This is a genomic window from Pseudomonas sp. GW821-FHT02A11, from assembly GCF_059421985.1.
Genome location: NZ_JBWKWB010000005.1, coordinates 114832 through 344898, shown reverse-complemented (window position 1 = coordinate 344898; position 230067 = coordinate 114832). Strand labels below are relative to the sequence as shown.

The 230067-nt window shown below is 60.5% G+C and carries 205 protein-coding genes, 1 tRNA gene and 5 pseudogenes (1 of these 211 only partly in view); 66 read left to right on the top strand and 145 right to left on the bottom strand.

The annotated features are described in order from the left end of the window. A protein-coding gene (locus tag AC07V9_RS10900) for a hypothetical protein (protein ID WP_495015721.1) crosses the window boundary here: on the bottom strand, positions 1 to 386 show its beginning. The gene continues 787 nt to the left of window position 1, outside the view; only the first 386 of its 1173 coding nucleotides appear in the window; its start codon is at positions 384 to 386; the stop codon falls past the left edge of the window. Between the two features lie 409 nt (positions 387 to 795). Here AC07V9_RS10900 and AC07V9_RS10895 point away from each other — a divergent pair, with 409 nt between their 5' ends. Beyond that, a complete protein-coding gene (locus AC07V9_RS10895; protein ID WP_495015720.1) occupies positions 796 to 1872 on the top strand; it encodes a diguanylate cyclase in 1077 nt (358 codons plus the stop codon). 4 nt (positions 1873 to 1876) lie between these two features. On the opposite strand, the gene AC07V9_RS10890 is transcribed toward AC07V9_RS10895, so the two are convergent. The 13 genes and pseudogenes from AC07V9_RS10890 to AC07V9_RS10830 all read right to left on the bottom strand — a co-directional run bounded on the left by AC07V9_RS10890 (position 1877) and on the right by AC07V9_RS10830 (position 15409). Next, entirely contained in the window at positions 1877 to 2737 is an 861-nt protein-coding gene (locus tag AC07V9_RS10890) for a hypothetical protein (RefSeq protein WP_495015719.1), read from the bottom strand. Positions 2738 to 2790: 53 nt separating this feature from the next. Beyond that, positions 2791 to 3225 carry a hypothetical protein gene (locus AC07V9_RS10885; RefSeq protein WP_495015718.1) on the bottom strand — a complete coding sequence of 145 codons (435 nt, stop codon included), beginning with the start codon at positions 3223 to 3225 and terminating at the stop codon, positions 2791 to 2793. A 114-nt stretch (positions 3226 to 3339) separates the two neighbouring features. Next, a complete protein-coding gene (locus AC07V9_RS10880) occupies positions 3340 to 4593 on the bottom strand; it encodes an efflux RND transporter periplasmic adaptor subunit (protein WP_495015717.1) in 1254 nt (417 codons plus the stop codon). Further along, positions 4586 to 6121, bottom strand: a complete 1536-nt coding sequence (locus tag AC07V9_RS10875; protein WP_495015716.1) for a TolC family protein — start codon at positions 6119 to 6121, stop codon at positions 4586 to 4588. The genes AC07V9_RS10880 and AC07V9_RS10875 overlap by 8 nt, the downstream gene beginning before the upstream one ends. Positions 6122 to 6138: 17 nt before the next feature. After that, positions 6139 to 6858 carry a hypothetical protein gene (locus AC07V9_RS10870; protein ID WP_495015715.1) on the bottom strand — a complete coding sequence of 240 codons (720 nt, stop codon included), beginning with the start codon at positions 6856 to 6858 and terminating at the stop codon, positions 6139 to 6141. Between the two features lie 52 nt (positions 6859 to 6910). Beyond that, complete coding sequence (locus tag AC07V9_RS10865) at positions 6911 to 8119, bottom strand: ABC transporter permease (RefSeq protein ID WP_495015714.1); 1209 nt, start codon at positions 8117 to 8119, stop codon at positions 6911 to 6913. Next, entirely contained in the window at positions 8106 to 8825 is a 720-nt protein-coding gene (locus tag AC07V9_RS10860) for an ABC transporter ATP-binding protein (protein ID WP_495015713.1), read from the bottom strand. Before AC07V9_RS10860 ends, AC07V9_RS10865 begins: the two co-directional genes overlap by 14 nt. Before the next feature lie 151 nt (positions 8826 to 8976). After that, positions 8977 to 9244, bottom strand: a pseudogene (locus AC07V9_RS10855) (helix-turn-helix domain-containing protein). Between the two features lie 418 nt (positions 9245 to 9662). Further along, positions 9663 to 10133, bottom strand: coding sequence for a VOC family protein (locus AC07V9_RS10850; protein WP_495015712.1), 471 nt, complete (start codon positions 10131 to 10133; stop codon positions 9663 to 9665). Positions 10134 to 10229: 96 nt separating this feature from the next. Beyond that, positions 10230 to 11549 (bottom strand): MFS transporter, encoded by a 1320-nt coding sequence (locus AC07V9_RS10845; RefSeq protein ID WP_495015711.1) that lies wholly within the window; start codon positions 11547 to 11549, stop codon positions 10230 to 10232. 110 nt (positions 11550 to 11659) lie between these two features. Next, a complete protein-coding gene (locus tag AC07V9_RS10840; protein ID WP_495015710.1) occupies positions 11660 to 12427 on the bottom strand; it encodes a helix-turn-helix transcriptional regulator in 768 nt (255 codons plus the stop codon). Between the two features lie 87 nt (positions 12428 to 12514). Next, entirely contained in the window at positions 12515 to 13000 is a 486-nt protein-coding gene (locus AC07V9_RS10835) for a GNAT family N-acetyltransferase (protein ID WP_495015709.1), read from the bottom strand. A 234-nt stretch (positions 13001 to 13234) separates the two neighbouring features. Continuing rightward, positions 13235 to 15409, bottom strand: coding sequence for a TonB-dependent siderophore receptor (locus AC07V9_RS10830; protein WP_495015708.1), 2175 nt, complete (start codon positions 15407 to 15409; stop codon positions 13235 to 13237). Between the two features lie 173 nt (positions 15410 to 15582). Between AC07V9_RS10830 and AC07V9_RS10825 the strand changes: the two genes are divergently transcribed. The 6 genes from AC07V9_RS10825 (at position 15583) to AC07V9_RS10800 (ending at position 20118) form a co-directional block, all read left to right on the top strand. Next, positions 15583 to 16221 carry a LysE family translocator gene (locus AC07V9_RS10825; protein ID WP_495015707.1) on the top strand — a complete coding sequence of 213 codons (639 nt, stop codon included), beginning with the start codon at positions 15583 to 15585 and terminating at the stop codon, positions 16219 to 16221. Positions 16222 to 16308: 87 nt separating this feature from the next. Next, the gene (locus AC07V9_RS10820; protein ID WP_495015706.1) at positions 16309 to 17019 is read left to right on the top strand and encodes an rRNA pseudouridine synthase; all 711 of its coding nucleotides are present in this window, start codon (positions 16309 to 16311) and stop codon (positions 17017 to 17019) included. A gap of 68 nt (positions 17020 to 17087) precedes the next feature. Continuing rightward, complete coding sequence (locus AC07V9_RS10815; RefSeq protein WP_495015705.1) at positions 17088 to 17549, top strand: YehS family protein; 462 nt, start codon at positions 17088 to 17090, stop codon at positions 17547 to 17549. 16 nt (positions 17550 to 17565) lie between these two features. Next, entirely contained in the window at positions 17566 to 18270 is a 705-nt protein-coding gene (tsaA, locus tag AC07V9_RS10810) for a tRNA (N6-threonylcarbamoyladenosine(37)-N6)-methyltransferase TrmO (RefSeq protein WP_495015704.1), read from the top strand. Positions 18271 to 18423: 153 nt separating this feature from the next. Next, a complete protein-coding gene (locus AC07V9_RS10805; protein WP_495015703.1) occupies positions 18424 to 19650 on the top strand; it encodes a PAAR domain-containing protein in 1227 nt (408 codons plus the stop codon). Between the two features lie 6 nt (positions 19651 to 19656). Then, on the top strand, positions 19657 to 20118 hold the full coding sequence (locus tag AC07V9_RS10800; protein ID WP_495015702.1) for a hypothetical protein: 462 nt from the start codon (positions 19657 to 19659) through the stop codon (positions 20116 to 20118). 225 nt (positions 20119 to 20343) lie between these two features. Here AC07V9_RS10800 and fpr read toward each other — a convergent pair whose 3' ends face one another. Then, entirely contained in the window at positions 20344 to 21123 is a 780-nt protein-coding gene (gene fpr / locus AC07V9_RS10795) for a ferredoxin-NADP reductase (protein WP_002554680.1), read from the bottom strand. 122 nt (positions 21124 to 21245) lie between these two features. Between fpr and AC07V9_RS10790 the strand changes: the two genes are divergently transcribed. Continuing rightward, entirely contained in the window at positions 21246 to 22172 is a 927-nt protein-coding gene (locus AC07V9_RS10790) for a LysR family transcriptional regulator (RefSeq protein ID WP_495015701.1), read from the top strand. A gap of 6 nt (positions 22173 to 22178) precedes the next feature. Here AC07V9_RS10790 and AC07V9_RS10785 read toward each other — a convergent pair whose 3' ends face one another. Together AC07V9_RS10785 and erdR are read right to left on the bottom strand one after the other, a co-directional pair. After that, on the bottom strand, positions 22179 to 22547 hold the full coding sequence (locus AC07V9_RS10785; protein ID WP_166593506.1) for a diacylglycerol kinase: 369 nt from the start codon (positions 22545 to 22547) through the stop codon (positions 22179 to 22181). A gap of 104 nt (positions 22548 to 22651) precedes the next feature. Beyond that, a complete protein-coding gene (erdR, locus tag AC07V9_RS10780; RefSeq protein ID WP_495015700.1) occupies positions 22652 to 23302 on the bottom strand; it encodes a response regulator transcription factor ErdR in 651 nt (216 codons plus the stop codon). Between the two features lie 213 nt (positions 23303 to 23515). On the opposite strand from erdR, the gene AC07V9_RS10775 reads away from it, so the two are divergent. Continuing rightward, on the top strand, positions 23516 to 24409 hold the full coding sequence (locus tag AC07V9_RS10775; RefSeq protein WP_495015699.1) for a DMT family transporter: 894 nt from the start codon (positions 23516 to 23518) through the stop codon (positions 24407 to 24409). On the opposite strand, the gene AC07V9_RS10770 is transcribed toward AC07V9_RS10775, so the two are convergent. Beyond that, entirely contained in the window at positions 24402 to 25112 is a 711-nt protein-coding gene (locus tag AC07V9_RS10770) for a tRNA-uridine aminocarboxypropyltransferase (RefSeq protein ID WP_495015698.1), read from the bottom strand. The two genes, AC07V9_RS10775 and AC07V9_RS10770, sit on opposite strands and share 8 nt — an antisense overlap. Before the next feature lie 220 nt (positions 25113 to 25332). Here AC07V9_RS10770 and AC07V9_RS10765 point away from each other — a divergent pair, with 220 nt between their 5' ends. Beyond that, positions 25333 to 25764, top strand: a complete 432-nt coding sequence (locus AC07V9_RS10765; protein ID WP_495015697.1) for a PA3611 family quorum-sensing-regulated virulence factor — start codon at positions 25333 to 25335, stop codon at positions 25762 to 25764. 9 nt (positions 25765 to 25773) lie between these two features. On the opposite strand, the gene AC07V9_RS10760 is transcribed toward AC07V9_RS10765, so the two are convergent. Then, a complete protein-coding gene (locus AC07V9_RS10760) occupies positions 25774 to 25965 on the bottom strand; it encodes a hypothetical protein (protein ID WP_495015696.1) in 192 nt (63 codons plus the stop codon). A 488-nt stretch (positions 25966 to 26453) separates the two neighbouring features. On the opposite strand from AC07V9_RS10760, the gene AC07V9_RS10755 reads away from it, so the two are divergent. Then, positions 26454 to 27566 carry an LOG family protein gene (locus tag AC07V9_RS10755; protein WP_495015695.1) on the top strand — a complete coding sequence of 371 codons (1113 nt, stop codon included), beginning with the start codon at positions 26454 to 26456 and terminating at the stop codon, positions 27564 to 27566. An 89-nt stretch (positions 27567 to 27655) separates the two neighbouring features. On the opposite strand, the gene recX is transcribed toward AC07V9_RS10755, so the two are convergent. The 3 genes from recX to AC07V9_RS10740 form a co-directional block, all read right to left on the bottom strand. Next, complete coding sequence (recX, locus tag AC07V9_RS10750; protein WP_495015694.1) at positions 27656 to 28123, bottom strand: recombination regulator RecX; 468 nt, start codon at positions 28121 to 28123, stop codon at positions 27656 to 27658. Positions 28124 to 28131: 8 nt separating this feature from the next. Next, on the bottom strand, positions 28132 to 29193 hold the full coding sequence (recA, locus tag AC07V9_RS10745) for a recombinase RecA (RefSeq protein ID WP_495015693.1): 1062 nt from the start codon (positions 29191 to 29193) through the stop codon (positions 28132 to 28134). Between the two features lie 103 nt (positions 29194 to 29296). After that, positions 29297 to 29779, bottom strand: coding sequence for a CinA family protein (locus tag AC07V9_RS10740; protein WP_495015692.1), 483 nt, complete (start codon positions 29777 to 29779; stop codon positions 29297 to 29299). Positions 29780 to 30317: 538 nt separating this feature from the next. Here AC07V9_RS10740 and mutS point away from each other — a divergent pair. Together mutS and fdxA are read left to right on the top strand one after the other, a co-directional pair. Further along, positions 30318 to 32885, top strand: a complete 2568-nt coding sequence (gene mutS, locus AC07V9_RS10735) for a DNA mismatch repair protein MutS (RefSeq protein ID WP_495015793.1) — start codon at positions 30318 to 30320, stop codon at positions 32883 to 32885. 230 nt (positions 32886 to 33115) lie between these two features. After that, entirely contained in the window at positions 33116 to 33439 is a 324-nt protein-coding gene (gene fdxA, locus AC07V9_RS10730) for a ferredoxin FdxA (RefSeq protein ID WP_495015691.1), read from the top strand. A gap of 573 nt (positions 33440 to 34012) precedes the next feature. Here the strand turns inward: fdxA and rpoS are convergent. From rpoS to AC07V9_RS10690, 8 genes are all read right to left on the bottom strand, one after another. Beyond that, positions 34013 to 35017, bottom strand: a complete 1005-nt coding sequence (gene rpoS / locus AC07V9_RS10725) for an RNA polymerase sigma factor RpoS (protein ID WP_495015690.1) — start codon at positions 35015 to 35017, stop codon at positions 34013 to 34015. Between the two features lie 103 nt (positions 35018 to 35120). After that, positions 35121 to 36017: a peptidoglycan DD-metalloendopeptidase family protein gene (locus AC07V9_RS10720; RefSeq protein ID WP_495015689.1), complete on the bottom strand. Its 897-nt coding sequence runs from the start codon at positions 36015 to 36017 to the stop codon at positions 35121 to 35123. A gap of 191 nt (positions 36018 to 36208) precedes the next feature. After that, entirely contained in the window at positions 36209 to 36886 is a 678-nt protein-coding gene (locus tag AC07V9_RS10715) for a protein-L-isoaspartate(D-aspartate) O-methyltransferase (protein WP_495015688.1), read from the bottom strand. Next, a complete protein-coding gene (gene surE / locus AC07V9_RS10710) occupies positions 36886 to 37635 on the bottom strand; it encodes a 5'/3'-nucleotidase SurE (RefSeq protein WP_495015687.1) in 750 nt (249 codons plus the stop codon). The genes AC07V9_RS10715 and surE overlap by 1 nt, the downstream gene beginning before the upstream one ends. Continuing rightward, positions 37623 to 38681, bottom strand: a complete 1059-nt coding sequence (gene truD / locus AC07V9_RS10705) for a tRNA pseudouridine(13) synthase TruD (RefSeq protein WP_495015686.1) — start codon at positions 38679 to 38681, stop codon at positions 37623 to 37625. Before truD ends, surE begins: the two co-directional genes overlap by 13 nt. Then, positions 38678 to 39151, bottom strand: a complete 474-nt coding sequence (ispF, locus tag AC07V9_RS10700) for a 2-C-methyl-D-erythritol 2,4-cyclodiphosphate synthase (RefSeq protein ID WP_495015685.1) — start codon at positions 39149 to 39151, stop codon at positions 38678 to 38680. The genes truD and ispF overlap by 4 nt, the downstream gene beginning before the upstream one ends. 259 nt (positions 39152 to 39410) lie before the next feature. Further along, entirely contained in the window at positions 39411 to 40256 is an 846-nt protein-coding gene (fghA, locus tag AC07V9_RS10695; RefSeq protein WP_495015684.1) for an S-formylglutathione hydrolase, read from the bottom strand. 101 nt (positions 40257 to 40357) lie between these two features. Next, complete coding sequence (locus tag AC07V9_RS10690) at positions 40358 to 41470, bottom strand: S-(hydroxymethyl)glutathione dehydrogenase/class III alcohol dehydrogenase (protein ID WP_495015683.1); 1113 nt, start codon at positions 41468 to 41470, stop codon at positions 40358 to 40360. A gap of 113 nt (positions 41471 to 41583) precedes the next feature. Between AC07V9_RS10690 and AC07V9_RS10685 the strand changes: the two genes are divergently transcribed. Beyond that, positions 41584 to 42480 carry a LysR family transcriptional regulator gene (locus AC07V9_RS10685; protein WP_495015682.1) on the top strand — a complete coding sequence of 299 codons (897 nt, stop codon included), beginning with the start codon at positions 41584 to 41586 and terminating at the stop codon, positions 42478 to 42480. A 135-nt stretch (positions 42481 to 42615) separates the two neighbouring features. Here AC07V9_RS10685 and ispD read toward each other — a convergent pair whose 3' ends face one another. The 23 genes from ispD to rpsB form a co-directional block, all read right to left on the bottom strand. Continuing rightward, complete coding sequence (gene ispD, locus AC07V9_RS10680; protein WP_495015681.1) at positions 42616 to 43326, bottom strand: 2-C-methyl-D-erythritol 4-phosphate cytidylyltransferase; 711 nt, start codon at positions 43324 to 43326, stop codon at positions 42616 to 42618. A gap of 11 nt (positions 43327 to 43337) precedes the next feature. After that, positions 43338 to 43616 carry a cell division protein FtsB gene (gene ftsB / locus AC07V9_RS10675; protein WP_074752716.1) on the bottom strand — a complete coding sequence of 93 codons (279 nt, stop codon included), beginning with the start codon at positions 43614 to 43616 and terminating at the stop codon, positions 43338 to 43340. A gap of 157 nt (positions 43617 to 43773) precedes the next feature. Continuing rightward, entirely contained in the window at positions 43774 to 45060 is a 1287-nt protein-coding gene (gene eno, locus AC07V9_RS10670) for a phosphopyruvate hydratase (RefSeq protein ID WP_495015680.1), read from the bottom strand. Between the two features lie 168 nt (positions 45061 to 45228). Beyond that, on the bottom strand, positions 45229 to 46086 hold the full coding sequence (kdsA, locus tag AC07V9_RS10665; RefSeq protein ID WP_495015679.1) for a 3-deoxy-8-phosphooctulonate synthase: 858 nt from the start codon (positions 46084 to 46086) through the stop codon (positions 45229 to 45231). 15 nt (positions 46087 to 46101) lie between these two features. Beyond that, complete coding sequence (gene pyrG / locus AC07V9_RS10660) at positions 46102 to 47733, bottom strand: CTP synthase (protein ID WP_495015678.1); 1632 nt, start codon at positions 47731 to 47733, stop codon at positions 46102 to 46104. Positions 47734 to 48002: 269 nt separating this feature from the next. Next, the gene (tilS, locus tag AC07V9_RS10655) at positions 48003 to 49340 is read right to left on the bottom strand and encodes a tRNA lysidine(34) synthetase TilS (protein WP_495015677.1); all 1338 of its coding nucleotides are present in this window, start codon (positions 49338 to 49340) and stop codon (positions 48003 to 48005) included. A 45-nt stretch (positions 49341 to 49385) separates the two neighbouring features. Further along, entirely contained in the window at positions 49386 to 50333 is a 948-nt protein-coding gene (locus AC07V9_RS10650) for an acetyl-CoA carboxylase carboxyltransferase subunit alpha (RefSeq protein ID WP_495015676.1), read from the bottom strand. 113 nt (positions 50334 to 50446) lie between these two features. After that, positions 50447 to 53968, bottom strand: coding sequence for a DNA polymerase III subunit alpha (dnaE, locus tag AC07V9_RS10645; RefSeq protein WP_495015675.1), 3522 nt, complete (start codon positions 53966 to 53968; stop codon positions 50447 to 50449). 71 nt (positions 53969 to 54039) lie between these two features. Continuing rightward, complete coding sequence (gene rnhB / locus AC07V9_RS10640; RefSeq protein WP_495015674.1) at positions 54040 to 54681, bottom strand: ribonuclease HII; 642 nt, start codon at positions 54679 to 54681, stop codon at positions 54040 to 54042. A gap of 11 nt (positions 54682 to 54692) precedes the next feature. Continuing rightward, complete coding sequence (gene lpxB / locus AC07V9_RS10635; protein WP_495015673.1) at positions 54693 to 55829, bottom strand: lipid-A-disaccharide synthase; 1137 nt, start codon at positions 55827 to 55829, stop codon at positions 54693 to 54695. A gap of 2 nt (positions 55830 to 55831) precedes the next feature. Beyond that, a complete protein-coding gene (lpxA, locus tag AC07V9_RS10630; protein WP_495015672.1) occupies positions 55832 to 56608 on the bottom strand; it encodes an acyl-ACP--UDP-N-acetylglucosamine O-acyltransferase in 777 nt (258 codons plus the stop codon). After that, a complete protein-coding gene (fabZ, locus tag AC07V9_RS10625; protein ID WP_120125533.1) occupies positions 56605 to 57045 on the bottom strand; it encodes a 3-hydroxyacyl-ACP dehydratase FabZ in 441 nt (146 codons plus the stop codon). The genes lpxA and fabZ overlap by 4 nt, the downstream gene beginning before the upstream one ends. Positions 57046 to 57157: 112 nt before the next feature. Beyond that, a complete protein-coding gene (gene lpxD, locus AC07V9_RS10620; RefSeq protein ID WP_495015671.1) occupies positions 57158 to 58213 on the bottom strand; it encodes a UDP-3-O-(3-hydroxymyristoyl)glucosamine N-acyltransferase in 1056 nt (351 codons plus the stop codon). Positions 58214 to 58217: 4 nt separating this feature from the next. Next, entirely contained in the window at positions 58218 to 58721 is a 504-nt protein-coding gene (locus AC07V9_RS10615; RefSeq protein ID WP_495015670.1) for an OmpH/Skp family outer membrane protein, read from the bottom strand. A 46-nt stretch (positions 58722 to 58767) separates the two neighbouring features. Then, a complete protein-coding gene (bamA, locus tag AC07V9_RS10610) occupies positions 58768 to 61155 on the bottom strand; it encodes an outer membrane protein assembly factor BamA (protein WP_495015669.1) in 2388 nt (795 codons plus the stop codon). Between the two features lie 76 nt (positions 61156 to 61231). Beyond that, a complete protein-coding gene (gene rseP / locus AC07V9_RS10605; protein ID WP_495015668.1) occupies positions 61232 to 62584 on the bottom strand; it encodes a sigma E protease regulator RseP in 1353 nt (450 codons plus the stop codon). Between the two features lie 93 nt (positions 62585 to 62677). Then, positions 62678 to 63868: a 1-deoxy-D-xylulose-5-phosphate reductoisomerase gene (gene ispC, locus AC07V9_RS10600; RefSeq protein ID WP_495015667.1), complete on the bottom strand. Its 1191-nt coding sequence runs from the start codon at positions 63866 to 63868 to the stop codon at positions 62678 to 62680. Next, positions 63865 to 64683, bottom strand: coding sequence for a phosphatidate cytidylyltransferase (locus AC07V9_RS10595; RefSeq protein WP_495015666.1), 819 nt, complete (start codon positions 64681 to 64683; stop codon positions 63865 to 63867). Before AC07V9_RS10595 ends, ispC begins: the two co-directional genes overlap by 4 nt. After that, positions 64683 to 65438: a polyprenyl diphosphate synthase gene (gene uppS, locus AC07V9_RS10590; RefSeq protein WP_495015665.1), complete on the bottom strand. Its 756-nt coding sequence runs from the start codon at positions 65436 to 65438 to the stop codon at positions 64683 to 64685. Before uppS ends, AC07V9_RS10595 begins: the two co-directional genes overlap by 1 nt. 16 nt (positions 65439 to 65454) lie before the next feature. Beyond that, positions 65455 to 66012 (bottom strand): ribosome recycling factor, encoded by a 558-nt coding sequence (frr, locus tag AC07V9_RS10585; RefSeq protein WP_495015664.1) that lies wholly within the window; start codon positions 66010 to 66012, stop codon positions 65455 to 65457. After that, entirely contained in the window at positions 66009 to 66752 is a 744-nt protein-coding gene (pyrH, locus tag AC07V9_RS10580; RefSeq protein ID WP_019692086.1) for a UMP kinase, read from the bottom strand. The genes frr and pyrH overlap by 4 nt, the downstream gene beginning before the upstream one ends. Positions 66753 to 66947: 195 nt before the next feature. Next, positions 66948 to 67811 (bottom strand): translation elongation factor Ts, encoded by an 864-nt coding sequence (tsf, locus tag AC07V9_RS10575; protein WP_495015663.1) that lies wholly within the window; start codon positions 67809 to 67811, stop codon positions 66948 to 66950. A gap of 184 nt (positions 67812 to 67995) precedes the next feature. After that, complete coding sequence (rpsB, locus tag AC07V9_RS10570) at positions 67996 to 68730, bottom strand: 30S ribosomal protein S2 (protein ID WP_495015662.1); 735 nt, start codon at positions 68728 to 68730, stop codon at positions 67996 to 67998. 339 nt (positions 68731 to 69069) lie between these two features. Here rpsB and map point away from each other — a divergent pair, with 339 nt between their 5' ends. The 4 genes from map (at position 69070) to AC07V9_RS10550 (ending at position 74772) form a co-directional block, all read left to right on the top strand. After that, positions 69070 to 69852, top strand: coding sequence for a type I methionyl aminopeptidase (gene map, locus AC07V9_RS10565; RefSeq protein ID WP_495015661.1), 783 nt, complete (start codon positions 69070 to 69072; stop codon positions 69850 to 69852). A 44-nt stretch (positions 69853 to 69896) separates the two neighbouring features. Beyond that, positions 69897 to 72593 carry a [protein-PII] uridylyltransferase gene (locus AC07V9_RS10560; protein WP_495015660.1) on the top strand — a complete coding sequence of 899 codons (2697 nt, stop codon included), beginning with the start codon at positions 69897 to 69899 and terminating at the stop codon, positions 72591 to 72593. Positions 72594 to 72667: 74 nt separating this feature from the next. Then, on the top strand, positions 72668 to 73873 hold the full coding sequence (gene dapC / locus AC07V9_RS10555) for a succinyldiaminopimelate transaminase (protein ID WP_495015659.1): 1206 nt from the start codon (positions 72668 to 72670) through the stop codon (positions 73871 to 73873). A gap of 89 nt (positions 73874 to 73962) precedes the next feature. Further along, the gene (locus AC07V9_RS10550) at positions 73963 to 74772 is read left to right on the top strand and encodes a M12 family metallopeptidase (protein WP_495015658.1); all 810 of its coding nucleotides are present in this window, start codon (positions 73963 to 73965) and stop codon (positions 74770 to 74772) included. A 24-nt stretch (positions 74773 to 74796) separates the two neighbouring features. Here AC07V9_RS10550 and AC07V9_RS10545 read toward each other — a convergent pair whose 3' ends face one another. Continuing rightward, entirely contained in the window at positions 74797 to 76443 is a 1647-nt protein-coding gene (locus AC07V9_RS10545; RefSeq protein WP_495015657.1) for a Na+/H+ antiporter, read from the bottom strand. A gap of 229 nt (positions 76444 to 76672) precedes the next feature. Between AC07V9_RS10545 and AC07V9_RS10540 the strand changes: the two genes are divergently transcribed. The 4 genes from AC07V9_RS10540 (at position 76673) to AC07V9_RS10525 (ending at position 79811) form a co-directional block, all read left to right on the top strand. Further along, positions 76673 to 77029 carry an ArsC family reductase gene (locus tag AC07V9_RS10540; protein WP_495015656.1) on the top strand — a complete coding sequence of 119 codons (357 nt, stop codon included), beginning with the start codon at positions 76673 to 76675 and terminating at the stop codon, positions 77027 to 77029. 29 nt (positions 77030 to 77058) lie between these two features. Beyond that, the gene (dapD, locus tag AC07V9_RS10535) at positions 77059 to 78093 is read left to right on the top strand and encodes a 2,3,4,5-tetrahydropyridine-2,6-dicarboxylate N-succinyltransferase (protein ID WP_495015655.1); all 1035 of its coding nucleotides are present in this window, start codon (positions 77059 to 77061) and stop codon (positions 78091 to 78093) included. Positions 78094 to 78204: 111 nt separating this feature from the next. Next, the gene (locus tag AC07V9_RS10530; protein WP_495015654.1) at positions 78205 to 79410 is read left to right on the top strand and encodes an aminotransferase class V-fold PLP-dependent enzyme; all 1206 of its coding nucleotides are present in this window, start codon (positions 78205 to 78207) and stop codon (positions 79408 to 79410) included. Beyond that, complete coding sequence (locus AC07V9_RS10525; RefSeq protein ID WP_495015653.1) at positions 79407 to 79811, top strand: SufE family protein; 405 nt, start codon at positions 79407 to 79409, stop codon at positions 79809 to 79811. The genes AC07V9_RS10530 and AC07V9_RS10525 overlap by 4 nt, the downstream gene beginning before the upstream one ends. A 155-nt stretch (positions 79812 to 79966) precedes the next feature. Here the strand turns inward: AC07V9_RS10525 and tcdA are convergent, their stop codons facing one another. After that, positions 79967 to 80791, bottom strand: a complete 825-nt coding sequence (gene tcdA / locus AC07V9_RS10520; protein ID WP_495015652.1) for a tRNA cyclic N6-threonylcarbamoyladenosine(37) synthase TcdA — start codon at positions 80789 to 80791, stop codon at positions 79967 to 79969. 391 nt (positions 80792 to 81182) lie between these two features. On the opposite strand from tcdA, the gene AC07V9_RS10515 reads away from it, so the two are divergent. The 7 genes from AC07V9_RS10515 (at position 81183) to AC07V9_RS10485 (ending at position 90182) form a co-directional block, all read left to right on the top strand. Further along, a complete protein-coding gene (locus AC07V9_RS10515; protein WP_495015651.1) occupies positions 81183 to 83771 on the top strand; it encodes a glycosyltransferase family 2 protein in 2589 nt (862 codons plus the stop codon). A gap of 99 nt (positions 83772 to 83870) precedes the next feature. Next, positions 83871 to 85022, top strand: a complete 1152-nt coding sequence (gene dapE, locus AC07V9_RS10510) for a succinyl-diaminopimelate desuccinylase (RefSeq protein WP_495015650.1) — start codon at positions 83871 to 83873, stop codon at positions 85020 to 85022. Continuing rightward, on the top strand, positions 85022 to 85831 hold the full coding sequence (locus tag AC07V9_RS10505) for a putative RNA methyltransferase (protein WP_495015649.1): 810 nt from the start codon (positions 85022 to 85024) through the stop codon (positions 85829 to 85831). Before dapE ends, AC07V9_RS10505 begins: the two co-directional genes overlap by 1 nt. Positions 85832 to 85897: 66 nt before the next feature. Continuing rightward, a complete protein-coding gene (locus AC07V9_RS10500; protein WP_495015648.1) occupies positions 85898 to 86275 on the top strand; it encodes a hypothetical protein in 378 nt (125 codons plus the stop codon). Between the two features lie 247 nt (positions 86276 to 86522). Next, on the top strand, positions 86523 to 89015 hold the full coding sequence (gene plsB / locus AC07V9_RS10495; protein WP_495015647.1) for a glycerol-3-phosphate 1-O-acyltransferase PlsB: 2493 nt from the start codon (positions 86523 to 86525) through the stop codon (positions 89013 to 89015). A 32-nt stretch (positions 89016 to 89047) separates the two neighbouring features. After that, positions 89048 to 89449, top strand: coding sequence for a YbaY family lipoprotein (locus tag AC07V9_RS10490; protein WP_495015646.1), 402 nt, complete (start codon positions 89048 to 89050; stop codon positions 89447 to 89449). 43 nt (positions 89450 to 89492) lie between these two features. Beyond that, positions 89493 to 90182 carry a DUF4197 domain-containing protein gene (locus AC07V9_RS10485; protein WP_495015645.1) on the top strand — a complete coding sequence of 230 codons (690 nt, stop codon included), beginning with the start codon at positions 89493 to 89495 and terminating at the stop codon, positions 90180 to 90182. Positions 90183 to 90263: 81 nt separating this feature from the next. On the opposite strand, the gene AC07V9_RS10480 is transcribed toward AC07V9_RS10485, so the two are convergent. The 4 genes from AC07V9_RS10480 to AC07V9_RS10465 form a co-directional block, all read right to left on the bottom strand. Further along, positions 90264 to 90830: a DUF4337 domain-containing protein gene (locus tag AC07V9_RS10480; protein WP_495015644.1), complete on the bottom strand. Its 567-nt coding sequence runs from the start codon at positions 90828 to 90830 to the stop codon at positions 90264 to 90266. A 165-nt stretch (positions 90831 to 90995) separates the two neighbouring features. Then, positions 90996 to 92363: a Fic family protein gene (locus tag AC07V9_RS10475; RefSeq protein WP_495015643.1), complete on the bottom strand. Its 1368-nt coding sequence runs from the start codon at positions 92361 to 92363 to the stop codon at positions 90996 to 90998. A 239-nt stretch (positions 92364 to 92602) separates the two neighbouring features. Then, positions 92603 to 95680 (bottom strand): efflux RND transporter permease subunit, encoded by a 3078-nt coding sequence (locus AC07V9_RS10470; protein WP_495015642.1) that lies wholly within the window; start codon positions 95678 to 95680, stop codon positions 92603 to 92605. A 6-nt stretch (positions 95681 to 95686) separates the two neighbouring features. Further along, positions 95687 to 96799 carry an efflux RND transporter periplasmic adaptor subunit gene (locus tag AC07V9_RS10465; protein ID WP_495015641.1) on the bottom strand — a complete coding sequence of 371 codons (1113 nt, stop codon included), beginning with the start codon at positions 96797 to 96799 and terminating at the stop codon, positions 95687 to 95689. A gap of 108 nt (positions 96800 to 96907) precedes the next feature. On the opposite strand from AC07V9_RS10465, the gene AC07V9_RS10460 reads away from it, so the two are divergent. Then, a complete protein-coding gene (locus tag AC07V9_RS10460; RefSeq protein ID WP_495015640.1) occupies positions 96908 to 97540 on the top strand; it encodes a TetR/AcrR family transcriptional regulator in 633 nt (210 codons plus the stop codon). 172 nt (positions 97541 to 97712) lie between these two features. Here AC07V9_RS10460 and AC07V9_RS10455 read toward each other — a convergent pair whose 3' ends face one another. Then, a complete protein-coding gene (locus AC07V9_RS10455) occupies positions 97713 to 98495 on the bottom strand; it encodes a class I SAM-dependent methyltransferase (RefSeq protein WP_495015639.1) in 783 nt (260 codons plus the stop codon). Positions 98496 to 98593: 98 nt separating this feature from the next. On the opposite strand from AC07V9_RS10455, the gene AC07V9_RS10450 reads away from it, so the two are divergent. Next, positions 98594 to 99220 (top strand): energy transducer TonB, encoded by a 627-nt coding sequence (locus tag AC07V9_RS10450; RefSeq protein ID WP_495015638.1) that lies wholly within the window; start codon positions 98594 to 98596, stop codon positions 99218 to 99220. A gap of 10 nt (positions 99221 to 99230) precedes the next feature. Here the strand turns inward: AC07V9_RS10450 and AC07V9_RS10445 are convergent, their stop codons facing one another. From AC07V9_RS10445 to ppc, 6 genes are all read right to left on the bottom strand, one after another. Next, positions 99231 to 99929, bottom strand: a complete 699-nt coding sequence (locus tag AC07V9_RS10445) for an extensin-like domain-containing protein (RefSeq protein WP_495015637.1) — start codon at positions 99927 to 99929, stop codon at positions 99231 to 99233. A gap of 45 nt (positions 99930 to 99974) precedes the next feature. Then, complete coding sequence (locus tag AC07V9_RS10440; RefSeq protein WP_495015792.1) at positions 99975 to 100841, bottom strand: DUF72 domain-containing protein; 867 nt, start codon at positions 100839 to 100841, stop codon at positions 99975 to 99977. Between the two features lie 2 nt (positions 100842 to 100843). After that, positions 100844 to 101137, bottom strand: a complete 294-nt coding sequence (locus tag AC07V9_RS10435; protein WP_495015636.1) for a hypothetical protein — start codon at positions 101135 to 101137, stop codon at positions 100844 to 100846. A gap of 336 nt (positions 101138 to 101473) precedes the next feature. Beyond that, positions 101474 to 102148, bottom strand: a complete 675-nt coding sequence (gene tsaB / locus AC07V9_RS10430) for a tRNA (adenosine(37)-N6)-threonylcarbamoyltransferase complex dimerization subunit type 1 TsaB (protein ID WP_495015635.1) — start codon at positions 102146 to 102148, stop codon at positions 101474 to 101476. Positions 102149 to 102264: 116 nt separating this feature from the next. After that, positions 102265 to 102912, bottom strand: coding sequence for an adenylate kinase (gene adk / locus AC07V9_RS10425; RefSeq protein ID WP_495015634.1), 648 nt, complete (start codon positions 102910 to 102912; stop codon positions 102265 to 102267). A 284-nt stretch (positions 102913 to 103196) separates the two neighbouring features. Beyond that, positions 103197 to 105833, bottom strand: coding sequence for a phosphoenolpyruvate carboxylase (gene ppc, locus AC07V9_RS10420; protein ID WP_495015633.1), 2637 nt, complete (start codon positions 105831 to 105833; stop codon positions 103197 to 103199). 234 nt (positions 105834 to 106067) lie between these two features. Here ppc and AC07V9_RS10415 point away from each other — a divergent pair, with 234 nt between their 5' ends. The 3 genes from AC07V9_RS10415 to lptF all read left to right on the top strand — a co-directional run bounded on the left by AC07V9_RS10415 (position 106068) and on the right by lptF (position 107948). Next, positions 106068 to 106412, top strand: coding sequence for a pilin assembly protein (locus AC07V9_RS10415; protein ID WP_495015632.1), 345 nt, complete (start codon positions 106068 to 106070; stop codon positions 106410 to 106412). A gap of 279 nt (positions 106413 to 106691) precedes the next feature. Continuing rightward, a complete protein-coding gene (locus AC07V9_RS10410; RefSeq protein ID WP_495015631.1) occupies positions 106692 to 107117 on the top strand; it encodes a DUF4398 domain-containing protein in 426 nt (141 codons plus the stop codon). Positions 107118 to 107165: 48 nt separating this feature from the next. Next, positions 107166 to 107948: a lipotoxin F family OmpA-related lipoprotein LptF gene (gene lptF, locus AC07V9_RS10405; RefSeq protein WP_495015630.1), complete on the top strand. Its 783-nt coding sequence runs from the start codon at positions 107166 to 107168 to the stop codon at positions 107946 to 107948. Between the two features lie 64 nt (positions 107949 to 108012). Here lptF and AC07V9_RS10400 read toward each other — a convergent pair whose 3' ends face one another. From AC07V9_RS10400 to AC07V9_RS10325, 16 genes and pseudogenes are all read right to left on the bottom strand, one after another. Beyond that, a complete protein-coding gene (locus AC07V9_RS10400) occupies positions 108013 to 108339 on the bottom strand; it encodes a PA3694 family proteiin (RefSeq protein ID WP_495015629.1) in 327 nt (108 codons plus the stop codon). Continuing rightward, a complete protein-coding gene (locus AC07V9_RS10395) occupies positions 108336 to 109304 on the bottom strand; it encodes an alpha/beta hydrolase (protein ID WP_495015628.1) in 969 nt (322 codons plus the stop codon). The genes AC07V9_RS10400 and AC07V9_RS10395 overlap by 4 nt, the downstream gene beginning before the upstream one ends. A gap of 154 nt (positions 109305 to 109458) precedes the next feature. Further along, a complete protein-coding gene (locus tag AC07V9_RS10390; protein WP_495015627.1) occupies positions 109459 to 110736 on the bottom strand; it encodes a flavohemoglobin expression-modulating QEGLA motif protein in 1278 nt (425 codons plus the stop codon). 27 nt (positions 110737 to 110763) lie between these two features. Further along, on the bottom strand, positions 110764 to 111321 hold the full coding sequence (locus AC07V9_RS10385) for a hypothetical protein (protein ID WP_495015626.1): 558 nt from the start codon (positions 111319 to 111321) through the stop codon (positions 110764 to 110766). 37 nt (positions 111322 to 111358) lie between these two features. Continuing rightward, positions 111359 to 112090, bottom strand: a complete 732-nt coding sequence (locus AC07V9_RS10380) for a TetR/AcrR family transcriptional regulator (protein WP_495015625.1) — start codon at positions 112088 to 112090, stop codon at positions 111359 to 111361. Between the two features lie 229 nt (positions 112091 to 112319). Beyond that, positions 112320 to 113822, bottom strand: coding sequence for a lysine--tRNA ligase (gene lysS / locus AC07V9_RS10375; RefSeq protein ID WP_495015624.1), 1503 nt, complete (start codon positions 113820 to 113822; stop codon positions 112320 to 112322). A gap of 104 nt (positions 113823 to 113926) precedes the next feature. After that, positions 113927 to 115022 (bottom strand): peptide chain release factor 2 gene (prfB, locus tag AC07V9_RS10370; RefSeq protein ID WP_495015623.1). Its coding sequence is split into 2 segments (ribosomal slippage): positions 113927 to 114949 and positions 114951 to 115022, totalling 1095 coding nucleotides; the frame shifts between segments, so codons are not numbered across the junction. 198 nt (positions 115023 to 115220) lie between these two features. Next, on the bottom strand, positions 115221 to 116225 hold the full coding sequence (locus tag AC07V9_RS10365; RefSeq protein ID WP_495015622.1) for a diguanylate cyclase domain-containing protein: 1005 nt from the start codon (positions 116223 to 116225) through the stop codon (positions 115221 to 115223). Between the two features lie 48 nt (positions 116226 to 116273). Continuing rightward, entirely contained in the window at positions 116274 to 117281 is a 1008-nt protein-coding gene (locus tag AC07V9_RS10360; protein WP_495015621.1) for a chemotaxis response regulator protein-glutamate methylesterase, read from the bottom strand. Further along, positions 117278 to 119047: pseudogene (locus AC07V9_RS10355) on the bottom strand (hybrid sensor histidine kinase/response regulator); the annotation flags it as partial. The pseudogene AC07V9_RS10355 and the gene AC07V9_RS10360, both read right to left, overlap by 4 nt. Before the next feature lie 236 nt (positions 119048 to 119283). Beyond that, positions 119284 to 119659: pseudogene (locus AC07V9_RS10350) on the bottom strand (Hpt domain-containing protein); the annotation flags it as partial. After that, a complete protein-coding gene (locus AC07V9_RS10345; RefSeq protein WP_495015620.1) occupies positions 119656 to 120336 on the bottom strand; it encodes a chemotaxis protein CheW in 681 nt (226 codons plus the stop codon). The pseudogene AC07V9_RS10350 and the gene AC07V9_RS10345, both read right to left, overlap by 4 nt. Continuing rightward, positions 120333 to 121622, bottom strand: a complete 1290-nt coding sequence (locus AC07V9_RS10340; RefSeq protein ID WP_495015619.1) for a CheR family methyltransferase — start codon at positions 121620 to 121622, stop codon at positions 120333 to 120335. Before AC07V9_RS10340 ends, AC07V9_RS10345 begins: the two co-directional genes overlap by 4 nt. Next, positions 121619 to 122155: a chemotaxis protein CheW gene (locus AC07V9_RS10335; RefSeq protein WP_495015618.1), complete on the bottom strand. Its 537-nt coding sequence runs from the start codon at positions 122153 to 122155 to the stop codon at positions 121619 to 121621. Before AC07V9_RS10335 ends, AC07V9_RS10340 begins: the two co-directional genes overlap by 4 nt. A gap of 9 nt (positions 122156 to 122164) precedes the next feature. Continuing rightward, a complete protein-coding gene (locus AC07V9_RS10330; protein ID WP_495015617.1) occupies positions 122165 to 123787 on the bottom strand; it encodes a methyl-accepting chemotaxis protein in 1623 nt (540 codons plus the stop codon). Between the two features lie 345 nt (positions 123788 to 124132). Beyond that, a complete protein-coding gene (locus AC07V9_RS10325) occupies positions 124133 to 124867 on the bottom strand; it encodes a tellurite resistance TerB family protein (protein ID WP_495015616.1) in 735 nt (244 codons plus the stop codon). Positions 124868 to 125043: 176 nt separating this feature from the next. Between AC07V9_RS10325 and AC07V9_RS10320 the strand changes: the two genes are divergently transcribed. The 10 genes and pseudogenes from AC07V9_RS10320 (at position 125044) to AC07V9_RS10275 (ending at position 136287) form a co-directional block, all read left to right on the top strand. Beyond that, on the top strand, positions 125044 to 125958 hold the full coding sequence (locus tag AC07V9_RS10320; RefSeq protein ID WP_495015615.1) for a LysR family transcriptional regulator: 915 nt from the start codon (positions 125044 to 125046) through the stop codon (positions 125956 to 125958). A gap of 261 nt (positions 125959 to 126219) precedes the next feature. Continuing rightward, positions 126220 to 127680, top strand: a complete 1461-nt coding sequence (locus tag AC07V9_RS10315; RefSeq protein WP_495015614.1) for a gamma-aminobutyraldehyde dehydrogenase — start codon at positions 126220 to 126222, stop codon at positions 127678 to 127680. A 199-nt stretch (positions 127681 to 127879) separates the two neighbouring features. After that, complete coding sequence (gene ydcS, locus AC07V9_RS10310) at positions 127880 to 129031, top strand: putative ABC transporter substrate-binding protein YdcS (protein WP_495015613.1); 1152 nt, start codon at positions 127880 to 127882, stop codon at positions 129029 to 129031. A 264-nt stretch (positions 129032 to 129295) separates the two neighbouring features. Then, positions 129296 to 130345, top strand: a complete 1050-nt coding sequence (locus AC07V9_RS10305) for an ABC transporter ATP-binding protein (protein ID WP_495015612.1) — start codon at positions 129296 to 129298, stop codon at positions 130343 to 130345. Position 130346: 1 nt separating this feature from the next. Further along, positions 130347 to 131297: an ABC transporter permease gene (locus AC07V9_RS10300; protein ID WP_495015611.1), complete on the top strand. Its 951-nt coding sequence runs from the start codon at positions 130347 to 130349 to the stop codon at positions 131295 to 131297. Beyond that, a complete protein-coding gene (locus tag AC07V9_RS10295; protein ID WP_495015610.1) occupies positions 131287 to 132117 on the top strand; it encodes an ABC transporter permease in 831 nt (276 codons plus the stop codon). The genes AC07V9_RS10300 and AC07V9_RS10295 overlap by 11 nt, the downstream gene beginning before the upstream one ends. A gap of 206 nt (positions 132118 to 132323) precedes the next feature. Further along, positions 132324 to 133748 (top strand): gamma-aminobutyraldehyde dehydrogenase, encoded by a 1425-nt coding sequence (locus tag AC07V9_RS10290; protein ID WP_495015609.1) that lies wholly within the window; start codon positions 132324 to 132326, stop codon positions 133746 to 133748. Between the two features lie 86 nt (positions 133749 to 133834). After that, positions 133835 to 134017: pseudogene (locus AC07V9_RS10285) on the top strand (toxin-antitoxin system HicB family antitoxin); the annotation flags it as partial. Positions 134018 to 134220: 203 nt separating this feature from the next. Continuing rightward, the gene (locus AC07V9_RS10280) at positions 134221 to 134424 is read left to right on the top strand and encodes a hypothetical protein (protein ID WP_495015608.1); all 204 of its coding nucleotides are present in this window, start codon (positions 134221 to 134223) and stop codon (positions 134422 to 134424) included. Between the two features lie 6 nt (positions 134425 to 134430). Beyond that, positions 134431 to 136287, top strand: a complete 1857-nt coding sequence (locus tag AC07V9_RS10275; protein WP_495015607.1) for a hybrid sensor histidine kinase/response regulator — start codon at positions 134431 to 134433, stop codon at positions 136285 to 136287. A 120-nt stretch (positions 136288 to 136407) separates the two neighbouring features. Here the strand turns inward: AC07V9_RS10275 and AC07V9_RS10270 are convergent, their stop codons facing one another. The 3 genes from AC07V9_RS10270 to AC07V9_RS10260 all read right to left on the bottom strand — a co-directional run bounded on the left by AC07V9_RS10270 (position 136408) and on the right by AC07V9_RS10260 (position 139922). Continuing rightward, the gene (locus tag AC07V9_RS10270) at positions 136408 to 137514 is read right to left on the bottom strand and encodes an NADH:flavin oxidoreductase/NADH oxidase (protein WP_495015606.1); all 1107 of its coding nucleotides are present in this window, start codon (positions 137512 to 137514) and stop codon (positions 136408 to 136410) included. A gap of 92 nt (positions 137515 to 137606) precedes the next feature. Further along, positions 137607 to 139322, bottom strand: a complete 1716-nt coding sequence (gene recJ, locus AC07V9_RS10265; RefSeq protein ID WP_495015605.1) for a single-stranded-DNA-specific exonuclease RecJ — start codon at positions 139320 to 139322, stop codon at positions 137607 to 137609. Between the two features lie 57 nt (positions 139323 to 139379). Continuing rightward, the gene (locus tag AC07V9_RS10260; protein WP_495015604.1) at positions 139380 to 139922 is read right to left on the bottom strand and encodes a YaeQ family protein; all 543 of its coding nucleotides are present in this window, start codon (positions 139920 to 139922) and stop codon (positions 139380 to 139382) included. 295 nt (positions 139923 to 140217) lie between these two features. Between AC07V9_RS10260 and AC07V9_RS10255 the strand changes: the two genes are divergently transcribed. Next, entirely contained in the window at positions 140218 to 141111 is an 894-nt protein-coding gene (locus tag AC07V9_RS10255; protein ID WP_495015603.1) for a TIGR02285 family protein, read from the top strand. Between the two features lie 160 nt (positions 141112 to 141271). Here the strand turns inward: AC07V9_RS10255 and AC07V9_RS10250 are convergent, their stop codons facing one another. The 12 genes and pseudogenes from AC07V9_RS10250 to ffh form a co-directional block, all read right to left on the bottom strand. Beyond that, positions 141272 to 141568, bottom strand: a complete 297-nt coding sequence (locus AC07V9_RS10250) for a DUF3509 domain-containing protein (protein ID WP_495015602.1) — start codon at positions 141566 to 141568, stop codon at positions 141272 to 141274. A gap of 5 nt (positions 141569 to 141573) precedes the next feature. Then, entirely contained in the window at positions 141574 to 141717 is a 144-nt protein-coding gene (locus AC07V9_RS10245; RefSeq protein WP_495015601.1) for a hypothetical protein, read from the bottom strand. A gap of 5 nt (positions 141718 to 141722) precedes the next feature. Next, a pseudogene (locus AC07V9_RS10240) lies at positions 141723 to 143843 on the bottom strand (transporter substrate-binding domain-containing protein); the annotation flags it as partial. A gap of 135 nt (positions 143844 to 143978) precedes the next feature. Further along, complete coding sequence (gene thrC, locus AC07V9_RS10235) at positions 143979 to 145403, bottom strand: threonine synthase (protein WP_495015600.1); 1425 nt, start codon at positions 145401 to 145403, stop codon at positions 143979 to 143981. A gap of 146 nt (positions 145404 to 145549) precedes the next feature. Next, positions 145550 to 146854, bottom strand: coding sequence for a homoserine dehydrogenase (locus AC07V9_RS10230; protein WP_495015599.1), 1305 nt, complete (start codon positions 146852 to 146854; stop codon positions 145550 to 145552). A gap of 88 nt (positions 146855 to 146942) precedes the next feature. After that, positions 146943 to 147686 (bottom strand): bifunctional protein-disulfide isomerase/oxidoreductase DsbC, encoded by a 744-nt coding sequence (gene dsbC, locus AC07V9_RS10225; RefSeq protein ID WP_495015598.1) that lies wholly within the window; start codon positions 147684 to 147686, stop codon positions 146943 to 146945. Positions 147687 to 147820: 134 nt separating this feature from the next. Beyond that, a complete protein-coding gene (gene xerD, locus AC07V9_RS10220; protein ID WP_495015597.1) occupies positions 147821 to 148717 on the bottom strand; it encodes a site-specific tyrosine recombinase XerD in 897 nt (298 codons plus the stop codon). A gap of 252 nt (positions 148718 to 148969) precedes the next feature. Beyond that, positions 148970 to 149320, bottom strand: a complete 351-nt coding sequence (rplS, locus tag AC07V9_RS10215) for a 50S ribosomal protein L19 (protein ID WP_003440273.1) — start codon at positions 149318 to 149320, stop codon at positions 148970 to 148972. 45 nt (positions 149321 to 149365) lie between these two features. Continuing rightward, positions 149366 to 150118: a tRNA (guanosine(37)-N1)-methyltransferase TrmD gene (gene trmD, locus AC07V9_RS10210; protein ID WP_495015596.1), complete on the bottom strand. Its 753-nt coding sequence runs from the start codon at positions 150116 to 150118 to the stop codon at positions 149366 to 149368. Between the two features lie 3 nt (positions 150119 to 150121). Continuing rightward, positions 150122 to 150658 carry a ribosome maturation factor RimM gene (gene rimM, locus AC07V9_RS10205; RefSeq protein ID WP_495015595.1) on the bottom strand — a complete coding sequence of 179 codons (537 nt, stop codon included), beginning with the start codon at positions 150656 to 150658 and terminating at the stop codon, positions 150122 to 150124. Between the two features lie 5 nt (positions 150659 to 150663). Then, positions 150664 to 150915 carry a 30S ribosomal protein S16 gene (rpsP, locus tag AC07V9_RS10200; RefSeq protein WP_166593605.1) on the bottom strand — a complete coding sequence of 84 codons (252 nt, stop codon included), beginning with the start codon at positions 150913 to 150915 and terminating at the stop codon, positions 150664 to 150666. 245 nt (positions 150916 to 151160) lie between these two features. Next, complete coding sequence (gene ffh, locus AC07V9_RS10195; RefSeq protein WP_495015594.1) at positions 151161 to 152540, bottom strand: signal recognition particle protein; 1380 nt, start codon at positions 152538 to 152540, stop codon at positions 151161 to 151163. Between the two features lie 253 nt (positions 152541 to 152793). On the opposite strand from ffh, the gene AC07V9_RS10190 reads away from it, so the two are divergent. From AC07V9_RS10190 to AC07V9_RS10180, 3 genes are all read left to right on the top strand, one after another. Continuing rightward, positions 152794 to 153606, top strand: a complete 813-nt coding sequence (locus AC07V9_RS10190; RefSeq protein ID WP_495015593.1) for a cytochrome C assembly family protein — start codon at positions 152794 to 152796, stop codon at positions 153604 to 153606. Between the two features lie 12 nt (positions 153607 to 153618). Continuing rightward, complete coding sequence (locus AC07V9_RS10185) at positions 153619 to 154857, top strand: CNNM domain-containing protein (protein ID WP_495015592.1); 1239 nt, start codon at positions 153619 to 153621, stop codon at positions 154855 to 154857. Positions 154858 to 155295: 438 nt separating this feature from the next. Continuing rightward, the gene (locus AC07V9_RS10180) at positions 155296 to 156618 is read left to right on the top strand and encodes an MFS transporter (RefSeq protein WP_495015591.1); all 1323 of its coding nucleotides are present in this window, start codon (positions 155296 to 155298) and stop codon (positions 156616 to 156618) included. Positions 156619 to 156857: 239 nt separating this feature from the next. Here the strand turns inward: AC07V9_RS10180 and purT are convergent, their stop codons facing one another. From purT to AC07V9_RS10160, 4 genes are all read right to left on the bottom strand, one after another. Continuing rightward, complete coding sequence (gene purT / locus AC07V9_RS10175; protein ID WP_495015590.1) at positions 156858 to 158039, bottom strand: formate-dependent phosphoribosylglycinamide formyltransferase; 1182 nt, start codon at positions 158037 to 158039, stop codon at positions 156858 to 156860. A gap of 288 nt (positions 158040 to 158327) precedes the next feature. Then, entirely contained in the window at positions 158328 to 158546 is a 219-nt protein-coding gene (locus AC07V9_RS10170) for a DUF1289 domain-containing protein (protein ID WP_495015589.1), read from the bottom strand. Then, positions 158546 to 159070 (bottom strand): gamma carbonic anhydrase family protein, encoded by a 525-nt coding sequence (locus tag AC07V9_RS10165; RefSeq protein ID WP_495015588.1) that lies wholly within the window; start codon positions 159068 to 159070, stop codon positions 158546 to 158548. Before AC07V9_RS10165 ends, AC07V9_RS10170 begins: the two co-directional genes overlap by 1 nt. A gap of 70 nt (positions 159071 to 159140) precedes the next feature. Next, entirely contained in the window at positions 159141 to 159752 is a 612-nt protein-coding gene (locus tag AC07V9_RS10160; protein ID WP_495015587.1) for a CoA pyrophosphatase, read from the bottom strand. Positions 159753 to 159909: 157 nt separating this feature from the next. Here AC07V9_RS10160 and AC07V9_RS10155 point away from each other — a divergent pair, with 157 nt between their 5' ends. The 10 genes from AC07V9_RS10155 (at position 159910) to AC07V9_RS10110 (ending at position 172511) form a co-directional block, all read left to right on the top strand. Then, positions 159910 to 160461, top strand: a complete 552-nt coding sequence (locus tag AC07V9_RS10155) for an NUDIX hydrolase (RefSeq protein WP_495015586.1) — start codon at positions 159910 to 159912, stop codon at positions 160459 to 160461. A 49-nt stretch (positions 160462 to 160510) separates the two neighbouring features. Next, positions 160511 to 161074, top strand: coding sequence for a L,D-transpeptidase family protein (locus AC07V9_RS10150; RefSeq protein WP_495015585.1), 564 nt, complete (start codon positions 160511 to 160513; stop codon positions 161072 to 161074). A 380-nt stretch (positions 161075 to 161454) separates the two neighbouring features. Further along, positions 161455 to 162186 (top strand): GntR family transcriptional regulator, encoded by a 732-nt coding sequence (locus AC07V9_RS10145; protein WP_495015584.1) that lies wholly within the window; start codon positions 161455 to 161457, stop codon positions 162184 to 162186. 38 nt (positions 162187 to 162224) lie between these two features. Continuing rightward, on the top strand, positions 162225 to 163331 hold the full coding sequence (nagA, locus tag AC07V9_RS10140) for an N-acetylglucosamine-6-phosphate deacetylase (RefSeq protein WP_495015583.1): 1107 nt from the start codon (positions 162225 to 162227) through the stop codon (positions 163329 to 163331). Further along, positions 163312 to 164334, top strand: a complete 1023-nt coding sequence (locus AC07V9_RS10135; RefSeq protein WP_495015582.1) for an SIS domain-containing protein — start codon at positions 163312 to 163314, stop codon at positions 164332 to 164334. The genes nagA and AC07V9_RS10135 overlap by 20 nt, the downstream gene beginning before the upstream one ends. Before the next feature lie 39 nt (positions 164335 to 164373). Beyond that, positions 164374 to 166908 (top strand): phosphoenolpyruvate--protein phosphotransferase, encoded by a 2535-nt coding sequence (gene ptsP, locus AC07V9_RS10130; protein ID WP_495015581.1) that lies wholly within the window; start codon positions 164374 to 164376, stop codon positions 166906 to 166908. A gap of 52 nt (positions 166909 to 166960) precedes the next feature. Then, positions 166961 to 168646 carry an N-acetylglucosamine-specific PTS transporter subunit IIBC gene (gene nagE, locus AC07V9_RS10125; protein WP_495015580.1) on the top strand — a complete coding sequence of 562 codons (1686 nt, stop codon included), beginning with the start codon at positions 166961 to 166963 and terminating at the stop codon, positions 168644 to 168646. 821 nt (positions 168647 to 169467) lie between these two features. Continuing rightward, positions 169468 to 170940, top strand: a complete 1473-nt coding sequence (locus AC07V9_RS10120) for an anthranilate synthase component I family protein (protein ID WP_495015579.1) — start codon at positions 169468 to 169470, stop codon at positions 170938 to 170940. Further along, complete coding sequence (locus AC07V9_RS10115) at positions 170937 to 171518, top strand: anthranilate synthase component II (RefSeq protein WP_495015578.1); 582 nt, start codon at positions 170937 to 170939, stop codon at positions 171516 to 171518. The genes AC07V9_RS10120 and AC07V9_RS10115 overlap by 4 nt, the downstream gene beginning before the upstream one ends. 192 nt (positions 171519 to 171710) lie before the next feature. Beyond that, complete coding sequence (locus tag AC07V9_RS10110) at positions 171711 to 172511, top strand: helix-turn-helix transcriptional regulator (RefSeq protein WP_495015577.1); 801 nt, start codon at positions 171711 to 171713, stop codon at positions 172509 to 172511. Positions 172512 to 172806: 295 nt separating this feature from the next. On the opposite strand, the gene AC07V9_RS10105 is transcribed toward AC07V9_RS10110, so the two are convergent. Next, positions 172807 to 173118 carry an NGG1p interacting factor NIF3 gene (locus AC07V9_RS10105; protein WP_495015576.1) on the bottom strand — a complete coding sequence of 104 codons (312 nt, stop codon included), beginning with the start codon at positions 173116 to 173118 and terminating at the stop codon, positions 172807 to 172809. A gap of 6 nt (positions 173119 to 173124) precedes the next feature. Further along, on the bottom strand, positions 173125 to 177024 hold the full coding sequence (gene purL, locus AC07V9_RS10100) for a phosphoribosylformylglycinamidine synthase (RefSeq protein WP_495015575.1): 3900 nt from the start codon (positions 177022 to 177024) through the stop codon (positions 173125 to 173127). Positions 177025 to 177237: 213 nt separating this feature from the next. On the opposite strand from purL, the gene mltF reads away from it, so the two are divergent. After that, positions 177238 to 178698 (top strand): membrane-bound lytic murein transglycosylase MltF, encoded by a 1461-nt coding sequence (gene mltF, locus AC07V9_RS10095; protein ID WP_495015574.1) that lies wholly within the window; start codon positions 177238 to 177240, stop codon positions 178696 to 178698. Between the two features lie 192 nt (positions 178699 to 178890). Here the strand turns inward: mltF and tadA are convergent, their stop codons facing one another. Then, positions 178891 to 179373, bottom strand: a complete 483-nt coding sequence (tadA, locus tag AC07V9_RS10090; protein WP_495015573.1) for a tRNA adenosine(34) deaminase TadA — start codon at positions 179371 to 179373, stop codon at positions 178891 to 178893. Then, positions 179373 to 180743 carry a multicopper oxidase family protein gene (locus AC07V9_RS10085; protein WP_495015572.1) on the bottom strand — a complete coding sequence of 457 codons (1371 nt, stop codon included), beginning with the start codon at positions 180741 to 180743 and terminating at the stop codon, positions 179373 to 179375. The genes tadA and AC07V9_RS10085 overlap by 1 nt, the downstream gene beginning before the upstream one ends. A gap of 180 nt (positions 180744 to 180923) precedes the next feature. Between AC07V9_RS10085 and AC07V9_RS10080 the strand changes: the two genes are divergently transcribed. Next, on the top strand, positions 180924 to 183851 hold the full coding sequence (locus tag AC07V9_RS10080; RefSeq protein ID WP_495015571.1) for a membrane-targeted effector domain-containing toxin: 2928 nt from the start codon (positions 180924 to 180926) through the stop codon (positions 183849 to 183851). A 121-nt stretch (positions 183852 to 183972) separates the two neighbouring features. Here the strand turns inward: AC07V9_RS10080 and guaA are convergent, their stop codons facing one another. The 4 genes from guaA to AC07V9_RS10060 all read right to left on the bottom strand — a co-directional run bounded on the left by guaA (position 183973) and on the right by AC07V9_RS10060 (position 188712). After that, on the bottom strand, positions 183973 to 185550 hold the full coding sequence (gene guaA, locus AC07V9_RS10075) for a glutamine-hydrolyzing GMP synthase (protein WP_495015570.1): 1578 nt from the start codon (positions 185548 to 185550) through the stop codon (positions 183973 to 183975). 145 nt (positions 185551 to 185695) lie between these two features. Next, the gene (gene guaB / locus AC07V9_RS10070; RefSeq protein WP_495015569.1) at positions 185696 to 187165 is read right to left on the bottom strand and encodes an IMP dehydrogenase; all 1470 of its coding nucleotides are present in this window, start codon (positions 187163 to 187165) and stop codon (positions 185696 to 185698) included. Between the two features lie 126 nt (positions 187166 to 187291). Continuing rightward, positions 187292 to 187840: a sugar ABC transporter ATPase gene (locus AC07V9_RS10065; protein ID WP_495015568.1), complete on the bottom strand. Its 549-nt coding sequence runs from the start codon at positions 187838 to 187840 to the stop codon at positions 187292 to 187294. A gap of 86 nt (positions 187841 to 187926) precedes the next feature. Then, entirely contained in the window at positions 187927 to 188712 is a 786-nt protein-coding gene (locus tag AC07V9_RS10060; protein WP_495015567.1) for a sulfite exporter TauE/SafE family protein, read from the bottom strand. Between the two features lie 228 nt (positions 188713 to 188940). On the opposite strand from AC07V9_RS10060, the gene xseA reads away from it, so the two are divergent. From xseA to leuA, 3 genes are all read left to right on the top strand, one after another. Further along, a complete protein-coding gene (xseA, locus tag AC07V9_RS10055) occupies positions 188941 to 190320 on the top strand; it encodes an exodeoxyribonuclease VII large subunit (RefSeq protein WP_495015791.1) in 1380 nt (459 codons plus the stop codon). Between the two features lie 3 nt (positions 190321 to 190323). Next, positions 190324 to 191166 carry a peptidoglycan DD-metalloendopeptidase family protein gene (locus AC07V9_RS10050; RefSeq protein ID WP_495015566.1) on the top strand — a complete coding sequence of 281 codons (843 nt, stop codon included), beginning with the start codon at positions 190324 to 190326 and terminating at the stop codon, positions 191164 to 191166. Positions 191167 to 191623: 457 nt separating this feature from the next. Further along, complete coding sequence (gene leuA / locus AC07V9_RS10045; RefSeq protein ID WP_495015565.1) at positions 191624 to 193309, top strand: 2-isopropylmalate synthase; 1686 nt, start codon at positions 191624 to 191626, stop codon at positions 193307 to 193309. 179 nt (positions 193310 to 193488) lie between these two features. Here the strand turns inward: leuA and AC07V9_RS10040 are convergent, their stop codons facing one another. The 23 genes from AC07V9_RS10040 to trmJ form a co-directional block, all read right to left on the bottom strand. Next, positions 193489 to 193896: a hypothetical protein gene (locus tag AC07V9_RS10040; RefSeq protein WP_495015564.1), complete on the bottom strand. Its 408-nt coding sequence runs from the start codon at positions 193894 to 193896 to the stop codon at positions 193489 to 193491. A 120-nt stretch (positions 193897 to 194016) separates the two neighbouring features. Beyond that, positions 194017 to 194463 carry a hypothetical protein gene (locus tag AC07V9_RS10035; RefSeq protein WP_495015563.1) on the bottom strand — a complete coding sequence of 149 codons (447 nt, stop codon included), beginning with the start codon at positions 194461 to 194463 and terminating at the stop codon, positions 194017 to 194019. A 60-nt stretch (positions 194464 to 194523) separates the two neighbouring features. Continuing rightward, on the bottom strand, positions 194524 to 195315 hold the full coding sequence (locus AC07V9_RS10030) for an amidohydrolase (RefSeq protein ID WP_495015562.1): 792 nt from the start codon (positions 195313 to 195315) through the stop codon (positions 194524 to 194526). Next, positions 195303 to 196451 (bottom strand): pyridoxal phosphate-dependent aminotransferase, encoded by a 1149-nt coding sequence (locus AC07V9_RS10025; RefSeq protein WP_495015561.1) that lies wholly within the window; start codon positions 196449 to 196451, stop codon positions 195303 to 195305. The genes AC07V9_RS10030 and AC07V9_RS10025 overlap by 13 nt, the downstream gene beginning before the upstream one ends. Positions 196452 to 196570: 119 nt before the next feature. Next, positions 196571 to 198040 (bottom strand): ribosome biogenesis GTPase Der, encoded by a 1470-nt coding sequence (der, locus tag AC07V9_RS10020; RefSeq protein ID WP_495015560.1) that lies wholly within the window; start codon positions 198038 to 198040, stop codon positions 196571 to 196573. 152 nt (positions 198041 to 198192) lie between these two features. Then, entirely contained in the window at positions 198193 to 199344 is a 1152-nt protein-coding gene (gene bamB, locus AC07V9_RS10015) for an outer membrane protein assembly factor BamB (protein WP_495015559.1), read from the bottom strand. After that, entirely contained in the window at positions 199337 to 199978 is a 642-nt protein-coding gene (locus AC07V9_RS10010) for a YfgM family protein (RefSeq protein WP_495015558.1), read from the bottom strand. Before AC07V9_RS10010 ends, bamB begins: the two co-directional genes overlap by 8 nt. 45 nt (positions 199979 to 200023) lie before the next feature. Then, the gene (hisS, locus tag AC07V9_RS10005; RefSeq protein ID WP_495015557.1) at positions 200024 to 201313 is read right to left on the bottom strand and encodes a histidine--tRNA ligase; all 1290 of its coding nucleotides are present in this window, start codon (positions 201311 to 201313) and stop codon (positions 200024 to 200026) included. Between the two features lie 21 nt (positions 201314 to 201334). After that, the gene (gene ispG, locus AC07V9_RS10000) at positions 201335 to 202444 is read right to left on the bottom strand and encodes a flavodoxin-dependent (E)-4-hydroxy-3-methylbut-2-enyl-diphosphate synthase (protein ID WP_495015556.1); all 1110 of its coding nucleotides are present in this window, start codon (positions 202442 to 202444) and stop codon (positions 201335 to 201337) included. Between the two features lies 1 nt (position 202445). Beyond that, positions 202446 to 203441: a RodZ domain-containing protein gene (locus tag AC07V9_RS09995; RefSeq protein ID WP_495015555.1), complete on the bottom strand. Its 996-nt coding sequence runs from the start codon at positions 203439 to 203441 to the stop codon at positions 202446 to 202448. Next, positions 203441 to 204199: a type IV pilus biogenesis/stability protein PilW gene (gene pilW / locus AC07V9_RS09990; protein WP_495015554.1), complete on the bottom strand. Its 759-nt coding sequence runs from the start codon at positions 204197 to 204199 to the stop codon at positions 203441 to 203443. Before pilW ends, AC07V9_RS09995 begins: the two co-directional genes overlap by 1 nt. Before the next feature lie 48 nt (positions 204200 to 204247). Beyond that, entirely contained in the window at positions 204248 to 205396 is a 1149-nt protein-coding gene (rlmN, locus tag AC07V9_RS09985; RefSeq protein WP_495015553.1) for a dual-specificity RNA methyltransferase RlmN, read from the bottom strand. Positions 205397 to 205423: 27 nt separating this feature from the next. Then, the gene (gene ndk / locus AC07V9_RS09980) at positions 205424 to 205849 is read right to left on the bottom strand and encodes a nucleoside-diphosphate kinase (RefSeq protein ID WP_120125639.1); all 426 of its coding nucleotides are present in this window, start codon (positions 205847 to 205849) and stop codon (positions 205424 to 205426) included. A gap of 90 nt (positions 205850 to 205939) precedes the next feature. After that, positions 205940 to 206140 (bottom strand): Fe-S cluster assembly protein IscX, encoded by a 201-nt coding sequence (gene iscX / locus AC07V9_RS09975; RefSeq protein ID WP_495015552.1) that lies wholly within the window; start codon positions 206138 to 206140, stop codon positions 205940 to 205942. Between the two features lie 13 nt (positions 206141 to 206153). Next, positions 206154 to 206495 carry an ISC system 2Fe-2S type ferredoxin gene (gene fdx / locus AC07V9_RS09970; RefSeq protein WP_495015551.1) on the bottom strand — a complete coding sequence of 114 codons (342 nt, stop codon included), beginning with the start codon at positions 206493 to 206495 and terminating at the stop codon, positions 206154 to 206156. Positions 206496 to 206498: 3 nt separating this feature from the next. Continuing rightward, complete coding sequence (gene hscA, locus AC07V9_RS09965; protein ID WP_495015550.1) at positions 206499 to 208361, bottom strand: Fe-S protein assembly chaperone HscA; 1863 nt, start codon at positions 208359 to 208361, stop codon at positions 206499 to 206501. Between the two features lie 45 nt (positions 208362 to 208406). Further along, entirely contained in the window at positions 208407 to 208925 is a 519-nt protein-coding gene (gene hscB / locus AC07V9_RS09960) for a co-chaperone HscB (RefSeq protein ID WP_495015549.1), read from the bottom strand. 8 nt (positions 208926 to 208933) lie between these two features. Continuing rightward, on the bottom strand, positions 208934 to 209257 hold the full coding sequence (iscA, locus tag AC07V9_RS09955) for an iron-sulfur cluster assembly protein IscA (protein ID WP_062383505.1): 324 nt from the start codon (positions 209255 to 209257) through the stop codon (positions 208934 to 208936). 35 nt (positions 209258 to 209292) lie between these two features. After that, the gene (gene iscU, locus AC07V9_RS09950; protein WP_093463004.1) at positions 209293 to 209679 is read right to left on the bottom strand and encodes a Fe-S cluster assembly scaffold IscU; all 387 of its coding nucleotides are present in this window, start codon (positions 209677 to 209679) and stop codon (positions 209293 to 209295) included. 199 nt (positions 209680 to 209878) lie between these two features. Then, complete coding sequence (locus tag AC07V9_RS09945) at positions 209879 to 211093, bottom strand: IscS subfamily cysteine desulfurase (protein WP_495015548.1); 1215 nt, start codon at positions 211091 to 211093, stop codon at positions 209879 to 209881. 44 nt (positions 211094 to 211137) lie between these two features. Then, entirely contained in the window at positions 211138 to 211629 is a 492-nt protein-coding gene (iscR, locus tag AC07V9_RS09940) for a Fe-S cluster assembly transcriptional regulator IscR (RefSeq protein ID WP_495015547.1), read from the bottom strand. 170 nt (positions 211630 to 211799) lie between these two features. After that, positions 211800 to 212588: a serine O-acetyltransferase gene (gene cysE / locus AC07V9_RS09935; RefSeq protein WP_495015546.1), complete on the bottom strand. Its 789-nt coding sequence runs from the start codon at positions 212586 to 212588 to the stop codon at positions 211800 to 211802. Then, the gene (gene trmJ / locus AC07V9_RS09930; protein ID WP_495015545.1) at positions 212588 to 213361 is read right to left on the bottom strand and encodes a tRNA (cytosine(32)/uridine(32)-2'-O)-methyltransferase TrmJ; all 774 of its coding nucleotides are present in this window, start codon (positions 213359 to 213361) and stop codon (positions 212588 to 212590) included. The genes cysE and trmJ overlap by 1 nt, the downstream gene beginning before the upstream one ends. A 237-nt stretch (positions 213362 to 213598) precedes the next feature. On the opposite strand from trmJ, the gene suhB reads away from it, so the two are divergent. Continuing rightward, positions 213599 to 214414, top strand: a complete 816-nt coding sequence (gene suhB, locus AC07V9_RS09925; protein WP_495015544.1) for a type III secretion system regulator SuhB — start codon at positions 213599 to 213601, stop codon at positions 214412 to 214414. A gap of 189 nt (positions 214415 to 214603) precedes the next feature. Here the strand turns inward: suhB and AC07V9_RS09920 are convergent, their stop codons facing one another. Further along, positions 214604 to 215536, bottom strand: a complete 933-nt coding sequence (locus AC07V9_RS09920) for a LysR family transcriptional regulator (protein ID WP_495015543.1) — start codon at positions 215534 to 215536, stop codon at positions 214604 to 214606. Positions 215537 to 215668: 132 nt separating this feature from the next. Here AC07V9_RS09920 and AC07V9_RS09915 point away from each other — a divergent pair, with 132 nt between their 5' ends. Further along, positions 215669 to 216943 (top strand): cation:dicarboxylate symporter family transporter, encoded by a 1275-nt coding sequence (locus AC07V9_RS09915; protein ID WP_495015542.1) that lies wholly within the window; start codon positions 215669 to 215671, stop codon positions 216941 to 216943. 33 nt (positions 216944 to 216976) lie between these two features. Here AC07V9_RS09915 and AC07V9_RS09910 read toward each other — a convergent pair whose 3' ends face one another. The 8 genes from AC07V9_RS09910 to queA form a co-directional block, all read right to left on the bottom strand. Beyond that, a complete protein-coding gene (locus tag AC07V9_RS09910) occupies positions 216977 to 218575 on the bottom strand; it encodes an argininosuccinate lyase (protein ID WP_495015541.1) in 1599 nt (532 codons plus the stop codon). Between the two features lie 60 nt (positions 218576 to 218635). Beyond that, complete coding sequence (locus AC07V9_RS09905) at positions 218636 to 219880, bottom strand: OprD family porin (RefSeq protein WP_495015540.1); 1245 nt, start codon at positions 219878 to 219880, stop codon at positions 218636 to 218638. Positions 219881 to 220102: 222 nt separating this feature from the next. After that, entirely contained in the window at positions 220103 to 220648 is a 546-nt protein-coding gene (locus AC07V9_RS09900) for a glycine zipper 2TM domain-containing protein (protein ID WP_495015539.1), read from the bottom strand. Positions 220649 to 220766: 118 nt separating this feature from the next. Next, on the bottom strand, positions 220767 to 221678 hold the full coding sequence (gene secF / locus AC07V9_RS09895) for a protein translocase subunit SecF (protein ID WP_495015538.1): 912 nt from the start codon (positions 221676 to 221678) through the stop codon (positions 220767 to 220769). 9 nt (positions 221679 to 221687) lie between these two features. Beyond that, the gene (gene secD, locus AC07V9_RS09890; RefSeq protein WP_495015537.1) at positions 221688 to 223556 is read right to left on the bottom strand and encodes a protein translocase subunit SecD; all 1869 of its coding nucleotides are present in this window, start codon (positions 223554 to 223556) and stop codon (positions 221688 to 221690) included. Positions 223557 to 223618: 62 nt separating this feature from the next. Next, a complete protein-coding gene (yajC, locus tag AC07V9_RS09885; protein WP_062383548.1) occupies positions 223619 to 223957 on the bottom strand; it encodes a preprotein translocase subunit YajC in 339 nt (112 codons plus the stop codon). Positions 223958 to 224012: 55 nt separating this feature from the next. Beyond that, complete coding sequence (gene tgt, locus AC07V9_RS09880; protein WP_495015790.1) at positions 224013 to 225128, bottom strand: tRNA guanosine(34) transglycosylase Tgt; 1116 nt, start codon at positions 225126 to 225128, stop codon at positions 224013 to 224015. Positions 225129 to 225142: 14 nt separating this feature from the next. After that, positions 225143 to 226213, bottom strand: coding sequence for a tRNA preQ1(34) S-adenosylmethionine ribosyltransferase-isomerase QueA (gene queA, locus AC07V9_RS09875; protein WP_495015536.1), 1071 nt, complete (start codon positions 226211 to 226213; stop codon positions 225143 to 225145). 107 nt (positions 226214 to 226320) lie between these two features. Between queA and AC07V9_RS09870 the strand changes: the two genes are divergently transcribed. After that, positions 226321 to 226405 (top strand) — tRNA-Leu (locus AC07V9_RS09870). Positions 226406 to 226549: 144 nt separating this feature from the next. Here AC07V9_RS09870 and AC07V9_RS09865 read toward each other — a convergent pair. The 4 genes from AC07V9_RS09865 to AC07V9_RS09850 all read right to left on the bottom strand — a co-directional run bounded on the left by AC07V9_RS09865 (position 226550) and on the right by AC07V9_RS09850 (position 229451). After that, positions 226550 to 226987 (bottom strand): BRO-N domain-containing protein, encoded by a 438-nt coding sequence (locus AC07V9_RS09865; protein ID WP_495015535.1) that lies wholly within the window; start codon positions 226985 to 226987, stop codon positions 226550 to 226552. Positions 226988 to 228004: 1017 nt separating this feature from the next. After that, on the bottom strand, positions 228005 to 228388 hold the full coding sequence (locus AC07V9_RS09860; protein ID WP_495015534.1) for a hypothetical protein: 384 nt from the start codon (positions 228386 to 228388) through the stop codon (positions 228005 to 228007). Between the two features lie 6 nt (positions 228389 to 228394). Next, positions 228395 to 228769, bottom strand: a complete 375-nt coding sequence (locus AC07V9_RS09855) for a hypothetical protein (RefSeq protein WP_495015533.1) — start codon at positions 228767 to 228769, stop codon at positions 228395 to 228397. Positions 228770 to 228788: 19 nt separating this feature from the next. Continuing rightward, positions 228789 to 229451 (bottom strand): RNase A-like domain-containing protein, encoded by a 663-nt coding sequence (locus tag AC07V9_RS09850; RefSeq protein ID WP_495015532.1) that lies wholly within the window; start codon positions 229449 to 229451, stop codon positions 228789 to 228791. Between the last annotated feature and the right edge of the window lie 616 nt (positions 229452 to 230067).

The window sequence follows — 230067 nt, the reverse complement described above, 5'->3', positions numbered from 1 at the left end:
GCATCGGGCGCAGCGACGGTTTCTTCGGTCAGCTGCACCTTGAAGGATTTGCCTTTGGAGCTGCTCCACTCCCCTGTCCAGGTGGTGTCTGAGGACTTGTGCAGATGCAGCGTCGGCAGATCAGGGTTTTCGTCGTAGCTCAAACCCTCTGTGAGTGTCAGATCCTGCCCGTTGAGCTTGCCGGACAGTGCCAAATCCTTGTGGTACTTCTCATAGAAGTAACGTCCGTTGATGTTGTCGGGCGTTGCCAGATCCAGTTCAACGACGATGGGGGATTTGCCGAGGGTGCCGGTGAGCACATGCACAGGCTCCGAAGCATGGAGCGTAAAAGGCGCGAGCAATGTCGCGAGGCAGGCAAGACGTGGGATAAAGCGTTGTTGAGGCATCAACCGATCCTTTGAAATGATGCGAAATTCGGCGGGTAATCTCGCCAATGGCGCAGCGTCTGACAAGGGATCGGTGAAATATTTTGTCAGATCGCATCCAGCTGATGATGGGAGATCGATGTCGATCCCAAGCGCCATTGCATCCCAGGGCTGGTGGCGGGTAAAGGCACAGATGGCAGGAAAACAATCCCAGGCAGATGGAGCGATAAGAACCGCATCGCGGCCTGAATGGTCTACGCTTGCCGCAGCCCCGCTTGGCGCGTCTGGACGAGCCGACAGTCGGCGACGATTTTTCGACAAATAGTGGCAATTAGCCCTTCCTTGAGCTCAACGACCGGCCCACACTCAGGGTCGTTCGTTGTGGCCGATGTTTCAGTCGGGACGCTGCGTCATTACCCGGGGAAGAGCTATGAACACTTCCACCCGCAAAGGTCTGTCGTTTGCCCGACGCATGCACATGCCGCGCAGTATCGGGCTGGGTATTGGCTTTTTCAGCGTGGCCGCTGCGCTGTCCCCCATGCAGCCGCCCACTTGGGTCTGGTTGCTGATGCTCTTGAACGGCTACGCCTGGCCGCACATCGCCTATCTTCTGGCCAGGCTTTCAAAACACCCTTATAAGGCCGAGCGCCGCAATCTGATTTACGACTCGCTGGCGGGAGGATTCTGGGCGGGCGCCATGGGTTTGAACCCCCTACCCGCCGTCACCGCCCTGTCGATGATGACCATGAACAACATCGCCGCAGGCGGGCCGCGGATGTTCCTGGTGGGCACCCTGGCGCAAGTGGCAGGCGCATCGGTGGCATACGGCATCTTCCGGCCCGAACTGTTTCCGGCCATCACCCAGGTGCAGGTCTATGCCTGTCTGCCAATGCTGATGATCTACCCCATGGCCATCGGCCTGGTCTGCTATCGCGTGGCCGTACAACTGTCCAAGAGCAAGAAAGTCCTGGAAAAACTCAGCGCCACCGACAGCCTGACCGGCCTGATGAACCACGGTGCCTGGAAGGACTTGTTGCGGGTAGAGTTCAGCAGCTGCCAGAGCCAGAAGCGGCAGAACAGTGTTGCGTTGATCGACATCGACCATTTCAAGACCATCAACGACACCTACGGTCACATCATCGGCGACAACGTACTCAAGCAACTGAGCGGCGCGCTGACTTCAAGCCTGCGGGAAACAGATCTGGCGGGGCGTTATGGCGGCGATGAATTTTGCGTGATCCTTCCCGACACCACCCTGGCCCAGGCCACCGACATCCTTGAACGCCTGCGCCGCACCGTTCACGAACATCACCACAGCAGCCTCCCCGGCCTGAATTTGAGCCTGAGCATCGGCATCGCCGCCTACGGCCCGCACCTCACCGACGCCGGCATGTGGCTGCACGAAGCCGACATGGCGCTGTACGACGCCAAGAGCACCGGGCGTAACCGAGTCACCTCGGCGCCGCCCGGGCTTGAAGCGTGTGCTTCGTTGAGTACGGAGTTTTGAGGGGTTAGCGGCCCATGCGCATCAAGGTCTCAAAAAGCGTGGGCAGGCCGGATTTCTGTAGGTGCTGGCGCATGACCTGGCGGAAACTGGATGAGAGGTCGACACTTGGGACGGGGTCAGAGGCTTTGGATGCTGGTTTGTCAGCGACGTCAGGGTCGCCTTTTTTTCCTGACAGGTTCCGGAAGTCATAAACCTCCGTTGAAACATGTTCGATATAGTTTTTGTTCAGATATTGGTGCGTCTGAAAACGCCCGCTAACAACGGCGGACTCAGGGGACGCCGAAAACCGGCTGATCATAAGATCAAGGAAATCAAAGTCGCAGTGAGACATTGAACTGTAGTCATCGTCCGTTTGAAAACTTAGAAACCCGTTGTCCAGGCGGGTTGTAGCGATATCCGGATTGTCGCGCGCGCGCTGTGCCGCACGGGCATCTACGTCTGTAAAAGTGTAGGAAAGCATATGCCCTTGCATGTCAAACATGCCCCCTCGGTTATGGGGAAGCCTGTGCACGCCGTTATCACTTCCCCGATATTCGGCAAGCTCACGCCCTAAATGATCCACGTAGTTCAGGTGAATATTTTCGGACTGAGCAAACTCATACATTTCTGCCAACAGTGCTCTGTCCTCCATGTTGAGATAAAGCTCCGGCTTCAACACCATGCCCGCTTTCTTGATGTCCAGAAACGGTGGTTCGAAATCGGGATAAGAATTGAATACTCGCTCCCTCAATTGTGTCTGGCCGCTGATGGCAACCGTGACAGACGCAGTAGGTTTAACTGGGGCTTCTGTTTTGTGAGCGGCTTGCAACAGTTGCGAGGTTGCGGGGGTTGCAAGGGGGGCTGCAGGACTAGGACCAATACGCATAGTGGTATCTCCTGAGAGAATCCTGCCGAACACGTCGGCAGGTTGAGGGGGGGTCAGTACCGGACGTGGAAAGTGACGGAGTCATTTCCTGCTGGATGGCCCATCAGAGGCCCGCCGGTTCTTGAATGTTTGACGACGATGAAACTTGCATAACCCAAAACGGGATGATTGAAATAGGGCGTATTTCCAGTGGACCCCGGTGTAATCGAAATACAATCTTGCGCAGCCCCCTGTCGATTCATACAGATTTCTGCCGTTTCCGATTCACTCCCAGGATAGGAGGCAATATTCCAGGAAACACCCACCAATGCGCCTGAGCGTCGCGCCGCTGCGGGATAGTCCGTGCCGCTAATCCTATGTACGGATATCGCTTTCCCACTCGTGCGAGACAGCGTTCCCGGGGTGGCTGTTTTGGTGACCGTAAATTCACCCGCCATGCTCGACATCGATACAAACACCCATGCCAGCGGCAGTAATTTCTTCTTCATCTTTAATACCTTTAGTTCTTGTTCTTGATTTATTCAGGCCGAACGAATCCCGTGAGTTCAACTCACTCGAAAACTCGTTAATCCTGTTTATTACGCTCGGAAACGACCTCGTGCCTAATCCATACCCACCTCCCTTAGAACGAAACCGGCGTCCATGCCAAAGACTTCAACCCCGCTGACCGTGGCTTTGCCAAGGGTCACCGAGTGTCGGGTTTCGGGGCTGTTCATCGCGGTGCGATGGACGACAAAGTGCTGACCGCCTTTCTCAACGACGGCATCGACAGGCAGCACGACGGCATTGGGATTGCGGTAAGTGAGGATCGACAGATGCGCGCTCATGCCCAGACGCAGGCGTTGCTGGATGGCACGTTCGAGCGGTGCAAGCGCGACGACGAGGTGGTAGGCCGCGTTGTCACCGTGCATATCCGAGGCAATCGCCTGAGCGCCCACCGCTGTGACAGTGCCTTGCAGAACATCCTCGAAGCCGTCGCCGCGGATCTCAACCGGCATGCCTACGCGTAGCTGATTGATGTCGGACTCATCGACCCTGGCCTGCACGTTCAGACGCTCGACACTGGCCAGCCCGAACAGTGGCTGCCCCTGGCTGAGTCGCACGCCTGATTCGATAGGCTTTTCGTTGCCTGCCGAAGCCCCCTCTGGCAAGCGCATGACGATACCGGGGAACGGCGCCCGGACTTCGCCCCGAGACGCCAAAGCCAGCAGCGCTTCATGCCGTGCGCGGGCGTTGGCCCGTTGCATGTCGGCGATCTGTCGGTACTCACCTGTCGCCCGCTTGCGCACTTGCGCAAGCTCGGCATGCGCAGCGTCGAGATCGAGGGTCTGGGTCTTGAGTTGCTGAGTCAGGCTGTCGAGCTCCATGCGCGGCACGATGCCCTGCTCCAGCAGGGTGCGGGTCTCGGCAAGTTTGCGCCGGGTATCGTCCAGGCTCAGTTGACTGGTGCTCACGGCACGCCGCGCGCGGGCCATTTCATCGCCATTGGCCCAGTCATCAAGTGCCTGCACGGCGCTTTCGGCTTTCAGTCGTTCAGCCAGCGCATCGCGAACCTGCAGATGCAGCAGATCAGGGCCGATCTTGAGCAATAGCTGGCCCTGCGTGACACGTTGATCCTCGGCAAAGTTCTTCTCTTCAATATGCCCTTCGAACGGCGCGGTCAGGATGATCGAGGTCCCGGGCACGATGCGCCCGACGAGTCCGATGCGGTGCTCAATCGGGCCGGGGAGCACGGCATGCCAGAGCGGTAAAGGCTCGGGGTTGTCCCGCCCGAGCGAGAGCCCCAACGCAACGCACGCAGCCAGGGTCAGCCCCGCTTTCAGCCACTTTGCACCGATAGGCCGAAGGTCAGTCATTGAGAGCGATCTCCCAGCTGTCCAGTGTCATCCCCAGGCGCTCGTCGAGCTGGGTCTGGGCATTGAGGTAGGCAATCTGCGCGTTGAGCACGGCACTTTCGGAACGGCGCAAGTCCTCCTCGAAGCTGAGCACCTGAAAATTGCTGGTACGCCCCACCTGTAGTTTCTGACGCTCCACCACGAGCTTCCTGCGCGACAGGTCAAGGCTACGCAGGGCGATTTCATATTGGCGCCATTGGGTTTGCAGGCTGCGGATGCTATCGCTGACTTCACGCTCCAGCGTCTGCTGCGCCTCGGCCTGCTGCAGGACGTGGGTGTCCACGGCGACCTGTGCGCTGACCAGCCGCTGACGTTGAGCCGGATCGCCGATGGGGATTTCCAGTTGCAAACCCGCGTAGCCGTTCCAGCGCCGCTCCACGCTTGTGCCTGTGTCAGAAGTCCGAGCCTGACGATCGTGCTCGGCCCCTGCGATCAACGAGAGGTCCCAGCGTTGCTGGTTTTTCGCGACCAGCAGATCGATGTCCGCGAGTTCTTCGGCGATGCGTTGCTGCAGATACCGGGGTTGTCGCTGCAGGGCGAGGTTCAGCGCGTGCTGGCGATCGATGTCGACCCGCTCGGCGATCAACGCATCACTGGCACGCAGTGGTGTCGAGAGGTCCAGCGCCAACAGCTGCAACAGCGCCCGTCGACTGGCCTCCAATTGATGGGCAGTCTGCTCGGCATTGAGCTCTTGATAGGCCAGGTCCGCCTCGTTCTGCAGGCGATCCACCTGAGCCATGCGACCGGCTGCAATCAGCGCATCGTTGACCTTCATCTGCTCACGAGATCGCGCCAGCGCATCAGTAACAATGCGCAACTGCTCCTGGGCCTTGAGCAGTTCGCGATAGCTGGAAACGATCTGGGTCACGCTTTGCGCCACCGACGCCTGTAGCCCCAGCCGATGACTGTCCTCGCTCAGGCGCGCGCGGCGCCTGGGTGCGGTGACGATGCTGTGCCCTGCGTTTTTGAGCAGCGGCTGCACCACCTCGACATTCAGTCCACGCTGGCGCTGACGGCCGGCCCCGTCGGCATGATGAAAACGCTGCGCCCATGACAGGCTGAAACGGGTGCCCCATTCGGTATTCAACGTAGCCTTGGGCGAGAGGGTCAGGCTTTGGTCCTGATCATCCGAGCTTCGGCGCATCTGCTGTCGGCCACTGAGCAGCAGGCGGGGCGAGAAAAACGCCTGCGCCATCTGAAGATCGATCTTCTGCGCCACGCGCTGCAGGTAGGAACGGCGAATGTCACGGTTACGCCGCAGCCCCAGCGCAACTGCATCGGCAAGGCTAAGATCGAGGTGCGAACCGGACTGCAGCCAGTCACTCGGTTCGCGGCTATTTACCGACGCCTTGATCGTCGGCCTGCTCCCCGGTGGCTCGGGGCCGGGGTCGGCACGGACCTGCTCGGCCGTCATGACACTGACCATCAGCATCAACGGCCGCGCCACTGCGGCCAGTCGCACGCAGTGACGCTGGGCTTGCGCAGACATTGCCGCGCTCTCCCGATTCATCGCGATGGATCTGACGTGGCCGAGATGCGTTTGAGCAGTTGCAGGGGTGACATCTTTTCGAGCAACACACCCACTTCATCATCGAATTGCAGCGGGCCATTCAAGGCTTCTTCCTGAGTCAGATACGCCTGCTGTATCGACCGATAGTCATCAGGAAAAATGCACTTCTCCAGGGGCATCAGCCGATCGTAATGTTCCAGCAATCCCCTGAAGACAATCCGTCGCTCGGACACACCTCTGGTCGTCGCAATCAGCTTGATGAAGAACTCCGAATCAGCCTGACGCATCGCCTCATAGGCCACATACCGCTCCACCAGTGTGTAGCCCGACGCCTCATCAAAGGCGATGCAACACAAGGCTTCGCGCGCGAGCCCCCGGAACGGATTGGCTGCCGGAACGCGGCGATTGCTCTTGGCCAAGGCAAACGCCACAGCCCGCTCGGCACGTTCAAGATGCTCGGGACACCTCAGGGTCTGGAGATCATCGAGGCCTGGCGCCTGACGCCCCAGTTGTTCGATTTCCACGTTCAAGGTCGCGAACAGGCCCCGAGGCCCGAGCCAGATTCTGTGCAGCTCGCGCAAATAGCTCATGCCGTACGCGGCCTGTTCATGAACCAGATCATGAAACGCAAGCATCACGGGGCTTTCGCCGTGATCGATGTCAGCCTTTGGCTCCGATGACGTGGTACCGTCGTGAGGCGGGTTTTCCGTGGTCATTGTGCAGTTCCTTCTTGTTGTGAGTGGTTGCTGAAAAAAGCGCGTGGCCGAATCAATCGTCCCGAAGTGCCATGGCCGGAGAGAGTCGCGCAGCGAGGGCTGCGGGGTAGCTGCCGAAAAACAGGCCGCTCGACAGTGAACTGCCGACACCCAGCAGCAGCGCGTCAAACGACAGGCTTAGCGGCCAGCCGCTCGACGCGCAGAAAACGCAGGCAATCAGGCAACCGGCCAGTGCGCCGAGCAGTGCGCCGAGAACCGACAGGAGCACGGCCTCGAGCAGGAACATCGTGCAGATATCGCGAGATCGCGCGCCGAGGGCCATGCGCACGCCGATCTCGCGGCGCCGCTCGCGCACGCTCATCAGCATGACGTTCATCACCCCGACGCCCGCCACCAGCAACGAGATGCCGCCCAACCCCGCGAGCAGCCAGGCGAAGGTCTCGGACTGACGTTTCAGGCTGTCGAGCAGCTGCCGGGGCACCTGCACCGTTACCTCGCGCCCCGCGAGGTGCTGGCTCAATTGCACTTCGAGGGAGGACGCGGCTTGTGAGAGCGCAACCTGCGGTAGCACTGTTGCGATCACATGGGTCATACGAATCAGGGAAGACAGCCGCGCCAGACTCGACGCAGGCATGAAAACGCCAGGGTCAACCGAAACCGGCAACAGCGGATTGTGCGGCGTCGGCGCCAGCACACCGATGACCTGAAACTGATAGTGCCCAATGCGCACACTGTCGCCTTCACGAACCGGGCGTCCTGCTTCAGCAAGCCCCGTCGCGACTTCGGCTCCCAGCACCACGAACAAACCATTGCGATCCGGAGCCGAGATGAAGCGTCCGGAGGCGAGCTTGAGCCCCATGACGTTCGCCAGCGCCGTCGTCGTGCCGATCACCGACGCGTCAAACTCAAGCCCCGCCCTGCTCACGCGCGTGGCGTACTGACTGAGCGGGGCTATGTGTGCCAGATCCGGCAGTGACAATTGCAGGGGGCGAGTGTCAAGGGTTTTCGGCAGCGGTACACTGCGCCCTGCCCGCCCAGGGAAGCTGGCGACCAACGTGTCGGTGCCCAGCCCCCTGAAAGCGCTCATGGCGTCTTCAGTGGCGCTGCGGCCAATGTTGAGCAAGGCCACGATCGACGCACTGCCAACCAGAATGCCCAGCAGCGCGAGCCAGGAGCGCTGCCCCATGGCACGCAGGTTGCCCAGGGACTCGACGAGGCCCGAAGCCAACGTCCGGCCCATCGCCCAATCAAGCCGCCACATGCCCGACACGCTCACGCAGCTGGCCACCCACCACCTCAACCTGTCGCGCAAAACGCGCAGCCAGTTGGGCATCGTGGGTGACCATCACCAACGTCACTCCCTGCTCACTATTGAGCCGCAGCAACAGCTCGATAACCTCGTTGGCGCTGTGCCGATCCAGATTGCCAGTGGGTTCGTCAGCGAGAATCAACGAGGGCTGCCCCACCAACGCTCGCGCGATAGCTACTCGCTGGCGCTGACCGCCCGACAGATCTCCCGGTCGATGATGAGCCCGATCTGCAAGCCCCACTGCGCGCAGTTGCTGGAGCGCACAGGCGCGGGCTGAAAGACGAGACTGTTTACGATACGTCAGCGGCAGGGCGACGTTGTCCAGCGCATCGAGCCGAGGCAACAGGTTGAATGCCTGAAAGACAAAACCCAGCCGTCGATTACGCCAGTGCGCCAGGTTGTCGGCCGGGGCTGCCATGACGTCGTTACCCGCAAAATGCACCCGACCGCTCGCAGGCCGCTCCAGCAGGCCCAGGATATTCAACAAGGTACTTTTCCCTGAGCCGGAGGCGCCGACGATGGCGCAGGTGTCACCGCACGACAGGGTGAAATCGATGTTATCCAGTACCCGGACGGTCGAGGCGCCCTGCCCGTACCACTGGCTGACGCCGCGCAGTTCGAACAACATCGTCGGGGATTTATTTGATGCTTCGTCCATACAACTCCTTTGCTAACACACTCGTCAAACTTGTTTTTGTTATCAACGACGGTTCTCAACACAAACAAACACCGAATCCAGGCAAAACTTCGAAAAGACATCGCCTTGAAGAAACACTGATTGAAAGCTGTCATCATTATGCACTTATGAATCAGCGTTTCAATCCGTCAAATGTAGGGGGTGATCGCGTGTTTCCTTTTGCGCGGCGCCATGACATGCAACGCCAATAGTTGTGCGCGGTTCTTCACCTGGTTCTTTTTCAATAATGCCGATACATGGTCCCGGGCGGTGTAATCGCTAATACCCAGATGCTGCGCAATGTCTTTGTTGGTGTAGCCCAGCAGCACCAGCCTGAGCACCTCATGCTCCCGGGGCGTGGTGCGGACGGGGCGTTTGCGCTTGTGTTTCGGTTCCTGCATCGTCTTGCCCTGATCTCTCTGGATAACCTTCCATGGTGTTAAACAGCCCATCGGCGGCGACAGGTTTTTATTGAGTACACTTTTCAAATTTCTACACTTTCGCCGGACATTCCTGACAAATGTCAGGGCGAGAACCGCATACGGTAATTATTCCTACAAACCACAGAGAAAGTTCCTTAATTCCGTCTGACAGAACTATCAACCAGGCACACTCCGGCCGGTATACGGATAAATGAATTCGCACATATTAGAGGCATTGCCTTTAAACGGGCCGCGACAATAAACGCAGAAACTTGCAATTACAATCGCCCGTTACAAATGAGCGATCAGCGCAGGCCAGATGCACTGAAACGATGGGAATCCCGGCGACGCGACCTGCGCCAGCAAGCGGCAAATCGCGTCAGGTCCAGGCGGGCGGTCAGGACGCCGGCTGGCTGAACATCTTCATCGCCCGCTCGCGAATCTCGTCCGGGGTGAGGTCTTCCTTGTGGGTGCCAATGAACCAGAGGTGGCCGAACGGATCGCGCACGCTGCCGCTGCGGTCGCCGTAGAACATGTCCTGCACTTCAGTGACGACCGTGGCGCCGGCGTCTACCGCGCGTTTGACCTGCTCGTCCACATCGGGCACGTACAGGTGCATGGCGAATGAGGTCTTGCCGCCAGGTGTCGGACTGTCGAACCCGCCCTGGTCGCAAGGCTCGGAGAGCATCATGCGCGAATCGCCGATCTGCAGTTCGGCATGGCCGACGCGCCCGCCCGGTGCATCCAGGCGGAACAGTTCCTTGGCCCCAAAGGCTTTTTTGTAGAACTCGATGGCTTCGGCGGCGGGCGAAACGCCCATGTAGACGGTCAGGCTGTGCTGGCCATCGGGGATCGGTTTGACGCTCATGACGGTGCTCCTTGACTGTTCTGCGAGTCATTCGGATAGCGGTCAGGCAAGCGTAGTCCCGCCCGGGGCGTCACTCAATGACGCCCCGTCAGTCAGTCAATGGCTGCAAGGCGCGGTCAGCACGTCGTCGACCTGCATGCCCTTGCGCAGGCCGAAGAACATCGCGGTCAGCAGGCCCACCGCGCCCATGATCACGCAGTAGCCGACGCACACCCACGGGCTCCACGGCATCAGGGCGATCAGCGCCAGCGGCGTAGTGCTGGCCCACAGCGCGTAACTGATGTTGTAGGTCAGGGAGATGCCAGACACGCGAATGCTTGCCGGGAATAGTCCGACCATGACCGACGGCACCACGCCGACGATGCCACAGGCCAGCCCCGCCACCGCGTACGCCAGGCCGATCGGCAGCCACTGGATCACCAGACTGGCGTACAGCAGGCCCACGCCCACTGGCAGCAGCAGGCTGTACAGCACGACGCCACGCCAGGCGCCGATGCGGTCCACCAGCATGCCTGCCAGCACGCAGCCGATGTTGAGGAAGACAATGCCCACGCTGCTCAGGGCAAACGTGTCGCTGGGGCTCATGCCGAAACGCTGCTGCATCACCGTTGGCGTGATGACGACCAGGGTCACCACGGCCGAGGTCAGCACGCAGGTCAGCAGCGCCGCCGGTAACAGCGACTGGCGATGTTCACGCACGACAGCGCGCAGCGGCAGCTCGGTCATGCCTTCGCGTTGCGCATGCAGCGCCATGAACACCGGAGTTTCGCTCAGCCAGCGGCGCAGCCACACGCCAATGACACCAAATACGCCGCCCAGCAGAAACGGGATGCGCCAGGCGTAGTCGAGGATTTCCGCATGGCTGAACACCTTGGCCAGCCAGGTCGCGGTCAGGGCCCCGATCAGATAGCCGAACGTCAGCCCGGCCTGCAACACACCCAGCGCGTAGCCGCGATGGCCTTTGGGTGCGTGCTCGGCCACGAACACCCAGGCGCTTGGCACTTCGCCCCCCACGGCTGCGCCCTGCAGAACGCGCAGGCCCAGCAGCACCAGCGGTGCCCAGTAGCCGATGTCGGCGTAGGTCGGCATTACGCCGATCAGCAGGCACGGCAGGGCCATCATCATGATGCTCAGACTGAACACCCGTTTGCGGCCCAGCTTGTCGGCGAAGTGGGCCATGAGAATGCCGCCCAGCGGGCGCGCCAGATAACCGGTGACGAAGATGCCGAAGCTTTGCAGCAGGCGCAGCCACTCGGGCATCTCCGGCGGAAAGAACAGCTGGCTCAAGGTCAGCGCGAAGAACACGAAAATGATGAAATCGTAGATTTCCAGCGCCCCGCCCAGCGCCGCCAGGCCCAGGGTCTTGTAGTCGCCCCGGCTGATCGGTTGTGGACGTGGTCGGAGAATGGCTGTCATGGATGACCCCATTTGGCAGAGTGAAACGGCAGTTAGGTGCGTCAAAGGCGCGCAGGATAACAAAGCTTGGGCCCTGCGGGCGGCTCGCAGACCACCGGCGTTACGTCACATCACAGGGCATATGCGCCGGGAGTCGTGCCGAACTGCGCACTGAAGGCGCCGATGAAGGTACTGACGCTGTCGTAGCCCAGGCGCTGGGCAACACGATTGACGTTATCGCCTTGGGCCAGCAGTTCCAGCGCGCGCTTCATGCGCGCGACGATCCGCCATTGCACCAGTGACATGCCGGTCTCCGCACGAAAATGCCGGGTCAGGCCACGCCGGGACATGCCCACTCGCCGCGCCCAGTCATCCAGGCTGGTCTTGTTGGCCGGGTCGGCAACGATGGTCAGGGTCATGCCCACCAGATGCGGGCTGCTGGGCATCGGCAGAAACAGCGGGTTGGCGGGGGAAATCTTCAGCTCGTCGAACAGGACATCAAGCTGGCGGTTCTGGGGTAATGAAAGCTCGCCGGGATGATCCTCCCAGCCACCGATGCGTTCGAGCAACGCGCTGGACAGCGGGGTCATGTCGAACACCATCGGCGTGGTCGGGAACAGCGGACACAGGTCGGGGCGCAGGTAGATCATCCAGCCCCTGGCCGCGTCATGCACGCGGGTGGCGTGGGCGACGCCTGGGGGAATCCAGCCGATATGGCGCAGCGGCACCACCCAGCTGCCGGTGTCGAGCTCAGCGGTGATCACGCCCTGCTCAACTGCCCACAACTGACCTTCACGATAGCGGTGCAACGTGTCGTCGCTGCTCGCCTGCAAGGGCGGGGTGATCAGCAGCGGTCGTCCATCCTGGATACGGCGTTGCAACGGGTACTGTGCTGGCATGGCCCGATTTCCCTGTTGAGAGGCTTGCCGACGTTAGCAAGCCAGGGAACACCACGCCAGTGCGACGTGAGGGGATTGAGCAGATGATCAGTGCAGCGCCTGCGCAGGCATCACGCGCTCCATGTACAGGCTGCGCAGGGTGATGCCGCTGGGGTGCTGGTAGGCTTCATCGCGCACGGCGACAAAGCCCATCGCCCGGTAAAAGTCGGCGGCGTTGACGGACGCATAGAGGTACAGCCGGGTGAAATGCTCCTCGGCGGCAATCGCTTCAAGGCCTTCCATCAGGCGCTTGCCGACGCCCCGCCCGCTTTGCGCAGGTTCGACGAACACGGCGATGACCTCGCCGCTCTGCCGATCAAGAATGCCGTAACCCAGCAGTTGGCCGTCCTCTTCAGCGACCAGTGCGCAGCGGGTGGCCATCAGGCGCAGGTAGGACTCCGGCGGCGGCGCCTCGCTCCATATCTCGATCTGCTCGGGGGAGTAATGGCTGGCGCACAACTGCCGCACCGCCCGCGTGCGCAGCGACCACAGCAGCGCAATGTCGGGAATTGAGGCAGGCTTGAGTTCGATCATGTCGCGGTTCCGATAGAAGAAAACGCACGGACGGTCCTGTTCGTGCACAGCCATGCAACGGTAGAGCGACAGGATGCGCTTTTGTCGGCACAGGTGAAAGGTGCAGACGTTGCGCGCGCCAGCCTGTGGGAGTGAGCGTGCTCACGAAAGGGCCCGGGCATGCACCAGGCATCTGGCGGATGCACCGACGCCTTCGTGAGCAAGCTCACTCCCACAGACTTACGCGCAGCGGGCTCAAAAACTCACCGTCGCCGACAACCGCGCCGTACGCGGTGCGCCTAGGAACACGTAATCGTCGCCCAGGTATTCGCCGACATCGCGCCAGTAGCGCTTGTCGAACAGGTTGTCGACGGTCAGACGGAATACGGTGTCGTAGCCGTCGAGCCTGGTGCTGTAGCGGCTGCCCGCATTGAACACCGTGTAGTCATCGACCTTCACCGAACCCTCACGATTGGCGTATTTGCTGGCGCTGTATTGCATGCCGCCCAGCAGCGCCAGGCCCGGGATCGGCAGGCTGTAATCCGCCGACAGGCTGCCACGGAACTTGGGTACGTTGATTGCCTGATGCTCTTCGTAGGCTGCAGTGCCGCTGTCCTGCACTCGCGCCTTGATCGCGGCGACGCTGGCCGAGATCTGCAGTTGCGAAGTCAGCCAGCCGTTGGCGCTCAGTTCAAGGCCGGTGTTCTTCTGCTGGCCCTGCTGCACGAAGGTCAGGCTGCCGTCGTCGGCATTGGGTTTGGAATATTGGTACGCCTGGCGGGTCTGGAAAACCGCCGCCGTGAAGCTCATGCGGCGCCAGTCGTACTTGACCCCGGCCTCCAGCTGACGCGAGATCGTCGGCGCGAGGATGTCGCCCGCGTTGGTGTCGAACACCGATGCCGTGCCGCCCAGCGACAGGCCTTTGCTGTAGCTGGCGTACAAGGAAACATCGTCAATTGGCTTGTAGATCAACGCCCCTTGGGGCAGAAAAATTGAGCGCTGGGTGTGGCGATTGTCACTGCCGTCTTCATTCCAGGCCTTTTCATCGAGGCGCACCTGACGGCCGCCAATCACGGTCTGCCAGTGCTCGTTGAAGCTGATGCGGTCAGTGGCGAATAGCCCGTACTGGCGGCTGTCCAGGCGCCGCTCGGTATGCCCCACCGACACATCCGCAGGCGCAAATGTCTCGGGCGTCTGGTTGATGTTGCCCGAGCCCACGTACTCGCTGAAATAAGGCCGGGTGTCGACCGTGCGGCGAAACGCGCTGGTGCCGAAGGTCAGCTCGTGTTTCAGCCAACCGGTATTGAACAGCCCGGTCATCGCGGCTTCGACTTCGTCGTTGCGGCGTGTGTCGTCGGGGCTGCGGAAATCGTAAATGTCGTAACCGCCGTTGCTGTTGAAATGCCCGGTCACCGGTGTGCTCGGGCAGTCGCTCTGGAAGTAGCAGCCATAGGCAAAGGCGCTGTAGTCGTCAATCACCACGCGGCTGCGCGAGGCGCTGAGGCTGGCTTTCCAGGCGTCGCTGAAGCGGTATTCGTAACGGCCGTTCATGTTCAGCGAGTCGATGCCCACCGGATTCGACCAGCTCTGGTAACCCAGCAGTTTGCGCGGAGAGGCGTCATGGGGCAGTTCGGTACCGCCGATCAGTTGATAACCCGGCACCGAGCGTTGTTCTTTGGTCTGGTACTCGACGTCCAGCTGCAGGGTCGATTGATCGTTGATGTTCCAGTCGAACGCCAGGGAGGCGAAATCCCGTTGGCCATCGGCGTGTTCGACGTAGGAGCGGATGTCTTCGTGGGCGACGTTGGCGCGCAGGCCGAACTGTTTTTCGCTGCCGAACCAGCCGCCCACATCGGTGGCGATGTAGCGCTCGCCGTGCTCGTTGGTGGAGACCGTCACCGAGCGCATGTCCTCCGGGCGTTTGGTCCTGTAGTTGACCACGCCCGCGGGCTCCGACACACCGCTCGACAGCCCCGACAGGCCCTTGAGCAGCTCGACCTGCTCCTTGTTTTCCAGCGCTACGTTCTGCTCGCCGGTAATGCTGCGCCCGTTGATGCGGTAGCTGTTGGCGGCATTCAGCGAGAAGCCGCGCACCACGAAGTTCTCGTAATAGCCCACCGGCGCGTAGCTGTCGCCCACCGAGGCGTCGTTGCGCAGCACCTCGCTCAACAGCTTGGCCTGTTGGTTCTTGAGCCGCTCTTCGCTGAACACCGAGATCGACGCCGGGGTGTCGCGCAAGGGCGCTTCGCCGAAGCCACCGACCGACGCGCTGCGGGCCTGATAGTTCGACACCTGCTCGCCCGACACCTTGGTCGCCTCCAGGGTCAGCGGCTCGGCTTCCTGAGCGGCCAGCCACGGCGAAGCGAACGCCATACTCAGCGGCAACAGGCGACGGGTAAGGCCTGCGTCAGTTCGGTGCGGGGTGGTCATCGAGGGTGAAGCTCCAGGCGGGATTTTTGTCGGCGCATCTTTTACGTTCTGTGTCGGTTTTTTACAACCACGACACATCGTCAAAGGACGTATGAAAGCGCTCGATACTGAGTCATCCGCTCATCTACACTCGGGGCGTTCACGTTGCCCGCCTTCAATCAGGATCGCCTGCCATGACGCCATCGCTGCTGTTTGCCGTACTCGCTTCAGGGTTCATTTACGCCATCTCTCCTGGCCCCGGTGTGTTGGCGGTGTTCGGCATCGGCGCGTCCAAGGGGCGTCGCGCAGGGGCGGCGTTTCTCTGCGGGCATTTGTTGGGCGATGTGATCTGGTGCAGCACGGCGCTGGCCGCGATCATCGGCGCCAAAGTCATCGGCACTACGGCATTTGACGTGCTCGGAGTCATCAGCGGACTGTTTCTATTCTGGCTCGGCTGGCGCGCCATTCGTGCCAGACGCAGCAGCGAAAACGAGCCCAAGGCGCCGGGGCGTCACCCGTTCTGGCACGGCATCCTGTTCGGCCTGACCAACCCAAAAGCCTACCCGGTGGCCGTCGCGACCTTCACCGCCCTGCTCTCCAGCCGCGCCGACCTGCTGAACTGGTCGATGCTGCCGCTGTTGATTCTGGTCAGCACCTTGGGCGGCATCGTCGCCTACGGCATCATCGTCGGCGTGGTCGGCGCGCGCCATGTACGGGCGATGTACCAGCGCCACGAACTGACCATCACGCGCCTGTGCGGGGTGATGTTCATCGGTTTTGCCATTAACGCGTTGATGCACGCGGTGCCGGGTTTGCTGCCGCGCAAACCCTGACTCGACAAGCATTTTCAATGTTGCCGCGAATAACGGCGCCTGCACGGGTACAATAGGCGCCTTTCCCTTTCTGTTGCGGCTTTTCTCATGACTGACCCCATTCGCCTTTCCAAACGCCTTATCGAGCTGGTCGGCTGCTCGCGCCGCGAAGCCGAGCTGTTCATCGAGGGCGGTTGGGTCACTGTCGATGGCGTTGTCGTCGATGAGCCGCAGTTCAAGGTCGAGAACCAGACCGTCGCCCTGAGCCCCGACGCCAAGGCCGTGACGCCCGAATCGGTGACGATCCTGTTCAACGTGCCCGCCGGCATGAGCCCGGAACAGGCCCTGCCGCTGATCACCCCCGGCACGCTGTCGGCCGAACACAGCATCGGCAAACGCCCGCTCAAGGGCCACTTTCTGCGCCTGGAAGCGATCTCGACCCTGCAGGCCAAGGCCAGCGGCCTGATGGTGTTCAGTCAGGACTGGAAAATCCTGCGCAAACTCACCGACGACCGCAGCAAGATCGAGCAGGAATACGTGGTTGAAATCGACGGCGAGATGGTCGCCCACGGCCTCAATCGCCTGAACCACGGCCTGATGTACAAGGGCAAGGAACTGCCGAAGGTCAAGGCCAGCTGGCAGAACGAAAACCGCCTGCGCTTCGCCATGAAGAACCCGCAACCCGGCGTCATCGCCCAGTTGTGCGAGGCCGTCGGCCTGAAGGTCGTGTCCATTCGGCGGATCCGTGTAGGCGGCGTCTCCATCGGCAAGGTGCCCGAAGGCCAGTGGCGCTACATGACCGACAAAGAAAAGTTCTAAACCCCTCTTTTTCAGCGCTGCGCGCCGCTCGCGCACGCTCACACCCGATTTGATCAGGAACACGCATCATGATGAACAACGACGTACTGCGCAGCATTCGCTACATGCTCGACATCAGCGACGGCAAGGTGGCAGACATCGTCAAGCTGGGCGGTCTGGACGTCAGCAAGGCGCAAATCATCGCCTTCACCAAAAAGGATGAAGAAGAAGGCTTCGAGCCGTGCAGCGACGAAGTGCTGGCGTACTTCCTCGACGGCCTGGTGTTCTTCAAGCGCGGCAAAGACGAGAGCCGCCCGCAATTGCCGGTCGAGCTGCCGATCACCAACAACATCGTGCTCAAGAAGCTGCGCGTGGCCTTCGAACTCAAGGAAGAGGACATGCATGCGATCCTCAAGGCCTCTGACTTCCCGGTGTCCAAGCCTGAGCTGAGCGCGCTGTTCCGCAAGGTGGGTCATAACAACTATCGGCCGTGCGGCGATCAGCTGTTGCGCAACTTCCTGCGTGGCCTGACCCTGCGCGTTCGTGGTTGAGCCTGTCGTTCATTCGATGAGCCAGTCCTACAGCGTTTCCCCCGTTGGTTTCGTGCGCTCCTGCTTCAAGGAGAAATTCGCCATCCCCCGCCAGCCGCAACTGGCCCCGGCAGCCCGTGGCGTGCTGGAGCTGGTCGCGCCTTTCGATCAGGGTGATGCGGTGCAGGGGCTGGAGCAGGTCAGTCATGTCTGGCTGTTGTTTCTGTTCCATGAAGCGCTGGAAGACAAGCCACGCCTGAAGGTGCGTCCGCCTCGCCTGGGCGGCAATCAGTCGATGGGCGTGTTCGCCACCCGCGCGACCCATCGCCCCAACGGCATAGGCCAGTCGGTGGTCAAGCTGGAGAAGGTCGAAAACGGTCGGCTGTGGCTGTCCGGCATCGACCTGCTGGACGGCACACCCGTGCTGGACGTCAAACCCTACGTGCCGTACGCCGACATCATCAGCGACGCGCGCAACACCATGGCGGCTGCGGCGCCTGAGCTGATTCCCGTGTCCTGGGATGACTACGCTTTGCAACAGGCACGCGAACACAGCCTGCGCCTGGCCGAGCCCTTGGTCGAGCTGATCGAGCAATGCCTGGCCCAGGACCCGCGCCCGGCCTATCAGCAGCCTGCACCGCAACGGCGCTATGGCGCGCAGTTCTGGGATCTCGACGTACGCTGGCATTACCCGCAGGCAGGGCAGATCAGGGTGCTGGAAGTGGTCCCGGCAACGAGCTGATCGCCGTGTTCATTTACCCTGATCGGGCGCGCCAATACCCGATGCCTGCGGTTTGCCTTGCGTCCGTTCCTGCCATTCTTCGATAATCCGCCGCTTACGCCAAACCAGTGGCCCCAGACGGATGCACTGTCGCATGAGGGGCGGAGTCACAGCATGGATGCACAGGCCGCAGCGCGGCTAGGCGACGATATCGCCCACGGATTCGGGGTGGCTGCAATGCTTGCCGGCGCAGTCGCCGGTGCGCTCATCGGCGCCGCCGTTATCGCGGCCACCGCCGCGACGGGTGGCCTGGCCGCTGTGATTCTGGCCGGTTCCATCGCGGCGGGTGGGCTGTCGATGTTTCAGGTAGTCAAAGGACTATCGACCATTTTCCACTTGCCCGAGCCCACCACCGGAACGCTCATACGCGGCAGTCCCAACGTCTTCGTCAACCTGCGCAACGCCATGCGCGCGGGCGAAGACGTGTCGACGTCGTGCACGGGTTTTCCGGCCGCTCACCCGCTCTGGCCCTTCCCGGTCATCATCGCCGAAGGCAGTGCAACGGTTTACATCAACGGCAAGCCGGCGGCGCGGTTGACCAGCAAGATGACCTGCGGGGCACACATCAAATCCGGCAGCGAAGACACCTTCATCGGCGGCCCGACGCTGCAGGTGGCATTCGTGCTGGACATCGAAGGCTGGATGCACACGGGGCTGGAAGCGCTGGGGTTGGTGGCGGCGGCGGGCGCCTTGGTGCTGGCCGCCCTGGCCGGAGCGGCGGCTCTGCTGACCGGTGTGGCGATTGGCGTTGCGATGTATGGCGGCATGGAGCTGCTGGGTCAGCTTGGCGACCGGCTGGGGCCGGGGTACCGCGATCTGTTGCAGGGCGTGGCCGGTCTGGCCCTGCTCGGTGCCGGGCCGAAGATGGCCAGCCTCAGCGCCGAACGCAACGCGGCGCGGCTGGCCAGCCAGTCGCAGCTGCTGGAAGTACGCACGGCAGCCCAGGTCAACGAGATCATGGTCGCCGAAGGTAACCTGCCCGCGTGGCTGGAAGGAACGCTGGTTCATACCGAGGTGGTGCCCGCAGGGACGCGTTTCCAGATGGTCGTAGCCAAGGGCCAAGCCGAAGCCATCATGCAGGGCAAACCCGCGTTCGGCGGTTTCGCCACGCCCGATCCGATTCCCAGCCAGGCCTATGCGCGGGATAAACTCGTTATTCTCGACGAGTTCAAGACCGACGTGTCCCATGTGATCACCGTCGAAACCACAGCACCGCAAAAAATATACAGTGGCATCACCGGCCCGCTGGGCAACTACAACGGCGGGGTCCGGCAGGTGCAATTCATTGACGGCAAAAACCTGAAAGTGGTCGGCGCCCCCGGTGTGCTGCCTTTGGAGTAACAGACTGTGATAACCGATTTCGAGCTCATCCGAGAAGACGGCAAAGTCATCGACGAAAGCATGACCGTGGACCGCATGATCGCCTTGGGCTGGTCCCCTTGCCGGGTGATCGATGCGCGCTGGCAGTGGCAGGGGCAAAAGCTGAACGTTGCCAATCGATTTGGCTTGCTGGCGATCATCGTGCCAGATCGGCAACACCTTGCCCTGCTGTGGAACAAGGATGAAGCAGGCGTGGAGGCCACCCTCTACGTACTTTCCGGCGATCGTCAGCAACAGGTGCAGATTCCCGATCAACTTGTGATCAACGGCCAGCTTGAGTCGGGTATCTACAGCTGGTTCGAGCATTTCCCCCACACTTCACCCAGCGTCTTCACCTGCATGTTCAGTCGCCGGCGCGACCAGGCGATGTACCGTGTGGACATCGACGCGGCGAGCGGCGCTGTACTTGCGGTCATCCCTTCACGCTGAGCCCCGTACATCAGCCGGATGCGTGGGCTGACCGTATCTGCGCGTCGCCCGGAAACAAAAAAACCGCCTGGTCCGTGACCTCCAGGCGGTTTTTTTCAGACCCCAAATCACTGGAGCCTGTACTGACTTATTCGCGGATGAAGCCGCCCGCACAGTGACTGCGCGAGAGGTTCATCCACGACTGGGTCCGATCCGGAACCTGCTGCGCGCAGCAGGTTGAATGGCTTACTTCTCGACGAACGCGCGCTCGATCAGGTAGTCACCCGGCTCGCGCATGCGTGGCGAAACGGTCAGGCCGAAGCTGTTGAGCACTTCGCTGGTTTCGTCGAGCATGCTCGGGCTGCCGCACAGCATGGCGCGGTCGTCCTGTGGGTTGATCGGTGGCAGACCGATGTCGCTGAACAGCTTGCCGCTGCGCATCAGGTCGGTCAGGCGGCCTTCGTTTTCGAACGGCTCGCGGGTGACGGTCGGGTAGTAGATCAGCTTGTCGCGCAGCGCTTCGCCGAAGAATTCATTTTGCGGCAAGTGTTCGGTGATGAACTCGCGGTAGGCGACTTCGTTCACGTAACGCACGCCGTGGCACAGGATCACCTTCTCGAAACGCTCGTAGGTTTCAGGGTCCTGAATGACGCTCATGAACGGCGCCAGGCCCGTGCCGGTGCTCAGCAGATACAGGTGTTTGCCAGGCTTCAAATCGTCCAGCACCAGCGTGCCCGTAGGCTTCTTGCTGATGATGATTTCGTCACCTTCCTTGAGGTGTTGCAGCTGAGAGGTCAGCGGGCCGTCCGGCACCTTGATGCTGAAGAATTCCAGATGCTCTTCCCAGTTCGGGCTGGCAATGGAGTAGGCACGCATGAGCGGGCGCCCGTTTGGCTGCTGCAGACCGATCATGACGAACTGACCGTTCTCGAAGCGCAGACCTGGATCACGGGTGCACTTGAAACTGAAGAGGGTGTCGTTCCAGTGATGAACGCTGAGGACACGCTCGTGATTCATGTTGCTCATGGTACGTGGGAACTCCTGAAAATTTGCGCGCGCCATTGAAAGCGCCATTGCGCGATATTCTAGTGGCAGACACAATATCTGTTAACTGGATTATCAAGATATGGGTTATCGGTTATATAGATATGCGATTCACTCTCCGTCAGCTGCAAGTCTTTGTCGCCGTGGCCCAGCAGGAAAGCGTTTCCCGCGCTGCCGTGCAGTTGTCTTTGTCGCAATCTGCGGCCAGTACCTCCATCACCGAACTTGAGCGCCAATCGAGTTGCCAGCTGTTCGATCGGGCGGGCAAACGCCTGAGCCTCAACGCCACAGGCCGGCAATTATTGCCCCAGGCGGTTGCCCTGCTCGACCAGGCCAAGGAAATCGAAGACCTGCTCAACGGTAAATCCGGCTTCGGCTCGCTGGCGGTGGGCGCCACGCTGACCATCGGTAACTACCTGGCGACCCTGCTGATCGGCAATTTCATGCAGCGTCATCCGGAAAGCCAGGTAAAGCTGCATGTGCAAAACACCGCCAACATCGTGCAGCAGGTCGCTCATTATGAGATTGACCTGGGGCTGATCGAGGGCGACTGCAGCCACCCGGACATCGAAGTGCAAACCTGGGTCGAAGACGAACTGGTGGTGTTCTGCGCGCCGCAACATCCGCTCGCCAAGCGCGGCCAGGCGACGCTGGAGGAGTTGACCCATGAGGCGTGGATTCTTCGCGAACAGGGCTCGGGCACGCGGCTGACCTTCGATCAGGCCATGCGTCATCACCTCAACAATCTCAACGTGCGTCTGGAGCTTGAGCACACCGAGGCCATCAAGCGCGCCGTTGAATCAGGGCTGGGGATTGGCTGTATTTCCCGGCTGGCGCTGCGCGACGCCTTTCGCCGAGGGAGCCTGGTGGCCGTGGAAACCCCCGAACTGGATCTGGTGCGGCAGTTCTACTTCATCTGGCACAAGCAGAAATACCAGACCAACGCCATCCGCGAGTTTCTCGACCTGTGCCGCTCGCTGACCGCAGGCGTGCGGCGCAGCGACGAGATCGTGCTGCCCAGTATCGCTTGAGGCCGATCAGCCCAGCAGAATCAACGCCCAGACCACCGCAATCATGCTCAACGCCACGAACTGAGCAGCGCTGCCCATGTCCTTGGCGTTTTTCGACAGCGGATGGCGATCCAGGGAAATTCGGTCGATGGCCGCCTCGATGGCGGAGTTCAGCAACTCGACGATCAGCGCCAACAGGCAGACCGCAATGAGAATCGCCCGCTCGCCACGGCTGACGTGGAACACGAACGACAGCGGGATCAGGATGACGTTGAGCAAAACCAACTGACGAAAAGCCGCTTCGCCCTTGAAGGCTGCGGTCAGGCCGTCGAGGGAATAGCCGGATGCATTAAGGATACGTTTGAGACCGGTTTGGCCTTTGAAGGGCGACGTCATAAGGGAAACTACTGATAAATGAAGACGTTGGAGGCTAGTGCAGCGGCGGTCAAAAAAGTGTGAAGAAACGCCGCTGAGCGCTTGGCTGATACGCCGAAACCGAGCTATTGAGCCGGCGAAATCGATTCCATTTGTTGCAACAGCAACGCAGCCTGGGTGCGGGTGCGTACGTTCAGCTTGCGGAAGATCGCTGTCACGTGGGCCTTGATGGTCGCCTCCGAGACGCTGAGTTCGTAGGCGATCTGCTTGTTGAGCAAGCCTTCGCAGACCATGGTCAGCACGCGGAACTGCTGGGGGGTCAGGCTGGCCAGGCCTTCGCTGGCAGCCTTGGCCTCAGGCGAAACACTGACGCTTTCGTTGACCTGCGGCGGCCACCAGACATCGCCATCGAGCACCGTACGCACGGCTTGCTGGATGGTCTCCAGCGAACTGGACTTGGGAATGAAACCGCTGGCACCGAATTCCCGCGACTTGACCACGACCGCCGCCTCTTCCTGCGCCGAGACCATGACCACCGGCACCTGCGGGTACTGACCGCGCAACAGGACCAACCCGGAAAAACCGTACGCCCCCGGCATGTTCAGGTCCAGCAGAACCAGATCCCAATCGGCCTTCTCGGTCAGACGCTTTTCCAGATCGGCGATGCTTTCGGCTTCGGCCAGTTGTGCATCGGGACCAAGGCCCAGGCTCAACGCCTGGCGCAAGGCACCGCGAAACAGGGGATGGTCATCGGCGATCAGGATTTCGTAGGTCATTTCATGATCCTGTTTAGGAGTGAGCGCCGACGGATTCAGCCTCACGGTGGCATCTGCTGATGCCGGTCTGTAAACACGGCGCATCCGCGTCAAAACAGACACCGCGCGGCGTTCGATCGCGCGTGCGGCGCCAAGGATGCCCAGCGAAGCCGGGGTGGTCAAGTTTGGCGCTTTGCGGCACAGTTCGCGGCCCTGATTCTGATAAGTGCCATCATGCAAAAACACGCGCTGCGAGCGGACCTGCTCATGCTCCTCACCGCCATGATCTGGGGCAGTGGATTCGTCGCACAAACCGCTGGCATGGACCACATCGGCCCCTACCTGTATACCGGACTGCGCTTCGCGCTGGGTTCAATCTGCTTGCTGCCGCTGGTGCTGCGCCGCCCGGCCAGCGGGCCGCAACCCGAATCCTTGCTGACCCGCGGCCTGCTGCAGGGCGGCATCGTCATGGGTATCGCGCTGGCACTGGGCATCAACCTGCAGCAAGTCGGGCTGCTGTTCACCAGCGTCACCCACTCAGGGTTCATCACAGGGCTGTATGTGATTGTAGTTCCGCTTCTGGGCCTGTTCCTCGGCCACAAGACCGGCATGGGCACCTGGCTGGGCTGCCTGCTGGCGGTGCTGGGAATGTTCCTGCTGAGCGTGGGCGACAATTTTCACGTCGCGTCCGGCGACTGGCTGCAACTGATCGGCGCCTTCGTGTGGGGTGGGCATGTGATTCTGGTAGGGGTTTTCGCCAGCCGCCACGACCCGATTCGCCTGGCGTTTCTGCAATTCGTGACCTGCTCGGTGGTGAGCCTGATTCTGGCGCTGGTGTTCGAACCGATCGTCTGGGCCTCGATTGTCGCTGCAGCCCCAGCCCTCTTGTATGGCGGCGTGGTGGCCGTGGCGATCGGCTACACCTTGCAGGTCATCGCGCAGAAAAACGCCATCGCCTCCCACGCCGCGATCATTCTGTCGCTCGAAGCGGTGTTTGCCGCGATCGCTGGCGCGTGGCTACTGGGTGAGGCGTTGCAGATGCGCGGCTATGTGGGCTGCGCGTTGATGCTGGCGGGCATGCTATTGGCGCAGCTGTGGCCGCGCAAGCCAGAAGCTTCTTCTATATAAAGGCCTTCAGGTAGCTGTGCGGCGCGTCGTCCGGATCAACAGGCCGCAGGAACTTGGCGCCCAGATAATGGGCGCTGAACACATCCAGATACGCATCCAGCACGCTCGCGGCCTGCTGGTCCCCCGCCAACTCAAGGCACAACGCCGCCACCTCGGCAGTGCAGAAATGATCGTCGCGCTTGGAACGGCGCAGGCGATAACGTGACATCTGCTCCGGCTCAAGACTCAGCACCGGAAAGCGATCCAGATACGGGCTCTTGCGAAACATTTTGCGGGCTTCCGGCCACGTGGCGTCGAGCAGGATGAACAGCGGACGCTTGCCGATTTCCACCTTGACCTCGGTTACGACCCGCTCCGGCGCAACGAACTCGCCCGGAAAGACGATGTAAGGCTGCCACTGGGGGTCGCTGAGCAAGGCGAGGAGCTGTTCGTCGATCTCGGTTCGCGACCAGCTGAAGGCGGCAGTGTCCGTGATCACGTCGGCGATCAGCCAGCCGGTGTTGGTGGGCTTGAGCGGCTCGGTGTCGTACATCAGCAGACAGACTGCCGAGTTGGCCGCAACGGTCGGTTTCCATGCGCACAGGCAGTAGCTCTCGATCACCCGACATTCAGGGCAACGTGGCGCGCGGGCACCTCGGGCGACGAAGGGCGTGGTGCTGCGGGCCAAGCGTTCGGCGCGCAGACGGGAAACAGCGTGGCTCATGGAGCCAGGCACTCCGGCAACGGGCCGGGGCAGCATAAGGACAGCGACAAGACAGACATCCGGCAATGAAAAAAGGCGGCGCAGTCTACCAGAGGCAGCCGGTCTCTGGTGTCCGTCGAGGCGACTCCCCTATACTGCTCGGCCTCGAAAGTCCCCAGTCACCAGTGAACGCCCGCCCACCGCACCGGTCCAACGACGTTCACTGCCCCAGGAGAATCCAATGCTGCGCCTCATCGCCCCCGCCCTCACGCTTTTGCTCATCGCTCCGCTGTGCGCCAATGCCGCGTCCAAACAGGATTACGAACTGAACAAAGAGCTGGAACAAGTCGCGGCGAAAAGCAACGTCGGCAAGCCGAATGCAATCAGTGAAGACATCCTCGACGAAGGCTATACCGTCGATGGTCGCGTGCTGACCGACCACCTCAGCGTACAGGCTGGCCAGGCCCAGCAGATGCGCGAGAACCCGGAAGTGATGGGGCGTCAGTTGGGCACCAGCGTGTGCCGTAACCCGGGCTTTCGTCAGTTGATGGCCAAAGGCGCGATCCTGCGTTACGAATTCAAGGAATACAAAACCAATCGCCCGATCACCACGCAGCAGATCACCGCAGCCGACTGCGCGGCCAAACCGCAGGCACCGGCCAAGAAGAAGTAAACCTTTCGTTCAGGACGCTGCGCGCCGTTGCTGGTCTTCGGCGCGCAACTCGGCCACCAGCGCCTGAAGGTAGTAAGAGCGTCTTCCGTTCTGGCTCAGACGCCGCAAACACTCTTGCTCCAACGTCGAATGGCGACTGCGCGCCGCTTCCGTAAGCGAGCGAAACAGTTCCTGATCGATTTCCAGTCTGATGATTTCCATTTCATCCCTCCATGGGTCGTCCACACCCGCCTGGGTCTGGGCAAACCTCGACGACTCCGGTCGACGCATGTGCAATGCACTGGGCGACGACACTATCCAGGCTGTAACGGCACCTTGCCACATCCTTCAGTAAATCAGAGGCCGCAAAGCCTGTAGCGTTGACCGACGGGCGGAGAAAAAACATTCACCGCGTTGGGCAAACAGTCGTTGCCAGCCTGGCTGTTCGGGCACATCATCAAGTCATCTGTTTCTCCAACCGTTACGTTTCGTCACGCTCACGAGGCAAAAAGGGGGTTGCCTGTCACGCTCGTTACGCTCAATGTTTTTTCTTTTCAACCAAGGACATAGGCAGAATCAGTGTGGCGCATCCCTGTCGTCATCCCGTATCTGAACATCGCCTGGCATGGGCGATTTGCAGCGACGCACGAAGCGTCGTGATCCTGTCGCCGCGTACAGGATCGATGATTCTGCATAAGGAGAAAGTCTGAATGCCTTACGTACCCAACGATGTGTTGTCACGCCACTTCCAGAGCCATGGAATGGACACCAGCAAGGTCGATGAGCAACTCGCGCTCGTCGCTCCAAACAGCCCCAACCTCCCTCTTTATCGCGACATGATGCTGACCGTCTTGCGCATGGCTCAGGATGACCGCAACCGCTGGAACGCCAAGATCGTACTGCAAGCCCTGCGCGAATTGGACAACGCCTTTCGAGTGCTCGAACAGTTCCGTGGCCGGCGCAAGGTCACGGTGTTCGGCTCCGCGCGCACGCCGATCGAGCACCCGGTGTATGCCCTGGCCCGTGATCTGGGCATGAAACTGGCAGCGTCGGATCTGATGGTGATCACCGGTGCCGGTGGCGGCATCATGGCGGCGGCCCATGAAGGCGCAGGGCTGGATCACAGCCTGGGCTTCAACATCACCCTGCCCTTCGAGCAACACGCCAACGCCACTGTCGATGGCACCGGCAATCTGCTGCCCTTCCACTTTTTCTTCACGCGCAAGCTGTTCTTCGTCAAGGAAGCCGATGCGCTGGTGCTCTGCCCGGGCGGTTTCGGCACCCTGGATGAGGCACTGGAAGTGCTGACCCTGATCCAGACCGGCAAAAGCCCGCTGGTGCCCATCGTTCTGCTGGATGCGCCGGGCGGCACCTTCTGGGAACGCGCGCTGAACTTCATCAGGGACGAGCTGGAGGCCAATCACTACATTCTGTCCACCGACATGAATCTGCTCAAACTGGTGTACAGCGCCGATGAGGCGGTGGAGGAGATCAATCAGTTCTACAGCAACTTCCACTCAAGCCGCTGGCTGAAAAACACTTTCGTGATTCGCATGCACCATGCGTTGAGTGAGCAAGCCCTCACCCACATGCAGCAAGCGTTTGCCGATATGCGTTTGAGCGATGATTTCCACCAGTATGGCCATCAGGATGAGCACGACGACGAGCAGTTCAGCCACCTCACTCGGCTGGCGTTCAAGTTCACCGGACGAGCCCATGGGCGCCTGCGTGCGTTGGTGGACTACATCAACCAAAGCGAGAACTGGGCGAAACCGGTACAGGCTCAACCGGTGCGTGGGCGCGAGCCGTTAAAGGCGACCTGAAAACAAGACATGGAGCAGCACGACCGAAAGGCGGCAGCGTCATTTCAATCGCTCCCGCCGACAAGCCGTGCTGCTACAGGGTTTGACGCTTAATCGTCGAAGCCCTTGCCGCTCAGCAATCGGCCAATGAGTTCGGGCGGATAGCCGCGATAACTCAAAAAGCGCATCTGCTGACCGCGTTCGCGTGCGTCTTTGGGATACTGCCCGCCAAACTTGCGTTGCCAGGACTCTTCCAGCTTTTCCCGCCAATCAATGCCGCACTCACGCAGGGCTAGTTCGATATCAGCACGTTGCAGGCCTCGCTGCCCTAGCTCTTCGCGAATACGCAAAGGGCCGTAGCCAGATCGGGCACGGTAGGACACGAAGCTTTCTAGAAAGCGGGATTCGGACAGCAGCCCTTCTTCCGTCAAGCGGTCGAGAGCAGCTTCAATCATTTCAGGAGGGGCGCCGCGCTGACGCAGTTTACGCGTCAGCTCGACTCGACCATGCTCGCGTCGTGCGAGCAGGTCCATTGCAGTACGCCGTACGGCGACAGGCGTATCAAGCTCTACCGACATGGCTGTAATCAGATGTCAGCGTCTTGGACTTCAGCGATGTCATCTTCAGCAACGCGAGACGATTGAGCTTTGACATCAGGTGCAGCCGTGAGCAGTTTTTCGCGGATTTGCTTCTCCAGGGTCGCGCCGATTTCCGGGTTGTCCTGCAGGAACTTGGCCGAGTTGGCTTTACCCTGACCGATCTTGTTGCCTTGGTAGCTGTACCAGGCGCCGGATTTTTCCAGCAGACCGTGCAGCACGCCCAGGTCGATGATCTCACCGTTGCGGTAGATGCCCTTGCCGTACAGGATCTGGAATTCAGCCTGACGGAAAGGAGGCGCGACCTTGTTCTTAACGACCTTGACGCGGGTTTCGCTACCCACCACTTCATCGCCATCTTTAACAGCGCCGGTACGGCGGATGTCCAGACGAACCGATGCGTAGAACTTCAGCGCGTTACCACCGGTGGTGGTTTCCGGGCTGCCGAACATGACGCCGATCTTCATACGGATCTGGTTGATGAAGATGACGAGGCAGTTGGCGTTCTTGATGTTACCGGTGATTTTACGAAGGGCCTGAGACATCAGACGAGCTTGCAGGCCGACGTGCATGTCGCCCATTTCGCCTTCGATTTCAGCCTTGGGTACCAGCGCGGCCACGGAGTCGACGACGATGACGTCAATTGCATTGGAGCGCACCAGCATGTCGGTGATTTCCAGAGCCTGCTCGCCGGTGTCCGGCTGCGAAACCAGCAGGTCATCAACATTGACGCCCAGTTTGCCGGCGTACTCAGGGTCGAGCGCGTGCTCGGCGTCGACGAACGCACAAGTGGCGCCCATCTTCTGAGCTTCGGCGATGACCGACAGGGTCATGGTGGTTTTACCGGAAGACTCAGGACCGTAGATTTCAACGATCCGGCCTTTTGGCAGGCCGCCGATACCCAGCGCGATATCGAGACCCAGAGAGCCGGTGGAGATAGCAGGAATAGCCTGGCGGTCATGGTCGCCCATGCGCATGACGGCGCCTTTGCCGAACTGACGCTCGATCTGACCCAAGGCCGCAGCCAAGGCTTTCTTCTTGTTGTCGTCCATTGAAGTCCTCTCGTAATCGGTTAGGCCTGACGGCCGATATAACTGTATAAGTAGACAGTATTATTCCACAGGGATGAGCGCGCGCCTACCCCCGATTTGGTATTTATCCGCGAATGAGCCGGATCAGCCCCTCTAGAGCAGCCTTCACCGTTTGTCGGCGCACGGCGTCACGGTCTCCGGCGAACTGAAAGCGCTCGGCAATCAGGCGCTCTGCCGCGCCCCAACAGATCCATACGGTGCCTACCGGCTTGTCTGCCGAGCCGCCATCAGGCCCGGCGACGCCGCTGACCGCCACGGAATACAGTGCCGTGCTGTGGGACTGCGCGCCCCGGGCCATGGCCTCGACCACCTCCCGACTCACCGCGCCCACTTGGCTGAACAGCGCTTCGGGCACATCCAGCTGTTGGGTTTTCTGGCGATTGGAGTAGGTGACGTAACCGGCTTCGAACCAGGCCGAACTGCCGGGAATGCGCGTGATGGCTTCAGCGATGCCACCGCCGGTGCAGGACTCGGCGGTGCTGACCTGCGCCTGCACATCGAGCAGGCGCTGGCCCAGGGCGGCAGCCAGTTGAGTGATGTCGTCCACAGGAAATCTCCGTAAGGTTCGAGCGATGGGCACACGCTACACGAGCGCCGCTCATGCGCAAGACAGGACGCGGCCACAAACATTGCCGCGCCTGCGAGGGTTGGCTATGCGGGCTCCTGTTGCTGCACGGACTCCGGCTGTTTTTCAGGTGCTGGCTTTTCCCGTGGGCAAGGAGGCCGCACCGTTTCAACGATGGTTTCTCGAGGACGCTGGCGTGCTTCTTCCAGCGTGATGAAGCGTCCGTTGGCTGAATCCCTTCCGCGTTTACGTCGCATATGGCAGTCCTTTTTTCAAATGCCGGCACCGAATCGGCCGGCGACGTCGAACAGCCTAGCCAGCTCATCTCGCGTTATGAAGACCTGGAAACGCGCAGTGACGATTAAGCCGATCCTGCGGCCTGCGAACGCGCGTGGTAACCTTGCCGCCATCGCAAAAGCAATCGGATCTGACGTCGGCCCACGTAGGTGGTGTTCCACGCGGCACTCCCCATTTGCCCCAATCTCCCAACGATTTGCCTAAACAACTGATGAATAAAGCAATTTCCGACCTCTCTTCGCACACACCCATGATGCAACAGTACTGGAGACTGAAGAATCAGCATCCGGACCAGTTGATGTTCTATCGCATGGGCGACTTCTACGAGATCTTCTACGAAGACGCGAAAAAAGCCGCGAAACTCCTGGATATCACCCTGACCGCCCGTGGGCAGTCGGCGGGCCAGAGCATCCCCATGTGCGGCATCCCGTATCATGCCGCCGAGGGTTATCTGGCCAAGCTGGTGAAGCTGGGCGAGTCGGTGGTCATCTGCGAACAGATCGGCGATCCGGCCACCAGCAAAGGCCCGGTTGAACGTCAGGTGGTGCGCATCATCACGCCGGGCACGGTGAGTGACGAGGCGTTGATGGATGAGCGCCGCGACAACCTGATAGCTGCCGTGCTGGGCGATGAGCGCCTGTTCGGCTTGGCCGTGCTGGACATCACCAGTGGCAACTTCACGGTTCAGGAGATCAAGGGCTGGGAGAATCTTCTGGCTGAGCTTGAGCGTATCAATCCGGTTGAGCTGCTGATTCCGGACGACTGGCCACAGGGCCTGCCTGCTGAAAAACGCCGGGGCGCGCGCCGTCGTGCGCCGTGGGATTTCGAGCGCGATTCGGCGCACAAGAGTTTGTGTCAACAGTTTGCAACGCAGGACCTTAAGGGCTTCGGCTGCGAAACCCTGACACTGGCCATCGGCGCAGCCGGCTGTCTGCTGGGCTACGCCAAGGAAACCCAGCGCACCGCCCTGCCTCACCTGCGCAGCTTGCGTCACGAGCGCATGGATGACACGGTGATCCTCGACGGCGCCAGCCGCCGCAACCTGGAACTGGACACCAACCTGGCGGGCGGGCGCGACAACACCCTGCAATCGGTCATGGACCGCTGCCAGACCGCCATGGCCACGCGCCTGCTGACCCGCTGGCTGAACCGGCCATTGCGCGACCTGAACGTGCTGCAAGCCCGTCAGGAGTCGATCGGTTGCTTCCTTGAACGCTATCGTTTCGAAAACCTGCAACCGCAGCTCAAGGAAATCGGGGATCTGGAGAGGATTCTCGCGCGTATTGGCCTGCGCAACGCCCGTCCCCGGGACCTGGCGCGACTGCGTGACGCTCTCGGCGCGTTGCCGGAGCTGCAACTGGCCCTGACCGAGCTGGAAGCCCCGCATATTCAGCAATTGGCCAAGTCCACCAGCACCTACCCCGAACTGGCTGACCTGCTGCAACGGGCCATTATCGACAACCCGCCAGCGGTGATACGCGACGGCGGCGTACTGAAAACCGGCTACGACGGCGAACTGGACGAGTTGTTGTCGCTGAGCGAGAACGCTGGTCAGTTCCTGATCGATCTCGAAACCCGAGAGAAGGCCCGCACTGGCCTTGCTAACCTGAAGGTCGGCTACAACCGCGTTCACGGTTACTTCATCGAACTGCCGAGCAAACAGGCCGAGCAGGCGCCCGCCGATTACATTCGTCGCCAGACGCTCAAGGGCGCCGAGCGCTTCATCACGCCCGAACTCAAGGCGTTCGAGGACAAAGCCCTGTCGGCCAAGAGCCGCGCGCTGGCACGGGAAAAAATGCTTTACGAAGCGTTGCTGGAAGACCTCATCGGTCATCTGGCGCCGCTGCAGGACACCGCTGCCGCGCTCGCTGAACTGGACGTGCTGAGCAACCTGGCCGAGCGCGCGCTGAATCTGGACCTGAACCGTCCGCGCTTCACCGACGAGCCGTGCATGCGCATCGAGCAAGGTCGTCATCCGGTGGTCGAGCAGGTGCTGACATCGCCGTTCGTGGCCAACGATCTGGATCTGAACGACAACACCCGCATGCTGGTGATCACCGGTCCTAACATGGGCGGTAAATCCACCTACATGCGTCAGACCGCCTTGATCGTGCTATTGGCGCATATTGGCAGCTTCGTGCCGGCCGCGAGCTGCGAGCTTTCGTTGGTGGACCGCATCTTCACCCGCATCGGTTCAAGCGACGACTTGGCCGGAGGCCGCTCGACGTTCATGGTGGAAATGAGCGAAACCGCGAACATCCTGCACAACGCCACGGACAAGAGTCTGGTGCTGATGGACGAAGTCGGGCGCGGAACGAGCACCTTCGACGGTCTTTCCCTGGCCTGGGCTGCGGCAGAATGTCTCGCCCAACTGCGCGCATATACCCTATTCGCCACTCACTACTTCGAGCTGACCGTGCTGCCAGAAAGCGAGCCGCTGGTGGCAAACGTGCACCTGAATGCGACCGAGCACAACGAGCGCATCGTGTTCCTGCACCGCGTGCTGCCGGGGCCTGCCAGTCAGAGCTATGGTTTGGCCGTAGCCCAGCTGGCGGGGGTTCCAGGCAATGTGATCGCTCGCGCCAAGGAGCACTTGCAGCGACTGGAAACCACCAGCCTGCCCCACGAGCAGCCCAAGCCGAAACCTGGCAAGGCCCCCGCACCGCAGCAGGCCGACATGTTCGCAACGCTGCCGCACCCGGTGCTGGAGGAGTTGTCGAAGCTGAAAATCGACGACATGACACCGCGCCAAGCTATCGAATGGTTATATGGACTGCAAAACCGGATCTAACGGTATTGGTAACAAGCTGTTAGAATCCCGCGCGGTTTGGGAACGGTAAGGCCTAAGCCCTGCCGTACGACATCCGAGCCGCGTTCGAACACCGCCGAACCAAAGCCACGCCCACATGCCCTGTCGGCATGGGGCTGCGCTGGCAGTGTCTGAATGGCCCGGGAACGTTCCCGACCGAGCAACCCTGACGTGAGGGGCTCTGCTGCCGCCGCCTGAGGAGAGAATTAGAAATGACCTTCGTCGTCACCGACAACTGCATCAAGTGCAAGTACACCGACTGCGTAGAAGTCTGTCCGGTGGACTGCTTTTACGAAGGCCCGAACTTCCTGGTGATTCACCCGGATGAGTGCATCGACTGCGCTCTGTGCGAGCCTGAATGCCCTGCCCAGGCGATCTTTTCGGAAGACGAGATTCCAGCCGGCATGGAGAATTTCATCGAGCTGAACGCTGAGCTGGCCGACATCTGGCCCAACATCACCGAGCGCAAAGACGCGCTGCCGGATGCTGAAGAGTGGGATGGTAAGACTGGCAAGATCGCTGACCTGGAGCGCTAAGCTGCGCGGCGATACGAAAAAGGCCCCGAGGGGCCTTTTTGCATTTGCGGACACCGCAAGCCGCTCACTTTTTCGCGGGCAAAAAAAGGGGCGGTTTGACCCGCCCACATTTTTTCCGTAATCCCTTTATTCCTTTGTCATCATCCTGATGAATCGCGTCCTGCGATGTCCCTGAGCAGTCTTCCTTGACCGCCTGTGCCAATCCGTCGGCACAGTTCTGATATTAATGATTTCCCGGATCAGGGCAACACCTCGCACTTTTCAAAACACTACAAAGCCTCTAAGCCGAAGAAGAATAAACATCAATGGAATCATTGGCATAAACATTTTCACGCATTCAAACAGTCCATGACCTTCAAGAAAAAGTGCATTGACTGACAGCACGCGTAAGAATTGGCTTACAGCTAAAGTTAGACATCCTTACGACTGGGAAATACATTAAAACCGACATACTCACGTGACTTAATCGTTTATTCACGTGAACGACCTTAAACCGTCACAATAAAAAAGCCCCGGAAATCGGGGCTCTTATTAATATCAACACGCCATCAATTATGGCGAGACGATATGGTATTACTGAAACAACGACTCACTGGACAGACCATTCTTTTCAAGAATTTCCCGCAGACGCTTCAAGCCCTCGACCTGGATCTGCCGCACGCGCTCGCGGGTCAGACCGATTTCCAGGCCCACATCCTCCAGGGTGCTGCTCTCATGCCCGCGCAGGCCGAAGCGACGTACCACCACTTCGCGTTGCTTATCGGTCAGTTCGGACAGCCATTGATCGATGCTCTGGGACAGGTCGTCGTCCTGCAGCAGCTCACACGGATCGGTTGGACGATCATCGGTGAGCGTATCGAGCAGGGTTTTATCGGAGTCAGGCCCCAGCGAAACATCCACCGACGAGACCCGCTCGTTCAGGCCCAGCATGCGCTTGACCTCGCCGACGGGTTTTTCAAGCAGATTGGCGATCTCTTCAGGGGACGGTTCGTGATCGAGCTTCTGGGTCAGCTCCCGCGCGGCGCGCAGGTAGACGTTCAGCTCCTTGACCACGTGAATCGGCAGACGGATGGTCCGCGTCTGATTCATGATGGCGCGCTCGATGGTCTGACGGATCCACCAGGTCGCGTACGTGGAGAACCGGAAACCGCGTTCCGGATCGAATTTTTCGACCGCCCGAATCAGGCCCAGATTGCCCTCTTCGATGAGGTCCAGCAATGACAGGCCACGATTGACGTAGCGTCTGGCGATCTTAACCACCAGGCGCAGATTGCTTTCAATCATGCGTTTGCGGCCCGCCGGATCGCCCTTTTGCGACAAGCGCGCAAAATGGACCTCTTCTTCCGGAGACAGCAGGGGGGAGAAACCGATTTCGTTGAGATACAGCTGCGTGGCATCCAGTGCCCGCGTGTAGTCGATGTACTTGTGCTGCTTGAGTGCTGTGGAGTTTTTGGTCTTCGCACGAACAGAAGGTGTAGCTGGCTTCTCATCCGTTGCAGAATCCAAGACGATCCCGTGCTCCATAAGGAGGACTTCGTCGTCTATGTCAAACTCCGGCACTTCTCTATTGAGAGCCATTGTTATAGTCCTTTGATGAGTTCGACCTCAAGCCCCAGTGGCGCCCTTTTCCCTGGCATCACTTGAGCCTGTCCCCTCTACGACAGGACAGGCTGGTAACCGATCAACGACGTGGCAAGAATTCCAGTGGATCTACCGGTTTACCCTGACGGCGAATCTCAAAATGCAGTTTCACCCGGTCAGTACCCGTGGATCCCATCTCGGCAATTGCCTGCCCTGCCTTGACCTGTTGCCCCTCCCGTACCAACAGCCTACGGTTATGACCGTACGCACTGACGTAGGTATCGCTGTGTTTGATGATTACCAATTCGCCGTAGCCCCGTAATCCACTCCCGGCGTAAACAACCGAACCATCAGACGCGGCCAAAACAGGCTGTCCCAAATCACCGGCGATATCAATTCCTTTATTCAAACTACCGTTTGAAGAAAATTTACTGATCAAAACACCACTTGTCGGCCATGCCCAGCCGCTTGGAGAACGGGCTCCAGCAACGACGGGGGTATTAACCGGCGTGGTCACCGGTGTAGTTGCAGGGGCTACGGCACTACCTGAAGTTGAGCCAACAGGACGTGTAATAACGGTGGTCTTGATTGAACCCGAAGGCGAACTGTTATTACCCGATGTTGCCGGTGCAACCGCTACCGGCGCAGCGGCAGCGACGGTAGGAGCCGAACTCGAACGCCCGTCGAAACGGATCGCCTGACCGACGTGGATGGTGTAGGGCTCGGGAATGTTGTTGCGCGCGGCTAGCGCTTTCCAGTCCCAGCCATAGCGAAAGGCGATGGAGAACAGGGTGTCGCTGCGCTTGACGATATATTGGCCGGTCGTCACGGGCTGGCGGACAGGGGCGGCCGGTTTACCCGTATTGCGATCGACAACACGGACACCGCCCGAAGGCGCGCTGGAACAGCCGACCAGAAGGACACTCAGGGCAATGCCAATCACCAGACGTGGAAAACTTGTTAAAGACGTACGCTGCCGAATGACTGTGAGACTCACCCGCCACTCCCTTTACCGGTGACTGAATTGAAGCTGCCAATTGTGTCTTGATGATGACCGGCAGCCATAGAAAAACTGGTTACGAAAAACTTCACAGCGACGTGCAGCGGGCGGATCAAACGCTCATCGCAAATCGCCAGCCTGTAGACAGGCGGCGCTACGCGGAATTCAGTGCCGCTGCAAAACAGTGCTTACGCCAGCGGACCGTTGAGCAACGGCACGAAGCGCACCGCCCCGAGCACATGCCGGGAGAACCCGTGCTCTTCGCGAATGATCAGCATCAGTTGCTGCACCTCGCCAGCCCCCACCGGAATCACCAGACGCCCGCCAGGCGCCAGCTGATCCAGCAGCGCCTGCGGAACGTCGGTGGCGACCGCAGTGACGATGATGCCGTTATAGGGTGCCAGTGCCGGCCAGCCTTCCCAGCCGTCTCCCCAGCGAAACACCATGTTACGCAGATTCAGTTCGAGCAGACGCTCCTTGGCGCGGTCCTGCAGCACCTTGATGCGCTCGACGGAAAACACCCGCTCGACCAATTGGGCCAGCACCGCCGTTTGATAGCCGGAACCGGTGCCGATCTCCAGTACCTTGTCCAGCGGCCCCGCCGCCAGCAGCAGCTCGCTCATGCGCGCGACCATGTACGGCTGGGAAATGGTCTGGTTGTTGCCTATCGGCAAGGCGGTGTCTTCGTAGGCGCGGTGTGCTAGCGCTTCATCGACGAACAGGTGACGCGGCGTCTTGCGAATGACATCGAGCACCTGCGTGCTGGTGATGCCTTCTTCATACAAGCGCTGGATCAACCGCTCGCGCGTACGCTGGGAGGTAAATCCCACGCCACGTCGCAACAGATCATCTTGTTCACGCGACATCAGGCCATTCCCTCCAGCCATGCGTTCAGGCTGTTGAAACCGTCCTGATAGGTTCGATCCAGCTGCAACGGTGTAATCGACACGTACCCCTGCATCACGGCGTGGAAATCCGTGCCCGGGCCGCCATCTTCGGCGTCACCGGCGGCGGCGATCCAGTAGCCGGCCCGCCCGCGCGGGTCGACGACGCGCACAGGCGCCGCGGCACGAGTGCGGTGGCCGAGGCGGGTGAGCTGGATGCCACGAACATGTTCAAGGGGCAGGTTCGGAATGTTCACGTTCAATACGGTACGCGGTGGAAGGTCGAGCTGTTCATGGGCTTCGACCAGAAGCCGCGCATAATGCGCGGCAGTTGCCAGGTTATCGACCTGACGCGACAGAAATGAAAAGGCAAACGACGGACGTTGCAGAAAGCGCCCTTCAAGGGCGGCGGCCACGGTGCCGGAATACAGCACGTCATCGCCCAGATTGGCGCCCAGGTTGATGCCTGAAACAACCATGTCCGGCTCGTGTTCCAGCAGGCCATGGATGCCCAAATGCACGCAATCGGTCGGCGTGCCGTTGAGGCTGATGAAGCCGTTGTCCAGCCGTTGGGGATGCAGGGGCCGATCGAGGGTCAGCGAACTGCTGGCCCCACTCTTGTCTTGATCGGGGGCAATGACCGCGCACTCGGCATAGCCCGCCAGCGCTCCGTGGAGCGCAGCAAGTCCGGGTGCCGAGACCCCATCGTCATTTGAAATCAGAATACGCATGAGCTGTCCGTCTGTCCCGCGGGCGCCAGATCGATAAGTTCACGCACCAATGCGGTGGCGAAGCATCCGGCCGGCAGGACGAATTCCAGTTGCAGAATGTCAGGCTCGGGATAATGCCACGTCAACCGCCCGATGGGCAGTCGCAGGATGCGACGTTCGTGTTCCATTCCCGCCTTTATCAACCAGTTACAGAGCGACGCCTCACGCTGGGCGATGCTGTTTTCAAGCTCGGCGGTCGCTCCGGCGGCGGGAGAATCGCCTTCGCCCCACTGGGGGCCTGTCGGGTGCAGATCGAGGATCGCCAGACGCGGATCGCTGCATTCGGCCTCACCTGCCGGGAAGAAGCTGCGGCTGTCAGTGAAGGCCAGCAGATCGCCCACTTGTGCGCGCTGCCAGCTGCCATCGGCCACCCTTGCCGCCAGCACTTGGTTGAACAGATAGCTGCGTGCCGTGGAAAGCAGCCGCGAACGCACACTGCGCTGCTCGGGCAGAGCCTGCCGCTCGGCGTAGTGGCGTGCTTCGCCGACGTTGCCGCCCTCAAAGCCAAAGCGCTGGGCGCCGAAATAATTGGGAATGCCGTGTTGCTTGATCAACTCAAGCCGCGCATCGAGAGCGGCTTGATCCGCCTGCAATTGCGTCAAACGCAAGGTGAAGCCGTTGGCCGCATGGGCGCCGCGCTGCAGTTTACGTTTGTGCCGCTTGCTGTCGAGGATCTTCAGGGTGTCGTTTTCAGCCGCCGACAGGTCGGGGTCGGCTTTGCCGGGCAATTGAATGCTGAACCACTGACGGGTGAGCGCCTGACGGTCCTTCAGACCCGCATAGGCAACCGTGCGCAGCGGCACGCCAGCGGCCTTGGCCAGTCGCCGGGCGGCCTCTTCGGTATTCAGGCCGCGTTTCTCGACCCAGAGCCACAGGTGCTCGCCATCGCCAGACAAAGGGATGTCCAGCACTTCATCCACCTGAAAGTCTTCAGCGGTGGCTTTGAGCACGGCGGTACCCAGCGCGTCGCCATAGGCCCGTGGGCCCAATAATTCGAATTCGGTCATGCGGTGATCAACAGTGCGACGGCGTGAACCGCGATGCCCTCTTCTCGGCCGGTGAAACCCAGCTTTTCGGTAGTGGTGGCCTTGACGTTGACCTGGTCGAGTTCGACCTGCAGGTCTTCAGCCATCAGCACACGCATGGCGTCGATGTGGGGTGCCATTTTTGGTGCCTGGGCGACGATGGTGGCGTCGACGTTGCCGACCTTCCAGCCCTTGGCTTGCACTTGCTTGAGCACATGGCGCAGAAGGGCGCGGCTGTCGGCACCCTTGAATTGTGGATCGGTATCGGGGAAATGCTTGCCGATGTCGCCCAGCGCAGCGGCGCCCAGCAAGGCATCGCTCAGCGCGTGCAACAGCACATCGCCATCGGAATGTGCGAGCAAACCGGATGTGTGCGCGATCCGCACCCCGCCCAAGGTAATGAAATCGCCCTCAGCGAAACGGTGCACATCATAGCCGTGGCCAATACGCATAAAAAAACGCCCTGAAAAAGTCAGGGCGTGATTCTACCTGCTTTGTCGGACATTAGGGCGTCCGACTGCCTGACACAGTGCTGGTCAGAGACTGCATGTCTGCAGGAATGAATTTGTTCGCAACACTGTCGTACGCCCGCTGGATATCTGTCGGACGTACGACCCAATCGCGAATGAATTCGCTCCCACAGTGTGGAGCTGCGTGCGGTGCCCACGACCTGTGGGAGCGAATCGATTCGCTCCCACAGAGAACAGCGTTTCAGCCCACCAGTGCCACTGCGTGATAACGCAGGTGATCCTCAATGAAGCTGGCGATGAAGTAATAACTGTGGTCATAACCGGGCTGCATGCGTAACTCCAGTGGGTGACCGACCGCCTTGGCCGCCTGCACCAGCGCTTCGGGCTTGAGCTGATTGGCGAGAAAGTCGTCGCGATCGCCCTGATCCACCAGCAGTGGCAGACGTTCGGTGGCCTCGGCGATCAGCACGCTGGCATCCCACTCGCGCCAGCGCGAACGGTCTTCGCCCAGGTAACGGGAGAACGCCTTCTGTCCCCACGGGCAATCCATCGGGTTGGTGATGGGCGAGAACGCCGACACCGATTTGTAGCGCCCGGGATTGCGCAACGCACAGACCAACGCGCCATGGCCGCCCATCGAGTGGCCGCTGATGCTGCGCTTGTCCGACGCCGGGAAGTGCGCCTCAATCAACGCAGGCAGCTCGCTGACCACGTAGTCGTACATGCGGTAGTGGCGCGCCCAAGGCTGCTGGGTGGCGTTGAGGTAGAAGCCGGCACCCAGACCGAAGTCATAGGCGTTGTCCGGATCGCCCGGCACGTCGGCGCCGCGAGGGCTGGTGTCCGGCGCGACGATGATGATGCCAAGCTCGGCAGCGATGCGCTGGGCTCCGGCCTTCTGCATGAAGTTCTCATCGGTGCAGGTCAGGCCCGACAGCCAATACACCACCGGCAGCTTGCCGCCCTGCTCTGCCTGGGGAGGCAGATAGACCGCAAACACCATGTCGCAGCCCAGCACGTCGGAGTGATGTTTGTAACGCTTATGCCAGCCGCCGAAGCTTTTCTGGCACGAGATGTTTTCCAGACCCATCGGTCGTTCCTCCCTCCAGCTGCGAGCCACAAGCCACAAGCTGCAAGTGGGGCAATGGCGCGCCTTCTTGCAGCTTGCGGCTCGAAACTTGAAGCCGCTACTTAGAAATGGATGACGGAGCGAATGCTCTTGCCTTCGTGCATCAGGTCGAACGCTTCGTTGATCTGGTCCAGGCCCATGGTGTGGGTGATGAAGGTGTCGAGCGGAATTTCGCCCTTCTGGGATTTCTCGACGTAGCTTGGCAGCTCGGTGCGCCCCTTCACGCCGCCGAACGCCGAACCGCGCCAGACGCGACCGGTCACCAGCTGGAATGGACGGGTGGCGATTTCCTGACCTGACGGCGCGACGCCGATGATGACCGACTCGCCCCAACCCTTGTGGCAGCACTCCAGGGCCGCACGCATCAGCTGAACGTTGCCGATGCACTCGAAGCTGTAATCTACGCCGCCATCGGTGAGTTCGACGATCACATCCTGAATCGGCTTGGTGTGTTCTTTCGGGTTGATGAAGTCGGTTGCACCCAACTCGCGCGCTACGTCGAATTTCGCCGGGTTGATGTCGATGGCGATGATGCGCGAGGCCTTGGCCATTTTCGCGCCGATGATCGCCGCCAGGCCGATGCCGCCCAGACCGAATATCGCCACGGTTGCACCTTCTTCAACCTTGGCAGTGTTGAGCACCGCGCCGATGCCGGTGGTCACGCCGCAACCGAGCAGGCAGACCTTTTCCAGCGGGGCTTCTTTCGGGATTTTTGCCAGGGAAATTTCTGGCACGACGGTGTACTCGGAGAACGTCGAGCAACCCATGTAGTGGTAAACGGGCTGGCCGTTGTAACTGAAACGGGTGGTGCCGTCGGGCATCAGGCCCTTGCCCTGGGTCGCGCGGACTTTCTGGCAGAGGTTGGTCTTGCCGGATTTGCAGAATTTGCACTCGCGGCATTCGGCGGTGTACAGCGGAATCACGTGATCGCCCACGGCCAGGGAGGCGACGCCCTCGCCCACCGCTTCAACGATTCCGCCGCCTTCATGGCCGAGAATGCACGGGAACACGCCTTCGGAGTCGGCGCCGGACAGAGTGTAGGCATCGGTGTGACAGACGCCGGAGGCAACGGTACGGATCAATACTTCGCCGGCTTTCGGTGCTTCAACGTCCACTTCGACGATTTGCAGGGGCTCGTTGGGAGCGAAGGCAACGGCGGCACGTGACTTGATCATCAATATTCTCCAGCGGGTGAGGAACGGTAAATACAAGCCACGAGTGTAAAGCAGTGCCGTTTGATTAATAATCCGGCCAAAAGCAAAACATTAATGCTGCACAGGGATAATCGATGTACACCAATCGCTGGGATGGGCTGGATGAATTCGTCGCGGTGGCCGAGTGCGGGCAGTTCACGGCGGCGGCAGAGCGGATGGGCGTTTCGTCCTCGCACATCAGCCGGCAGATCGCCCGCCTAGAGGAACGGTTGCAAACCCGTCTGCTCTACCGCAGCACACGCAAGGTTGCTCTCACGGAGGCGGGCCAGACGTTTCTGCACCACTGCCAGCGCCTGCAGGATGGTCGCGAAGAAGCGCTACGCGCAGTGGGTGATCTGACCAGCGAGCCCAAAGGCCTGCTGCGAATGACCTGCGCGGTGGCTTATGGCGAGCGCTTCATCGCACCGCTGGTGACCCGCTTCATGGACGACTACCCGCAACTGCGGGTCGACATCGAGCTGACCAACAACACGCTGGACCTGGTGCATGAGGGCATGGATCTGGCGATCCGTCTGGGTCGGTTGCAGGAGTCCCGGCTGGTCGCCACTCGCCTGGCGCCGCGCCGCATGTACCTGTGCGCATCCCCTTCATATATAGAGCGCTACGGCCGCCCCCACAGTCTTTCGGAACTGAATCGGCACAATTGTCTGATTGGCAGCTCCGACAGCTGGCTGCTGCAACATAACGGTAAGGAATTTTCCCAGCGCGTTCACGGAAACTGGCGCTGCAACAGTGGGCAAGCGGTGCTGGACGCGACGCTGCAAGGGGTGGGGTTGAGTCAACTACCGGATTATTACGTGCTGGAACACCTGAAAAACGGCGCGCTCATTTCGTTGCTGGACGCTCATCAGCCGCCGAACACGGCAGTGTGGGCGCTGTACCCGCAGCAACGGCATTTGTCGCCGAAGGTCAGGAAGCTGGTGGAGTATTTGAAGACGGGATTGGCGTTGCGGGATGAATACCGCCAGTGACGCGGACTGAGTTCACCTGTGGGAGCGAATTCATTCGCGAAAATCTTTCAGACGACAATGATGTATCGCCTGAACTGCACATTCGCGAATGAATTCGCTCCCACGGGGGTGACATCGTGGCGCATCGGATTCACCTCAGCGAGAGAAGTCACCCCGCCGCTGTCGCAGCCATTCCAGGTCTTCCGGGCGGGTCACCTTGATGTTGTCAGCACGCCCCTCGATCAGGCGTGGCGATTGCCCGGCCCATTCAATGGCCGAGGCTTCATCGGTGATCGAAACGTTCGACACCAGACTGTCCGCCAACGCGCGATGCAACGCACCCAGCCTGAACATCTGTGGCGTATAGGCCTGCCAGATCAGGCTGCGATCAACGGTTTCGGTCACGCGGCCATTGGCATCGGCGCGTTTTAGCGTGTCTTTGGCCGGGACCGCCAGCAGCCCGCCGACCGGGTCATCCGCGAGTTGGGCGAGCAGATTGTCCAGATCAGAGCGCGCCAGATTCGGCCGCGCCGCGTCGTGAACCAGCACCCAGTCATTGTCGTCGGCCCCGCTGGCGTGCAGGTGCAGCAGCGCATTGAGCACTGAATCAGCCCGCTCCTTGCCACCAGCGACTTGCTGAATCCGCGAATCCAGAGCACACGGCAAGGTAGGCCAATAGGGGTCGTCCACAGCCAGGCTGATCACCAGCCCCTTGAGACGGGGGTGATCGAGAAAGCAAAGCAGGCTGTGTTCCAGAATCGTGAGGCCGCCCAGTTGCAGGTACTGCTTGGGACGGTCTGCCGCCATGCGAGCACCAACGCCCGCCGCGGGAATCACTGCCCAGAAGGCAGGAAGGGATTGAGTCATTTATGCCAACGTCACTGTGCCAGCTGATAGAGAGTCTCGCCGTCCTTGACCATGCCCAGCTCGTGACGGGCACGTTCCTCAACGGTTTCCAGGCCCTTTTTCAGCTCCAGCACTTCCGCGTCCAGGACTCGGTTGCGCTCAAGCAAGGCATCGTTTTCGGCGTGTTGATCGGCGATCTGCTGAGTCAGACTGGCCACCTGCGCGAGGCTGCCATTGCCCACCCATAGGCGGTATTGCAAGCCCGCGAGCAGCAAAAGCAGAACGAGGAACAACCAGTTAGGACTGCGCATTGTGAATATCTGTTACCCGATGGAGAACGACAGCAAAACCGACCATTTCAAATGCCCAAGAGCCCGGTGGTCGCCGGGCTCATGGATCAGAACGTCAGGAAAAACACCTTTCGGAGAATTCCCCTACAACGCCTGCTGCCTTTTTACCATCTTGTGATCAGCCGCGAAACTCGCCGCGACCACGGTAAACAGCTTTAGCGCCCAGTTGCTCTTCAATACGCAGCAGCTGGTTGTACTTGGAGATGCGATCGGAGCGGCTCAGGGAACCGGTCTTGATCTGCCCTGCCGACGTGCCCACAGCCAGATCGGCAATGGTCGAGTCCTCGGTTTCACCGGAGCGGTGCGAGATCACGGCGGTGTAACCAGCGGCCTTGGCCATCTGGATGGCTTCCAGGGTTTCGGTCAGGGTGCCGATCTGGTTGAACTTGATCAGGATCGAGTTACCGATTTTCTTCTCGATGCCTTCTTTCAAAATCTTGGTGTTGGTCACGAACAGGTCGTCGCCCACCAGCTGGATCTTGTCGCCGATCTTGTCGGTCAGGACTTTCCAGCCATCCCAGTCGGACTCGTCCAGACCGTCTTCGATGGAGATGATCGGATGCTTGCTGACCAGATCAGCCAGGTAGTCGGCGAAACCGGCGGAGTCATACTCGCCTTCTTCGCTCAGCACATACTTGCCGTTCTTGTAGAACTCGCTCGCAGCGCAGTCCAGGGCCAGGGTCACGTCGGTGCCCAGCTTGTAACCGGCGTTTGCAACGGCTTCGGCAATGGCATCCAGCGCGTCGGCGTTGGAGTTCAGGTTCGGTGCGAAACCGCCTTCGTCGCCCACGGCGGTGTTCAGGCCACGGGCCTTCAGCACGGCTTTGAGGTGGTGGAAAATCTCGGTGCCCCAGCGCAGGCCTTCGGAGAAGGTCTTGGCGCCCACTGGCTGGATCATGAATTCCTGAATGTCGATGTTGTTATCGGCATGCTCGCCACCGTTGATGATGTTCATCATCGGGACGGGCATCGAGTAAACGCCCGGAGTGCCGTTCAGGTTGGCGATGTGCGCGTACAGCGGCAGATCCTGATCCTGGGCAGCGGCCTTGGCGGCAGCCAGCGATACAGCGAGGATCGCGTTGGCGCCCAGGCTGGCTTTGTTTTCAGTGCCGTCGAGCGTGATCATCGCGTGATCCAGCGCCTTCTGGTCAACCGGGTCCTTGCCCAGCAGCAGGTCGCGGATCGGGCCATTGATGTTGGCCACAGCTTTCAGCACGCCCTTGCCCATGTAACGACTCTTGTCGCCATCACGCAGCTCAAGTGCTTCACGCGAGCCGGTGGAAGCACCGGACGGCGCGCAGGCACTGCCGATGATGCCGTTGTCGAGGAGCACATCTGCTTCCACGGTGGGATTGCCACGGGAGTCGAGAACTTCACGACCTTTGATGTCGACGATTTTTGCCATTGTTGTTAACACTCCAAGATTGACGAAAACGACGCAGCTGGGAAAAACGACTGGCATCAAGGGCACTAGACAGCGGGCAGGCCCGAGATGACAGATTTTCCCGACCCGTTGGTCGGGAAAGAAACGAGCGGCACTGTACCGGAGGCGACAGTGCCGGTGAAGCGGGTTTTAAGCCGTTTCGATCGTCGGGAAAGCCTTGACCAGATCATCGAGCGCCTTGAGCTGGGTCAGGAACGGCTCCAGCTTGTTCAGGCGCAACGCGCACGGACCGTCGCACTTGGCGTTATCCGGGTCCGGATGCGCCTCCAGGAACAGACCGGCCAGGCCCTGGCTGATGCCAGCCTTGGCCAGATCGGTGACCTGGGCACGACGACCACCGGCAGAATCCGAACGACCGCCCGGCATTTGCAGCGCATGGGTCACATCGAAGAACACCGGGTATTCGAACGCTTTCATGATGCCGAAACCGAGCATGTCCACGACGAGGTTGTTGTAGCCGAAGCTCGAACCGCGCTCGCACAGGATCAGTTGATCGTTACCGGCTTCTTCGCACTTGGTCAGGATGTGTTTCATTTCCTGTGGCGCGAGGAACTGGGCTTTCTTGATGTTGATCACGGCACCGGTCTTGGCCATTGCCACGACCAGATCGGTCTGGCGCGACAGGAAAGCCGGCAGCTGGATGATGTCGCAGACTTCAGCCACGGTGGCCGCCTGGTGCGGCTCATGCACATCGGTGATCACCGGCACGTTGAAGGTGCTTTTGATCTCTTCGAAGATGCGCATGCCGGCTTCCAGGCCCGGGCCGCGATACGAGGTCACGGAAGAGCGATTGGCCTTGTCGAAGCTGGCCTTGAACACGTAGGGGATACCCAGTTTATGGGTCACCCGTACGTACTCTTCGCAGACCTGCATGGCCATGTCCCGCGACTCCAGGACATTCATGCCACCGAACAAGACCATTGGCTTGTCGTTGGCGATGTGGATGCCCTTGTTCAGGCCACCGACACGGATGATTTTCTGTGCCATGTAATGAATTCCCTATCAGGCGTTCTTCTGGTGCTGGGCGAGCGCTGCCTTGACGAAGCCACTGAACAGCGGGTGACCGTCGCGAGGCGTGGAAGTGAACTCAGGGTGGAACTGGCAGGCCACGAACCACGGATGATCCTCGGACTCGACCACTTCAACCAGCGCGCCGTCGCCGGAACGACCGGAAACTTTCAAACCGGCTTCGATCAGTTGCGGCAGCAGCTTGTTGTTCACTTCGTAGCGATGGCGATGACGCTCGACGATCACGTCGTTGGCGTAGCAGTCGTGCACCAGGGAGCCCGGCTCCAGCTGGCATTCCTGTGCGCCCAGCCGCATGGTGCCGCCCAGATCGGACGTTTCGGTGCGGGTTTCGACTGCGCCAGTGGCGTCTTCCCACTCGGTGATCAGACCGACAACAGGGTGCGGGCTGGTGCGATCGAACTCGGTGGAGTTGGCGTCTTTCCAGCCCAGCACGTTACGGGCGAACTCGATGACCGCCACCTGCATGCCCAGGCAGATACCCAGGTAAGGCACCTTGTTTTCGCGAGCGAACTGAACGGCAGTGATCTTGCCTTCGACGCCGCGCAGACCGAAGCCGCCCGGTACCAGAATCGCGTCCACGCCTTCGAGCAGGCCAGTGCCCTGATTCTCGATGTCTTCGGAATCGATGTAGCGCAGGTTGACCTTGGTGCGGTTGGTGATGCCGGCGTGGCTCATCGCTTCGATCAGCGATTTGTATGCATCCAGCAGCTCCATGTACTTGCCGACCATGGCGATGGTGACTTCGTGCTCTGGGTTGAGCTTGGCATCGACGACCTTTTCCCACTCCGACAGGTCGGCGCCGCCACATTGCAGGCCGAAACGCTCAACGACGAAATCGTCCAGACCCTGAGCATGCAGCACGGCCGGGATCTTGTAGATGGTGTCGACGTCTTCCAGGGAGATCACCGCACGCTCTTCAACGTTGGTGAACAGCGCGATCTTGCGACGCGACGACACATCCACCGGATGGTCGGAGCGGCAGATCAGCACATCTGGCTGCAGGCCGATGGAGCGCAGCTCTTTAACAGAGTGCTGGGTCGGCTTGGTCTTGGTTTCGCCGGCGGTGGCGATGTACGGAACCAGGGTCAGGTGCATCAGCATCGCGCGCTTGGAACCGACCTCGACGCGCAACTGGCGAATGGCTTCCAGGAACGGTTGCGACTCGATGTCGCCCACGGTGCCGCCGATCTCGACCAGCGCAACGTCGGCATCGCCGGCGCCCTTGATGATGCGACGCTTGATTTCGTCGGTGATGTGCGGGATCACCTGAATGGTCGCGCCCAGATAATCACCACGGCGCTCTTTGCGCAGGACGTGTTCGTACACACGGCCGGTGGTGAAGTTGTTGTTCTGGGTCATGGTGGTCCGAATGAAACGCTCGTAGTGACCCAGGTCCAGGTCGGTCTCGGCGCCGTCGTGGGTGACGAACACTTCACCGTGCTGGAACGGGCTCATGGTGCCCGGGTCGACGTTGATGTAGGGGTCCAGCTTGAGCATGGTGACCTTAAGTCCCCTCGCCTCCAGGATGGCCGCCAAAGATGCCGAAGCAATGCCTTTCCCCAATGAAGAAACAACACCGCCCGTGACGAAGATGTAGCGCGTCATGAAAAACCCTAGAAGTCTGCGTTAAAGCGGTCAGAGCCGCCGGGGAAAGCGAAGGAAGGCCGAAGCCCCCGATGACCTGCGTGTTTCACAGTGCATTTCCGAAACTGTTGCGTTGAAAGTGACTGGCCGTATCCGGACCTGTCCATTGCTCGCCACATTTTTGAGAATCGCCCAGTAAAGACTGGCTGGTAATCGGCAACTTGTGTCGTTCCCAAAGGGCCGACATAAGCTGTATCAAGAAGGGAGCGTAGTCTACCGGAATCGGGCTCTCATCTCAAACTGTGGTCATTCGTCGGTGGCTGCCAGTGCAAACGCCAATCGCCACGGGGGTCGGCGTCCAGTCCCGGCAGATTGGCCACGGCCAGCAACTGCTCGCCGCGATACAGCAGCGGCAATCGGCCGCGCAAAAAGACCGGCACGCCCTTTTCATTGAGCAAGCGCTTGAGATCGCGTCGGCCACGGTCCGGAATATCGAGCACTTCCCCGCCCTTTCGATAATGCACATGCAGCCCGCCCCGGGGTATATCGCCCAGAATGTGCAGCATGCCATTGCCCGGTAAGGGCAGCGGCTGGGACGCCGTGGACCAGTGCTCAGACGCCGCCACGTCCTTGAGCCAGACGCCCGACAGCCACCAGATCCGCCCTTCGGCGCGATGCAACTGGCCGTTGGTCAGACGCCAGATCGGGCGCCCGTCAGGCCCTGCGTCGCGTAGGGAGTCCCAACCGACCCAGTGGTCGCTGTCCGGCAGACGCGTAAGAGGGCCCAGCCAGTAGCGTAGGGCGTTTCTCTGACGGGCTGGCGACAAGGCCTCCAGCGGCGCCAGTTCAAGGGAAGGCAGATCCAGCCACGGCCAGGGACAGGGCGTGTCAGCCAGCGACAGGTCCTGCACCGCCAGTTCGTCGAGCAACCCTTGAGCCTCTGCCAGATGCGCAGCGCTGCGGGTCATGCTGGCAACGGCCTGAGGCCAGCGTGCAGCCAGCATCGGCATCACATGATTGCGCAGGTAATTGCGCGAAAACCGGCTGTCCTTGTTGCTCGGGTCTTCGATCCAGCTCAGCCCCTCCTCCTTGGCATAACGCTCAAGCAGCGCGCGAGGCTCGTCGAGCAAAGGGCGAAACAATTGCCCATTGCCCAACGCACGTTGCGACGGCATGGCCGCCATCCCACGCACACCGGCGCCCCGCAGCAGGCGAAACATCAGGGTTTCAGCCTGATCGTCGCGATGCTGTGCCGTCAGCAGCACTTCGCCACTCTGCAGAACGTTTTCGAACGCTGCATAGCGAGCATCCCGAGCCGCCTGTTCCAGACTGGCGCCGGGCTGCACCTGAACGTCGATGACCTGCAACGGCACGCCCAGAATCTGACACATCTGACGGCAGTGTCCCGGCCACGACGCGGCCACAGCCTGCAGGCCGTGATGAATGTGGATAGCGGTCAGGGGAGGAATGCGCTGGTGCCGGGAAAGATCGGCCAGCAGGTGCAGCAGAACGGTGGAATCGAGCCCACCCGAGAAGGCGATGCGCCAGGCCGCTGCGTCACGCCATGAAGCCAGGCGTGACAACAGCCGCTCGGTGAGTTCTTTTTTGATGTGGTCCGGCCTGGTCATACGTAAGACCCCAAAAACGCGCCGGACCTCTGGAAAAGACTCCGGTTAGATGCCGTAGCTCATCAGACGCTCATAACGACGCGCAAGCAGTTCGTCATGGTTGAACTTCTTGAGCATGGCCAACTGGCTGCTCAGCGCTTCGCGAATGGACGCGGACGCCAGCGCCGGGTCACGGTGTGCGCCACCCAGTGGCTCGTTGATGACCTTGTCGACAATACCAAGGCCTTTCAGGCGCTCGGCGGTGATGCCCATGGCTTCGGCGGCATCCGGCGCCTTCTCGGCGGTTTTCCACAGGATCGATGCACAGCCTTCCGGCGAGATCACCGCATACGTGGAGTATTGCAGCATGTTCAGCTGGTCGCAGACGCCAATGGCCAATGCCCCGCCCGAACCACCTTCGCCGATCACGGTGGCGATGATCGGCGTCTTCAAACGCGCCATTACACGGAGGTTCCAGGCAATCGCTTCGCTCTGGTTGCGCTCTTCGGCATCGATGCCAGGGTAAGCGCCCGGGGTGTCGATGAAGGTCAGGATCGGCATGTTGAAACGCTCGGCCATTTCCATCAGACGGCACGCTTTGCGGTAGCCCTCAGGACGTGGCATGCCGAAGTTGCGGCGGACTTTCTCGCGCACTTCACGGCCTTTCTGATGACCGATGACCATGACGGGCTGGTCGTCCAGACGCGCAATACCGCCCACGATGGCGGCGTCGTCGGAGAAGTGGCGGTCGCCATGCAGCTCGTCGAACTCGGTAAAAATGTGCTCGATGTAGTCCAGGGTGTACGGACGACGTGGATGGCGCGCCATGCGCGCAATCTGCCAACTGGTCAGGTTGCCGAAAATGCTTTCGGTGAGCGTTTTGCTCTTCTCTTGCAGTCGAGAGATTTCGTCGCCGATGTTCAGCGAGTTGTCATTGCCTACCAGACGCAGCTCTTCAATTTTGGCTTGCAGGTCAGCGATCGGCTGTTCGAAATCCAGAAAATTCGGGTTCATAGGCATCCGTCTTGGGTCGACGGCCAAGAGGCCGGCCGGTTGATCCGTGAGCGCCATACCTTAATGGATGAGGCGCACACGGGTCGAGTTTAAAAAATTCGTAAGATCAGCTTTCAGCGATACTGCAGGAAGACGTTCTCTCGTCCGAACTGGTCACGCAGGGCCTGAATCAGGCTGTCTGCGGGGTCGATTCGCCACGCTTCGCCAAATTGCAGCAAGGCTTTGGCTTCCTGCCCTGTGTAATCGAGCGTGATCGGGCACGCTCCCCGGTGCTTCCTGCACAGGTCTCCCAGCCAGCGTAGACGATCGCCCTTGAGCGCTTCGCTACGCACGGTCAGGCGCAAACTTTCAGCCAGGCCGGTGCGCGCTTCTTCCAGGCTCATCACGCGCTTGGCACGCAAACGCAAGCCCCCGGAGAAGTCGTCGGAACTGACCTCGCCTTCCACTACCACCATCGCGTCGGTCTGCAACAGCGACTGGGCGGCCTGAAACGAATCGGCGAACAACGACGCCTCGATGCGCCCGGAGCGGTCGTCGAGGGTGATGAAGCCCATTTTGTCGCCTTTTTTGTTCTTCATGACCCGCAGCGCAATGATCAGACCGGCCACGGTCTGGGTGTCGCGTGCAGGTTTCAGATCGACGATGCGCTGGCGGGCGAAACGGCGGATTTCGCCTTCGTACTCGTCAATCGGGTGACCGGTGAGGTACAGGCCCAGTGTCTCTTTTTCGCCGCGCAGACGCTCCTTGAGAGTGACCTCGCGGGCGTTGCGATGGTTCGCATAAACATCGGCGTCAGCTTCGACGAACAGGCCGCCAAACAGGTCGGCGTGGCCACTGTCATGGCTGCGTGCGGTCTGCTCGGCGGCCTGAATGGCCTCTTCCAAAGCGGCCAGCAACACCCCGCGATTGCGGTCGATGTTGGCGTGATACTGCTTGGTTTCCTCGAAGAAGAACGGGCCAAGACGATCCAGCGCACCGCTGCTGATCAGACCGCCAAGGGTGCGCTTGTTGACCCGCTTGAGGTCGATGCGCGCGCAGAAGTCGAACAGGTCCTTGAACGGCCCCGCCTGACGCGCCTCGGTAATGGCCTCCACTGGCCCCTCGCCCACGCCTTTGATCGCGCCCAGGCCGTACACGATGCGGCCTTCGTCGTTTACCGTGAATTTGAACTCGGAGTTGTTCACATCCGGCGCATCGAGACGCAGCTTCATGGTGCGCACTTCTTCGATCAAGGTCACGACCTTGTCGGTGTTGTGCATGTCCGCCGACAGAACCGCGGCCATGAATGGCGCCGGGTAGTGCTTCTTCAGCCATGCGGTCTGGTACGAAACCAGGCCGTAGGCGGCAGAGTGGGATTTGTTGAAGCCGTAACCTGCGAACTTCTCCACGAGGTCGAAGATGTTACCGGCCAGATCCGCATCGATGCCATTGTTCGCACAGCCTTCAATGAAGCCGCCGCGCTGCTTGGCCATTTCCTCGGGTTTTTTCTTACCCATGGCGCGACGCAACATGTCCGCGCCACCGAGGGTGTAGCCGGCCATGACCTGAGCGATCTGCATCACCTGTTCCTGATACAGGATGATGCCGTACGTCGGTGCCAATACCGGTTGCAAGCCTTCGTACTGGTAGTCCGGGTGCGGATAGGCCAGCTCGGCGCGACCATGCTTGCGGTTGATGAAGTCGTCCACCATGCCCGATTGCAGCGGGCCCGGACGGAACAGCGCCACCAGTGCGATAAGGTCTTCCAGGCAGTCGGGCTTGAGCTTTTTGATCAGCTCTTTCATGCCTCGGGATTCGAGCTGGAAGACCGCCGTGGTTTCGGCCTTTTGCAACAGATCGTAAGTCGGGGCGTCATCCAGCGGGATAAACGCGATGTCCAGCGGATCCTCGCCCACTTTGGCGCGGTCGCGGTTGATGGTCTTCATCGCCCAGTCGATGATCGTCAGCGTACGCAGACCGAGGAAGTCGAACTTCACCAGACCCGCCGACTCGACGTCGTCCTTGTCGTACTGGGTGACCAGACCGCCGCCTTCCTCATCGCAATAAATCGCCGCGAAGTCGGTCAGCTTGGTCGGCGCGATCACCACACCACCAGCGTGTTTACCGACGTTACGCACTACGCCTTCGAGCTTGCGCGCCATCTCCCAGATTTCCGCGCCTTCCTCGTCGGTCTTGAGGAAGTCGCGCAGGATTTCTTCCTGCTCGTAGGCTTTTTCCAGGGTCATGCCCACTTCGAACGGAATCATCTTCGACAGACGATCCGCCAGACCGAAGGACTTGCCTTGGGCCCGCGCCACATCGCGCACCACTGCCTTGGCGGCCATGGAGCCGAAGGTGATGATCTGGCTCACCGCGTTGCGGCCGTATTTGTCGGCCACGTATTCGATCACGCGATCGCGCCCGTCCATGCAGAAGTCGACGTCGAAGTCGGGCATCGATACCCGTTCCGGGTTCAGGAAACGTTCGAACAGCAAGTCATAGGCCAGCGGGTCGAGGTCAGTGATCTTCTGCACATAGGCCACCAGGGAACCTGCACCCGATCCCCGGCCTGGGCCCACCGGTACGCCGTTGTTCTTGGCCCACTGGATGAAGTCCATAACGATCAGGAAGTAGCCGGGGAACCCCATCTGGATGATGATATCCAGCTCGAAATTCAGCCGGTCCACATAGACCTGGCGCTTGGCCTCGTAGTCGGGTGTGGTCTCCTTGGGCCAAAGCACGGCCAGGCGCTCTTCCAGCCCTTCAAACGAGACCTTGCGAAAGTATTCGTCGATGGTCAGGCCATCGGGAATCGGGAAGTTGGGCAAAAAGTGCTTGCCCAGCCGCACATCAATATTGCAGCGCTTGGCGATTTCCACGGTGTTCTGCAACGCATCGGGCAGGTCGCTGAACAGCTCGGCCATTTCCTCGGCGCTTTTGAGGTACTGCTGATCGCTGTAATTGTGCGAGCGGCGCGGATCGTCCAGCGCCCGGCCCTCGCCGATGCACACGCGGGTTTCGTGAGCTTCGAAGTCTTCCTGCTTGATGAAGCGCACATCATTGGTGGCCACAATGGCCACGCCATGACGATCCGCCAGGGCGACAGCGGCGTGCAGGTACTCTTCGTCATTGATGCGGTTGGTGCGCTGGATCTCGATGTAGAAGCGATCCTGGAAAACCGACACCCACTCCTTGAGCAACTCGTCGGCCTCGGTCGGGTTGCCGCCCAGCAGCGCCATGCCGATCTCGCCTTCCTTGGCCGCTGACAGGGCGATCAGCCCCTCATTGGCCTCGGCGACCCACTCGCGCTCGATGACCACCAAGCCGTTGCGCTGGCCATGCATGAATCCGCGAGAAATCAGTTCGGTGAGGTTCAGGTAGCCCTTGGGGTTCATCACCAACAGGCTCATGCGGCTAAGGGGTGCATCCTTGTCACGACCTGCCAGCCAGATGTCAGCCCCGCAGATCGGCTTGATGCCGGCGCCCATGGCGGCCTTGTAGAACTTGACCAGCGAGCACAGGTTGTTCTGATCGGTCACTGCCACCGCAGGCATGTTCAAGCCGGTCAGCGCCTTGACCAGCGGCTTGACCCGCACCAGTCCGTCGACCAGCGAATATTCGGTGTGCATGCGCAGATGAACGAAAGAAGCCGACATGGTTGATCCTATAGCGCACAGAAAACAAAGGCCGGATTGTACCGGCCTCTCGTGAAAACATCAGCCCGCGATCAGTTCAGCGGTAGTGACGAAAAACCGGTCGCGACCATCATCTGGCGCGCTTCACAGGCCGCACGGACCGGTGCGAACGATCGGCGATGAATCGGCGTCGGGCCCAATCGAGCCAGCGCTTCGAGATGAACCGGGGTTGGATAACCCTTGTGCCCGCCAATGCCGTAACCCGGATACAACAGCTCCATGGTCGCCATCTCGCGATCGCGACTGACTTTCGCCAGAATCGACGCCGCTGCAATGGCCGGCACCTGAGCGTCACCCTGTATCACCGGCGCGCTGGGCACCGACAGCTGCGGGCAGCGGTTACCGTCGATCAGGGCCAGTTTCGGGGTGATGAGCAGCCCTTCGACCGCACGCTTCATGGCCAGCATCGTGGCATGCAGGATGTTCAGCTCGTCGATCTCTTCGACTTCTGCCCGCGCAATGTGCCAGCACAGGGCTTTTTCGCAAATCTCGTCAAACAGTTTTTCGCGCTTGGCTTCGGTGAGCTTTTTGGAATCGTTCAGACCCAGAATGGGGCGATTCGGGTCGAGGATCACAGCAGCCGTCACCACGGCGCCGCACAGCGGGCCACGGCCCACTTCGTCGACGCCGGCAACCAGATCCTCTACCAGATTGAAATCCAGACCCATTTGCATTGATTACGCGCTCATCGTTGATGCGACGGGCCAATCAGGCTCAGAACCGCATCGGCGGCTTGATTGGACGCATCGCGACGCAAGGTACGGTGAATTTCGTCGAAGCCTGCGGTCTGCTCAGCACCGTTGTCGAGCAACGGCAGCAAGGTCTGCGCCAGGGCATCGGCGGTCGCCGCATCCTGCAAAAGCTCGGGAACCAGCAAACGCTGGGCCAGCAGGTTTGGCAGCGAGACGTACGGACTCTTCACCATCCGCTTGAGTATCCAGTAGGTCAGTGGCGCCAGACGATAGGCGACCACCATCGGTCGTTTGTACAGCAGCGCTTCCAGGGTGGCGGTGCCTGAAGCGATCAATACCGCATCACAGGCGGCCAGCGCGACATGGGAGCGTCCGTCGAGCAGGGTGAGCGGCAAGTCACGCCCTTGCAGCAGTTGCTCGATCTGCGCGCGACGTTGCGGGCTCGCGCACGGCAGCACGAAGCGCAGATCAGGTCGCTGAGCCAGCAGACGCTCGGCGGTGTCGAAGAACAACGCGCCCAGCCGGCCGACTTCGCCGCCCCGACTGCCCGGCATCAGGGCAATCACCGGCCCGTTACCCAGACTCAGCTCATCACGAGCGGCCTCGCGATCGGCTTCCAGTGGAATGGTGTCGGCCAGCGGGTGCCCAACGAAACGCACCGGCACACCCTTCTCTTCGTAAAAACGCGCTTCGAACGGCAGCAGCGTCAGCATCAGGTCGCAACCCTCGCGAATCTTCAGCACGCGCTTCTGCCTCCACGCCCAGACCGACGGGCTGACGTAATGCACGGTCTTGATCCCGGCCTGACGCAACTTGAGTTCGATATTGAGGGTGAAATCCGGCGCATCGATGCCGATGAAGACGTCGGGCCTCTCGTCGATCAAGGTCTGGATCAACAACTTGCGTCGTGCCAGCAACTCCTTGAGACGGCCCAGCACCTCGACCAACCCCATGACCGAAAGGCGTTCCATGGGGAAGTAGGAGGTCATGCCTTCGGCTTCCATGAGCGGGCCGCCGACGCCGATGAATTGTGCATCGGGATGTCGAGCCTTGATGGCACGCATCAATCCCGAACCCAGAATGTCGCCCGAGGCTTCCCCGGCAACCAGCGCGATACGCAAGGCACTCATGATTAACGGGTGATGCCGCGGGTCGAGTTCTGGATGGACTCAAGGAACAGCGCGACTTCCGGGAACTGGGCAGCGGGTTCGGCCAGCTCGACGATCGCCTGCTCAACCGTCAGCCCCTGACGGTAAACCGTCTTGTAGGCCCGGCGCAGCGCGTGAATCGCATCATCCGAGAAGCCACGGCGGCGCATGCCTTCGAAGTTCATGCTGCGCGCTTCAGCCGGGTTGCCAAACACGGTGACGTACGCCGGAACGTCCTTGCCAATCGCCGTGCCCATGCCGGAAAAGCTGTGGGCACCGATGTGGCAATACTGATGCACCAGGGTGAAACCCGACAGAATCGCCCAGTCAGCCACGTGAACATGGCCGGCCAACGCCGTGTTGTTGACCAGGATGCAGTGATTGCCGATCACGCTGTCGTGACCGATGTGAGCATAGGCCATGATCAGGTTGTGATCACCGATGGTGGTCTCGGCGCGATCCTGAATGGTGCCACGATGAATCGTGACGCCTTCGCGAATCACATTGTGATCGCCGATGACCAGACGCGTGGCTTCGCCCTTGTACTTCAAGTCAGGCGTGTCCTCACCCACCGAGGAAAACTGGTAGATGTGATTGTGTTTACCGATTTTGGTCGGCCCCCGCAGAATCACGTGCGGACCAATCACCGTACCCTCGCCAATTTCCACACCGGGCCCGACGATCGACCAGGGGCCGACCTCCACATCGTCGGCCAGAACGGCCGTCGGATCGATGATTGCGCGAGGGTCAATCAAACTCATAGCTTGCGTTCCGCACAGATGATTTCAGCGGAGCATACCGGTTTGCCATCAACCGATGCCTGGCATTCGAACTTCCAGATCTGGCGCTTGCAGCTGATGAATTTGGCTTCAAGGATCAGCTGGTCGCCCGGCAGCACGGGCTGGCGAAAGCGCAGTTTGTCGGAGCCCACGAAGTAGTAGAGGGTGCCGTCGGCAGGCTTCACGTCAAGCATTTTGAAACCGAGAATGCCAGCAGCCTGAGCCATGGCTTCAATGATCAGCACACCCGGCATGATCGGATGCGCCGGGAAATGCCCATTGAAGAACGGCTCGTTGATGCTGACATTCTTGTAGGCACGAATGCTTTTATTCTCAACATCCAGCTCCACCACACGATCCACGAGCAGGAACGGGTAACGGTGAGGCAGATATTCGCGGATTTCGTTGATGTCCATCATTTCGAGAGCAAGCCTGTAGTCAAGATTGGGAGTGCGCGGCAAACGCGCGACACTCCTCTAGCAAATCAAGGAGGCAGTTTATCGGCTGTGCACGCTTGATAAGAAAGAAATATCAGCTATCAGATGACGCTTTACCGTCCGAGGTCACCGCCTCGACACTCTTTTCAAGCTGCTGCAGCCGTCGCGCCATGCTATCGAGCTTGCGAATGCGTGCTGCGCTCTTGCGCCACTCTGCAGCAGGCTGCATGGCGGTGCCCGAGGAATAGGAGCCTGGCTCGGTGATCGAATGGGTCACCATGGTCATGCCGGTGATGAAAACACCGTCGCAAATGTCGATATGCCCGACCAGCCCGACACCACCGGCCAGCATGCAATGCTTGCCAATCTTCGTGCTGCCGGAAATACCGACACAGGCCGCCATTGCCGTGTGATCACCCACCTGTACGTTGTGCGCGATCTGAATCTGGTTATCCAGCTTCACACCGTTGCCGATGCGCGTGTCGTCCATGGCGCCGCGGTCAATGGCGGTGTTCACACCGATTTCCACGTCGTCACCAATGCTCACGCCACCGATCTGGGCAATCTTGTGCCAGACGCCTTTCTGGTTGGCAAAGCCGAAGCCTTCACCACCCAGCACAGCGCCGGACTGAATCACCGCGCGCTGACCGACGCGAACGTCGTGATACAGCGTCACGCGAGGCGCCAGCCAGCCGCCGTCGCCGATCACGCTGCGCGCGCCGATGAAGCAGTGAGCCCCCAAGGTAACGCCCGCGCCAATACGCGCAGCGCTTTCGATCACAACAAAAGGACCGACACTGGCGCTGGCATCGACAACAGCATCCTCAGCCACGATTGCTGTCGGGTGAATACCGGCAGCAGCCTTGGGTTTGGGATCGAACAGGTGGGATATTCGTGCATACGCCAGATAAGGATCGGCGATCAGCAAAGCATCCCCCGCGTAACCCTCGGCGTCTGCGGGCTTGAGCAGTACGGCAGCCGCGCGGGTGGTGGCGAGGAATTTACGATATTGGGGATTGGCCAGAAAACTGACCTGACCGGGCCCCGCCTCCTGCAAGGTGGCAAGCCCGGTGATTTCCTTGTCCGCCGAGCCACGCAGTGTGGCCCCGAGGAACTCGGCCAACTGGCCGAGGGTGGTAGTCGCAGTCATGAAGTTACTTCAACTGGTTCATGCGCTCGATGACCTGGCGAGTGACGTCGTATTGTGGCTTGACGTCAATCACGGCACCGCGCTCGAACACCAAGTCAAAGCCGCCTTTCTTGATAACTTCTTCAACCGCCTGGTCCAGTTTTGGCTTCAGCACTTTCAGCATGTCACGGTCAGCAACGGCCTTGGCTTCGTTCAGCTCCTTGGACTGGAACTGGAAGTCGCGGGCTTTCTGCTTGAAGTCCAGCTCCAGCTTCTCACGCTCTGGCTGGGCCATTTTGTCGCCACCGGCTACCAGACGATCCTGAATGCCTTTGGCGCTGCTTTCCAGGGCCTTGAGCTTGGTCAGTTGCGGGCCGAATTTCTTTTCTGCGTCAACGGCATACTTTTTCGCGGCATCCGATTCCAGCAGTGCCATCTGGTAGTTCAGGACGGCAATTTTCATGTCAGCAAATGCCGGGCCTGCAATCAGAACAGTGGCCAGCAATGCCAATTGGGTCAACTTACGCACGTTGTAACTCCTACAGAATCCGTTGTCGTGATCAGTGATCAGACCCTTAGAAGGTCTGACCGAGAGAGAATTGGAAGACCTGGGTTTCGGTGTCGTTGTCCGGCTTTTTGACCGGCATGGCCAGAGCGAAGCTCAATGGACCCAAGGCTGTCACCCACGTCACCCCCACACCGACCGAGCTTGCCAGACCGGACAGCTCAGGACCGTTACACTGGATCTTCTGTCCATCAAGCGTGGTTTTAGCATTGTCGCAATTGGTGTTGAACACATTACCCACGTCCCAGAACAAAGACGTACGCAGCGAACGCTGATCCTTGACGAACGGCAGTGGGAACAGGATTTCTGCACCACCGGTGATCAGGACGTTACCGCCGAATGGCAACGGATCCTGATCCGGGTCAGCCAGGGTACCGGGCTTGCCACCGTTGGCCTCGCCACGGCTCGGCGTGCTGCGCGGACCCAAGGTGCTGTCCTTGAAGCCACGAACCGAGTTGAAACCACCGGCGTAGTAGTTCTCGTAGAACGGCAGACCGGAGGTCGAACCGTAGCCATCGCCATAACCCAGCTCCGAGTGCAGACGCAGCGTGGTGTTGGTGGTGATCGGGTGGAACAGCTGGCCACGGTAGTCGAGTTTGTAGAACGACAGGTCGCTGCCCGGAATGGTGGTTTCCAGGGTCAGGCTCTGAGACGAGCCACGGGTCGGCAGCGTGCCTTTGTTCAGGGTCGATTCAGACCAGCCCACAGAAGCTTTAAAGTTGGTAAAGCTGTCGCCTTCCTTTTCGAGGAAGTCGAAGATCTCGTCGACGGTGTAGGTACCGGTGTTGATCTGGTCCTGCTGAACGGACAGACCGAAGTTCAGACGCGAGGTCTCACTGATCGGGTAGCCCATGTTGACACCGGCGCCAATGCTGTCCACCGAGTAGCTGGCGATGTCGACATCGAGGTCGTCGTAGTTGGTCTTGCGATAGAACGCACTGTAACCCAGGCTCACACCGTCCGGCGTGAAGTACGGATCGACGTAGCTGAAGTTGTAGCGGGTCTGGTATTCACTTTTAGTCAGGCCAATGCTGACCTTGTTACCGGTACCCAGGAAGTTGTTCTGGCTGATCGAACCACCCAGGATCAGACCGGCGCTCTGCGCAAAGCCGACGCTGGCGGTGATCGAACCGGACGCCTGCTCTTCCACGGCGTAGTTCACGTCAACCTGATCGTCGGTACCCGGTACCGGTGGGGTTTCAACGTTCACTTCCTTGAAGAAGCCCAGACGATCCAGACGGGTCTTGGACTGATCGATCAGGTAAGTGGAAGCCCAACCGCCTTCCATCTGACGCATTTCACGACGCAGCACTTCATCCGCGGTCTTCGTGTTGCCTCGGAAGTTGATGCGATTCACGTAGGCACGCTTGCCCGGATCGACAGCGAAGGTGATGTCCACGGTGTGGTCTTCATCGTTCGGGGTCGGCACGCCGTTGACGTTGGCGAAGGTGTAACCCTCGTTACCCAGACGGCGGGTGATCAGTTCGGACGTGGTGGTCATGACCTTGCGCGAGAACACCTGACCCGGCTTGACCAGCAGCAGCGACTTAACCTGATCTTCCGGGACCTTGAGGTCACCGCTCAGCTTGACCGACTTGACGCTGTACTTCTCGCCTTCGTGAATGTTGACGGTGATGTATACGCTTTTCTTGTCAGGCGTGATCGATACCTGGGTCGAGGCGATATCCATGTTGATATAGCCGCGGTCCAGGTAGTAGGAGCGCAGACGTTCCAGGTCGCCGGAGAGTTTTTCCCGGGCGTACTTGTCGTCGTTCTTGAAGAAGGACAGCCAGTTGGTGGTCTTCAGCTCGAACAGATCGGTCAGGTCTTCTTCTTTAAAGACCGAATTACCCACCACGTTGATGTGCTGGATAGCAGCGACTGCGCCTTCGTTGATGTTGATCTTCAGGCCTACGCGGTTACGCGGCTGAGGAACGACTTCAGTGGCCACTTCCGCCGAGTAGCGACCTTGAGCGACGTACTGACGCTGCAGTTCGTTACGAACGCCTTCGAGGGTGGCGCGCTGGAAGATTTCGCCTTCAGCCAGACCCGACTGCTTCAGACCTTTCATCAGGTCCTCGGTAGTGATCGCCTTGTTGCCTTCGATTTCGATGCTCGCTACCGATGGACGCTCCACAACCGTGATGACCAGGACGTTACCGTCACGGCCCAGCTGGATGTCCTGGAAGAAACCGGTTTTGAACAGCGAGCGCGTGGCTTCAACCAAGCGCGAATCATCGGCCTGTTCACCCACGTTCAACGGCAACGCGCCAAAGACGCTGCCTGCGGACACCCGCTGCAGCCCGTTGACACGGATATCGGAGATAGTGAAGGACTCGGCGTGAACTTCGGCGATCATCAGTACGGCAAGAACCGCAGTTAGCAGCAGACGTTTCATGAAGTCCTTTCTTATTCCAACTGGCAATAAACAAACTGCCGCAAAATGCGGCAGATTCACAATTCGGCGTAGCTTTTTACAGTCGTCCCAGATCGTTGACCAGTGCGAGCAACATGACTCCGACCACCAGACTTACCCCGATCTGAACCCCCCAACCCTGTACCTTTTCCGACAGTGGACGACCACGCGCCCACTCGATCAGATAAAACAGCAAGTGCCCCCCGTCCAACACTGGAATGGGCAGCAAATTGAGAACCCCCAGGCTTATGCTCAGATAAGCGAGGAAATTCAAGAAGTCACCTACACCTGACTGGGCCGAAGCGCCCGCCACTTTAGCAATGGTTATCGGTCCGCTCAAGTTTTTTACCGAGAGCTCGCCGAACAGCATTTTCTTCAGTGAATCCAGCGTCAGCACGCTCATGGTCCAGGTGCGTCGCGCGCCCTCTGCCACGGCGGCCACAGGCCCATAGCTGACCTCGCGAAGCATTTCGGCTGGCCAGTCGACACCTTTGACGCCGGCACCGAGATAGCCGGTCGCCGCCTTGCCTTCACCGCGAGCGACCAAGGTCACAGGCAGGTCGATTGTCGCACCGTCACGCTCGACACTCAGCGAGATTTTGGTATCAGGGCGGACACGTACCCAATCCACCACCTGCTGCCACTCGTTGACCGACTGACCGTCCAGCGCAAGCAGACGATCGCCGGTCTTGAGGCCAGCGGCCTGGGCTGGGCCTTTGGAGTCGAGCTCGGCCAACACCGGCGGCAAGGCCGGGCGCCATGGGCGGATACCCAGCGAGTGAATCGGATCGGGCTCATCCGCGCCCTTGAGCCAGTTGTCCAGCACCAGCGTGTGCGGGGTTTCGACATCGGAACCCTGATCACGCACCTTCACCGCGATGCTGCCGGTCTCGCCGAGACGACGCACCAGTTGCAGATTGACCGCTGACCACCCGGCAGTGGCTTCGCCATCAATGGAAACAATTTCCTGACCGGAGACCAGGCCGGCCTTCTGCGCGATGCTGCCGGACTCGACTGCGCCGATGACCGGGCGCACCTGCTGACTGCCCAACATGGCCAGTACCCAGAAAAACGCGATGGCCAGCAGAAAGTTCGCCACAGGCCCTGCGATGACGATCGCAATGCGCTGATACACCGTTTTACGGTTGAACGACTGATCAATCAGCTCGGCAGGGACCTCGCCCTCGCGCTCATCGAGCATCTTGACGTAGCCGCCCAGCGGAATGGCGGCCACCACATATTCGGTGCCTTTGCGGTCATGCCAGCGTAACAGCGGCATGCCGAAACCGACGGAAAAACGCAAAACCTTGACGCCGCAACGCCGGGCCACCCAGAAGTGGCCAAACTCGTGAAAGGTCACCAGCACGCCCAATGCCACCAGGGTACCGACAATCATATATAGCGCGCTCATCGCAATTCTCCGGGTACCGGTCGGACGTGACGGGCAAGTATCAAACGGATACCTGCCTCTGCCGACGCACCTGTGCCATGTGACATATATCGCCTATCGATCATTGCGCCCGAGCCACTGCTCAGCCAGGAAACGCGCCCTGGCATCGATCTCGAACACCGCCTCGAGCTCGCTGACCGCTACAACCGGCTGCGTATTCAAGACCTCGTCGATCATACTCGCGATTTCCGGAAAACGAATGCGTCGGTCCAGAAACGCCGCCACGGCGACTTCGTTGGCAGCATTCAAGACCGCCGGAGCGCTGCCGCCCGCGTCAGCAGCTTGCCGCGCCAGACGCAAACATGGAAAGCGCATTTCGTCCGGGGCCTGGAAGTCCAGACGCGCAATGCTGAACAGATCCAGCGGCGCGACGCCCGAATCAATGCGCTCCGGCCACGCCAGTGCGTGGGCTATCGGCGTGCGCATGTCCGGGTTGCCCAACTGGGCCAGCACCGAACCGTCCACGTAATCGACCATGGAATGGATGACGCTTTGCGGATGAACCACCACCTCGATGTGTGCAGGGGTGGTGTCGAACAACCAGCAGGCTTCGATCAACTCGAGACCCTTGTTCATCATGCTGGCCGAGTCGACGGAAATCTTGCGGCCCATGGACCAGTTCGGATGCGCGCAGGCCTGATCAGGCGACACGTGCTCAAGCTCCGCCAGCGGCGTTTCGCGAAACGGGCCGCCGGACGCGGTGAGCAGCACTCGCCGCACACCCACAGCGCCCAGACCGCTGGCGTAGTTGCCGGGCAGGCACTGGAAAATTGCGTTGTGCTCGCTGTCCAGCGGCAACAGAACCGTTCCACTGCGATGAACCGCATCCATGAACAGACCGCCAGACATGACCAGCGCTTCCTTGTTGGCCAGCAGCACCTTCTTGCCTGCCTCGACCGCCGCAAGCGTCGGTCGCAGGCCTGCGGCGCCGACAATGGCCGCCAGCACGGTATCGACCTGAGGATGGGCCGACACTTCGCACAAGCCCCCCTCCCCCACGAGCACGCGGGTATCCAAACCAGCTGCGCGCAGATCGTCCTGCAATTGACGCGCAGCAACGGTCGTCGGCACCACCGCAAATTGCGGGGTGTGACGAACGCACAACGCCAGCAGCTCGGCCAGTCGTGTGTAGCCGGTCAGGGCAAACACCTGGTAACGAGAAGGATGGCGGGCGATGACATCCAGGGTGCTGACGCCAACCGACCCTGTGGCGCCCAGCACGGTGATCTGTTGAGGCTTGCTCACATCATGCCCCAGTCTTTTGCGGCCCACAGCAGCAGGGCGAATACAGGGATCGCGGCGGTCAAGCTGTCGATACGATCCAGCACACCGCCGTGCCCCGGCAGCAGATTACTGCTGTCCTTGATCCCGGACTTGCGCTTGAACATGCTCTCGGTCAGGTCGCCCACGACGGAGATCAGCACCACGATAGCTGCGCAGACCAGGGCAAAGATAATCTCGGCCACCGACCAGCCGCGACTGATCCCGACCACCAACGTGATCAGTAGACATGCCACCAGCCCGCCATAGAGACCTTCCCAGCTTTTGCCGGGGCTGACCTTTGGCGCCAGCTTGCGCTTGCCGAATGCCTTGCCGGAAAAGTAAGCGCCGATGTCCGCGCCCCAGACCAATATCATGACTGTGAGAATCAGCCAGTTGCCCATTGGCTCGAGCTTGATCAGGACCAACCCTTGCCAGGCTGGCAGCAGGATCAGCAGACCGATGACCAGCTTGCACAGCACGCTGGACCAGTGATCGCTGGATTCAGGGTAGGTCAGCACCAGCCACGTGGCGGTCAGCCACCACAACAGGGCCGCCACCAAAAGCCAGGGCGCGATACTCGGCATCAGGTACAGCACAAACAGCAGGGCCGCCACCACCACAGCGCAGAGCACGCGCAGGGACTGGGCTTCAAGGCCGGCCAGACGCGCCCACTCCCAGGCACCCAGTGCAACCACCGCTCCGATGAACAAGGCGAAGTAACCGCCTTCCAGCAGAAAGAAACCGCACAGCGCCAGAGGCGCGAGAATCAGCGCTGTAATGATTCGTTGTTTGAGCATTAAGCACGGGCTCCAGCTTCTACCTGCTCGCTTGTCTTACCGAAGCGGCGTTGGCGCGAAGCGTAATCGGCCAGCGCATGGCGCATGGCATCGTGTTTGAAGTCCGGCCAGAATAGGTCGGAGAAGTACAACTCGGCGTACGCGAGCTGCCAGAGCAGGAAATTGCTGATGCGGTGCTCGCCACCGGTGCGGATGCACAGGTCAGGCAGCGGCAGATCCCCCGTCGCAAGGCACGTCTGCAAGAGTTCAGGGGTAATGTCCTCAGGACGCAGATGCCCCGCCTGAACCTCACGGGCCAGTCGCTGCGCGGCCTGAGCGATATCCCACTGACCGCCGTAGTTGGCGGCGATCTGCAGAACAAAGCGGCTGTTTGCGGCAGTGGCCGCTTCCGCTTCGCGAATGGCGGCCTGCAACTCAGGGTGAAAACGCGAACGATCACCGATGATGCGCAGGCTGATGCCGTTTTCGTTCAGGCGGCGGGTCTCGCGACGCAACGCGGTGAAGAACAGCTCCATCAACGCTCCAACCTCATCGGCCGGGCGTTGCCAGTTCTCACTGGAGAAGGCGAACAGCGTCAGCACCTCGACCTTGGCCTCGGCGCATACCTCAATCACCGCACGAACAGCGTCTACGCCAGCTTTGTGGCCTGCCACACCCGGCAGCAGGCGCTTCTTGGCCCAGCGATTGTTCCCATCCATGATGATCGCGACATGGCGCGGTACCGAGGACGGCACAGCCAGCTTTGTCTTTTCCATGAAAGCGCCCTGATCCTTATACAGCCATCAGGTCTTTTTCTTTCTCTTCCGTCGCCTTGGTGATCTGAGCCTCGAAGTCCTTGATCAGCTTGTCGATCTCCGCAGTACCACGACGCTCTTCGTCTTCGCTGATTTCCTTGTCCTTGACCAGCTTCTTCAGATCACCCAAGGCATCACGACGAATGTTGCGCACGGCAACACGAGCGTCTTCGGCAGCGCTGCGTGCCTGCTTGGTGAAGCCTTTACGAGTCTCTTCGGTCAGAGGCGGCATGGAGATCAGCAGCAACTCACCCAGGTTAGTCGGGTTCAGGTTCAGACCTGCACTACCGATCGCCTTGTCGACGGCAGCCAGCATGTTGCGCTCGAAAGGCACGACCTGCAGGGTGCGAGTGTCTTTGACGGTGACGTTGGCGACGCCGGTCAGCGGAGTATCCACGCCATAATAAGGAACCATCACAGCACCCAGGATGCTTGGGTGCGCTTTGCCGGTACGAATCTGACCGAAAGCGTGGTTCAAGGACTCGATGGACTTCTTCATGCGCTCTTGAGCGTCTTTTTTGATTTCGTTGATCATTGTTCGCCTTCCTCGATCAAGGTTCCTTCCGCGCCGCCGTGCACGATGTTCAGCAGGGCGCCAGGTTTGTTCATATTAAAGACACGCAGCGGCATCTTGTGGTCACGGCACAGGCAAATGGCCGTCAGATCCATCACGCCCAGCTTGCGATCCAGCACTTCATCGTATGTCAGATGATCGAACTTCTCGGCATGCGGGTCCTTGAATGGATCGGCAGTGTACACACCATCGACCTTGGTTGCCTTCAACACGACGTCCGCGTCGATTTCGATAGCGCGCAGGCAGGCGGCCGAGTCGGTGGTGAAGAACGGGTTGCCGGTACCGGCCGCGAAAATGACCACTTCCTTGGCGTTCAGGTGACGCATGGCCTTGCGACGATCGTAGTGATCGGTCACACCCACCATGGAAATGGCCGACATTACGATGGCCGAGATATTGGCACGTTCCAGCGCGTCACGCATGGCCAGGGCGTTCATGACAGTGGCCAGCATGCCCATGTGGTCGCCAGTGACCCGATCCATGCCTGCGGCACTCAGTGCTGCACCGCGAAACAGGTTGCCACCGCCGATGACGAGGCCGACCTGCACACCGATTCCAACCAGCTGCCCCACTTCCAGCGCCATGCGGTCCAGCACTTTGGGGTCGATGCCGAACTCTTCGGACCCCATAAGGGCCTCACCGCTAAGCTTGAGTAGAATGCGTTTATAGCGAGCTTGATAACCACTGCCCTGCTGAGCCATTGCGAATCTCTCCTGCGGCATCTTGAAAAAAATGTACGGCGCTGCCTTGAGCCTGCGCTAACTCTAGGCCACCGCTTGAGGGATGTGCAGTTTGCACGTGTCACATCCCCGAAAAAACAAATTCATGCAGCCGTTTGACAAAGAGGCTGCGCGCGTGAGCGGGCAGCCTCTTTGATCGACAGCTTTGAAACCGTCTTACTGCTTGGCAGCAGCCAGCTGGGCAGCAACTTCTTCAGCGAAGTTGTCGACTGGCTTCTCGATGCCTTCGCCCACTTTGAAGTAGGTGAAGGAAACGATTTCAGCACCGGCTTTCTTGGCCAGGGCGCCAACGGTGACTTCAGGGTTCTTCACGAACGCCTGCTCAACCAGGCTAGCTTCAGCCAGGAACTTGGCGATACGGCCACTGACCATCTTCTCGGCGATTTCAGCAGGCTTGCCTTTGAGCTTCTCTTCGTTCAGCTGCAGGAACACAGCCTTCTCGCGCTCGATCGCTTCAGCCGAAACGTCGGTTGGCAGCAGGAACTCAGGGTTGCTTGCAGCAACGTGCATCGCGATGTCTTTGGCCAGCTCGACGTCGCCGCCTTTCAGGACAACGGCTACGCCGATCTTGTTGCCGTGCAGGTAGGAACCGACAACGTCACCTTCAACGCGTACCAGACGACGGATATTGACGTTTTCGCCAACTTTAGCAACCAGGGCTTCGCGAGCACCTTCCTGAGCGGCGATCAGCGGAGCTGCGTCGGTCAGTTTGTCAGCGAATGCCTTCTCGACGCTTGCAGCGACGAAGTTCTTGAAGTCGTCCTGCAGAGCCAGGAAGTCGGTCTGGGAGTTGACTTCGAGCAGGACAGCGGCTTTGCCGTCGTCCTTGATGGCGATAGCGCCTTCAGCAGCAACGTTGCCTGCTTTCTTGGCAGCCTTGATGGCGCCCGAAGCACGCATGTCGTCGATGGCTTTTTCGATGTCGCCGCCGGCCTTGGTCAGGGCCTTTTTGCAGTCCATCATGCCTTCGCCAGTACGCTCGCGCAGTTCTTTGACCAACGCTGCAGTAATCTCTGCCATTTCAAAATCCTCTTGGATAGGTCTTCAACCATTCCACCCGCCGGGCGGGCGTACAAAATTCTTGAAAATCCATGATGACAGCTGCGCATGACAATAAAGTCGACGACAACGCCAGATGGTTTTCGAGGTGGCAAAAAGGGGGCTGAGCCCCCTTTTTGCGCACCGAGTAGACGCTAAGCGTCCATTACTCGGCAGCAGTTGCCGCTTCTTCAGCGTAAACTTCAGTGCCGCCAGCAACGTTGTTGCGACCACGGATAACAGCGTCAGCCATCGAACCCATGTACAGCTGGATGGCGCGAATGGCGTCATCGTTGCCTGGGATGATGTAGTCAACGCCTTCCGGGCTGCTGTTGGTATCGACAACGCCGATGACCGGGATGCCCAGCTTGTTGGCTTCGGTGATCGCGATGCGCTCGTGATCAACGTCGATAACGAACAGTGCGTCTGGCAGACCGCCCATGTCCTTGATGCCGCCCAGGCTACGATCCAGCTTTTCCAGATCGCGAGTGCGCATCAGCGCCTCTTTCTTGGTCAGCTTGGAGAAAGTGCCGTCTTCAGCCTGAACTTCCAGCTCGCGCAGACGCTTGATGGAGGCACGGATGGTTTTGAAGTTGGTCAGCATGCCGCCCAACCAGCGGTGATCGACGTACGGCGAACCGCAACGTGCTGCTTCTTCAGCAACGATCTTGCCAGCGGAACGCTTGGTGCCCACGAACAGAATCTTGTTTTTGCCCTGAGCCAGGCGCTCTACGAACGTCAGAGCGTCGTTGAACATTGGCAGGGTTTTTTCAAGGTTGATGATGTGGATCTTGTTACGCGCGCCGAAAATGTACTTGCCCATTTTCGGGTTCCAGTAACGGGTCTGGTGGCCGAAGTGCACACCGGCCTTCAGCATATCGCGCATGTTGACTTGGGACATGATAGTTCCTTGATAAGTCGGGTTAGGCCTCCACGTATCCCAATGACCAACCAGCGGCATGAGCCGAGGGCACCCAGGTCATCGTGTCGACACGTGTGTGGGTTTAGGCTTTCGGGACGTACCCCGGAAAGCGGCGCATTTTATATCACAAAAGTCTAGATAACGGAACCCGAATCAAGATCCTGTTTTTTCGACGCTTTTGCCCCGCTCCGGATGCCGCGCTTCACAGCCTGCCAGCTTCTATATGAGGACGCGATGATAACCCGCCCGGAGCCGGTCTGATAGAATCGCGTTTTTCCGTGTTTTAGCCGCGGCCCTGCCGCGCCGAGAGAGCCTTGTATGACCGTTACCATCAAAACCCCTGAAGACATCGAAAAGATGCGCATCGCCGGTCGTCTGGCCGCCGAAGTCCTGGAAATGATCGCAGCGTACGTCAAGCCCGGGGTCACCACCGACGAACTGGACCGCCTCTGCCATGACTACATCGTCAACGAGCAGAAGGCCATCCCGGCGCCGCTGAACTACAAAGGTTTCCCCAAATCCATCTGCACCTCGATCAATCACGTCGTCTGCCATGGCATTCCGAACGAGAAGCCATTGAAGGAAGGCGATGTGCTGAACATCGACGTGACCGTCATCAAGGACGGTTACCACGGCGACACCAGCCGGATGTTCCACGTCGGCAAGGTTCCCGAGTGGGCCGAGCGCCTGTCGAAGATCACCCAGGAGTGCATGTATAAAGGCATCGAACTGGTCAAGCCGGGCGCGCACCTGGGCGACATCGGCGAAGTGATCCAGAAGCACGCCGAAAAGAACGGCTTCTCCGTGGTGCGCGAATACTGCGGGCACGGCATCGGCAAGGTGTTCCACGAAGAGCCGCAGGTCCTGCACTACGGCAAGGCCGGTACCGGCATGGAGCTCAAGGAAGGCATGACCTTCACCATCGAGCCGATGATCAACCAGGGCAAGGCCGACACGCGCCTGCTGGGCGACGGCTGGACAGCCATCACCAAGGATCGCAAGCTGTCGGCGCAGTGGGAGCACACCATTCTGGTCACCGCCACAGGCTACGAAATCTTCACCCTGCGCAGCGACGACACCATTGCCCGCACCTCCGCCTGATTACCGATCATCCCGTGCGATATAGATAGAAGGAAAGCAGTTCGATGCCGCAGGTGGACCCAGATTTGTTCGATCGTGGCCAGTTCCAGGCCGAACTGGCGCTGAAGGCCAGCCCCATTGCCGCCTTCAAGAAAGCTATCCGCCAGGCCCGCGAGGTACTGGATGAACGTTTCAAATCGGGTCGCGAGATTCGTCGACTGATCGAGGATCGCGCCTGGTTCGTCGACAACATCCTGCAACAGGCCTGGGAGCAGTTCGACTGGAGCGAAGACGCCGACATCGCTTTGCTGGCGGTCGGCGGCTATGGTCGTGGCGAACTGCACCCCTATTCGGACATCGACCTGCTGATCCTGCTGGACAGCGCCGACCATGAAATCTTCCGGGATTCCATCGAGCGTTTTCTGACGCTCTTGTGGGACATTGGCCTGGAAGTCGGTCAGAGCGTTCGTTCGGTCGACGAATGCGCCATCGAGGCCCGCGCCGACCTGACGGTGATCACCAACCTGATGGAGAGCCGCACCATTGCCGGCCCCGAGCACTTGCGCCAGCGCATGCTGGACGTCACCAGCACCTCGCAAATGTGGCCGAGCAAGGAGTTCTTCCTGGCCAAGCGTGCCGAACAGAAGGCCCGTCACCACAAATATTTCGACACCGAATACAACCTGGAGCCCAACGTCAAAGGCTCGCCGGGTGGCCTGCGGGACATCCAGACCATCCTCTGGGTCGCCCGCCGTCAGTACGGCACCCTGAACCTGCACGCGCTAGCCGACCAGGGCTTCCTGCTGGAAAGCGAAAATGCGCTGCTGGCGTCGTCCCAGGAGTTCCTGTGGAAGGTGCGCTACGCCTTGCACATGCTCGCAGGCCGCGCCGAAGACCGCCTGCTGTTCGACTATCAGACCAATATCGCACGCCTGCTGGGCTATCAGGACAACGACGCGAAGCTGGCTATCGAACGCTTCATGCAGAAGTACTATCGAGTGGTCATGAGCATCGCCCAGTTGAGCGACCTGATCATCCAGCACTTCGAAGAGGTGATCCTCTCGGACGACCAGAACACCGTCACCGAATCGATCAACTCGCGCTTCCAGCTGCATGACGGCTACATCGAGGCGACCCACCCGAATGTCTTCAAGCGCACGCCGTTCGCGATGCTGGAGATTTTCGTGCTGATGGCTCAGCGCCCGGAAATCAAGGGCGTGCGGGCCGATACCATTCGCCTGCTGCGCGAACACCGGCACTTGATCAACGACGATTTCCGCAACGATATTCGCAACACCAGCCTGTTCATCGAGCTGTTCAAGTGCGAAGTCGGCATCCACCGCAACCTGCGGCGGATGAACCGTTACGGCATCCTGGGCCTGTACCTGCCCGAGTTCGGGCACATCGTCGGGCAGATGCAGCATGACCTGTTCCACATCTATACGGTCGACGCCCATACGCTGAACCTGATCAAACATCTGCGTAAGCTTCAGTACACGCAGATGTCAGAAAAATTCCCGCTGGCCAGCAAGCTGATGGGCAAGCTGCCCAAGCCGGAGCTGATCTACCTGGCCGGTCTGTATCACGACATCGGCAAAGGGCGAGGCGGCGATCACTCGGAGCTTGGCGCGGTCGACGCCGAGGCGTTCGGCATTCGCCATCACCTGCCTACCTGGGACACACAACTGATCGTCTGGCTGGTGCAGAACCACCTGGTGATGTCGACCACTGCCCAGCGCAAGGACTTGTCCGACCCGCAGGTGATTCACGACTTCGCGCAGTTCGTGGGCGACGAGGTGCACCTGGATTACCTTTACGTGCTGACCATCGCCGACATCAACGCCACCAATCCGACGCTGTGGAACTCCTGGCGCGCCAGCCTGTTGCGCCAGCTGTACACCGAAACCAAGCGCGCGCTCAAACGCGGCCTGGAAAACCCGGTGGACCGCGAGGAGCAGATCCGCCGCACGCAAAGCGCCGCGCTGGACATTCTGGTGCGCAGCGGCACCGATCCGGACGACGTCGAGCAGCTGTGGTCGCAGCTGGGCGATGACTATTTCCTGCGCCACACCGCAGGCGACGTAGCCTGGCACAGCGACGCGATCCTGCAGCAACCGGCCGATGGTGGCCCGCTGGTACTGATCAAGGAAACCACTCAACGCGAGTTCGAAGGCGGCACGCAGATCTTCATCTACGCCCCCGACCAGCACGACTTCTTCGCCGTGACCGTGGCAGCGATGGACCAGTTGAACCTGAACATTCACGATGCCCGGGTCATCACCTCGACCAGCCAGTTCACCCTCGACACCTACATCGTGCTCGACAGTGACGGCGGCCCGATCGGCGACAATCCCGAGCGAATCAAGACCATTCGCGAGGGCCTGACCGAAGCGCTGCGCAACCCGGACGACTACCCGACCATCATCAAACGTCGGGTGCCGCGCCAGCTCAAGCATTTTGCCTTCGCGCCGGTGGTGACGATTTCCAACGACGCCCAGCGGCCGGTGACCGTGCTGGAGCTGAGTGCACCGGATCGCCCGGGCCTGCTGGCGCGTATCGGCAAGATCTTCCTGGAGTTCGACCTGTCGCTGCAAAACGCCAAGATTTCGACCCTCGGCGAGCGCGTGGAAGACGTGTTCTTCCTCACTGACGAGAACAACCAGCCGCTGTCCGATCCGCAACTGTGCAGCCGCTTGCAGGACGCCATTGTCCAGCAGCTCAGCGTCAACCAGGAACCGGGCGAGCTGCGTATCAGCATCTGAACGCCCTGACGATTTGATTTAACGGCGCCTGTGACCCTAAGCACGGACGCCCCGCTCCGCGAGAACGATGACCCATGAACAACGCTCTGCAACAGCTTCAGCCATACCCGTTCGAAAAGCTCCGCGCCCTGCTGGGAAGCGTCACGCCCAACCCGGACAAGCGGCCAGTCGCGCTGTCCATCGGCGAGCCGAAACATGCCTCGCCCGCGTTCGTCGCCAAGGCACTGGCCGACAACCTGGACAAGATGGCGGTGTATCCGACCACCGCAGGCATCCCGGCCTTGCGTGAAGCGATTGCCAGCTGGTGCGAGCGTCGTTTCAGCGTACCGCAAGGCTGGCTCGATGCAGCTAAACATGTGCTGCCGGTCAACGGCACCCGCGAAGCGCTGTTCGCCTTCACCCAGACCGTGGTCAACCGCAGCGATGACGGCCTGGTGGTCAGCCCCAACCCGTTTTACCAGATCTACGAAGGCGCGGCGTTCCTCGCGGGCGCCGAGCCGCACTACCTGCCTTGCCTGGTGGAACACGGCTTCAACCCGGATTTCGACGCTGTTGCGACGGATATCTGGAAGCGTTGCCAGATCCTTTTCCTGTGCTCGCCCGGCAACCCGACGGGCGCGCTGATCCCATTGGACACCCTGAAAAAACTCATCGCCCTGGCGGACGAGCACGACTTTGTCATTGCCGCCGACGAGTGCTACAGCGAGCTGTATTTCGACGAAGACACCCCACCGCCGGGCCTGCTGACCGCCTGCGCCGAACTGGGCCGCAGCGATTTCAAACGTTGTGTGGTGTTCCACAGCCTGTCCAAACGTTCCAACCTGCCAGGCCTGCGCTCGGGGTTTGTCGCCGGCGATGCCGACATCCTCAAGGCATTCCTGCTGTACCGCACCTACCACGGTTGCGCGATGCCGGTTCAAACCCAACTGGCCAGCATCGCGGCCTGGAACGACGAAGCCCATGTACGCGCTAACCGTGACTTGTATCGCGAAAAGTTCGACGCCGTGCTGAACATTCTTTCCCCGGTGATGGACGTACAACGCCCCGACGGCAGCTTCTATTTGTGGCCAAACGTGGGTGGCGACGACGCCGCCTTCTGCCGCGACCTGTTCGAAGCCGAGCACGTGACCGTGGTGCCGGGTTCGTACCTTTCCCGCGATGTCGAGGGCTCCAATCCCGGCGCAGGCCGTGTGCGCATGGCGCTGGTGGCACCACTGGCCGAATGTGTGGAAGCGGCTGAGCGGATTCGTGATTTTGTGCAGGCTCGTCAACTCCGCTGATCGGGATTCGCCCTTTTAATGCAGAAAGGGTCGCCCCCTCTGGAGCGGCCCTTTTTAGGCTGGTTGAAAAACAATAAATATCTATATACATGGCAGCAGGCGCATCGGGGACACTTCGGCTGAGCCTGCGGATTCAGGCATCTCCTTTATTTAGTCGCAAGGAAGTGAATGAATTGAATGCCCCTCCTGTTCCCCATCCGCTCCAGATAGCTGCCCGAAAAGCCCTGCACCTCTCGCCAGACGCCTCAGCCAACAGCCGCCGGAAAAAGCGCTCAGTAGGCTATCAATCCGCTTTCTGGCCCAACGCGAGCACGCTGAGTATCGGTTTCGTCGACGACGATCTCTCGCCTGAACATAAACAGAAAATCATCGACGCCATCAACCAGTGGCAGCCCTACGTCAACCTGACGTTCGAGTTCATCGATGGCAGCGAGGACCAGCCCGGCTACGGAAAAGGTGATATTCGCATCACCACCAAATCCAGCCAGAACTATTCACTGATCGGAACCGCCGCCAAGGCCAATGATCCCTGGACACCGACGATGGTCCTGGGTGTCGAACCGTCCGACCCCAAGTTCGCAAGCACGGTCATGCATGAATTCGGGCATGCCCTGGGCGCGGAACATGAACACCAGCACCCCGAAGCCGATATCCCCTGGGATTTGCCCAAGGTCTACGCGTTTTATGCTTCCAAGGGCCATAGCGCCGAGGTGGTGGAGGAAAGCGTGCTGGCCAAGCTGCCGACCGAAGGAGCGCTGACGCTGCCTTATGATCGTCTCTCGATCATGCATTACCCCGTCGACAATGCGCTGACCACCGGAGACTGGGAAGTCGGCATCAACTCGACCTTGAGCGAGAAGGACAAGGCATTCATGCGCCTTGCTTACCCTCGCAACTGAACGAGTTGCTGCCGATGAGCCTGTCTATTTCGCGACGCCCAGGTTGGCCTCGTTCAAATCCAGCTCTGCCAGAATCAGCCTCAGCACGTCATCGCCGATCTTGCGATGACGATGCAGGCTGTACAGCTCCAGGCGCTGGGCTCGCAGGGCGTTGACCCGCATGCGCTTCTCCAGTTGATCCATCTGGAAGGCCAGCGCCTGGGCCTCGGCCGTGTCGTTGAAGATCTCCAGACGATGGCGGTATTCGGACATGATGCGCGATTTCACCTCAGTCGCCAGCACAGCTTGCGCGGCATCGGGCGATCCAGCGGCGCCGGGAATGTCTTCGTTTTCAAGGGTCTGAATCGCCGCCTGGGCGGTCAGCCTCCAGGCCTCGCGCACTTCGCGCTTGAGCTGCAGATCCGGAGCGCTGACCAGGCCGCGCAGCAGCAAAGGCAGGCAGACGCTGGCGACCACCAGCGACAACAGGATCACCCCGGCAGCGATGAAGATCAGCAGGTCGCGCTCGGGGAACGCAACCCCGGCGGCGATCAGCATCGGCACCGACAAGGTACCCGCCAGGGTCACTGCTCCGCGCACGCCACCGACCGTCAGCAACAGGGTCGAACGAGTCGACAGCTCCAACGAACCATCAGCCCGCCCTCTCCAGCGACGAATCTGAATCATCAGCCGCCACACACTGCGCACCCAGATGTAACGCAACACCACCAGCACGACAAAGATCGCCAGGACATCGAGACAACGCCACAGCAGCGTCGGCCACAGCGTCACTTCATCATGGGTGACCGCGCTGACGATGTCCGGCAGTTGCAGCCCCAGGAGCAGAAAAATCAGGCCATTGAAGGCGAACTCCAGAAGCGTCCAGACGCTGCGATTGAGCAGGCGCGTGCTGGTCTGGCGCGGCAGCAGATCGACCCAACTCTGCATCATCCCCGCTGCCACGGCCGAGAGAATGCCCGACACCTCAAGCCGCTCGGCGAGTACATAGGCCGCAAACGGCAGCAACAACATAAACACCACGTGAGTCGCGGGGTCGTCCCAGCCGCGAGTGATCATCCAGCTGCGAAAACGCCCCACCAGCCAGCTCAGGACCACGCCGACCGCCAGCCCGCCGACCGCCACCACAATGAAGGTCAGGCTGGCGTCGGTGATGGAAAACACACCAGTAATGGCCGCCGCCAGCGCAAACTTGAAGGTCACCAGGCCCGACGCATCGTTCATCAGTGCCTCGCCCTGTAGCATACGCATGATCGGCGCAGGCAGACGGTCCTGGGCGATGGCAGATACAGCGACGGCGTCTGTAGGAGAAAGCACGGCAGCCAGCGCGAACGCAACAGGCAGGGGCACGCTTGGCAGCAACCAGTGAATGAAATAACCGGCGCCGATGACCGTGAATATCACCAGGCCCACCGCCAGCGTCAGAATCGGCCCGCGATAACGCCAGAAATCTCGCTTGGGCATGCGCCAGCCATCGGAGAACAACAGCGGCGGCAGGAACAGAAAGAGGAACAGCTCGGGGTCCAGCGCGACGTGCAACCCCAGAGTCGGCCAGGCCAGCAAAGCGCCGGCCGCGATCTGCACCAGTGGTAACGGCAGCGGGATCACCCGGGCCAGTAATCGCGAGACACCTACCAGCGTCAACAGGATCAGGACGGTATAGGCTGTCTGCATTGCGCGTTCCTCAAACGAGCGACTTTTGACTGTGCCAAGAGCCACCCCAGGCACAGCGTCGAATGCCATATTAGCGGTTTAAGCTGGCCCCTCGTCTTCATACATAGGTCTTAACCGCCATAAAAACTGCACGGATACGCACAAAGCATCGCCGGGCCGCACCCAAGCGGCGTGTACGTGGCATAATCCGTCACCGTTTTTTTCAACCATCCCAAAGAGGGGCAAGCTCATGGCTGACATACAGTTGCACCTGTACGGGATCAAAGCCTGCGACACCATGAAAAAGGCCCGCACCTGGCTCGATGAAAAATCGGTGGACTACGATTTCCACGACTACAAGACGCTGGGCATCGACCGCGAACACCTGACCCAGTGGTGCAACGAGCACGGCTGGCAGACAGTGTTGAATCGCGCCGGCACGACCTTTCGCAAACTGGATGAGGCGCAAAAAGCCGACCTCGACCAAGGCAAGGCGATCGAACTGATGCTCGCCCAGCCGTCGATGATCAAGCGCCCCGTGCTCGATCTTGGCGACAAGACCCTGATTGGCTTCAAACCCGAACTGTACGCAGCAGCTATCGCCTGATTGAGATAGCTATTTAAAGAGGTAATCCCATGTCCGCTTCCCTGTTCAGCCTGGCCTTCGGCGTCGGCACCCAAAATCGTCAAGGCACCTGGCTGGAAGTTTTCTACGCCCTGCCCCTGCTCAACCCATCGGCTGAAATCGTGGCCGCCGTGGCGCCAATTCTGGGTTACACCGGTGGCAATCAGGCCATCGCCTTCAACACCGATCTGGCCTCGAAACTGGCCGACGCACTGAAGTCGGTCGACGCTGCTCAAGCCGCGCTGCTGACCCGTCTGGCCGAAAGCCACAAGCCGCTGGTTGCCACCGTTCTGGCCGAAGACGCTGCGCTGACTTCCACGCCTGAGGCCTACCTCAAGCTGCACCTGCTGTCCCACCGCCTGGTCAAGCCCCACGGCCTGAGCCTGGCGGGCGTGTTCCCGCTGCTGCCGAACGTGGCCTGGACCAGCCACGGCGCAATCGACCTGGGCGAACTGGGCGAGCGTCAACTCGAAGCGCGTCTCAAGGGCGAGCTGCTGGAAGTGTTCTCCGTCGACAAATTCCCGAAAATGACCGACTACGTCGTACCGGCTGGCGTGCGTATCGCTGACACCGCGCGCGTTCGTCTGGGCGCCTACATCGGCGAAGGCACCACCGTGATGCACGAAGGTTTCGTCAACTTCAACGGCGGCACCGAAGGTCCGGGCATGATCGAAGGCCGCGTGTCGGCTGGCGTGTTCGTCGGCAAAGGTTCGGACCTGGGCGGCGGTTGTTCGACCATGGGCACCCTGTCGGGCGGCGGCAACATCGTCATCAAGGTGGGCGAAGGCTGCCTGATCGGCGCGAACGCCGGTATCGGCATTCCGCTGGGCGATCGCAACACCGTTGAAGCCGGTCTGTACATCACCGCAGGCACCAAGGTCGCGCTGCTGGATGAGAAGAACGAGCTGGTCAAGGTCCTCAAGGCCCGTGATCTGGCCGGTCAGCCTGACCTGCTGTTCCGTCGCAACTCGCAAACCGGCGCTGTGGAATGCAAATCCCACAAGTCGGCCATCGAGCTGAACGAAGCGCTGCACGCTCACAACTGATCGACTGAGGAGGCGAATTCACTCGCGCTACGGCATTTCAGGCCAAACCTCTTTGCCGCCTGAAAGATCCTCGCGAATGAATTCGCCCACAGGACAGAGAGTGAATCTCCAATGCCCCTCATTTCCCCCTGGCGCGCTGACTTCCCTGCACTCGACGCCCTCGAACGGCAAGGCCAGACCTATCTGGACAGCGCCGCCACCGCACAAAAACCTCAAGCCGTGATCGACGCCCTGGCCCATTACTACACCAATGGCGCGGCCAACGTGCACCGTGCCCAGCACCTGCCCGGCGCGATGGCCACTCAGGCCTTCGAGGACACTCGCCGCAAGGCTGGCGAATGGCTGAATGCAGGCGCCAGCGGGCAGATCGTCTTCACCCACGGCGCTACGTCGGCGTTCAACCTGCTGGCCTATGGGCTCGAGCATCTGTTTCAGGCGGGCGACGAGATCGTCATCAGCGCCCTGGAGCATCACGCCAACCTGTTGCCCTGGCAGCAACTGGCCAAGCGTCGTGACCTGAAACTCGTTATCCTGCCGCTGACCGCACAAGGCGTCATCGACCTGCAGACGGCGGCGTCATTGATCACCTCGCGCAGCCGCTTGCTGGCGGTCAGTCAGTTGAGCAACGTGCTGGGCACCTGGCAGCCGGTCACCGAACTGATGGCGCTGGCCAAGGCTCAAGGCGCGCTGAGCATCATCGATGGCGCACAGGGTGTGGTTCACGGTCGTCACGACGTCCAGGCGCTGGGTTGCGACTTCTATGTGTTTTCCAGCCACAAACTGTACGGTCCGGACGGCGTCGGCGTGCTGTTCGGTCAACATCAGGCGCTGGCGCAATTGCAGCACTGGCAGTTCGGTGGCGAGATGGTTCTTCAGACGGGCTATCAGGACGCCACCTTTCGCCCGGCTCCCCTTGGGTTCGAGGCCGGAACGCCACCGATCTCCGCAATCATCGGGCTGGGCGCTGCCCTTGATTACCTGAACGACGTCAATCAGATCGCGGCCGCTGAGCACGAAGCACATCTGCATGAATTGCTGCGTGCCGGTTTGATGCTTCGCGAAGGCGTGCAACTGGTGGGCGATCCGCAGGTCGCGCTGGTGAGCTTTATCGTCGAGGGTGTGCACAACGCCGATCTCGCGCATCTGCTCACCGAACAAGGCATCGCCGTACGCGCAGGCCATCATTGCGCGATTCCGCTGATCAGCAGCCTCGGCCTGTCGGGGGCGATCCGTGTGTCGTTGGCGCTGTATAACGATTCCGAGGATCTGGAGCGCTTTTTCAATGCGCTGGATCAGGCGTTGGAGCTGCTGCGATGAGTCTGCCCCAAGATGCACAGGACGCGCTCCACACCTTCAACGCCTCCCTGAGCTGGGAGCAGCGGGCGCGGTTGTTGATGCAATGGGGCGAGCGTCTGCCCGCCCTGACTGACGCCGAGAAAACCGACGAGCATCTGGTCGATGGTTGCGAGAGCAAAGTCTGGCTGCTGGGCGATGTGATCGAGGAACGCTGGCAGTTTCGGGCTGCCAGTGATGCGCGTTTGATCCGCGGGCTGGTGGCGCTGCTGCTGGCGCGGGTCAATGGTTTACCGGCGTCGGATTTGCAGCAGGTCGATCTCAATGACTGGTTCAATCAGCTGGGCTTGAGCCGCCAGCTATCGCCTTCACGCAGCAATGGGTTGAATGCCGTGCTGCAGAAGATGCGGCGCTTGGCGAGCTGAACACGCAAACGCCTACACCGCTGCGCCCCCTGCGGGAGCGAATTCATTCGCGAGAGGGCCTATCTGACCACACATATCCGTTGCCTATACCGACCTCTCGCGAATGAATGCGCTCCCACAGAGGCGGAACGCGGTGTGACAAGGAGGCATCGCAATCAGGACGGCGCCGCGTCCTTTGCCTTGGCCCGCTCGGACGGGCGCCGCATGCCGGCGACGATCTTTTCCACAGCCTTGGTGGCGGCGACCATACCGAACGTGGCCGTCACCATCATGACCGCACCGAAACCTCCCGCGCAGTCGAGTTTGACCCCATCACCCACGAAGCTTTTCTGCAGGCAGATGCTGCCGTCCGGCTTGGGGTAGCGCAGTTGCTCGGTGGAGAACACGCACGGCACGCTGTAGTGGCGCGTCACAGTGCGGGAGAAGCCGTAGTCGCGGCGCAGGGTCGAGCGCACTTTCGAGGCGAGCGGGTCGTTGAAGGTGCGGTTGAGGTCGCAGACTTGAATCAGTGTCGGGTCGATCTGCCCGCCTGCACCGCCGGTGGTGATGATCTGGATTTTGCGGCGCTTGCACCACGCGATCAGCGCGGCCTTGGCGTTGACGCTGTCGATGCAGTCGAGCACGCAGTCGATGTCGGGAGTGATGTATTCGGCCATGGTTTCGCGGGTGACGAAATCGGCGACGGCATGCACCACGCAATCTGGGTTGATCTCACGAATGCGGTCGGCCATGACATCGACCTTGGAGCGACCGATGGTGCTGCTCAGCGCATGCAGTTGGCGATTGCTGTTGCTGACGCAGACGTCGTCCAGGTCGAACAGCGAAATCTCGCCCACCCCACAACGGGCCATGGCTTCTGCGGCCCAGGAACCCACGCCACCGATGCCGACCACCGCCACATGGGCCGCGCGCAGGCGCTCGAGGCCTTCGATGCCATACAGGCGGGCAACCCCGGCAAACCGCGGATCTTCTGTGCTCATGACCATTACCCCAAAAAACCGGCGCGCATTATAGGCCGTGCGTGAAATTGGGACAGCTGTTTGGTGGGGGTGTTTGGTCTGAAAACCAGTCATTGGCCTGGCGGAGGAGGAACTCAGGTCCTCTCCCCTGTGGGAGCGAATTCATTCGCGAGGGGCCGGTGCAGACGACAAACTTTTATCGACTGTACTGACGTCTCGCGAATGAATTTGCTCCCACAGGGGATATAACCACTGGCGAGCCGTGCTGCTACAGAGTCTTTGCCCACAAATGATGGCGAAACGAACTACATTTTTTTCGGAACAGAACTTCAACCTTTGTCAGCTGCCAAAGCTCTTGCCGGCTGACGTCCGTCCGCCTCTCTCCGTTCCCCCTTTGGAACCTGAAGTCGCTATGCCATCCCGCAAATTTGGACTCAACCTGGTGGTCGTTGTCGCGATCGCCGCGCTGTTCACCGGTTTCTGGGCGTTGATCAACCGCCCCGTCACCACCCCCAACTGGCCCGAACACATCTCCGGATTCTCCTATTCCCCGTTCCGCCTGGGTCAAAACCCACAGAAAGGCGTGTACCCGTCCGACGATGAAATGCGTCAGGACCTGGAATTGATGAGTAAATCCACTGACAACATCCGCATCTATTCGGTGGATGGCAGCCTGCAGGACATCCCCAAACTGGCCGAAGAGTTCGGCCTGCGCGTCACCCTCGGCATCTGGATCAGCCCCGATCAGGAGCGAAACGAGCGTGAAATCAACACCGCCATTGCATTGGCCAACAGCACCCGCAGCGTTGTGCGCGTGGTGGTGGGCAACGAGGCGCTGTATCGCGAGGAGATCACGCCCAAGGACCTGATGGCGATGCTCGACCGCGTGCGTGCAGCGGTGAAAGTGCCGGTCACTACCTCCGAGCAGTGGCACATCTGGGAGAAATACCCGGAGCTTGCCAAGCACGTGGATCTGATCGCCGCGCACATCCTGCCGTACTGGGAATACATCCCGGCCGACAAGGCGGGGCAATACGTGCTGGATCGCGCCCGCGAGTTGAAGCACACCTTCCCGAAAAAGCCGCTGCTGCTGTCTGAAGTGGGCTGGCCGAGCAATGGCCACATGCGCGGCGGTGCTGACGCGACCCAGGCCGACCAGGCGATCTACCTGCGCACGCTGGTCAACAAGCTCAACCGTCAGGGCTTCAACTACTTCGTAATCGAAGCGTTCGACCAGCCTTGGAAAGCCAGCGACGAAGGCTCGGTGGGCGCCTATTGGGGGGTTTATAACGCGGCCCGTCAGCAGAAATTCAACTTCGAAGGTCCGGTGGTGGCGATCCCGCAATGGCGCGTGCTGGCCATCGGTTCGGCGGTGCTGGCGATGCTGGCACTGGCCCTGCTGCTGATCGACGGCTCGGCCCTGCGTCAACGGGGCCGCACCTTCCTGACCTTTACTGCGTTCCTGTGCGGCTCGGCGCTGGTGTGGATCGGCTACGACTACAGTCAGCAATACAGCACCTGGTTCAGCCTGCTGGTGGGCTTCTTGCTGGCATTGGGTGCGTTCGGGGTGTTCATCGTTCTGCTGACCGAGGCCCATGAGCTGGCCGAAGCGGTATGGACGCACAAGCGCCGTCGTGAATTCTTGCCGGTCGAAACGGACACGGCCTACAGACCCAAAGTCTCGGTGCACGTACCTTGCTACAACGAACCGCCGGAGATGGTCAAACAGACCCTCAATGCATTGGCGGCGCTGGACTACCCGGATTTCGAGGTACTGCTGATCGACAACAACACCAAGGACCCGGCCGTCTGGGAGCCTGTCAAGGCCCACTGCGAAATGCTCGGCGAGCGCTTCAAGTTCTTCCATGTCGCACCGCTGGCAGGCTTCAAGGGTGGCGCGCTGAACTACTTGATTCCGCACACCGCCCAAGACGCCGAAGTGATTGCGGTGATCGACTCGGACTACTGCGTTGACCGCAACTGGCTGAAGCACATGGTGCCGCATTTCGCCGATCCGAAAATCGCCGTGGTGCAGTCGCCACAGGACTACCGCGACCAGAACGAAAGCGCGTTCAAGAAGCTTTGCTATTCCGAATACAAAGGCTTCTTCCACATCGGCATGGTGACCCGCAACGACCGCGACGCGATCATCCAGCACGGCACCATGACCATGACCCGCCGCTCGGTGCTGCAAGAGCTGGGCTGGGCCGACTGGTGTATCTGTGAAGACGCCGAGCTGGGTCTGCGGGTGTTCGAAAAAGGCTATTCCGCCGCCTACGCCCACAACAGCTACGGCAAGGGCCTGATGCCGGACACCTTCATCGATTTCAAGAAGCAGCGTTTTCGCTGGGCTTATGGCGCGATTCAGATCATCAAGCGTCATGCCGCAAGCTTGCTGCGCGGCAAGGACACCGAGCTGACCCGCGGCCAGCGTTATCACTTCCTCGCGGGCTGGCTGCCGTGGGTGGCCGATGGCATGAACATCTTCTTCACGGTGGGTGCGCTGCTGTGGTCGGCGGCGATGATCATCGTGCCCAACCGGGTCGATCCGCCGCTGCTGATCTTCGCAATCCCGCCGCTGGCGCTGTTCTTCTTCAAGGTCGGCAAGATCATCTTCCTCTACCGTCGCGCCGTGGGCGTGAACCTCAAGGATGCGTTCTATGCCGCGCTGGCGGGCCTGGCGTTGTCGCACACCATCGCCAAGGCGGTGCTGTACGGCTTTTTCACCACCAGCATCCCGTTCTTCCGCACCCCGAAGAACGCCGACAGCCATGGCTTGCTGGTGGCGATCTCCGAGGCCCGCGAAGAGCTGTTCATCCTGTTGCTGCTGTGGGGCGCGGCGCTGGGCATCTGCCTGGTGCAGGGCCTGCCGAGCAATGACGTACGCTTCTGGGTGATCATGCTGCTGGTGCAGTCGCTGCCGTATCTGGCGGCGCTGATCATGGCGTTTCTGTCGTCGCTGCCCAAACCCAAGGCAGCCGAAGAGCCGGCCACAGCCTGAAACAATTGTGCGCTGTACTAAACGGCGGCCTTAGGGGCGCCGTTTTGCTTTAAGATACCTGCCGTTTTATCGCCCTACCCTCAACTGCGCGGACCTTTCATGACAACCCCAGCCGATCTCTCGCCCACTCTGCAACTCGCCTGCGACCTGATCCGTCGCCCATCGGTCACGCCGCTCGACGCCGATTGTCAGACCGTGATGATGAAACGCCTGGGCGACGCCGGTTTCACGCTGGAGCCAATGCGCATCGAAGACGTCGACAACTTTTGGGCGACCCATGGCACCCAGGACGGCCCGGTGCTGTGCTTTGCCGGTCACACGGACGTCGTGCCGACCGGCCCCGTCAAGGCTTGGCAAAACGACCCGTTCGATGCGCTGATCGATGACAACGGCATGCTCTGCGGCCGTGGCGCAGCGGATATGAAAGGCAGCCTGGCGTCGATGATCATCGCCACCGAGCGCTTCGTCGCCGACTACCCCAACCACAAGGGCAAGGTCGCCTACCTGATCACCAGCGACGAAGAAGGCCCGGCGCACCACGGCACCAAGGCGGTGGTCGAGCGTCTGTCGGCGCGCAAGGAGCGCCTGGACTGGTGCATCGTCGGCGAGCCCTCGAGCACTACGCTGGTGGGCGATGTGGTCAAAAACGGTCGTCGCGGCTCACTCGGCGCCACCCTCACGGTCAAAGGCGTACAGGGTCATGTGGCTTATCCGCATCTGGCGCGCAACCCGATTCATCTGGCCGCGCCGGCGCTCGCCGAACTGGCCGCCGAGCATTGGGACGAGGGCAATGAATTCTTCCCGCCGACCAGCTTCCAGATCTCCAACCTGAACTCGGGCACCGGCGCGACCAACGTGATTCCGGGCGACCTGACTGCCATCTTCAACTTCCGCTTCTCTACCGAATCGACCGTCGAAGGCCTGCAGAAGCGCGTCGCCGACATCCTCGACAAGCACGATCTGGACTGGCACGTGGAGTGGGCGCTGTCAGGCCTGCCGTTCCTTACCGAGCCCGGCGCACTGTTGGATGCAGTCTCGGCCAGCATCAAGAACGTCACCGGTCGTGAAACCAAAGCGTCCACCAGCGGCGGCACCTCGGATGGCCGTTTCATCGCCACCCTCGGCACGCAGGTCGTGGAACTGGGCCCGGTCAACGCGACCATCCATCAGGTCAACGAACGCATTCTGGCGAGCGATCTCGATGTCTTGACCGAGATCTACTACCAGACCCTGGTCAAGTTGCTCGCCTGATGCTGACTTGCCCGATCTGCTCTGCCCCGCTCGACGCAGCGGACAACGGCGTGGTGTGCCCGGTGGGCCACCGCTTCGACCGTGCGCGTCAGGGTTACCTGAACCTGCTGCCGGTGCAGCACAAGAACAGCCGCGACCCTGGTGACAATCAGGCGATGGTCGAGGCGCGGCGGGATTTCCTCAATGCCGGGCATTACGCCCCAGTAGCCCGGCGCCTGGCGGAACTCGCCGCCGAGCGCGCCCCGGCCCACTGGCTCGACATCGGTTGTGGCGAGGGCTACTACACGGCCCAGATCGCCGCCGCCCTGCCCCATGCCGATGGCTACGCGCTGGACATCTCCCGTGAAGCGGTCAAACGCGCCTGCAAACGCGACCCGACCCTGACCTGGTTGATCGCCAGCATGGCCCGCGTGCCGCTGCCGGACGCCAGCGTGCAGTTCATCGCCAGCGTGTTCAGCCCGCTCGATTGGGACGAGGCCAAGCGCCTGCTGTCGCCGGGTGGTGGCCTGATGCGTGTAGGACCGACCAACGAACACCTGATGGAATTGCGTCAGCGCCTGTACGACGAAGTCCGCGACTACGCCGATGACAAGCATCTCGCACTGGTGCCTGAAGGCATGGCCCTGCAGCACAGCGAGACCCTGCGTTTCAAGCTGACGCTGGTCGACGGTCAGGCCCGGGCCAACCTGCTGGCAATGACGCCTCACGGCTGGCGCGCCAGTGCCGAACGCCGCGCTAACGTCATCGATCAGGCCGAGCCGTTCGAGGTGACCGTGTCGATGCGCTACGATTATTTCGTTCTGCAGTGACGGCTGCGCGAAGATCAATCCCGAATGAATCCGCGAATGGATTTTCAGAACACACACGAGGCATCCATGCGCCAACCCGATATCGAGATTTACCTGAAAGACGCTGACGTCGACCACAAGGCCATCACCACTTGGCTGACCGCCGACATCGGCCCGTGCAGCGAGTGGGTGCAGAAGGGTCAAACCTGGAAGTGCACCGCCGGCGACATCCCGGTGACCTGGATTCCCAAAGCCGTGGGCAAATGGAACAGCCTGTGCCTGGACAGCGACAAGACTCCGTGGGACGACGACATCGCCTGCGCCCGCGCAGCCTTCAAGGCCCTGAACGTCGAAGTGCGCTGCGCGCCGGGGACGTGGGTCGAGGAAGAAAACGAAGAAGACGCCGATCGCTGGATTCGCATCAGTGCCGATGGTGAGGAAGAAATTACCTGGCGTACGTCCTAGGGCGCCGCAAACAGCGTCGGCTCTGCGCCATGCGATGCTGTGACGTACACCCGTAACCTGTGGGAGCGAATTCATTCGCGGTTGGCCGGTGCATCCGCCGGATGCACACCGGCTTCACCATCGCATCGCGAATGAATTCGCACACAGGGGATTTACCCAACCCCTTCCCGCCACAACTTTGCCCATCCCCGCCATATCCGGCAAACTGACCGCTTCGTGGGCCCAGGCCCCTCAGCGCAGAATTCGTATGACCCGTTCCCCGTTTCGCCGTCTCGTGTTCGGCACCCTGCGTCGCCTGCTGTACCTGTGGGTACGTTCGGAGACGATCAATCAGTCGTCCTTCACCCTCAACCTGGATCGCAGCCGCCCGGTGTTCTACGCGCTGCAGAACCCTTCAATGACCGATCTGGCGGTGCTCGACACCGAGTGCCGCAAGGCCGGCCTGCCGCGCCCGGTGCTGCCGGTGGCCGTGGGAGCGCTGACTGAACCGGCTGCGTTCTTCTACCTGACCCCTGAGCCCGACTGGCTGGGTCGCCAGGACAAACGCGGTGCCCCGCCAACGCTGGAGCGGCTGGTCGGCGCCGTGAGCCAGAACGCCACCGAGGACGCGCAAATCATCCCCGTCAGCGTGTTCTGGGGGCAGTCGCCGGACAAGGAAGACAGCCCGTGGAAGCTGCTGTTCGCCGACAGCTGGGCCGTCACCGGGCGTCTGCGCAAGTTCATCACCATTCTGATTCTCGGCCGCAAGACCCGCGTACAGTTTTCAGCACCCATTCATTTGCGCGAACTGGTTGATGAGAACAAGGGCTACGAGCGCACCGTGCGCATGGCTCAGCGACTGCTGCGGGTGCACTTCCGCAACCTGAAGGCCGCCACCATCGGCCCCGATCTCTCGCACCGACGCAATTTGGTCAAGGGTCTGGTCAACGACCCGCTGGTCAAACAGGCCATTCTCGACGAAGCCGCGCGGGAGAAAATCCCAGAGGCCAAGGCGCGGGAAAAGGCCCTGCATTACGGCAACGAAATCGCCTCGGACTACACCTACACCGCCATCCGTTTCCTGGAGGTGGTGCTGAGCTGGTTCTGGAACAAGATCTACGACGGCATCAAGGTCAGCCACATCGAAGGCGTGCAGAACGTCGCGCAGGGCAACGAGATCATCTACGTGCCCTGCCATCGCAGCCACATCGACTACCTGCTGCTGTCGTACCTGCTGTTCCGCAATGGCCTGACGCCCCCGCACATCGCGGCGGGCATCAACCTCAACATGCCCGTCATTGGCAGCCTGCTGCGCCGTGGCGGGGCGTTCTTCATGCGCCGCACGTTCAAGGGCAACCCGCTGTACACCGCGGTGTTCAACGAATACCTGCACACCCTGTTCACCAAAGGCTTCCCGGTGGAGTACTTCGTCGAGGGCGGCCGCTCGCGCACCGGGCGTATGCTGCAGCCCAAGACCGGCATGCTCGCCATCACCCTGCGCAGCTACCTGCGCAACTCGCGCACGCCGATCGTCTTCGTGCCGGTGTACATCGGCTACGAGCGCGTGCTGGAAGGCCGCACCTACCTGGGTGAATTGCGTGGCGCGGCGAAGAAGAAGGAATCGATCTTCGACATCTTCAAGGTCATCGGCGCGCTCAAGCAGCGTTTCGGCCAGGTGTCGGTGAACTTCGGCGAGCCGATCAAGCTGGCCGAATTCCTCGATCACGAACAACCCGACTGGCGCACTCAGGCGCTGGGCCCGGTGTTCAAGCCTGCCTGGCTCAACGAGACCACCCATCGCCTGGGCGAACGCGTGGCCCGTCATCTCAATGAGGCCGCCGCGATCAACCCGGTGAACCTGGTGGCGCTGGCGTTGCTGTCGACCAACAAGCACGCACTGGACGATCAGGCGCTGGTCCGCGTGCTTGACCTGTACCTGATTCTGCTGCGCAGCGTGCCCTACTCGCCCCACACCACCCTGCCGGAAGGCAACGGCCGCGCGCTGATCGAGCACGTCAAAGGCATGGACCTGTTGTCCGAGCAGAAAGACGCGCTGGGCAGAATCCTCTATCTGGACGAGCAGAACGCCGTCCTGATGACCTACTACCGCAACAACGTGCTGCACATCTTCGCCCTGCCGTCGCTGCTGGCCAGTTTCTTCCAGAGTTCGTCGCGCATCAGCCGCGAGCAAGTGCTGCGTTATGCCCGCGCGCTGTACCCGTACCTGCAATCGGAGCTGTTCATTCGCTGGTCGCTGGAGGAACTGGATGCGGTGATGGATCAGTGGCTGGCGGCATTCGTAGAGCAGGGCCTTCTGCGCTTCGAAAACGACGTGTACCTGCGCCCGGCGCCGAGCTCGCGACACTTCGTGTTGCTGACCCTGCTGTCGCGTTCCGTCGCGCAGACACTGCAGCGTTTCTACATGGCGATTTCGCTGCTGCTCAACAGCGGCCAGCACACCCTCAGCGCCGAAGAACTGGAAGACCTGAGCACGATCATGGCCCAGCGCCTGTCGATACTGCACGGCCTGAACGCCCCGGAATTCTTCGACAAAAGCCTGTTCCGCCACTTCATCCAGACCCTCCTGGAACAGGGTGTGCTGAGCAAGGACGACAACGGCAAACTGGGCTATCACGAGCTGCTGGGCGAGCTGGCCGAGGGCGCGGCCAAACGTGTGTTGTCGGCGGAGATTCGCTTATCGATCCGTCAGGTGGCACTGCATCGCAATGAAGAGGTCCTAGTGGCAGGCCCGGACATCTGAAACCAGGCGAGAACAGCATGGAGATCCACCCGATGAAACACCTTTTCATGGCCCTGACTGCCACCCTTCTGACCGCCTGTGCCGGTCACGCACCGGACAACGTGCCGGGCACTGTCGACGGCGAAGTCTTTTACCTGCAACGCATGGCCCTGCCGCCCACCGCGACGCTGAAGGTCAGCCTGCAGGACGTGTCGCTGGCCGATGCACCTGCGCAAACGCTGGCCAGCCAGAGCGGCCCGATCAAAGGCCAGGTTCCCCTGCCGTTTCATCTGACCTACGATCAGAAGCGGGTCAAGCCGGGCCACACCTACGCGGTCAGCGCGCGCATCGAAGTCGATGGCAAGCTGCTGCTGATCAGTACCGAACGCTATACCGTGGACCTGACGCTGGAAGAAAAACCCCCGGTCAAGATCCGCGTGAATCCGGCGAACTAGAACGCTTTCACCCGAATCCCCACTGCTGAAAAGGACGCTACCCATGCTGCTTCGCTCCCTCTCGTTCGCGGGCCTGTTCGCCGGTCTGCTGATGTCGGCCAACGCCTTCGCGCTGTCACTGGGTGACCTCTCGCAATCGGATGCCACGGGCGGCCTCAAGGATGCGCTGACCCAAGGCGCGCAGATCGCCGTCAAGCAATTGGGCGTGCCCGGGGGGTTCAGCAACAACAAGGACGTGCGCATCGAATTGCCGGGCAAACTGGGCAAAGTGGCGAGCAAGATGAAGCTGCTGGGCATGGGCGGTCAGGTTGATCAGCTGGAAACCAGCATGAACCAGGCCGCCGAAGCTGCCGTGCCACAGGCACAGGCGATTCTGGTGGATGCCGTGAAGAAGATGAGCGTTGCGGATGCCAAGGGCGTCCTGACCGGCGGCAAGGATTCGGCCACCCAGTACCTGAACAAATCCAGCCGCGATCAGATTCGCGCCAAGTTCCTGCCAATCGTCAAACAGGCCACGGATAAAGTCGGCCTGGCGCAGCAGTACAACAACTTCGCGGGCAAGGCAGCGAGCCTGGGTGTCGTCGATGCCAAGGACTCCAACATCGAAGGTTACGTGACCGAGAAAGCCTTGGACGGCCTGTTCGAAATGATCGCCAAGCAGGAAGAAGGCATTCGCGCCAACCCGGCAGGCGCTGCGACGAGCCTTGCGAAAAAGGTGTTTGGCGCGCTGTAACCGATACCTTTGAGCCGCACATGAAAAAGCCCCGACATTGCGAAGTGCCGGGGCTTTTTGCTTGTTGCCACATGAGTACCATCAGAGGTGCAGCCAGGCCATCACGCCCAGCAAGACACTGGCGCCACCTGCGCCATACGAGACCTTTTGCAGCCACTGCTTGCGCGTGAGCAAGGTGATAGCAGCCAGGGAAATGGCCATCTGAATCGCCATCATCGCCTGCGCCCAGCGATGATGTGAATGCAGCACCCGCTCGGACTCCTCGTCCCACTCTTGGGCCTGCGCCTCAAGGGCTTCGGCCTCGGCTTTGGCTGCCTCTTTATCGGCTTTGTAACGCTGGACCTCGGCCATGTAATGCGCGCTGTCCAGGCCTGGCATGTGGCTCGCCAGGTCCGCGAGGTTTTCGCGGCTGGACTTGGCCTGGTAGTAATTCCACTGATTCGACGCCTCGGTCTTCTTGATCGCTGCGTTGTTCTTGTCCATCGCCGCTTCACTTTCGGTGGAGCCAGCCTGATAACTGAGCAAGGCCCCGACCGTGGCCATGATTGCGGTCATCACGGCGATCTTCCCGGCAAAGCGATCGCCCGTGGTATGCGCGTGCTCAACATGGTGCTCGTGGGGGCTGGGAACTTCGAAGGATTCGGACATGGTCTTCTATTGCCTGAAACGACGTAACACGGATGGTGCTTGAGCAGCCGGAGGCTGGCGGGGCGAATATAGGAGAATTCGGCCAGGGCGAGAAGCGGGTAGGTGGTTTTGTTCAGGGAGTAGAAAGGGATGAATGGCCTCACCCCTCTCCCGATGCCTGTTGATTTAATCCCTGCCGAACTTCTGACGAAGAACGGCCCGATCGCACAGGGTGAAGACCCACTCGCGCCCCACTTTTGCTTTTTCGAAAACACCGAGAGCTGTCAGACCGTTCAGCGCAGTGGACGCGGTGTTGTAGGAACAGTCTAGATTCTCTTTGACATTGACCGCTGTGAACTCCTTGTCGATGCCATTGAGGGCAACCTGAAAAATGGTTCTCTGCTTATCGCTGAGTTTTTCGAACAAGACAGACTGTTCCAGCCATCGGTCAAAGCTCAAAGCGTCGGCAACGGTCTGCTTGTAGAGCGTCAGGAATTCGCTCACCGCGCGCATGATCACCGAGCATTGATAATCGATGAAATACGTCAGATCCATGCCATCGGTTTCGGTGTGCAGATAGGACTTGCCGTATTTGACCGGGGCATTGCGCAACAGCACGCTGATCGCGATGTACCGGAAGGCCGAGAATTTGTGGCGAAACAGATACCAGTAGAACAACGCCCGCGCGACACGACCGTTGCCGTCGCGAAACGGGTGTTCGTAGCCGATCGCGAAATGCAGCGCGATGGCTTTGATCAGCGGGTGCAGGTATTCGGCACCGTCTCGCTCGTGATGCGGGAGGTTGACCCAGTGCGCCAACCGCCCGAGCCGGTCAGCCAAGGCTTGCGCCGCGGGGGGAACGTGAACGGTATTGCCGTCGCCATCCTGGACCACCACATCGTCGTCGGTGCGCAACAGGCCGGGTGAATACTTGCCGTCATCGATCCCTGCCACACCGACCTCATGCAATCGGGTTATCAATTCGACGCTCAAGGGCTCGCTGCGCTGCTCCCAGGCGAACTGCATCAGTTTGAAATTGCCAATGATCATTCGCTCGTCCGGCGTGCGTGGCTGGCGATTGCGCTTGAGCATGTCCTTGGCCACAGCCGTGGTGGTCGCCGCGCCCTCCAACTGGCTGCTGCTGATCGCTTCGTCTTCGACCAGATCGTTGAGCAGATAATGAAAATGAGCGTTTTCACCAAGGTGACTACTCATGTGCTCCAGCGCCGCCATGGTCGCGTGACGATCCACCATGGAAATGGCCTTTTGCGCTAGCGGCGTCAGCACATAGGCACAGCTGGCGTGCCGGTCGTCCTGAACCAGAATGGGCAGTTGTTGGGCCATACGTGCGGATTTGACCATCGTCCAGCAGATCCGCGCATCCAACCCGGACCGCCAACGATGCCGCAACTGATCGAAATGCAGGTAGCGCCCCTGATCGTCCAGAGGCATGTGCAATGCCAGATAGTCAGCCGGATGCTGCCAGAAACGGTTTTCGGCTGTGTGGGCGAATAACTGGTCGTGTGGGATTACGGAGGGTGGAGACTTGAGCATTGCTGTCTCAATTCATTCAAATATTGAAACAGCAGTACAGCAGCAAATGGATCATGTCTCAATATCCAGAAAAATTGAGACATGATTGAGTGAACCGTTAAGCGATATCGTTCATCTTCCATCGGCCACGTCGCATACAAAGTGAACTCCCTGTAGCAGCACGGCTTGCCAGCGGTGGCGTCCGAAAGATCGCTGCCGCTGGCAAGCCGTGTTGCTACAGATGGGTCATCACCCGCAGGTTAGTTCGACGCCTCGCCTTTTTTCACCCTGAACCACGCCGCATACAGCGCGGGCAAGAACAGCAGCGTCAACGCGGTCGCGACGATCAGTCCGCCCATGATCGCCACGGCCATCGGCCCGAAGAACACGCTGCGCGACAGCGGGATCATCGCCAGCACGGCGGCCAGTGCAGTGAGTACGATGGGGCGGAAGCGGCGTACGGTGGCCTCAATAATGGCCTGCCAGCGGTCCAGACCTGCAGCGATGTCCTGTTCGATCTGGTCCACCAGAATCACCGAATTGCGCATGATCATGCCCGACAGCGCGATGGTGCCGAGCATGGCGACGAAGCCGAACGGCTGGCGGAAGATCAGCAGAAACAGGGTCACGCCGATCAGGCCCAGCGGTGCGGTGAGAAACACCATGAAGGTGCGTGAGAAACTGCGCAGCTGGATCATCAGCAAGGTCAGCACGACGACGATGAACAGCGGAACGCCGGCGTTCACCGAGTTCTGCCCGCGAGTCGAATCCTCCACCGTGCCGCCCACTTCCAGCAGGTAGCCATCCGGCAGCTGCGCACGCACGCCGTCCAGCGTCGGCAGGATCTGATTGACCAGCGTCGCCGGTTGCTCCTTGCCGTAGATGTCGGCACGCACAGTCACGTTGGGCAGGCGATTGCGGTGCCAGATGATGCCTTCCTCAAAGCCGTACTCCAGCGTCGCCACCTGAGACAGCGCCACGCTGGTGCCATTGGCCGTCGGGATCGACAGGCTCGCCAGACCGCCCAGTTCGTGCCGCTCCTGCTCGGTGCCGCGCAGCAGGATTTCGATCAGTTCATCGTCCTCACGGTACTGACTGACGCTCGAACCGGTCAGCTGGCTTTGCAGGAAGCGCGACAGGTCGGCCGTGGTCACGCCCAATGCGCGCGCGCGGTCCTGATCGACGTTGAGGTAAACGACCTTGCTGGGCTCCTCCCAATCCAGGTGCACGTTGACCACGTGAGGGTTCTCCCGAACCTTGGCCGCGACCTTACGCGCCAGCGCCCGCACTTCATCGATGTGCTCGCCGGTCACGCGAAACTGCACCGGATACCCCACGGGCGGGCCGTTTTCCAGGCGTGTGACCCGGGGGCGCAGCATCGGGAATTGCTCGTCCAGCGTCTGGATCAGCCAGGTGCGCAGGGATTCGCGATCCTCGATGGTTTTCGCCAGCACCACGAATTGCGCAAAGCTTGCCGCAGGCAATTGCTGGTCCAGCGGCAGGTAAAAACGCGGCGAACCGGTGCCGACGTAGGCGACGTAATTCTCGACGCCAGCGTGGTTCTTGATCATGTCTTCCAGGCGCTTGACCTGCTCGGAGGTGTTGCTCAGCGACGCGCCCTCGGCAAGCTTCAGATCGACCATCAGCTCCAGCCGACCCGACGCCGGGAAGAACTGCTGCGGCACGAAGCGGAAGCTGAAAATCGACAGCACGAACAGCGCAATCGTCAGCACGATCACAGTCTTGCGACGACGCACGCACCAACCCACCAGGGCACGCACTCGTTTATAGAACGGCGTGCCATACGGGTCAGGCGCATCGGGCCCTGAGCCGTGTTTGGCGGCATGAATTTTCGCCAGATCCGGCAATAGGCGCTCACCCAGATACGGCACGAACACCACCGCCGCGACCCAGGACGCCAGCAGGGCAATGGTCACCACCTGGAAGATCGAGCGGGTGTACTCGCCGGTACTCGACTGCGCCGTGGCGATCGGCAAGAAGCCTGCGGCGGTGATCAGGGTGCCGGTGAGCATCGGGAAGGCCGTGCTGGTCCAGGCGAAACTCGCAGCCTTGAGGCGGTCGTAGCCCTGCTCCATTTTGATCGCCATCATTTCCACGGCGATGATCGCGTCGTCCACCAACAGCCCCAACGCCAGCACCAGCGCGCCGAGGGAAATCTTGTGCAGGCCTATTCCGAGGTAATACATGGTGGCGAAGGTCATGGCCAGCACCACGGGAATCGCCAGCGCCACCACCATCCCGGTGCGCACGCCGAGGGAGAAAAAGCTCACCAGCAGCACGATGCCCAGCGCCTCGGCGAGCACCTGCACGAACTCGCCGACACTGGTTTTCACCGCGGCGGGCTGGTCCGACACCTTGCGCAGTTGCATGCCTGCCGGCAGGTTGTTTTGCAGTCGAGCGAACTCGCCCTCCAGCGCGCGGCCCAGCACAAGGATGTCGCCGCCGTCCTTCATGGCCACGGCCAGGCCGATCGCGTCCTGGCCCATGAAGCGCATGCGCGGCGCGGGCGGGTCGTTGAAGCCACGACGCACGTCGGCCAGATCGCTGATGCGCAAGGTGCGATCACCCACGCGGATCGGGAAATCACGAATCTCGTCGACGGTCTGGAAACGCCCGGTCACACGCAGTTGAACTCGCTCGCTCGGCGTCTCGAAAAAGCTCGCGGCCACCACCGCATTTTGCGCCTCCAGCGCTTGCTGCACCGCAGACAGCGGCAAGCCGAGGGTGGCGAGTTTGACGTTGGACAGCTCGATCCAGATCTTCTCGTCCTGCAGGCCGAGCAGCTCGACCTTGCCCACATCCTTGACCCGTTGCAGTTGGATCTGGATGCGATCGGCGTAGTCCTTGAGCACCGCGTAATCGAAGCCCTCGCCGGTCAACGCGTAAATGTTGCCGAAGGTGGTGCCGAATTCGTCGTTGAAAAACGGGCCTTGCACGCCGGCGGGCAAGGTCTGGCGGATGTCGCCGATCTTCTTGCGGATCTGATACCACAGTTCCGGCAGCTTGGCGGAGACGAGGGAATCGCGCGCCATGAACGTCACCTGGGATTCACCAGGCCGCGAGAACGAGACGATGCGCTCGTAATCGCCGGTTTCCATCAGCTTCTTTTCGATGCGGTCGGTGACCTGGCGCGCGACCTCTTCGGCGCTGGCGCCAGGCCACAACGTGCGAATGACCATGGCCTTGAAGGTGAACGGCGGGTCTTCGCTTTGCCCCAATTTGGTGTAGGAGAGCGCGCCGACCACAGCCAGAAGAATCATCAGGTACAGGACCATCTGCCGGTTGCGCAGGGCCCATTCGGAAAGGTTGAAACGCATCCGTGCTTACTCCCCGCCCGTCACTTGAGGCGCCAGTTTCACCGCGCGGTTGCTGCGGTCCACCGGGCGAACCTGCTCGCCCTCGTGCAGCACATGAACGCCTGCTGCAACGACCCAGTCGCTGGCGCTCAAGCCGCTGAGCACCGGCACCGACTCCTGGCCGTAGGGGCCGACCTGGACCGGGGTGCGCTTGAGGGTGCTGTCGCTTTGCAGACGCCAGACGTAGGTCTGGCCGTTTTCGGCGGTCAATGCAGAGAGCGGCACTGACAGAGGCACGTTGTGCTCCGCTTGAATGAACACACGAGCACTTTGCCCCAGTTCAGCCGGGACCTTGCCACCGGCGAAAGCGATGCGCGCCGCGAAGGTGCGTGACTTGGGATCGGCGGCTGGAGACAGCTCGCGGATGCGACCGGGGAAGCGTTGTTCGCGTTGGGTCCACAGCTCGACCAACACCGCATCGCCGATCTTGAAGCGCCCGTAATTCTGCTCCGGCAAGCTGATGGAAACCTCGCGTTCGCCATCAGCGGCGAGGGTGAATACGGTCTGCCCGGCGGCCACCACTTGACCGACTTCCACCAGTCGTTTGGCGACCACGCCATCCTGCGACGCACGAAGCACGGCGTAGCCGGTCTGATTGTCGGCCACAGTGAGTTCGGCCTTGAGTTGTCTGAGACGCGCATCGCCGGCGCGATAGAGGTTTTCGGCATTGTCGAACTGTGACTTGCTGACCATTTGCCGGTCCATCAACGTCTTGTAACGGTCACGTTCGGAGCGGACCATCTGCAGGTTGGCCTCGGCGGCAGCGACTTGCGCGCGGGTGGCATCCAGCTGCAGCCGTACGTCCTGGGCATCGAGTTCGGCCAATGGCTGATTGGCCTTGACCCGCTCGCCCTCCTCGACCAGCCGTTTGCTGACTTTGCCGGGGATACGAAACGCCAGATCAGGCTCGAAGCGAGCTCGGACTTCACCGGGGTAACTGTCCATGGATTGGGACGAGGGCATGGGTTGCACTACCATGGCCGGACGAACCGTGGCAGGAACCGATACGTCCTGACCACAGCCCATCAGCAGCGACGCCAGACTGATGGGCACAGCAAGGAACAAGGCATCGCGAAACATGATGTGGCACCTTGGCAAGAGGGAGCTTTGAATAATTGTACTGGCGAGTATATTAAGAATTACCGAACTGAACAGTCCACTAATAAAACGAATATGCCTGAAGAACCAATGACCGACGCCACCTCCACCACAGGCCCAGGCCGCCCCAAAGACCTGGCCAAACGCCAGGCGATTCTGGACGCCGCCAAAGACCTGTTCGTGCGCAATGGATACGCGAGTACCAGCATGGATGCGGTCGCCGCTGAAGCCGGGGTTTCCAAGCTCACGGTCTACAGCCATTTCAACGACAAGGAAACGCTGTTTTCTGCCGCCGTCGTGGCCCGTTGCGAGGAGCAATTGCCCGAGCTTTTCGTCGACATGGCGCCGAATGCATCGGTAGAAAAAGTATTGCTGGGTATTGCGAGAGGATTTCAGACCCTGATCAACAGCCCGGAGTCCATCGAACTGCACCGGCTGATGATCGCTCTGGGCACTCAGGACACCCAGCTGTCACAGGTGTTTTTCGAAGCCGGGCCGCAACGCATCCTGCAGGAGATGGAGCGGTTTTTAAGACGGGTGAACGACAGCGAAGGGTTACATTTCGATTCACCTGCCAGCGCGGCAGGACACTTCCTGAGCCTGATCAAGGGTGTGTGCAACTTCCGATTGCTGATCGGTAATGGTGGCCCGCCGGATGAACAGGCGGGTGAGCAGCATGTTCGAGAAGTGGTGGCGTTGTTTTTGAAGGCTTACAAAGCCTGAATATGAGCTGCAACGCCGAATGCAGGCCTTGTACGGATTTCTGTGGGAGCGAATTCATTCGCGAAAGGCTGGTGCAGTCGATAGAGATCCAACGTCTCAAACACCGCTTCGCGAATGAATTCGCTCCCACAGGTTCGAGGGCAAATTCGAGTTGAGCGGCGTCCCTCGCCCATCAGGGCTTCAACGCCTTCTTCGGATAAATGTCATAGCGGCTGGATTTGCCATCCAGCGCATAGCTGGGCTTTACCCCTTCGATGCACGGCGCCTTTCGCGGGCGCTTGACCACCACGCGATGCGTCGCCAGAGCGAGTGCCGCTTCCAGCAAAGCCGGTGCGTCCATGTCATCGCCGACAAGGGGCCGGAACAAGCGCATTTCCTTCTTCACCAGCGCGGTTTTCTCACGATGAGGAAACATCGGGTCCAGATAGATCACCTGCGGCGGCTCGCCGTCCCAGTGGCGCATCAGCTCGATGGAATTGCCCGTGAACAGGCGCATCTGACTGATGATCGGGCCCACCTCCAGATCCTGAGTACCCCGCACCAATCCGTCTTCCAGCAGTGCGGCGATGATCGGCTGACGTTCGATCAGGCTCATCTCGCAACCCAGGCTTGCCAGCACGAACGCGTCCTTGCCCATGCCGGCCGTGGCATCCAGCACCCGAGGCCGCACACCGGGCTGGATACCCACAGCCTTGGCGATCATCTGCCCGCTGCCGCCACCGAACAGACGTCGATGGGCCGCTTTACCCTCAACGAAATCCACCCGAACCGGGCCCGGCGCGTCGTCGCCCAACTGCTGCAACTGCAAGCCATCGTCGTTCAGTTGCAGAGCGAAGTCGGCTCCGGCGTCGTCCAGCGGCAGGCCCAGACGCTGGGCCCATTGCTCGGCTTTTTCCAAGGCTTCGGATGTCAGGGCTTCGACCCGAATGCGGCTGCCCGCTTGTTGCTCAGTCATGTCTTCAACACGCTCAAATTTTCTTAATGATTGGCAACATCTGCCGATAACGAAAGTATCCGGCATTTTGCCAGACCCACGGCATGTACTGAGCGCTTATGTCAGACATTCAGCAAGCATCCTCAATAGGTTATTTGACGTACGCAGGCGACTACAGCGTACGCAATACCGAAACCCTGAGCGGCGTCACGCAGCTCTGGCAGGATGCGTTTGCCCGTGCGATGGCGCAGCAGGTCGACGATAACGCAGCCACCCCGGCCGAATTCAGTCTCCCTGCCGCAACGGATAGCATGACCGGCGAGCCGATCGCCGGCGCCAAAACCCTGAGCAAAATCGTCGAACAGCGCGAATGCCCGGTGGCAGACAAGGAAATTGCCCCACCAGAGCCGCTGTTTCTCCCCATCGCCGAATTCGAATGGGACTTGGCCAAGCCGCCGGTGCCGTTCAGCGCCAGCGAGATGATCGAACAGCAGCGCAACCTCGAAATCGACAGCAACTGGGTTCGCCCGACCGTGCTGAATCCTTATGACGACAGCGTCGATCCGGGCCCAGGCCCCGCCCCTCGCCCACTGTTCCTGCCCATCGCCGAGTTCGAATGGGACTTGGCTGACAAACCTGCCACGCCGTACAGTGCCATCGAACTGACCGAACAACAGCGCAACCTGGAGTTCGACACCGGTTGGGCACGTCCGATCGTGCTGCAGAACCTGCGCATCGCCGCTTGATCCCGCCGAATTAACGACACACCCGCCAACGCCCCATGTCCACGTGAAAATGATTCCGGTGCGCGGCGTTGTAGTCCGGCCCAAGCACGGTATTGAACTGCCGACAGGCGCCCTCCCTGACCAGCCTCAGAAATTTCCCGTTATCGCCGTCATCTTTCCAGTCCTTGAGCACGGAAATCCGCCTGCCGTCCGCCAGACGAAACCCGGCGATATCCAGCGCGTTGGCCGACGCATGCTGACTGAGTCTCCCTTCAGTGCGGTTGTAGACATTGCGACAGGCAAAGCTGCCGAGGTGATCGATTTGCGTGACCCTCTGCCCAAACACCGCTTGCGCAGCGGGTTGCAGGCCATGGATGTCGAACAGCGCATACGCCACCGCCAACGGGCAGCTTGAGAGAAAACTGCTGCTCAGCGCCACATCCCCGCCTTGAATCCGCAGCGTGTTGCTCAGCGGGCATTTGGCGTCGGGGCCGCTGTTGGCCTGATGGGCGTAACGCAGGCTGGAGGTTTGCAGCGCCTGGTCACACAAGGCAGGATCATCCTGCAGACGCCACAGTTTGAACGGGGTTAGCAGATTAGGCTGCTCGCGCACGTCCAGCGGCGCCCAGGGGTTCCAGCGATCGGCGAGAGGCAGCCAACCGCGCCAGACACAAACGGCAAGGCTGGCGCCGATCAGCAAAAAAACCAGGAACAGTGTAGATCCACGCATGGGCAGGTTTCCGCGAGGTGGAAGAAGGCGTCCACCCTATCGACCTCAGAGCAGCCCGAGTTGCTCCACCTGTGGCCCACGTTCCAGCTGGGGCAATTCCGGCAGGCCAGGAAGCAATGTCATCAGCTGTTGATGGAAACGTCTGGCAAGCTCGGGTGCCTGAACGTTGTCAGGCGTATGCAGGAAGACATAGGGCGTGCGCCCTTCTTCGATCCAGCCAGCGACCTTCAGCGCCCACTGCTCGATGAAGCTGTCGTTGGCCTCCAGCTCCGGACGCCCGATAAAACGCACTTGGGGGAACTGCGTCAACGCCGCAGGTCGGGGTGGCACTTTCGGTTTTTTCGACTGTGCGTGCAGCACGGCCGGGTCATCGGAGATGCAGCTGAACAGCGGTCGGGAATCCAGACAGATGCGCTCGACGCCGCGATCCAGCAAAAGACGATTGAGCATGCGCTCTTCTTCGCCCTTGTTGAAAAACGCCATGTTGCGAACTTCCACTGCCAGCGCCCGGCCTCCCAGCGCGTCGATGAACGTGGCCAGTTCGCCCAGACGATTGGGGGTGAAACTCTTGGGCAGCTGCAGCCACAACGGCTGAACCCTATCGCCCAGAGGCGCGAGCAAGCGCAGGAAATCTTCGGCAGCCGTCAGGTGTTCGCGCAGGTCGCCCGCGTGGCTGATGTCACCGGGAAACTTAGCCGTGAAACGAAAATGCGCAGGCAAAACCTGCGCCCAGCGTTGAACGGTGGTGTCCTTGGGGCGGGCATAAAAGGTAGTGTTGCCTTCGACGGCGTTGAAGACCTGAGCGTAAAGCTCCAGATAATCGGCGCTGCGGGCATCAGGCGGGTACAGCGAATCGCGCCAGGCGTTTTCACTCCACGACGGACAACCGATGTAATAAGGCGGGTTGGCGATGTTCAAACGTGCAAATCAAGCCCCGAGACTTCAAGGTCCCAGTCGACGAAGGTAGAGGTCGTCAGGTAGCTGCTCAGCGCATGGGCAACGCGACTGCTCATGGCACGAGGGAAAATGATGTCCTGCTGACGGGCTGGCACATTGGCGGTGCTGCCGGTCTGGCGACGCGCGCTTTGCGGAACGACTTCAACCACGTCGTCGATCACCTCTTCAGAGACGTCATCGATCGTCGCAGGGCCTTTGCGGGGCTTGCGCTTTATCGGGTATGAACGTTGTGAAGGACCGTTAATCCGCATCGATGCTTACTCGGCGTCTTGTAGTGGCAATTTAATCTCACGAACGCACTTAAGCAATTCGCGAACGATAACTAGACCACAGTTATTACAAAACGTTTAAAGCCACTGGGCAGAAAATCGGCTTTTGTCGCCGAACGGTAGCTATTGCTGTGACCTGGGTCGCAGATTGAGCGTGCAGGTCGCGCTTTTCAGACGCTCCCCAGGCCACTGTGGGAGCGAATTCATTCGCGAAAAATAGCTCGGCCGATAGAGATGTACCGGCTGTGCCAAAGCCTCGCGAATGAATTCGCCCACAGATTGGCACCGTATTTCATCCGCAAGGATCAACGACGGTGATCATCGCGCCTTGGGCGTGGCCACTTTGTCGCGCAGGTACACCGGCTGTGCCTGATCCGCCACGATGGCCTCACCGCGATGCCAGGCGAAAGTGCCGAGGGTCAGCAAATCCTGGGCATGGGGCAGCAGGGTGGCATCCTGGCCAGACAGCGGTACGGCGATGCGATCGCCATACCCCCAACCCGTGCCAGCACCGAACCAGTCGCCCGACGCATCGGTCGGCAGCGCGGCGCGTTCTGGGGGCATCACCGCCTCATCGCCCACCAGCCGCATTTCGCCGGCCACTTCTCGATAGCAACCCCAGTACACCTCATCCATGCGCGCATCGATGGCAGCCGCGACTTGATTGACGCCCTGCTCACGCAACGCGCGTTGGGCCAGCACGGCCAGGTTGGATACCGGTAGCACCGGGCGATCCAGACCGAATGCCAGCCCCTGCACCACGCCGATGGCAATGCGCACACCGGTGAAAGCGCCCGGCCCGCGCCCGAAGGCAATGGCATCCAGCGCCGACAGGCCAACGCCCGCCTCGGCCAGCAGGTCCTTGATCATGGGCAGCAGTTTCTGCGCGTGCAGACGCGGGATCACCTCGTAGTGAGTCAGCACTTTGCCATCGTGCAGCAAAGCGACTGAGCAGGCTTCAGTGGCGGTGTCCAGGGCCAGCAAGGTCGTCATCGGGGTTTCCACGGTTATACGAGAAGGGCTGTGCAAAAAAGGGTTACACAAAGAGGGCCGCATTATAAACAACAACGGCCCGCAAGCGGGCCGTGTTTCACTGCGCCGATCGAGGATCAGGCCAGTGCTTGCTTCACTTTCGAGGTGATCTGCTCGACCGAACCGACACCCGGAATGCTGCTGAACTTCGGCGTGCCGTCTTTCTCTTCGAGCTTTTTGTAGAACTCGACCAGAGGCTCGGTCTGCGCGTGATAGACCGACAGGCGATGACGTACGGTTTCTTCGACGTCGTCTTTACGCTGAACCAGCGGCTCGCCTGTCACATCATCCACGCCTTCGACCTTCGGCGGGTTATGGATGGTGTGGTAAACGCGGCCCGAACCTTCGTGCACACGACGGCCGGAAATGCGCTGGACGATTTCTTCGTCGTCGACCTTGATCTCTACCACGTGATCGATAGCCAGACCCGCGTTCTTCAGGGCTTCAGCCTGAGGAATGGTGCGTGGGAAACCGTCGAACAGGCAACCGTTGACGCAATCTGGCTGCGCCAGGCGATCCTTGATCAGACCGATGATCAGGTCATCGGAAACCAGACCGCCGCTGTCCATGACGCTCTTGGCCTTCAGACCCAGTTCGGTGCCCGCCTTGACCGCTGCGCGCAGCATGTCACCGGTGGAGATTTGCGGGATGTCGAATTGCTTGGTAATGAACGTTGCCTGAGTACCTTTACCGGCCCCGGGAGCTCCCAGCAGAATCACGCGCATTGTTGTGCTCCTCAATTTTTATAGAGATTTCGTCGGATTCGCCTAAATGGGGCCAATCACTTAAAAAGATTACTGACCCAACGGCCAAAGGCTGATCAAGATACACAGCCGATTCATGCCGCACAAGACGCCAAAAGTCGCAGCAACCCGTGATAAACCAGTCGCTTGCTAACGATCAATACATGGGTTTGACCTGGCGCAACTTCGGGAGGATGTTTCAGCGTCGATCAGCCACACTCCGCGAGATGAAGGCTTTCGCCCTCACCCGCGTAGGAAACCTCACCTTAGCCTGTGTTACGCAAACCGGCGGCAATGCCTGCAACAGACACCAGCAGCGCCTGTACCAAAGGACTGTCCAGACTGGCATCCTGGCGTCGCGAGCGGGCAAGCAGCTCGGCCTGCAATAGATGAAGGGGATCGAGGTAGGTGTTGCGCAGGCTGATGAACTCAAGGGTTTCCGGGCTGTGGGCGAGCAGCTGCGATTGACCGGTCAGGCCCAGCACCACGTTGCACGCCTGCGACAATAGGTCGCGCAAATGTGCCCCCAAATGCAGCAGCTCCGGCTCCACCAGACGCTCGTCATACAGTTGCGCGATGTCGCTGTCGGCCTTGGCCAGCACCATTTCGAGCATGTCGATTCGGGTGCGGAAAAACGGCCATTGCTCGCGCATCTGACCCAGCAGATCGCCCTGCCCTCGTTCCAGCGCCTTGCTCAGGGCCTCTTCCCAGCCCAGCCAGGCGGGCAGCATCAGGCGCGTCTGGGTCCAGGCGAAAATCCACGGAATGGCGCGCAGGCTTTCGACCCCGCCTTCGCGTCGTTTGGCCGGTCGACTGCCCAGCGGCAGGCGCCCGAGTTCCTGCTCCGGCGTGGCCTGACGGAAATACTCGACGAACTCCGGATTCTCCCGCACCACCGCGCGATAGGCTTTTACGCCATCAGCGGCCAGTTCATCCATCATCTGACGCCAGGCAGGCTCTGGCAGCGGCGGAGGCTGCAGGGTCGCCTCAAGCACGGCTGCCAGATAAAGGTTGAGATTCTGTTCGGCGATGTCGGGCAGACCGAATTTGAACCGGATCATCTCGCCCTGTTCGGTGGTGCGGAAACGCCCGGCCACTGACCCCGGCGGTTGCGACAGGATCGCCGCGTGCGCCGGGCCGCCGCCACGTCCAACGGTGCCTCCGCGACCATGGAACAACAGCAGCTCAACCTGCTGGGCGCGGCAGATGTCCACGAGTCGCTCCTGCGCTCGATATTGCGCCCAGGCAGCCGCTGTGGTGCCGGCATCTTTTGCCGAATCGGAATAGCCGATCATCACCTCTTGTGGCCCGTGCAGGCGCGCGCGGTAACCGGGCAGGCTCAGCAGGTGCTCGATGACAGGCCCCGCGTTGTCGAGGTCGGCGAGGGTTTCGAACAGCGGCACCACGCGCATCGGACGTTGCAGACCGGCTTCTTTCAAGAGCAATTGCACAGCCAGCACATCGGACGCCGCGCCCGCCATGGAGATGACGTAAGAACCCAGCGACGCCGCAGGTGCGGCGGCCACTTCACGACAGGTCACGAGCACCTCGGCGGTGTCGGCGGCGGGTTTGAAATGCCCAGGCAGCAGCGGGCGCTTGTTGCTCAGCTCACGCAACAGAAACTCGATGCGCGCCTCTTCGTCCCACTCGTTGTAGCGGCCAAGGCCCAGGTAATCGGTGATTTCGCTCATCGCCGCGCTGTGCCGGGTGGAATCCTGACGCACGTCGAGCTTGACCAGGAACAGGCCGAAGGTAACGGCGCGGCGCAGGCAATCGAGCAGCGGGCCATCAGCAATGACGCCCATGCCGCACTCGTGCAATGACTGGAAACACAACTGCAAGGGTTCGAGTAACTCGCGGTTACTGTGCAGCACCCCTTCCGGCGCCGGCTGGGTGACCTTGAGCGAGGCATGGGCCCAGTTGCGAGTGGCGCGCAGGCGTTCACGCAGTTGCTTGAGCACGCTGCGATAAGGTTCTGCACCCTCCCCGGCCACGGCCAGCAAAGCAGGGCTGGCCTGTTGCATCGACAATTCGGCGGCCAGTTGATCGACATCGCGCAGGTACAAGTCGGCAGCCATCCAGCGCGCCAGCAGCAAGACTTCACGGGTCACCGCCGCCGTCACGTTCGGGTTGCCGTCGCGGTCGCCGCCCATCCAGGACGCAAAGCGAATGGGCGCAGCTTCCAGTGGCAAATGCAGGCCGGTCGCGGCGTGCAGCGCCTGATCGGCCTTGCGCAGGTAATTGGGGATCGCCTGCCACAGCGAGTTTTCGATCACGGCAAAGCCCCATTTCGCTTCATCCACTGGAGTGGGTCGAATGCGGCGGATTTCCTCGGTGTGCCAAGCTTCGGCGATCAGGCGCTGCAAGCGTTCGGTGATCTGCTCGCGCTCCAGACGATTAAGATCGCGATGGTCGAGGGCCGCCAGTTGTGCGGCGATGGCGTCGTATTTCTGAATGAGGGTGCGGCGTGCCACTTCAGTGGGGTGGGCCGTGAGCACCAGCTCGATTTCCAGCTTGCCCAGTTGCCGCGCCAGCGCTTCAGGTGACTGACCGCTGGCCTTCAAACGCTCCAACAGCTCAGGCAGCACCCGCGATTCGAAGGGCAGCGGCTTGCTGTCGTCGCGGCGGTGGATCAGCTGATATTGCTCGGCGATGTTGGCCAGGTTGAGAAACTGGTTGAACGCGCGCGCCACCGGCAGCAGCTCGTCTTCACCCAGGCTTTCCAGGTTGGAACTCAGTTGCTCGGTGCCCTGGGTCGAACCATGGCGCCCGGCCTTGGCACTCTTGCGAATGCGCTCGATCTTCTCGAGAAAATCAGCCCCATGCTGATCACGAATGGTATTGCCCAACAGCTCACCCAGCAGGTGAACGTCCTCGCGCAAACGTGCATCGATATCAGCCATCCAGCCTTCTCCTTCAGCGTTTTTGTTGTTCTGCCCTGAGCCTGTCCGATCAGTCGAAACTGAACGCCCTGACACGTTTTGCCTCTATCTATGTGTATAGAGCGACAAATTCGTGCACCTGCGCAACCCTTTGCCACACATCTGCCGGGAGCAAGCTAGTCTCATCCACGGGCCTCATGAGGGCTCGAACATTCGCCTGAGCCCGCCATCACACGGGCCTGTGAAGAGGTTTTTATGAAAATCCGAGAGCTCGCAAAACAGTGGGAAGATTCTGCAAAAGGCCGTCTGACCAAAACCGGCTACGCGGTGCACCTGGATGTTGAAGCTGCGGCACGCCTGGCCGCTCTCGCCGAAATGTACCCCAAGCGCACCCCTGAAGAATTGATGGGCGAGCTGCTGGGCGCCGCTCTCGAAGAGCTCGAAGCCAGCTTTCCCTACATTCAGGGCCAGCATGTGGTCGCCACCGACGAAGAAGGTGACCCGCTCTATGAAGACGTCGGCCCAACGCCTCGTTTCCTCGCGTTGTCGCGTCGTTACCTGCAGGATCTTTCCGATCAGAAAGACAGCCAACAGCACTGATCACGACGTCGCTTTTCGACTGTTCAAATCCCGCGTCATCCCTGAAAACCGGGGACGACGCGGATTTTTTTTCGTCAATTTTCAAGCGTCATATTTGCCGCTCGGAGTAAAACACGCGGTTTTGAGAAGCAAAACGTCTGAACTATTCAAAAAAGCCACGGGTCGGAGCAGTTAGCCATTACAGAAAAAGCCGACCAATGGCAGCGGGTTTTGAACTCATCTTCAGCCCCGCCAGGGCCATGACTGAAATGGACCCCCTCGTTTTTCAGGAGCTACAAAATGGAGTTGACCACCATGAATATCAGCACTGCCAAAACCCCGTCCAACGGCCTGCGCGGGCTGAAACTGGCCGCGCTGGCACTGGGCACCAGCCTGCTGCTCGCCGGTTGTGCGGGCAAGCCGCCCAGCGAGCAATATGCGGTAACGCAATCGGCCGTGAATGCGGCGGTCAGCGCTGGCGGTACCGAGTACGCCGCCGTCGAAATGAAGTCGGCGCAGGACAAGTTCAAGCAGGCCGAACTGGCCATGCAGGAAAAGAAATACGACGAAGCACGCAAGTACGCTGAGCAGGCTGAGTGGGACGCTCGTGTAGCCGAGCGCAAGGCACAGGCCGCCAAAGCACAGAAAGCGGTGCAGGACGCGCGTCAGGGCGTCAACGAACTGCGTGAAGAAGGTCTGCGCCAGGCTCAGCCGGTCAGCCAGTAACCCTTCGTATCTGCTGCATCGCCAATGGATTTAAAGGACGAAAATATTATGCGTAAACAAGTACTTATCCCTGCCCTGCTGGCCCTGAGCGTTGGTCTGGCTGCTTGCTCCCATCAGCCTAACGTCAACCTGGAACAGGCCCGCACCAACTATTCCGCGTTGCAAAGCAACCCTAAAGCCACCGAACTGGCCGCCCTTGAAACCAAGGATGCGAGTGAGTGGCTGGACAAGGCCGACGCCGCCTACCGCAACAATGACGATCAGAAAAAAGTCGACCAACTGGCTTATCTGACCAATCAGCGCGTCGAACTGGCCAAGCAGACCATTAACCTGAAGACCGCTGAAAACGATCTGAAGAACGCCTCGGCGCAACGTGCCCAGGCGCGTCTGGACGCTCGCGACGCGCAGATCAAGGCGCTGCAGAACAGCCTTAACGCCAAGCAGACCGAACGCGGCACGCTGGTGACTTTCGGTGACGTACTGTTCGACCTGAACAAATCGGAGCTGAAATCGGCCGGTCTGGTCAACGTTAACAAGCTGGCTCAGTTCCTTCAGGAAAACCCGGATCGCAAAGTGATCGTCGAGGGTTACACCGACAGCACCGGCTCGGACAGCTACAACCAATCGCTGTCCGAGCGTCGCGCCAACTCCGTGCGCATGGCGCTGGTGAAGATGGGCGTCGGCATGGACCGCGTCGTTTCCCAGGGTTATGGCAAGGAATACCCGGTCGCCGACAACGCCAGCGCCTCGGGCCGCGCCATGAACCGTCGTGTGGAAGTGACCATTTCCAACGACAACCAGCCGGTAGCACCGCGTTCTTCGATGCAATAAACCGGTTGTAGCGACAAACGAAAGCCCCGCCAGACGCTGCGCCTGGCGGGGCTTTTTTATTTAATCACTGCACCTGCTGCGGCGTCTGTTGACCCATGCAGCGCACAGCCTGTTTGCGGTCGTTGACCAGCACGCCGGTCAGGCCTTTTTGTTCGGTGTCGAACAGCACCATCACCCCTTCAACGCACTGCGCAACCTGAGGCGCAGGCTCCAGAGCGACTTTGTACTCTTCGCCCGGCACGGTCTTGAGCATTGTGAACTGGCTCAGTTGCAGCGCATCTTCGGGCTTGGCGAAGTGCAGGTAGCCGTAGTACCACAACACCCCCACGGTGCCGAAAATACAGGCGATGCCGGTGAGGATCTGGGGAATGACATTACGCTCTTCAGTCATTGCGGTTGCTCTGTCTCATGGGCTGCGGGTGGGTTTTCCGACGGCGCAGAGGAAGTCTTCTTGCTCGCATCTGGATCGGGGTAATTGGGGATTTCGGCCAGACGCCGCAGGCCGTTGAAATGCAGCGGGTCGTCCAGATACCGCACCATGACTTCACGCCAGGTCGGATCGCCAAAGGTCTGCACGTGAGGACCGCGGGTCAGTTGCAGGACCCGGGGCGGCGGCGCGGCCTGGTACAGGCTGATGCCGTTGTAGAGCGGCACCTGAGCGTCGTCCAGACTCTGGAACAGCAGCATGGGCGTGCCTTTCAGCTGTGCGATGCCGTTGACGGCACTGTCGCTGTCGGGAATCACCCAGGACAGCGGCCGCTTGAAGGCCCAGGTCAGCCAGGACGCGCCCAAGGTGTAACGCGCCACTTCGCGATAGCTGGCTGGCGTGCCGTCGAGGACCAGCGCCTTGACCCGTGAACGCTGCTGCGGGTGCTCGGCCAAATAGTGCACACCCAATGCGCCGCCGATGCTTTGCCCCAACACCACCAAGGGTTTGCCCTGAACTTCAGGCGCGTTGTTCAGCCAGTCGAAGGCCGCGTCGATGTCCTGATAGACCGCAGGCAGGCTGGGGTCGCCCTGAGAGTGGCCATAACCGCGGTAGTCCAGCAACAGCACTTGGTATCCCTGCTCGGGAAGCCACCAACTGCCGCTCAGATGCCACGCCATGTTGCCGCCGTTGCCATGCAGATGCAGCACCGTGCCCTTGACCGGGACGCCTTCTTTGGCAGGCAGGAACCAGGCGTTGAGCCGGGTGCCGTCCGCTGCCTTGAGGGTCACGTCGCGCCAGGCGATATGGGCCTTGTCCGGCGTCAGCGGCACATCGCGTTCGGGGTAGAACAGCAGTTCGCTGCAGCCGTTGAGGCAGAGCAGCAGGAGCAGTGTAAGAAGAGGCCTCAAGCGATGTCCCTTTTTCATTATGGTCGCCGCCCGTACGCAGGCATTGGCAAGCGACAAGTTCCCCTGTGGGAGCGAATTCATTCGCGAAACGGTCGAACATCCGACCCATTTTTCTTGGATGTACGGGCCCCTCGCGAATGAATTCGCTCCCACAGGGGTCATCATCGACCCATCAGAGGATATTCGAGTAATCCGCCTCGATCCGGTCCAGGCTCAGGTGATTGAGGAAGTTGGAGAAGCACATCCAGGCCGACAGCGCATTCATATCGCGGAACTGGTCGGGCAGGTACTTGGGCGGCACCACCAAGCCTTCATCCACCAGCTGACGCAAGGTGCGCATGTCCTCCAGCGTGGTCTTGCCGCAAAACAGCAATGGCACTTGCTCCAGCTTGCCCTTTCTCACGGCCAACTGAATGTAGTTGTAAACCATGATGAAACCCTTGAGGTACGAAAGGTCCTTGGTGAAGGGCAGACCATTCGGCACCGAGCCTCGGAAAACGCGACTGGCGTTGCCGTAACTTTCCGGCATGCCGAAGCCTTGCTCACGGTAGAACTCGAACACCTGAAGGAAATCCGCGCCCTCCTCGGCCATATGAATGGCGCGGGTGCGGTTGGTGAGCTTGCGCAGGCGGCTGGGATAGGAAGCGAAGCCGATCACCTCCATCAGGATCGCCAGCCCTTCCTGGGTCACGGTCGACGAAGGTGGGCCCTTGGCGAGGAAGGTACAGATCGGCTGGTTCTGACCATTGAGCGTCGTGCCTACGTGGACCAAACCTTCATGCACCTCAAGCGCACGCACGTCGCGCTCGTTGAACATCGCGTCGCTGCGAATCTTGATGTAGTCGGCACCGGCTGCTGCATCCGCGACGATGCCGTCGGACTCGAAGACCCGAATGGTTTCTTCCGCTTCACCAAAGGTACGGTTCAGGCGGCTTTGCAGCATCGCCACCGCATCCTTGGCATTCAGGGTTTTCGGCTCGTCCTTGAGGTCGCCACGCCCGGCGATGTTGTTGAGGTAGTCCGAGAGCATCAGGCCCAGATCGGCCAGCGTCGGGTCGCCAGCATGAAACGCATCGGACGCCGCGCCATACAGCTCCTGGGAAATCAGACCGAAATCCGGCGTGCCCCGCGCTTCGAGCATGCGGATGACCATGCGGTATTCCTTGCACATGCGCCGCATGATTTGCCCAACCGGGTTGAACTGCCCCAGTTGCCGGGTGATGTCGCGTTCGATGTTCTGGAATTCGAGCTTCAACGCGCCGGAGTCGAAGCCCAGCGGGCGACTCTCGTAGTAGGCGCGATCGACTTCGGGCAGTTGCTTGCCCTTGGCCGCCAGGAAGTTCTTGCGAATGCTGTCGTCCCATTTCACCGCGTCGAGCACGCGAATCGGCGTCTGGGCCAACACGATGCGATCGGACAGCGTGCGAATGGTCTGCTGGTATTCGTCCACCCGTTACTCCTGTGGTTAATCCGTGCGCTAGGGGGTCATGCGCTGATATTGGGCCGCCTTGAGGAAGACGTCGGAATTGGCCGTGTCGTCCAGATAAGCGAACACCTTGTCCATCGACGTGGTGATGAGCACGCCGTCGCCCTTCTCGGTTTCGATCGGCTGCCCTTCGAAAGTCTTTTGCTCGACCAGCTGCTGCACGCGCTCAAGGTCCAGGTCGTAGATGTCCAGCTCGTCGGCGGCGTTTTCGTTGTCCACCAGATCGAAGCCGGCGATCACGTAATTGGCGCCGTACTTGTCAGGCAGCGCCGCCGAAACGTACCAGCGGCCGCCGTGCCGGGACACGGTGAAGGTGTATTCGTCACGGTTTTTGCGGTCGCCCTTGCGATAGCTGACCGCTTTGTACTGATCGGTGCCGGCGCGGCTGATTTCCAGCTCCAGCGGCTCACCCCAAGCGTTCTTGCTGGTCCAGGTGCCGAGCAGCTTTGGCGGCGCGGTGTCGCGGGTCGGGATCGGGTCCTTGAACGTCACCAGGCAGCCGCTCAACAGCGCGAAGGACAAGGCGAGCAAGACGCTCCAGACTTTCATCGCTTTCTCCTGAAACCCGCACCTGATTAGAAGACGCTCAGCCAACCGCTGGCTTGGCAGTGCCCAACACCAGACGCATCTGGCGAACAAGAATAGCGAGCATGTGCTCGTCTGCGTCGGGCGTCGGCCCGTCCAACAGGCCCTGATATTCCATCCGGCCGATAACACCCGTCAACACTTGAGCATCCAGTTGCGGTTGGGTTGAGCCCATGACCTCGAGAAACTGGGCACTTCCCTGCAAAAGAATCTCCTGATGCGCTGCCACCAATGGCGCCAGGCGCGGGTTGATCAGCGCCTCAAGCCGAAACGCGTGCTCGGCGATCAACTGATCGCGGCGGGTCTGCAACTGATGGCGCACGTACTCCATGGTCATGCGGGCGATTTCATCGGCTAGCCGCGCGCGGGCTTCGACGCTGCCGTCGTTGCGCGCGACCATTTCACGCAGCAAGGCTTCGGTGCTGGTCCACAGCTTGGCCATGTAAGCGGCGCTGCGTTCGACGTATTGGGCGAAGGCATCGGTGAGCAGGTCGTCGATGTCCTTGAAATAGTAGGTGGTGGCAGACAGCGGCACTTGCGCCTCGGCGGCCACGGCACGGTGGCGCACGGCCCGCACGCCATCGCGGATGAGGATACGCATGGCGGCGTCGAGAATCTGCTGGCGGCGTTGCTCGCTGCCCTGTCGGCTCGCTTTGCGACCCTGATACTGAACACTCTGCGCAACGGCGGTAGCCAATCCGGCGGCTCCCTTTTGAGCGATCGTACGATTCACGACAGGTTTTCCTTTCTCTGAATGTGCTTGAGTTGCGGTTTGAAGCCATTGTCCGGGCAATCGCCGACCTCCCTGTGGGAGCGAAATCATTCGCGATGCGGGCTTACGAACGCTACATCTTCATCGCCTGACACATTTTTCGCGAATGAATTCGCTCCCACAGAGTTTCCCGCGCTCATCAAACAGGCAAAAAAAAGCCGCCCTGCTCAGGCGGCTCTTGGGGTGATGCTTACGCCTGAGGCCGCATGTGCGGGAACAGGATGACGTCGCGGATCGACGGCGAGTTGGTCAGCAGCATGACCAGACGGTCGATGCCAATGCCCTCGCCCGCCGTTGGCGGCATGCCGTATTCCAGCGCGCGAACGAAGTCGGCGTCGTAATGCATGGCTTCGTCGTCGCCCGCGTCCTTGTCGGCCACCTGGGCCATGAAACGCTCGGCCTGATCTTCCGCGTCGTTCAACTCGGAGTAGGCATTGGCGATTTCACGACCACCGATGAACAGCTCGAAACGGTCGGTGACGTTCGGGTTTTCGTCGTTACGGCGTGCCAGCGGCGACACTTCGAACGGGTACTGGGTAATGAAGTGCGGCTGTTCCAGCTTGTGCTCGACCAGCTCTTCGAAAATCATCACCTGCAGCTTGCCCAGACCTTCGAAGCCCAGCACCTTGGCGCCGGCCTTCTTGGCGATGGCGCGAGCCTTGTCGATGTCGTTCAGGTCGTCAGCGCTGATGTCCGGGTTGTATTTCAGGATCGAATCGAACACCGACAGACGCGCGAACGGCTCGCCGAAATGGAACACCTTGTCGCCGTACGGCACGTCGGTGCTGCCCAGAACCAGCTGCGCCAGTTCGCGGAACAGCTCTTCGGTCAGGTCCATGTTGTCTTCGTAGTCGGCGTAAGCCTGGTAGAACTCCAACATGGTGAATTCAGGGTTGTGACGGGTCGAGACGCCCTCGTTACGGAAGTTGCGGTTGATCTCGAACACCTTCTCAAAGCCGCCAACCACCAGGCGCTTGAGGTACAGCTCAGGCGCGATACGCAGGAACATTTCCATGTCCAGCGCATTGTGGTGGGTTTCGAACGGCTTGGCCGCCGCGCCGCCCGGAATGGTCTGCAGCATCGGCGTTTCGACTTCCAGGAAGTCGCGCTTCATCAGGAAGCTGCGGATGTGAGCGATGACTTGCGAGCGCACGCGGAAGGTTTCGCGCACGTCTTCGTTGACGATCAGGTCGACGTAGCGCTGGCGGTAGCGCTGCTCGGTGTCGGTCAGGCCGTGATGCTTGTCAGGCAGCGGACGCAGGGACTTGGTCAGCAGACGCACGCTGGTCATCTCGACGTACAGGTCGCCCTTGCCGGAACGGGCCAGGGTGCCTTCTGCGGCGATGATGTCGCCCATGTCCCAGGTTTTCACCGAGGCCAGGGTTTCTTCAGAGAGGGTCTTGCGGTTGACGTAGACCTGAATGCGACCGGTCATGTCCTGGATCACCATGAACGAGCCACGGTTGAGCATGATGCGACCTGCAACCTTGACCGGAATCGCCGCTTCAGCCAGCTCTTCCTTGGTCTTGTCCGCGTACTGTTTCTGCAGGTCGTTGCAGTAGTTTTCGCGGCGGAAGTCGTTCGGGAAGGCGTTACCCTTGGCGCGCTCGGCAGCAAGCTTTTCCTTGCGCAGGGCGATCAGGGTGTTTTCTTCCTGTTGCTGGGCTTGCGGGTCGAGTTGTTGGTCGCTCATGTCTTCAGATTTTCCATCACAGGTTCGTTGCTTCTTGCCAAGGGCAAGGGATCGCGGGCCGGTCGCGCATGAAGTGCGCCGCACCCGCAACAGTGGTGTCGCGTTTACAGCCCCTGCTTGAGGCTCGCTTCCAGGTAACCGTCGAGGTCGCCGTCGAGCACCTTGTTGCAGTCGCTGCGCTCAACGCCGGTACGCAGGTCCTTGATGCGCGAGTCATCGAGGACGTACGAGCGGATCTGGTGACCCCAGCCGATATCGGACTTGGTGTCTTCAAGCGCCTGGGACGCCGCGTTGCGCTTCTGCATTTCCAGCTCGTACAACTTGGCCCGCAGCATTTTCATGGCGGTGTCCTTGTTCGCGTGCTGGGAGCGCTCGTTCTGGCAGCTGACCACGGTGTTGGTCGGCACGTGGGTGATACGCACCGCCGAGTCGGTGGTGTTGACGTGCTGACCACCGGCACCGGACGAACGATAGGTATCGATACGCAGGTCCGACGGGTTGATGTCGATCTCGATGCGGTCGTCGATCTCGGGGGAAACGAACACCGCCGAGAACGAGGTGTGACGACGGGCGCCGGAGTCGAACGGGCTCTTGCGCACCAGACGGTGCACACCGATTTCGGTACGCAGCCAGCCAAAGGCGTACTCGCCCTTGATGTGCACGGTGGCGCCCTTGATGCCGGCGACTTCGCCTTCGGACAGCTCCATGATGGTGGCGTCGAAGCCACGCTTGTCGGCCCAGCGCAGGTACATGCGCAGCAGGATGTTGGCCCAGTCCTGCGCTTCGGTGCCGCCGGAACCGGCCTGGATGTCCAGGTAAGCGTTGTTGGGGTCCATCTCGCCGCTGAACATGCGGCGGAATTCGAGTTTGGCGAGAGATTCTTCAAGACCTTCGAGCAGCTCGACGACGTCGTTGACGGCGCTTTCGTCGGCTTCTTCGACGGCCATGTCCAGCAGCTCTTTGGCGTCGGCCAGGCCGGAGCTCATTTCGTCGAGGGTTTCGACGATCTGTGCGAGCGTCGAACGCTCACGGCCCAGGGCCTGTGCGTACTCGGGCTTGTTCCAGACGTTGGGGTCTTCCAGCTCGCGGTTGACTTCGGTCAGGCGATCACTTTTGTGATCGTAGTCAAAGATACCCCCGAATGGACTGGGAGCGCTCGGACAGGTCCTTGATGGTGTTCAGGATCGGATTGATTTCCATGGTCGACAGGACTCGCAGGCGAATTTCACAAAGCCCGCGAGTATACCCGAGCTGACGCCCGGATGGCAGTCCGTTGGGCAGGGGTTGCAGGTTGAATGTGTAGGAGCGCGCTTGCCCGCGATTGCGACGTGTCGGGCGCCCTTTATGCTGGATGCGCCGACGTCATCGCGGGAAAGCGCTTTTACAGGTCAACGAACACTACCCCACCACCACCTGATTACGCCCGTTGTGCTTGGCGGCATACAGGCCCTGATCCGCGTTCTGGATCAGTTGACGGCTGTGGCTGCCCACCGGCGGAACGAGGGTCGCAAGGCCGATGCTCACCGTCAGGCTCGAACCTTCAGTCGGCGCGATGTGAGGGATGTTCATACCGGCCACGGTCTGACGCAGTTTTTCCGCGAGCAGACGCGCGCCACCCGGGGAGGTGTTCGGCAGGACCAGCGCGAATTCTTCACCGCCGTAACGGGCTGGCAGATCTGAAGGGCGGCTGCAGCTGGCACGAATGGCCTTGGCCACCTGACGCAGCGCTTCGTCGCCCTCAAGATGGCCGAAGTTGTCGTTATACGCCTTGAAATAGTCGACATCGATCATCATCAGCGACAACTGTGTCTGCTCACGGATTGCTCGGCGCCATTCCAGCTCCAGGTATTCGTCGAAGTGACGACGGTTCGACAGCCCGGTGAGGCCGTCGGAATTCATCAGCCGTTGCAGCACCAGGTTGGTGTCCAGCAGCTGCTGCTGGCTGACACGCAGGGCCCGATAGGCCTCGTCGCGCTGCAGCAGGGTCATGTAGGACCGCGAGTGATAGCGGATGCGCGCCACCAGCTCGATGTTGTCCGGCAGCTTGACCAGGTAATCGTTGGCGCCCGCCGCGAAGGCCGCGCTCTTGATCAGCGCGTCTTCCTTGGTCGACAGCACGATGATCGGGATGTCCCGGGTCACCGGGTTGTTGCGGTATTCGCGCACCAGGGTCAGGCCGTCGAGACCGGGCATGACCAGGTCCTGCAGGATCACCGTCGGTTTGATCTGGATCGCCTGGGCGATGGCCTGATGCGGGTCGGCGCAAAAGTGAAAATCGATGTTTTCCTCATTCGCCAGCCCGCGCCGGACGGCCTCGCCGATCATTGCCTGATCGTCGACCAGCAACACCATGGCAGCGTTTTCATCCGTGGTGTTTATATCGTCCAGCTGCAAATCATGCATTCAGGGTCTCCTGGTCACAGCCGGGCTGTGAAATCACCTGGAAATTCATTAGGTAAAAGCCTCGTTCAAGCGAGACGCAATAGTGTCCAGCGGGCGAATCTCCATGGCGGCGTCGATGGCAGCTGCCGCTTTGGGCATGCCATACACCGCACAGCTTTGCTGGTCCTGGGCGATGGTGAGGAAGCCGCGCTGACGCATCAGCTTGAGCCCCTGAGCGCCATCGCGGCCCATACCTGTCAGCAGAACACCCACGGCATCACCGTTCCAATACGTAGCCACGCTCTCGAAAAACACGTCGATCGAGGGCCTGTAAATTTCGTTCACCGGCTCTGCGGTGTAGGCCAGGGTGCCGTTCTTGAGCAAACGCATGTGGTGGTTGGTGCCCGCCAGCAGCACAGTCCCCGCCTGCGGCGCCTCGCCTTCGCAGGCCAGCCGCACTGCCAGCCCCGACGAACTGCTCAACCACTGCGCCATACCGGCGGCGAACACTTGATCCACGTGCTGAACCAGCACGATGGCCGCCGGAAACTGTTTGGGCAGCCCCTTGAGCAACACTTCCAACGCTGCGGGGCCGCCGGCGGACGACCCGATGGCGACCAGCCCCTGACGCTGCGCTGTCGCGCGCATGGTGGGCGGCGCCTGGCGCACGCGGCTGTCACGCTGACCAATGAGCCAGCCTATATTAAGTATCTTGCGTAACAAAGGTGCGGCGGCTTCTTTAGGGTTGCCCGCGCCGATCGCAGGGGTGTCGACGACGTCCAGCGCACCATGGCCCATGGCCTCGAACACCCGGTGGACGTTCTGCTCACGGTCCACGGTCACAATGACGATGGCGCACGGCGTGGCGGCCATGATCCGTCGTGTGGCTTCTACCCCATCCATGACCGGCATGATGAGGTCCATCAGAATCAGATCCGGCGTCAGCTCTGCGCAACGCTCGACCGCTTCGGCGCCGTTGTTCGCCACCCACACCACCTGATGTTCAGGCTCGAACGCCAGCGCACGGCGCAGTGCCTCGACTGCCATGGGCATGTCGTTGACGATGGCGATCTTCATCCTTGCGCATCTCCTATCAGTTCGACGACAGCATCAAGGAGCGCGTCGTCATGAAAACTGGCCTTTGCCAGATAATAGTCGGCGCCGGCGTCAAGGCCCCGACGGCGATCTTCTTCGCGATCTTTGTAGGACACCACCATCACCGGCAAAGACTGCAAACGGCTGTCGCGGCGCAGCAAAGTCACCAGTTCGATGCCGTCCATGCGCGGCATGTCGATGTCGGTGATCAGCAGGTCGAAATCCTCGGCGCGCAAGGCGTTCCAGCCATCCATGCCATCCACCGCCACCGCCACCTCATAGCCGCGACTGAGCAACAGTTTGCGCTCAAGCTCGCGCACGGTGAGCGAATCGTCGACCACCAGCACGCGTTTGCGCGCCTGGGCGTCGGCCTGGCGGTTGCGCCGGTCGATGCGCTCCAGACGCCCGGTGTTGAGCAGTTTTTCCACCGAACGCAGCATGTCTTCGACGTCGATGATCAGCACCGCCGAACCGTCATCCAGCAACGCGCCTGCGGAAATATCCTGAACCTTGCCCAATCGCGGGTCGAGCGGCAGCACCACCAGCGTGCGCTCGCCGATGAAGCGCTCCACAGCCACGCCGTACACCGCATCACGCTCGCGAATGACCACAACCTTGAGCACGTCGGTGCTGTCCTGGCTGGCCGGGCGATTGAGCAACTGACTGGCTGCCACCAACCCGACATGCCGCTCTTCGTGCCAGAAATGCTGACGACCTTCCAGTTGCACGATTTCGTCGGCCTGTACGTCGCGCATGCATTCGATGTGTGCCAGCGGAAAGACATAGGCTTCGCCGCCCACCTCCACCACGAGACTGCGCACCACCGACAGCGTCAGGGGCACTTCCAGATGAAAGCGACTGCCCTGCCCCGCCTGCTGATGCAATTCCACGCCGCCGCGCAGCTGGCGCACCATGTGCAGCACCGCGTCGAGCCCTACCCCCCGGCCCGAGACTTCGGTGACCTTGTCGCGCATGCTGAAACCGGGCAGAAACAGGAAGCTCAGCAGCTCTTCTTCGCTCAACTGCGCAGCGGTTTCTTCAGGGGACAGCTTGCGATCGATAATGCTGCGACGCAGACGCTCAAGGTCAACACCGGCGCCGTCGTCGATCAGTTCCACCACCAGCAGGCCCGCCTGGTGGGAGGCCCTGAGCTGAATCAGGCCCTCGGCAGGTTTGCCGCTGGCCAGGCGTTGTTCGGGGAATTCGATGCCATGGTCCACGGCGTTACGCAGTAAATGAGTCAGCGGCGCTTCGAGTTTTTCCAGCACGTCGCGGTCGACCTGGGTTTTCTCACCATCGATTTCCAGGCGCACCTGCTTGCCCAGTGAACGCCCCAAGTCACGCACCATGCGCGCCTGCCCGGCCAGCACATCGGCAAACGGGCGCATGCGGCAGGCCAGCGCGGTGTCATATAACAGCTGCGCACGCTGGCTCGCCTGCCAGCCGAACTCGTCCAGATCAGCGGTCTGCTGGATCAACAGATGCTGCGCTTCGCTCAACAAACGGCGGGCTTCTTCCAGGGCTTTTTGCGCATCCGGATCGACACTGGCATCGAGCAAGGCTTCAAGGTTATCCAGCGCCCGACTGGCGCCGCTCTGGGAGCGTTTGACCCGCTGCATCGCAGTCAGATAAGGCTTGAGTCGCTGGGTTTCGACGAGAGACTTACTCGACAGATCCAGCAGGTTATTCAGGCGCTCGGCGGTCACCCGCAGCACCCGCTCGCCCCCCTCAGCCACACGCCGCTGGCGACGGTGCTCGTTTTTCGGCGCTGCCTGCTCCTCGCTTTCGGCAACCGCAGGCGCGGGCGCCACGGCAGGTTCGACCACGGCAGGCTGCTCGGTGACTGGCGCATCGGCAATCAGTGGCGCGTGGGCAGACTGCACCGACTCCACCAGCGCCTGGGCGTTGGCCAGCAGCAGGTCCTCCATCGAGGGCGCACGTGCTGGCGCGGCAGCGGCGTGGTGCGCGCCAGGCTTGATCAGGTCGTTCATCAGCGCGACGTAGCCGTCGATGTCGCCCTGCCCGACGCTGCTTGCGCCCGGCGTGGCGATGCGCATGAGCATGTCGGTGCCCATCAACAGCGCGTCGATGTGTTCAGGCTTGAGGTGCAGCCGGCCTTCCTGGGCCTCGACCAGACAATCCTCCATGACGTGGGAAACGCTGACCCCGGCATTGACCCCGACAATCCGCGCCGCGCCCTTGAGCGAGTGCGCCGCGCGCATGCAGGCTTCCAGCTGATCGGCCTGGGTCGGATTGCGCTCGAGCGCCAGCAGGCCCGCGCTCAGCACCTGCGTCTGTGCTTCGGCTTCGAGGGTAAACAGCTCGAACAGCGAGGCGTCGCGCATTTGATCGGGCGTCATGTCAGGCTCCGGTTCACGGCGGACAACAGGTGTTCTTCATCCAGCAAGCGCAGGCTGCGGTTTTTCCATTGCACCACCCCGCGAGTGAAACGCGCGTTGGCGTTCTGCGCGGGCACTGACGCGGCGTCCAGCAGGCGCGCTTCAATAGCGTGAATGCCGTCGACCTCGTCCACCGGCACCACCACCGGGCCGCCTTCGGCCGAGACGATGAGCATGCGCGGCATGACGCGACTGGCACTGGTCGGCGCAAAGGTGGTGTCCAGCCCCAACAGTTCGACGAACGACAGGCAAGCCACCAGCGCGCCGCGCACGTTAGCGACGCCGAGCAAGGCGCGAGAGCGTTGATGTGGCAGCGAGTGAATCGCCTGAACCGGCGACACCTCAACCAGGCAACGGGTCGGCAGGCCCAGCCATTCTTCGCCCAGTCGAAACACCACCAGCGAGCGCGTCTTGACGTCGCTGGCCAGCTCTTCGTGGACCACGACGCGATGCTCCTGGGCCAGCGCGTAGCGGTCCAGCAAACGCGTGGCGGCCGCCGAATACACCGAGCAGTTGCGACAATGGATGTGCTCGACCAACAGCGGGCAGGAGCGATCGCCGTGGATACCGATGCGGTTCCAGCAATCGTCGATGGCCTGGGCGTCGTCGCTGATCAATTCACTGTGTAAGCCGGTCATCGACTACGTCCTTCTTTATGCATGCCACGGGCCGCACGTTCCTGCAGACGGCGGGCACCGGCACTGTCACCCTGGGCGGCCAGCAACGCCGCCAGTTGCGCCAGGGCTTCAGGGTGCTGCGGTTCGAGATAGAGCGCCTTGCGGTAAAATCCTTGGGCGCCGATCACATCGCCGCCTACCTCGCTGAGCAGACCCAGCCAATAAAACACCGACGCAACGGGTTCATACCGTTTGAGGTATTGCTCGCAGGCCAGTTTGGCCTCGGCACTTTTGCCTTCATTGGCAAGCTGCTTGATGCTGCTCAGCAGCGTGGCCGCTTCACTTGCCGAAGCGGGCGAAGGCGCCGGACGTCGAGCGGGCGCAGGCACCGGCGCGAATGCACGCACAGCCGGTTTCGCACGCAGGCTCGGTACCGGTTTTGCGCTGACCGCAGGCGGCAAGGCTGGCATCGCCGGGGCGGCAGGCGAAACAAACGAAGGCTCTGCAGCCTCAGAGCGATGGCGAAAGGCAAACGACTGAGCGATGCCGATCGAGGCCATGCCCATGCGCCCCAACAAGCTGCCCTCGGCAGGGCCGATGAACAACACGCCGTCGTCGCGGGTCATGCGCTTGAGCGCCTCGAAACCCTGACGCTGGGTGTCGACGTCGAAATAGATCAGCAGGTTGCGACAGAACACGAAATCGTAGGCCGACTGCGCCACCAGAAGGGTCGGGTCAAGCAGGTTACCGGCTTGAAAACTGACCCGTTCGCGAATTTTCTCGTCCACGCGATAGCCGTCTTCGACCTGAGCGAAATACCGCTCACGAAAACCGAGCTGATCACCGCGAAAGGAATTCTTGCCATACACCGCGCGACGCGCACGCTGCAGCGACAGGGGGCTGATATCCACCGCCTCGACCTTGAACTGCTGCGGCTGAAGTCCGGCATCGAACAGGGCCATGGCGATCGAATAGGGCTCTTCGCCCGTCGAGCACGGCAGGCTGAGGATGCGCAGCGGGCGCGCGCCGCTCAATTGCGCGATGCGCGCAGCGGCCAGTTTGCCGAGGGTGACGAACGATTCCGGGTACCGGAAAAACCAGGTCTCGGGCACGATCACCGCTTCGATCAGTGCCTGTTGTTCTTCGGCCGAGCTCAGCAGCCATTGCCAGTAGGCATCGGCATCATTGGCCTTGACGCTGGCGCAGCGCTGGCGCACGGCGCGCTCGATGATGGCCTCGCCCACCGACGCCACGTCCAGGCCGATGCGGCTCTTGAGAAAAGCGAAGAAACGCGCATCTGAACTCATGGCGCGGCCTCTATGGCTTCAAGGTCCAGAGGCTGCGCAGGGAACAGCAGATCGCGAACCGGATCGGTGAGCAGATCCTGCACCTTGATCCATTGCAACAAACCCAGTTCGTCTTCACGCACCGGCCCCAGATACGGCGCCTCGCGGTTGTCCAGACCATAAGCCTTGAACTCGTCCACGGCGCAGCGAAGGGTGTCGGTCGCCTGCTCGAGAATCAGGCCAAGACGCTGCGCAGGACGATCACCGCCCAGGCGGTAAGTGACCAGCACCAACCGCGTACTGGTTCGCAGGGGGGCAGGCTCGCCAAAGCTCAGCGCGCTGAGGTCGATGACCGGCACCACTGCGCCTCGATGGGGAAAAACGCCCGCCACCCAGTGGGGCGCGCGGGCGATGGGTTTGAGCACCAGACGTGGCAGCACTTCGGCGACTTCGGTCGCCTCCAGCGCATAGCGTTCCTGCCCGATGCGAAACAGCAGGAACAGTTTGTTCTTCGGCAATATCGCTGTGCCGCGCTTGGCTGAATGCTCGGTCATGGTCCGGACTCAGACCTTGAAACGCGAAACGCCGCTGCGCAGTCCCACCGCCACCTGGCTCAACTCGTCGATGGCGAAGCTGGCCTGACGCAGGGACTCGACAGTCTGGCTGCTGGCGTCGCTCAGCTGGACCAACGCCTGGTTGATCTGCTCGGCGCCAGTGGCCTGGGCCTGCATGCCCTCGTTGACCATCAACACCCGCGGCGCCAAGGCCTGCACCTGGTGGATGATCTGCGAAAGCTGCTCGCCGACCTGAGTCACTTCGAACATGCCGCGACGCACTTCTTCGGAGAATTTGTCCATGCCCATCACGCCCGCCGACACCGCCGACTGAATCTCGCGCACCATCTGCTCGATATCGTAGGTGGCCACAGCGGTCTGGTCCGCAAGACGACGCACTTCGGTCGCGACCACGGCAAAACCACGGCCGTATTCACCGGCTTTTTCAGCCTCGATCGCCGCGTTCAGAGACAGCAGGTTGGTCTGGTCAGCGACCTTGACGATGGTCACCACCACCTGATTGATGTTGCCGGCCTTCTCGTTGAGGATCGCCAGCTTGGAGTTCACCAGATCCGCTGCGCCCATCACCGAATGCATGGTCTCTTCCATGCGCGCCAGGCCCTGCTGGCCGGAGCCCGCGAGAATCGAAGCCTGATCGGCCGCCGAGGTGACCTCGGTCATGGTGCGCACCAGATCGCGGGAGGTTGCGGCGATTTCACGGGAAGTGGCGCCAATCTCGGTCGTAGTGGCGGCCGTTTCGGTGGCAGTGGCCTGCTGTTGTTTGGAGGTGGCGGCAATCTCGGTGACCGATGTGGTGACCTGTACCGATGAGCGTTGCGCCTGAGACACCAGCGCGGCCAGTTCAGTGACCATGTCGTTGAAGCCAGTTTGCACCGAGTTGAATTCGTCCTGGCGATCAAGGTTCAGGCGGTTGCTCAAATCCCCGGTGCGCATGACCTCGAGAATCCGCACGATGCGGTTCATCGGCGCCAGAATCGCGCGCATCAGCAGCAGGCCACAGGCAGCAGCAGCCAGTACGGCGATGATCAGGGAAATGCCCAGGGTGATCTTGGCGCTGGCAACAGCAGCTTGAATGTCGTCGGATGCACGGTCGGCGTTGATCTTGTTCTTGGTGCCCAGCGCATTGAGCACCTTGCGACCGTCAACCCAAATCGGGGTCATTTGCTCGGCGAAGATACGTTGCGCCAAGGCGAAATTGTCGCTCTGATAAGCGCCCAGAATGCTGTTGAGTACCAACCCGTAACGCTCGCGCAGTTGCAGAAACTGCGCGAAATCATTGCGATCGGTTTCTTCGAAGATGCCCTTCTGATAACTGGCGATCTGCGCTTGCAGACGGTCATCGAATTCTTTGTATTGGTCTTCTTCGGCGTTGGTCAGGCTGCGTCCCGCACCCTCGGCGAGCAGTTGCTGAGTGCGCACGTAGCTCTCCACCCAGGCGCCGCGCACGGTGCTGCTGTAATAGACGCCCGGCAGCGCATCGAGGCGGACTTCGTCGCCGCTGTTTTCAATGACCAGCAGCCTGTTGAAAGCCACGACCACCATCAGCAGCATGATGGCGATGATTACAGCGAAGCTCGCCAAAATACGTTGACGCAACGTCCAGTTCTTCACAGTCAGCCCTCAAGAGTTCAACACCGGCGACACCGGGTTCAAGAAGCGGACCGACAGACGGCCCAACGCGAGCGGAGTATAGCCTAGTGCCTTATCAATAAACCGGGCTGTTTCCGACATGACTTACGTAATTACGCACACATATAACGGAAATATCTGACAAATAGTCAGCGCCGGGAGAGTCTGCTTGACAGCGGGGCGTTCAAGCAGAGGTCAGTACGGGATCAGACCTGTGAAAGCGAATTCATCTGCGAAAAATTATTCAGGCGACAGATTTGGCTCGGATTCACCGACCCTCGCGAATGAATCCGCTCCCACAGGGGAAAGGTGTGCTGCCGTGCGCCGCTACTGTTGAGCGTGCCGCACCTGACTTTCCAGCTCGGCCTTCAACCCCGGCGCCAGCTTCAGCTGCTTGGCTAACTCATCCAGATACGCGCGCTCCATGAAGTGCTCTTCATCGACCATCATCACGCTGGCCAGGTACATCTCGGCGGCGATTTCCGGAGTGTGCGCCGAGCGAGCGACGTCCACCGGGTCCAGCGGCTTGTTCAGCTCTGCGTGCAACCAGTGCTGCAACTCCTGATCCCCCGTCAGCCGAGTGAATTCACCCTCGATCAACTGCCGCTCGTTGTCATCGACATGGCCATCCGCTTTGGCGGCTGCCACCAGCGCGCGAAGAATGGCCTCGCTGTGCTGCTCGACCTGCGCAGGGGGCACCCGGTCTACGGTCTGCGGCTGGCTGGGCCCGGCGCCCGCCTGATTGGCCTGCCAGTTGCCATAGGCCTTGTACGCCAGTACGCCCAAGGCTGCCAGCCCGCCGTAAGTCAGGGCCTTGCCGCCGATCTTGCGTGCGCTTTTATTGCCCAGCAGCAAACCCATTGCCCCTGCCGCCAAGGCGCCGCCACCTGCGCCCGAGAGCAAGCCACCCAGATTGCCGCCGCCCACTTTGCCCAGTAAATCGTTGAGGCCACCCTGTGGGCCCTGACCTTGTGAACCGTGATTCGGCGCCTGGCCGGCCTTCTTCTGCAACAGGTCCTGACCGGATTTCAACAGCTGATCGAGCAAGCCACGGGTATTCATCGGAAACCTCCTGAAATGGATAAACGATCCGACCCGCAGGGTAAGGCGAAGTCGTCCGGGTCAGCTTTCAGGACTGCTTCTGGATGTTGCAGCTCTATGGAAGGGTCGCCGATGCCATTCGATTAAAACGATATACACTTCAAAGATTCTAAAAATCAGTCGCGAGCCGTTCCTTCATGATGACGCTACGTCAGATCCGCCACTTCATCGCCGTAGCCGAAACGGGTTCGATTTCCGCCGCCGCACAAGCCGTGTTCATTTCTCAGTCGACCCTGACGCTGGCCATTCAGCAGTTGGAAGAAGAGATCGGCGTCAACCTGTTCAGTCGCCACGCCAAGGGCATGACCCTGACCCACCAAGGGCATCAGTTCCTGCGCCAGGCGCACCTGATTCTCGCCACCGTGGAAAACGCCAAACGCAGCCTGCAGCAAGGCGCCGAACAAGTGGCGGGGCAGTTGGTGATCGGGGTGACGAGTCTGGTGGCGGGTTATTACCTGGCCGATCTGCTGATCCGCTTCCAGCGCGCCTACCCGAACGTTGACATCCGGGTGATGGAGGACGAGCGCCCCTACATCGAGCACCTGCTGGTCAGCGGCGAGATCGACATCGGTGTGCTGATCCTTTCCAACCTCGAAGACCGCCACGCCCTGCAAACCGAAGTGCTGACCCACTCGCCGTACCGACTCTGGCTGCCCGCCCAGCATCCGCTGCTCGACCACGACAACATCAACCTGGCGGAGGTGGCCCATGAGCCGCTGATTCAGCTCAACGTCGACGAAATGGGCAGCAACGCCCAGCGCATCTGGTCCCGCGCGGGGTTGCGGCCGAAGGTCACTTTGCGCACGGCCTCCACTGAGGCGGTGCGCAGCCTGGTGGCGGCGGGACTGGGTGTATCGATCCAGCCGGACATGACCTACCGCCCCTGGTCGCTTGAAGGCGACATCATCGAGGCCCGCCCCATCGCCGACCTGACCCAGACCCTGGACGTCGGCCTGGCATGGCGTCGCGGCACGGCTCGGCCTTCATTGGTCGATCCGTTTCTCAGTGTGGCCCGCGAGCAGCCGCATCCGGGACGCCGGCCATCGATTTAATCGAACGCTGCGTTCTGTATTTAGAATTTGTCGACCACTGCATGTGGCACTAGGCTCTGAGGCTTAGAACAGGAATGTTGCAGAGTTTTTCTGAACGCTTCGGTCGTAACCTGTGGGAGCGAATTCGTTCTGGGCGGCATCCCGACGAGGCGGCGTTACAGCCAATAGAGATGCATCGTCTGGAAAACCGATTCGCGAATGAATTCGCTCCTACAGGTTGTCTTGCGTTGCGAATACATCGATTCAAGGAAGCTTCGAACAATGGCTGGCGACACCAACCCACAACGCTTTACCTCTCTGCTCATCGATGGCGAGCAAGTCGCAGGTCAGGGTTTTGTCGAGCCGATTCTCAACCCGGCCACGGGCGAGGTCCTTACCCACATTGCCGAGGGCAGCACCGAGCAGGTCGAGAGCGCCATTCTGGCCGCCAACCGTGCCTTCCCCGCCTGGTCGCGCACCACGCCTCAGCAACGCTCGAACATCCTGCTCAGCATCGCCGATGCCATCGAAAAGAACGCCGATCACCTTGCGCAACTGGAAGCCCTTAATTGCGGCAAGCCCCTGCACCTGGCGCGTCAGGACGATCTGAGCGCGACAGTCGATGTGTTCCGTTTTTTTGCCGGTGCCGTGCGCTGCCAGACCGGCCAGCTGTCCGGCGAATACGTGCCGGGCTACACCAGCATGGTGCGCCGCGACCCGATTGGCGTGGTCGCCTCGATCGCGCCGTGGAACTACCCGATCATGATGGCGGCCTGGAAAATCGCCCCGGCCCTGGCGGCAGGCAACACCCTGGTATTCAAACCCTCCGAACACACACCGCTGTCGGTACTGGCGCTGGCCCCGGTGTTCGCCGAGCTGTTGCCCAAGGGCGTGATCAACATCATTTGCGGCGGCGGCGAAGGCGTGGGCAGTCATCTGGTCAGCCACCCGAAAATCCGCATGGTTTCGCTGACCGGCGATATCGTCACCGGCCAGAAGATCCTTCAGGCCGCCGCGAAAACCCTCAAACGCACCCACCTCGAACTCGGTGGCAAGGCGCCGGTGATCGTCTGCAACGACGCCGACATCGCCGCGGTGGTCGAGGGCGTGCGCACCTACGGCTATTACAACGCCGGCCAGGATTGCACCGCCGCCTGCCGCATCTACGCCCAGGCCGGGATTCACGACAAGCTGGTGGCCGAACTCGGCGCCGCCGTCAGTAGCCTGCGCTTTGCCAGCAAACGCGACGTCGACAACGAGATCGGCCCGCTGATCAGCACCCGCCAGCGTGACCGCGTGGCCAGTTTCGTCGAACGCGCCCTGAGCCAGCCGCACATCGAGCGAGTCACTGGCGCTGCCGTGCACTCAGGCCCTGGCTTCTTCTATCAGCCGACCCTGCTCGCGGGCTGCAAACAGGGCGATGAAATCGTCCAGCGTGAAGTGTTCGGCCCGGTGGTGACCGTGACCCGCTTCGACGAACTGTCCGAGGCCGTGGACTGGGCCAACGATTCCGAATACGGCCTGGCGTCGTCGATCTGGACGCAGAATCTGGACAAGGCCATGCAGGTCGCAGCGCGCCTGCAATACGGCTGCACCTGGATCAACAGCCATTTCATGCTGGTCAGCGAAATGCCCCACGGCGGTTTGAAGCGTTCAGGCTATGGCAAGGATCTGTCCAGCGATTCGCTTCAGGATTACAGCGTGGTGCGCCACGTCATGGCCAGGAGCAGCTATGAGTTGTGAGCGGCAAGCTGCAAGAAAAAGCGTCAGAGCTGCGTAGGTTTTGAGTTCAGAGCAATAAAAGAAAAAAAGGGGAGCAACTGAATTTTCCAGCTAGAAGTAACGAGTGGGCGCGATGACCACTTGCAGCTTGTAGCTTGCGACTTGCAGCTGGCTCCCTACCACTGATTTCCTGCCAACCATAAGTTAAAGAGGGAACCGTATGTCAGTGCAAAAGACCATGTTATTGGGAGCCATAGTCGGCGCGATGTTGACGAGCGGCGCCGTGCAGGCGGCCGAAACGCTCAAGGCTGTCGGCGACGGCGAAGGTCAGCTGGATATCGTGGCGTGGCCGGGTTACATCGAACGAGGCGAAAGCGACAAGGCCTATGACTGGGTCACCGGTTTCGAGAAGGAGACCGGTTGCAAGGTCAACGTCAAGACCGCCGCGACCTCCGACGAGATGGTCAGCCTGATGACCAAGGGCGGTTATGACCTGGTGACGGCGTCGGGCGATGCCTCGTTGCGTCTGGTGGCCGGCAAGCGCGTGCAGCCGATCAATACCGACCTGATCCCCAACTGGAAAACCCTTGACCCGCGTCTCAAGGACGGCCCGTGGTACACCGTCAACAAGCAGACCTACGGTACGCCCTATCAGTGGGGCCCCAACGTGCTGATGTACAACACCAACGTGTTCAAGACCCCGCCGGTGAGCTGGAGCGTGGTGTTCGAGGCTCAAGACCTGCCCGATGGCAAGCCGAACAAGGGCCGCGTGCAGGCCTATGACGGCCCGATCTACATCGCCGACGCCGCGCTGTACCTCAAGACCGCCAAGCCGGAACTGAAGATCCAAGACCCCTACCAGTTGACCGAAACCCAGTACAACGCCGTGCTTGACCTGCTGCGCGCGCAACACCCGCTGGTGCATCGCTACTGGCATGACGCGACCGTGCAGATGAGTGACGTGAAAAACGAAGGCGTCGCGGCCTCAAGCTCCTGGGGCTACATGGTCAACGGTCTGGTCGCCGACAAACAGCCGGTCGCCTCGACCATCCCGCAGGAAGGCGCCACCGGCTGGGCTGACACCACCATGCTGCACGCCGACGCCAAGCATCCGAACTGCGCCTACAAGTGGATGGACTGGTCGCTGCAACCGAAAGTCCAGGGTGATGTCGCGGCCTGGTTCGGGTCGCTGCCGGTCGTGCCTGCGGCGTGCAAGGCCAGCGACCTGCTGGGCGCCGAAGGGTGTGCCACCAACGGCTTCGATCTGTTCGACAAGATCGCCTTCTGGAAAACCCCGCAGGCCGAGGGCGGCAAATACGTGCCCTACAGCCGCTGGACCCAGGATTACATCGCGATCATGGGTGGGCGGTAGTTCTACAGTCTGCCGGTGATGATCGTTCCCACGCAGGACTTAGGAACGATCATCAAATTTACTGGGTGAAAGCGGCCCACTGTGGGAGCGAATTCATTCGCGAGAGGCCTGTTCGGTCGATGCATCTTTATCGCCTGACCAATTCTTCGCGAATGAATTCGCTCCCACAGGAGACCCCGTGCACCCGCCTCTCCCGCCGCACGCATTTAGGCTTCACCCGGCGAACCCGCTGCGACGGCGTTCGCTTTCAATAGAGGTTTCATCATGACCCTTGCAGTCCAGTTCACCCACGTTTCCCGTCAGTTCGGCGAAGTGAAGGCCGTTGACCGGGTTTCCATCGACATCAAGGACGGCGAGTTCTTTTCCATGCTGGGCCCTTCGGGTTCGGGCAAAACCACCTGCCTGCGTCTGATCGCAGGCTTCGAACAACCCAGCGCAGGCTCGATCCGCATCCATGGCGAAGAGGCCGCAGGCCTGCCGCCGTATCAGCGCGACGTCAACACGGTGTTCCAGGACTACGCGCTGTTCCCGCACATGAACGTGCGCGACAACGTCGCCTATGGCCTGAAGGTCAAGGGCGTCGGCAAAAGCGAACGCCTGACCCGCGCCGAAGAGGCCCTGAGCATGGTCGCGCTGGGCGGCTACGGCGATCGCAAACCTGTGCAACTTTCAGGCGGGCAGCGCCAGCGCGTGGCTCTGGCGCGGGCGCTGGTCAATCGGCCTCGGGTCCTGCTGCTGGACGAACCCCTCGGCGCCCTGGACCTCAAACTGCGCGAGCAGATGCAGAGCGAGCTGAAAAAACTGCAACGCCAACTGGGCATCACCTTCATCTTCGTGACCCACGATCAGACCGAAGCGCTGTCGATGTCCGATCGCGTTGCCGTGTTCAACAAGGGTCGCATCGAGCAGGTCGACACCCCGCGCAATCTGTACATGAAACCGGCCACCACGTTCGTCGCCGAATTCGTCGGAACCTCCAATGTGCTGCGCGGCGAGCTGGCGCAACACCTCAGTGGCAAACCTAACGCGTTCTCGATTCGCCCCGAGCACATTCGCTTTGCCGAAGGCCCGGTGGGCAGTCACGAGATTGAAGTCAGCGGGCTGCTCCACGACATCCAATACCAAGGCAGCGCCACGCGCTTCGAGCTGAAACTGGACAACGGCCAGACCCTCAGCGTCAGCCAGGCCAACACCCAATGGCTGGACACCAGCGCGCAGCATCAACCCGGCCAGCGCGTCACCGCACGCTGGGCCCGCGAAGCGATGATCCCCCTGCATGACACGGCTATTGAGCAAACGGCAGAGGCCCGCTGAAATGAGCCAGACACTCGCCCATTCAGCGTCGATACCAGGGTCATCGTCTTTGCGGCGCTTTTCCAATCTGTTGTACCGACGGCCGAATCTGTACCTGTCGCTGCTGCTCGTCCCGCCGCTGCTGTGGTTCGGCGCGATCTACCTCGGCTCGCTGCTGGGATTGCTGTGGCAGGGGTTCTACACCTTCGACGACTTCAGCATGACGGTTACCCCAGACCTGACGCTGGTCAACTTCGGCGCGCTGTTCAATCCGGCCAACTTCGACGTGATCCAGCGCACGCTGAGCATGGCCATCGCTGTGTCCATCGCCAGCGCCATTGTCGCCTTTCCCATCGCCTACTACATGGCGCGTTACACCACGGGCAAGACCAAGGCGTTTTTCTACATCGCAGTGATGATGCCGATGTGGGCCAGTTACATCGTCAAGGCCTACGCCTGGACACTGCTGCTGGCCAAGGGCGGCGTGGCGCAGTGGTTCGTCCAGCATCTGGAGCTGGAGCCGGCGTTGCACGCAATTCTGGGGATTCCCGGCGTGGGCGGCAGCACTTTGTCGACCTCGCACCTGGGGCGCTTTCTGGTGTTCGTTTACATCTGGCTGCCGTTCATGATCCTGCCGATTCAGGCGTCCCTCGAACGCCTGCCGCCTTCGCTGCTGCAAGCTTCGGCGGACCTGGGCGCCAAGCCTCGGCAGACCTTCATGCAGGTGATTTTGCCGCTGTCGGTGCCAGGCATCGCAGCGGGTTCGATCTTCACCTTTTCGCTGACCCTGGGCGACTTCATCGTGCCGCAGCTGATTGGCCCGCCGGGTTACTTCATCGGCAGCATGGTCTACGCCCAGCAAGGCGCCATCGGCAACATGCCCATGGCCGCGGCCTTCACCCTGGTGCCGATTGTGCTGATCGCCATTTACCTGTCCATCGTCAAACGACTGGGGGCTTTCGATGCGCTCTGAGCCTGTAATCAAACACGGCGATCAAGCCTCCTGGGGCCTGAAAATCGCCGCCTGGGGCGGGCTGGTGTTTCTGCACTTCCCGATCCTGATCATCTTCATGTACGCCTTCAACACCGAAGACGCCGCCTTCAGCTTTCCGCCTCAGGGCTTCACGTTGAAGTGGTTCAGCGTGGCGTTCTCGCGGCCCGACGTGCTGGAGTCGATCAAGCTGTCGCTGCAGATCGCCTGCGTCGCCACGTTGATCGCACTGGTGCTTGGCACCCTGGCGTCGGCGGCGTTGTATCGCCGGGACTTCTTTGGCAAGGACGGTATCTCGCTGATGCTGATCCTGCCCATCGCCCTGCCCGGCATCATCACAGGGCTCGCGCTGCTGTCGGCGTTCAAGACGCTGGGGATCGAGCCCGGGATGTTCACCATCATCGTCGGCCACGCGACGTTCTGCGTGGTGATCGTCTACAACAACGTCATTGCCCGCCTGCGCCGCACCTCCCACAGTCTGATCGAAGCCTCGATGGACCTGGGCGCCGACGGCTGGCAGACCTTTCGCTACATCATCATGCCCAACCTCGGATCCGCGCTGTTGGCGGGCGGGATGCTGGCGTTCGCGTTGTCGTTCGACGAGATCATCGTCACCACCTTTACCGCGGGTCACGAACGCACCTTGCCGATCTGGCTGCTCAATCAACTCAGCCGCCCGCGCGATGTACCGGTGACCAACGTTGTCGCGATGCTGGTGATGATCGTGACCATGCTGCCGATCCTGGGCGCCTATTACCTGACACGCAGCGGTGAAAGCGTGGCGGGGAGCGGCGGTAAATAATCACCAGAATACGGGGCGCCATCACACATCATCTGTGGGAGCGAACTCATTCGCGAGAGGGCGGCCCATCCGATGGAGATGCATCGCCTGCAAAACCGATTCGCGAATGAATTCGCTCCCACAGAAGGCCCGTGTTGAATCAAAAAAATATCGGCAGCCGACATGCCGCACGAACTATCCAACGGATCGAACAAGAGGACAAACCCATGCAAACCAAACTGCTGATCAATGGCCATCTGGTCGCCGGTGAAGGTCCCGCGCAACCCGTGTTCAACCCTGCTCTGGGCCGGGTGCTGGTGGAGATCAACGAAGCCACCGAAGCCCAGGTCGACACCGCTGTGCGCGCCGCCGATGCCGCGTTCGAAAGCTGGTCACAAACGGCCCCCAAAGACCGTTCGCTGTTGCTGTTGAGGCTGGCCGACGCCATCGACGCCAATGCCCAAGAACTGGCCAAACTGGAGTCGGACAACTGCGGCAAGCCCTACCACGCCGCGTTGAACGACGAGCTGCCAGCGATCGCCGACGTGTTCCGCTTTTTCGCCGGCGCCAGCCGCTGCATGGGTGGTTCGGCGGCGGGTGAATACCTGCCGGGGCACACCTCGATGATCCGCCGCGACCCGGTGGGCGTCATCGCCTCGATCGCGCCCTGGAACTATCCGCTGATGATGGTCGCCTGGAAAATCGCCCCGGCCTTGGCCGCTGGCAACACCGTGGTGCTGAAACCTTCCGAGCAAACCCCGCTGACCGCGCTGCGTCTGGTGGAACTGGCCAACGACATCTTCCCGGCAGGTGTGCTGAACCTGGTGTTCGGTCGTGGCCAGACGGTGGGCAACCCGCTGGTGACCCACCCCAAAGTGCGCATGGTCTCGCTGACCGGCTCCATCGCCACCGGCTCGCACATCATTTCCAGCACCGCCGACAGCGTCAAACGCATGCACATGGAACTGGGCGGCAAGGCGCCGGTGATCATTTTCGACGACGCCGACATCGATGCTGCCGTCGAAGGCATTCGCACCTTCGGCTTCTATAACGCTGGCCAGGACTGCACCGCCGCCTGCCGCATCTACGCGCAGAAAGGCATCTACGAAAAATTCGTGCAGAAGCTGGGCGAAGCGGTCAGCACGATCAAAGTCGGCCAGCAGGATGATCCTGAAACCGAGCTCGGCCCGCTGATCACCGCGCAGCATCGCGACCGCGTGGTGGGTTTCGTCGAGCGCGCCATCGCCCAATCCCACTCCCGCCTGATCACCGGCGGCAAGGCCATCGAAGGCAACGGCTTCTTCTTCCAGCCCACTGTGATCGCTGACGTGCAGCAGGACGACGAGATCGTTCGTCGCGAAGTGTTCGGGCCGGTGGTGTCGGTCACGCCGTTCGACGATGAGGCGCAAGTGCTGGGCTGGGCCAACGATTCGGATTACGGCCTGGCCTCGTCGGTGTGGACCCAGGACGTCGGCCGCGCCCACCGTCTTTCGGCCCGCCTGCAATACGGCTGCACCTGGGTGAACACGCACTTCATGTTGGTCAGCGAAATGCCCCACGGCGGTCAGAAGTTGTCCGGCTACGGGAAGGACATGTCCATGTATGGCCTTGAGGACTACACCACGGTGCGGCATGTGATGTTCAAGCATTGAGATGCGTGGCCTGCAACCGAGGCCATCGCGGATGAATCCGCTCCCACAGGGGTGCGCATCCCAACAGTGGGAGCGATTTCATTCGCGATGATGCTCTGGAAACCTGCGCAAAACTGGGTCGCGAGCCTCAGAAGACCTACTCCGGCAAGCTGAGCCTGCGCCTGGAACCTGCTCTACATGCCAGCATCGCCTGCAAAGCGGAGCTGGCTCACAAGAGGATCAATCAATGGGTCAGCGACTTGCTCTTCCATGCGATAAACAGTGATTAGAATTTGATATCACCGCGCAACCCCTGCACCAATCGATGGTCAACACTTTCGACGTTGCTTTGGATGGGCAGGGTTTTTTTGCTATTCGTTCGAGCATTTAAAACCCACAGGCCATTCCATTCACCCTTCAACTGGATAGGATGGGTGAGGATTTTTTCGGTCCGGCTCCGTAGAATGATGATCCCTGCCTGGAGCTTGCCTCGTTGACCAGATATCCGCGCTTTCCCGCAGGTGACAGTGAGGCCGCTCGTACCCTTTCGGGGATCGACTGGAGCACGTCATCCCTTGGCCCTATGGAGCAATGGCCACCAGCGCTGAAGATCCATCTCAACCTGATCCTCAATTCCCCCGAGTCCATGTACCTGCTGTGGGGGCCTGATCTGCTGTTTTTCCACAACGACGCCTAGGCCCCCGTGCTCGGCCCGCGCCTGGACAAGGCCATGGGCGCGCGGATGCAGGAGCTGTGGTCGGACGTGTGGGATCAGGTGCTGCCCAATGTCGAAAACGCCCTGCGCGGCATTCCTTATCAATGCGAAGACCTGCCGCTGACCATGGCCCGTTACGGCGAGATCGAGCGCACTTGGTGGTCTTTTTCCTTCTCGCCGCTGATTGATGAACACAATGAAGTGGCGGGCTTGCTGTGCGTCACCAACGAAACCACCCAGCGCGTCGTCAACCAGCGCGCCCTGAGAGCCAGTGAACAGCGTCGGCTGGAGCTGATCGAGGACCTGGAGCGTCAGGTGATCGAACGGGCGCATGAGCGGGGTTTGACTTGGCAGGTCAGCCCGGACCTGCTGTCAGTGATGACCCAGGACCTGCGTTTCGAAACCACCAACCCGGCATGGCGACTGACGTTGGGCTGGTCGGATGAGGAGCTGTCGAAGAAGACGTTTGCCGATCTGCTGCACCCCGATGACGCCGTCCGCAGCCTGGACGCCTTCGGCGCCCTGACGCGCAATCATCCCGTGCTTAATCTGGAAAACCGCTACCGACGCAAGGACGGCAGCTATCGCTGGCTGTCGTGGGTGGCGGTGCCCGAGGGCGGCAAGATGTATTGCAGCGCGCGGGACATCACCTTCGAGAAGCAGCAGGCCGACGCGCTGCGGCTGGCCGAGGATGCCTTGCGCCAGTCGCAGAAAATGGAAGCCGTGGGCCAGCTCACCGGTGGCCTGGCCCATGACTTCAACAACCTGTTGATGGGCGTCAGCGGCAACCTCGAACTGCTGAAAAACCGGGTCGCCAAAGGCCGTACCGATCATCTGGACCGCTACATCGACTCGGCGCTGGAAGGCTCACGTCGTGCCGCCGCGCTGACTCACCGGCTGCTGGCCTTCTCACGTCGGCAAACCCTCGACCCGAGCTCCACCGATGTCGATCAACTGGTCGAAGACATGGCCGAGCTGATCCGCCGCACCGTGGGGCCTTCCATCGCCATGGACGTCATCGCGACGCGAGGTCTTTGGAAGACTCTGGTGGACGCCCATCAACTGGAAAACGCGCTGCTCAACCTGTGCCTGAACGCTCGCGATGCCATGCCCGATGGCGGTCAACTGCTGATCGAAACCAGCAACAGGACGCTGGACAGTGCCGAGGCTCTTCGACTGGAACTGGTCGAGGGGCATTACGTCGCGCTGTGTGTCAGCGACAACGGCATCGGCATGAGCAGCGATGTCGTGAAACGTGCCTTTGACCCGTTTTTCACCACTAAGCCCTTTGGCATGGGCACCGGGTTGGGCTTGTCGATGATCTACGGGTTCGCCCGCCAGTCAGGGGGTGGCGTGCACATTCAGTCGACACCCGGTCGCGGCTCACAGGTGTGCATTTACCTGCCTGCCCAGCCTGAAGTGACGCCGACGGTCGACACCGTTCCGATTGTCTCGCCCTCGAAACAAGCGACTGCCAGAGACACCGTGATGGTGGTGGACGACGAGCCGTCGGTGCGTGCGCTGATGGTCGAGGTGCTGAGCGATCTGGGCTATGACGTGCTGCAAGCCGGTAACGGGGCCATGGCGCTGGAAATCCTGCAGACGTCGCAGACCATCGACCTGCTGATCTCGGACGTGGGCTTGCCCGGCGGGATGAACGGTCGGCAGCTGGCCGATGCGGCGCGCATGTTACGGCCGGAGCTGAAGGTTCTGTTCGTGACGGGATACGCTGAAAACGCGGCGTTGGGGAAGGGCAAACTTGCGCCCGGGATGCATGTGCTGACCAAGCCGTTTTCGATTCCGGTGCTTGGCGCGCGGGTGAAGGGGGTGTTGGAGGATCAGTAGCGCACACATACCTGTGGGAGCGAATTCATTCGCGATGGGTGGGTACATTCGATAGAGATGTGTCGAATGTATCGCCCTCTCGCGAATAAATTCGCTTCCACAGGGTCAATCTGCATCAGCTCAATCGCGCAAATCCGACTCATGGATCGGCTGATCGCGATGGGTTGCCCGCTGATACTGCGCAGGCCACACCGCCTGACGTCCGCCCAAATCGTCATCGGCATGCAACGGCCAGTAAGGATCGCGCAACAGCTCTCGCGCCAGCAGGATCAGATCGGCCTGCCTGGTGCGCAAAATGGTGTCGGCCTGGAAAGGCTCGGTGATCATGCCCACCGTCCCCGTGGCGATCCCGGCTTGGCTGCGCACACGCCCCGCAAACTCGGTCTGATACCCGGGCCCCACTGGAATCTCTGCATTGGCCGCGGTCCCGCCGGATGACACATCGATCAGGTCGACACCCAGCGTTTTCAGACGTTTGGCCAGCTCAACCGTTTCGTCCGGATTCCAGCCATCTTCCACCCAGTCCGTCGCCGACACGCGCACGAACAACGGCAATTCTTTAGGCCAGACTTTGCGCACTGCTTCGGTAACTTCCAGCGTCAGGCGAATACGGTTTTCGAACGAACCGCCGTACTGATCGCGGCGCTGATTGCTCAACGGCGACAGAAATTGATGCAGCAGATAACCATGAGCGGCGTGAATTTCAACGACACTGAAGCCTGCCGTCAGCGCACGCTTGGCGGCGTCGACGAAGGCCTGAATCACTTTCTGGATTTGATCGTCTTCAAGGGGGGTGGGCTGAGTGTGTTGAGGGTCGAAGGCGATCTTCGACGGCCCCCACGGTGTCCAGCCGCCCTGATCAGCAGGAATACTGCCCTGCTTGCCCAGCCAAGGGCGCCAGGTGCTAGCCTTGCGCCCGGCATGGGCCAGTTGAATGCCGGCAACGGCACCCTGGGCGTTGATGAATCGGGTAATGCGTTGCAGCGGCTCGATCTGCTCGTCGGACCAGATGCCGAGGTCTTCCGGCGTGATGCGACCGTCCCGAGTCACGGCCGCCGCTTCTGTGAAAATCAGCCCGGCACCGCCCACGGCGCGGCTGCCCAAATGGACCAGATGCCAGTCATTGGCCAGACCGTCCTGGGACGAGTACTGGCACATCGGCGAGACCACGATGCGGTTGCGCAGCTCCAGCTGACGCAGGGTGTAGGGTTCAAGCAGCAGGCTCATGGGCACCTCTCAAGTCGCGTTGGCAGGTCCTTTGGTTCCGAACCTAGAGCCTAGTCGACAACGTGAGGGAAGTTGCGGTTCCTGCCGGCCAGTCAGCGCGGGGAAATGTGCGCGACCATCAACTGCACGGTTTCATTGCCGCGAAACTCGTTCAAGTCCAGCTTGTAGGCCAGTTCGACCCAACGCACCGTCGGGTTCGGCCAGACATCACGGTCCACGCTGAAGGCGATGCCATCGAGTTTCACGGTGCCACATTCGGTCTTGAGGACCATCTTCAGATGCCGCTCGCCGACCACCCGCTGCTCTACCAGCTGAAACACGCCATGAAACAGCGGCTCCGGAAAGTGCTGCCCCCACGGCCCGGCATTGCGCAGTGCACGTGCCAGCTCCAGATGAAACTCCTCGACCGCCAGCGTGCCATCGGACAGCAGACGACCTGTGAGGTCCTCTTCGGTGAGCTGACGACGCACTTCGGCATCGAAAGCCTCAGCGAACGCCGGGAAGTTTTCCGCCGGCAACGACAGCCCGGCGGCCATGGCGTGGCCACCGAACTTGCTGATCAATTCAGGGTGCTTGGCCGCCACAGCGTCCAGCGCATCGCGAATATGGAACCCCGGCACCGAACGCGCCGAGCCCTTCAACACCCCCTCCCCTGCACTGGCAAAGGCGATGGTCGGCCGGTGGTAGCGCTCTTTCAGGCGCGAGGCCAGAATCCCGATTACGCCCTGGTGCCACTCGGCCTCATAAAGGCAAAGGCCGAAGGGCATCGATTCGACCGGCAAGTCCTTGAGCTGGGCCAAGGCTTCGCGCTGCATGCCCTGCTCGATGGATTTACGGTCCTGATTGAGCTCGTCCAGCTGCACGGCCATTTCCCGCGCCAGGGTTTCGTCATCGCAGAGCAGGCATTCGATGCCCAAACTCATGTCGTCCAGACGCCCCGCCGCGTTCAGTCGTGGACCGAGGATGAAGCCCAGATCCGTCGAGGTGATACGCGACGGCTCGCGGCGTGCGACCTCCAGAATCGCGCGCAGGCCCGGACGCGCGCGCCCGGCACGAATCCGCATCAGGCCCTGGTGCACCAGAATGCGGTTATTGGCGTCCAGCGGCACGACGTCGGCCACGCTGCCCAATGCCACCAGATCCAGTAACTCACCCAGGTTCGGTTGCGCACGGCCATTGGCCTCGAACCAGCCGATGTCGCGCAAACGCGCGCGCAGGGCCATCAGCACGTAGAACATCACGCCGACACCGGCCAGCGCCTTGCTCGGGAACGTGCAGCCGGGCTGGTTCGGGTTGACGATGGCATCCGCCGCTGGCAGCTCGTGGCCCGGCAAGTGGTGGTCGGTGACCAACACCTGCAAGCCCGCCGCCTTGGCCGCTGCCACGCCTTCGACGCTGGAAATTCCGTTGTCCACGGTCATCAACAGATCAGGCTGACGCTCCAGCGCGACCTTGACGATTTCCGGGGTCAGGCCGTAGCCGTATTCGAAGCGGTTGGGCACCAGATAGTCGACGTGGGCCGCGCCCAACAGGCGCAGGCCAAGCACGCCAACGGTGCTGGCGGTGGCGCCATCAGCGTCGAAGTCACCGACGATCAGGATGCGCTGACGCTGCTGCAATGCGCTGACCAGCAGGTCGACCGCCGCATCGATCCCCTTGAGCTGCTGATACGGGATCAGCCGCGCCAGGCCCTTGTCCAGCTCATCCTGAGACATCACGCCGCGCGAGGCATACAAACGGGTCAACAGGGGTGGCAGATCGCCAAGAAATGGCAGGGTGTCGGGCAACTGGCGTGATTCGATGCGCATGCGGGTTCCGCTGATGTTCTTCTATTGAAGCTAGATGTGGGGGTATCGGAACGGCGATCAGCCGCGCTCACCCGCCAGCCATTGCAATTGCACTTCGTGCTGGCCGCGATCGTCGGTCACGAAGATCGTGCCTTCGCTGATCATCACGTCCCACTTGATGACGCGGGGCATGTCCTTGGCCAGGGTTTCCAGCACGTCCTGAGGCACGGCGGCAATGTTGACATTCTTCAAGGACTTCACCGCTGGCACGACCTTGCCTTCCCACACGCGCAGGCTGCCGTAGGCCAAGAGGCTGGTGCGTTCGGTGCGACGGGAGCACCAGGTCAGGCGGTCGGCATCGGGCTGGCCGACTTCGATCCAGTGCAACACGCGGTCATCCAGGCTTTTTTCCCACAGCGCCGGCTCGTCAACGTCCGACAGACCGCGGCCAAACGACAGTTGTTCGCTGTACCAGAACGCGTAGGCCAAAAGCCGCACGGCCATGCGTTCTTCGGTTTCCGAAGGGTGGCGGGCGATGGTCTGTTTGACGTTTTCATACACCCCACGATCGAGGTCGGTGAGGTTGAGTTCAAATTTGTAGGTCGTGGACGGCTGGGCCATGAACGGACTTCTAAAGACGGGAAAGGCGCCAAGTCTAACCGATGCATGGCCGTTGAACGACCAGACTCGATGATTGATCGACGTCCTTGCGAAAATGAACGTGCGAAGCGTCGGCGCAGTGCTTTACTGATGCGACGGTGACGAGTGTTAAACAAATGGACTACAACGCCGATACCTTGATGCGAGACCCTCTAGAATGAAGTTTACAGAGCGGCCCGTTGCGCACTCAGGCCCTGTTCCCCAGGGCCACGCCAGCATCGCCTCCAGTCAGTTTTTTCGGGATTTACATCGACGGATGGTCAATTGCTACCCGCGTTTTAACAGATCCGGGCTCTTTGTCCTGCTCGCGACATCGGTACTGAGCACGACGCCCGGCACCGCCCACGCCAAGGAAACCCTGACCTGGCTGCTGCGCGATTTTCCTCCGCTGACCATCTTCGCCGGCCCGCAGACAGGCCAGGGCGCCATCGACCGGCTGATGCCCGAACTCATCGAGCGAATGCCCGAATACAATCACCAGATCATGCACGTCAATCGCGCGCGCGGCACGCAGATGCTTCAGGATCCTGACGTGTTCGCCTGCGACCCCACCCTGTTGTGGACGCCAGAGCGGGATAAAACCATTCTGTTTTCGATCCCGACCTATGCCACGCCAGGCAATGGCGTGACCATCGAGAAGAGCAATCACGAGAAGTTCGCGCCGTTCCTGACAGCAGACGGCCATCTGGACCTGTCCGCGTTGCTGGCGAGCAATACTGTCAAGGTGGGCATCGTCGCCGAACGCAGCTACGGCCCGACCATCGACAAGATCCTGCGCACTACCCCGCAACAGGACAACCTGATCCTGCACTACGGTAACGCCGCGGTGGGCAGCATGTTGCAGATGGAACGCATGGACCGTTTCCAGGCCATCATCAGTTACTGGCCGGAGGCGCGTTATCACGCTCAGCAGCAGAACATTGCGCTGACGGAGCTGGAATTCTTCCCGGTCAAGGACGCGCCCAAGTACCAGTTCGCCCACATCGGCTGTTCGAAGAACGACAAGGGCCGCGCGGCCATGGAGGTGATCAACCGGGAAATGCGCGTGCTCCGGACCACCAAGCTGATCGGCTTCTACGCGCAATGGATGGTCAAGAAAGAGGAATATCTGCGCGACGCGCAGACCTTTTTCGACGCGCCGGAAAACTGAAATCGCAGGCAAAAAGAAACCCCGAGCAGCGGGGAGACTACTCGGGGTCAACCGTGGTCCTTCTTGGACCCGTACGGCAGGCAACATAAACACCGGAGCACAATGCCTGCGCCTGCCGTAATGGATAGGAGCCTATTCAATAGATAAGGTTCCCCGCCGCTCAGACAAAAGCTCGACCGGCGGCGAAATTGTTGACCTGTGTCGCATTACGCATGGCGGCGATGACGCACGGTTCGATGCGTCCCTCAGCGACCATCAGATCGCGGTGCAGCCCGTCGACCACATCGGTCAACTGACGCTTGTCACACAATTGCGCAGCGTAATACACACGTTCGATCACGATCGCACCGGCTGCATTTCTCAGCGTCACCAGACGCTCGCCATTGACCCCGACCGTTCCCAGGCTTGCCTGATACGGTGCCAGGGCTTCGCTTAGCAGTAAGCTGATATTTTCCATCTGGATCACCACTCAACTGTTTGAATGCAAAGGTGCTTATCAATGACCATCGGCACCCGCGCAAAGTTCTGTGCGCCGAAAATCGGACGATTGCTGCCGCCGTTCATGGAGCATGCCTGCCGATTGTGACAGACGGAATTCAGGATCATGAGCACGACGCCTGGAGCTCCAGCCGGGCCTTAGCCAGTGCCTCTTCGAGGCGTCTGAGCTCGCTGATGTCGGTCCATCCGCCTACCACCCCCTGCACCTGACCATCGGCACGGTAGAAAGGCGCACGCCATTGCCGGGTGTCGATCCGGCGGTCAGCCAGCACCAGCACGCTGTCTGTCAGCATGGCCTTGCGGGTCTGCAACAGCGCCATGTGATCGGCGTGCATCTGCCCGGCCTGCTCACGGGGGATCAGGTCGATATCGATCACCCGGCGCCCCTTCATCTGCTCGTAACTAATCCCGATGCTGGCCTCGTAACCACTATTGCAGGAGACCAGTCGCCCTTGCAGGTCCCGTACGTAAACCGGATCGGGAAGCCCCTGTAGCAGCGCCTGGGTAAACGCCTGTTGGTCGTGAAGCTGTTCTTCGATGCGCTGACGTCCCGCGATGAGGCCATTGAGGCGGCTTTGCCAGGTGAGCGAGACCAGTCCCAGCAGAATGGCGATCCCGCACGTCCAGAGGACCCATTGCGGAATTCGTTGCCAAATGGAAGGCTGCGGTAGCATCGTCCCCAGCCATTTCATGCGGATGGCGCGCATTTCCGCGACCGGAAACTCATCGAGGGCCTTGTTGAGGATGCTCAACAGCTCAGGCTGAGCCTTCACCACCGCGAAGCGATCAGGCGACCACAGGCCATCGACACTACGCCCCACTTTCAGCTTTCCGGGGGGATAGCCCCACGCCCCGGCTTCGTTCTGGATGGTCGCCTGTGCATGGCCGATTTCCACCAGCCTGCGCGCCTCTGCGTAGGTGGGCACCAGCTGCAGAAGAACTTCCGGATAGCGGGTGCGGATGTAATCCAGCAACGCGTGACTCATCGGCATGGCCAGGACCTGCCCCGACATCTCGACCAGCGTGGGCGGTGACGCCTCGTCAGCACGCACGACATAAACCCAACTGTTACCGCCGTAGGCATAGCTGAAGTCCAGAAACATCCTGCGCCCGGACGTCTCGGCCAAGGTGGTATTCATGTCGGCTTGACCCGAACTCAGGGTCTGCAGCGCCGCTTGGGTGGAGGGCATCGACTGATGGACGAAATCCAGTCCGGTCATACGTGAAATGCGCTCCAGCACTTCAACGTTCAGCCCCGCCCACTGCCCGTTTTCATCCTTGAAGATGTAGGGCGGGTGATGGGTGGAGGCCACCGTGACCTGCGGGTGTCGACGTACCCACTGCTGCTCGTCAGCGCTCAGACGAATCCGCTGCCCCTCGACCTCGGCTCCCAGCCCCGAAGTCCAGCGTCTGAGGATTTCCCGGTTGAGCGATTCGTCCAGACCACCCAAAGCCCGATCAAACAACCTGCGCAGCGATGTGTTGTCGCTGCGCACGGCAAAGGCAATGCCGGCCGACGGCAACAGGCTGTCGAACTTGATCTGCAGATTGAGGAAAGGACGCAACGCAGTGTAGGAACGCACCACGATTTCGTTGCCGATGAACGCATCCACATCGCCTTGCGCCAGTGCCTCCATAGCGCTGTGCAGCGTCGGTGCCAAGATGATTTCGCTATCGGGATAGGCCCGATGTACAGCCGCGGCGTCAGCGTAGCCGTCCAGCAGGGCAATCCGTTTGCCTTCAAGCGAGGAGAAAAAGCTGAGGTCTGCTCCGCGGCCCACCACGACAGCCCGGTCAGCCAGGTAGGCGCGAGTGAACGCGAGCCCCTCGATGCCCCGTTCATAGCCGTTGGCGTTGGTCAGAAGATCGATCTCTCCGGACTGCAACGCCGCGACCGCCTGTTCGCGCTTGGAAAATCCCAGCACCCTCACGGGGGTCGCCAGTTTGGCACCCACAATGCTCAGGTAATCGGCGCTGATGCCTTGATAGCGGTTGTGATCGCTGGTGATATCGATCGGTTCGTAATCGGCAATGGCGATGCCGACCCGAAGCACGTTCCGGTCGTCCAGCCATTGTCGTTCATGCGGCTCAAGTGCCAATGCCTGCTGACTGAGAAAAGGGGGCGCCAGGGTGAACGGCAGCCGTTGCGCTGCCTGACTGGCCTGACTCCAGAGGTACGCGAGCAGTAACAGCGCCCACAGCGTGTATCTGGATAGGTTGGGCTGGACGGGCATTCCTTGCGTGTCCATGTTCATGTGTTCTACCGCCACTGAGTTGTTTGCGAAAAGCGAAAGTTGCCGCAAGTGTGGCATGCAGAAACGAGAAGGCCCGCTGGGGAGCGGGCCTTTGTTTGTTACACAGCACTACGATCAGAGCGGCTTGCCGCGGTTGCCGTGCTGGCTGACAAAGGCCTGCATGGCTTTCAGGTCATTCGGCAGGACAGTGCAGCGCTCGTCACGCTCGAACAAATCAGACAAATGTGCAGGCAATTCGAGTGCTTTTCCTACACCGGCTTTCTGCACGGCTTCCGGGAATTTGACCGGATGCGCGGTGCCCAGGATCACCATCGGGGTATCCAGGCTGCGGCGGCAGTCGCGTGCGGCCTTGACGCCAATGGCGGTATGCGGATCGAGCAGCTCACCGGTGCTGGCGAACACTTCAGCGATGGTTTCGCAGGTTTGCTCGTCACTGACAGCCAGGGAATCGAACAGCTTGCGGGTTTCGGTCCAGCGGTCTTCTTCGACGCTGAAACCGCCACCTTTCTTGAAGCTGTCCATCAGCTCGGCAATTGCCGCACCGTTGCGACCGTGCATGTCGAACAGCAGACGTTCGAAGTTCGACGACACCATGATGTCCATGGACGGCGACAGCGTGGCGTGCAGGGTTTCCTTGACGTACTGATTGCCGCTCATGAAGCGGTGCAGGATGTCGTTGCGGTTGGTGGCGACGACCAGCTGGCTGATCGGCAGACCCATGTTGCGGGCCAGGTAACCGGCGAAGATGTCACCGAAGTTGCCGGTAGGCACCGAGAATGCCACCGATCGCGCAGGTCCGCCCAATTGCAGCGCAGCATGGAAGTAGTAAACGATCTGGGCCATGATCCGCGCCCAGTTGATCGAGTTCACCGCGACCAGTCGCGTGCCTTTGAGGAAGCTCTGGTCAGCGAAGCTGTTCTTGACCATTTCCTGGCAGTCGTCGAAGTTGCCTTCGATGGCGATGTTGTGGATGTTGTCGCCGAAGATGGTGGTCATCTGACGGCGCTGAACGTCCGAGACGCGGTTGTTCGGGTGCAGGATGAAGATGTCGACGTTGTCGCAACGACGGCAGCCTTCGATGGCCGCAGAACCGGTATCACCGGAGGTAGCGCCGATGATCACCACGCGCTCGCCGCGTTTTTCCAGCACGTAATCCAGCAGGCGACCCAGCAGTTGCAGGGCGAAGTCCTTGAACGCCAGGGTCGGGCCGTGGAACAGCTCCATGACCCATTCGTTGCCGTTCAGTTGACGCAGCGGAGCGACCGCGCTATGGGCGAACACGCCCTGCTCTGATGAAGAGTACGTTTCTTCGAGGATCTTCTTGAAATCGGCATCGGGAATGCTGCTGGTGACGAACGGGCGCATGACCCGGAACGCCAGCTCGTGGTACGGCAGGCCGGCCCAGGAGGCGATTTCTTCCTGGGTAAAGCGTGGCAGGTTTTCAGGAACGTACAGACCGCCGTCACTGGCCAGGCCGGCGAGCAGGACGTCTTCGAAATTCAGGGCCGGTGCCTGGCCGCGAGTACTGATGTAGCGCATAAGTCAAACCTTCGGTTTGAGCGACGAGCTTCGAGCTGCAAGCGACAAGTAAAAGCGAATCCGTTTTTACCTTCAGTCTGCGTAGAGAAGCTCGCCGCGATGTGATTTTGATCTTGCTTGAAGCTTGCAGCTCGAAGCTTGCCGCTTCAGTTCAAATGTTCGACGCGGATGCGGACAACCGGGCCCGCGACGCCTTCCAGCGCCTCCAGTGCCTCAATGGCGTCGTTGATGCTCTGCTCGACCACGCGATGGGTCAGCAGGATCATCGGTACCAAGCCATCCTGCTCTTCGGCTTCCTTCTGCATGATCGACTCGATGTTGATCCCGCGCTCGGAGAGGATGCTCGCCACCTGCGCCAGCACACCGGGGTGATCCTTGGCCTGAATCCGCAGGTAGTAGGCGCTTTCGCAATCCTCGATCGGCAGGATCGGATGGGCCGACAGCGAATCAGGCTGGAACGCCAGATGCGGTACGCGGTTTTCCGGGTCGGTGGTCAGCGCGCGAACGACGTCGACCAGGTCAGCCACCACGGACGAAGCAGTGGGCTCCATGCCCGCGCCCGCGCCGTAGAACAATGTGGAACCTGCAGCGTCACCGTTGACCATCACCGCGTTCATCACGCCGTTGACGTTGGCGATCAGACGATCGGCCGGGATCAGCGTCGGGTGCACACGCAACTCGATACCGGCCGCAGTGCTGCGCGCCACGCCCAGGTGCTTGATGCGGTAACCCAGCGCTTCGGCGTAATTGACGTCAGCGGTGGTCAGTTTGGTGATGCCTTCGGTGTAGGCCTTGTCGAATTGCAATGGAATGCCGAATGCGATCGACGCCAGAATGGTCAGTTTGTGGGCCGCATCGATGCCCTCGACGTCGAAGGTCGGATCGGCTTCGGCATACCCCAGCGCCTGCGCTTCAGCCAGCACGTCCGGGAACGTACGGCCCTTTTCACGCATCTCGGTGAGAATGAAGTTGCCGGTGCCGTTGATGATGCCCGCGACCCAGTTGATGCGGTTGGCCGACAGGCCTTCGCGAATTGCCTTGATGACCGGAATGCCTCCCGCCACGGCGGCTTCGAAGGCGACGATGACGCCCTTCTCGCGAGCTTTGGCGAAGATTTCGTTACCGTGAACCGCGATCAGCGCCTTGTTGGCGGTGACGACGTGCTTGCCATGATCGATGGCCTTGAGCACCAGTTCGCGCGCGACGGTGTAGCCGCCGATGAGCTCGATGACGATGTCGATTTCAGGGTTGATGGCCACCTCGAAAACATCGGAGGTGGTCGGGGTACCGGTAATCTGGCAATTGGGGTTTGGCGTACGCACGGCAATTTGCGCCACTTCGATTCCACGCCCGGCACGGCGGGCAATTTCCTCGGCGTTACGCTTTAGCACATTGAAGGTACCGCCACCGACAGTACCCAGCCCACAGATGCCTACTTTGACCGGTTTCACTATGAACTCCCCGTAAAACGGCCGGCGCGAGGCCGACCGTGGTATCAGCCGCATGACAGTGCGGCTCGCTGTTGAACTGGTTATTGGATTACTTGGCGGCGCTCAGCGCCAGTTTCGCCACTTGCGGCGCAGGCTGGTAGCCTGGAATCACCTGACCGTCGGCCAGCACGATGGCCGGTGTGCCATTCACGCCGATGGCCTGGCCGATCTCGAATTGTTTGGTGACCGGGTTATCGCACTTGGGCGCCTTGATGTTCTTGCCGTCGACCATGCGGTCCATTGCATCACGACGGTCCTTGGAGCACCACACGGCCTGCAGTTGCTCGTCGCCCGGCGAGCCCAGGCCCTGACGCGGGAAGGCCACGTAACGCACTTCGATGCCGCGCTTGTTCAGCTCAGGCACCTCGCCATGCAGCTTGTGGCAGTACGGGCAGGTGGTGTCGGTGAAAACGGTGATGTGCGACTTGGTTTCGCCCACAGCCGGGTAGACGACCATTTCCGCGGTCGGGATACCGTTGATGGTCTTGGAAATCGCCTGACGTTCGACCTTCTCGGTCAAATTGACCGGCTTGCCGCCCTGGATCTGGTACAGGTTGCCCTGCATGACGAACTGGCCGTCAGCGCTGGCGTACAGCACGCGGCCGCCCTTGAGGTTGACTTCGTACAGGCCGTTGAGGGGGCTGCTGGAAATGCTCTCCACCGGGATTTCCAGATTCAACGTTTCCAGGGTTTTGCGGATGGCCTTGTCGGAAGCCTCGTCGGCGTGTGCGAACAGGCTGAAGGTACTGGCCAGCGCTACGACAGCAGCACCGATAAAACGAGTCACGCGCATGAAAACTCCTCGAGCGGTGGGCAGACAGAGCTTTTTCGGGGCTCCCATCTGCGAAACCGGCAAAGCCTATCACATAAGGCCCGCGAGGCCGACGCCGACTGATGTAAGACTCGTCGTATTTTCCTGTTGGCCGATTACCCGCGCGGATGATGTTTTGCGTGCAGTTCCTGCAGGCGTGCGCGGGCGATGTGGGTGTAGATCTGCGTCGTCGACAGGTCGCTGTGGCCCAGCAGCATCTGCACCACGCGAAGGTCGGCGCCGTGATTGAGCAGATGGGTGGCAAAGGCATGGCGCAAGGTGTGCGGCGACAGGGATTTGCCGATTCCGGCGACCTTGGCCTGCAGTTTGATGCGGTGCCAGAAGGTCTGGCGGGTCATCTGCTCGCCACGCAGGCTGGGAAACAGCACGTCGCTGGGACGACCATTGAGCAATTGCGGCCGACCATCGCGCAGGTAGCGCTCGACCCAGACGATGGCCTCCTCACCCATCGGCACCAGGCGCTCTTTGCTGCCCTTGCCCATGATGCGCAACACGCCCTGGCGCAGGTTGACCTGTTCCAGGGTCAGGCTGACCAGCTCCGTCACGCGCAGTCCGCAGGCATAAAGGACTTCCAGCATCGCACGATCGCGCTGGCCAATGGCTTCGCTCAGGTCGGGGGCTGCGAGCAAGGCTTCAACGTCCGCTTCAGACAGGGATTTGGGCAGTGGCTTGCCCAGTTGCGGCATGTCGACCTGCAAAGTGGGGTCGACGGCAATCAGCTTTTCCCGCAGCAACCAGCGATAAAACCCACGCACACCGGACAGAAATCGCGCAGATGAGCGGGCCTTGTAGCCGTTGTCCACACGCCAGGCCAAGTGATCGAAAATCACCCCGCGCCCGACATTCATCAGATCGATGCCCCTTTCCTGCAGCCAGCCATTGAACAGCGCAAGGTCGCTGCGATACGAATCGCGGGTATTGTCAGACAGGCCCTTCTCCAACCACAGGGCGTCGAGGAAGCGGTCGATCATGGGGTGGTCCAAGGCGGGCATGGGGTCAGACTTGAGTGAGGGAAAACGGAGGGAGTCTTTCATATCCGTTAGTCCGATACAAAATCACCCACAGAGACATGATCTGGGAGTGAGCTTGCTCCAGATAAGGGTTATCCAGCGACGAGTTTTTACAGCTGATACAGCATTCGTGAGCAAGCTCACTCCCACACGTTTTGTGCGGCCTGAACATTTCCACCAGGCATAAAAAAAGCAGCCCGAAAGCTGCTTCTTTCTGCATCGAAAAAACTGGAATTAAGCCAGTTTTTCCTTGATGCGAGCTGCTTTACCCGACAGGTCACGCAGGTAGTACAGCTTGGCTTTGCGAACGTCACCGCGACGTTTCACAGCCATGCTGTCGATTTGCGGGCTGTAGGTCTGGAAAGTACGCTCAACGCCAACGCCGTTGGAGATTTTACGAACAGTGAAAGCACTGTTCACACCACGGTTACGCTTGGCGATGACAACGCCTTCGAAAGCCTGCAGACGGGAACGGTCACCTTCCTTTACTTTCACCTGAACGACAATGGTGTCGCCCGGGGCAAAAGGAGGGATCTCTTTGGTCATCTGCTCTGCTTCGAGGGCAAGAATGATTTTGTTGGTCATGCTCTGTGCTCCTAAGGTAAATCAGTCGGATTTACCATCGATACGTTAACTATCGTCCCGCTCACGGAGATATTCCGCCAGCAGCTTCTTCTCTTCTCCAGAAAGCGAGCGGCTTTCCAGAAGATCGGCGCGTCGTTCGTAGGTCCTTCCAAGGGACTGCTGCAAACGCCAACGTCGGATGTGCGCGTGATTGCCGCTAAGCAATACGTCGGGAACACGCTGATCCGCATACACCTCAGGTCGGGTGTAATGCGGGCAATCCAGCAGACCGTCCGTGAAGGAATCTTCCTCCGCGGAGTCTACATGCCCTAAAGCTCCAGGCAGCAGTCGCGTAACCGCATCGATCAGAACCATGGCTGGCAGCTCACCGCCAGACAACACGTAATCCCCAATCGACCACTCTTCATCGACATGAGCCTCAATAAAGCGCTCGTCAATGCCTTCATAACGACCGGCAATCAGGATCAGTGCCTGTTCCTGTGCCAACTCGCGTACCGCAGACTGATCAAGCTTGCGGCCTTGTGGCGACAGGTAAATCACCTTCGCCGCATCCCCCGCCGCCTGCCTGGCCTGAACCAGAGCGTCTTCCAGGGGCTTGATCTTCATCACCATGCCAGGGCCGCCGCCGAAAGGGCGATCGTCCACCGTGTGATGCCGATCCGTGGTGTAGTCCCGCGGATTCCAACAGGTGAGCTGCAACAGCCCCTGTTTCACCGCACGGCTGGTAATGCCGTATTCGCTGATGGCGGAGAACATCTCGGGAAACAAACTGATGACTTCTATGCGCAGGCTGGCCATTGCTTAGAAATCCGCGTCCCAATCCACCTTCATCTCGCCTGCAACCAGGTCGACGGCCAACACGCATTGCTCCGTATAGGGCAACAGGCGTTCGCGATCATCCAGACTGCCCGCGCAGGGCTTGACCACCATTACATCGTTGGAGCCGGTTTCCAGTAGGTGATCGATTTTCCCGAGCAACTGCCCAAGATGGTCGATGACCTTCAGACCAACGAGCTGGTACCAGTAGTACTCGCCGTCGTCCAGACCAGGCAGCATGTTGCGTGGCACGCAGATCTCATAACCGGCCAGAAGACGAGCTTCTTCACGATCATCGAGACCCTTGAGCTTCGCGACCAGGAACTTGTCGCTCCCGCGCCCGCTGACCAGCTCAACCTGCTTCACATTGCCTTCGCGCTTGAGCGTCCAGGTTTTGTACTGCAACAGGTTTTCAGTCGGATCAGTAAAGGAATACACCTTCACTTCGCCGCGAACGCCATGTACCGAATAAATCTTGCCGATGACGATCAGATCGTCGGCAGAAGCTGGCGTCGCGTTCATATTGCTCAGGCCGCAGCCTTAGCAGATTCCTTCAGCAGCGAAGCAACACGCTCAGAAGGTTGTGCACCCACGCTGAGCCAGTAGTTCAGACGCTCTTGGTTCACGGACAGACGGATTTCCTGACCACGGGCAACCGGGTTGAAGAAACCGATTTGCTCTTTGTGCGAACCGTCGCGTGGGTTACGGCTGTCGGTCACAGTCAGGTGGTAGAACGGGCGCTTCTTGGAGCCGCCAAGGGCCAGACGGATTGTTAGCATTGAACAATTTCCTGTTAGTGTGCTGCAAATCTAAGGTGCACGAACGGGCACGGGTGCCCGAAAGGCCGCATATTCTAAGGAATATCCGGACGTTTGCAAATGACTTTTTCCGGCGCAGGGCACCGGCAAGCTCAGATCTGCCTTGAGGTCGCCGTCATTGACGGCGGATAAGTGCCTGCTTTCGCGGGCCATCGGGAGGTCATCCCAAAGAAAGACGCGCGGACGAACGGTCCGCGCGCTGCATGTCAAAGGCGAGGCATACCACCGCCGCCGGGCATCATTCCGCCCAGACCGCGCATCATTTTCGCCATACCGCCCTTGGCGGAGAACTTCTTCATCATCTTCTGCATCTGCTTATGCTGCTTGATCAGACGCCCGATATCCTGCACCTGCGTTCCCGAACCCATGGCGATACGGCGCTTGCGTGAACCGCTGATCAGCTCCGGGTCACGACGCTCGGCGGGGGTCATCGAGTTGATGATGGCTTCCATCTGCTTGAACTGCTTCTCTGCGGCATTCTGCGCGTTGCCCATCTGCGACAGGTTGACGCCACCGATGCTCGGCAGTTTATCCATGAGGCCACCCAGGCCGCCCATGTTCTTCATTTGCTGCAGCTGATCGCGGAAGTCTTCGAGGTCGAAGCCCTTCCCTTTCTTCAGCTTCTTGGCCAGTTTGTCGGCCTTGTCTTTGTCGAGGGTCTGTTCGGCCTGCTCGATCAGGCTGAGCACGTCGCCCATGCCCAGGATGCGCGAGGCGATACGATCCGGGTGGAAAGGCTCAAGTGCCTCGCTCTTCTCGCCCATACCGATGAACTTAATCGGCTTGCCGGTGATGGCGCGCACCGACAGCGCAGCACCGCCACGGGCGTCGCCGTCGACCTTGGTGAGGATCACACCGGTCAGCGGCAGGGCGTCACCAAAGGCCTTGGCCGTGTTGGCGGCGTCCTGGCCGGTCATGGCGTCGACCACGAACAGGGTTTCAGCCGGCTTGACCGCTGCGTGCAGCGCCTGGATCTCGCCCATCATCTCGGCGTCGATGTGCAGACGGCCGGCGGTGTCGAGGATCACGACGTCGATGAATTTCAGTTTTGCTTCTTTGATGGCCGCTTCGGCGATGGCCACCGGCTTCTGGCTGATATCGGACGGGAAGAACGTCACGCCGATGTCGTTGGCTAGGGTTTCGAGCTGTTTGATCGCCGCCGGGCGGTAGACGTCGGCCGACACCACCATCACGGTTTTCTTTTTGCGCTCTTTGAGGAATTTCGCCAGCTTGCCCGCCGTGGTGGTTTTACCTGCACCCTGCAGACCCGCCATCAGGATGACCGCAGGCGGCGTGACGTTGAGGGTCAGCTCTTCGTTGGCGGCCCCCATCATCTCTTCGAGTTCGGCCTGGACGATCTTCACGAACGCCTGGCCCGGCGTCAGGCTGCGCGACACCTCGGTGCCAACGGCGCGTTCCTTGATGCGATTGACGAAGTCTTTGACCACTGGCAAGGCGACGTCGGCTTCGAGCAGCGCCATACGCACTTCACGCAGAGTGTCCTTGATGTTGTCCTCGGTCAGCTTGGCCTTGCCAGTGACCTGGCGCAGCGTCTGCGAGAGACGATCTGTCAGATTTTCAAACATGCGTGATCCTTTGAGTTCGCGACGAACCCCAGTGGGTGCGGCCCTGCCCCTGAAGCCCGCGCGATGATGTGAAGCGTATGGCGCGGTGCATATATAGAGGGAACAGCGCTCGGCAAGCCTGTGGTGTGAGCAGGTCGCGGATTATAGCGAAGAGTCTGACGCTCGGACACCATGACGTCTGCTTCTGTGGTCTTTCGTGCCGTGAGGGTTCTATGCCAAACTCAGCGGCTTTCGGGCACGCCCTTCAGGATCTATGTTCCCCTTGCTACCGAGTTTGCTATTCAGCCTCGCCGCCGCCGTCCTCTACGCCGCTGCGACCCTCTATCAAGGTACTCGCCTGCGTCAGGGCAAGAAGGCCGACAAATGGCTGCTTTGCCTGATCGGCTCCCTCGCCGTTGCCTGCCAGGCCAGCGCGCTTTTCGGCCAACTGGTACGCCCGATTGGTCTGGGTCTGGACTTCTTCAGCGCGGCCAGCCTGATCGCCGTCGCGGTGATCATCGTGACCATGCTGGCGTGCATTCGCATTCCCGTTGAAATCCTGCTGATCCTTTTGTTCCCGCTGGGTCTGTTGACCACCCTGATGGCGCAATTCGCGCCCACCGGCACGCTGCAGCCAATCGTCGGCGAACAGGGTCTGATCGGGCACATTCTGCTGTCGATCCTGGCCTACGGCATGTTCACCATCGCAGTGTTTCAGGCCTTGCTGCTGTTGCTGCAGAACCATCAGTTGAAGAACAAGCACCCTTCCGGCCTGATCAAGAACTTCCCGCCGCTGCAAACCATGGAAAGCCTGCTGTTTGGCTTCCTCTGGGCCGGCTGGACACTGCTGTCGATGTCGCTGATTTCCGGCTGGCTGTTCGTCGAGAACCTGTTTGCCCAGCATCTGGTGCACAAGACCCTGCTGTCGATCCTGGCCTGGATCGTATTCAGTGTGCTGCTGTGGGGGCGCACGCGTCTGGGCTGGCGCGGCCATAAGGCCATTCGCTGGACGCTGGGAGGTTTCCTGCTGCTGATGCTCGCCTACTTCGGCAGCAAGCTCGTTCGCGAATACATCCTGCACATCTGACGGGCGCTGACCATGGAAAACCTGCCCACCGGCACGATGCTCGCGCTGCTCGCTCTGCTCACGCTCTGGTCGGCGCTGTTCACCGCCGTTGAGGCCGCGCATTACAACCTGCGCGCCGTGCACATCAACCCGCGCTCGACCGAACCGCCCAAACCCGTGCTGGCGTTCAACCTCAACAGCCTGATTCTGGGCAACACCCTGATCAAGGTGCTGATCAGCATCCTGGCGACGCTGCTGGCGATCAGCCGGTGGTACTCCCATGGCCCACTGATCGCCTGGATCGGCGTCGCCAGCGTATTGGTGGTCATTACCGAATTCATTCCGCGCAAGCTGGCTGCACGCCGGCCCGAGGCGATTCTGCTGCTGGGCAACAATGTGCTGCGCATCCCGATGCGCCTGCTGCGCCCACTCACCTGGCTGTACAAGAACATCGCCAAACTGCTGCTGCGCCCGTTTCTGTCCAAACGTCGCCCGGACACCGCTGCCGATGACGACGACATGGGCGCCGTCGTCTATCAGGACAACGAAAGCCAGTTCGGCCGCTCGCGGGTTCTGTCCGGTATTCACGCGCTGGACAGCATGACGGTCAATGACATCCTGGTGCCGCGCAGTGAAGTCGACGGCATCAATCTGGACGAGACCATCGAGGAGATCACCGACAAGCTGATCATCTCGCGCCACACGCGTCTACCGGTCTATCACAACGACATCAACCAGGTGGAGGGCGTGATCAATACGCGCATGATCAGCCACCTGCTGCCCCGCGGACAGTTGACCAAAGATGCGCTGAAGGCGGCGTGCTACGAGCCCTATTTCGTCCCCGAGAGCACGCCGCTGCAAATGCAACTGCTGAACTTTCACAAGCAGCAGCGGCGCATGGGCGTGGTGGTGGACGAGTACGGTGAAGTGCTGGGGATCGTCAGCCTGGAAGACATTCTGGAAGAGATCGTCGGCGAGTTCGAAAGCGAGCAGTCCCTCGACAACCCGCACATTCACCCGCAGCCCGATGGGCGTCTGGTGGTCGAAGGCGCGGCGTCGATCCGCGATTTGAACAAGAGCCTGGGCTGGCACCTGCCTGCCGACGGCCCCAAGACCCTCAACGGCCTGATCACTGAAGCGCTGGAAACCATTCCCGACAGTTCGGTATGCCTGAAGATCGGCCCCTATCGCCTGGAAACCCTCGAAACCGAAGACAACCGCGTCACGCGCGTGCTGATGTGGCAGAACAGCCGGACCAAAGACGTCATTTAATCTACGTATGAAAGCCTTGAGACGAAGGTAAGGCAAGGCGAAAACAGCCGAGGAACGGCCGGGGTCGCGCTCGACTCTACGGGTTGTAAATGAGCATTCCGAGGCTGTTTTCAACGCAGCATGACCGAGTATCAAGACTTTCGTACAGCGCGTTTGAAACACTTGTCTCCGCGCTGAAGCCCTTCCTATAATCGAGCCGCTTACCCAGCCCCGCCGACCCGCGTGCTACCCGCACAATGCGTGAGTCGGCCAGTCACTCAGCCTGACGTCTTCTCGCAGCTCCCCTGGCGCCCGCTCTCATCCCGAGCTTTGCCAATACCCTGCCCGCATCCGGGCTAGTCTGTTCAGCGCTGTACCCAAAATAATTAACGATTGCCGCAGCGCGCAGAACGTTTCCTCGCCCGCTGACAGGCAAGATGACTGCCAGGGATCACCGCAATGACCAGTACTTCCACCTATCAGCCCAGTGGCGAAAGCGCGGCACAGCCCGCCAATTCCGCCGCCCGCGTGGCCACTGCCAGCTTCATCGGCACTGCCATCGAGTTCTATGATTTCTACGTCTACGCCACCGCCGCCGCACTGGTGATCGGGCCGGTGTTCTTCCCGCAGACCTCCAGCACCGCACAGATGCTGTCGGCGTTTCTGACCTTCGGTATCGCTTTTCTCGCACGCCCTCTGGGCTCGGCGCTGTTCGGCCACTTCGGCGATCGCATCGGGCGTAAATCGACGCTGGTAGCTTCGTTGCTGCTGATGGGCATCTGCACCACCTTGATCGGCGTGCTGCCAGGCTATGACGCCATTGGCTCGTGGGCGCCGATTCTGCTGTGCGTGCTGCGCTTCGGCCAGGGCCTTGGGCTTGGCGGCGAATGGGGTGGCGCAGCGCTGCTGGCCACCGAAAACGCGCCGAAAGGCAAACGGGCGTGGTTCGGCATGTTTCCACAGCTCGGCCCTTCGATCGGCTTTCTTGCCGCCAATGGCCTGTTTCTGACGCTGGCAATGACGCTGAACGACGAGCAGTTCCGTTCTTGGGGCTGGCGCATTCCGTTCCTGCTCAGCGCCGTGCTGGTGGTGATTGGCCTGTATGTGCGCCTGAAGCTGGAAGAAACGCCGGTGTTCGCCAAGGCCATCGCCCGCCACGAGCGTGTGAAGATGCCGATTGCCGAGCTGTTCTCGCAGTACTGGGCACCGATGCTGCTAGGCGCCGCTTCGATGGTGGTGTGCTACGCGCTGTTCTACATCTCTACGGTTTTCTCCCTGAGCTACGGGGTCAAGACGCTGGGCTACAGCCGCGAATCCTTCCTCGCCATGCTGTGCTTTGCCGTGCTGTTCATGGCGCTGGCCACCCCGCTGTCAGCGTGGGCGAGCGACCGTTTCGGCCGCAAACCCGTGCTGATCATCGGCGGCGTGCTGGCCATTGCGTCGGGCTTCTTGATGCAGCCGCTGCTGACCCACGGCACGACCTGGGCCGTGACGCTGTTCCTGTCCATCGAGCTGTTCCTGATGGGCGTGACCTTCGCGCCGATGGGGGCCATGTTGCCTGAGCTGTTCCCGACCCGCGTGCGCTACACCGGCGCATCGGCGGCCTACAACATCGGCGGCATTGTCGGGGCCTCGGTCGCGCCGTTCTTTGCACAGCAATTGGTGGAAATGGGCGGCTTGAGCTGGGTCGGCGGGTATGTGTCGGCGGCGGCCTTGATCAGCCTGATTGCCGTGCTGTGCCTGAAGGAAACGCGGAATGCGGATCTGGATACGATTGCCTGATCACCTGTAAACGCATAGACATCTCGAGCTGAAACTGGGGGGAAGTGACCCACGGTCTTGCACTGGCAATACAACCTGTGGGAGCTAATTCATTCGCGAGAGGCCGGTATGTCTGGCCTCTCTATGTCGACTGCACCGACGTCTCGCGAATGAATTCGCTCCCACAGGGGTGGGCCGATACTGCGGCAGCACAAACAAAAACGGCGCCCCTTAGGGCGCCGTTTTTGTTGCGGGAACGCTTACAGCTGCACCTTCACCGCCATCGAAGCGCGGGTGGCCTTGCGGCGCGCCGCTTCGATCGACTCGTCACGGGCCAATGCCACACCCATGCGACGCTGGCCGTTGACTTCCGGCTTGCCGAACAGGCGCAGCGCGGTGTCTGGCTCGCTCAGCGCCTGTTCCAGATTGGCGAATGCGGTCTGGTTCGAGGTGCCTTCTACCAGAATCACTGCCGAGGCCGAAGGGCCGAACTGACGGATCAGCGGAATCGGCAAGCCCAGAATCGCGCGAGCATGCAGGGCGAACTGCGACAGGTCCTGCGAGATCAGGGTCACAAGGCCGGTGTCATGGGGGCGCGGCGAGACTTCGCTGAACCACACCTGATCGCCCTTGATGAACAGCTCGACGCCGAACAGGCCACGGCCGCCCAGCGCTTCGGTCACGGCCTTGGCCACGCGCTCGGATTCCGCCAGCGCCGCCGGGCTCATGGCCTGAGGCTGCCAGGACTCCTGATAGTCGCCCTTCTCCTGACGATGGCCAACCGGCGCGCAGAAGGTGGTGCCACCTACGTGACGCACGGTCAGCAGGGTGATCTCGTAATCGAAATCGATGAAGCCCTCGATGATCACGCGGCCTTTACCGGCACGACCGCCTTCCTGTGCGTAATCCCAGGCTTTCTGCACGTCAGCGTCGGTTTTCAGCAGGCTCTGGCCCTTGCCCGACGAGCTCATGACCGGCTTGACGACGCACGGGAAGCCCAGGTCTTCGACGGCCTTCTTATAGTCTTCGAAGGTGTCGGCGAAGTGGTACGGCGAAGTCGGCAGATCCAGTTCTTCAGCGGCCAGACGACGAATGCCTTCGCGGTTCATGGTCAGCTGCGTGGCGCGCGCGGTCGGGATCACGGTGAAGCCTTCAGACTCAAGCTCCACCAGCGTCGCGGTGGCGATGGCTTCGATTTCCGGGACGATGTAATGCGGCTTCTCGGCCTCGATCACGGCACGCAGTGCAGCGCCGTCGAGCATGTTGATCACATGGCTGCGGTGCGCGACCTGCATGGCCGGAGCATTGGCGTAACGGTCGACGGCAATCACTTCAACGCCCAGACGTTGCAGTTCGATCACCACTTCCTTGCCAAGCTCGCCGCAACCGCAGAGCAATACGCGGGTCGCGGTCGGCGACAGCGGAGTTCCGATTTGAGTCATCTCAGGTCCTCGTGGAGCAGATATCGAGGGCAACCCGCCACAGGCGAGCAACCGCAGGTCATAAAGGCGCGCAATTTAACATGAAGGCCGGGAAATGGGGCGCTGCGGGTGACGGGTGATCCGATGATTGCCGCAGCTTTTTGCAACACCGCTACACCTGTGGGAGACGTCGGAGGTTACGACGGCAGCGAACGCGGTGGATCAGTTGCAGGTGAATTGCCCGACACACCGCGTTCGCCACTGTCGCACAGCTCCAGAAGCTCCCACAGGTCCGGCGCAGTGCCCAGTCTATCGGCCAGGCACCGAAAACATCATCCCACTGGCCCGCGCGCGCGCGTCGCACAGCACCAGCACGGCGCGCCGCTCGTCGTTGCTCATGCGGCTCCAGCCGGTGATTTCCGCGACCGTGCGCTGGCAGCCGACGCAGATGTCGGCCTCGTCCAGCGCACAGATGCTCACGCAGGGCGAGCGTACGGGTTTTTCGTGAATCGGGTGTTCTGTGGACATCAATCTTCCTGGGGAGCCAGCTCGCGTGCGTAACGCTGTGCATTGTGAACGTAATGGGCGGCGCTGGCTTCGAGCATTTTCTTCTGGGCGTCGGTCAGTTCGCGCACGATCTTGCCCGGCGAGCCCATGACCAGCGAGCCATCAGGAATTACCTTGCCCTCGCCGATCAGCGAATTGGCGCCGATGATGCAGTATTTGCCGATCTTCGCGCCATTGAGGATCACCGAGTTGATGCCGATCAGCGTGTTGTCGTCGACCGTGCAGCCATGCAGCATCACGTTGTGACCGATGGTCACGTTCTTGCCGATGGTCAGCGGCGAGCCCATGTCGGTGTGCATCACGGTGCCATCCTGAACATTGCTGTTTTCGCCGATGTCGATCCACTCGTTGTCGCCACGCAGCACCGCGCCGAACCAGACGCTGGCGTTGGCGTGCAGACGGACCTTGCCGATCAGCGTGGCGGTGGGCGCGATCCAGCTTTGCGAGTGCGCTTCGACGCGGGAATCGCCCAGACGGTATTTCATATTGTTTTCCTCATGGATCGGCTCTTCGGCCGTGGGTCGAGCACGGGGCTCACGGTAAATGAAGCGACGCTCAGGATTTCAGGGTCAGAATGGCCGAGCGTTTGGGCGGATGGTGCAGGCTGATGTTGCTGTCGAACAGCACGTTCATCAGCTCCACGATCATGATCGCGGTCAAGCCCCAGATCTTGAACTCGCCGAACCGGTAGCTCGGCACGTACCAGCTGCGGCCCTGATAATCGATACGGTGGGTGTGCTCACGGGCGTCCTGGCGGAAAAACGCCAGCGGCACGCTGAAGACGGCTGCGATCTCGCCATCATTGGGTTTGTACTCGACAAAGTCCGGAATGACACCGACGTAAGGCGTGACCTTGATGCCGTGCTTGGAGATCAGCGGGCTCAGCGGGCCGACGACCTCGACCAGACCGGGCGGCAGGCCGATTTCTTCTTCTGCCTCGCGTAATGCGGTAAATACCAGATCGACGTCTTCGGGGTCCCGACGCCCACCGGGAAATGCCACTTCGCCACCATGGGTTGACAGGCCGCTGGCGCGCAGGGTCAGCACCAGTTCAGGCTCGTCGCTACGGGTGATAGGCAAGAGCACCGCGGCCTCGGGGAAGCGTCCGTCATTTTCCAGAGTGCCCGGCGTGTGGCTGCTTATACGGCGAAGAAGCTCGTCCAGCATGGGAATTCTCGATCTGTTGCCTGTCCGGCATGATGCACCAAAGCGCGAAGGCGCCCAACCCCTTGGCCTGCCATCGAGGGGCCTGAAACAAGACACAGCTTGCCGATCACCCGCGCCACACGCCAAGATAGACGCTGACGCAAGGAACGATTCGATCATGAAATTCTGCAGCCACTGCGGCGAACAGGTCACCCAGCGCATCCCCGAGGGCGACAGCCGTCCGCGCTACGTGTGCGATCACTGCCACACCATCCACTACCAGAACCCCAATATCGTCGCGGGCGTGTTGCCGGTCTGGGAGGGCAAGGTATTGCTGTGTCGACGCGCCATCGAGCCGCGCCTGGGGTATTGGACACTCCCGGCAGGCTTCATGGAAAACGGCGAAAGCGTCGAACAGGCCGCCCGTCGCGAGACCGTCGAGGAAGCCTGCGCCGTGCTGGACGACCTGTACCTGTACGCGATGATCGACGTACCGCACATCAGCCAGGTGCATATTTTCTACCGCGCCAACATGGCCAGCCCGGATTTTGCCGCAGGCGTCGAAAGCCTTGAAGTAAAGCTGTTCGACGAGGCTGACATTCCCTGGTCCGAGCTGGCTTTCCAGACGGTCAGGCGTACCCTAGAATGCTTTTTTATCGACCGGCGGCATCAAGAATTCCCGGTGCATACCGATTGCCTGTCTGTCTCACCTCCCCTTAAAACCACTTGATCAGATGACGACGCGCGATGCCTGCGCGAGCTTCAGGGATACCGTGTACATGCGCTGGTTGCTGGCTGTTCTATGTCTGTCGTTCGTTCCGCTGTCCCAGGCTGCGTTCACTCAGACCATCGTGCCCAAGGGCAGCGAGCAGAAGTTCGTCGACGGCAAGGTCGTCGACACCCAAGACATCGCCAACCGCAGCATCGACAAGATTCTGGTGCTCAAGTCCGCTCACCAGTTGCAACTGATGAGCAAGGGCGAGGCGCTGAAGACCTATCGCATCTCCCTGGGCAAATACCCCAAAGGCCCAAAACTGCAGGAAGGCGATCAACGTACCCCTGAAGGTTTCTACTGGCTCGACTGGCGCAAGACCAGCGATGCCTACAACCTGTCGCTGCACATTTCCTACCCGAACATCTCCGACTCCGCCCGCGCCCGCCGCGAAGGCGTGAACCCCGGCAGCATGATCATGATCCACGGCACGCCGATCAACGAAGAGTACCCGGAGTGGTATTTCCACACGCTTGACTGGACCAATGGCTGCATCGCCATGAAGAACAGTGACATTCGTGAGGTGTGGGATCTGGTCAAGGACGGCACGATGATCGAGATCCGGCCGTAAGCCACTTGAATACCATTCGACGCGTGCTGCTTCTGCCGAAGGCGTAGGAGCAAGCTTGCTCGCGATCTGCCGCGAAGCGGCAGCAAAACCGGGCACTTGCGTTTCTTCTGACGCACCGCGCATACCGAATTTGCTGCCGCTGCGCGGCAGATCGCTGGCAAGGTGGAGCGCCACCCCGGCGGCTCCTACGGCCTCCGGCCAGAATCAAAAGCGAACGGCATTTCCAATTCGTAAGTCCAGCGCCCCCCTCCGCCAAACGTCACCACCCTGTGACCAAAAAACCCTTTCCTCTGATACCAATCCCGTTGACGTGGTATGCAAGTGGTATTACTTTCGGGCACATTCTCCGAACATAATTCCAACCCCTTCGGACCCCGACGATGAATGCGATCCTCGCCCTGCGCCCCGACGACAGCCAGCCGACGCCGCTGTACCTGCAGTTGGCGCGCAATCTGGAAGCGGCCATCCATGCAGGCCAGTGGAAAGCCGAACAGGCATTGCCCTCCGAGCGCAGCCTCAGCGAAACCCTGAACATATCCCGCGTGACCGCTCGCAAGGCGCTGGAGATCCTGCTGGAGCAAGGCCTGATTCGCCGTAGCCAGGGCTCGGGCACGTTCATTACCCCTCGCCTGGAACAACCCTTGTCGCGTCTTTCCAGCTTCAGTGAAATGCTGCGATTGAAAGGTTTCACCCCCAGCTCCCAGTGGCTGCAACGTGACGTCGCCCTGCCGACCCACGAAGAACTGATCCGCCTGAGCCTGTCGCCCACCGAAAAGGTCGCGCGGCTCAAGCGCTTGCGTATGGCCGACGGCATCGTCATGGCGGTCGAGCTGAGCACCCTGCCCGCCGCGCTGTTGCCCGAGCCTGAAGCCATTGGCGATTCACTGTATGCGCATCTGGATTCCATCGGCCGGCCCGTGGTGCGCGCCCTGCAGCACATCCGCGCGATCAACGCCTCGGCAGAAATGGCCGCACTGGTGGGCCTGGAAACCGGCACCGCCATGCTGCTGATGACGCGGATTGGCTACCTGGCCGACAACACCCCCATCGAGCTGACCGACACCTACTGCCGCGACGATTACTACGATTTCGTCGCCGAGCTCCGTCGCTAACCCCTGCACCCAAGCGCTCAACCACCCACGGAGCCTGCATGTCCGACTTCAACATCCTCACCCCCGACGGCTGGATTCGCGGCCGGTTGCAGCATCGCGACGGACGGGTGACGAGCATTCAAGGCGTGCCCTGCAACCCGCAGGACAACAACTTGGCCTACCTCCTGCCGGGTTTTATCGACCTGCACGTCCATGGGGGTGGCGGCAGCGACATCATGGAAGGCGCCGAGGGCTTCGACACCATCGCCCGCACCCATCTGCGCTTCGGCACTACCTCGCTGCTGGCCACGACCATGACCGCCCCTGCCGCCGAGATTCGTCAGATCCTCGAACAACTGGGCGGGCATTGTCAGCATCGCGCGTCAGAAACAGCCCGCGTGCTGGGCGTGCATTTGGAAGGCCCCTACATCAATCCCGGAAAACTCGGCGCTCAACCTAATCACGCCCACGCCGCGCTGCTCAGCGAGGTCGAGGATTACCTGAGCCTGGCGCCGATCAAGGTCATCACCATTGCCCCGGAAATCGCCGGGCATGTCGAGCTGATCAAGGCCCTGTCTTGCAAAGGCGTGCGCCTGCAAATCGGTCACACCCTGGGCAGCTATGAAGAAGGCGTCAATGCCCTCCAAGCCGGGGCCACCAGTTTTACCCACCTCTATAACGCCATGAGCCCGCTGCACCATCGCGAGCCCGGCATCGTCGGCGCGGCCCTGGCCCACGCGCGCTATGCCGAGCTGATCCCCGATTTGCTGCACGTGCACCCCGGCGCGATCCGCGTGGCGCTACGCTCGATCCCCTGCCTGTATTGCGTCACGGACTCGACCGCGGCCACCGGCATGCCGGATGGCGAATACAAGCTCGGCAGTCACACCGTGACCAAGTGCCTGGGCGGCGTGCGCCTGGCCGACGGCACCCTGGCCGGCAGCACGCTGACCATGGATCAGGCGCTGCGCAACCTGGTGAAAATCGGCCTGCCGCTGGCCGAAGCCTCACAACGCCTGTCGCAATTTCCTGCGGACTATCTGGGCATCGAAGAACGTGGCCGCCTGCAACCCGGCAGCTGGGCGGACGCCGTTTACCTGGATCGCGAGCTGAAACTCACCGCCGTCATGGTCGAAGGAGAGACCCTTGAACTCAAAAATGCTTGAAGAGGCCCTCGCCTCCGCGGACGCCGTTCGCCGTCAGCTGGACGTGCTGGAGCCGCGCCTGATCGACCTCGGACAACGCCTGCGCAACGCCGAGTCACAGGTGATCCTGTCAGTGGCACGGGGCAGTTCCGATCACGCCGCCAGCTATTTTGCCTACCTGACCATGCAGCTCGCGGGTGTGCCCGTGGCCTCGTTGCCGATGTCGGTGGTGACGCTGCACGACTCGCCGATGCGCGTGCGAAACCAGCCCGCGATAGGTTTTTCGCAATCGGGCCAAAGCCCGGATCTGGTGGACAGCCTGCGCAAACTGCGCGAGCGCGGCGCCTTGAGCATTGCCATGGTCAACGCTGAAGGCTCGCCCCTCGAACAGGCGTGCGAGTACGTGCTGCCCTTGAACGCGGGCCCTGAACTGAGCGTGGCGGCGACCAAAAGCTTCATCGCCACCCTGAGCGCCAGCGCCCGGCTTGTTGCGCACTGGCAGCAGGACGCCGAGCTGTTGCGGGCTGGTCAGACATTGCCCGAACACCTGCACCAAGCGGCGCGTCAGGACTGGTCGCCCGCCATCGAGGCACTGCGCGATTGCCAGCGCCTGATGGTCATCGGTCGCGGCACCGGCTTCGCCATCGCTCAGGAAGCCGCACTGAAATTCAAGGAAACCTCCGGCATCCAGGCCGAAGCCTTCAGCAGCGCCGAAGTGCGCCACGGGCCGATGGCATTGGTGGGCGATCACTATCCGCTGCTGATCTTCGCCACCCGCGGCGCCGAACAGGCCAGCCTCCTCGCCCTCGCCGCCGACCTGCGCGAGCGCGGCGCCACCGTGCTGCTGGCTGCGCCCGATGACATCGCCGAGCGCGACCTGACCTTGACCTGCGCCGATCACCCGGCCCTCGATCCGATCCTCGCCATCCAGAGCTTTTACGTGATGGCCGCAGGCCTTGCCCAAGCGCGAGGGCTGGACCCGGACCAGCCGCGACACCTGAGCAAAGTCACCAAAACCCACTGATCCCGCGCCGCCTCAAACGACGCCAGCAAGGACGATGTCATGCATAACAATAAACAAATGACGTTCAGCGCTCCGTTCAGCGGGGCCGTGCTGAAACAGGCCCGGATTCCCGACCCGGTGTTCGCCGAAGGCGCCATGGGCCAGGGGCTCGCCATCGACCCGCTGGATGACGTGCTGCACGCGCCGTTCGCCGGGGTGGTGATCAACGTCGCGCGCACGCGCCATGCGGTGAACCTGCGCGCCGACAATGGCAGCGAGTGGTTGCTGCACGTGGGCATCGACACCGTCGGGCTCAACGGCGAGGGCTTCGAGGCGCTGGTCAAGGACGGCCAGCGAGTGAAAGAAGGCCAGCCACTGCTGCGCTTCGATCTGGACAAAGTGGCGCGTGAAAGCCGCAGCCTGGTCACCCCGCTGATCCTGCTCAATGGCGATGAGTTCACCTTCGCCCTGACTCACCCGTCAGGCTCGGTCAATGTCGGCGAACCGTTGCTGACGGTCACAGCGTTGGCCCAACAGACTCAAGATCCTTCCAATTCCGATGTTCGGGCCAAACAGGCCCGAGGCAGCATTCGCGTCGCCCACAACGGCGGCCTGCATGCACGCCCCGCTGCCCTGGTGCGCCAGACCGCCCGCCAGTTTGCCAGTCACGCCGAGCTGCATTTCGCCGGCGCCAGTGCCTCGACCGACAGCGTCACCGGCCTGATGGGGCTGGGCATTGCCGAGCAGGATGAAGTGGAAGTGGTGTGTCTGGGCCATGACAGCGAAGTCGCGCTACAGGCATTGCTCAAAGCGCTGTCCACGCCCTCGCCCGATGAAAAACCACAGCCTGCGACCGCGACCATCGCTGCGAACTTTAATGCGGCAGACAACGAACCGGGCGTGATGCGCGGCGTCACGGCCTCGCCGGGTTTGGCCAGCGGTCCGCTGTTTCGCCTCGACACTATTGAGCTGGACGAAGACCTCGGCGGGCATCGCCCCGACGAACAGCGGCAAATCCTCAGCGAAGCGCTGGTGCAGGTGCGCGCCGACATCAGCGTGGCCCTTGATCACAACCATCACGAACAGAGTGCGATCTTTGCCACCCACCTGGCGATGCTCGAAGACCCGGCCCTGCTCGATGCCGCCTACGACGCCATCGATCAAGGCCACGGCGCTGCCCACGCCTGGAGTCAGGCCGTGCTGGTTCAATGCGACCGATTGGAAAACCTCGGCAACACCGTGCTTGCCGAACGCGCCAACGACCTGCGTGACCTGCGTCAGCGGGTGTTGCTCACCTTGATCGGCGATGCTCGCGATGTGGAAGTTCCGGCCGGCGCCATCGTCGTCGCCCGCGAACTCACGCCTTCGGATTTGCTGATGCTGGCGCAGTGCGGCATCGGCGGTATTTGCATGGCTGAGGGCGGCGCCACCTCTCATGTCGCCATTCTGGCCCGCAGCAAAGGCTTGCCGTGTGTGGTGGCCTTGGGCGCGTCGCTGCTCGATGTCGCCACCGGGCAGGAAGTGGTGCTGGATGCCGACAGCGGACGCCTGGAGCTCGCGCCCGATGAAACTCGCCTACGCGGTATTCAGACCCTTCATACGCAACGCTTCGAACAGCGGCAACGCCAGCAACAGCACGCGCACCTGCCGGCGCTGACCCAGGATGGCGTGACGATCGATGTCGGCGCCAACGTCGCTTCCCGCGCCGATGCCGAGAACGCGCAACTCAATGGGGCTGACGGCGTGGGCCTGCTGCGCACCGAATTCCTCTTCGTCGACCGCAGCACCGCGCCCACCGAGGACGAGCAACTGGCGGCCTACCAAGGTGTGCTCGATGCCATGCCTGAGAAGCCGGTCATCATTCGCACCATCGATATCGGCGGCGACAAACAACTCGACTACCTGCCCCTCCCCGCCGAGGTCAACCCCGTGTTGGGCCTGCGCGGCATTCGTCTGGGGCAGGCGCGCCCTGAATTGCTCGATCAGCAACTGCGCGCCCTGCTGCGAATCAAGCCCTTGGCGCGCTGCCGCATCCTGCTGCCGATGGTTACCGAGGTAGGCGAATTGCTCGCCGTCCGCTCGCGCATCGATGAGCTGGCGTTGCAGGCAGGTATTTCTGAGCGCCCAGAACTGGGGGTAATGATTGAAGTGCCATCTGCCGCGCTGCTCGCCGGTCAGTTGGCTGAGCACGCGGACTTCCTGTCCATCGGCACCAACGACCTGTCGCAGTACACCCTGGCCATGGACCGCGACCACGCAGGCCTGGCCGCTCGCGTCGATGCGCTGCACCCGGCGTTGCTGCGACTGATCGCCATGACCTGCAGCACCGCCGAGAGCAAGGGCCGCTGGGTCGGCGTGTGCGGCGCGCTGGCATCGGACCCGCTGGCCACCGCCGTGCTGATTGGCCTGGGCGTGCGCGAGTTGTCGGTGAGCCCGCCACAGGTCGCGGAGATCAAGGCTCAGGTGCGCGAACTGGACACCCGGCAATGCCAGGCGCTGGCCCAACACTTGTTGAACCTGAGCAGCGCCGAAGACGTGCGCGAAGCCTGCCGCACCTTTCAGTCGCAGGTGCTGACGCGCAAAGCCAGCGCCTGACTGACCAGACATCGCCTGAATAACAAGAACGAAAACCTCAAGGAGAGACGCCGTGTACCAACACTTCATCGAAGGGTTACAGCGACTGGGCCGCGCGTTGATGCTGCCCATCGCGATTCTGCCGATCGCCGGGCTCCTGCTGCGTCTGGGTGATACCGACCTGCTGGATATCGCGATCATTCACTCGGCCGGCAACGCGATCTTCAGCAATCTGGCGCTGATCTTCGCCATCGGCATCGCCGTGGGTTTCGCCCGGGACAACAACGGCACGGCGGGTCTTGCCGGGGCGATCGGTTATCTGGTGATGACCTCGACGCTCAAGGTCCTCGACCCGCACATCGACATGGGCATGCTCGCCGGGATCATCGCGGGCCTGCTGGGCGGCGCGATGTACAACCGCTTCAAGGACATCGCCCTGCCCGAGTACCTGGCCTTTTTTGGTGGACGACGCTTCGTGCCGATTGTCACCGGCTTGACAGCGGTGGCGCTGGGCCTACTGTTCGGCCTGATCTGGCCGCCGGTTCAGCAAGGCATCAACGCCCTCGGCCAACTGATGCTGGAGAGTGGCAGTGTCGGTGCGTTCTTTTTCGGCGTGATGAACCGCATCCTGATCATCACCGGCCTGCATCACATCCTCAACAATCTGGTGTGGTTCGTCTTCGGCACCTTCACCGATCCGGAAACCGGGCGTGCGGTCACCGGTGATCTGGCGCGCTACTTCGCAGGCGACCCTCATGCGGGCCAGTTCATGACCGGGATGTTCCCGATGATGATTTTCGGCCTGCCCGCGGCGTGTCTGGCGATGTACCGCAACGCGCTGCCGGAGAACCGCAAGCTGATTGGCGGGATTCTGCTGTCGATGGCACTGACCTCGGCGCTGACCGGCGTAACCGAGCCCATCGAGTTCGCCTTCATGTTCCTCGCGCCGATGCTGTACGTGCTGCACGCGCTGCTGACCGGGCTGTCGATGGCTCTGGCGAACCTGCTCAATATTCACTTGGGCTTTACCTTTTCGGGCGGCGCGATCGACATGGCGCTGGGCTGGGGCAAGTCCACCAATGGCTGGCTGGTGTTCCCGCTGGGGCTGGCGTACGCGCTGGTTTACTACGTGGTGTTCGATCAATGCATCAGGCGCTTCAATCTCAAAACACCGGGTCGCGAACAGGTCGCCAGCAGCGCCTCTCACGTGGCGCAAAGCGACCGCGCGGGCGCGTACATCAAGGCCTTGGGCGGTGCTGACAACCTATTGGGCATCGATGCCTGTACCACGCGCCTGCGCCTGCAACTGGCGGATCGCAGCAAGGCTCAAGACAGTGAACTGAAGGCCTTGGGCGCGATGGCCGTGGTACGGCCAGGTAATGCCGGGAGCCTGCAGGTGGTGGTCGGGCCAATGGCCGATGGTCTGGCGGACGAACTGCGCAACGCCCTGCCCCACGCGGCCAAAGCACCGACTGCTGCAGAGCCGGTGATCGAGGCGCCTCATCAGACCGTCGACATCGCCCAAGCCTCGCAGTGGTTCAAGGCGCTGGGTGGCAAGGGTGTGACGGAGGTGGAATGCGTGGCCCTGACGCGTTTGCGGGTGCAGTTAAAGGAAGGGCAATCACTGGCGGCCCATCAGCTGGAAACGCTGGGCGCACAAGGGGTCAGAAATTTGGGGAATGGCGTGTGGCATGTCTTGGTGGGGGATAGTGCGCAGGGGTTGAGTGAGGTGTTGCGGGGGATGGTTAAAACCGGTTGAACCTCGCTCGCATCGGCACTTCACCTCTGTGGGAGCCGACTTGCTGGCGAATGCGGTGGGTCAGTCGACTTAGTTGTTGCTAACAAGCCGCATTCGCCAGCAAGCCGGCTCCCACAAGTTTTGCGGTATGCGAGAGACACGCAATCTGCTTCAGAAATCTTCCAGCTTCCACACTTTATAACTTTCCAACTGCTCATTCATGCCAGGCGCTCCGGTAGAGGGGACTGCAACTGCCAGACACATTAAATTCAGAACTTCCTGTTACATAGCTGTGGCATCCCACAGTTGCGCGCGAATTCAAATCTTGCTATGTCACGAGGCAATGCATCACAACAAAATTATTCATTATGTTTACAGGTAGCTCCTTTGATGATTGACGTCATTGCGGTTGACACGCTATAAGCGCGCTGATACTTTCAGCCACTGCGGTTTTCTACCGCAGGGATCAGCCAAGACTGGGAAGTCTAAAAATGTATTATCAGCTTTCTGCTATACGCTCATCGCACAACAGCTCTTCTCGGTGCTCTCGCGCCGTCCTGGCCATCTTCAAAAGCAATATCTGGCGTCGCTAACTCTCAAAAGAGAAGGTGTCGCTGCCTAATCGCTACTCTTGATCTTTTCCGAACCGGGCACCTCTGCCCGAAGTATTGTTGCGACTCGTCTGCACGCCGATTTAGGCTGCACTACGTTTGGCAGCAACAGCGTTCGACCGGAATTAAAGTCTTCAGTATCGAAGCAAACTAACGCACCTTCTTTCTTAATATTTATTTAACGTCCTCCATCACTTACTGCATCAACAAATATTAAAAATGGAATTATCTATGGACAGTAATATTCTTAGGGTAGATGTTATTCAACATGAAGAGCGTCAAACAAACGATGCACTTGGTGTTTATACGCATGCACTTGCGCAATTAGATCGTCATTCGGTATTCATCCTTGAGTCACTCTCAGGACCCAGCCGCGATCGACGGGCGACGATCATCGGCATGGAACCACTTTTTGAAGTGTGCATCGACGATGAAAGACATGCCCATTTGCGCGGCCGGCCTGAACTCTGCCAACACCTCTACAGCTGCCTGCGCCAACAGGGCATGAAGATCGGGCCCGAGCAGCAGATCGAATTACCCGACAGCGAATCCGCCTGGCACCTGCTCCGATACATCCAGAACCTGTTCCAGGCGGCTCCTGACAAGCCACAAAGCCTTGCGTACTTCGGCTATTTCTCATACGACAGCGTGCGATTGATCGAACGCCTGCCCGATCTGGCGGAACAGACTCACGACTACCCGCTCGTTGCTTTGTCGGTTTACCAAACATTGGTCTACTTCCACAGCAACGGCACTGTCGAAACCTTGATCAATAACCACGCCTTGTGGGGGACACGCGGCCTGAAAAACTACCCGTTCCTGCGAGCCCCAAATCCGGTGAGCCTGCAGGAACAGCCTCATTATCCGCAGGTCTTCGAAGAAACCCGCACGGTCACTCCGGAACAGTTCGCGCAGCGGGTAGAAGTGGCAATGGAGCATATACGAGCTGGAGACGTGTACCAGATCCAGCTCGGTCATGAGATCCATATTCGCTCCCGGATCACGCCGTTCGACGTTTACAAGAGCCTGCGCATGCGCAATCCGTCGCCCTACATGTATCTGGCGCACGTCGGCGGGATCGATCTGGTCGGTGCGAGCCCCGAACTGTTCGTCAGAATCAAGGACAACCTGATCGAAATGCGCCCGATCGCCGGGACTGTAGGCAAGAGGCCCGGTGTCGATTCCACCGAGCTGGTGTTGGAGCTGACACGTTCGGAGAAAGAACGCGCTGAGCATCTCATGCTCATTGACCTGTGTCGCAATGACATAGGCCGAGTCTGCCAGCCAGGATCTCTGGAGGTCGATGAATTCATGCTGGTAGAGGAGTATTCCCACCTTTACCACATGGTTTCGAATGTTCGCGGGTTGCTACGCCCAGATATGGACGCCTACGACGTGATCAAGGCGTCATTTCCAGCCGGGACGATGTCGGGTGCACCCAAGGTCAGAGCGATGGAGCTGATCGAAGCCATGGAAAGCAACCGAAGAGGTATCTATGCAGGTGCCCTAGGGCTGATCGGATTTGACGGCAGCGTCAACACGGCTCTGTGCATTCGTTCAACCGTGCATGATCAGGGCACCTACTACCTGCGCGCCTCAGCAGGCGTGGTAGCCGACTCCACGCCCGAAATGGAGTGGAAAGAAACGTTGTACAAGATGGGTTCCGTTTACCGCGCAGTGACCGGAAAGGAGATCGCACTGTGAAAGTATTTTTGATCGATGCCTACGACAGCTTTGTCTTCATCATCAGCCAATACCTTGAGCAACTCGGGTTGGAAACTCGTGTCGAGCGCCATGACCTGCCTGACCTCATTGCGCGGATCGAAGCTTTCGCGCCAGACTTTTGCGTATTGGGCCCTGGGCCTGGCCACCCGGCGGATGTCGGCTATATCGAACTCATCCGGCATTTCGAGCTCCGCCTGCCGCTGCTGGGTGTTTGCCTCGGCCATCAAGCCGTGGGGCTGGCGTTCGGGGCTCAAATCTGCCGCGCTCCTCACGTCATGCATGGCAAGGTGAGCCCGATAGAAAACGATGGCAAGGGGGTCTATGCCCACACCGCGGGTCGATCTTTCAACGCAACTCGCTATCACTCCCTCATGCTTACAGACTCAGGTTTGCCGGACTGTCTGGAGGTGACCTCCAGGTCAACCGACGATGGCTACATCATGGGCGTTCGGCATCGCACGCTGCCCATTGAGGGCGTTCAGTACCACCCCGAAAGTATCCTCACGGAAAACGGCCTGGACCTGTTCCGCAGCTTCATCAGGCATTACCTCAACTGACGTGCATGGCGACGGGATAGGCCTCAACCGGGATGTCTTCCCCTGCACCAGCGGATGCCCAAATGCCAAGGTTTGCGCATTGGCTAACACGGATGTACCAATCAGCGCTTCCCACAAGTGCGGGCACACCAGAACGGGTGCAGACAATGTAGGTGCCAGGTCAAATGCAGTATCAACAAGAGCGAACTGTTTATGGACAAATACACCGCGTCGGACACTGCGCATAAGCAAGCCGAGAATGCTGCAACAGTCGACACTTTCATGGGCCTTGCTAAAAACATCCACCGGTGCGACTGGGAACGCTTGCTGAAAAAAACATTGCGTGAATTAGGCTTCGCCAGCTTCCTGATCAGTCTCGGCCCAGCCAGACCAGACGATAAAGACCCTTTGAGCGGCGTCCTCACAACATTCCCCAAGCAGTGGTTGGAACATTACTGTCGCAATGGGCTGATAGAAATTGACCCGATCCTTAAACATTGCCGCCAGGAACTTGTTCCTTATTTCTGGTCTACAGAACACCGTCGGGCGCGCGGCCGGGCGCGCCGATTCTGGGAGCTGCGCGAACAATATGGACTACGAAACGGCCTGAGCATCCCATTGCGCTATGAACTGTTCAGAGGCACCCTTAGCGTGGCCTTTGACGACATTCAGGCTGCAGAGCAAACAGTTTTTTCCCATCCTGCAGTAAGCCAGCTGTTCATGCTCATACCCTACTTACTGGCCGGCATGGGTCATCACTTTCAAAACTCGATGCCGGAGCGACAAGGCCTGACACCCAGAGAAATGGAGTGCCTGTATTGGGCAACTGCTGGCAAGACGAGTTGGGAGATCAGCCACATCCTCACACGCTCTGAACGCACCATCGACTTCCACCTGCTCAATGCCCGGCGAAAACTCGGCTCGGTCAGTCGGCAACAGGCAGTTGGCACTGCCGCTGCTTACGGGCTGATTGCTCCCGTTGGCGGCAGGCCCTGTTACAGCCGCCAAAGGTGAAATTTTTTATTCGGAACCGGGTGACAGCTAGTGCTGTTAGAAGGTGATAAAACGAAGCGTGAGTAAAGAACGACGTGGTCGGTGAGCGTTCACAAGAGCGTTCTCTTGATGCTCGCGAAAACCACAGCAGCTGGATGTTGGGGGATAGTGCGCAGGTGGTGAGCGAGGTGTTGCGGGGGATGGTGGTTAGCGACACATTAAAACGCCTCTGTAGCAGCACGGCTTGCCGGCGGCAGCGAGTTCAAATCCGTCACCGCCGGCAAGCCGCACTGCTAGAGAAGGTTCGCGCAAGACATCAGAAATCCGCGAGCTTCCACACTTCATAAGCCGGGGTTTCGTAGGGGTGGCTGATTTTGAGGGCAGCCACCGCCTGCTGAATCAGCTCATCGGCGACCACAAGCTCGACCTTCCACTCTTCAACCTGCTCGATCTCACCGGTCTGCCCAATGAACGGCTGGCTGCCGTCCAACGGGCGAAACTGGCCTTGACCCAGCACCTGCCATGAGCAGCTGTCATAAGCACCGATTCGCCCCGCGCCGGCGGCGAACAACGCACGCTTGACCTGCTCCACATGGCTCGGTGGCACGAAGAAGGCGAGCTTGTACATCCTTTATCAGTTAACCCAGACGCGCGCGTTCCTGAACATACGCATCCACGCGCCATCTTCCGCCCATTCATCCGGACGCCACGAGTTGTTCACGGCGCGGAACACTCGTTCAGGGTGCGGCATCATGATGGTGACGCGACCGTCGCGGGTGGTCAGGCCGGTGATGCCGCGCGGCGAGCCGTTCGGGTTGGCCGGGTAGCTCTCGGTGACCTTGCCGTGGTTGTCGACGAAACGCATCGCCACGGTGCCGGACACGTCGGTTTCGAGCAGTGCATCAGACGATTTGAATTCCGCATGGCCTTCGCCGTGGGCGATGGCGATCGGCATGCGCGAACCGGCCATGCCTTGCAGGAAGATCGACGCCGATTTCTGGATCTCGACCATCGCCACGCGCGCTTCGAACTGCTCGGAGCGGTTACGAACGAAGTGCGGCCAGAACTCGCTGCCCGGAATCAGCTCGTGCAGGTTGGACATCATCTGGCAACCGTTGCACACGCCTAGGGCGAAGCTGTCGGAACGCTCGAAGAAGCCCTGGAACGCATCACGTGCTCGGGTGTTGAACAGCGCGGACTTGGCCCAGCCTTCACCGGCGCCGAGAACGTCGCCGTAGGAGAAACCACCACACGCCACCAGACCCTTGAACTCATTCAGGTCGACACGGCCGGCGAGGATGTCGCTCATGTGCACGTCAACCGAGGCGAAACCGGCGCGGTCGAAGGCAGCCGCCATTTCAACCTGACCGTTCACGCCCTGCTCACGCAGGACCGCCACTTGTGGGCGCACGCCTTTCTTGATGTACGGTGCTGCGATGTCCTCGTTGACGTCGTAGCCCAACTTGACGCTCAGGCCTGGGTTGTCTTCTTCCAGCAGGGCGTCGAACTCCTGATCGGCGCAGTCAGCGTTGTCGCGCAGACGCTGGATCTGGTAGCTGGTTTCACTCCACTGACGTTGCAGCAGACGGCGGTCGCCCTTGAACAGCTCTTCGCCCTTCAGGCTGACAGCCACTTCGCTGTTGTTGACCGGCTTGCCGATCACGGCCACGCAGTCTTCGCCCAGGCCAGCAGCGCTGAACTGTGCAAGTACCAGCGGCGTTGCGTCCTGACGCACCTGAATCACCGCACCCAGCTCTTCGTTGAAGAGGATGGCCGCGACTTTTTCACGCTTGCCGGTCAGGGTGTCGAGTTCCAGGTTCAGACCGCAATGACCGGCGAAGGCCATTTCCAGCACGGTGGTCATCAGGCCGCCGTCGGAACGGTCGTGGTAGGCCAGCAGGTGGCCGTCGGCGTTGAGGCCCTGAATCACGGCGAAGAACGCCTTCAGGTCTTCAGCGTCGTCGACGTCCGGTGCGGCCTTGCCCAGCTTGCCGTGGGTCTGCGCGAGAATCGACGCACCCATGCGGTTTTGGCCACGGCCCAGGTCGATCAGGATCAGGTCCGTCTCGCCCTTGTCCATGCGCAGTTGCGGGGTGAGAGTCTTGCGAATGTCGGCGACCGGAGCGAAACCGGTGACGATCAGCGACAGCGGCGAAGTGACGGTTTTCTCCGCGCCTCCATCGCTCCAGCGGGTTTTCATGGACATGGAGTCCTTGCCCACCGGAATGGTGATGCCCAGCTCAGGGCACAGCTCCATGCCGACCGCCTTCACGGTGTCGTACAGACGCGCGTCTTCACCCGGGTGACCGGCTGCGGACATCCAGTTGGCCGACAATTTGATGTCGGAAATCTTCGCGATGCTCGAGGCCGCGAGGTTGGTCAGGGTCTCGCCGATCGCCATGCGGCCGGACGCCGGGGCATCCAGCAGTGCCAGCGGAGTGCGCTCGCCCATAGCCATCGCTTCACCGGTGTACACGTCGAAGCTGGTTGCGGTGACCGCGACGTCAGCGACCGGCACCTGCCACGGGCCGACCATCTGATCACGATTGACCAGGCCGGTAATGCTGCGGTCGCCGATGGTGATCAGGAAGCTCTTGCTGGCCACAGCCGGGTGATGCAGTACGCGCTGAACGCTCTCTTCAAGGTCCAGAGTGCTCGGGTCGAAATCGTCGCCCAGTTCGGATTCGCGGCTGGCCGAGCGGTGCATGCGCGGCGCCTTGCCCAGCAGCACTTCAAGCGGCATGTCCACCGGGCTGTTGCCGAAGTGGCTGTCGGTGACGGTCAGTTGTGGCTCTTCGGTGGCTTCACCGACAACGGCGAACGGGCAACGCTCGCGTTCACAGATGGCCTTAAAGCGTTCGAAATCCGGGGCGCTGACCGCCAGGACGTAACGTTCCTGGGACTCGTTGCTCCAGATTTCCAGCGGTGCCATGCCTGGCTCGTCGTTCGGCACGTTGCGCAGTTCGAAGCGACCGCCACGGCCGCCATCGTTGACCAGCTCAGGGAAGGCGTTGGACAGGCCGCCTGCGCCGACGTCGTGGATGAAAGCGATCGGGTTCTGGTCGCCCAGCTGCCAGCAACGGTCGATGACTTCCTGGCAGCGACGCTCCATTTCAGGGTTTTCACGCTGAACCGAGGCGAAGTCCAGGTCCGCCGAGCTGGTGCCGGTGGCCATGGAGGAAGCGGCGCCGCCACCCAGACCGATCAGCATGGCCGGGCCGCCGAGCACGATCAGCTTGGCGCCGATGGTGATCTCGCCCTTCTGCACGTGTTCTTCACGGATGTTGCCCATGCCACCGGCCAGCATGATCGGCTTGTGGTAGCCACGAACTTCTTCGCCGTGCGGGGTATTGATGGACTGCTCAAAGGTACGGAAGTAGCCGGTCAGGGCCGGACGACCGAATTCGTTGTTGAACGCGGCGCCGCCCAGCGGGCCTTCGATCATGATGTCCAGCGGGGTGACGATACGCTCAGGCTTGCCGTAAGGCTTCTCCCAAGGTTGCTCGAAACCCGGAATGTTCAGGTTGGAAACGGTGAAACCGGTGAGGCCCGCCTTTGGCTTGGCGCCACGGCCGGTTGCGCCTTCGTCGCGGATCTCGCCACCGGAACCGGTGGACGCGCCAGGGAACGGCGCAATCGCGGTCGGGTGGTTGTGAGTTTCAACCTTCATCAGGATGTGCACCGGCTCCTGCACCGCGCCGTACTGGCGAGTCTCAGGGTTCGGGAAGAAGCGGCCGGCCGTGTGGCCGACGATCACCGAAGCGTTGTCCTTATAAGCAGACAGCACGCCTTCGTTGTGCATCTGATAGGTGTTCTTGATCATGCCGAACAGGCTTTTTTCCTGGCTCTGGCCGTCGATGTCCCAACTGGCGTTGAAGATCTTGTGACGGCAGTGCTCGGAGTTCGCCTGGGCGAACATCATCAGTTCGATGTCGTGCGGATTACGCTTGAGGCCAATGAAAGCATTGACCAGATAATCGATTTCGTCTTCGGCCAGCGCCAGGCCCAGCTCGACGTTGGCTTTTTCCAGCGCGGCGCGACCGCCACCCAGCACGTCCACTGCGGTCAGCGGCTTTGGCTCGGCGTGACTGAACAGCCCGGCAGCTTCTTCCTGAGCGGCCAGTACCACCTGGGTCATGCGGTCGTGCAGGCTGTCTGCGACCAGCTGCGCGTCGGCGTCGCTGAACTGGCCTTCTACATAAAAGGCAATGCCGCGCTCGATGCGCTGGATCTTGGTCAGGCTGCAGTTGCGCGCGATGTCGGTGGCCTTGCTCGACCACGGGGAGATGGTGCCGAAGCGTGGCAGCACCAGGAACAGACGACCACGAGGCTCCTGAACCGGCACGCTCGGGCCGTACTTCAGCAGACGGGCCAGCACTTGCTGCTCCGCCTCGGTCAGAACGCCGGTAACCTCAGCGAAGTGAGCGAATTCAGCGTACAGGCCACTGACAGCGGGAACCTTATCGTTCAGCTGCTCAAGTAATTTCTTGTGGCGGAAGGCGGAAAGGGCGGGAGCACCACGCAGGATCAACATCGTCGGGACAGCCTCGGGGAAGGGGTGTGCTTTGAGGCCGTGCATTCTAGCCTAAACACGCCCTTTCGGCACCCGAAACGAAAGCCTCGACACACCCGAATGTCGGTGCGAGACGGTTTCCTACACAAATCAGTTAAAAAACTGTGTGCTCTATCAGACGCGACTCTCTCTGTCGAGATATGGCGGTCAGCGCGCTTTGCGTATACTGCACCGATGTTTTCCCCATCGGATTTCCGCCCACGCTGCGCCAAGTGGCTCATCGCAACCGGAATCTTCCTGCTGCTCGGCGCCTGTGTTGAGAAACCCAACACACTGGAACGGGTCAAGGAGGATGGCGTCCTGCGCGTTGTCACTCGCAACAGCCCGGCCACCTACTTCCAGGACCGCAACGGTGAAACCGGTTTCGAGTACGAACTGGTCAAGCGTTTTGCCGACGATCTGGGCGTAGAACTGAAAATCGAAACCGCCGACAACCTCGACGACCTGTTCGACCAGATGAACAAACCGGGCGGCCCGGTGCTGGCGGCAGCCGGTCTGGTCAGCACCGAGAACCGCGCCAAACAGGTGCGCTTCTCCCATTCGTACCTGGAAGTCACCCCGCAGGTCATCTACCGCAACGGCCAGAACCGCCCGACCGACCCCGGCGATCTGGTGGGCAAAAAGATCCTCGTGCTCAAGGGCAGCAGCCATGCCGAACAATTGGCGGCGCTGAAAGTGAAGTACCCCGGCATCAACTATGAAGAGTCCGATCAGGTCGAGGTCGTCGACCTGTTGCGCATGGTGGACGAAGGCCAGATCGACCTGACCCTTGTGGATTCCAACGAGCTGGCGATGAACCAGGTGTACTTCCCCAACGTACGCGTGGCGTTCGACCTGGGTGATGGCCGCGATCAGCGCTGGGCCGTGGCGCCCGGCGATGACAACAGCCTGCTCAACGAGATCAACAGCTTCCTCGACAAGATGCAGAAGAACGGCATGCTGCAGCGGCTCAAGGACCGCTATTACGGGCATGTGGACGTTCTTGGCTACGTCGGCGCCTACACCTTCGCCCAGCATCTGCAGGAACGTCTGCCCAAGTACGAGAAACATTTCCAGGCTGCAGCCAAGGAAGAACAGGTTGACTGGCGTCTGCTGGCAGCCATTGGCTATCAGGAATCGCTCTGGCAACCGGCCGTCACTTCCAAGACCGGCGTGCGTGGCCTGATGATGCTGACTCAGAGTACGGCGCAGGCAATGGGTGTTTCCAACCGTCTGGATGCCAAGCAAAGCATTCAGGGTGGCGCCAAGTATTTTGCCTACGTGAAAGAACAGCTCGACGACACGATTCAGGAGCCGGATCGCACCTGGCTTGCGCTGGCGTCCTACAACATCGGCACCGGGCATCTCGACGATGCACGCAAGCTGGCGGAAAACGAAGGGCTGAACCCGAACAAGTGGCTGGACGTGAAGAAGATGCTGCCGCGCCTGTCGCAGAAAAAGTGGTACAGCAAGACGCGATACGGCTATGCCCGAGGGGGCGAACCGGTGAGTTTTGTCGCGAACATTCGTCGGTATTACGACATTCTGACGTGGGTGACGCAGCCGCAGCTGGAAGGCAGTCAGGTGGCCGAAGGGGCGTTGCATGTGCCGGGTGTGGACAAGACCAAGCCGCCGGAAGAAAAGGCCCCGCTTTAAAGAGCCTCACACGGTCTGCGAATCCGACGCCGCCCCTGTGGAAGCAGTCGGAGGTTACGACGGCCGCGAGCGCGGTGGGTCAATTAACGTGATGCCGGCTGATACACCGTATTCGCTGCCGTCGTAACCTCCGGCGTCTCCCACGAGGATCGCGGTGTATCGAAAAATGGGCGCAGGGCCTTTGAAATTTCTTTACCCCTTCGCCCTTCTCATCCTGAAAAACTCACTCAGCATCGTCCCACACTCCTCCGCCAGCACGCCGCCCTCGAACAGCACCCGATGGTTGAGAAATGGCTGGGTGAAAAACTGCCCCTGACTCTGCACCACCCCTGCTTTGGGCTCGGTCGCCCCATACACTACACGAGCGACACGCGAATGCACGATCAAACCCGCGCACATGCTGCATGGCTCCAGCGTGACGTACAGCGTGCTGCCCGGCAGGCGGTAGTTGCTCACGGCCTGGGCGGCGGCGCGGATGGCGACCATTTCGGCGTGGGCGCTGGGGTCGCTGCCGCTGATCGGGCAGTTGAAGCCTCGGCCGATGATCACGCCGTCGTGCACCAGTACCGCGCCCACCGGCACCTCGCCCAGCATCGCCCCTTCAGCGGCCAGCGCCAGGGCGTCACGCATGAAATGCTGATCGCGGCTGCGATCAATGATTTGCGGCTGCCGCATTACGAAACCTCGATAGCTGCCATAAGACCGGTTTCCATGTGATCGATCACATGGCAGTGGAACATCCACACGCCGGGATTATCCGCTACCAGTGCCACCCGTGCGCGCTCGTTTCGTCCTAACAGATAGGTGTCGGTGAAATACGGAATCACGTCCTTGCGATTGGACGCAATCACCTTGAAGCTCATGCCGTGCAAATGAATGGGATGCTGATACTGGGTCATGTTCTTCAGTTCGAAAATGTAGCTTTTGCCTTTCTCAAGCCTGGCGATCGGTCGGTCAGCACAGGTTTTGTCCGTGATGTCCCAGGCCTGACCGTTGATCTGCCACAGGGTTGGCGGCTTGCCCTCGGCGCTGACCGACATCGAGCCCACCCATTCGAAGTTGAAATTGAGTTTCTCGGCGTTGGCCAGATCCGGCTCCGCCACGGGGTTGGCCGGCAGCTCAGGCGGCCAACCACCCGGGGCGTCGTTGTTGGCCACTGAGCGAAACGTGCCCAGACGCACCGGCCCGTTTCGCAGCGACAGCTCTTGGCCGGCGGCAGGCGCCTTGATCGCCAGACAAATGCGCATGCCCGGTCCCAGCCAATAATCCTTGCCCAGCGGGCGAGGTTTGACCGGATTGCCGTCCAGCGCGTAGATCATCGCTTCGGCATCTGGCAGGTTGAGGCGATAGGTCACGGTGTTGTCCAGATTGAGGATACGCACCCGAGTGATCTGCCCGGCAGGCAGTTCGACCACCCCCTGAGGCACCCCGTTGATCGTCGACAGCCGCCCCGCCGTGCCTTCCCGCGCGGCCTCACGAGTGACGCTGAATTGGGTGAACGCGCCCTGCTCATCCACGTGCCAGCTCTTCAGGCTGACCGTGCGCTCATGCAGAAAACCGGTCGGCTCGCGCTCCTCGATAATCAGCGGTCCGATCAACCCGCGCCCCAGCTCTTCGCTGCTGCTGACATGGGGGTGGTACCAGTAGCTGCCGGCATCCGGCACACGAAACCTGTAATCGAAATATTCGCCGGGCTTGACCGGCAGCTGCGAGACGTAAGGCACGCCGTCCATTTCCAGCGGCAATCGAATGCCGTGCCAGTGAATGGTGGTCTCAACGGGCAAATGGTTGATGAAGCGCACCCGCAGCCAGTCGCCCTGTTTGACCCGTAACTCGGTCCCCGGCGCGGAATGACCGAATGCCCAGGCGGGCGTCTTGAAACCGGGCACCAGCTCGACATCCAGCGGCGCTGCGATCAGCTCGTAATCGTGCCCCTCCCCCGGGCCGGTACGCCCCAGCCAATAACGCGACGCGCCGCCAGCGCCCAGCCCGACGACCGCGAGACCGGCCAGACCTCCGAGAATTTGTCGACGCGTGAAGGACATCAGCTGAACCTCAAAAATCAGGGAGAAAACAACGTCGCGGACGCGAGCATTTGTGAGGGGCGAATACGATACACATGCATTTACAGGAAGATAAGCGAGCAATGGCTGCGGTACATATTTAGTACCAATTAAACGAGGTGAATCGGGAAGCTCAAGGCTTATTCATCGAGGACGACAACCATGCCTCCCGTCACCCGCGACACTTCTGCCATCGATGCAGACAGACAAACGCTCAACACCATCGGCCAGAAAGTGGTCGACAACTGTCCCGACATGCGCGAAATGGCGCGCAGCGCCGCGGCCGACATTCTGCGTCAACACGGCCTTGATCATCTGGAATCGGACACCGTCTACTGGCACCGCTTCAACCGCACCGAAAGCAGCTCGCTGACCTTCAATGGCTGGGAACATCTGGAAACCCCCATCGAATCCCTGACCTTGCCGCAGTTGGTCATGCGTCGCTTCAGCACAAGCGATCAGGACGCCCCCGACGATCTGCAAGCCATGAGTGGCTTTTACACCGATGGGCCCGAGGAGCAGGCCTACGATGAAGCCAACGAGGTGCGCTTGCTGCCGCAGGACGTCATGGAGGCGTTTTGGACCCTGGACTTCAAAACCCGCTTCAACCGCCAGCTCGCGAACTTCTGGCAGCACTGCGCGGATGATTTCAGAACCCTGGCCAAAGCCAATTTCATCGCCAAGGCCCTGGAAGATCATCACAGCGGCCACCTCGACAGCGAGCAGCTGACCTCGCTGATGTCGGCATCGGGCATCGATCAGAACCAACCTGTCACGCTCCCTTCGTTGCAGTCGGAAAGCACATCCAGCGCAAACATCAGAATTGCCACACTGGACATTGCCGGTTACGAAGCCACCGACATTCTGCGATTCGTCGAACCGGGCGGTCGTCAGTTCCTCTATATACCCGGCGAGGTCGACGCCTTTGAGGTCTTCGAAACGCCCGAGGACCTGCAATGGTGGCTGATGACCCACACCGATCAGGCCAGCAACCGCGCGCAATTCATGTCGCACTTCCCGCTCTCCACTCATGCCGAGCAGGACCATGCCAGCGGGCTCAATCACGCGCTGGACATGATGTTCAGCAACTGGGGGCCCGGCACGCTCAAGGTGATCAATCGCAACGACAGGACCCTGGTTGGCGATCCGTTCACCCACTTGCGCGACTCCACTCGAACCCGCATGCAGGCGGACGCCGACTACGCGCTTCGCTCCAACGGCGAACTGCGTGAGCAGATGTGGATGGGGTGTCTGAAAGCCTTCGGCCAGACGTTCGGAGCATTGGCGGCGCTGGACTGGCCCATCGCATTGGCGGCCGTGGGCGCGGGGCTGGCCGATGTCGGTCTGAGTGTCGATCAGGCGATCCATGGGCACACCACCGCCGAACGCAAAAACGGTGTCATCGGCGCCATTCTCGGCAGCATCGACGTGCTCTTGAACAGCGTCTTTTTAGTGCAGGCAGCCCTCCCTGAGGTGGGCGAAATAGCCCCCGAGAACACAACCGGCCCAGCCGCCGAAGCGATACCCGAACCGGCCGCTCCGCCCGCGCTGGAAATGGTCGTGAAGACTCCAGCCATTACCACCGTAGAGGCCGCGCCCGAGGGAGCGCTGCGGCCGTTCAGGACCAACGAACTGCTCGACACCATGACCCCGCCTGCCAGCGACGGACGAATGCAGGGCGTCTACGTGAAAGAGCCTGCCGCGACTTACGTGTCCATCGATGATGATGTGTATCGGGTGCGCTTCATGAACGAGCTGAACGCCTGGACGGTCGTCGACCCCGAAAATCCGTTCTCGTTTCACGGCAACGTGCCACTACGGCTCGGCGCTGACGGCAAATGGCAGGCCATCCAGGGTCGCGGCTTGCTGGGCGGCGGCAAAGCGTTCAGCTCGTTGTCAGGCCGAGTGTCGATTGCGACCGCCCCTGCGCTGCCCAGTCCTTACGACATGCCGGTAAACCTGCGCCAGGCCATGCGCTCGTGTGTCGAGAGCCCCAGCAACAAACCCTTCAGCGGCGAATATGCCTCGCTGGGCGCCCCCGATGCGATGGACCAGTTCTTTGACATCCGGCAACGCCTGGCGGACGATGCCGACGCCTTCTACACCCACCTGGAGCTTCCCGAACGCCCACCCGCCCCTGACATCCCTCGCGACGCGCTACCTAAAGCGGCGATCAGACGACTCTACGAACGCCACCAGGGTCTGGTGATCGGGGAAAGCCACAGCAGCGTGGCGAGCAAGCAATTTCTGATCGACAACATGGCTCAGCTCGCCAAACAGAAAGTGCGCACGCTGTATCTGGAACACGTGCTGACCGACCTGCATCAGGTCGACCTGGACACGCTTGCCCGAACCGGTCGCATGCCGCAAACCCTGCAGGCGTATCTGCTCAATCTGGACTGGGGCCATTTCACCGACTCGACCGGCACCTACACGTTCAATAATCTGGTGCTCACGGCCCAGAAATACGGGGTGCGTGTTCGCGCTATCGACTGCATGGCCAGTTATCGCACTGCAGGCCTGCCCGATCCGGCGGGCAACGTGCGACTCAAACTCATGAATTATTTCGCCCATACGGTCATCGCCGCCGACGAACCTGCCCGAGTCGGCGGCAAATGGGTCGCCCTGGTGGGCAATGCCCACGCCAATGCGTTCAGGGGCGTGCCGGGCGTTGCAGAAATCGAAGGCGTGGTGGGCTTGCGCGTTCGCGACGTCCCGGCCGGTGGCGTGACCGGTTTCGATCCCGACCCTGGCGAAGACGTCCTGACCTCCATTGGCCGCCCCGCGGGACGCGTCAAAAGTGACCTGCGGTTGCAAATGGTGACCACCGGCGTCAAGACTCACTTTCTGCGCACCCCCACCTCATTGGGCTACCGCCTGCGAACCCCCGGCAACTTTGCCATCCAGCGCGCCGATGACTCACCGCAACTGATCTACAAAAATCACGAAGGAACGCTGACTTACGTGCCGATCACCGTCAGCGACGAACAGCTGTCCATCCAGAGCCCCGACTGGCCAGCGGTCAGTGGAAGGCGCTACGCCAGCTTCGAGGAACTCGCGTTCGCGCTGAAACTGACAGGACTGACGTAACTGAAGCTTAAGGGGCGGAACCGATCGCCTGAAACGACGAAGCCGGATGCGTCTCGGGGACGGCATCCGGCTTCGGGGAGTGAATCACTGAGGCCCTGAAAGGCTCAGCGGGGCTCGGTCATCATTCCCACTCAATCGTCGCAGGCGGCTTGCTCGATACGTCGTAGGTGACGCGGGAGATGCCTTCGATTTCGTTGATGATGCGGCCGCTCACAGTTTCCAGCAGCTCGTAAGGCAGGTGCGCCCAACGTGCGGTCATGAAGTCGATGGTTTCGACGGCGCGCAGGGCGACGACCCAGGCGTAACGACGGCCGTCGCCGACCACGCCTACCGATTTCACAGGCTGGAACACCACGAAAGCCTGGCTGACTTTGTGGTACCAGTCGGCCTTGCGCAGTTCTTCGATGAAGATGTGGTCGGCGCGACGCAGCAGGTCGGCGTATTCCTTCTTCACCTCACCGAGGATGCGCACACCCAGGCCCGGCCCCGGGAACGGGTGACGGTAAACCATGTCGTACGGCAGGCCCAATTCCAGGCCCAGACGACGGACCTCGTCCTTGAACAGTTCGCGCAGCGGCTCGACCAGTTTCAGGTTCATTTCTTCCGGCAGGCCGCCCACGTTGTGGTGCGACTTGATCACGTGGGCCTTGCCGCTCTTGGCGCCAGCGGACTCGATCACGTCAGGGTAGATGGTGCCCTGTGCCAGGTACTTGATGTTATGCAGTTTGCTCGACTCGGCATCGAATACGTCGATGAAGGTGCGGCCGATGATCTTGCGCTTTTTCTCCGGGTCGGCTTCACCGGCCAGGTTGTTGAGGAACTGGTCCTCAGCGTTGGCGCGGATCACCTTGACGCCCATGTTCTCGGCGAACATGGCCATCACTTGCTCGCCTTCGTGCAGGCGCAGCAGGCCGTTGTCGACGAACACGCAGGTCAGCTGGTCACCGATGGCCTTGTGCAGCAGGGCTGCGACCACGGAGGAGTCGACACCGCCGGACAGACCCAGCAGCACGTTGTCGGTACCGACCTGAGCGCGAACCTGAGCAATGGCGTCTTCAGCGATCTTCGACGGGGTCCACAGGGCTTCACAGCCACAGATGTCGAGGATGAAGCGCGACAGGATGCGACCGCCCTGCTTGGTATGGGTCACTTCCGGGTGGAACTGCACGCCGTAATAGCCGCGAGCGTCGTCGGCCATGCCGGCGATCGGGCAGCTCGGGGTGCTGGCCAGGATGTGGAATTCGGACGGCAGCTTGGTGACCTTGTCACCGTGGCTCATCCACACGTCCAGACCGAGCACGCCGTCGGCGTCGACATGGTCTTCGATGCCGTCAAGCAGGCGGCTCTTGCCGACCACGTCGACGCGCGCGTAACCGAATTCACGCAGCTCGGAACCTTCAACCTTGCCGCCCAGTTGTTCGGCCATGGTCTGCATGCCGTAGCAGATACCGAAGACCGGAACGCCCAGATCAAACACCGCCTGAGGGCAGCGCGGGCTGTCCGCGACGTGTACGGACTCGGGGCCGCCGGCGAGGATGACGCCTTTTGGCGCGAATTCGCGAATCGCTTCGTCGTCCATGTCGAAAGGGTGCAGCTCGCAGTACACACCGATTTCACGCACGCGACGGGCGATCAGTTGGGTGTATTGGGAACCGAAGTCCAGAATCAGGATGCGGTGGGCGTGAATGTCGAGGGCCATTGGAAGACTCTTTTGGAGCAGCTCCAAGCTTTGAGCTTCAAGCTGCAAGATGTTGGAAGGCTACAAGTGAGTAGTGCCAGTCCAATTGAGGCGCTGGCACTACGATCAGCTTGCAGCTTGTAGCTTATAACTTGCCGCCGGGAGGCTAGCCGACCCGATAGTTCGGCGCTTCCTTGGTGATCTGCACGTCGTGGACGTGGGATTCCGCCATGCCAGCACCGGTGATGCGGACGAATTCAGGCTTGGTACGCATTTCCTGAATGTCGGCGCTGCCGGTGTAACCCATGGAAGAACGCAGACCGCCCATCAGCTGATGGATGATGGCCGACAGCGAGCCTTTATAGGCCACGCGACCTTCGATACCTTCCGGCACCAGCTTCTCGGCACCTGCGGACGAATCCTGGAAGTAACGGTCCGAAGAGCCTTGCGCCTGGGACATCGCACCCAGCGAACCCATGCCGCGGTAGGCTTTGTACGAACGGCCCTGGAACAGCTCGATTTCGCCCGGAGCCTCTTCGGTACCGGCGAACATCGAACCCATCATCACGCTGTAGGCGCCGGCCACGATGGCCTTGGACAGGTCACCGGAGAAACGGATGCCGCCGTCGGCGATCAGTGGAACGTCGGTGCCTTCCAGCGCAGCGGCCACGTTGGCAACAGCGCTGATTTGCGGAACGCCAACACCGGCGACGATACGGGTGGTGCAGATCGAGCCCGGACCGATACCGACCTTGACGCCGTCAGCGCCGGCTTCGACCAATGCGCGAGCGGCCGCACCCGTAGCAATGTTGCCGCCGATGACCTGAACGTCAGGGAAGTTCTGCTTGACCCAGCGAACGCGGTCGATCACGCCTTTGGAGTGGCCGTGGGCGGTGTCGACCACGATGACGTCAACGCCGGCAGTGACCAGAGCGGTTACGCGCTCACCGGTGTCTTTACCAGTGCCGACTGCAGCGCCGACGCGCAGACGACCTTGATCGTCCTTGCTCGCCAGTGGGTAAGCCTTGGCTTTTTCGATGTCCTTGACGGTCATCATGCCCTTGAGCGCGAACTTGTCGTCGACGATCAGGACTTTTTCCAGGCGGTGCTTGTGCAGCAGCTCGCGGACTTCGTTCTTGTTCGCGCCTTCGCGGACGGTGACCAGACGCTCTTTGGGCGTCATCACTTCGCGGACAGGCACGTCCAGACGGTTTTCGAAGCGTACGTCGCGGGAGGTCACGATGCCGACGAGTTCGCCGTCATGCAGGACCGGTACGCCGGAGATGTTGTGCTGACGGGTCAGTTCGAACAGGTCACGAACCGTTGCATCCGCCTCGATGGTGATCGGATCCTTCACCACACCCGCTTCGAACTTCTTGACCTTGCGCACTTCGGCAGCCTGCTGCTCGACGGTCATGTTCTTGTGGATGATGCCGATGCCGCCTTCCTGAGCCATGGCGATTGCCAGACGGGCTTCAGTGACGGTGTCCATAGCGGCGGAAACGAGGGGGATGTTGAGTTCGATGCCACGGGTCAATCGGGTTTTCAGACTGACTTCGTTGGGAAGCACCTCGGAATAACCGGGCACAAGGAGAATGTCGTCGAATGTAAGGGCTTCTTGGCTGATACGCAGCATCGCTGGGCTCCCGAGCGGGAAAATGGAAGCGCGCCATTATACCCAGACACCTGCCCTTGCTCAATGTAAAGATCAGCCTATTTGATAATCAACTTGATCGAGGCGTTCTATCGACGAGTATCGCATTTATAGCCGAACTTTGACGAAGGACACCGGGCGATCCAGACGTTCAGCGAACTCTTCCAGAAAGCTGGCTTTGAAGCCTGCGTCCAGCCAGTTGTTAAAGATGAACCCCAAATTGGAAAACCCGCAGGGATCAAGAAACAGAAAGCCGTTGATGTCGTCCTCGAAGCGGCATTCGGGGCAGATGAAGTTGTCTGTGTGCCTGGGCATCCACTCCTCCAGGCTGTCGAACAACGCTTCACCAATTTCCCGCCGACACTCGGGGCAACCGGCCTCCTCCTTGAAACCCTGCTGGGGCGTATAAATGCAGCGTTTGAGCACGATCTCCAGGCCATTGACCGGCTGGCCATACGGCAGCGCATCAGGGTTCTCGACAAAACGCCGTGCACCGGGGGCAATCGCGTAGGCCATGCGATTGAAGCTGCGCCCGCAAGTGGTCAGCGACTCTTCGACGACATCGAGCTTGACCAGCCAACGCAGAATCACCCGCGCCTTCGCCTCATGGGCGGGAAAGCTGGAGATCTGCGGGACGATGATGCTCTGGGTATTCATGACGGGCCTGCCTGACGCGTGATCGGGGGCGGCAGCTTAATGCCACCGCCGATGACGTCAAGTAGAGCCCTCAGCCCGCCAGACCGTCAACCGGCGAGGTAGCGACCGATCAGCGTGATGCCGCTGATCAGCACCATCCACGTCACCAGCCGCACGAACATCTCCCGCGACAGGCGCATCACCAGCCGCCGACCGACCCACGACCCCACCAGCATCGCGGGCAACAGGCACACGGCCATGACCATCAGCGAAACCTGCGCATACACCCCGGTGATCACGAACAGGCTCAGGCGCACGATGGTGCTGCAACTGATCAGCGCGTTCTGCGTGGCGCGTGCCTGCATCTTGTCAGTCAATCGGCCGTTGAGGTAGATCGCATAGAGAAACCCGCCGCTGCCGAACAAGGCGCCGAACAGCCCGCCCAGGGTGCCCATCGGAATCGACCATCCGGCAGACAACTGGGTCGGGCGCACTTTCACCGCCAGGCTGTAGATCGAATAGCCGATCAGGAATAGCCCCATCATTAATAGAAGGACATCGGATTTCAGGTTGAGCAGAAACAGCACGCCCAAGGCACAACCCACCGCCATGCACGGCACCATGCGCAACAGCTCGGCGCGCACCACCGATTGCCGCGAGGGCAGCAGATGACTGAAGGCCGCGAGGAAATCCAGCATCACCAGCAACGGGATGATCCGCGACAGCGGCATGAAGTGGATAAGCACAGGGCCTGCCACCAGCGCGGTGCCGAAGCCTGCGATGGCGAAGACCAGATAGGCGGCGATCACGCCGCCCTCGATGAACAGCCAGTCCAGCGGGGTCAACCCCAACTGATCGAAAACACCCGACAACTCGGCGAGGCTGGTGAGCATTGTGTCCTCCTTGGATAAGCGGCGGAGCACAGCATATCTCGAGAGTGCGTTATTGGAAGAAAAACCGATTCCTGTGGGGAGCGAATTCATCCGCGATGCGTGAGTACTGGCGACAGATATGTATGGGATGTACCTGCCTCTCGCGCATGAATTCGCTCCCACAGTTTGATCTGCGCACAGGTGTATTAATCTGGTGACCCACACCCCAATGCCTTTATCATGCCTGGCATGATCAAAGACCCCTTTGCAAGACTCGGCCTTGACCGGGAAGTCCTCACTGTCAGCCAGCTCAACGGCCGCGCGCGCGTGCTGCTGGAGGATGTGTTTTCCAGCATCTGGGTCGAGGGAGAGATTTCCAACCTGTCGCGCCCGGCGTCCGGCCACGTCTACTTCACCCTGAAGGACAGCGGCGCCCAGGTACGATGCGCGCTGTTTCGCAGCAATGCCGCGCGGGTCAGGCAGGCGCTCAAGGACGGCCTGGCGGTCAAGGTGCGGGGCAAGGTCTCGCTGTTCGAGGGTCGTGGCGATTACCAGCTGATCCTCGACACCGTGGAGCCTGCCGGTGATGGCGCGCTGCGTCTGGCTTTCGACGCGCTCAAAGAAAAGCTCAACGCCGAAGGGCTGTTCAGCGCCGAGCGCAAGGTCGCCCTGCCCTTGCATCCGCAACGCATCGGCATTGTCAGCTCACCCACCGGCGCGGTGATTCGCGACATCATCAGCGTGTTCCGCCGTCGTGCGCCACAGGTCGAACTGACGCTGATCCCCACTGCCGTGCAAGGCCGCGAGGCGATCAATCAGATCGTCCGTGCACTGAAGCTGGCGGACTCCCGAGGTTTCGATGCGCTGATTCTGGCCCGTGGCGGCGGCTCTCTGGAGGACCTCTGGTGCTTCAACGAAGAAGCCGTGGCCCGCGCCATCGATGCCTGCGTGACGCCCATCGTCAGCGCGGTCGGCCATGAAACCGATGTATCGATCAGTGACTTCGTCGCTGACGTGCGCGCCCCCACGCCTTCCGCTGCCGCCGAACTGCTCGCCCCCGATTCCAGCGACCTGCACCGCCGCGTCGAAAACCTGCAGCGCCGACTGGTCACGCGCATGCGCGACCGGCTGATGCGCGACCAGCTGCGTCTGGACGGCATTTCCCGCCGTCTGCGGCATCCGGGCGAACGTTTGCGCCAGCGCGCGCAACGTCTGGACGATCTGGACATGCGCCTGCGCCGGGCCTTCGAACAGTTGCTGCACAAACGTCAGGTGCGCATGAGCCACCTGGAAAGTCGGCTGGCAGCGCAACATCCCGGCCGCACACTGACGTTTCTCAAACAGCGTCTGGACGTGCTCGCCGAGCGCCTGCCCCGTGCGATCAAGGAGAACCTCAAGACCCGCCGCCTGCAATTGCAGAATCAGGTGCAGACGCTCAACGTGGTCAGCCCGCTGGCGACCCTCGGACGCGGTTACAGCATCCTGCTGGACGAGCGTGGCCGAGCGATTCGCGCCGCCGAACAGACCAAAACCGGCCAGCGCCTTACGGCAAAGCTGGCCGAGGGCGAACTGCAGGTGCGCGTCGAAGACAACCATCTGACGCCCGTCACCCTTTCCCTTCTGGATTGATCGATGCTGCCTTTTATCTCCCGTTCTCTGGCTGGGGCCGCGCTGGCCATGTGTCTGGCGCTTCCGGCCCATGCCGACAGTTACCTTTCTCGCCTGCTGAACAAGCCGGTGCCAGGCGGCGTTGCCGTAGTGGACCTGGGCCCTGCCGCCCAGGCGCCCAAAGCCACGTGGCAAGGCAAACCGGTGCTAGTGGTCAAGGATCAGGACGCGCGCTGGCAGGCCATCGTCGGCATTGCGCTGACCATCAAACCAGGCTCGTCGCAGCAGGTGAACAGCGGTGGTCGCAATCTGCCGTTCACGGTGGGGAGCAAGAAATACCCTGAGCAGCACATCACCCTGAAGAATCAGCGCCAGGTCAATCCGAACCCGGACGACCTCAAGCGCATCGAGCAGGAACTGGACGTGCAGGTCCGCGCCTATCGCACTTTCAGCCCGGTGACGCCGAGCAATCTGCTGCTGGACAAACCCGTGGACGGACCGCTGTCGAGCAAGTTTGGCGTGCGTCGCTTCTTCAATGGTGAAGAGCGCAACCCTCACGCGGGTCTGGACTTCGCGGTGCCTGCGGGGACACCGATCAAGTCGCCTGCGGCGGGCAAGGTCATCCTGATCGGCAATTACTTCTTCAATGGCAACACGGTGTTCGTCGACCACGGTCAAGGCTTCATCAGCATGTTCTGCCACATGTCGAAGATCGACGTAAAAGTCGGCGACGCCGTGCCCCGTGGCGGCGTGGTGGGTCGTGTGGGTTCGACCGGTCGGGCAACCGGGCCGCACATGCACTGGAACGTGAGTTTGAATGATGCCCGGGTGGATCCTGCGATCTTTATCAATGCGTTTCAGCCTTAACGCCACCCGAGTGACTCAATTCTGTAAGCGCTCCACAACCTGTAGGAGCGCGCTAGCCCGCGATAGCAATCTGTCTGGCACCCTGGAGTCCGAATGACACACCGCAATCGCGGGCAAGCGCGCTCCTACAATGATCCTGTGCGCGGTCTGAAAAAGCCCGGCAATAAAATCTCGCAAAAATCTACAAAACTGCTTAAAAAAAGCTGAAAGCCCCTCTTTTCCAATACTTCTCCCAATTTTTTCCAACTGCTTGCCAGCTTTCACCCTATTGGTTACGGTTGGACACATGAAAACGCCTCAAACCCTCATCCTGCTGCGTCAACATCGCTGCCTCAGCCTCGTCAGTGCGCGACTGCCAGGCACAATCGCGCTGCCTCGACGCAATACCTGTGCTGCATTTTCGTAACAACCGGCTGGCCGCCATCTCTCGGCCCTGCGTACAACAAGGATTATTCACATGACCATGCTCAAAGATCCCTCGAAGAAGTACCGCGCATTTCCCGTCATCGACCTGCCTGATCGCACCTGGCCTTCCAAGACCATTACGCAAGTGCCGATCTGGTGCAGCTCCGACCTGCGCGACGGTAACCAATCGCTGATCGAGCCTATGGATTCGGTCAAGAAACTGCGCTTCTGGAAAACCCTGGTGCAAGTGGGCGTGAAGGAAATCGAAGCCTCGTTCCCGGCAGCCTCGCAGACCGACTTCGATTTCGTGCGCACCCTGATCGAAGACGGCCACATCCCGGACGACACCACCATTCAGGTGCTGACCCAAGGCCGTGAAGACCTGATCGCACGCACGTTCGAATCCCTGCGCGGTGCCAAGAAAGCCATCGTTCACCTGTACAACGCGACCTCGCCGTCCTTCCGCCGCATCGTCTTCAACCAGGACAAAGACGGCATCAAGGCCATCGCGGTCAATGCTGCCAAGCTGTTCGTCAAATACGCCGCCCAGCAGCCGGAAACCCAGTGGCAGTTCGAGTACTCGCCTGAAACCTTCAGTGCCACCGAACTGGAGTTCGCCAAGGAAGTCTGCGACGCCGTTGTAGAAGTGTGGAACGCCACGCCGCAGAACAAGGTGATCCTCAACCTGCCGGCCACCGTTGAAGTCGCTACCCCGAACATCTACGCCGACCAGATCGAGTGGTTCTGCCGCAACATCAACCGTCGCGACAGCGTGATCATCAGCCTGCACACCCATAACGACCGTGGCACGGGCGTTGCCGCTACCGAGCTGGGCTTGATGGCTGGTGCAGACCGCGTCGAAGGTTGCCTGTTTGGCAACGGCGAGCGCACCGGTAACGTCGATCTGGTGACTGTTGCCCTCAACATGTACACCCAGGGTCTGAACCCGCAGCTGGACTTTTCCGACATCGACGGCGTGCGCAAGGTCGTGGAAGAGTGCAACCAGATCCCGGTTCACCCACGTCACCCGTACGTCGGCGACCTGGTTCACACCGCGTTCTCCGGCTCGCACCAGGACGCCATTCGCAAAGGTTTCACCCAGCAGAAAGACGATGCGCTGTGGGAAGTGCCGTACCTGCCGATCGACCCGGCAGACATCGGCCGCAGCTACGAAGCGGTGATCCGTGTGAACAGCCAGTCCGGCAAAGGTGGCATTACCTACCTGCTGGAACAGGAATACGGCATCTCGCTGCCGCGTCGCATGCAGATCGAGTTCAGTCAGGTGGTTCAGGGCGAAACCGACCGCCTGGGCCTGGAAATGACCGCCCAGCAGATCTATACGCTGTTCAAGAATGAATACCTGCAAGCCAACAAGCCATACGCACTGGTCAGCCATCGTCTGCAGGAAGAAAACGGCCACAGTGCCGTGGAAGTCGAAGTCACCGCTAAAGGCGACGGCGAGAGCAACCTGCACTGGAAAGGTCGTGGCAATGGCGCGCTGGAAGCCCTGGTCGCCGGGCTGCCGGTGAAGGCAGAGATCATGGACTACAACGAACACGCCATCGGCGCAGGCACCACGGCCAAGGCCGCTGCCTATATCGAGCTGCGCGTGAACGGTGATCGTGCAGTGCATGGCGTGGGTATCGATGAAAACATCACCACCGCCAGCTTCAAGGCCCTGTTCAGCGCGTTGAACCGTGGTCTGATTCAAGCTGAGACGGCTGCTAAAGCTGCATAACGCATCAGCCCCTGTGGGAGCGAATTCATTCGCGAGGGGTCGGTACATCCGAAAGATATTTTTCGGATGTACCGCCGTATCGCGAATGAATTCGCTCCCACAGTTGATAGATTCCGGGCAGACACAAAAAAGGCCCTGAAGCAAACGCTTCAGGGCCTTTTTCGTGAATTGTTGTCTGATCAGGCGGTGGTGCTGACCGAGCCTTTCATCAGCTCAAGCAGTGCAGCTTGCTGGGCTGCCATTTGTGCCACGGTGCCGGAAATCTGTTGTTGAATCGCCATGACTTGCGCAGCCTTCTCTTGCTCTGGCGCTTTGCTTGCCTGGGCTGCTGCAAGTTGCTGCTGTTGTTGTTCCAATATCTTCTGGGTTTGCTTGATCTGCTCTTGAAGCTGCTTGATCAACTGCTCGCGAGTCGTGGCCGTTTCCGCACTACTGGCACTACCGGCAGCCTTCGGCGGCTCGTAAACATTGCCCCGCAGATTGACGTCGACAGTGGTCGCCTCACTCTTGGTGGATTCGTCATTTCTGACAGCTGTCGTGAAGACGCTGGAGTAGGCACTCAACGAACTCGTATTGATAGTGGTCATGTTGAACTCCTTGTTAGTGCCTTTGTATCGGCCGGCTTACAAAGAACTGAAGCTCATCATGTGGCGCCCACGAAAACGCCCCACGGCGCAGGCCATGGAGCGTTGTTCAGGATCAGGGGATCAGGCGGTTGTGTTGATGCTGCCGGACTTCTGCAGCTGCGCCAGTGCCGCTTCCTGCGTGGACAGGGTCGCGGTGGTGGTCGATATCTGGCCCTGAATGGCCATGGCGCGCTGGGCCTTTTCTTCGTCCGAGCCGCCGCCCGCTTGAGCAGCAGCCAGTTGCTGCTCCTGCTCTTGCAGTTGCTTCTGGGTTTCCTTGATCTGCTGCTCGAGCTTCTCGATGGCCTGCTCGCTCTCGCTGGATGAGCTGGAGCTGGAGCTGCCGTCTGCGCCGCCCGCACCACTCGCGCCGCCAGCCGCGGTCTTTTCCGAGGCAGCCGAGGCGGCATCAGTTGCAGCGGTAGTGGATTTATCGCTGTCGGCGCTGGTGGCTGTGGTGTCTTTCTTGATCGCGACCGTGAAGGCGCTGGAATAGGAACTGAGCGAGGATGTGCTGATGCTGGTCATTGCGGATCTCCTGTTTAGGTTGCCACGCTATCGACCGCACACCCCGCCAACTCCATGACTTTAGTGTATCTCGAATGTATCAGCGTCGAGATATGCCGGGAATTTCTGGCGGTACGCCGCAAGACTTTCGGCAGACAGGCTGACATGAAACACGCCGTCGGCCTCACCGATGTTCAGCAGGCTTTCACCCTGGAAATCCAGCACCTGGCTGTCGCCGGTATACGCAGCACCCTTGCCGTCGACACCCACGCGATTGACCGCCGCCACGTAGCACAGGTTTTCGATGGCCCGCGCAGGCAACAACCGGTTCCAATGCAGACGACGGGCCCCGGGCCAGTTGGCGGTGTAGAGCAACAGATCGGTGTCCTGAGCGCCTCGGCTCCAGACCGGGAAGCGCAGGTCGTAGCAGATCAGCGGGCGAATCCGCCACCCCTTGAGTTCGAACTGCACCTGACGCTCGCCAGGGCTGTAGTGCTCGTGCTCGCCAGCCATGCGGAACAAGTGACGCTTGTCATAGTGCAGCAGCTCGCCGTCAGGCCGCGCCCACAGCAGGCGATTGCGATGACTGCCGTCGGCTGCTCGAATGATTACGCTGCCGGTTACCACCGCATTGAGGCGTTTTGCCTGACTCAGCAACCACTTCGACGTGACGCCGTTTTCTGGCTCGGCCAAGGTTTCGGAATCCATGGAAAAGCCCGTGGTGAACATCTCCGGCAGGATGACCAAATCAGCGCCCTCGGCCTGGGAGAGCAACTCTTCGAAGTGCGCATGGTTAGCCTGGCGGTCGTGCCAGACCAGCGTGGTCTGCACCAGCGCGACGTTCAGGTTCGGAAGTTGACTCAAATCGCGCATAGTTTTTCCGCTGCCAGACGCAACGTTTCCTCTCGCTTTGGAAAGCACAGGCGAATCAGGCGCTGACCTTCGGGTGGGTTGTGGTAAAACACCGACGGCGGAATGCTCGCAACGCCATGTTCGCGAGTCATCCACAGGGACATCTCGACGTCGTTGAGGTCCGGGCGGATCGCCGAGTAATCGACCAACTGGAAGTAGGTCCCCGCCGCACGCCTGAAGGTGAAACGCGAGCTTTCCAGACGATCACAGAAAAAGTCGCGCTTGGCCTGATAGAACGCAGGCAGTTCTTCGACGTGCTCAGGGCAGGCCGCCATGAAATCGGCCAGTGCCCATTGCAGCGGCGTGACGCCACAGAAACCGACGAACTGGTGGATCTTGCGCATCTCGGCGGTCAGCGCGGGCGGCGCGACGAGGTAGCCGGTTTTCCAGCCGGTGACGTGATAGGTCTTGCCGAACGAGCTGACCACGAAGGCGCGCTCGTAAAGTTCTTCGTGGGCCAGGACGCTGGCGTGCTTCACGCCGTCGAACACCAGGTGTTCGTACACTTCGTCGCTGACCAGATAGATGTCGCGGTCGCGAATCAGCGCGGCCAGTTGATCCAGCTCGCCACGGGTGATCAACGCGCCGCTGGGATTGTGCGGCGTATTGATGATGATCATGCGGGTCTTGGGGCTCAGGGCTGCACTGAGTTTCTCCCAGTCGATGGAGAACTCGCCGTCCTTGAGTTGCACATGCACGCAGCGACCGCCGGCCAGTTCCACCGATGGCTCGTAGCTGTCGTAGCTGGGGTCGAAAACGATGACTTCATCGCCCGCGCGAACAACGGTCTGGATCGCACAGAAGATCGCGTGGGTTGCCCCCGGCGTGATCGTGACTTCAGTGTCGACGTTGACCTGACGGCCGTAGGAACGGGCGATTTTCGCTGCCACCTGCTGTCGCAATGCGGGCAGCCCGGCCATGGGCGCGTACTGGTTATGGCCGTCCATGGTGTGACGGCAAAGGGCCTCGCGCAGCGCGTCGGGCCCGTCGAAATCAGGAAAACCCTGAGAAAGGTTGATCGCCCCGGTTTCGGCTGCAAGCTGGGACATCACGGTAAAAATGGTGGTGCCAACGTTCGGCAATTTACTGGTGATCATGGGGTTTTCCTGCTCCACACCCGGCTCCAGAACGGCACGGGAACCCGCAGGATAGCCCAGACAGGCGCCACAAAAAAAGGCGCCATTGGCGCCTTTTTCGAAGAAAGTCCGTTACCCAATCAGCGCTTGTCCTTGCGCTTCTTCTCGGCTTTCTTGTGGTGCGACATCAAGCGCCGCTTCTTGTTGACCTGACGGTCAGTAAGCGTGTTCTTGTTGCCTTCGTACGGGTTGTCGCCGCCTTTGAACTCGATGCGGATCGGCGTACCGACCAGCTTGAGCACGCGTCGGTAGGTGTTCTCCAGATAGCGGACATAGGACTTCGGCACTTTCTCGACCTGGTTGCCGTGGATCACGATCAGCGGCGGGTTCGCACCACCCAGGTGAGCGTAACGCAGCTTGATCCGGCGGCTGTTGACCATCGGCGGCTGGTGCTCGCTGACGGCGTCTTCGAGGATCTGGGTCAGGCGGCTGGTCGGCCAGCGGGTGACTGCCGACTTGAACGAGTTCTGCACCGACTGGTACAGGTTACCGACGCCGGTGCCGTGCAGCGCGGAGATGAAGTGAATGTCGGCGAAGTCGACGAAAAACAGTCGGCGCTGCAATTCAGTCTTCACGTATTCACGTTCGCTCGGCTCCATGCCGTCCCATTTGTTCAGGGCGATGACCAAGGCACGACCTGCTTCCAGAGCGAAGCCCAGCAGGTTGAGATCGTGGTCGACCACGCCTTCGCGGGCGTCCATCACGAAGATCACCACGTTGGCGTCTTTGATCGCCTGCAGGGTTTTCACCACCGAGAACTTTTCGACTTCCTCGTGGATCTTGCCGCGCTTACGGACACCGGCGGTGTCGATCAGCGTGTACTTTTCCTCGTTGCGTTCGAACGGGATGTAGATGCTGTCGCGGGTGGTGCCGGGCTGGTCGTAGACGATCACGCGGTCTTCGCCGAGCATGCGGTTGACCAGCGTCGACTTGCCGACGTTGGGACGACCGATGATGGCGATCTTGATGCCGTCTTTCTCGCTCGGGCCAGGAATGCGCTTGGCTTCTTCGCCTTCAGCGACGTCTTCCTCTTCGCCCTCTTCAACTTCGTCGGCGTCTTTCGGGAATTCGCGCAGGGCGATGTCCAGCATCTGCGTGATGCCACGGCCGTGAGCTCCGGCGATCGGGATCGCATCGCCCATGCCCAGCGGGGCGAACTCGGCGCGAGCCATGTCAGGGTCGATGTTGTCGACCTTGTTGGCGATCACGTACGAGGTCTTGTTGCGCTTGCGCAGGTGCTCGCCAATCATCTGGTCGGCCGCAGTGAAACCGGCCTTGGCGTCTACCAGGAACAGAACGACGTCGGCTTCTTCGATGGCCAGCAGCGACTGCTCTGCCATCTTTTCGTCCATGCCGTGCTCGTCGCCGGAGATACCGCCGGTGTCGATCACGATGTAGGTGCGCCCTTGCCATTTGGCCTCGCCATACTGGCGATCACGGGTCAGACCGGACAGGTCGCCGACGATAGCGTCGCGACTTCGGGTCAGGCGGTTGAACAAGGTGGACTTGCCGACGTTCGGTCGACCCACCAAGGCGATTACGGGAACCATGCGGCTCTCCACTTCGTTATTTCAGAAAATACAAAAGCCGCTGCAAGGCAGCGGCCGGAGTTCGGAGCGGCACATAAATCGCCGCAAGCCCCGTCAGTGCGGGGTCGCCAGAGGAAAGCCGGCACGCCAGCCTCCTCTAGCATAGACAGCCACTACTTGATCGTCAGGGCTTCCAGCTTGCCGCTGTTGCCGAAGACGTAAATGGTGTTGCCCGAGACCAACGGACGAGCGCGCAGGCCGTCGCTGTCGATCTTTTCACGGCCGACGAAGTGACCGTCGACCTGGCTGAGCAGGTGCAGATAGCCTTCCATGTCACCGACTGCCACGTAGCTGGAGAACACCTCAGGCGAACCCAGTTGACGACGGGCCAGTGAGTCATTGCTCCACAGCGCAGTGGACGAACGCTCATCGACGCCTTCAACGGTGCCGCTGGCCAGCGACACATAGACGCTGCCGAAGCCCTGGGCGACGCCCGAGTAGCTCGACGCATCACGCTGCCACAGAATGCGACCGCTCTGCAGCTCCAGGCCCGCAACGCGGCCCTGATAGGTCGCCACGTACAGCGTGCTGCCCGACAGCAGCAGACCGCCGTCGATGTCGACCACACGATCCAGCTCGGAGCGACCTTGTGGAATCGCAACCCGCTGCTCCCACACAGGAACGCCGTTGGAGGTGTCCAGCGCCACGACCTTGCCGGTCGACAGGCCGGCAACAGCCAGTTGACCTGCAACGATCGGCGCGCCAGTGCCACGCAGCGTCAGCACCGCAGGACTGCTCTCGTAGATCCAGCGCTGGTTGCCGGTGGCGGCGTCGTAACCGATGACACGGTCATCCTGGGTCTGGGCAACGACCACATCACCGTTGGTGGCTGGCGCGGACAGCACTTCGCTGGTCGCCTTGGCCTTCCACTTCTGCTCGCCCGTGGCTTCGTCGAGGACGATCACTTCGCCGCGCAGGGTGCCGAGCATGACCATACCGGAGCCGACACCGACAGCGCCGGAAACAGGCTGCTCGATCTCTTTCTTCCAGACCAAGTCACCGTTGCTGCGGTTGATCGCCATGACCAGACCGCTGGCGTCGGCGGCGTAGATGTTCTCGCCGTCGATGGCCGGGACCAGCATGTTGTAGATGTCGCCCTGGCCGTCACCGACCGAGCGGCTCCACAGCTTCTGCAGGGTCACTTCTTCTTTGAAGTCGACCAGCTCCGCCGGAGGCAATTCCTTTTTGCTGTTGCTGCTGCAACCCGCGGCCAGAACGGCCAGAGCCAGCAATGCTGCATGTTTCCAACGAATCACGTCACGCATCCCCTTTCGCCAGATCGTCGAGCTTCATTTGCAGACCACCGACCGCCGATTGCTCGGACAGCGCAGCCTTGGCTTTCTTGTATGCAGCATAAGCATCATCGGTACGACCCAGCTGAACCAGCAGGTCGCCACGCAGCTCTTCACGGCTGGCTTCGAACGACTTGTCGACCTGACCGTCGAGCAGCTTCAGGGCGTCTTCGGCCTTGTTCTGCGCCGCGAGCACGCGAGCCAGACGCTGACGGGCGATTTCGCCCAGCGTCGGGTTGACGGGCTTGTCGCTGACGGCCTTGAGCTCGCTTGCTGCGTCGTCCAGCTTGCCGGTATCGACCGCGACCTTGGCCACGAACAGGCTGCCGTACTGGGCGTAGGCTGTGCCACCGAAATCGCTTTTCAGCTTGCCGGCGATCTGCGCGACCTGACCGGCATCGGCCTGGCCGCTCGGCGTCAGTGCCGTTTCCAGTAATTGCTGATACAGCGCCGAAGCACCTTGTGCCTGGTTGTTCTGATAGCGATGCCAGGCTTGCCAGCCCAACACCACGATCACCGCGAGCAGACCGCCGGTGACCAGGGGCTTGCCGTTACGCTGCCACCAGTCCTTTACCGCCGCCAGCTGTTCATCATCGGTACTCGACACCCCAATACTCCTATTCGCTTTCGCTAAATCGCTTGTTATTCAGCTTCAACCCTGCTGGATGCAGGCGGCCAGGTGCTCGGACAGAGCATCCCAGGCAATGTTTTGTTGTTCGCCCTGACCGCGCAGAGGCTTGACGCCCACTTCCTTGCGAGCCAGTTCTTCATCGCCAAGAATCAGCGTGTACAGCGCGCCGCTCTTGTCGGCCTTCTTGAACTGGCTCTTGAAGCTGCCAGCTCCGGCGTTGACCTGCAGGCGCAGCTTCGGCAACTGATCGCGCAGACGCTCGGACAACGCCAGCGCTGCGAGCTCGGCCGCCTCGCCAAAGGCACAGACGTACACGTCGATGGTGCGCGAGATCTCTTCCGGGACCTGTTCCAGGGTTTCCAGCAGCAGCACCAGACGCTCGATGCCCATGGCAAAACCGACGCCAGTGGTGGGCTTGCCGCCCATCTGCTCGACCAGACCGTCGTAACGACCGCCCGCGCAGACAGTGCCCTGGGCCCCCAGCTGATCGGTGACCCATTCGAAAACGGTCTTGCTGTAGTAATCCAGGCCACGAACCAGTTTCGGGTTGATCAGGTAAGGAATGCCCGCCGCGTCCAGACGCGCCTTCAGGCCTTCGAAGTGAACCCGGGACTCTTCGTCCAGGTAGTCGGCCAGCTTCGGCGCATCGACCAGCACGGCTTGGGTTTCAGGGTGCTTGGTGTCGAGTACGCGCAGCGGGTTGGTCTTCAGACGGCGCTGGCTGTCTTCGTCCAGTTGCTCGTGACGCGCCGAGAGGTACTCGACCAGCGCTTCGCGGTAGCGGCCACGGGCTTCACTGGTGCCCAGGCTGTTGAGTTCCAGCTTGACCGCGTTGCGGATACCCAGCAGGCCCCACAGGCGCCACGTCAGCACGATCAGCTCGGCATCGATATCCGGACCGTCGAGGTTGAACACTTCGCAGCCGATCTGGTGAAACTGGCGATAACGGCCCTTTTGCGGACGCTCGTGACGGAACATCGGGCCGATGTACCAGAGTTTCTGCACCTGGCCACCGCCAGTGATGCCGTGCTCCAGCACCGCGCGCACGCAGGCCGCCGTGCCTTCAGGGCGCAGGGTCAGCGAATCGCCGTTGCGGTCAGCGAAGGTGTACATCTCTTTCTCGACGATGTCGGTGACTTCGCCGATGGAGCGTTTGAACAGGTCGGTGAACTCGACGATCGGCATGCGGATCTGGCGATAACCGTAGTTATCCAGCAGACCCGATACGGTGCCTTCGAAATAGCGCCACAGCGGCGTCTGGTCCGGCAGGATGTCGTTCATGCCACGAATGGCTTGCAGGGACTTACTCACAAAAATTCCTTGGAAACTGGGTTAGCCGCGAACGATCAGCGCTGCGTCGGCCTGGACCTTTTCGGCCGCTTTCTCGCGGATCAGGCGTTCAAGCTCGTCCACAAGATTGTCATTGGTCAGCTTTTGCGACGGCTTGCCATCGATGTAGATCAAATTCGGCGTGCCGCCCGTCAGGCCGATATGGGCCTCCTTGGCTTCACCCGGACCGTTCACCACACAACCGATCACCGCCACATCCAGCGGGACCAGTAGGTCTTCAAGGCGCCCTTCCAGCTCGTTCATGGTCTTGACTACATCGAAGTTCTGCCGCGAGCAGCTCGGGCAGGCGATGAAGTTGATACCACGGGAACGCAGGTGCAGCGACTTGAGGATGTCGTAGCCGACTTTCACTTCTTCCACAGGATCGGCGGCCAGCGAGATACGGATGGTGTCGCCGATTCCTTCGGCCAGCAGCATACCTAGGCCGACGGCCGATTTCACTGTGCCTGAACGCAAACCACCGGCTTCGGTGATGCCAAGGTGCAGGGGTTGGACGATTTCCTTGGCCAGCAGACGGTACGCTTCAACAGCCATGAAGACGTCGGAAGCCTTTACGCTGACCTTGAAGTCCTGGAAATTCAGGCGTTCGAGGTGCTCGACGTGGCGCAGGGCCGACTCCACCAGGGCTGCCGGAGTGGGTTCGCCGTACTTCTTCTGCAGGTCCTTTTCCAGGGAACCGGCGTTGACGCCGATGCGGATCGGGATACCGCGATCACGGGCGGCATCGACCACGGCACGCACACGGTCTTCGCGACCGATGTTGCCCGGGTTGATGCGCAGGCAGTCGACGCCCAGCTCGGCCACGCGCAGCGCGATCCGGTAGTCGAAATGAATGTCCGCAACCAGAGGCACCTTGACCAGTTGCTTGATGCGACCGAAGGCTTCGGCGGCGTCCATATCGGGAACGGAGACGCGAACGATGTCCACGCCCGCCGCTTCCAGACGATTGATCTGGGCGACCGTGGCGGCGACATCGTTGGTGTCGCTGTTGGTCATGCTCTGTACTGCGATCGGCGCATCACCACCGACTGGCACGGAGCCGACCCAGATTTTGCGCGATACGCGACGTTTGATCGGAGATTCGCCGTGCATGTTATTGCCCCAGCTTCATGCGAGCCGTCTGGCCCGAGGTAAAGGGTGTGACATCGACTGGCTGGCCGTTGTAGCTGACCTGCGCGGCACGGGCAACGCCCAGGCGCACGGCCAGAGGCGGCTTGCCGCTGACGTCGACGCTGTCGTTGGCGCGTTTGAGACCGCTGGTCAGCACCTTGCCATTGGCATCGGTGACCTGGAACCAGCAATCGGCCGTGAACTGGATCTGCACGCGGCCGAAACCGGCAGGCACCGGCGCGGCTTCAGTCGACGCTGGCGTCTGGGCAGGCGCTGGCGCAGGCACGGCGGCCGTGGCCGGCGCCGTCGGGGCTGGCGCGGTATGTGCGGGGGCGGCTGGCGCAACCGGAGCGGTCGTCACTGGCGCAGGCGTGACAGGCGCTGCCGAAGTAGTCGACGCAGGCGAAGCAGGCTCGGCGTTGTTCAGCGGCAACGGCGCGGTATTGTTCTGGCCTTGGGCAGCCTGGTCTTCCGGCTCGTCCAGCGGGTGAATCTGAGTGGTGCCGTCGGCGCTTTCGACTTCGACATGTTCCATGGCCAGGCCGGTCGGCTCTTTGCCACGCAGGGTCGACTGATCCTGCCACCACACAAAACCGCCGCCAATCAACGCGACCAGCAGCAACAGGCTGACGATGCGCAAAATGTTATGAGACAGGCGCACAGGCTCTTCGATGCGGCCCAGGGCGTGGACGTTGCTGCCCTTGCCGTCGGTGCCAGTGTACTGGTCGAACTGGGCCACCAGCGCGGTCTGGTCCAGGCCCATCAGTTTGGCGTAGGCACGGATGTAGCCCCGGGCGAAGGTATGGCCCGGCAGCTTGTCAAAATCGCCCGATTCCACATACCCCAGGGAGGTCGCGGTGAGGTTCAGCCTCAGAGCCACATCTGGCAGCGTCCAGTTTTTACTCTCGCGAGCCTGGCGCAACGTTTCACCGGGGTTCGTGCGAGTGGCTGCTACAACTTCGGGATGCGCCGCTTTCATCATTGCTCCGACAGGTATTGCTGATATTCCGGCGTACCGGGATAGAGTCTTTTTAGTTGCAGGCCATAACTGGCTGCCTTGTTGCGATCGTCATAGATTTTCGCCAGTCGCGTACCCAGCAGCAGGCTGCGGGCGTTCTGCTCACTCAACTGACTGAAACGGTCGTAAAAGTCACGCGCCGGCACATAATGCCTGTCTTCGTAAGACAACTCAGCCATTTCCAGCAACGCGCGTGGCTGTTGGCGATCGAGGCGCAGGGCCTTGTCGAAATGCTCACGTGCCACGTCGCGGTTGCCGAGCATCAATGCAGTCATGCCCAGGTTTTCGAAAACCCGGGCACGTTCGGCGTAGAGATTATCATTGGCTGCCTGCTGAAAGCGCTCGTAAGCATCCTTGTAGCGCTTCTGCTGGTAGAGAAAACTGCCGTAGTTATTCAGGATTCGGGCATCTTTGGAGCGGGCGGACAGCGCCTTGCGGTAGTACTGGTCGGCCAACTCAGGTTCTGCCTCTGTCTGGAAGACCAGCGCCAGCGCAGCATTGGCATCGGCGTCGGAACTGTCCAGTTCCAGCGCCTTTTTCAGTGGCGCCTTGGCGCGCTCGGTCTGGCCCTGTTGCAGGTAGCCCAGGCCCAGTTGCACATAAGCCTGACGAGCTTCTTCACGCCCCTTGCCGGTGCTCAGCGGATTGACGTTGCCGGTGGACACACAACCCGCCAGCAACGTGGCAAAACACAGCAGCAGCGCAGCGCGCAGGAACATAGAGATCCTCTCAGTCAAATTCGCAGTCATTTGCGAGTCGCAAGGACTTCAGCCGCGAGCCGCAGCGACCTGAGCCCCTTCGGTCTCGGCACTGAGTTCACGTACAGCGATGTAGCGTTCGCTGCGGCGAGTGCGGTCCATTACCTGCCCGACCAACTGGCCGCAGGCAGCATCGATGTCCTCACCGCGCGTGGTGCGCACGGTGACGTTAAAACCGGCCTGATGCAACAGATCCTGGAAACGGCGAATCGCGTTGTTGCTCGGACGCTCGTAGCCCGAATGGGGGAACGGGTTGAACGGGATCAGGTTGATTTTGCACGGGGTGTCCTTGAGTAGCTCGATCATCTCGACAGCGTGCTCGGGACGATCGTTGATGTCCTTGAGCAATGTGTACTCGATGGTCAGGACACGCTTCTCGCCCAGCGCCGACATGTAGTTGCGGCAGGATTCGAGGAGCATCTTGAGCGGGTATTTCTTGTTGATCGGTACCAGCTGGTTGCGCAGCGCGTCGTTGGGCGCGTGCAGCGACAGGGCCAGGGAGACGTCGATGTGCTGGGCCAGCACGTCGATCATCGGTACCACGCCTGAGGTGGACAGGGTCACCCGGCGTTTGGAGATGCCATAGCCGAAGTCGTCCATCATCAGACGCATGGCCGCAATGACATTGTCGAAGTTCAGCAATGGCTCGCCCATGCCCATCATCACTACGTTGGTGATGGCACGGTCGACGGTTGCCGGGACACTGCCGAAAGATTTGTTGGCAATCCACACCTGGCCGATGACTTCGGCGGCGGTGAGGTTGCTGTTGAAGCCTTGCTTGCCGGTAGAGCAGAAACTGCAATCCAGCGCGCAGCCCGCCTGGGAAGAGACACACAAGGTGCCGCGCTTGCCCTGGGGGATGTAGACGGTCTCGACGCAGCTGCCGGACGACACGCGCACGACCCATTTACGGGTTCCGTCGCTGGAGATGTCCTCGCTGACGACCTCAGGACCGCGAATTTCGGCATGGCGCTCGAGCTTTTCGCGCAGCGCCTTGCCGACGTTCGTCATGGCCTCGAAATTATCGACGCCATAGTGGTGAATCCACTTCATGACCTGACCGGCGCGGAAGCGTTTCTCCCCGATGGACTCGAAGAATTTTTCCATTTCCGGCTGGGTCAGACCCAGCAGGTTGATTTTGCCAGTTGTGTCAGTCATGGATTCACCCTCACTCGCAGCGGCAGCTTAGCGAGTGGTTACCTCGGTAGCAGCGAAGAAGTAAGCGATTTCGCGAGCAGCAGCGGCTTCGGAGTCAGAACCGTGGACGGCGTTGGCGTCGATGGATTCGGCGAAGTCAGCACGGATGGTGCCGGCAGCAGCTTCTTTAGGGTTGGTAGCGCCCATCAGTTCGCGGTTTTTCAGGATGGCGTTCTCGCCTTCCAGAACCTGAACCACAACCGGACCGGAAGTCATGAAAGCAACCAGGTCACCGAAGAAACCACGAGCGCTGTGCTCAGCGTAGAAGCCTTCGGCCTCGGCCTTGGACAGTTGCTTCAGTTTCGAAGCCACGACACGCAGACCGGCTTTTTCGAAGCGGGTGGTGATCTCGCCGATTACGTTTTTAGCAACGGCATCAGGCTTGATAATCGAGAAAGTACGTTGAACAGCCATGGTGTAACTCCAGAAACGGTGATTATTGCGAAAAATTAAACCCGCGAATTATACGCGGGTTCTGGTGTATTGCCTAACGTGCAGAGATGATCAGTCTATTTCAGCGGCCCAAAGGGTCTGGACCGCTTCCAGCACCTTTTCGCCGACCCGACCGGACGTGTCGTCGAAATCGGGCAACTGCCGGATCATCTGCTGCAGTTTGACGAACCCTACCGAGTACGGATCGAGCCCCGGATGGGCCTCGGCCAGTTCTTCGGCAATGCGTTGTACGTCATTCCAACCGTAGCTCATGACAATCCCTCAGTCAGTGCGGCGCTTCGGCTGCATGGTTAAGCGAATATTTCGGAATCTCGACGGTCAGGTCTTCGGTGCCGACCTTGGCCTGGCAGGCCAGGCGCGAAGTCGATTCCAGACCCCACGCACGATCAAGGTAGTCCTCTTCCAGCTCGTCGGCCTCCTCCAGCGAGTTGAAACCCTCGCGAATGATGCAGTGACAGGTGGTGCAGGCGCAGACGCCGCCGCAGGCGCTTTCCATCTCAATGTGGTGCTCGTGGGCCAGCTCGAGGATCGATATGCCGGGCTCGGCCTCGACCACCAACCCGTCCGGGCAGAATTCCTTGTGGGGCAGAAAAATCACCTGCGGCATCAGTTATTCCTCAATCTCATTCAGGTTGCGTCCTGCCAGAGCGGCTTTCACCGTCGAGTCCAGACGACGGGCGGCGAACGCGTCGGTCACCTGCGACAGACGTTTGGTCTGCTGCTCGATGGCCGCACCGTCGGTGCCCTTGATCAATTCACGGAGTTCGTCGAGCTGCATGTCGATGACCATGCGCTCTTCGGCGTCGAGCAAACGCTCGCCATCGGCCTGCAACGCACCTTCAACGGCTTCGATCAGACGCTGGGCGTCGACCTGCTGCTCACGCAGTACGCGGGCAACCTTGTCGTCACCGGCGTACTGGAACGAATCCTTGAGCATGCGCGCGACTTCGCCGTCGGTCAGGCCATAGGAAGGCTTGACCTGAATGCTCGATTCGACGCCAGACGCCAGCTCGCGAGCCGAAACGCTCAGCAGACCATCGGCATCGACCTGGAACGTCACACGAATCTTCGCAGCGCCTGCAACCATCGCGGGAATGCCGCGCAGGTCGAAACGCGCCAGAGAGCGGCAGTCGCTGATCAATTCACGCTCGCCTTGCAACACGTGAATCATCATCGCCGACTGGCCATCTTTATACGTGGTGAATTCCTGCGCGCGGGCCACAGGAATCGTGGTGTTGCGCGGAATCACTTTTTCCATCAACCCGCCCATGGTCTCAAGACCCAGGGACAGCGGGATCACGTCCAGCAGCAACAGCTCGCCACCGTCACGCTTGTTACCCGCCAGGGTGTCGGCCTGAATCGCAGCGCCAATGGCAACCACTTGATCCGGGTCGATTTCAGTCAAGGGCTGACGGCCGAACAGCTCGGCAACGGCCTCACGCACACGCGGCACGCGGGTCGAGCCGCCCACCATGACCACCGCTTCCACTTCTTCCAGCTCAATGCCGCTATCACGCACAGCGCGACGGCAGGCCTTGAGGCTGCGGGCAATCATCGGTTCGATCAGCGCGTCGAAAGCAGCGCGGGTCAAAATACCTTTCCAGGCGCCATGCACCACGTCCACCGAATCGATGTCGGTAAGCGCTTCCTTGGCGGCGCAGGCGGTCTGCATCAGGCTGCGCTGGGCCGATGGATCGAGATCGTCCGAAAGACCGGCCTCGGTGATGATCCAACTGGCGATGGCGTGGTCGAAATCGTCACCACCCAACGCGCTGTCGCCGCCAGTGGCCATGACTTCGAAGACACCGCCGGTCAGACGCAGAATCGAGATATCGAATGTGCCGCCGCCCAAGTCGTAAATGGCCACGACGCCCTCAGCGTTCTGGTCCAGACCATAGGCCACTGCCGCCGCAGTCGGTTCGTTAAGCAAGCGCAGCACAGTCAGGCCTGCGAGCTTGGCGGCGTCCTTGGTGGCTTGACGCTGAGCATCGTCGAAATACGCAGGCACTGTGATAACCGCACCCACCAGATCACCACCCAGAGTCGCTTCAGCGCGCTGACGCAGGACCTTGAGGATGTCGGCGGAGACTTCAACCGGGCTTTTCGCACCCTGAACGGTTTCGATAAACGGCATGTGCGACTGGCCGCCAATGAAGCGATAAGGCAGTTGCTCACCCAGATGCTTCACGTCGGAGATGCCGCGCCCCATGAGGCGCTTGACCGAAATGATGGTGTTCAGTGGGTCGGTTGCGGCAGCGTCCTTGGCGCACTGGCCGACTTCGACGCGATCGGCGTGATAACGCACGGCCGACGGCAGAATGACCTGGCCATTGGCATCGGGCAGTGGCTCGCTGATACCGCTGCGCAGGGCTGCGACCAACGAGTTGGTGGTGCCGAGATCGATCCCGACGGCCAGACGACGCTGATGAGGTTTTGGACTTTGGCCGGGTTCGGCGATCTGCAGTAGAGCCATTGCTGTTCTGATATCACTGGCGCGCCGCCCAGGGGCGGCGCGGGGTTAATCGTCGAGGCGCTCTTCCAGCTGGCGCACTTCGTAGGAGAGCTTGTCGAGGAACTGCATGCGGCGCATCAGGCGCTCGGCCTGTTCACGCTGCTCAGCATCATCCCAACAGGCCGCGAAGCTTTCGTTCAGTTCTTCCTGAGCCGCCTTGAGCCGACGCTTGAACGCCGCGACGCCATCCAGATCCGCTTCATCCTGCAGGTCCTCGAGTTCCTCGCGCCATTGCATCTGCTGCATCAGGAAGTCGGGATCATGCACCGTGACCTCAAGGGGGACTTCACCCCTGAGCGCCAGCAGATAACGCGCACGCTTGGGCGCGTTTTTCAGCGTCTGATAGGCATCGTTCAAGCTTGCCGAGCGCTCCAGCGCAACACGCTGCTCACGCTCGGAGGCGTCAGCGAAACGGTCGGGGTGCACGCTGCGGGCAAGCTCGCGATAACGCGTGGCCAAGAGGTCGAGATCCAGACGGAAACCCGGCTGCAGGTCGAACAGAGCGAAATGACAAGGAGTACCCACGATAAGCCTCAGACGTTGAAGCTTTCGCCGCAGCCACATTCACCGCGCGAGTTGGGGTTGTTGAACTTGAAGCCTTCGTTCAACCCTTCCTTGACGAAATCAAGCTCGGTGCCGTCGAGGTAGACCAGGCTCTTGGGATCGATGATCACCTTGACGCCATGGTGCTCGAACACCGTATCTTCGCTCTCTGGCTCGTCGACGAACTCGAGTACGTAAGCCAGGCCGGAACAACCCGTGGTGCGAACACCCAGGCGAATACCATCACCCTTGCCGCGCCCTTCGAGGGAACGACGCACGTGGTTGGCGGCCGCTTCGGTCATGCTGATAGCCATCGTGACTCCTTACTTGCAAGCGGGATGAAGACTGCTCAGAGCAGGCCTTTCTTCTGCTTGTAGTCGTGAACGGCAGCCTTGATGGCGTCTTCGGCGAGCACGGAGCAGTGGATTTTCACCGGCGGCAACGCCAGTTCTTCGGCCAGCTGGGTATTCTTGATGGTTTCTGCTTCGTCCAGCGTCTTGCCCTTCATCCACTCAGTGGCCAGGGAACTGGAAGCGATGGCAGAGCCACAGCCGTAGGTCTTGAACTTGGCGTCTTCGATGATGCCTTGCTCGTTAACCTTGATCTGCAGGCGCATGACGTCGCCGCATGCCGGAGCACCGACCATACCGGTGCCGACATCAGGGTCTTCCGCGTTCATCTTGCCGACGTTGCGCGGGTTCTCGTAGTGGTCAATGACCTTTTCGCTGTAAGCCATGGTTCATATCCTCATCGGTTTGTCGCTCTGGCGACACTTCAAAACTACTGCGCTCGGTAATACTGCGTTGAAAACAGCCTCGAAATGGTGAGCTGTGTCCCTAAAGTCGGACGCGACCCCGGCCGTTTCTCGCCTGTTTTCGCCTTGTCTTCCCTTCGCTCGCTACGTTTTGAAATGCACAGGTAGTGGCGACTTGAAATTAGTGTGCAGCCCACTCGATTTTCGAGATATCGACGCCGTCCTTGAACATGTCCCACAGCGGCGACAGAGCGCGCAGCTTGGTCACGGCTTCACAGACTTTCTGCGCGGCCCAGTCGATTTCTTCTTCGGTGGTGAAGCGGCCGAAGGTGAAACGGATCGAACTGTGTGCCAGCTCGTCGTTGCGGCCCAGGGCACGCAGTACATACGACGGCTCAAGCGATGCCGAGGTGCATGCCGAACCGGACGAAACCGCGAGGTCCTTGAGCGCCATGATCAGCGACTCGCCTTCGACGTAGTTGAAGCTCAGATTCAGGTTGTGCGGAACGCGGGCGGTCAGGCTGCCGTTGACGTACAGCTCTTCCAGGTGCTCGACCTGTTTGAAGAAACGATCGCTGAGTGCCTTGATGCGCACGTTTTCAGCGGCCATGTCTTCCTTGGCGATACGGAAAGCTTCGCCCATGCCGACGATCTGGTGGGTCGCCAGGGTGCCGGAACGCATGCCGCGCTCGTGACCGCCGCCGTGCATGGTGGCTTCGATGCGCACGCGTGGCTTGCGGCTGACGTACAGCGCGCCGATGCCTTTCGGACCGTAGGTCTTGTGGGCGGAGAAGGACATCATGTCGACTTTCAGCTTCGACAGGTCGATGTCGACCTTGCCGGTGGACTGAGCGGCGTCGACATGGAACAGCACGCCGCGCGAACGGGTCAGTTCGCCAATGGCAGCGATGTCGTTGACGGTGCCGATTTCGTTGTTGACGTGCATGATCGAAACCAGAATGGTGTCGTCACGCAGCACAGCTTCGATCATGGCTGGAGTGATCAGACCATCGGTGGTCGGCTCCAGATAGGTGACTTCGAAACCTTCGCGCTCCAGTTGGCGCATGGTGTCGAGGACTGCCTTGTGTTCGATCTTGCTGGTGATCAGGTGCTTGCCTTTGGTGGCGTAGAAATGCGCCGCGCCTTTGATGGCCAGGTTGTCGGACTCGGTAGCACCGGAGGTCCAGACGATTTCACGCGGGTCGGCATTGACCAGATCGGCCACCTGACGACGGGCGTTCTCGACCGCTTCTTCCGCTTTCCAGCCGAAGACGTGGGAGCGCGAGGCCGGGTTACCGAAGTTGCCATCAACCAGCAGGCAATCGCTCATTTTCTGCGCAACACGCGGGTCGACCGGGGTCGTCGCGGAATAATCGAGGTAAATCGGCAATCTCATTGAATATCTCCTATCGGGCAGGCGCGCCGCGCGTTCATCTGCGTTCACTCAACGGCGGATGTTTCAATCTTGTCCAGAATCTGTGTCTTGTTATTGCAACGACGCAGGTCCTGACGTTGGGCGACTTCCTGCACTTCACGGCGAGTGACGAGGTCGGCCAGGCTGATACCGCTTAGAAATTCGTGGATCTGCTGGCTGAGGTCGCACCACAAATGGTGAGTCAGGCACGTGTCGCCAGCATGGCAATCACCGAGCCCCTGGCAGCGTGTCGCGTCGACCGATTCGTTGACTGCATCGATCACCTGCGCCACCTGAATCCCCTGCATGTTGCGCGACAGCTGATAGCCGCCACCGGGACCACGCACACTGGACACCAGGTTACTGCGGCGCAGCTTGGCGAATAGCTGCTCGAGGTAGGAAAGGGAAATCCCTTGCCGCTCGGAGATATCGGCCAGAGACACTGGCCCATGCTGCGCGTGCAATGCCAGATCGAGCATGGCAGTGACGGCGTATCGGCCCTTTGTAGTCAGTCGCATGACGTGTACCGCGGAGGTTCGGAATGAGGGCGAGTATGCTATTCCCGAGTATTTAAGTCAACTATAAGACCTAGTGAAACAGTCGGGTTTACCCGCAAAGCGCGGGCGGCATAATAGCAAAAATACAAGTCAAATGGCACGTTCGAACGACCCGATCAGCGCCATTTGCGTCAAATACCTTGACCGACCTTGGTCTCGTTGCGCTCCTTGATGCAATCGAAGACTTCCTGGCGCAGCTCCGGAAGCTCCTTTTCGCGGTATTCGCAGCCGAGGCTTTTCAGGGCCTGCCCCATGTCCTCCATGCGCACATCGACCGCTTGCAGATGGTCGAGCAGCTGGCCGATCGCGCGGGCGACCGGGTCGGGCATGTCTTCACCAACGCCGTAGGCATCGAAGCCGATTTTCTCGGCCATCGCCTTGCGCTTGGCTTCGGCGTCGCTCTCGTCGGCCTTGACGATGATGCGACCGGGAATCCCCACCACCGTCGCGCCCGCCGGAACCGGCTTTGTCACGACCGCATTGGAGCCGACCTTGGCGCCGGCACCGACCGTGAACGGGCCGAGCACCTTGGCGCCCGCCCCCACCACCACACCGGATTCCAGCGTTGGGTGGCGCTTGCCTTTGTTCCAGCTGGTGCCGCCCAGAGTCACGCCCTGATACAGCGTCACGTCGTCACCGATCTCGGCGGTCTCGCCAATGACGATGCCCATGCCGTGGTCAATAAAAAAGCGTCGACCCACCTTGGCGCCGGGATGGATTTCGATACCCGTCAACCAGCGACCGAAGTTGGAGACCATGCGCGCCGGCCATTTCAGGTCCTTGCTCCACAACCAACCCGACAGACGATGCAGCCAGATCGCGTGCATGCCGGGGTAGCAGGTCAGCACTTCGAATGCGTTTCGGGCTGCTGGGTCACGGTGAAACACGCTTTGAATATCTTCTCGAAGACGCTCGAACATCACTGATCCTTCCGCTTGTAGGGCTCACCGTTGGCCGCTTTCTGGGTCTCGGTGAGGATGCCACGCAAAATGCTCATTTCAGAACGGTTGACAGCGGAGCGCCCATAGAGCCGACGCAGCCGGGCCATCAAATGACGCGGCTTCTGCGGATCGAGGAAGCCAATGTTCACCAGAGTGGCTTGCAGATGCTCATAGAATTTCTCCATCTCATCCATTGTCGCCAGCTCGTTGCTGCGCTCCGAATTCACCTCGTACTTCTCGACCTTGCTCGGCTGTCCTTCAACCGCCAGCCACGCCATGCGCGTCTCGTAGCTGAGCACCTGCACCGCGGCGGCGAGGTTCAAGGAGCTGAAATCGGGGTTGGACGGGATGTGCACGTGGTAATGGCAGCGCTGCAATTCTTCGTTGGTCAGCCCTGCGTACTCGCGGCCGAACACCAGAGCGATCTCCTCACCCCGCCCCGCGTGTTCGATGGTCAGGGTGCCGGCCTCCCGCGGATCGAGCAGCGGCCAGGGGATCTTGCGGTCACGGGCGCTGGTGCCCATGACGAGCGTGCAACCCACCAGCGCGTCTTCGAGGGTGGCCACGACCTGGGCACTTTCCAGGATGTCGTTGGCGCCCGAGGCGCGGGCGTCAGCCTCGTGATGGGGGAAATGCGCGGGATCGACCAGCACCAGCCGCGAAAGCCCCATGTTTTTCATGGCACGGGCCGCGCCACCGATATTGCCCGGATGACTGGTACCGACCAGAACCACACGAATGTTTTGCAGCACAGGTGAAGTCTCGCTAATGAGGTGAAAAGGGGGTCGAATCTTACAGAAGCGCCAGGCTCAAGGCTATGAAGCGCTGCTACACAGCCCCTATAAAGCCTCTACATACACCGTCAAGCGCCGCCTGTGCACTCAGGATGAGACGACCGGACGCACGCAAAGCACTGCACTCGCGCTGGAAATCGTCGAGAAGAACCCATAGAATGCCCGGCTCTCTTTAACGACCTAGGTGATACATCCATGCAGCCCATGCTGAATATCGCGCTGCGCGCCGCCCGCAGCGCCAGCGAATTGATTTTCCGCTCCATCGAGCGCCTGGATACCATCAAGGTCGACGAAAAAGACGCGAAAGACTACGTCACCGAAATCGATCGCGCAGCCGAGAAGACCATCATCGATGCTCTGCTCAAAGCCTACCCGACCCACGGCATCCTCGGCGAAGAAACCGGTCTTAAAGAAGGCACCGGCGAAGGCGCCGACTACCTGTGGGTCATCGACCCGCTGGACGGCACCACCAACTTCGTTCGCGGCGTTCCGCACTTCGCCGTCAGCATCGCCTGCAAATACCGTGGTCGTCTGGAACACGCCGTTGTTCTGGACCCGGTTCGCCAGGAAGAATTCACCGCCACTCGTGGCCGCGGCGCTCAGCTGAACGGTCGTCGTCTGCGCGTCAGCCCACGCAAGAGCTTGGAAGGCGCTCTGCTGGGCACCGGCTTCCCGTTCCGCGAGAACCAGCTGGATAACCTGGAAAACTACCTGAACATGTTCCGCTCGCTGGTCGGCCAGACTGCTGGCATCCGCCGCGCTGGCGCTGCGAGCCTGGACCTGGCCTACGTCGCTGCTGGCCGTTTCGACGCGTTCTGGGAATCGGGCCTGTCCGAGTGGGACATGGCTGCGGGCGCCCTGCTGATTCAGGAAGCAGGTGGTCTGGTCAGCGATTTCAACGGTGGTCATGACTTCCTTGAAAAAGGCCACATCGTTGCCGGCAACACCAAGTGCTTCAAAGAAGTGCTGAAGTCGATCGCTCCGTTCGTACCGACGTCATTGAAGCGCTAAGCGTCGACATTACAAAAACCGGCCGAGTGCCGGTTTTTTTATGCCTGTAAAATCCCCTTCCCCAAAGGCCACCTATGGACCTGCGGGAGCGAATTCATTCGCGATGCGGTGGTACATCCAACAGAGGTGCAGGGGATGTACTGGCCAATCGCGAATAAATTCGCTCCCACAGCTGAACGGTCCGAGTCGTTAGCGCGGTGCAAAACGTCTCCCGCTCAACTCTCGCGACAAATCGATGAAATTCTGCAGTGGCGGCAGCTGGTTGAAACTGCGACAGACCAGCGTGATCGGCGCATGCAGTCGAGGGCGCGCGTTGGCGATCGGGCAGTAGACGACGCTCTCCTTGTGCACATCGCGCATCGACGCCGGCACGATGGAAATCCCCGCCCCGGCCGCCACCAGACTGACGTTGGTGAGCATGCGTTCGACTTCGAACGCGATCTTCGGATTGAAGCCCGCGCGCTGGCAGGCCTTGATCAGATTGGCGTACATCCCAGGCGCGCCCGGACGGCGGACCAGAATGAACTGCTCGTCCGCCAGATCGCTCAGTGAAATCGCCGGCCCTTCGCTCCCCGGCTCATGCCCTGCCAAAAGTCGATGACCCACAGGCAGGGTCAACAGCATTTGCTCATTGAGCAAGCGATGAAACTCGATGCTCTGATGCCGCCCTACGGGAGCCCTAAGAATCCCGACGTCGACACCGCTGTCGATGGCTGCCTCGGTCAATTGCTGCGCGCTGCCCTCCTTTAAGGTTACTGCCACCCCAGGGAAACGCTCTCGGTACGCGCGGATGATGCGAGGGATCAGCGGATGAGCCGCTGCCGAACTGGTGAACCCCACGCACAATTGCCCCTCGATGCCATGGGCCGCCCGGGACGCCTTGAGCGAACCTTCCTTGACCCGCGCCAGAATGTCCTGCGCCTCTTGCAGGAAAACATGCCCGCCTGCTGTGAGATCCACGCCCTTGGAATGACGCTTGAACAGCTCGAAGCCCAGTTCATCCTCCAGCGCGCGAATCTGCTGGCTCAGCGGCGGCTGCTGCATGTTCAGGCGTGCAGCAGCGCGGGTGAAATGCCGCTCTTCGGCCACCATGACGAAATAGCGCAGATGACGAAGCTCCATGGTGGTCTATCCCGCAGCGAGGTTTTATGATTGCCGCCCGGTCGCTGCGACATTGGCCGGCAAGCGTGCCCAATCCGCCTGACGCTGACAAGGCACGCCCATAACAATAAATACGCACAATCCGGAATGCCGATGCCTAACAGGCTTTTCAGCAGCACCACCTTGCAATTGCTTGTCGCCATTGTCTGCGGCGCGCTGCTGGGCGTGTTCGATCCACGGCTGGCGATAGACATGAAGCCACTGAGTGACGGGTTCATCCGCGTCATCGGCTGGCTGATGCCCTTCATGATGTTCCTGCTGATCGCCTCCGGCGTCGCGGGCCTTGAAGTCAGGCAGCGAGGTTTGGCGGGCAAGGTGTGGGTCTATTTTCAGACGATGGCGCTGGTGTCGCTATCCCTTGGCCTTGTGGTCGCCGAACTCACGCATCCCGGTGCCGGGGCCGCGTTAAGCCTCTCCGATGTCCCAACCAGCCTTACGCATGTTCAGCCCTCAACGTCAGGGTTTTCGTGGGCCGCTGTAGGCTCGATTATTCTCCGTGCACTCACCCAGAACCCTATTCTTCAGGTCATGCTCGCGGGCCTGATGACAGGTCTTGTGATGATGCGCACCAGAGGTCATCGGCGGGCGGACCGAGTGCATACGCTGCTGGAAAAGCTGGTCGAGTTATTGTTCAAGAGCTTGAGGTTGATCCTGCGTTTCGCCCCGCTGGCGGCCTTTGGCGCCATCGCTTTCACGTTCGGCAAGTTCGGCCCCGCTTCAGCGTTGCCATTGCTCAAGTTTGTGGCGGTGATGTACCTGGCCAGCGCGCTGTTCGTCCTGCTGGTGCTCATTCCCGTGTCGCAGGTGTGCGGCGTATCACTGTGGGGTTTGGTGAAACACGTCAAGGACGAACTGCTGCTGGTCACCTTCACGGGCTCGTCCGTTGCCGCCCTGCCCGGCCTGATCGAGAAAATGCAGACTCTGGGATGCGATAGGCGATTGACCCGCCTGGTCCTGACCACCGGCTACACCTTCAACCTCAGCGGCTCGAATATTTACTTGATGACGGCGGTGCTGTTTCTGGCGCAAATGTCGGGCATCGAACTGACATTTTCGGACCTGCTGACGCTGCTGCTGATTACGCTGGTGACCTCGCTGGGCTCGACCAGCATGGCGGGCTCGGCTTTCTTTACCTTGATCGCCACGCTCAATCTGCTGCACATCGTGCCGCTGGAGGGCGTGGGGTTGCTGCTGGGGGTGGAACGCCTGATGAAGTGCCGCGTACTCACCAATGTGCTGGGCAATTGCGTCGCGTGCCTGGCGATCGCGCGATGGCAGAATGCATCGCACCTGTGGGAGCGAATTCATTTGCGAGACGGCGGCACGGGCGACACATCTGCGTCGCATGAACTACCGAATCGCGAATGAATTCGCTCCCACAGGGTTTTCGATCTACAGGCCTCAGTTTTTTGAGGACAACAACTTCTCGAATGCCTGATCCAGCTTGCCTTCGGCCTGGGTCAGCTTGTCACGACGCTCACGCAACCAGGCCTGATCCGCATCCAGCGTCTTGTGCGCTTCAGCCAGCATGCGCTTGACCTCTTCCGGTTGCGGGCCGCCGGTGCCCTTGCGAGTCTTGACCATGTTCTCCGGCGACAGCGAAGCGCGGAATGTCGCCTCGTCCAGCGGCAGAGTGTTCTGCTTCCACTGATATTTGTCAGCCGCCTTGGTGTAGAGCTTTTGCGCGTCGGCATAGGGGAACGTCTTCGGCGTCAGGCCCTGATCGCGGGCTTGCTCGACGATCAGCGACGCAAAGCTGTGACCAATGCGGAACGGCACTTTCTGTGTGCGCTCCAGGGTATCGGCCAGCTCCATGGAGGTGGTCCACTCATTCTCCAACTCTTCCCGGGCACGCTGCGGATTGACCTGCAACGCGTCGAGCACGGCATCCATCGCGCCGAACATGTCCTTGGTCGAATCGAACACGCCCAACGAATCGAAGGCGAACTTGTAATCGGTCATGCCGGTGGTGACGTTGTGGGCGCGCAAGGTCACGGTCTGCGCCAGGCCTACGACATCCGACGCGGTTTCCCGCGCACGCATCAACAAACCGGGATTGCGCTTCTGCGGCATCGCACTGCTGGTGTAGGTCTTTTCCTCATCCAGGAGTAACCACGGACGAATCTGATGGTACTGGGTGTGGATATCGCCGATCAGCGCACCGATGCGAATGGCCGAGGACGACGCGACGTTTGCCGCCTCGATCGGAATGTCATAGGTCGACACCTGGCTGGAGTCCAGAGAGTTCTCACGCACACCATCGAACCCCAACAGCTCGGCCATGCGCTCCCGATTCAGCGGGTAGGCCGAATTGGCCAGAACGGCGGTGCCCATCGGGCTCTGATTCAGGCGCTGATACAGCTCACGAATACGCTGGCCGTCGCGGTCAAATGCCGCTTCGAAAGCCAGTAAATAATGCGCGTAGGTGATTGGCATCGCCTGCACGCCGTTGGTGTAGGCCGGGATCAGCGTATCGACGTTCTTGTCCGCCAGATCCAGCAGACGCTTGCGCGTAGCATTCAAAGCTTCGCTGTAGGCCAGCACGTCGGAGCGCAGCTTGGCGAGACGATAGGTGGCGAGCATGTCCTGACGGCTGCGACCGGAGTGAATCAGCGACGCTTCGGGGCCGATCTTGTCGGTCATGATCTGCTCCAGCTGCAGCACGTCGCTGGGGCGTTTGCCGTTGGGCTGGTCGGCTTGATCGATGGCGTAACGCACGCCGGTGGCGATCTTCTGGCCCATCTCGGGTTTGACGATGCCCTCTTCAGTCAGCATGACAATCGAGGCCTTATTGATGCGGTTCAGCCAGGAAAACTGGCTCTCGCCCTTGCTGTCCCGGGTCTTGGATTTGTCGACCGTCGCGCCGATTTTCGCAGCCTGGGAGGCGCACTGCTCGGTGGTCGCGCAGGGCAGCTCGGCGGTATTGGCCGCATAGGCGCCGTAGCTGTTGAACAACGCAAAGGCGACGGCAAGGTGAATCAGGGTTTTTCTTGTGGGCATTTCAGGCTCCGTTACGGCAATGGCCGGGAATGAGCGTTGTCGGGATGTTGCTGAACAGAGTCAAAGCAGTGGCAGCGTGTAACTGACGATCACGCGGTTCTGGTCGATGTTGTTGCCGCCGTTGCTGCGATAGGTGCCGTTGCGCCATTTCAGTTCGAGGTTCTTAAGCGCGCCGCTCTGGAACACGTAGGCGATGTCGGTGTTGCGCTCCCACTCAGTGCCTTCTTTGTTGCCCCGGGCGAAGTTGTCGCCCTGCAGATAACGAGTCATGAAGGTCAGGCCCGGCAATCCGACGGTCGCGAAGTCATAGTCGTAGCGGGCTTGCCAGGAGCGCTCCTCAGGGTTAGCGAAGTCCGGCGAAATCATGACGTAGTTGACGAGGAAGGAGTCGGTGCCCGCGAGGTGCGGGAAGCCCGTTTCGCCGCTCATCTTCTGATAGGCAACACCGAAGCCGTGACCACTGATGTTGTAAGTGAAGCGCGCGCCAAGGGCAGTGTTGTCGACGTTGGTGTTGCCGTCCTTGAGCGAGCGCGCGTAACGCAGATCGCTCTTGATCGACTGCGACTCACCCAGTGGAAAACTGTGCAGCAGTGTGACGATGTGCTGCTTGTAGTTGTTCTCAAGGCCACCGTAGTTGTAGGACGTGGTCAGCCCCTTGGTCCAGTTGTAACTGGCGCTGGCAAAGTCGAACTTGTCGCTGGGACGCCCGCCCTTGATGCCCTTGGCCTCAGCTTCGATGTCTTCGTGTCCGCTGTCGTTGCGCTCGGTATTGCTGGTCAGCCGCCCGACGTTGAGGGTCATGTCGGTGATGTCTTTCGACGTCACCTGCGCACCCCGGAAGGTCTGCGGCAACAGGCGTCCGTCGTTGGGCAGAACCGTGGGCAGTTTCGGTAACAGCGTACCGACGCGCAGCACGCTCTTGGAAATCCGCGCCTTGGCTGTCACGCCTGCACGGCCGTAGTCATCCGGGGCCTTTTCATCACCGACCGGAAGCAGGCCTGTGTTGCGCCGTTCCGGCCCTGAGTCCAGCTTCAGGCCGAACAGGCCAATGGCATCGACACCAAAGCCGACCGTGCCGTCGGTGAATCCGGATTCGTAATTGAGGATCAGGCCTTGGGCCCATTCATCGCGCTTGGACTGGCTCGCGCCGTCCTGGCGGTAATCACTGTTGAAGTAGAAATTGCGCAGTTCAAGATCAGCTTTGCTGTCTTCGAGGAAATCGGCTTCGGCAAAGCCGGGAAAGGTCAGGCTCAGTCCGAGGGCAGCCGCCGACGTGAGGCCGAAAGTTACAGGGCTTTTGTGCATTTTTATTCCCGCATGGCATGACGTTTTTTATTGGATTTATTCGGTGAGTCGCAGAGGCGTAAACGCTCCCGGACCACTGGAAAAAGCTTACGCGGCGGGAATACCAATTAAAAATATATAGTTACTACCCAGTCAAGACTTTGTGCATATGAACGTAAGACAGACAAAAAAAACACCCCTGCATGAGGGGTGTCTTTATGAACGTTGTATGAATCGAGAGGCTTATTGCCCTGCCTGACTCAACTCCAGCTGACCATCCTTGTTGACCGGAATCTGGCTGCCTGGATCACGGTCCATGCGCACCTGGCCGACCTTGTCGTTGAGCTTGTATTTCACGTTGTAGCCTACGACCTTATCGCTGATGTCGTTAACAGTGTTGCAGCGGGTCTCCGTGGTGCTGTAGGTATCGCGGTTCTGCATGCCTTCCTGAACCTTGTTACCGGCATAACCACCGCCGACCGCACCGGCGACCGTCGCGATTTTCTTGCCGTTACCGCCGCCGACCTGGTTACCGAGCAGGCCACCTGCCAAGGCACCAACGACGGTACCGACGATCTGGTGCTGGTCCTTGACCGGCGCGCGGTGGGTCACTGCAACGTCCTTGCACACCTGACGTGGGGTTTTGATCTGTTCTTTGACAGGCTCGACGGCGAGTACGTCGGCGTACTCCGGACCGTTGTTTTTTACGAGGCTGTAGGTGGCCAAAGCACCACCGGCAGTCACACCGACAGCACCCAATACCGCACCAACGAGCAACGACTTGTTCACGTGAACCTCCTGACCATATTCAGCGCGATCGCTCGCACTACTCCCAGCCTTGGAGCATAAAAAAAGGCGCGAGTTCATACTCGCGCCTTTTTCCATGATGACCGGTCAGGCCTGATCGTTATGGGCGATCGTCAACCTTCTCGGCCGTCACCGGTGGCAGCAGATCTTCGGTACGCAGGTTCAGCCAGATCAGCACCACGTTCGCGATGTAGATCGATGAGTAGGTACCGGCCAGAACACCGATGAACAGCGCCACGGAGAAACCGTGCAGGCTGTCACCGCCGAAGATCCACAGCGCGCCGATCGCCAGCAGTGTGGAGATCGAGGTCGCCATGGTGCGCAGCAGCGTCTGGGTGGTCGAGATGTTGATGTTCTCGATCAGCGATGCCTTGCGCAGCAGACGGAAGTTCTCACGCACCCGGTCGAATACCACGATGGTGTCGTTGAGCGAGTAACCGATGATCGCCAGTACCGCAGCCAGTACGGTCAGATCGAACGTCACCTGGAAGAACGACAGGATACCCATCGTCACTACCACGTCGTGGATCAGCGAAACGATCGCACCAACGGCAAACTTCCACTGGAAGCGGAAAGCCAGGTAGATCAGAACGCCGCCCAGGGCCAGCAACATGCCGATGCCGCCCTGGTCGCGCAGCTCTTCACCGACCTGCGGGCCGACGAACTCGACGCGCTTGACGGTTACAGGGTTGTCTGCACCGGTCTTGCGCAACGCCTCTGCCACTTGGGCACCGAGCTGCGGGTCTTCACCCGGCATGCGCACGAGCAGGTCGGTGGTAGCACCGAAGCTCTGCACGATAGCCTCGCGATAGCCCGAAGAAGCCAGCTCCTCGCGCACCTTGCCAAGATCGGCAGGACGCTCGTAAGTCAGCTCGATCAGCGTACCGCCGGTGAAGTCCAGACCGAAGTTCAGCCCTTTATGGAACCAGCTGAACAGCGCCAGAACGGTAAGGAGCATCGTGAGGGCGAACGCAACGTTGCGAACGCCCATGAAGTTGATCGTACGTTTCATGGCAGCCCCTTAAATCCACAGCTTCTTGAAGTCACGGCCGCCATAAATCAGGTTGACCATTGCGCGGGTCACCATGATGGCTGTGAACATCGAGGTAAAGATACCGAGCGACATGGTCACGGCAAAGCCTTTGACCGGGCCGGTGCCCATGGCGTAGAGGATGCCACCGACCAGCAACGAGGTCAGGTTGGCGTCGAGAATCGCGGTGTAGGCGCGGTCGAAACCTTCGTTGATCGCACGCTGCACGCTCATGCCATTGGCCAGCTCCTCACGAATCCGCGAGAAGATCAGCACGTTGGCGTCCACCGCCATACCCATGGTCAAGACGATACCGGCAATACCCGGCAGGGTCAGGGTGGCGCCCAGAATCGACATCAGGGCCAGCAGCATGACCATGTTGAAGGCCAGCGCGACCGTTGCGATCAGACCGAAGAAGCGGTAGATGGCAATGATGAAGATCGAGACGAACAGCATGCCCCACAGGGATGCATCAACACCTTTGGTGATGTTGTCGGCACCCAGGCTCGGGCCAATGGTACGTTCTTCGGCGAAGTACATCGGTGCTGCCAGGCCACCTGCACGCAGCAGCAGCGCGAGTTCGGACGATTCACCCTGGCCATTGAGGCCGGTGATGCGGAACTGACTGCCCAGTGGCGACTGAATGGTCGCCAGGCTGATGATCTTCTTGTCTTCCTTGAAGGTCTGCACCGGCACGTCTTTCTCGACGCCGTCGACCGTCTGCTTCACGTAAGTGGTAACAGGGCGCTGTTCGATGAAGATCACCGCCATGCTGCGACCGACGTTGGCGCGGGTAGCGCGGCTCATCAGATCGCCACCATGACCATCCAGTTTGATGTTCACCTGAGGACGGCCGTGCTCGTCAAAGCCGGCCTTGGCGTCGGTCACCTGGTCACCGGTGATGATCAGGCCACGCTCGACGGCTGCAGCAGGGCGACCGCCTTCACGGAACTCGAACATCTCAGTGGTGGCCTTGGTGTCATCCGGGCCTGCACCCAGACGGAACTCAAGGTTGGCGGTCTTGCCGAGAATACGCTTGGCTTCTGCGGTGTCCTGCACGCCTGGCAACTCGACCACGATGCGGTTGGCACCCTGGCGCTGAACCAGTGGCTCGGCCACGCCCAGTTCGTTGACCCGGTTACGCACCGTGGTCAGGTTCTGCTTGATCGAATATTCGCGGATCTCGGCGATCTTGGCCTGAGTCATGGCCAGACGCAGGATCGGCATCTCACCACGGTCGCTGGTGGTGATATCGAAATCGGTGTAGTCCTTGCGGATCAGGGCACGGGCCTGTTCGCGCGAGTCGGTGTCACTGAAGCCCAGCTGAATGGCGTTGCCATCCTGCGGCAGGCTGCGATAACGCAGTTTTTCCTTGCGCAGCAGGCTCTTCACTTCGCCTTCGTAGACATTCAGACGTGCACTCAGGGCCTTGTCCATGTCGACTTCCAGCAGGAAGTGCACACCACCGGACAGGTCCAGACCCAGTTTCATCGGGCTTGCACCCAGGTTGCGCAGCCACTTCGGCGTAGTCTGTGCGAGGTTCAACGCCACGACATAGTCGTCGCCCAGCGCCTTGCGCGCGACATCCTTGGCTGGCAGCTGGTCTTCCTGTTTGGTCAGACGCAACAAACCGCCCTTGCCATTCTCGGCCAGAGACGCGCCCTTGACCGCGATGCCGGCATCGGTAAGCGCTTTGCTTACGCGATCCAGATCCGCCTGATTGACCTGCAGCGCCGTGCTGGTACCGCTGACCTGAATGGCCGGGTCGTCAGGGTAGAGATTGGGTGCGGAATAAATAAAGCCGATCGCCAGCACTGCCAGGATCAGGATGTATTTCCACAGAGGGTATTTGTTCAACATCACGCCGCCTGCTTAGAACGCGGGGCGCCTTGCGCGCCCCGTCGATTGGTAAAAAACTGGAATCAGATGGCTTTCAGAGTGCCTTTAGGCAGGGTGGCAGCGATCGCGCCCTTCTGGATTTTCAGTTCTACGGTGTCGGACACTTCGATCACGACGAAGTCGTCGGTCACTTTATTGATCTTGCCGGCAATACCGCCGGAAGTAACGACTTCGTCGCCCTTCTGCAAGTTGCCCAGCAAGTTCTTCTGCTCTTTGGCACGTTTGGCCTGTGGGCGCCAGATCATCAGATAGAAGATGACCAGAAAGCCGACCAGGAAGATCCACTCAAAGCCAGAGCCCGCGGGGCCTGCAGCAGCAGGGGCGGCCGCGTCGGCCATGGCGTTGGAAATGAAAAAGCTCATTTAACACTCCAGTTGCATAATTTTAATAATAAGAAGCGGTAAGACCGGCTGTCATTCAGTCCAGCGGCGGCACGGGAAGCCCGCGTTTGGCATAGAACGTGTCGACAAAGGCGGCCAATGTACCTTGTTGAATAGCCTCGCGCAAACCAGCCATAAGCAGCTGGTAATGCCGCAAATTATGGATCGTATTGAGCATGCTCCCCAGCATTTCGCCGCACTTGTCCAAATGATGCAGATAAGCGCGGGAGAAGTTCTTGCAGGTGTAGCAATCACACGTCGGATCCAGCGGCGAATCATCGTGGCGATGAAACGCGTTACGAATCTTCAGCACACCGGTGTCGATGAACAGATGACCGTTGCGAGCGTTGCGCGTAGGCATGACGCAGTCGAACATGTCGACTCCGCGGCGCACACCTTCAACGAGGTCTTCCGGCTTGCCTACCCCCATAAGGTAACGAGGTTTGTCAGCGGGCATGCGACCCGGCAGGTAATTGAGCACCTTGATCATTTCGTGCTTGGGCTCGCCCACCGACAGGCCGCCGATGGCCAGGCCGTCGAAATCGAGCTCGTTCAGGCCTTCCAGCGAGCGCATGCGCAGGTTTTCATGCATGCCGCCCTGGACGATACCGAACAGCGCCGCGGTGTTCTCGCCATGAGCAACCTTGGAACGCTTGGCCCAGCGCAGCGACAGTTCCATGGAGGTGCGCGCCACGTCTTCGCTGGCCGGGTACGGGGTGCATTCGTCGAAGATCATCACGATGTCCGAGCCCAGATCGCGCTGCACCTGCATCGATTCTTCCGGCCCCATGAATACCTTGGCGCCGTCCACAGGCGAGGCGAAGGTCACGCCCTCCTCCTTGATCTTGCGCATGGCGCCCAGGCTGAACACCTGGAAACCGCCGGAGTCTGTCAGAATCGGGCCTTTCCACTGCATGAAATCATGCAGGTCGCCGTGGGCCTTGATCACCTCGGTACCAGGGCGCAGCCACAGGTGGAAGGTGTTGCCCAGAATGATCTCTGCGCCAATGGCTTCGATATCCCGAGGCAGCATGCCCTTGACCGTGCCATAGGTGCCCACCGGCATGAAGGCCGGGGTTTCGACCGTGCCACGGGGGAAGGTCAGACGACCACGGCGAGCCTTGCCATCAGTGGCCAACAGCTCGAACGACATACGACAGGTGCGACTCATGCTTGATCCTCGGGGGCCGCATCTGATCCCAGAGGTGCAGTCGGCGCCGGATTGCGGGTGATGAACATGGCATCCCCGTAACTGAAAAAGCGGTATCCGTTATCCACCGCAGCCTGATAGGCGGCCATGGTTTCCGGGTAACCGGCGAATGCCGAAACCAGCATCAACAGCGTGGATTCAGGCAAATGAAAGTTGGTAACCAGGGCATCGACCACATGAAACGGCCGGCCTGGATAAATGAAGATATCGGTGTCGCCGCTGAATGGTTTGAGGACGCCGTCACGGGCGGCGCTTTCCAGCGAACGCACGCTGGTGGTCCCGACCGCGATCACCCGACCGCCCCGCGCACGGCACGCGGCCACGGCATCGACCACCTCTTGAGTGACTTCAAGCCACTCGTTGTGCATGTGGTGATCCTCGATGCGCTCGACGCGCACCGGCTGGAACGTCCCTGCCCCCACGTGCAGCGTGACGAACGCCGTCTCGACGCCCTTCTCGGCAATCGCCTGCATCATCGGCTCATCGAAATGCAGCCCCGCCGTCGGCGCCGCCACCGCACCGGCACGCTGGGCGTACACGGTTTGATAACGCTCGCGGTCGGCGTCGTCATCCGGGCGGTCTATATAAGGAGGCAACGGCATGTGCCCGACGCGCTCAAGCAGCGGCAACACCGGCTCGGCAAAGCGCAGCTCGAACAACGCATCGTGACGCGCGACCATCACGGCCTCGCCCCCGCCATCGATCAGAATCGACGAGCCCGGCTTGGGCGACTTACTCGAACGCACATGCGCCAGCACCGAATGCTGATCGAGCACCCGCTCCACCAGAATCTCCAGCTTGCCGCCCGAGGCTTTTTGCCCGAACAGACGCGCCGGAATGACCCGGGTATTGTTGAAAACCATGAGATCGCCAGGGCGCAAATGCTCCAGCAAATCAGTGAATTGGCGATGAGCCAGCGCACCGCTCGGCCCGTCAAGGGTCAGCAAACGGCTGCTGCGTCGCTCCGCCAACGGATGGCGCGCGATCAGGGCATCTGGGAGATCGAAGGTAAAGTCGGCAACACGCATGATGGGGTTCGTCTAGCAGGGCCGGGAAGTTTAGCGGAAAACCACAAAATTGACCATGAAACGTGATTGACCAACGGTAGGCACCTCTCTATACTGCGCCGCCACAAGCCCTGATGGCGGAATTGGTAGACGCGGCGGATTCAAAATCCGTTTTCGAAAGGAGTGGGAGTTCGAGTCTCCCTCGGGGCACCAAATAGCAAGACCTTCAAGGGATTATTTGACTTGAAGGAAAACGAAAACCGGCCATGTTTGAGCCGGTTTTTTTGTGGGCGGAATTCATCGACTCTGCGTTACAACGCGCAGCGCAGGAACGCTCAAACTGCGGCTGCATCATCCCTATCTGGACCTTATGAAGCGGCACATTGCGTGCACAGGCTTTGAAACACTCGCCAGCCAGCCTTTCCACGCGTGATCACTTCCCTCACTCCATAAGGCAGAAGTGCAAAATGCGCCATGACTCATGCGCAGCGTCGGCAAGACCTCGTGAGTCAGCCACCGCCGCAAAGCCCGGTTTTCCGGGACGTAATGGTGAACCAGCAGCGCGAACAGCGCCGACTCGCTAATAAGAAACTGTTTGCTCCACTGGCCATCGCTCCTGAGCCAGGCGGTGCGATGTTGATCGGGATCGAGTTTACGAAGGGAGCGTTCATCGAGGGCTTTGCCCATGAGGCGGGCGGTATCTGCGAGGCAGAACCAGGCCTGGTGATCGAGCTGGAGGGCGCGGAGCTGGCGGTGGTGGCGGATGAAGAGCTGGGGTTCGAAGCAGTCGGTCATTGCCTGATCTCCCGGGACTGGGAAAGCTGCTCGGGCTCAGGATGTTCGAGATGCGCTGCCTGCATAGGTAAAGCTCCTTTGGGGAAGAGCCGCCACCGAAGTCGTCAAACATAAGGGTGGCAGCTGTGCGAGGGTTGACGAACCGGCCCCAAAGACACCGGCAGACCCGAAGGCCTCCGACGCACAGCCGCCATGACACAGGCGTCAAGCACTGAGCTTAACGCATGGTATGAACGCTGATGCGCTTCGGGGGAACAGATCGTCAAATCCGGTCGCTGATCACAACGACGGCCGGGAGACTAGCGTGGGTGTTTTAGAGGGACAAGACAGCAAGAGAAATTCGGAAAGGTCCTACAAATGGAAGATGTACCTGACCCGATAAGGAAAGTTCTCCGGCTTTGCTGCCGCTTCGCGCCAGATCGCGAGCAAGCTTGCTACGGCCCTTCGGCCAGGATCAAGAACTGGCCGGAAGTATCGGGAGAACGCCGAACGAGCTGTGGGAGCGAATTCATTCGCGAGAGGCCCGTACAGTCGACACCTATCGGTCGTCTGTCCAAACATCATCGCGAATGAATTCGCTCCCACAGGGATTACTCATAAGGCACTGCATTTGAGTGGTGCAGCGTTTGCGACGGCGTATGTGCTCAAACCCTCCAAGGAATCCCGGCAGCAGTTCCAAAGTCTAGCCCATCCTGTCCAGCTCAGAAGAAGAGTGAGTTCTTTACCGCATCGACTTATCCCAATCGATTTCGTGACCAGCGTCCTAGCGCTCCCATCCTAAAGATTGCTGCCAGTTGCCATCCAACGACTCATACACCAACCCGGCATAATCACCTGTATTTCCAACGTCCCTCTTTTAAGCGCGCAGACTTTTCCTCGTCCGAGCGGGCCATTGAAAATGCCTCGGGCAGATTATCTTTGAATCCCATCGCCTAGCTCGCGCATGAAATCGATGAGCTCATTATTCCGCGAACTCAAACACCCACAAAAATTGACTCGTCACTTCCCTGACACTCATCATTTCCGGAGGCAGCGGGTATAAATACGACTTATCAATTTATCTGCAAGACGATCATGCTTCCCCCCTATTTCTTCCTGTAAAATAACAAGGACCTGATTTAAAAACTCAAACAATTGGCAGTTAAAGCGTTCTTCAACGAAACACAGTTCTTGATCGAAGGGTGGATCATAATGGGCGACAGCACCATCAACCGCATATCTGGCCAGGTAGTGTTTGATCTGCTTGCGAAGCAGAAATATGTCAAGCCAATACGCCGTCTGCGCGTACTCATGCACAATTTGCGGGAGGGTATCTGGGTCGCACGGCTCATCTTTGCGCAGAAACTCGCCGACGCCCCTGCCAACGTCATACATGAAACTCATGATGTGGCCGTATGTCATTACCCCCTAACCTTGCGCCTCCCATTTACGCGTCAGCCATCGTTTGAAATCATCGAATATTGATCTTTTACCTTCAACCATGCGTTTTTTAATCATCGGCAGCACGATGATCAGCAACTCTGGTTCTTCGCAGCCAAATCGCTCGGGGATAAATAGCAGGTCATACCAGGACAGAAGTTCATATACCGAGTAGTCTTCGGCTTGGTCTTTTTTTAAAAACGACGCGATATCTTTTTCAAGAGACCTGATTTCCAAATAGGTCTTACCGTCGACCCAAATGGTTACTACCTCATCCAAGGAGAGCGTCGAGGTGCGTTGCTCCTCAGGCAAGTGATCCTGGATTCCGTCACCCAGCTCACGCATAAAATCGAGAAATTGCATATATCCACGCATTGGGATCTCAAGGTATTGGATAGGCGGTAACGATAAAGGCAGGCATACGATTGTATTCGGTGAATTCTACGACAACGAGCACGCGCTTCATGCTGAACGGAGTGTCGGGAGAAGAGCGGGTTATACCCCAACCGACTTCCTGAGCAAAATCCATTTTCAAAACTACCCTGTTATCAGTACGTAGTAGTCTTGCCTTGGAGTAGGCCAGCACCTTGTATCTATGTACCCTGAGAACTTGCCCCACCGCCCACTCTGCTTTTTCAAGACTGTTGAAGGTAGACATAACGTCTGCGCTTCTTTTGCGCTTCAATCTTTTTTGTAAAGCGGTTACGTCTTTAGCTACGTGAAATTGAACAGTGTGCCCACCCGGCCCGACCTTTGGAGCATGTGGAAACTTCTCACTGATAGCAACAGTCATTCTTCCTGCCCGGACGGAGGACACCCTAAATGCGTTGTGCAGCGCTGCTGTGGATAAGGGAACCGCAAACTCGGTCGCCAGACCTATGACACGACCAGTCGTACGAGATGCGCCCATCGCCTCTGCAGCATATGCACCAGCCTTGAATGCATACGGGTCAGTTGCCCTCCCAGTTACAAGTTGATTGATAGCGGCAGCTAACTGATCAGACGCATGCACTCCCATCGCAATGCATCCCACTTTGGATATCATCGTCGGGTCGGGCAGCGCACACAGCACTCCTGCTCCGGCCAGCTCGATAATCCCACCCACGAGCGCAGACTGGCGAATATGCGGTTAGACCTTATCTCCGCTTCGGAGAGCGACTCTTGCTCCAAAATCGCCGCCATCTGGGCAAGACTGAGCGTGACGCGAAATTCGTCCTGATCGGGCAAAGTGATTTCCTTATAAACGCGAATTTGGAGGCTTCGTTTAGCCAACGAGGCAAAACAGCGCAGGCTACATATGTGAATGCAACGCTGTAACAGGTAGCGGAGTTCAGCGAACCGCGATTCAGGGCCTGAAAACTAGCGCGAGCTTTTTTGCCGAACAACCCTGCAGCCGGAATTCAGAAGTTTCCTACAGACTCGAACGCTGCTCGGCTACTGATTGGGTAGCTGCGAAGTTCGATTAGCTATCGTACTAGTTGCGAGATTCGGAACGAACTGTGGGAGCGAATTCATTCGCGAGAGGCCCGTACAGTCGACACCTATCGGTCGTCTGTCCAAACATCATCGCGAATGAATTCGTTCCCACAGGGTTTGCTCGCAAGGCGTTGAATCACAGGTGTCGCAAACATCAGCTGTCGCAGGCATCAGGTGTTGCGACA

What these genes read in the sequence shown, in the direction of transcription:
- AC07V9_RS10895 (WP_495015720.1), top strand. Translation starts at nt 796, where the DNA reads ATGAACACTTCCACCCGCAAAGGTCTGTCGTTTGCCCGACGCATGCAC.
- AC07V9_RS10890 (WP_495015719.1), bottom strand. Translation starts at nt 2,737, where the DNA reads ATGCGTATTGGTCCTAGTCCTGCAGCCCCCCTTGCAACCCCCGCAACC.
- AC07V9_RS10885 (WP_495015718.1), bottom strand. Translation starts at nt 3,225, where the DNA reads ATGAAGAAGAAATTACTGCCGCTGGCATGGGTGTTTGTATCGATGTCG.
- AC07V9_RS10880 (WP_495015717.1), bottom strand. Translation starts at nt 4,593, where the DNA reads ATGACTGACCTTCGGCCTATCGGTGCAAAGTGGCTGAAAGCGGGGCTG.
- AC07V9_RS10875 (WP_495015716.1), bottom strand. Translation starts at nt 6,121, where the DNA reads ATGTCTGCGCAAGCCCAGCGTCACTGCGTGCGACTGGCCGCAGTGGCG.
- AC07V9_RS10870 (WP_495015715.1), bottom strand. Translation starts at nt 6,858, where the DNA reads ATGACCACGGAAAACCCGCCTCACGACGGTACCACGTCATCGGAGCCA.
- AC07V9_RS10865 (WP_495015714.1), bottom strand. Translation starts at nt 8,119, where the DNA reads ATGTGGCGGCTTGATTGGGCGATGGGCCGGACGTTGGCTTCGGGCCTC.
- AC07V9_RS10860 (WP_495015713.1), bottom strand. Translation starts at nt 8,825, where the DNA reads ATGGACGAAGCATCAAATAAATCCCCGACGATGTTGTTCGAACTGCGC.
- AC07V9_RS10850 (WP_495015712.1), bottom strand. Translation starts at nt 10,133, where the DNA reads ATGAGCGTCAAACCGATCCCCGATGGCCAGCACAGCCTGACCGTCTAC.
- AC07V9_RS10845 (WP_495015711.1), bottom strand. Translation starts at nt 11,549, where the DNA reads ATGACAGCCATTCTCCGACCACGTCCACAACCGATCAGCCGGGGCGAC.
- AC07V9_RS10840 (WP_495015710.1), bottom strand. Translation starts at nt 12,427, where the DNA reads ATGCCAGCACAGTACCCGTTGCAACGCCGTATCCAGGATGGACGACCG.
- AC07V9_RS10835 (WP_495015709.1), bottom strand. Translation starts at nt 13,000, where the DNA reads ATGATCGAACTCAAGCCTGCCTCAATTCCCGACATTGCGCTGCTGTGG.
- AC07V9_RS10830 (WP_495015708.1), bottom strand. Translation starts at nt 15,409, where the DNA reads ATGACCACCCCGCACCGAACTGACGCAGGCCTTACCCGTCGCCTGTTG.
- AC07V9_RS10825 (WP_495015707.1), top strand. Translation starts at nt 15,583, where the DNA reads ATGACGCCATCGCTGCTGTTTGCCGTACTCGCTTCAGGGTTCATTTAC.
- AC07V9_RS10820 (WP_495015706.1), top strand. Translation starts at nt 16,309, where the DNA reads ATGACTGACCCCATTCGCCTTTCCAAACGCCTTATCGAGCTGGTCGGC.
- AC07V9_RS10815 (WP_495015705.1), top strand. Translation starts at nt 17,088, where the DNA reads ATGATGAACAACGACGTACTGCGCAGCATTCGCTACATGCTCGACATC.
- tsaA (WP_495015704.1), top strand. Translation starts at nt 17,566, where the DNA reads ATGAGCCAGTCCTACAGCGTTTCCCCCGTTGGTTTCGTGCGCTCCTGC.
- AC07V9_RS10805 (WP_495015703.1), top strand. Translation starts at nt 18,424, where the DNA reads ATGGATGCACAGGCCGCAGCGCGGCTAGGCGACGATATCGCCCACGGA.
- fpr (WP_002554680.1), bottom strand. Translation starts at nt 21,123, where the DNA reads ATGAGCAACATGAATCACGAGCGTGTCCTCAGCGTTCATCACTGGAAC.
- AC07V9_RS10790 (WP_495015701.1), top strand. Translation starts at nt 21,246, where the DNA reads ATGCGATTCACTCTCCGTCAGCTGCAAGTCTTTGTCGCCGTGGCCCAG.
- AC07V9_RS10785 (WP_166593506.1), bottom strand. Translation starts at nt 22,547, where the DNA reads ATGACGTCGCCCTTCAAAGGCCAAACCGGTCTCAAACGTATCCTTAAT.
- erdR (WP_495015700.1), bottom strand. Translation starts at nt 23,302, where the DNA reads ATGACCTACGAAATCCTGATCGCCGATGACCATCCCCTGTTTCGCGGT.
- AC07V9_RS10775 (WP_495015699.1), top strand. Translation starts at nt 23,516, where the DNA reads ATGCAAAAACACGCGCTGCGAGCGGACCTGCTCATGCTCCTCACCGCC.
- AC07V9_RS10770 (WP_495015698.1), bottom strand. Translation starts at nt 25,112, where the DNA reads ATGAGCCACGCTGTTTCCCGTCTGCGCGCCGAACGCTTGGCCCGCAGC.
- AC07V9_RS10765 (WP_495015697.1), top strand. Translation starts at nt 25,333, where the DNA reads ATGCTGCGCCTCATCGCCCCCGCCCTCACGCTTTTGCTCATCGCTCCG.
- AC07V9_RS10760 (WP_495015696.1), bottom strand. Translation starts at nt 25,965, where the DNA reads ATGGAAATCATCAGACTGGAAATCGATCAGGAACTGTTTCGCTCGCTT.
- AC07V9_RS10755 (WP_495015695.1), top strand. Translation starts at nt 26,454, where the DNA reads ATGCCTTACGTACCCAACGATGTGTTGTCACGCCACTTCCAGAGCCAT.
- recX (WP_495015694.1), bottom strand. Translation starts at nt 28,123, where the DNA reads ATGTCGGTAGAGCTTGATACGCCTGTCGCCGTACGGCGTACTGCAATG.
- recA (WP_495015693.1), bottom strand. Translation starts at nt 29,193, where the DNA reads ATGGACGACAACAAGAAGAAAGCCTTGGCTGCGGCCTTGGGTCAGATC.
- fdxA (WP_495015691.1), top strand. Translation starts at nt 33,116, where the DNA reads ATGACCTTCGTCGTCACCGACAACTGCATCAAGTGCAAGTACACCGAC.
- rpoS (WP_495015690.1), bottom strand. Translation starts at nt 35,017, where the DNA reads ATGGCTCTCAATAGAGAAGTGCCGGAGTTTGACATAGACGACGAAGTC.
- AC07V9_RS10715 (WP_495015688.1), bottom strand. Translation starts at nt 36,886, where the DNA reads ATGTCGCGTGAACAAGATGATCTGTTGCGACGTGGCGTGGGATTTACC.
- surE (WP_495015687.1), bottom strand. Translation starts at nt 37,635, where the DNA reads ATGCGTATTCTGATTTCAAATGACGATGGGGTCTCGGCACCCGGACTT.
- truD (WP_495015686.1), bottom strand. Translation starts at nt 38,681, where the DNA reads ATGACCGAATTCGAATTATTGGGCCCACGGGCCTATGGCGACGCGCTG.
- ispF (WP_495015685.1), bottom strand. Translation starts at nt 39,151, where the DNA reads ATGCGTATTGGCCACGGCTATGATGTGCACCGTTTCGCTGAGGGCGAT.
- fghA (WP_495015684.1), bottom strand. Translation starts at nt 40,256, where the DNA reads ATGGGTCTGGAAAACATCTCGTGCCAGAAAAGCTTCGGCGGCTGGCAT.
- AC07V9_RS10690 (WP_495015683.1), bottom strand. Translation starts at nt 41,470, where the DNA reads ATGATCAAGTCACGTGCCGCCGTTGCCTTCGCTCCCAACGAGCCCCTG.
- AC07V9_RS10685 (WP_495015682.1), top strand. Translation starts at nt 41,584, where the DNA reads ATGTACACCAATCGCTGGGATGGGCTGGATGAATTCGTCGCGGTGGCC.
- ispD (WP_495015681.1), bottom strand. Translation starts at nt 43,326, where the DNA reads ATGACTCAATCCCTTCCTGCCTTCTGGGCAGTGATTCCCGCGGCGGGC.
- ftsB (WP_074752716.1), bottom strand. Translation starts at nt 43,616, where the DNA reads ATGCGCAGTCCTAACTGGTTGTTCCTCGTTCTGCTTTTGCTGCTCGCG.
- eno (WP_495015680.1), bottom strand. Translation starts at nt 45,060, where the DNA reads ATGGCAAAAATCGTCGACATCAAAGGTCGTGAAGTTCTCGACTCCCGT.
- kdsA (WP_495015679.1), bottom strand. Translation starts at nt 46,086, where the DNA reads ATGGCACAGAAAATCATCCGTGTCGGTGGCCTGAACAAGGGCATCCAC.
- pyrG (WP_495015678.1), bottom strand. Translation starts at nt 47,733, where the DNA reads ATGACGCGCTACATCTTCGTCACGGGCGGTGTTGTTTCTTCATTGGGG.
- tilS (WP_495015677.1), bottom strand. Translation starts at nt 49,340, where the DNA reads ATGACCAGGCCGGACCACATCAAAAAAGAACTCACCGAGCGGCTGTTG.
- AC07V9_RS10650 (WP_495015676.1), bottom strand. Translation starts at nt 50,333, where the DNA reads ATGAACCCGAATTTTCTGGATTTCGAACAGCCGATCGCTGACCTGCAA.
- dnaE (WP_495015675.1), bottom strand. Translation starts at nt 53,968, where the DNA reads ATGTCGGCTTCTTTCGTTCATCTGCGCATGCACACCGAATATTCGCTG.
- rnhB (WP_495015674.1), bottom strand. Translation starts at nt 54,681, where the DNA reads ATGCAAATGGGTCTGGATTTCAATCTGGTAGAGGATCTGGTTGCCGGC.
- lpxB (WP_495015673.1), bottom strand. Translation starts at nt 55,829, where the DNA reads ATGAGTGCCTTGCGTATCGCGCTGGTTGCCGGGGAAGCCTCGGGCGAC.
- lpxA (WP_495015672.1), bottom strand. Translation starts at nt 56,608, where the DNA reads ATGAGTTTGATTGACCCTCGCGCAATCATCGATCCGACGGCCGTTCTG.
- fabZ (WP_120125533.1), bottom strand. Translation starts at nt 57,045, where the DNA reads ATGATGGACATCAACGAAATCCGCGAATATCTGCCTCACCGTTACCCG.
- lpxD (WP_495015671.1), bottom strand. Translation starts at nt 58,213, where the DNA reads ATGACTGCGACTACCACCCTCGGCCAGTTGGCCGAGTTCCTCGGGGCC.
- bamA (WP_495015669.1), bottom strand. Translation starts at nt 61,155, where the DNA reads ATGAAACGTCTGCTGCTAACTGCGGTTCTTGCCGTACTGATGATCGCC.
- rseP (WP_495015668.1), bottom strand. Translation starts at nt 62,584, where the DNA reads ATGAGCGCGCTATATATGATTGTCGGTACCCTGGTGGCATTGGGCGTG.
- AC07V9_RS10595 (WP_495015666.1), bottom strand. Translation starts at nt 64,683, where the DNA reads ATGCTCAAACAACGAATCATTACAGCGCTGATTCTCGCGCCTCTGGCG.
- uppS (WP_495015665.1), bottom strand. Translation starts at nt 65,438, where the DNA reads ATGGAAAAGACAAAGCTGGCTGTGCCGTCCTCGGTACCGCGCCATGTC.
- frr (WP_495015664.1), bottom strand. Translation starts at nt 66,012, where the DNA reads ATGATCAACGAAATCAAAAAAGACGCTCAAGAGCGCATGAAGAAGTCC.
- pyrH (WP_019692086.1), bottom strand. Translation starts at nt 66,752, where the DNA reads ATGGCTCAGCAGGGCAGTGGTTATCAAGCTCGCTATAAACGCATTCTA.
- tsf (WP_495015663.1), bottom strand. Translation starts at nt 67,811, where the DNA reads ATGGCAGAGATTACTGCAGCGTTGGTCAAAGAACTGCGCGAGCGTACT.
- rpsB (WP_495015662.1), bottom strand. Translation starts at nt 68,730, where the DNA reads ATGTCCCAAGTCAACATGCGCGATATGCTGAAGGCCGGTGTGCACTTC.
- map (WP_495015661.1), top strand. Translation starts at nt 69,070, where the DNA reads ATGACCGTTACCATCAAAACCCCTGAAGACATCGAAAAGATGCGCATC.
- AC07V9_RS10560 (WP_495015660.1), top strand. Translation starts at nt 69,897, where the DNA reads ATGCCGCAGGTGGACCCAGATTTGTTCGATCGTGGCCAGTTCCAGGCC.
- dapC (WP_495015659.1), top strand. Translation starts at nt 72,668, where the DNA reads ATGAACAACGCTCTGCAACAGCTTCAGCCATACCCGTTCGAAAAGCTC.
- AC07V9_RS10550 (WP_495015658.1), top strand. Translation starts at nt 73,963, where the DNA reads ATGGCAGCAGGCGCATCGGGGACACTTCGGCTGAGCCTGCGGATTCAG.
- AC07V9_RS10545 (WP_495015657.1), bottom strand. Translation starts at nt 76,443, where the DNA reads ATGCAGACAGCCTATACCGTCCTGATCCTGTTGACGCTGGTAGGTGTC.
- AC07V9_RS10540 (WP_495015656.1), top strand. Translation starts at nt 76,673, where the DNA reads ATGGCTGACATACAGTTGCACCTGTACGGGATCAAAGCCTGCGACACC.
- dapD (WP_495015655.1), top strand. Translation starts at nt 77,059, where the DNA reads ATGTCCGCTTCCCTGTTCAGCCTGGCCTTCGGCGTCGGCACCCAAAAT.
- AC07V9_RS10530 (WP_495015654.1), top strand. Translation starts at nt 78,205, where the DNA reads ATGCCCCTCATTTCCCCCTGGCGCGCTGACTTCCCTGCACTCGACGCC.
- AC07V9_RS10525 (WP_495015653.1), top strand. Translation starts at nt 79,407, where the DNA reads ATGAGTCTGCCCCAAGATGCACAGGACGCGCTCCACACCTTCAACGCC.
- tcdA (WP_495015652.1), bottom strand. Translation starts at nt 80,791, where the DNA reads ATGAGCACAGAAGATCCGCGGTTTGCCGGGGTTGCCCGCCTGTATGGC.
- AC07V9_RS10515 (WP_495015651.1), top strand. Translation starts at nt 81,183, where the DNA reads ATGCCATCCCGCAAATTTGGACTCAACCTGGTGGTCGTTGTCGCGATC.
- dapE (WP_495015650.1), top strand. Translation starts at nt 83,871, where the DNA reads ATGACAACCCCAGCCGATCTCTCGCCCACTCTGCAACTCGCCTGCGAC.
- AC07V9_RS10505 (WP_495015649.1), top strand. Translation starts at nt 85,022, where the DNA reads ATGCTGACTTGCCCGATCTGCTCTGCCCCGCTCGACGCAGCGGACAAC.
- AC07V9_RS10500 (WP_495015648.1), top strand. Translation starts at nt 85,898, where the DNA reads ATGCGCCAACCCGATATCGAGATTTACCTGAAAGACGCTGACGTCGAC.
- plsB (WP_495015647.1), top strand. Translation starts at nt 86,523, where the DNA reads ATGACCCGTTCCCCGTTTCGCCGTCTCGTGTTCGGCACCCTGCGTCGC.
- AC07V9_RS10490 (WP_495015646.1), top strand. Translation starts at nt 89,048, where the DNA reads ATGAAACACCTTTTCATGGCCCTGACTGCCACCCTTCTGACCGCCTGT.
- AC07V9_RS10485 (WP_495015645.1), top strand. Translation starts at nt 89,493, where the DNA reads ATGCTGCTTCGCTCCCTCTCGTTCGCGGGCCTGTTCGCCGGTCTGCTG.
- AC07V9_RS10480 (WP_495015644.1), bottom strand. Translation starts at nt 90,830, where the DNA reads ATGTCCGAATCCTTCGAAGTTCCCAGCCCCCACGAGCACCATGTTGAG.
- AC07V9_RS10475 (WP_495015643.1), bottom strand. Translation starts at nt 92,363, where the DNA reads ATGCTCAAGTCTCCACCCTCCGTAATCCCACACGACCAGTTATTCGCC.
- AC07V9_RS10470 (WP_495015642.1), bottom strand. Translation starts at nt 95,680, where the DNA reads ATGCGTTTCAACCTTTCCGAATGGGCCCTGCGCAACCGGCAGATGGTC.
- AC07V9_RS10465 (WP_495015641.1), bottom strand. Translation starts at nt 96,799, where the DNA reads ATGTTTCGCGATGCCTTGTTCCTTGCTGTGCCCATCAGTCTGGCGTCG.
- AC07V9_RS10460 (WP_495015640.1), top strand. Translation starts at nt 96,908, where the DNA reads ATGACCGACGCCACCTCCACCACAGGCCCAGGCCGCCCCAAAGACCTG.
- AC07V9_RS10455 (WP_495015639.1), bottom strand. Translation starts at nt 98,495, where the DNA reads ATGACTGAGCAACAAGCGGGCAGCCGCATTCGGGTCGAAGCCCTGACA.
- AC07V9_RS10450 (WP_495015638.1), top strand. Translation starts at nt 98,594, where the DNA reads ATGTCAGACATTCAGCAAGCATCCTCAATAGGTTATTTGACGTACGCA.
- AC07V9_RS10445 (WP_495015637.1), bottom strand. Translation starts at nt 99,929, where the DNA reads ATGCGTGGATCTACACTGTTCCTGGTTTTTTTGCTGATCGGCGCCAGC.
- AC07V9_RS10435 (WP_495015636.1), bottom strand. Translation starts at nt 101,137, where the DNA reads ATGCGGATTAACGGTCCTTCACAACGTTCATACCCGATAAAGCGCAAG.
- tsaB (WP_495015635.1), bottom strand. Translation starts at nt 102,148, where the DNA reads ATGACGACCTTGCTGGCCCTGGACACCGCCACTGAAGCCTGCTCAGTC.
- adk (WP_495015634.1), bottom strand. Translation starts at nt 102,912, where the DNA reads ATGCGCGTGATTCTGCTGGGAGCTCCCGGGGCCGGTAAAGGTACTCAG.
- ppc (WP_495015633.1), bottom strand. Translation starts at nt 105,833, where the DNA reads ATGGCTGATATCGATGCACGTTTGCGCGAGGACGTTCACCTGCTGGGT.
- AC07V9_RS10415 (WP_495015632.1), top strand. Translation starts at nt 106,068, where the DNA reads ATGAAAATCCGAGAGCTCGCAAAACAGTGGGAAGATTCTGCAAAAGGC.
- AC07V9_RS10410 (WP_495015631.1), top strand. Translation starts at nt 106,692, where the DNA reads ATGGAGTTGACCACCATGAATATCAGCACTGCCAAAACCCCGTCCAAC.
- lptF (WP_495015630.1), top strand. Translation starts at nt 107,166, where the DNA reads ATGCGTAAACAAGTACTTATCCCTGCCCTGCTGGCCCTGAGCGTTGGT.
- AC07V9_RS10400 (WP_495015629.1), bottom strand. Translation starts at nt 108,339, where the DNA reads ATGACTGAAGAGCGTAATGTCATTCCCCAGATCCTCACCGGCATCGCC.
- AC07V9_RS10395 (WP_495015628.1), bottom strand. Translation starts at nt 109,304, where the DNA reads ATGAAAAAGGGACATCGCTTGAGGCCTCTTCTTACACTGCTCCTGCTG.
- AC07V9_RS10385 (WP_495015626.1), bottom strand. Translation starts at nt 111,321, where the DNA reads ATGAAAGTCTGGAGCGTCTTGCTCGCCTTGTCCTTCGCGCTGTTGAGC.
- lysS (WP_495015624.1), bottom strand. Translation starts at nt 113,822, where the DNA reads ATGAGCGACCAACAACTCGACCCGCAAGCCCAGCAACAGGAAGAAAAC.
- AC07V9_RS10365 (WP_495015622.1), bottom strand. Translation starts at nt 116,225, where the DNA reads ATGCATGATTTGCAGCTGGACGATATAAACACCACGGATGAAAACGCT.
- AC07V9_RS10360 (WP_495015621.1), bottom strand. Translation starts at nt 117,281, where the DNA reads ATGAAGATCGCCATCGTCAACGACATGCCCATGGCAGTCGAGGCACTG.
- AC07V9_RS10345 (WP_495015620.1), bottom strand. Translation starts at nt 120,336, where the DNA reads ATGACCGGCTTACACAGTGAATTGATCAGCGACGACGCCCAGGCCATC.
- AC07V9_RS10340 (WP_495015619.1), bottom strand. Translation starts at nt 121,622, where the DNA reads ATGAGTTCAGATGCGCGTTTCTTCGCTTTTCTCAAGAGCCGCATCGGC.
- AC07V9_RS10335 (WP_495015618.1), bottom strand. Translation starts at nt 122,155, where the DNA reads ATGACCGAGCATTCAGCCAAGCGCGGCACAGCGATATTGCCGAAGAAC.
- AC07V9_RS10325 (WP_495015616.1), bottom strand. Translation starts at nt 124,867, where the DNA reads ATGAATACCCGTGGCTTGCTCGATCAGCTGTTGAAATCCGGTCAGGAC.
- AC07V9_RS10320 (WP_495015615.1), top strand. Translation starts at nt 125,044, where the DNA reads ATGATGACGCTACGTCAGATCCGCCACTTCATCGCCGTAGCCGAAACG.
- AC07V9_RS10315 (WP_495015614.1), top strand. Translation starts at nt 126,220, where the DNA reads ATGGCTGGCGACACCAACCCACAACGCTTTACCTCTCTGCTCATCGAT.
- ydcS (WP_495015613.1), top strand. Translation starts at nt 127,880, where the DNA reads ATGTCAGTGCAAAAGACCATGTTATTGGGAGCCATAGTCGGCGCGATG.
- AC07V9_RS10305 (WP_495015612.1), top strand. Translation starts at nt 129,296, where the DNA reads ATGACCCTTGCAGTCCAGTTCACCCACGTTTCCCGTCAGTTCGGCGAA.
- AC07V9_RS10300 (WP_495015611.1), top strand. Translation starts at nt 130,347, where the DNA reads ATGAGCCAGACACTCGCCCATTCAGCGTCGATACCAGGGTCATCGTCT.
- AC07V9_RS10295 (WP_495015610.1), top strand. Translation starts at nt 131,287, where the DNA reads ATGCGCTCTGAGCCTGTAATCAAACACGGCGATCAAGCCTCCTGGGGC.
- AC07V9_RS10290 (WP_495015609.1), top strand. Translation starts at nt 132,324, where the DNA reads ATGCAAACCAAACTGCTGATCAATGGCCATCTGGTCGCCGGTGAAGGT.
- AC07V9_RS10270 (WP_495015606.1), bottom strand. Translation starts at nt 137,514, where the DNA reads ATGAGCCTGCTGCTTGAACCCTACACCCTGCGTCAGCTGGAGCTGCGC.
- recJ (WP_495015605.1), bottom strand. Translation starts at nt 139,322, where the DNA reads ATGCGCATCGAATCACGCCAGTTGCCCGACACCCTGCCATTTCTTGGC.
- AC07V9_RS10260 (WP_495015604.1), bottom strand. Translation starts at nt 139,922, where the DNA reads ATGGCCCAGCCGTCCACGACCTACAAATTTGAACTCAACCTCACCGAC.
- AC07V9_RS10255 (WP_495015603.1), top strand. Translation starts at nt 140,218, where the DNA reads ATGGTCAATTGCTACCCGCGTTTTAACAGATCCGGGCTCTTTGTCCTG.
- AC07V9_RS10250 (WP_495015602.1), bottom strand. Translation starts at nt 141,568, where the DNA reads ATGGAAAATATCAGCTTACTGCTAAGCGAAGCCCTGGCACCGTATCAG.
- AC07V9_RS10245 (WP_495015601.1), bottom strand. Translation starts at nt 141,717, where the DNA reads ATGATCCTGAATTCCGTCTGTCACAATCGGCAGGCATGCTCCATGAAC.
- thrC (WP_495015600.1), bottom strand. Translation starts at nt 145,403, where the DNA reads ATGCGCTACATCAGTACTCGCGGCCAGGCACCGGCCCTGAATTTCGAA.
- dsbC (WP_495015598.1), bottom strand. Translation starts at nt 147,686, where the DNA reads ATGCGCGTGACTCGTTTTATCGGTGCTGCTGTCGTAGCGCTGGCCAGT.
- xerD (WP_495015597.1), bottom strand. Translation starts at nt 148,717, where the DNA reads ATGCCCGCCTTGGACCACCCCATGATCGACCGCTTCCTCGACGCCCTG.
- rplS (WP_003440273.1), bottom strand. Translation starts at nt 149,320, where the DNA reads ATGACCAACAAAATCATTCTTGCCCTCGAAGCAGAGCAGATGACCAAA.
- trmD (WP_495015596.1), bottom strand. Translation starts at nt 150,118, where the DNA reads ATGGCCAGCCTGCGCATAGAAGTCATCAGTTTGTTTCCCGAGATGTTC.
- rimM (WP_495015595.1), bottom strand. Translation starts at nt 150,658, where the DNA reads ATGAACGCGACGCCAGCTTCTGCCGACGATCTGATCGTCATCGGCAAG.
- rpsP (WP_166593605.1), bottom strand. Translation starts at nt 150,915, where the DNA reads ATGCTAACAATCCGTCTGGCCCTTGGCGGCTCCAAGAAGCGCCCGTTC.
- ffh (WP_495015594.1), bottom strand. Translation starts at nt 152,540, where the DNA reads ATGTTTGAAAATCTGACAGATCGTCTCTCGCAGACGCTGCGCCAGGTC.
- AC07V9_RS10190 (WP_495015593.1), top strand. Translation starts at nt 152,794, where the DNA reads ATGTTCCCCTTGCTACCGAGTTTGCTATTCAGCCTCGCCGCCGCCGTC.
- AC07V9_RS10185 (WP_495015592.1), top strand. Translation starts at nt 153,619, where the DNA reads ATGGAAAACCTGCCCACCGGCACGATGCTCGCGCTGCTCGCTCTGCTC.
- AC07V9_RS10180 (WP_495015591.1), top strand. Translation starts at nt 155,296, where the DNA reads ATGACCAGTACTTCCACCTATCAGCCCAGTGGCGAAAGCGCGGCACAG.
- purT (WP_495015590.1), bottom strand. Translation starts at nt 158,039, where the DNA reads ATGACTCAAATCGGAACTCCGCTGTCGCCGACCGCGACCCGCGTATTG.
- AC07V9_RS10170 (WP_495015589.1), bottom strand. Translation starts at nt 158,546, where the DNA reads ATGTCCACAGAACACCCGATTCACGAAAAACCCGTACGCTCGCCCTGC.
- AC07V9_RS10165 (WP_495015588.1), bottom strand. Translation starts at nt 159,070, where the DNA reads ATGAAATACCGTCTGGGCGATTCCCGCGTCGAAGCGCACTCGCAAAGC.
- AC07V9_RS10160 (WP_495015587.1), bottom strand. Translation starts at nt 159,752, where the DNA reads ATGCTGGACGAGCTTCTTCGCCGTATAAGCAGCCACACGCCGGGCACT.
- AC07V9_RS10155 (WP_495015586.1), top strand. Translation starts at nt 159,910, where the DNA reads ATGAAATTCTGCAGCCACTGCGGCGAACAGGTCACCCAGCGCATCCCC.
- AC07V9_RS10150 (WP_495015585.1), top strand. Translation starts at nt 160,511, where the DNA reads ATGCGCTGGTTGCTGGCTGTTCTATGTCTGTCGTTCGTTCCGCTGTCC.
- AC07V9_RS10145 (WP_495015584.1), top strand. Translation starts at nt 161,455, where the DNA reads ATGAATGCGATCCTCGCCCTGCGCCCCGACGACAGCCAGCCGACGCCG.
- nagA (WP_495015583.1), top strand. Translation starts at nt 162,225, where the DNA reads ATGTCCGACTTCAACATCCTCACCCCCGACGGCTGGATTCGCGGCCGG.
- ptsP (WP_495015581.1), top strand. Translation starts at nt 164,374, where the DNA reads ATGCATAACAATAAACAAATGACGTTCAGCGCTCCGTTCAGCGGGGCC.
- AC07V9_RS10120 (WP_495015579.1), top strand. Translation starts at nt 169,468, where the DNA reads ATGGACAGTAATATTCTTAGGGTAGATGTTATTCAACATGAAGAGCGT.
- AC07V9_RS10110 (WP_495015577.1), top strand. Translation starts at nt 171,711, where the DNA reads ATGGACAAATACACCGCGTCGGACACTGCGCATAAGCAAGCCGAGAAT.
- AC07V9_RS10105 (WP_495015576.1), bottom strand. Translation starts at nt 173,118, where the DNA reads ATGTACAAGCTCGCCTTCTTCGTGCCACCGAGCCATGTGGAGCAGGTC.
- purL (WP_495015575.1), bottom strand. Translation starts at nt 177,024, where the DNA reads ATGTTGATCCTGCGTGGTGCTCCCGCCCTTTCCGCCTTCCGCCACAAG.
- mltF (WP_495015574.1), top strand. Translation starts at nt 177,238, where the DNA reads ATGTTTTCCCCATCGGATTTCCGCCCACGCTGCGCCAAGTGGCTCATC.
- tadA (WP_495015573.1), bottom strand. Translation starts at nt 179,373, where the DNA reads ATGCGGCAGCCGCAAATCATTGATCGCAGCCGCGATCAGCATTTCATG.
- AC07V9_RS10085 (WP_495015572.1), bottom strand. Translation starts at nt 180,743, where the DNA reads ATGTCCTTCACGCGTCGACAAATTCTCGGAGGTCTGGCCGGTCTCGCG.
- AC07V9_RS10080 (WP_495015571.1), top strand. Translation starts at nt 180,924, where the DNA reads ATGCCTCCCGTCACCCGCGACACTTCTGCCATCGATGCAGACAGACAA.
- guaA (WP_495015570.1), bottom strand. Translation starts at nt 185,550, where the DNA reads ATGGCCCTCGACATTCACGCCCACCGCATCCTGATTCTGGACTTCGGT.
- guaB (WP_495015569.1), bottom strand. Translation starts at nt 187,165, where the DNA reads ATGCTGCGTATCAGCCAAGAAGCCCTTACATTCGACGACATTCTCCTT.
- AC07V9_RS10065 (WP_495015568.1), bottom strand. Translation starts at nt 187,840, where the DNA reads ATGAATACCCAGAGCATCATCGTCCCGCAGATCTCCAGCTTTCCCGCC.
- AC07V9_RS10060 (WP_495015567.1), bottom strand. Translation starts at nt 188,712, where the DNA reads ATGCTCACCAGCCTCGCCGAGTTGTCGGGTGTTTTCGATCAGTTGGGG.
- xseA (WP_495015791.1), top strand. Translation starts at nt 188,941, where the DNA reads ATGATCAAAGACCCCTTTGCAAGACTCGGCCTTGACCGGGAAGTCCTC.
- AC07V9_RS10050 (WP_495015566.1), top strand. Translation starts at nt 190,324, where the DNA reads ATGCTGCCTTTTATCTCCCGTTCTCTGGCTGGGGCCGCGCTGGCCATG.
- leuA (WP_495015565.1), top strand. Translation starts at nt 191,624, where the DNA reads ATGACCATGCTCAAAGATCCCTCGAAGAAGTACCGCGCATTTCCCGTC.
- AC07V9_RS10040 (WP_495015564.1), bottom strand. Translation starts at nt 193,896, where the DNA reads ATGACCACTATCAATACGAGTTCGTTGAGTGCCTACTCCAGCGTCTTC.
- AC07V9_RS10035 (WP_495015563.1), bottom strand. Translation starts at nt 194,463, where the DNA reads ATGACCAGCATCAGCACATCCTCGCTCAGTTCCTATTCCAGCGCCTTC.
- AC07V9_RS10030 (WP_495015562.1), bottom strand. Translation starts at nt 195,315, where the DNA reads ATGCGCGATTTGAGTCAACTTCCGAACCTGAACGTCGCGCTGGTGCAG.
- AC07V9_RS10025 (WP_495015561.1), bottom strand. Translation starts at nt 196,451, where the DNA reads ATGATCACCAGTAAATTGCCGAACGTTGGCACCACCATTTTTACCGTG.
- der (WP_495015560.1), bottom strand. Translation starts at nt 198,040, where the DNA reads ATGGTTCCCGTAATCGCCTTGGTGGGTCGACCGAACGTCGGCAAGTCC.
- bamB (WP_495015559.1), bottom strand. Translation starts at nt 199,344, where the DNA reads ATGCGTGACGTGATTCGTTGGAAACATGCAGCATTGCTGGCTCTGGCC.
- ispG (WP_495015556.1), bottom strand. Translation starts at nt 202,444, where the DNA reads ATGCACGGCGAATCTCCGATCAAACGTCGCGTATCGCGCAAAATCTGG.
- AC07V9_RS09995 (WP_495015555.1), bottom strand. Translation starts at nt 203,441, where the DNA reads ATGAAAGCGGCGCATCCCGAAGTTGTAGCAGCCACTCGCACGAACCCC.
- pilW (WP_495015554.1), bottom strand. Translation starts at nt 204,199, where the DNA reads ATGTTCCTGCGCGCTGCGCTGCTGCTGTGTTTTGCCACGTTGCTGGCG.
- rlmN (WP_495015553.1), bottom strand. Translation starts at nt 205,396, where the DNA reads ATGACTGACACAACTGGCAAAATCAACCTGCTGGGTCTGACCCAGCCG.
- ndk (WP_120125639.1), bottom strand. Translation starts at nt 205,849, where the DNA reads ATGGCTGTTCAACGTACTTTCTCGATTATCAAGCCTGATGCCGTTGCT.
- iscX (WP_495015552.1), bottom strand. Translation starts at nt 206,140, where the DNA reads ATGAGCTACGGTTGGAATGACGTACAACGCATTGCCGAAGAACTGGCC.
- fdx (WP_495015551.1), bottom strand. Translation starts at nt 206,495, where the DNA reads ATGCCGCAGGTGATTTTTCTGCCCCACAAGGAATTCTGCCCGGACGGG.
- hscA (WP_495015550.1), bottom strand. Translation starts at nt 208,361, where the DNA reads ATGGCTCTACTGCAGATCGCCGAACCCGGCCAAAGTCCAAAACCTCAT.
- iscA (WP_062383505.1), bottom strand. Translation starts at nt 209,257, where the DNA reads ATGGCTATCAGCATGACCGAAGCGGCCGCCAACCACGTGCGTCGTTCC.
- iscU (WP_093463004.1), bottom strand. Translation starts at nt 209,679, where the DNA reads ATGGCTTACAGCGAAAAGGTCATTGACCACTACGAGAACCCGCGCAAC.
- AC07V9_RS09945 (WP_495015548.1), bottom strand. Translation starts at nt 211,093, where the DNA reads ATGAGATTGCCGATTTACCTCGATTATTCCGCGACGACCCCGGTCGAC.
- iscR (WP_495015547.1), bottom strand. Translation starts at nt 211,629, where the DNA reads ATGCGACTGACTACAAAGGGCCGATACGCCGTCACTGCCATGCTCGAT.
- cysE (WP_495015546.1), bottom strand. Translation starts at nt 212,588, where the DNA reads ATGTTCGAGCGTCTTCGAGAAGATATTCAAAGCGTGTTTCACCGTGAC.
- suhB (WP_495015544.1), top strand. Translation starts at nt 213,599, where the DNA reads ATGCAGCCCATGCTGAATATCGCGCTGCGCGCCGCCCGCAGCGCCAGC.
- AC07V9_RS09920 (WP_495015543.1), bottom strand. Translation starts at nt 215,536, where the DNA reads ATGGAGCTTCGTCATCTGCGCTATTTCGTCATGGTGGCCGAAGAGCGG.
- AC07V9_RS09915 (WP_495015542.1), top strand. Translation starts at nt 215,669, where the DNA reads ATGCCTAACAGGCTTTTCAGCAGCACCACCTTGCAATTGCTTGTCGCC.
- AC07V9_RS09910 (WP_495015541.1), bottom strand. Translation starts at nt 218,575, where the DNA reads ATGCCCACAAGAAAAACCCTGATTCACCTTGCCGTCGCCTTTGCGTTG.
- AC07V9_RS09905 (WP_495015540.1), bottom strand. Translation starts at nt 219,880, where the DNA reads ATGCACAAAAGCCCTGTAACTTTCGGCCTCACGTCGGCGGCTGCCCTC.
- secF (WP_495015538.1), bottom strand. Translation starts at nt 221,678, where the DNA reads ATGAAACGTACGATCAACTTCATGGGCGTTCGCAACGTTGCGTTCGCC.
- secD (WP_495015537.1), bottom strand. Translation starts at nt 223,556, where the DNA reads ATGTTGAACAAATACCCTCTGTGGAAATACATCCTGATCCTGGCAGTG.
- yajC (WP_062383548.1), bottom strand. Translation starts at nt 223,957, where the DNA reads ATGAGCTTTTTCATTTCCAACGCCATGGCCGACGCGGCCGCCCCTGCT.
- tgt (WP_495015790.1), bottom strand. Translation starts at nt 225,128, where the DNA reads ATGTCGTTCGAGCTGTTGGCCACTGATGGCAAGGCTCGCCGTGGTCGT.
- queA (WP_495015536.1), bottom strand. Translation starts at nt 226,213, where the DNA reads ATGCGTGTTGCCGACTTTACCTTCGATCTCCCAGATGCCCTGATCGCG.
- AC07V9_RS09865 (WP_495015535.1), bottom strand. Translation starts at nt 226,987, where the DNA reads ATGACCGACTGCTTCGAACCCCAGCTCTTCATCCGCCACCACCGCCAG.
- AC07V9_RS09860 (WP_495015534.1), bottom strand. Translation starts at nt 228,388, where the DNA reads ATGACATACGGCCACATCATGAGTTTCATGTATGACGTTGGCAGGGGC.
- AC07V9_RS09855 (WP_495015533.1), bottom strand. Translation starts at nt 228,769, where the DNA reads ATGCAATTTCTCGATTTTATGCGTGAGCTGGGTGACGGAATCCAGGAT.
- AC07V9_RS09850 (WP_495015532.1), bottom strand. Translation starts at nt 229,451, where the DNA reads ATGATATCCAAAGTGGGATGCATTGCGATGGGAGTGCATGCGTCTGAT.